At 35.0% G+C, this 202,662-nt stretch carries 189 protein-coding genes, 1 tRNA gene, 4 pseudogenes, 3 riboswitches and 2 other annotated features; of the genes and pseudogenes, 67 read left to right on the plus strand and 127 right to left on the minus strand.

The features are described 5' to 3' along the window. Window positions 1-161: 161 nt before the first annotated feature. Together ACQKP0_RS00005 and ACQKP0_RS00010 are read right to left on the minus strand one after the other, a co-directional pair. Window positions 162-737, minus strand: a complete 576-nt coding sequence (locus ACQKP0_RS00005; protein WP_427403758.1) for a cob(I)yrinic acid a,c-diamide adenosyltransferase — start codon at window positions 735-737, stop codon at window positions 162-164. Between the two features lie 39 nt (window positions 738-776). Next, window positions 777-1,730, minus strand: a complete 954-nt coding sequence (locus tag ACQKP0_RS00010) for an ABC transporter substrate-binding protein (protein WP_427403759.1) — start codon at window positions 1,728-1,730, stop codon at window positions 777-779. Between the two features lie 139 nt (window positions 1,731-1,869). Further along, window positions 1,870-2,055: riboswitch (cobalamin riboswitch) on the minus strand. A gap of 209 nt (window positions 2,056-2,264) precedes the next feature. Between ACQKP0_RS00010 and ACQKP0_RS00015 the strand changes: the two genes are divergently transcribed. The 5 genes from ACQKP0_RS00015 (at window position 2,265) to ACQKP0_RS00035 (ending at window position 7,645) form a co-directional block, all read left to right on the plus strand. Next, a complete protein-coding gene (locus tag ACQKP0_RS00015; protein ID WP_427403760.1) occupies window positions 2,265-3,032 on the plus strand; it encodes an ABC transporter ATP-binding protein in 768 nt (255 codons plus the stop codon). Then, a complete protein-coding gene (locus ACQKP0_RS00020) occupies window positions 3,019-4,950 on the plus strand; it encodes an FtsX-like permease family protein (protein ID WP_427403761.1) in 1,932 nt (643 codons plus the stop codon). The genes ACQKP0_RS00015 and ACQKP0_RS00020 overlap by 14 nt, the downstream gene beginning before the upstream one ends. Before the next feature lie 16 nt (window positions 4,951-4,966). Then, window positions 4,967-5,323 (plus strand): YxeA family protein, encoded by a 357-nt coding sequence (locus ACQKP0_RS00025; RefSeq protein WP_427403762.1) that lies wholly within the window; start codon window positions 4,967-4,969, stop codon window positions 5,321-5,323. 201 nt (window positions 5,324-5,524) lie between these two features. Beyond that, window positions 5,525-6,235, plus strand: coding sequence for a response regulator transcription factor (locus tag ACQKP0_RS00030; RefSeq protein WP_427403763.1), 711 nt, complete (start codon window positions 5,525-5,527; stop codon window positions 6,233-6,235). A gap of 3 nt (window positions 6,236-6,238) precedes the next feature. Further along, entirely contained in the window at window positions 6,239-7,645 is a 1,407-nt protein-coding gene (locus tag ACQKP0_RS00035) for a sensor histidine kinase (protein WP_427403764.1), read from the plus strand. A gap of 93 nt (window positions 7,646-7,738) precedes the next feature. On the opposite strand, the gene ACQKP0_RS00040 is transcribed toward ACQKP0_RS00035, so the two are convergent. The 4 genes from ACQKP0_RS00040 to ACQKP0_RS00055 all read right to left on the minus strand — a co-directional run bounded on the left by ACQKP0_RS00040 (window position 7,739) and on the right by ACQKP0_RS00055 (window position 12,651). Further along, window positions 7,739-9,079 carry a sodium-dependent transporter gene (locus ACQKP0_RS00040; RefSeq protein ID WP_427403765.1) on the minus strand — a complete coding sequence of 447 codons (1,341 nt, stop codon included), beginning with the start codon at window positions 9,077-9,079 and terminating at the stop codon, window positions 7,739-7,741. Window positions 9,080-9,173: 94 nt separating this feature from the next. Beyond that, a complete protein-coding gene (locus ACQKP0_RS00045) occupies window positions 9,174-10,250 on the minus strand; it encodes a bifunctional 3-deoxy-7-phosphoheptulonate synthase/chorismate mutase (RefSeq protein WP_427403766.1) in 1,077 nt (358 codons plus the stop codon). A gap of 53 nt (window positions 10,251-10,303) precedes the next feature. Continuing rightward, window positions 10,304-10,530 (minus strand) — a binding site (T-box leader). Window positions 10,531-10,572: 42 nt separating this feature from the next. Continuing rightward, window positions 10,573-10,789, minus strand: a binding site (T-box leader). Between the two features lie 81 nt (window positions 10,790-10,870). Next, on the minus strand, window positions 10,871-11,821 hold the full coding sequence (gene lipA / locus ACQKP0_RS00050; protein ID WP_427403767.1) for a lipoyl synthase: 951 nt from the start codon (window positions 11,819-11,821) through the stop codon (window positions 10,871-10,873). An 11-nt stretch (window positions 11,822-11,832) separates the two neighbouring features. Next, the gene (locus tag ACQKP0_RS00055) at window positions 11,833-12,651 is read right to left on the minus strand and encodes a lipoate--protein ligase family protein (RefSeq protein WP_427403768.1); all 819 of its coding nucleotides are present in this window, start codon (window positions 12,649-12,651) and stop codon (window positions 11,833-11,835) included. A 542-nt stretch (window positions 12,652-13,193) separates the two neighbouring features. Here ACQKP0_RS00055 and fbpA point away from each other — a divergent pair. Further along, window positions 13,194-13,262 (plus strand): Fur-regulated basic protein FbpA, encoded by a 69-nt coding sequence (gene fbpA / locus ACQKP0_RS00060; protein WP_427404153.1) that lies wholly within the window; start codon window positions 13,194-13,196, stop codon window positions 13,260-13,262. A 116-nt stretch (window positions 13,263-13,378) separates the two neighbouring features. Next, a complete protein-coding gene (locus tag ACQKP0_RS00065) occupies window positions 13,379-13,567 on the plus strand; it encodes a hypothetical protein (protein WP_427403769.1) in 189 nt (62 codons plus the stop codon). 122 nt (window positions 13,568-13,689) lie between these two features. Here the strand turns inward: ACQKP0_RS00065 and ACQKP0_RS00070 are convergent, their stop codons facing one another. The 3 genes from ACQKP0_RS00070 to ACQKP0_RS00080 are packed head-to-tail and all read right to left on the minus strand — an operon-like array spanning window position 13,690 to window position 15,721. After that, a complete protein-coding gene (locus ACQKP0_RS00070) occupies window positions 13,690-14,583 on the minus strand; it encodes an ATP-binding cassette domain-containing protein (RefSeq protein WP_427403770.1) in 894 nt (297 codons plus the stop codon). Window position 14,584: 1 nt separating this feature from the next. Next, entirely contained in the window at window positions 14,585-14,971 is a 387-nt protein-coding gene (locus ACQKP0_RS00075) for a GntR family transcriptional regulator (RefSeq protein ID WP_427403771.1), read from the minus strand. A gap of 12 nt (window positions 14,972-14,983) precedes the next feature. Beyond that, on the minus strand, window positions 14,984-15,721 hold the full coding sequence (locus ACQKP0_RS00080; protein ID WP_427403772.1) for a hypothetical protein: 738 nt from the start codon (window positions 15,719-15,721) through the stop codon (window positions 14,984-14,986). Between the two features lie 526 nt (window positions 15,722-16,247). On the opposite strand from ACQKP0_RS00080, the gene ACQKP0_RS00085 reads away from it, so the two are divergent. Continuing rightward, window positions 16,248-16,694: a GNAT family N-acetyltransferase gene (locus ACQKP0_RS00085; protein WP_427403773.1), complete on the plus strand. Its 447-nt coding sequence runs from the start codon at window positions 16,248-16,250 to the stop codon at window positions 16,692-16,694. A gap of 521 nt (window positions 16,695-17,215) precedes the next feature. Here the strand turns inward: ACQKP0_RS00085 and ACQKP0_RS00090 are convergent. The 10 genes from ACQKP0_RS00090 to ACQKP0_RS00135 all read right to left on the minus strand — a co-directional run bounded on the left by ACQKP0_RS00090 (window position 17,216) and on the right by ACQKP0_RS00135 (window position 28,630). Further along, window positions 17,216-17,701, minus strand: coding sequence for an NUDIX hydrolase (locus ACQKP0_RS00090; RefSeq protein WP_427403774.1), 486 nt, complete (start codon window positions 17,699-17,701; stop codon window positions 17,216-17,218). Between the two features lie 199 nt (window positions 17,702-17,900). Beyond that, window positions 17,901-18,740: a YitT family protein gene (locus ACQKP0_RS00095; protein ID WP_427403775.1), complete on the minus strand. Its 840-nt coding sequence runs from the start codon at window positions 18,738-18,740 to the stop codon at window positions 17,901-17,903. A 265-nt stretch (window positions 18,741-19,005) separates the two neighbouring features. Continuing rightward, window positions 19,006-20,295 carry a S41 family peptidase gene (locus ACQKP0_RS00100; protein ID WP_427403776.1) on the minus strand — a complete coding sequence of 430 codons (1,290 nt, stop codon included), beginning with the start codon at window positions 20,293-20,295 and terminating at the stop codon, window positions 19,006-19,008. 192 nt (window positions 20,296-20,487) lie between these two features. Continuing rightward, complete coding sequence (locus ACQKP0_RS00105) at window positions 20,488-21,330, minus strand: DegV family protein (RefSeq protein ID WP_427403777.1); 843 nt, start codon at window positions 21,328-21,330, stop codon at window positions 20,488-20,490. Window positions 21,331-21,712: 382 nt separating this feature from the next. Continuing rightward, window positions 21,713-23,131 carry an MBL fold metallo-hydrolase gene (locus ACQKP0_RS00110; protein ID WP_427403778.1) on the minus strand — a complete coding sequence of 473 codons (1,419 nt, stop codon included), beginning with the start codon at window positions 23,129-23,131 and terminating at the stop codon, window positions 21,713-21,715. A 282-nt stretch (window positions 23,132-23,413) separates the two neighbouring features. Next, window positions 23,414-24,742: an ABC transporter substrate-binding protein gene (locus ACQKP0_RS00115; RefSeq protein WP_427403779.1), complete on the minus strand. Its 1,329-nt coding sequence runs from the start codon at window positions 24,740-24,742 to the stop codon at window positions 23,414-23,416. Between the two features lie 137 nt (window positions 24,743-24,879). After that, a complete protein-coding gene (locus tag ACQKP0_RS00120) occupies window positions 24,880-25,704 on the minus strand; it encodes a carbohydrate ABC transporter permease (RefSeq protein WP_427403780.1) in 825 nt (274 codons plus the stop codon). A 215-nt stretch (window positions 25,705-25,919) separates the two neighbouring features. Beyond that, the gene (locus tag ACQKP0_RS00125; RefSeq protein WP_427403781.1) at window positions 25,920-26,810 is read right to left on the minus strand and encodes a carbohydrate ABC transporter permease; all 891 of its coding nucleotides are present in this window, start codon (window positions 26,808-26,810) and stop codon (window positions 25,920-25,922) included. A 14-nt stretch (window positions 26,811-26,824) separates the two neighbouring features. Continuing rightward, entirely contained in the window at window positions 26,825-27,916 is a 1,092-nt protein-coding gene (locus ACQKP0_RS00130; protein ID WP_427403782.1) for an ABC transporter ATP-binding protein, read from the minus strand. Between the two features lie 465 nt (window positions 27,917-28,381). After that, window positions 28,382-28,630: a hypothetical protein gene (locus ACQKP0_RS00135; RefSeq protein WP_427403783.1), complete on the minus strand. Its 249-nt coding sequence runs from the start codon at window positions 28,628-28,630 to the stop codon at window positions 28,382-28,384. Window positions 28,631-29,045: 415 nt separating this feature from the next. On the opposite strand from ACQKP0_RS00135, the gene ACQKP0_RS00140 reads away from it, so the two are divergent. Then, window positions 29,046-29,510, plus strand: a complete 465-nt coding sequence (locus ACQKP0_RS00140) for an Hsp20/alpha crystallin family protein (RefSeq protein WP_427403784.1) — start codon at window positions 29,046-29,048, stop codon at window positions 29,508-29,510. Window positions 29,511-29,635: 125 nt separating this feature from the next. Beyond that, a complete protein-coding gene (locus ACQKP0_RS00145; RefSeq protein ID WP_427403785.1) occupies window positions 29,636-30,535 on the plus strand; it encodes a hypothetical protein in 900 nt (299 codons plus the stop codon). Window positions 30,536-30,632: 97 nt separating this feature from the next. Here ACQKP0_RS00145 and ACQKP0_RS00150 read toward each other — a convergent pair whose 3' ends face one another. Continuing rightward, a complete protein-coding gene (locus ACQKP0_RS00150; RefSeq protein WP_427403786.1) occupies window positions 30,633-31,421 on the minus strand; it encodes a DUF817 domain-containing protein in 789 nt (262 codons plus the stop codon). 289 nt (window positions 31,422-31,710) lie between these two features. Further along, window positions 31,711-32,442, minus strand: coding sequence for a polysaccharide deacetylase family protein (locus tag ACQKP0_RS00155; RefSeq protein ID WP_427403787.1), 732 nt, complete (start codon window positions 32,440-32,442; stop codon window positions 31,711-31,713). 214 nt (window positions 32,443-32,656) lie between these two features. On the opposite strand from ACQKP0_RS00155, the gene ACQKP0_RS00160 reads away from it, so the two are divergent. From ACQKP0_RS00160 to ACQKP0_RS00195, 8 genes are all read left to right on the plus strand, one after another. Beyond that, on the plus strand, window positions 32,657-32,860 hold the full coding sequence (locus ACQKP0_RS00160) for a hypothetical protein (RefSeq protein WP_427403788.1): 204 nt from the start codon (window positions 32,657-32,659) through the stop codon (window positions 32,858-32,860). Continuing rightward, window positions 32,860-33,069: a YwbE family protein gene (locus tag ACQKP0_RS00165; protein ID WP_427403789.1), complete on the plus strand. Its 210-nt coding sequence runs from the start codon at window positions 32,860-32,862 to the stop codon at window positions 33,067-33,069. Before ACQKP0_RS00160 ends, ACQKP0_RS00165 begins: the two co-directional genes overlap by 1 nt. A 318-nt stretch (window positions 33,070-33,387) precedes the next feature. Then, entirely contained in the window at window positions 33,388-33,987 is a 600-nt protein-coding gene (locus tag ACQKP0_RS00170) for an undecaprenyl-diphosphatase (protein WP_427403790.1), read from the plus strand. A 443-nt stretch (window positions 33,988-34,430) separates the two neighbouring features. Beyond that, window positions 34,431-35,411, plus strand: coding sequence for an efflux RND transporter periplasmic adaptor subunit (locus ACQKP0_RS00175; RefSeq protein ID WP_427403791.1), 981 nt, complete (start codon window positions 34,431-34,433; stop codon window positions 35,409-35,411). A 2-nt stretch (window positions 35,412-35,413) separates the two neighbouring features. Next, window positions 35,414-36,124 carry an ABC transporter ATP-binding protein gene (locus ACQKP0_RS00180; RefSeq protein WP_427403792.1) on the plus strand — a complete coding sequence of 237 codons (711 nt, stop codon included), beginning with the start codon at window positions 35,414-35,416 and terminating at the stop codon, window positions 36,122-36,124. Next, window positions 36,102-37,271, plus strand: coding sequence for an ABC transporter permease (locus ACQKP0_RS00185; RefSeq protein ID WP_427403793.1), 1,170 nt, complete (start codon window positions 36,102-36,104; stop codon window positions 37,269-37,271). Before ACQKP0_RS00180 ends, ACQKP0_RS00185 begins: the two co-directional genes overlap by 23 nt. A gap of 99 nt (window positions 37,272-37,370) precedes the next feature. Beyond that, window positions 37,371-38,048: a response regulator transcription factor gene (locus ACQKP0_RS00190; protein ID WP_427403794.1), complete on the plus strand. Its 678-nt coding sequence runs from the start codon at window positions 37,371-37,373 to the stop codon at window positions 38,046-38,048. A gap of 3 nt (window positions 38,049-38,051) precedes the next feature. Next, entirely contained in the window at window positions 38,052-39,290 is a 1,239-nt protein-coding gene (locus ACQKP0_RS00195; protein WP_427403795.1) for a sensor histidine kinase, read from the plus strand. Window positions 39,291-39,425: 135 nt separating this feature from the next. Here the strand turns inward: ACQKP0_RS00195 and ACQKP0_RS00200 are convergent, their stop codons facing one another. From ACQKP0_RS00200 to dltX (ACQKP0_RS00230), 7 genes are all read right to left on the minus strand, one after another. Continuing rightward, entirely contained in the window at window positions 39,426-40,172 is a 747-nt protein-coding gene (locus tag ACQKP0_RS00200) for a metallophosphoesterase family protein (RefSeq protein ID WP_427403796.1), read from the minus strand. A gap of 101 nt (window positions 40,173-40,273) precedes the next feature. Then, window positions 40,274-41,497 carry a serine hydrolase domain-containing protein gene (locus ACQKP0_RS00205; RefSeq protein WP_427403797.1) on the minus strand — a complete coding sequence of 408 codons (1,224 nt, stop codon included), beginning with the start codon at window positions 41,495-41,497 and terminating at the stop codon, window positions 40,274-40,276. Between the two features lie 115 nt (window positions 41,498-41,612). Continuing rightward, complete coding sequence (gene dltD, locus ACQKP0_RS00210) at window positions 41,613-42,788, minus strand: D-alanyl-lipoteichoic acid biosynthesis protein DltD (RefSeq protein ID WP_427403798.1); 1,176 nt, start codon at window positions 42,786-42,788, stop codon at window positions 41,613-41,615. Continuing rightward, window positions 42,785-43,018, minus strand: coding sequence for a D-alanine--poly(phosphoribitol) ligase subunit 2 (gene dltC, locus ACQKP0_RS00215; protein WP_427403799.1), 234 nt, complete (start codon window positions 43,016-43,018; stop codon window positions 42,785-42,787). The genes dltD (ACQKP0_RS00210) and dltC (ACQKP0_RS00215) overlap by 4 nt, the downstream gene beginning before the upstream one ends. A gap of 320 nt (window positions 43,019-43,338) precedes the next feature. Next, window positions 43,339-44,505 (minus strand): D-alanyl-lipoteichoic acid biosynthesis protein DltB, encoded by a 1,167-nt coding sequence (gene dltB / locus ACQKP0_RS00220; protein WP_427403800.1) that lies wholly within the window; start codon window positions 44,503-44,505, stop codon window positions 43,339-43,341. Beyond that, complete coding sequence (gene dltA, locus ACQKP0_RS00225; RefSeq protein WP_427403801.1) at window positions 44,502-46,022, minus strand: D-alanine--poly(phosphoribitol) ligase subunit DltA; 1,521 nt, start codon at window positions 46,020-46,022, stop codon at window positions 44,502-44,504. The genes dltB (ACQKP0_RS00220) and dltA (ACQKP0_RS00225) overlap by 4 nt, the downstream gene beginning before the upstream one ends. Before the next feature lie 23 nt (window positions 46,023-46,045). Continuing rightward, a complete protein-coding gene (gene dltX, locus ACQKP0_RS00230) occupies window positions 46,046-46,210 on the minus strand; it encodes a teichoic acid D-Ala incorporation-associated protein DltX (RefSeq protein WP_427403802.1) in 165 nt (54 codons plus the stop codon). 376 nt (window positions 46,211-46,586) lie between these two features. Here dltX (ACQKP0_RS00230) and ACQKP0_RS00235 point away from each other — a divergent pair, with 376 nt between their 5' ends. Next, window positions 46,587-47,651, plus strand: coding sequence for an undecaprenyldiphospho-muramoylpentapeptide beta-N-acetylglucosaminyltransferase (locus ACQKP0_RS00235; protein ID WP_427403803.1), 1,065 nt, complete (start codon window positions 46,587-46,589; stop codon window positions 47,649-47,651). A gap of 146 nt (window positions 47,652-47,797) precedes the next feature. Beyond that, window positions 47,798-48,163: a DMT family transporter gene (locus ACQKP0_RS00240; RefSeq protein ID WP_427403804.1), complete on the plus strand. Its 366-nt coding sequence runs from the start codon at window positions 47,798-47,800 to the stop codon at window positions 48,161-48,163. A 72-nt stretch (window positions 48,164-48,235) separates the two neighbouring features. Here ACQKP0_RS00240 and dltD (ACQKP0_RS00245) read toward each other — a convergent pair whose 3' ends face one another. The 7 genes from dltD (ACQKP0_RS00245) to ACQKP0_RS00275 all read right to left on the minus strand — a co-directional run bounded on the left by dltD (ACQKP0_RS00245) (window position 48,236) and on the right by ACQKP0_RS00275 (window position 55,511). After that, window positions 48,236-49,411: a D-alanyl-lipoteichoic acid biosynthesis protein DltD gene (gene dltD / locus ACQKP0_RS00245; RefSeq protein WP_427403805.1), complete on the minus strand. Its 1,176-nt coding sequence runs from the start codon at window positions 49,409-49,411 to the stop codon at window positions 48,236-48,238. Then, entirely contained in the window at window positions 49,408-49,641 is a 234-nt protein-coding gene (gene dltC, locus ACQKP0_RS00250; protein WP_427403806.1) for a D-alanine--poly(phosphoribitol) ligase subunit 2, read from the minus strand. Before dltC (ACQKP0_RS00250) ends, dltD (ACQKP0_RS00245) begins: the two co-directional genes overlap by 4 nt. Window positions 49,642-49,656: 15 nt before the next feature. Continuing rightward, window positions 49,657-50,823: a D-alanyl-lipoteichoic acid biosynthesis protein DltB gene (gene dltB / locus ACQKP0_RS00255; protein ID WP_427403807.1), complete on the minus strand. Its 1,167-nt coding sequence runs from the start codon at window positions 50,821-50,823 to the stop codon at window positions 49,657-49,659. After that, window positions 50,820-52,340: a D-alanine--poly(phosphoribitol) ligase subunit DltA gene (gene dltA, locus ACQKP0_RS00260; protein ID WP_427403808.1), complete on the minus strand. Its 1,521-nt coding sequence runs from the start codon at window positions 52,338-52,340 to the stop codon at window positions 50,820-50,822. Before dltA (ACQKP0_RS00260) ends, dltB (ACQKP0_RS00255) begins: the two co-directional genes overlap by 4 nt. Window positions 52,341-52,514: 174 nt before the next feature. After that, the gene (dltX, locus tag ACQKP0_RS00265; protein WP_427403809.1) at window positions 52,515-52,661 is read right to left on the minus strand and encodes a teichoic acid D-Ala incorporation-associated protein DltX; all 147 of its coding nucleotides are present in this window, start codon (window positions 52,659-52,661) and stop codon (window positions 52,515-52,517) included. A 281-nt stretch (window positions 52,662-52,942) separates the two neighbouring features. After that, window positions 52,943-54,076 (minus strand): alanine dehydrogenase, encoded by a 1,134-nt coding sequence (ald, locus tag ACQKP0_RS00270; protein ID WP_427403810.1) that lies wholly within the window; start codon window positions 54,074-54,076, stop codon window positions 52,943-52,945. Window positions 54,077-54,320: 244 nt separating this feature from the next. Beyond that, entirely contained in the window at window positions 54,321-55,511 is a 1,191-nt protein-coding gene (locus tag ACQKP0_RS00275; RefSeq protein ID WP_427403811.1) for a PucR family transcriptional regulator, read from the minus strand. Window positions 55,512-55,949: 438 nt separating this feature from the next. Between ACQKP0_RS00275 and ACQKP0_RS00280 the strand changes: the two genes are divergently transcribed. Both ACQKP0_RS00280 and ACQKP0_RS00285 read left to right on the plus strand, forming a co-directional pair. Continuing rightward, window positions 55,950-57,320 (plus strand): amino acid permease, encoded by a 1,371-nt coding sequence (locus tag ACQKP0_RS00280; protein WP_427403812.1) that lies wholly within the window; start codon window positions 55,950-55,952, stop codon window positions 57,318-57,320. A gap of 294 nt (window positions 57,321-57,614) precedes the next feature. Further along, the gene (locus tag ACQKP0_RS00285) at window positions 57,615-60,476 is read left to right on the plus strand and encodes an SH3 domain-containing protein (protein WP_427403813.1); all 2,862 of its coding nucleotides are present in this window, start codon (window positions 57,615-57,617) and stop codon (window positions 60,474-60,476) included. Window positions 60,477-60,652: 176 nt separating this feature from the next. On the opposite strand, the gene ACQKP0_RS00290 is transcribed toward ACQKP0_RS00285, so the two are convergent. Next, window positions 60,653-62,086: an alanine/glycine:cation symporter family protein gene (locus ACQKP0_RS00290; RefSeq protein ID WP_427404154.1), complete on the minus strand. Its 1,434-nt coding sequence runs from the start codon at window positions 62,084-62,086 to the stop codon at window positions 60,653-60,655. A gap of 168 nt (window positions 62,087-62,254) precedes the next feature. Continuing rightward, window positions 62,255-62,653, minus strand: coding sequence for a hypothetical protein (locus tag ACQKP0_RS00295; RefSeq protein WP_427403814.1), 399 nt, complete (start codon window positions 62,651-62,653; stop codon window positions 62,255-62,257). Window positions 62,654-62,796: 143 nt separating this feature from the next. On the opposite strand from ACQKP0_RS00295, the gene ACQKP0_RS00300 reads away from it, so the two are divergent. After that, window positions 62,797-63,264, plus strand: coding sequence for a CBS domain-containing protein (locus tag ACQKP0_RS00300; protein ID WP_427403815.1), 468 nt, complete (start codon window positions 62,797-62,799; stop codon window positions 63,262-63,264). A 127-nt stretch (window positions 63,265-63,391) separates the two neighbouring features. Here ACQKP0_RS00300 and ACQKP0_RS00305 read toward each other — a convergent pair whose 3' ends face one another. From ACQKP0_RS00305 to ACQKP0_RS00340, 8 genes are all read right to left on the minus strand, one after another. Next, window positions 63,392-65,035: a glycoside hydrolase family 13 protein gene (locus tag ACQKP0_RS00305; protein WP_427403816.1), complete on the minus strand. Its 1,644-nt coding sequence runs from the start codon at window positions 65,033-65,035 to the stop codon at window positions 63,392-63,394. 65 nt (window positions 65,036-65,100) lie between these two features. Beyond that, window positions 65,101-65,916: a carbohydrate ABC transporter permease gene (locus ACQKP0_RS00310; protein WP_427404155.1), complete on the minus strand. Its 816-nt coding sequence runs from the start codon at window positions 65,914-65,916 to the stop codon at window positions 65,101-65,103. A gap of 24 nt (window positions 65,917-65,940) precedes the next feature. Further along, on the minus strand, window positions 65,941-66,840 hold the full coding sequence (locus ACQKP0_RS00315; RefSeq protein WP_427403817.1) for a carbohydrate ABC transporter permease: 900 nt from the start codon (window positions 66,838-66,840) through the stop codon (window positions 65,941-65,943). 310 nt (window positions 66,841-67,150) lie between these two features. Beyond that, on the minus strand, window positions 67,151-68,416 hold the full coding sequence (locus ACQKP0_RS00320) for an ABC transporter substrate-binding protein (RefSeq protein WP_427403818.1): 1,266 nt from the start codon (window positions 68,414-68,416) through the stop codon (window positions 67,151-67,153). A gap of 77 nt (window positions 68,417-68,493) precedes the next feature. Next, a complete protein-coding gene (locus ACQKP0_RS00325) occupies window positions 68,494-70,593 on the minus strand; it encodes a glycogen debranching N-terminal domain-containing protein (RefSeq protein WP_427403819.1) in 2,100 nt (699 codons plus the stop codon). 206 nt (window positions 70,594-70,799) lie between these two features. Then, entirely contained in the window at window positions 70,800-71,810 is a 1,011-nt protein-coding gene (locus ACQKP0_RS00330) for a LacI family DNA-binding transcriptional regulator (RefSeq protein ID WP_427403820.1), read from the minus strand. Between the two features lie 229 nt (window positions 71,811-72,039). Beyond that, window positions 72,040-72,492: a DUF2269 family protein gene (locus tag ACQKP0_RS00335; protein ID WP_427403821.1), complete on the minus strand. Its 453-nt coding sequence runs from the start codon at window positions 72,490-72,492 to the stop codon at window positions 72,040-72,042. Window positions 72,493-72,591: 99 nt separating this feature from the next. Next, window positions 72,592-73,221 (minus strand): LysE/ArgO family amino acid transporter, encoded by a 630-nt coding sequence (locus ACQKP0_RS00340; RefSeq protein ID WP_427403822.1) that lies wholly within the window; start codon window positions 73,219-73,221, stop codon window positions 72,592-72,594. Between the two features lie 129 nt (window positions 73,222-73,350). Between ACQKP0_RS00340 and ACQKP0_RS00345 the strand changes: the two genes are divergently transcribed. Then, window positions 73,351-74,793, plus strand: coding sequence for a PLP-dependent aminotransferase family protein (locus tag ACQKP0_RS00345; RefSeq protein WP_427403823.1), 1,443 nt, complete (start codon window positions 73,351-73,353; stop codon window positions 74,791-74,793). A 32-nt stretch (window positions 74,794-74,825) separates the two neighbouring features. On the opposite strand, the gene ACQKP0_RS00350 is transcribed toward ACQKP0_RS00345, so the two are convergent. The 8 genes and pseudogenes from ACQKP0_RS00350 to ACQKP0_RS00385 form a co-directional block, all read right to left on the minus strand. After that, a complete protein-coding gene (locus ACQKP0_RS00350; RefSeq protein WP_427403824.1) occupies window positions 74,826-75,947 on the minus strand; it encodes an acetyl-CoA C-acyltransferase in 1,122 nt (373 codons plus the stop codon). Beyond that, on the minus strand, window positions 75,944-77,404 hold the full coding sequence (locus tag ACQKP0_RS00355; RefSeq protein WP_427403825.1) for an AMP-binding protein: 1,461 nt from the start codon (window positions 77,402-77,404) through the stop codon (window positions 75,944-75,946). Before ACQKP0_RS00355 ends, ACQKP0_RS00350 begins: the two co-directional genes overlap by 4 nt. Window positions 77,405-77,447: 43 nt before the next feature. After that, on the minus strand, window positions 77,448-78,011 hold the full coding sequence (locus ACQKP0_RS00360) for a biotin transporter BioY (protein ID WP_427403826.1): 564 nt from the start codon (window positions 78,009-78,011) through the stop codon (window positions 77,448-77,450). Between the two features lie 284 nt (window positions 78,012-78,295). Beyond that, window positions 78,296-80,452 carry a right-handed parallel beta-helix repeat-containing protein gene (locus ACQKP0_RS00365; RefSeq protein WP_427403827.1) on the minus strand — a complete coding sequence of 719 codons (2,157 nt, stop codon included), beginning with the start codon at window positions 80,450-80,452 and terminating at the stop codon, window positions 78,296-78,298. Window positions 80,453-80,984: 532 nt separating this feature from the next. After that, window positions 80,985-81,452: an NUDIX hydrolase gene (locus tag ACQKP0_RS00370; RefSeq protein ID WP_427403828.1), complete on the minus strand. Its 468-nt coding sequence runs from the start codon at window positions 81,450-81,452 to the stop codon at window positions 80,985-80,987. Next, complete coding sequence (locus tag ACQKP0_RS00375; RefSeq protein WP_427403829.1) at window positions 81,445-82,089, minus strand: histidine phosphatase family protein; 645 nt, start codon at window positions 82,087-82,089, stop codon at window positions 81,445-81,447. Before ACQKP0_RS00375 ends, ACQKP0_RS00370 begins: the two co-directional genes overlap by 8 nt. Before the next feature lie 169 nt (window positions 82,090-82,258). Further along, complete coding sequence (locus ACQKP0_RS00380; RefSeq protein ID WP_427403830.1) at window positions 82,259-83,041, minus strand: MBL fold metallo-hydrolase; 783 nt, start codon at window positions 83,039-83,041, stop codon at window positions 82,259-82,261. A gap of 71 nt (window positions 83,042-83,112) precedes the next feature. Next, window positions 83,113-83,223 (minus strand): annotated as a pseudogene (locus tag ACQKP0_RS00385) (IS1595 family transposase); the annotation flags it as partial. A 370-nt stretch (window positions 83,224-83,593) separates the two neighbouring features. Between ACQKP0_RS00385 and ACQKP0_RS00390 the strand changes: the two are divergent. Beyond that, window positions 83,594-83,923, plus strand: a complete 330-nt coding sequence (locus tag ACQKP0_RS00390; RefSeq protein WP_427403831.1) for a hypothetical protein — start codon at window positions 83,594-83,596, stop codon at window positions 83,921-83,923. Window positions 83,924-84,034: 111 nt separating this feature from the next. On the opposite strand, the pseudogene ACQKP0_RS00395 reads toward ACQKP0_RS00390, so the two are convergent. Further along, window positions 84,035-84,551 (minus strand): annotated as a pseudogene (locus tag ACQKP0_RS00395) (DUF402 domain-containing protein). A gap of 279 nt (window positions 84,552-84,830) precedes the next feature. Here ACQKP0_RS00395 and ACQKP0_RS00400 point away from each other — a divergent pair. Continuing rightward, on the plus strand, window positions 84,831-85,877 hold the full coding sequence (locus ACQKP0_RS00400) for a 2,3-butanediol dehydrogenase (protein ID WP_427403832.1): 1,047 nt from the start codon (window positions 84,831-84,833) through the stop codon (window positions 85,875-85,877). 227 nt (window positions 85,878-86,104) lie between these two features. Here ACQKP0_RS00400 and ACQKP0_RS00405 read toward each other — a convergent pair whose 3' ends face one another. After that, a complete protein-coding gene (locus tag ACQKP0_RS00405) occupies window positions 86,105-86,830 on the minus strand; it encodes a 3-ketoacyl-ACP reductase (protein ID WP_427403833.1) in 726 nt (241 codons plus the stop codon). A gap of 285 nt (window positions 86,831-87,115) precedes the next feature. After that, a complete protein-coding gene (locus tag ACQKP0_RS00410) occupies window positions 87,116-87,682 on the minus strand; it encodes a TetR/AcrR family transcriptional regulator (protein WP_427403834.1) in 567 nt (188 codons plus the stop codon). Between the two features lie 195 nt (window positions 87,683-87,877). On the opposite strand from ACQKP0_RS00410, the gene ACQKP0_RS00415 reads away from it, so the two are divergent. The 4 genes from ACQKP0_RS00415 to ACQKP0_RS00430 all read left to right on the plus strand — a co-directional run bounded on the left by ACQKP0_RS00415 (window position 87,878) and on the right by ACQKP0_RS00430 (window position 92,468). After that, entirely contained in the window at window positions 87,878-89,350 is a 1,473-nt protein-coding gene (locus ACQKP0_RS00415; protein WP_427403835.1) for a DHA2 family efflux MFS transporter permease subunit, read from the plus strand. Window positions 89,351-89,420: 70 nt separating this feature from the next. Further along, complete coding sequence (locus ACQKP0_RS00420) at window positions 89,421-90,182, plus strand: SDR family oxidoreductase (protein WP_427403836.1); 762 nt, start codon at window positions 89,421-89,423, stop codon at window positions 90,180-90,182. 459 nt (window positions 90,183-90,641) lie between these two features. Beyond that, the gene (locus tag ACQKP0_RS00425; RefSeq protein WP_427404156.1) at window positions 90,642-92,018 is read left to right on the plus strand and encodes a glutamate decarboxylase; all 1,377 of its coding nucleotides are present in this window, start codon (window positions 90,642-90,644) and stop codon (window positions 92,016-92,018) included. Between the two features lie 90 nt (window positions 92,019-92,108). Next, complete coding sequence (locus ACQKP0_RS00430; protein ID WP_427403837.1) at window positions 92,109-92,468, plus strand: Lin0512 family protein; 360 nt, start codon at window positions 92,109-92,111, stop codon at window positions 92,466-92,468. Between the two features lie 167 nt (window positions 92,469-92,635). Here the strand turns inward: ACQKP0_RS00430 and ACQKP0_RS00435 are convergent, their stop codons facing one another. The 5 genes from ACQKP0_RS00435 to ACQKP0_RS00455 all read right to left on the minus strand — a co-directional run bounded on the left by ACQKP0_RS00435 (window position 92,636) and on the right by ACQKP0_RS00455 (window position 100,848). Then, window positions 92,636-94,117, minus strand: a complete 1,482-nt coding sequence (locus tag ACQKP0_RS00435; RefSeq protein ID WP_427403838.1) for a WG repeat-containing protein — start codon at window positions 94,115-94,117, stop codon at window positions 92,636-92,638. An 839-nt stretch (window positions 94,118-94,956) separates the two neighbouring features. Continuing rightward, on the minus strand, window positions 94,957-96,174 hold the full coding sequence (locus tag ACQKP0_RS00440; RefSeq protein WP_427403839.1) for a M20 metallopeptidase family protein: 1,218 nt from the start codon (window positions 96,172-96,174) through the stop codon (window positions 94,957-94,959). Window positions 96,175-96,272: 98 nt separating this feature from the next. Further along, window positions 96,273-97,535 (minus strand): amidohydrolase, encoded by a 1,263-nt coding sequence (locus ACQKP0_RS00445; protein WP_427404157.1) that lies wholly within the window; start codon window positions 97,533-97,535, stop codon window positions 96,273-96,275. Between the two features lie 128 nt (window positions 97,536-97,663). Then, window positions 97,664-99,199, minus strand: a complete 1,536-nt coding sequence (locus tag ACQKP0_RS00450; RefSeq protein ID WP_427403840.1) for an AbgT family transporter — start codon at window positions 99,197-99,199, stop codon at window positions 97,664-97,666. Between the two features lie 347 nt (window positions 99,200-99,546). Continuing rightward, window positions 99,547-100,848: a hypothetical protein gene (locus ACQKP0_RS00455; RefSeq protein WP_427403841.1), complete on the minus strand. Its 1,302-nt coding sequence runs from the start codon at window positions 100,846-100,848 to the stop codon at window positions 99,547-99,549. A 616-nt stretch (window positions 100,849-101,464) separates the two neighbouring features. Between ACQKP0_RS00455 and ACQKP0_RS00460 the strand changes: the two genes are divergently transcribed. Continuing rightward, complete coding sequence (locus ACQKP0_RS00460) at window positions 101,465-102,511, plus strand: IS1595 family transposase (protein ID WP_427403842.1); 1,047 nt, start codon at window positions 101,465-101,467, stop codon at window positions 102,509-102,511. Window positions 102,512-102,611: 100 nt separating this feature from the next. Further along, window positions 102,612-103,067 (plus strand): pentapeptide repeat-containing protein, encoded by a 456-nt coding sequence (locus tag ACQKP0_RS00465; RefSeq protein ID WP_427403843.1) that lies wholly within the window; start codon window positions 102,612-102,614, stop codon window positions 103,065-103,067. 146 nt (window positions 103,068-103,213) lie between these two features. On the opposite strand, the gene ACQKP0_RS00470 is transcribed toward ACQKP0_RS00465, so the two are convergent. Continuing rightward, on the minus strand, window positions 103,214-104,104 hold the full coding sequence (locus ACQKP0_RS00470) for an SH3 domain-containing protein (protein WP_427403844.1): 891 nt from the start codon (window positions 104,102-104,104) through the stop codon (window positions 103,214-103,216). A 353-nt stretch (window positions 104,105-104,457) separates the two neighbouring features. On the opposite strand from ACQKP0_RS00470, the gene ACQKP0_RS00475 reads away from it, so the two are divergent. The 3 genes from ACQKP0_RS00475 (at window position 104,458) to ACQKP0_RS00485 (ending at window position 105,994) form a co-directional block, all read left to right on the plus strand. Next, on the plus strand, window positions 104,458-104,736 hold the full coding sequence (locus tag ACQKP0_RS00475; RefSeq protein ID WP_427403845.1) for a hypothetical protein: 279 nt from the start codon (window positions 104,458-104,460) through the stop codon (window positions 104,734-104,736). Between the two features lie 9 nt (window positions 104,737-104,745). Further along, complete coding sequence (locus tag ACQKP0_RS00480; RefSeq protein WP_427403846.1) at window positions 104,746-105,315, plus strand: hypothetical protein; 570 nt, start codon at window positions 104,746-104,748, stop codon at window positions 105,313-105,315. 160 nt (window positions 105,316-105,475) lie between these two features. Then, entirely contained in the window at window positions 105,476-105,994 is a 519-nt protein-coding gene (locus ACQKP0_RS00485; protein WP_427403847.1) for a hypothetical protein, read from the plus strand. A gap of 264 nt (window positions 105,995-106,258) precedes the next feature. On the opposite strand, the gene ACQKP0_RS00490 is transcribed toward ACQKP0_RS00485, so the two are convergent. From ACQKP0_RS00490 to ACQKP0_RS00510, 5 genes are all read right to left on the minus strand, one after another. Beyond that, window positions 106,259-106,426, minus strand: a complete 168-nt coding sequence (locus ACQKP0_RS00490; protein WP_427403848.1) for a hypothetical protein — start codon at window positions 106,424-106,426, stop codon at window positions 106,259-106,261. A gap of 841 nt (window positions 106,427-107,267) precedes the next feature. Then, entirely contained in the window at window positions 107,268-109,496 is a 2,229-nt protein-coding gene (locus ACQKP0_RS00495) for an AAA domain-containing protein (protein ID WP_427403849.1), read from the minus strand. Between the two features lie 232 nt (window positions 109,497-109,728). Beyond that, window positions 109,729-110,436: a M48 family metallopeptidase gene (locus tag ACQKP0_RS00500; RefSeq protein WP_427403850.1), complete on the minus strand. Its 708-nt coding sequence runs from the start codon at window positions 110,434-110,436 to the stop codon at window positions 109,729-109,731. A 27-nt stretch (window positions 110,437-110,463) separates the two neighbouring features. After that, window positions 110,464-110,964 carry a DUF1456 family protein gene (locus ACQKP0_RS00505; protein ID WP_427403851.1) on the minus strand — a complete coding sequence of 167 codons (501 nt, stop codon included), beginning with the start codon at window positions 110,962-110,964 and terminating at the stop codon, window positions 110,464-110,466. 315 nt (window positions 110,965-111,279) lie between these two features. Then, window positions 111,280-111,978, minus strand: a complete 699-nt coding sequence (locus tag ACQKP0_RS00510) for a DUF4386 domain-containing protein (protein ID WP_427403852.1) — start codon at window positions 111,976-111,978, stop codon at window positions 111,280-111,282. Window positions 111,979-112,066: 88 nt separating this feature from the next. Between ACQKP0_RS00510 and ACQKP0_RS00515 the strand changes: the two genes are divergently transcribed. Continuing rightward, window positions 112,067-112,936, plus strand: coding sequence for a helix-turn-helix transcriptional regulator (locus ACQKP0_RS00515; RefSeq protein ID WP_427403853.1), 870 nt, complete (start codon window positions 112,067-112,069; stop codon window positions 112,934-112,936). Window positions 112,937-113,724: 788 nt separating this feature from the next. Here ACQKP0_RS00515 and ACQKP0_RS00520 read toward each other — a convergent pair. Next, the gene (locus ACQKP0_RS00520) at window positions 113,725-113,940 is read right to left on the minus strand and encodes a helix-turn-helix domain-containing protein (protein WP_427403854.1); all 216 of its coding nucleotides are present in this window, start codon (window positions 113,938-113,940) and stop codon (window positions 113,725-113,727) included. A 260-nt stretch (window positions 113,941-114,200) separates the two neighbouring features. Here ACQKP0_RS00520 and ACQKP0_RS00525 point away from each other — a divergent pair, with 260 nt between their 5' ends. Together ACQKP0_RS00525 and ACQKP0_RS00530 are read left to right on the plus strand one after the other, a co-directional pair. After that, entirely contained in the window at window positions 114,201-114,833 is a 633-nt protein-coding gene (locus tag ACQKP0_RS00525; protein WP_427403855.1) for a hypothetical protein, read from the plus strand. A 112-nt stretch (window positions 114,834-114,945) separates the two neighbouring features. After that, entirely contained in the window at window positions 114,946-115,437 is a 492-nt protein-coding gene (locus tag ACQKP0_RS00530; protein WP_427403856.1) for a hypothetical protein, read from the plus strand. A 244-nt stretch (window positions 115,438-115,681) separates the two neighbouring features. Here ACQKP0_RS00530 and ACQKP0_RS00535 read toward each other — a convergent pair whose 3' ends face one another. From ACQKP0_RS00535 to ACQKP0_RS00555, 5 genes are all read right to left on the minus strand, one after another. Then, entirely contained in the window at window positions 115,682-115,948 is a 267-nt protein-coding gene (locus tag ACQKP0_RS00535; RefSeq protein WP_427403857.1) for a hypothetical protein, read from the minus strand. A gap of 75 nt (window positions 115,949-116,023) precedes the next feature. Continuing rightward, complete coding sequence (locus ACQKP0_RS00540; RefSeq protein WP_427403858.1) at window positions 116,024-116,305, minus strand: hypothetical protein; 282 nt, start codon at window positions 116,303-116,305, stop codon at window positions 116,024-116,026. After that, window positions 116,302-116,523 (minus strand): hypothetical protein, encoded by a 222-nt coding sequence (locus ACQKP0_RS00545; protein ID WP_427403859.1) that lies wholly within the window; start codon window positions 116,521-116,523, stop codon window positions 116,302-116,304. Before ACQKP0_RS00545 ends, ACQKP0_RS00540 begins: the two co-directional genes overlap by 4 nt. After that, window positions 116,520-116,723 (minus strand): hypothetical protein, encoded by a 204-nt coding sequence (locus ACQKP0_RS00550; RefSeq protein WP_427403860.1) that lies wholly within the window; start codon window positions 116,721-116,723, stop codon window positions 116,520-116,522. The genes ACQKP0_RS00545 and ACQKP0_RS00550 overlap by 4 nt, the downstream gene beginning before the upstream one ends. Before the next feature lie 85 nt (window positions 116,724-116,808). Continuing rightward, entirely contained in the window at window positions 116,809-117,279 is a 471-nt protein-coding gene (locus ACQKP0_RS00555; protein ID WP_427403861.1) for a hypothetical protein, read from the minus strand. Window positions 117,280-117,835: 556 nt separating this feature from the next. Between ACQKP0_RS00555 and ACQKP0_RS00560 the strand changes: the two genes are divergently transcribed. Further along, window positions 117,836-118,270, plus strand: coding sequence for a very short patch repair endonuclease (locus ACQKP0_RS00560; RefSeq protein WP_427403862.1), 435 nt, complete (start codon window positions 117,836-117,838; stop codon window positions 118,268-118,270). 357 nt (window positions 118,271-118,627) lie between these two features. Beyond that, window positions 118,628-118,861: a DUF3888 domain-containing protein gene (locus ACQKP0_RS00565; RefSeq protein ID WP_427404158.1), complete on the plus strand. Its 234-nt coding sequence runs from the start codon at window positions 118,628-118,630 to the stop codon at window positions 118,859-118,861. A 104-nt stretch (window positions 118,862-118,965) separates the two neighbouring features. Here ACQKP0_RS00565 and ACQKP0_RS00570 read toward each other — a convergent pair whose 3' ends face one another. Beyond that, complete coding sequence (locus ACQKP0_RS00570; protein WP_427403863.1) at window positions 118,966-119,361, minus strand: hypothetical protein; 396 nt, start codon at window positions 119,359-119,361, stop codon at window positions 118,966-118,968. Window positions 119,362-119,484: 123 nt separating this feature from the next. Between ACQKP0_RS00570 and ACQKP0_RS00575 the strand changes: the two genes are divergently transcribed. After that, window positions 119,485-120,159: a hypothetical protein gene (locus ACQKP0_RS00575; RefSeq protein WP_427403864.1), complete on the plus strand. Its 675-nt coding sequence runs from the start codon at window positions 119,485-119,487 to the stop codon at window positions 120,157-120,159. A gap of 751 nt (window positions 120,160-120,910) precedes the next feature. Here the strand turns inward: ACQKP0_RS00575 and ACQKP0_RS00580 are convergent. From ACQKP0_RS00580 to ACQKP0_RS00595, 4 genes are all read right to left on the minus strand, one after another. Further along, a complete protein-coding gene (locus ACQKP0_RS00580) occupies window positions 120,911-122,098 on the minus strand; it encodes a DNA cytosine methyltransferase (RefSeq protein WP_427403865.1) in 1,188 nt (395 codons plus the stop codon). 112 nt (window positions 122,099-122,210) lie between these two features. Further along, complete coding sequence (locus tag ACQKP0_RS00585) at window positions 122,211-123,770, minus strand: AlwI family type II restriction endonuclease (protein ID WP_427403866.1); 1,560 nt, start codon at window positions 123,768-123,770, stop codon at window positions 122,211-122,213. A gap of 97 nt (window positions 123,771-123,867) precedes the next feature. Beyond that, complete coding sequence (locus ACQKP0_RS00590; RefSeq protein WP_427403867.1) at window positions 123,868-124,833, minus strand: phage/plasmid replication domain-containing protein; 966 nt, start codon at window positions 124,831-124,833, stop codon at window positions 123,868-123,870. A gap of 426 nt (window positions 124,834-125,259) precedes the next feature. Beyond that, window positions 125,260-125,958 carry a helix-turn-helix domain-containing protein gene (locus ACQKP0_RS00595; RefSeq protein ID WP_427403868.1) on the minus strand — a complete coding sequence of 233 codons (699 nt, stop codon included), beginning with the start codon at window positions 125,956-125,958 and terminating at the stop codon, window positions 125,260-125,262. Window positions 125,959-126,124: 166 nt separating this feature from the next. Here ACQKP0_RS00595 and ACQKP0_RS00600 point away from each other — a divergent pair, with 166 nt between their 5' ends. Further along, entirely contained in the window at window positions 126,125-126,334 is a 210-nt protein-coding gene (locus ACQKP0_RS00600) for a hypothetical protein (RefSeq protein WP_427403869.1), read from the plus strand. Continuing rightward, window positions 126,331-127,845, plus strand: a complete 1,515-nt coding sequence (locus ACQKP0_RS00605; protein ID WP_427403870.1) for a recombinase family protein — start codon at window positions 126,331-126,333, stop codon at window positions 127,843-127,845. Before ACQKP0_RS00600 ends, ACQKP0_RS00605 begins: the two co-directional genes overlap by 4 nt. Here the strand turns inward: ACQKP0_RS00605 and rlmD are convergent. The 11 genes from rlmD to ACQKP0_RS00660 form a co-directional block, all read right to left on the minus strand. After that, window positions 127,803-129,188 (minus strand): 23S rRNA (uracil(1939)-C(5))-methyltransferase RlmD, encoded by a 1,386-nt coding sequence (rlmD, locus tag ACQKP0_RS00610; protein WP_427403871.1) that lies wholly within the window; start codon window positions 129,186-129,188, stop codon window positions 127,803-127,805. The genes ACQKP0_RS00605 and rlmD overlap by 43 nt on opposite strands. 6 nt (window positions 129,189-129,194) lie before the next feature. Then, window positions 129,195-130,067, minus strand: coding sequence for a DNA-3-methyladenine glycosylase family protein (locus ACQKP0_RS00615; protein ID WP_427404159.1), 873 nt, complete (start codon window positions 130,065-130,067; stop codon window positions 129,195-129,197). Window positions 130,068-130,211: 144 nt separating this feature from the next. After that, window positions 130,212-130,979: a delta-lactam-biosynthetic de-N-acetylase gene (gene pdaA / locus ACQKP0_RS00620; protein ID WP_427404160.1), complete on the minus strand. Its 768-nt coding sequence runs from the start codon at window positions 130,977-130,979 to the stop codon at window positions 130,212-130,214. Window positions 130,980-131,275: 296 nt separating this feature from the next. Further along, window positions 131,276-131,890, minus strand: coding sequence for a GNAT family N-acetyltransferase (locus ACQKP0_RS00625; protein WP_427403872.1), 615 nt, complete (start codon window positions 131,888-131,890; stop codon window positions 131,276-131,278). Window positions 131,891-131,923: 33 nt separating this feature from the next. Continuing rightward, window positions 131,924-132,466, minus strand: coding sequence for a DUF1697 domain-containing protein (locus tag ACQKP0_RS00630; RefSeq protein WP_427403873.1), 543 nt, complete (start codon window positions 132,464-132,466; stop codon window positions 131,924-131,926). A gap of 192 nt (window positions 132,467-132,658) precedes the next feature. After that, window positions 132,659-133,195, minus strand: a complete 537-nt coding sequence (locus tag ACQKP0_RS00635; RefSeq protein WP_427403874.1) for a DinB family protein — start codon at window positions 133,193-133,195, stop codon at window positions 132,659-132,661. A 71-nt stretch (window positions 133,196-133,266) separates the two neighbouring features. Continuing rightward, window positions 133,267-133,758: a methylated-DNA--[protein]-cysteine S-methyltransferase gene (locus ACQKP0_RS00640; protein WP_427403875.1), complete on the minus strand. Its 492-nt coding sequence runs from the start codon at window positions 133,756-133,758 to the stop codon at window positions 133,267-133,269. Further along, on the minus strand, window positions 133,755-134,660 hold the full coding sequence (locus ACQKP0_RS00645; protein ID WP_427403876.1) for a DNA-3-methyladenine glycosylase family protein: 906 nt from the start codon (window positions 134,658-134,660) through the stop codon (window positions 133,755-133,757). Before ACQKP0_RS00645 ends, ACQKP0_RS00640 begins: the two co-directional genes overlap by 4 nt. Beyond that, the gene (locus ACQKP0_RS00650; RefSeq protein ID WP_427403877.1) at window positions 134,641-135,216 is read right to left on the minus strand and encodes a bifunctional transcriptional activator/DNA repair enzyme AdaA; all 576 of its coding nucleotides are present in this window, start codon (window positions 135,214-135,216) and stop codon (window positions 134,641-134,643) included. The genes ACQKP0_RS00645 and ACQKP0_RS00650 overlap by 20 nt, the downstream gene beginning before the upstream one ends. Window positions 135,217-135,595: 379 nt before the next feature. Then, window positions 135,596-136,027, minus strand: coding sequence for a cell surface protein (locus ACQKP0_RS00655; RefSeq protein WP_427403878.1), 432 nt, complete (start codon window positions 136,025-136,027; stop codon window positions 135,596-135,598). Between the two features lie 179 nt (window positions 136,028-136,206). Further along, the gene (locus tag ACQKP0_RS00660) at window positions 136,207-136,722 is read right to left on the minus strand and encodes a TetR/AcrR family transcriptional regulator (RefSeq protein WP_427403879.1); all 516 of its coding nucleotides are present in this window, start codon (window positions 136,720-136,722) and stop codon (window positions 136,207-136,209) included. Window positions 136,723-137,117: 395 nt separating this feature from the next. Between ACQKP0_RS00660 and ACQKP0_RS00665 the strand changes: the two genes are divergently transcribed. Both ACQKP0_RS00665 and ACQKP0_RS00670 read left to right on the plus strand, forming a co-directional pair. After that, window positions 137,118-139,328, plus strand: a complete 2,211-nt coding sequence (locus tag ACQKP0_RS00665; RefSeq protein WP_427403880.1) for an MMPL family transporter — start codon at window positions 137,118-137,120, stop codon at window positions 139,326-139,328. Between the two features lie 192 nt (window positions 139,329-139,520). Then, a pseudogene (locus tag ACQKP0_RS00670) lies at window positions 139,521-140,451 on the plus strand (IS4 family transposase). 142 nt (window positions 140,452-140,593) lie between these two features. On the opposite strand, the gene ACQKP0_RS00675 reads toward ACQKP0_RS00670, so the two are convergent. The 4 genes from ACQKP0_RS00675 to ACQKP0_RS00690 form a co-directional block, all read right to left on the minus strand. Then, complete coding sequence (locus ACQKP0_RS00675; protein ID WP_427403881.1) at window positions 140,594-141,010, minus strand: DUF1259 domain-containing protein; 417 nt, start codon at window positions 141,008-141,010, stop codon at window positions 140,594-140,596. Between the two features lie 98 nt (window positions 141,011-141,108). After that, window positions 141,109-142,656, minus strand: a complete 1,548-nt coding sequence (locus tag ACQKP0_RS00680) for a fumarate hydratase (protein WP_427403882.1) — start codon at window positions 142,654-142,656, stop codon at window positions 141,109-141,111. Between the two features lie 138 nt (window positions 142,657-142,794). Next, window positions 142,795-143,559 carry an HAD family hydrolase gene (locus ACQKP0_RS00685; protein WP_427403883.1) on the minus strand — a complete coding sequence of 255 codons (765 nt, stop codon included), beginning with the start codon at window positions 143,557-143,559 and terminating at the stop codon, window positions 142,795-142,797. A 116-nt stretch (window positions 143,560-143,675) separates the two neighbouring features. Next, window positions 143,676-143,852: an SE1561 family protein gene (locus ACQKP0_RS00690; RefSeq protein WP_427403884.1), complete on the minus strand. Its 177-nt coding sequence runs from the start codon at window positions 143,850-143,852 to the stop codon at window positions 143,676-143,678. 139 nt (window positions 143,853-143,991) lie between these two features. Here ACQKP0_RS00690 and yfkAB point away from each other — a divergent pair, with 139 nt between their 5' ends. Further along, window positions 143,992-145,125, plus strand: a complete 1,134-nt coding sequence (yfkAB, locus tag ACQKP0_RS00695; protein WP_427403885.1) for a radical SAM/CxCxxxxC motif protein YfkAB — start codon at window positions 143,992-143,994, stop codon at window positions 145,123-145,125. Window positions 145,126-145,181: 56 nt separating this feature from the next. Here the strand turns inward: yfkAB and ACQKP0_RS00700 are convergent, their stop codons facing one another. Together ACQKP0_RS00700 and cax are read right to left on the minus strand one after the other, a co-directional pair. After that, window positions 145,182-145,997, minus strand: coding sequence for a YfkD family protein (locus ACQKP0_RS00700; RefSeq protein ID WP_427403886.1), 816 nt, complete (start codon window positions 145,995-145,997; stop codon window positions 145,182-145,184). Window positions 145,998-146,329: 332 nt separating this feature from the next. Then, window positions 146,330-147,385 carry a calcium/proton exchanger gene (gene cax, locus ACQKP0_RS00705; protein ID WP_427403887.1) on the minus strand — a complete coding sequence of 352 codons (1,056 nt, stop codon included), beginning with the start codon at window positions 147,383-147,385 and terminating at the stop codon, window positions 146,330-146,332. 287 nt (window positions 147,386-147,672) lie between these two features. Here cax and ACQKP0_RS00710 point away from each other — a divergent pair, with 287 nt between their 5' ends. Further along, window positions 147,673-148,860, plus strand: a complete 1,188-nt coding sequence (locus tag ACQKP0_RS00710) for an MFS transporter (RefSeq protein WP_427403888.1) — start codon at window positions 147,673-147,675, stop codon at window positions 148,858-148,860. A 215-nt stretch (window positions 148,861-149,075) separates the two neighbouring features. Here ACQKP0_RS00710 and ACQKP0_RS00715 read toward each other — a convergent pair whose 3' ends face one another. Further along, window positions 149,076-149,861: a YihY/virulence factor BrkB family protein gene (locus ACQKP0_RS00715; RefSeq protein ID WP_427403889.1), complete on the minus strand. Its 786-nt coding sequence runs from the start codon at window positions 149,859-149,861 to the stop codon at window positions 149,076-149,078. Between the two features lie 328 nt (window positions 149,862-150,189). Here ACQKP0_RS00715 and ACQKP0_RS00720 point away from each other — a divergent pair, with 328 nt between their 5' ends. After that, window positions 150,190-150,411, plus strand: coding sequence for a DUF1128 domain-containing protein (locus tag ACQKP0_RS00720; protein WP_427403890.1), 222 nt, complete (start codon window positions 150,190-150,192; stop codon window positions 150,409-150,411). Window positions 150,412-150,453: 42 nt separating this feature from the next. On the opposite strand, the gene ACQKP0_RS00725 is transcribed toward ACQKP0_RS00720, so the two are convergent. Together ACQKP0_RS00725 and map are read right to left on the minus strand one after the other, a co-directional pair. Continuing rightward, complete coding sequence (locus ACQKP0_RS00725) at window positions 150,454-151,524, minus strand: PQQ-dependent sugar dehydrogenase (RefSeq protein ID WP_427403891.1); 1,071 nt, start codon at window positions 151,522-151,524, stop codon at window positions 150,454-150,456. A 194-nt stretch (window positions 151,525-151,718) separates the two neighbouring features. Next, window positions 151,719-152,468 carry a type I methionyl aminopeptidase gene (gene map / locus ACQKP0_RS00730; RefSeq protein WP_427403892.1) on the minus strand — a complete coding sequence of 250 codons (750 nt, stop codon included), beginning with the start codon at window positions 152,466-152,468 and terminating at the stop codon, window positions 151,719-151,721. A gap of 437 nt (window positions 152,469-152,905) precedes the next feature. Here map and ACQKP0_RS00735 point away from each other — a divergent pair, with 437 nt between their 5' ends. Further along, window positions 152,906-153,331, plus strand: coding sequence for a MarR family winged helix-turn-helix transcriptional regulator (locus tag ACQKP0_RS00735; RefSeq protein WP_427403893.1), 426 nt, complete (start codon window positions 152,906-152,908; stop codon window positions 153,329-153,331). A gap of 8 nt (window positions 153,332-153,339) precedes the next feature. Beyond that, entirely contained in the window at window positions 153,340-154,542 is a 1,203-nt protein-coding gene (locus ACQKP0_RS00740) for an MFS transporter (RefSeq protein WP_427403894.1), read from the plus strand. 96 nt (window positions 154,543-154,638) lie between these two features. Here the strand turns inward: ACQKP0_RS00740 and motB are convergent, their stop codons facing one another. From motB to ACQKP0_RS00755, 3 genes are all read right to left on the minus strand, one after another. After that, window positions 154,639-155,448, minus strand: a complete 810-nt coding sequence (gene motB, locus ACQKP0_RS00745; protein ID WP_427403895.1) for a flagellar motor protein MotB — start codon at window positions 155,446-155,448, stop codon at window positions 154,639-154,641. Next, entirely contained in the window at window positions 155,441-156,232 is a 792-nt protein-coding gene (motA, locus tag ACQKP0_RS00750; RefSeq protein WP_427403896.1) for a flagellar motor stator protein MotA, read from the minus strand. Before motA ends, motB begins: the two co-directional genes overlap by 8 nt. Window positions 156,233-156,434: 202 nt before the next feature. Next, the gene (locus ACQKP0_RS00755) at window positions 156,435-156,809 is read right to left on the minus strand and encodes a DUF1992 domain-containing protein (protein WP_427403897.1); all 375 of its coding nucleotides are present in this window, start codon (window positions 156,807-156,809) and stop codon (window positions 156,435-156,437) included. Between the two features lie 321 nt (window positions 156,810-157,130). On the opposite strand from ACQKP0_RS00755, the gene ACQKP0_RS00760 reads away from it, so the two are divergent. Next, a complete protein-coding gene (locus ACQKP0_RS00760; RefSeq protein ID WP_427403898.1) occupies window positions 157,131-157,295 on the plus strand; it encodes a hypothetical protein in 165 nt (54 codons plus the stop codon). A 55-nt stretch (window positions 157,296-157,350) separates the two neighbouring features. Here ACQKP0_RS00760 and hmpA read toward each other — a convergent pair whose 3' ends face one another. After that, entirely contained in the window at window positions 157,351-158,571 is a 1,221-nt protein-coding gene (hmpA, locus tag ACQKP0_RS00765; RefSeq protein ID WP_427403899.1) for an NO-inducible flavohemoprotein, read from the minus strand. 312 nt (window positions 158,572-158,883) lie between these two features. Between hmpA and ACQKP0_RS00770 the strand changes: the two genes are divergently transcribed. The 5 genes from ACQKP0_RS00770 (at window position 158,884) to ACQKP0_RS00790 (ending at window position 164,244) form a co-directional block, all read left to right on the plus strand. Further along, entirely contained in the window at window positions 158,884-159,330 is a 447-nt protein-coding gene (locus ACQKP0_RS00770; protein ID WP_427403900.1) for an Rrf2 family transcriptional regulator, read from the plus strand. Window positions 159,331-159,658: 328 nt separating this feature from the next. Next, window positions 159,659-160,405 (plus strand): VOC family protein, encoded by a 747-nt coding sequence (locus ACQKP0_RS00775; RefSeq protein ID WP_427403901.1) that lies wholly within the window; start codon window positions 159,659-159,661, stop codon window positions 160,403-160,405. A gap of 147 nt (window positions 160,406-160,552) precedes the next feature. Next, a complete protein-coding gene (locus tag ACQKP0_RS00780) occupies window positions 160,553-161,785 on the plus strand; it encodes an aminopeptidase (protein ID WP_427403902.1) in 1,233 nt (410 codons plus the stop codon). A gap of 365 nt (window positions 161,786-162,150) precedes the next feature. Beyond that, the gene (locus ACQKP0_RS00785) at window positions 162,151-163,389 is read left to right on the plus strand and encodes an MDR family MFS transporter (RefSeq protein WP_427403903.1); all 1,239 of its coding nucleotides are present in this window, start codon (window positions 162,151-162,153) and stop codon (window positions 163,387-163,389) included. 96 nt (window positions 163,390-163,485) lie between these two features. After that, window positions 163,486-164,244, plus strand: a complete 759-nt coding sequence (locus tag ACQKP0_RS00790; RefSeq protein ID WP_427403904.1) for a TraR/DksA C4-type zinc finger protein — start codon at window positions 163,486-163,488, stop codon at window positions 164,242-164,244. Between the two features lie 188 nt (window positions 164,245-164,432). Here the strand turns inward: ACQKP0_RS00790 and hutH are convergent, their stop codons facing one another. Beyond that, a complete protein-coding gene (hutH, locus tag ACQKP0_RS00795; RefSeq protein ID WP_427403905.1) occupies window positions 164,433-165,917 on the minus strand; it encodes a histidine ammonia-lyase in 1,485 nt (494 codons plus the stop codon). A gap of 573 nt (window positions 165,918-166,490) precedes the next feature. On the opposite strand from hutH, the gene ACQKP0_RS00800 reads away from it, so the two are divergent. The 5 genes from ACQKP0_RS00800 (at window position 166,491) to mreBH (ending at window position 170,966) form a co-directional block, all read left to right on the plus strand. After that, window positions 166,491-166,997, plus strand: a complete 507-nt coding sequence (locus ACQKP0_RS00800) for an acyl-CoA thioesterase (protein ID WP_427403906.1) — start codon at window positions 166,491-166,493, stop codon at window positions 166,995-166,997. A 268-nt stretch (window positions 166,998-167,265) separates the two neighbouring features. Continuing rightward, entirely contained in the window at window positions 167,266-168,132 is an 867-nt protein-coding gene (locus tag ACQKP0_RS00805) for a permease (protein WP_427404161.1), read from the plus strand. Window positions 168,133-168,149: 17 nt separating this feature from the next. Then, window positions 168,150-168,989 (plus strand): TIGR03943 family putative permease subunit, encoded by an 840-nt coding sequence (locus ACQKP0_RS00810; RefSeq protein WP_427403907.1) that lies wholly within the window; start codon window positions 168,150-168,152, stop codon window positions 168,987-168,989. Between the two features lie 124 nt (window positions 168,990-169,113). After that, window positions 169,114-169,635 (plus strand): spermidine N1-acetyltransferase, encoded by a 522-nt coding sequence (gene speG / locus ACQKP0_RS00815; RefSeq protein WP_427403908.1) that lies wholly within the window; start codon window positions 169,114-169,116, stop codon window positions 169,633-169,635. Between the two features lie 323 nt (window positions 169,636-169,958). Then, window positions 169,959-170,966 (plus strand): rod-share determining protein MreBH, encoded by a 1,008-nt coding sequence (gene mreBH, locus ACQKP0_RS00820; protein WP_427403909.1) that lies wholly within the window; start codon window positions 169,959-169,961, stop codon window positions 170,964-170,966. A gap of 71 nt (window positions 170,967-171,037) precedes the next feature. On the opposite strand, the gene ACQKP0_RS00825 is transcribed toward mreBH, so the two are convergent. The 7 genes and pseudogenes from ACQKP0_RS00825 to ACQKP0_RS00855 form a co-directional block, all read right to left on the minus strand. Next, on the minus strand, window positions 171,038-172,585 hold the full coding sequence (locus ACQKP0_RS00825; RefSeq protein WP_427403910.1) for an SPFH domain-containing protein: 1,548 nt from the start codon (window positions 172,583-172,585) through the stop codon (window positions 171,038-171,040). A gap of 80 nt (window positions 172,586-172,665) precedes the next feature. Then, window positions 172,666-173,241: a hypothetical protein gene (locus ACQKP0_RS00830; protein WP_427403911.1), complete on the minus strand. Its 576-nt coding sequence runs from the start codon at window positions 173,239-173,241 to the stop codon at window positions 172,666-172,668. Between the two features lie 291 nt (window positions 173,242-173,532). Next, window positions 173,533-173,862: pseudogene (gene queF / locus ACQKP0_RS00835) on the minus strand (preQ(1) synthase); the annotation flags it as partial. 260 nt (window positions 173,863-174,122) lie between these two features. Further along, the gene (locus tag ACQKP0_RS00840; protein WP_427403912.1) at window positions 174,123-174,299 is read right to left on the minus strand and encodes a hypothetical protein; all 177 of its coding nucleotides are present in this window, start codon (window positions 174,297-174,299) and stop codon (window positions 174,123-174,125) included. Window positions 174,300-174,575: 276 nt separating this feature from the next. After that, window positions 174,576-174,622, minus strand: a riboswitch (PreQ1 riboswitch). Between the two features lie 73 nt (window positions 174,623-174,695). Next, a complete protein-coding gene (locus ACQKP0_RS00845; RefSeq protein WP_427403913.1) occupies window positions 174,696-175,835 on the minus strand; it encodes a bifunctional cystathionine gamma-lyase/homocysteine desulfhydrase in 1,140 nt (379 codons plus the stop codon). Next, window positions 175,832-176,767, minus strand: coding sequence for a PLP-dependent cysteine synthase family protein (locus tag ACQKP0_RS00850; protein ID WP_427403914.1), 936 nt, complete (start codon window positions 176,765-176,767; stop codon window positions 175,832-175,834). The genes ACQKP0_RS00845 and ACQKP0_RS00850 overlap by 4 nt, the downstream gene beginning before the upstream one ends. A 63-nt stretch (window positions 176,768-176,830) precedes the next feature. Further along, on the minus strand, window positions 176,831-177,472 hold the full coding sequence (locus ACQKP0_RS00855) for a class I SAM-dependent DNA methyltransferase (protein ID WP_427403915.1): 642 nt from the start codon (window positions 177,470-177,472) through the stop codon (window positions 176,831-176,833). 206 nt (window positions 177,473-177,678) lie between these two features. On the opposite strand from ACQKP0_RS00855, the gene ACQKP0_RS00860 reads away from it, so the two are divergent. Next, entirely contained in the window at window positions 177,679-178,245 is a 567-nt protein-coding gene (locus ACQKP0_RS00860) for a beta-class carbonic anhydrase (protein WP_427403916.1), read from the plus strand. A 132-nt stretch (window positions 178,246-178,377) separates the two neighbouring features. On the opposite strand, the gene ACQKP0_RS00865 is transcribed toward ACQKP0_RS00860, so the two are convergent. The 9 genes from ACQKP0_RS00865 to ACQKP0_RS00905 form a co-directional block, all read right to left on the minus strand. Further along, entirely contained in the window at window positions 178,378-178,692 is a 315-nt protein-coding gene (locus ACQKP0_RS00865; RefSeq protein ID WP_427403917.1) for a hypothetical protein, read from the minus strand. Window positions 178,693-178,828: 136 nt separating this feature from the next. Next, window positions 178,829-178,915, minus strand: a riboswitch (cyclic di-GMP riboswitch). Window positions 178,916-179,109: 194 nt separating this feature from the next. Beyond that, the gene (locus ACQKP0_RS00870) at window positions 179,110-181,047 is read right to left on the minus strand and encodes a heavy metal translocating P-type ATPase (protein ID WP_427403918.1); all 1,938 of its coding nucleotides are present in this window, start codon (window positions 181,045-181,047) and stop codon (window positions 179,110-179,112) included. Between the two features lie 545 nt (window positions 181,048-181,592). Then, entirely contained in the window at window positions 181,593-182,060 is a 468-nt protein-coding gene (locus ACQKP0_RS00875; protein ID WP_427403919.1) for a DinB family protein, read from the minus strand. A gap of 438 nt (window positions 182,061-182,498) precedes the next feature. After that, on the minus strand, window positions 182,499-182,873 hold the full coding sequence (dhaM, locus tag ACQKP0_RS00880) for a dihydroxyacetone kinase phosphoryl donor subunit DhaM (RefSeq protein ID WP_427403920.1): 375 nt from the start codon (window positions 182,871-182,873) through the stop codon (window positions 182,499-182,501). Next, on the minus strand, window positions 182,874-183,497 hold the full coding sequence (dhaL, locus tag ACQKP0_RS00885; protein WP_427403921.1) for a dihydroxyacetone kinase subunit DhaL: 624 nt from the start codon (window positions 183,495-183,497) through the stop codon (window positions 182,874-182,876). A 26-nt stretch (window positions 183,498-183,523) separates the two neighbouring features. Beyond that, window positions 183,524-184,519 (minus strand): dihydroxyacetone kinase subunit DhaK, encoded by a 996-nt coding sequence (gene dhaK / locus ACQKP0_RS00890; protein WP_427403922.1) that lies wholly within the window; start codon window positions 184,517-184,519, stop codon window positions 183,524-183,526. An 87-nt stretch (window positions 184,520-184,606) separates the two neighbouring features. After that, a complete protein-coding gene (locus ACQKP0_RS00895; protein WP_427403923.1) occupies window positions 184,607-186,256 on the minus strand; it encodes a glycerol-3-phosphate dehydrogenase/oxidase in 1,650 nt (549 codons plus the stop codon). A 428-nt stretch (window positions 186,257-186,684) separates the two neighbouring features. Beyond that, entirely contained in the window at window positions 186,685-188,175 is a 1,491-nt protein-coding gene (glpK, locus tag ACQKP0_RS00900; RefSeq protein WP_427403924.1) for a glycerol kinase GlpK, read from the minus strand. 15 nt (window positions 188,176-188,190) lie between these two features. After that, window positions 188,191-189,003, minus strand: coding sequence for an MIP/aquaporin family protein (locus ACQKP0_RS00905; RefSeq protein WP_427403925.1), 813 nt, complete (start codon window positions 189,001-189,003; stop codon window positions 188,191-188,193). Window positions 189,004-189,307: 304 nt separating this feature from the next. On the opposite strand from ACQKP0_RS00905, the gene fdhA reads away from it, so the two are divergent. Further along, a complete protein-coding gene (fdhA, locus tag ACQKP0_RS00910) occupies window positions 189,308-190,525 on the plus strand; it encodes a formaldehyde dehydrogenase, glutathione-independent (protein ID WP_427403926.1) in 1,218 nt (405 codons plus the stop codon). 157 nt (window positions 190,526-190,682) lie between these two features. Next, window positions 190,683-190,755, plus strand: a tRNA-Arg gene (locus ACQKP0_RS00915). A 329-nt stretch (window positions 190,756-191,084) separates the two neighbouring features. Here ACQKP0_RS00915 and ACQKP0_RS00920 read toward each other — a convergent pair. Then, complete coding sequence (locus ACQKP0_RS00920) at window positions 191,085-191,228, minus strand: hypothetical protein (protein ID WP_427403927.1); 144 nt, start codon at window positions 191,226-191,228, stop codon at window positions 191,085-191,087. Window positions 191,229-191,569: 341 nt separating this feature from the next. On the opposite strand from ACQKP0_RS00920, the gene ACQKP0_RS00925 reads away from it, so the two are divergent. Both ACQKP0_RS00925 and ACQKP0_RS00930 read left to right on the plus strand, forming a co-directional pair. Next, window positions 191,570-192,133, plus strand: coding sequence for a GNAT family N-acetyltransferase (locus ACQKP0_RS00925; protein ID WP_427403928.1), 564 nt, complete (start codon window positions 191,570-191,572; stop codon window positions 192,131-192,133). 63 nt (window positions 192,134-192,196) lie between these two features. After that, entirely contained in the window at window positions 192,197-192,346 is a 150-nt protein-coding gene (locus ACQKP0_RS00930) for a hypothetical protein (RefSeq protein WP_427403929.1), read from the plus strand. Window positions 192,347-192,383: 37 nt separating this feature from the next. Here ACQKP0_RS00930 and ACQKP0_RS00935 read toward each other — a convergent pair whose 3' ends face one another. Continuing rightward, on the minus strand, window positions 192,384-192,797 hold the full coding sequence (locus ACQKP0_RS00935) for a GNAT family N-acetyltransferase (protein WP_427403930.1): 414 nt from the start codon (window positions 192,795-192,797) through the stop codon (window positions 192,384-192,386). A gap of 387 nt (window positions 192,798-193,184) precedes the next feature. On the opposite strand from ACQKP0_RS00935, the gene ACQKP0_RS00940 reads away from it, so the two are divergent. After that, a complete protein-coding gene (locus tag ACQKP0_RS00940) occupies window positions 193,185-194,501 on the plus strand; it encodes a bifunctional folylpolyglutamate synthase/dihydrofolate synthase (protein ID WP_427403931.1) in 1,317 nt (438 codons plus the stop codon). Between the two features lie 45 nt (window positions 194,502-194,546). Here the strand turns inward: ACQKP0_RS00940 and ACQKP0_RS00945 are convergent, their stop codons facing one another. The 6 genes from ACQKP0_RS00945 to ACQKP0_RS00970 all read right to left on the minus strand — a co-directional run bounded on the left by ACQKP0_RS00945 (window position 194,547) and on the right by ACQKP0_RS00970 (window position 202,316). Beyond that, window positions 194,547-195,314, minus strand: a complete 768-nt coding sequence (locus ACQKP0_RS00945) for an IclR family transcriptional regulator (protein ID WP_427403932.1) — start codon at window positions 195,312-195,314, stop codon at window positions 194,547-194,549. 70 nt (window positions 195,315-195,384) lie between these two features. Further along, on the minus strand, window positions 195,385-196,557 hold the full coding sequence (locus ACQKP0_RS00950; RefSeq protein WP_427403933.1) for a saccharopine dehydrogenase family protein: 1,173 nt from the start codon (window positions 196,555-196,557) through the stop codon (window positions 195,385-195,387). A 46-nt stretch (window positions 196,558-196,603) separates the two neighbouring features. Then, window positions 196,604-198,106, minus strand: a complete 1,503-nt coding sequence (locus ACQKP0_RS00955; RefSeq protein WP_427403934.1) for an aldehyde dehydrogenase family protein — start codon at window positions 198,104-198,106, stop codon at window positions 196,604-196,606. A gap of 17 nt (window positions 198,107-198,123) precedes the next feature. Further along, the gene (locus ACQKP0_RS00960) at window positions 198,124-199,800 is read right to left on the minus strand and encodes a thiamine pyrophosphate-binding protein (protein ID WP_427403935.1); all 1,677 of its coding nucleotides are present in this window, start codon (window positions 199,798-199,800) and stop codon (window positions 198,124-198,126) included. Then, window positions 199,784-200,977 carry an LL-diaminopimelate aminotransferase gene (locus ACQKP0_RS00965; RefSeq protein WP_427403936.1) on the minus strand — a complete coding sequence of 398 codons (1,194 nt, stop codon included), beginning with the start codon at window positions 200,975-200,977 and terminating at the stop codon, window positions 199,784-199,786. The genes ACQKP0_RS00960 and ACQKP0_RS00965 overlap by 17 nt, the downstream gene beginning before the upstream one ends. A gap of 112 nt (window positions 200,978-201,089) precedes the next feature. After that, complete coding sequence (locus ACQKP0_RS00970) at window positions 201,090-202,316, minus strand: CdaR family transcriptional regulator (RefSeq protein ID WP_427403937.1); 1,227 nt, start codon at window positions 202,314-202,316, stop codon at window positions 201,090-201,092. Window positions 202,317-202,662: the final 346 nt, after the last annotated feature.

Genomic DNA, 202,662 nt, shown 5'->3' on the forward strand with positions numbered 1-202,662 from the left:
GCCATCTTCTATTATAACGATTGGAGTTTTTTTCTTATACAACTCTACAAGTTTTGTTTGCACACAGGCAGAGCCTGTGGTTTAAAATGACTAATGAAAACAAGGCTCCTACAGAACCTTGTTATTTTAACATTTTTTAAGCGTATCAATCTGTTTCCTTTTTATTTTCTTTTCCCTTCACGGAAAACCTTCGCACTTCTGATATACTCAACGTCCTTTTGTCCTGAACGATGATTAATCACACGTGCTAAAGCAAAAAAGTAATCTGATAGACGATTTAAATAACGTTGTGCAAGTGGAGGAACAGTGTCATCTTCTTTTGCAAAACTTACGACTAATCGTTCAGCACGACGTGTAACTGTTCTGGCAATATGAATGGAGGCTGCAGCCTTCGTACCTCCCGGCAGGATAAATCGTTCTAATTGCGGAGTACTTTCGATATATTCATCAATTTTCTTTTCTAGATAATCGATCATTTCTTGCTCCAGTTTAAAAGGACGCTTTTGTGATTTTGTCGCAAGATCCCCGCCGCAATCAAATAATTCATGTTGGATTTTTTCAAGATCTTCTAAAATATCTGCGAATTGATCTGGATCTAGTTCAGCCATTGCTTGACCGACAAAACAATTTACTTCATCTACCGTACCATATGCTTGAACTCTTACATCATCCTTATCCACACGACCGCCAATAATGCTAGTTTGTCCTTTATCACCAGTTCTTGTATATATTCTCACACTAATTCCTCCCTCACTTTATTCAAGAAAACACTAATATTATTTAAAAGTATCTGGATATATCGCTTTTGCCATTTCTTCTAATCCTTCTGCTAAGCGTGGACCAGATCTTGATACTTTATCAGAATCAACATTATACACTCGTTTATTTTTAATAGCGGCTACTTCTTTCCATGATTTTCGCTTGTATACGTTATTAACAGCATCTTTATCGTAATAGCCATAAGTTAAAATCATAACATCTGGGTTTGCTTTTACAACTGCTTCCTCTGAAAATTGAATCCAGCCTTCTTTATCGCCTGCAATATTCTTTGCTCCTAATGTATCAAGCATCTCTCCCATAAATGTTCCTTTTCCCGTTGTATAAATAGTTGGTGGAGCAGATACTTCGATCCAAACCTTTTGCTGATTCTCTTTTGAGATTCCTTCTGCCTTCGCTTTAATGTCTGCCACTTTTGATTTCATTCCATCAACGATTTCTTGAGCTTTTTCTTTCGTTCCAGTTGCTTCGCCAATTAATTCTATAGATTTATAGACATCATCAAAAGAGCTGGCATCATTAACCACGATAACTTTAATATTTGCATTTTCTAGCTGCTTAAGTCCATCTTTCGAATTATGCGCATTAGAAGCCGTTGCAAGAACAATATCTGGCTTCAATGAAATAATTTTTTCAATATTAAACTCTTGCCCACCAATTTTTTCTCTATCTTTCACTTGTTCTGGATAATTATCAAAATCGGATACACCGACTATTTCTTTATCTAACCCAAGGGCAAATGCTGTTTCGGTATTACTTGGAAGAAGGGAAACAATTCGCTGTGGTTTCTTGTTAATCGTTACCTTATTACCTACTCCATCTGTAATAGTAACTGGGAAATCCTGAGTTTTCGGTTTACTCTCACTTGTTTTCCCTTTGTCCTGTGCTGTACCACAAGCTGTCAGAATCAATGCTAAAATAAATAACGGTATAAATTTCAAAAACTTTTTCATTAGATAACTCCTTTTGTCGTTAGAATTGTGCACAAAAAAACATCTCATTTGATAGAGATGTTTTATAAACGTAAAAATAAACAAAAAAACCTTGCTCAAAAACGTTTTCAAAACACCTCCCTATCCTCGTAGGCCGACTGGTGCACTTAAAAATCAGGCAGGTCTCCTGGCTCATGATCATTGCTTGCTGTACCTTCCCATATCCATATTTCGATATAGTGGCAACTACAGCTTGCTCCCATTTACAGTGGCGGGACCGCGTTGGCTTTTCACCAAACTTCCCTTTTAAACCTTCTATAAAGGTTCCTGATTTCGTTCCAATCTATTAAATTTTCAATCAATATTCATTATACATTATCAGTATCTGGTTGCCTATATTTTATATAGCGAACGAAAAAAGCATTTTTAAGGTTTTTGTAAGGTTTAGATTAAAACAAGGTAAGGTACGAAATTTATACTATGTTTTGTAATTAAGAATTCATTTTAACGGTTTATGAAAAACAAATAATCAATGATGTCATAGGAGATAAAAACATGAAAACAATCTTACAAGCCAAAAATGTTCAAAAAGTATTTGGTGATAAAGAAAACCGATATAAAGCATTAGAAAATATTAATTTAGAAATTAAAGAAGGGGAATTTGTCGGCATCATGGGACCGTCTGGAGCGGGTAAATCAACACTTCTCAACATTTTTTCGACAATCGATACACCTTCAGCAGGAAGTATTATTATTGATGGTCAAAACATTGTAACAATGAATGAAGAGAAATTATCCGACTTTAGAAGAAACAAATTAGGTTTTATCTTTCAAGATTACAATTTACTTGACACTTTAACTGTAAAAGAAAATATTTTGCTTCCTCTAGCATTATCAAAAGTATCAGTCAATGAAATAAATAAGCGAGTCTACGAGATTGCTGATACATTTGGAATTCGTGACATTTTAAATAAATATCCTTATCACATCTCAGGTGGTCAAAAGCAAAGAACAGCAGCATCTCGCGCCATTGTAACGAATCCTAGTTTAATTTTAGCGGACGAGCCCACTGGTGCCCTTGATTCAAAATCAGCTGCAAGTCTTCTTCAGAGCTTAAGTTCATTAAATGAGAAAAATAAATCTACTATTATGATGGTCACTCATGATGCATTTGCTGCAAGTTTCTGTAAACGAGTGTTATTCATAAAGGATGGAAAACTCTTTACTGAGTTATATAAAAAAGAACAATCTCGTAAGGAATTCTTCCAAAGTATATTAGATATTCTCGCTTCACTCGGAGGTGAACAGGATGACCTTATTTAGTATTGCGAGAAAAAATATTATTAAAAATTTTACAAACTATTTCTTATATTTTGCTTCCATGATTTTTAGTATCGTTATTTACTTTACTTTCGTTTCATTAAAGTATGATGAAACGATTCAAATGAATTCTGATGGTTCGCCCAAAATCAGTTCAGCCTTTAATGGTGCTGCTGTCGTTTTAATGGTTTTTGTAGCAATCTTTATCTGGTATTCTAACTCCTTTTTTACACGGAAACGAAAAAAAGAGGTTGGGTTATACTCTCTTCTCGGTGTACGAAAAAAACAAATCGGCCGCATGCTGTTCTATGAGAACTTTATTATGGGGGTTTTAGCACTTATTATCGGCATTACCCTCGGATCCGTATTATCAAAGTTTTTCGTGGCACTTTTAATGAAAGTCATGGGCTATGATGCGATAACCAATTTCACTATTTCATCTGCAAGCATAATAAATACAGTTGTCATATTCTTGATTATTACAATGATTTCTTCCTTACAAGGATATCGCTTAATCTACCGTTTTAAACTAATTGAACTATTCCAAGCAGACAAAGTAGGAGAGAAAGAACCTAAAGCATCCATTATCATTGCTTTATTATCCATCATTTTAATCGGTTTTGGTTATTGGCTTGCATTACAAAACCTTTTAACTTCAAATGTATGGAGAACGTTGGGTCTCATGATGGCTCCTTTAGTTATCCTTGTGACGGTTATTTTAGGAACTTATTTGCTGTTTAGTACTTTAACGGTTTATTTACTAAAAATAGCAAAGAAAAATAAAAAGAATGATTGGAAGGGAATTAACTTAATCGGAACTTCCCAACTGCTATACAGAATTAAAGGGAATGCTCGTACTTTAACAATTATTGCCGTATTAAGTGCGACTACATTAACCGCTGTCGGAACTGCATACAGCTTATATTACAATAATCGAAGCAATGTGGAAAAAGCTAATCCAAATAGCATGATGTTTATTGATACAGATAAAAATGTAACAAAACAAGTGAAGAATCTAATTGCTAATAATAAAAATCATAAAATCGAATATTATGAAACGATTCCAACACTTCAAGTTAACGCAGATATAACAAATCTAAAAAATATATTCTCAAGTAATAAAATGCAATACACCATGATTTCAAACACTAGCTTTAATAAACTGGCAAAAGAGCAAAAAAGAAAGGATTTAATCACCTTACATGCGAACGAAGCAGCTGCTTTAGAACCTGGCTACATGGAAGAAATATCACCAAAATATGTTGGTAAAACAATTACATTAAACTTGAAAAAACATGATGAGGATATCACATTTAAACATTTAAAGAAATACAGTGTCTTAAATTATTCAACAGCCTATTCCGTTATTGTTGTCAGCGATGAATTATTTACAAAAATAGAAAAGCAAACAAAAGTAGTCAATATGGAAGTTTACAACATTACAAATGAAGATGATGCCAAGCAATTAACCAAAAACATTCAAGCAATTGTTCCGGAACAAGCTGCATTTTCAAGCTTTTATGCAGACTTCGCAGCAGGCTTAGAATCATCCGGCTTACTGATCTTTATGGGTGGATTTTTAGGTCTTGTTTTCCTAGCAGCAACAGGAAGTATTATCTATTTTAAACAATTAACAGAAGCAAACTCTGATAAAGGCCGTTATGAAATTCTCTACAAAATCGGTGTGAATAAAAAAGAGATGAAGAAATCAATTGCTAAACAAGTATTATTTATTTTTGCTTTACCATTGGTTGCCGGAATCGCCCATTGCTCTATAGCATTGACCGCATTATCTAAATTAATGCAAACGAACTTAGTGATTCCTGTACTAATCTGTATGGGGATATATACAGCCATTTACATCGTTTATTACTTCTTAACAGTAAATTCTTACTACAAAATTGTAACGAAAAAAAATTGAAAAAGGAGTCGACAAAATGAAAAAATTAATCATTCCTGGAATCATTATTGTTTTAATAGCGGGATTTATCCTTTTTATTCAAAACGTTAATATTAACAGACTCGGTGCAGATAACTATTATGTACAAATTAAAGGAACAGGTGAGAAAATAGAAGATAAATCAGATAACGGTGAAATATATGTATCATATAAATATACTTTACCTGCCTATGATAAAAATGGTAATGAAAAAAAGTTTACCTTTACATCTTTAAAGCAACTTCGTGAAGATGCCTATCTAAATTTGTTTGTTAAAGATAAAAAAGGGGTCACATCCTATCAAGAAGTAAAATTAAATGAAATACCTGACAAAGCAAAAGAAAAATTAAAGTAAAAAAGTGAAAAACTAAATTTTTATAATAATAGCCTATGGAATACGCGTGCAGCTAGTTATACTACGTATAGAAATTGCTGCCCGCATACCCCACAGGCAAATTCATCTACTAATTTGAAATGATATGTGAGAACCTGATTTTAATTTAGGTTCTTTTTTTAATATAATGAATAAATGAACACTTGGTTGGAGGAGATACGAATGTCGTTAAATAATAAAAAAGTTTTAATTATAGATGACGAAGAGGATCTATTGAGACTGCTTAAAACCGTTTTACAAAAAGAAGGATTGGATCATATCTACACTTCCACTACTGCCGAAGATGGCTGGATACAATTTCAACAAATCCAACCGGATATTGTTTTATTAGATATTATGCTGCCAGATGGCGAAGGCTATGATGTGTGCAAACAAATAAGGACTATTTCCAAAGTTCCTATTCTTTTCTTATCAGCTAAATCAGAAGAAATTGATAAAATTGTTGGTTTTGCGATTGGCGGGGATGATTATATTACCAAACCTTTTAGCCCTAAAGAAGTTGCTTATCGTGTAAAAGCACAGCTGCGAAGATCAGAATATCTACAAGTAATAAATGAAGAAAGTCCGATCATTAAGGCAGGTCCTTTTGAATTAAATGAACGAAGAGCAGAATTAAAAAAGAATGGAGAAGCCATCGAATTAAAGCCAAAAGAGCTCGGAATGATGATCTATTTACTTAAAAATCCTAATCAAATCATTAGCAAAGAAAGTATTTGCGATAGAGTATGGGGTGAAGATTTTATCGGATTTGACAATACTATCATGGTTCACATCAGAAGGCTTCGTGAAAAAATTGAAGCTCAACCATCAAATCCTGAATACTTACTCACTGTCAAAGGATTGGGGTACAAGCTTGTCATAAAGGATGAATAGCCTATGAAATGGAAATTGACAGGGAGATTTTTATTTTCTGTAGTCTTAGTTGTGATTTTAGTTGTATTCATAAATATTTTTCTTCTTTTAACTTTTTTCATCGCTCGATCTATATTTAATGAGCCATTTCACGGTCAAGAAATATCTGCAGAAGTATTTACAAAACAATTTCAAAACCAAATCACCATTTCAAATGACCATATATCTATTACAGAAAAAGGGAAAAATGAACTAATTAAAAATAAAGCATGGATTCAAGTATTGGATGATAACGGAAAGCAGCTTTTTGGTTATCGAACTCCAGAAAATCTAAAGGACAAGTATAACCCTTTGGATATGATACAAATGTATAAATATAGAGAAATAGATGCGGACACCATCGTTTTTATTGGAGAAAAAAAGCTCAAGGATAAAAATTATAGCTATTTTATTGGGTTTAAGAACCGTAATATTCAAAGGTATGTAGTTTCCTATGATTTTCGAGACATCTTAAAAATGTTAAAAATAGGGAGTATTACTTTAATATTCATTGATAGTTTAATCGCATTATTTATTGGTTATTTATTTAGTAAAAGGTTAACCAAACCAATAAATACTTTAATTGATGGTATTAAAAGATTAGCTAATAAAGATTACGATATTAATTATCGCCCTAGCGGTGTATATAAAGACGTTTTTTATAATGTAAATCACTTATCCTATCAGTTACAAGCGAGTGAAATGGAAAGAAACAAATTAGATAAAATGAAAGAAGAATGGATCGCAAACATATCTCATGATATTAAAACGCCACTCGCATCCATTCAAGGTTATTCTGAGATGATGAAAGATACAGAATATCATTTTTCTTTAGAGGAAATGAGAGAGTACGCAGAAATTATCGAAAGAAAATCTGTTTATTTAAAAGAAGTGATCGAAGATTTAAATTTATCAACAAGACTAAGAGCCAAAGAGCTATCCTTAAATAAAACAAAAACCAATCTTGTTGCCTTATTAAGAAGTATCGTCATTGATATATTGAATGATGCAAAATACTCTACAAGAAATATTGACTTCGAGTTTGCTGAGGAAACCATCGATATGGAGGTTGACGAATTATTGATTCGTCGAGCTATCAATAATTTAATCTATAATGCGATTGTCCATAATGATGAAGATGTCCAGATAACCGTATCTATTAAGAAAGAAGAACGAATTCATATAATGATTAAGGATAATGGGAAAGGCATAAAGAAAGAAGAACTTGACCGGATTTTTGACCGCTACTATCGTGGAACAAATACTGGTGAATCACATAAAGGCTCTGGACTAGGAATGGCTATTGCCAATGATATTATTCATGCACATGATGGAGAAATTACGATTGATAGTCTAGTTGGACATGGCACGACAATCGAAATTATGTTATAAAAATTCACATTAAATATTTATAAGGGGTTGTCTGAAAAGCAAAGTGTCAGACAGCCCCTTGTATTCATTAGAAGTTAACGGAACCTGACGATATTACCAAACTCCCAACACATTCATCATAACTACTAAAATCAAAATTGGAGCAACATATCGAATGAGAATATACCAAACATCGAATAATCCTTTCTTTACCTTGCTTCCTTTTATCATTTCCTCATATAAAGCCGATTTTTTCATTTTCAATGGGACAAAAATGGAAATAAGTAATGCACCTAAAGGCATTAATATATTGCTGACTGTATAATCCATTACATCAAAAATCGTTTTATGAAATATCTTCACATCTCCTAAAATTCCAAAGGAAAGTGCGGATGGTACTCCAAAAGCAAAGATAGCTAAACCGATGATCCATGACCATTTCTTACGCTGTGCATTATTTTTCGAAACGACCGAAACAATAATTTCAAGCATCGAGAAAGCTGATGTGAGTGCAGCAAATAAAAAGAGAATTAAAAATGCACCGAAAAAGACCATGCCAAACGGAAGCTGACTGAAAACGGTTGGAAGTACATTAAATAGTAAAACAGGACCTGCTCCCGGCTCTAATCCTAGTGCAAAGACTGCTGGAAAAATAGCAAGTCCCGCAAGAAGCACAATAGCAAGATTCATTCCAACGATAGAAAATGCTGAGCGCGGCAGACTTTGATTTTTTGGCAAATACGAGCTATAAGTGACCATAACCGATACACCTACACTTAATGTAAAGAACGATTGACCCATCGCTTCTAATATTGTTTTAGAGGTTACTTTAGAGAAATCAGGCTGTAATAAAAATAAAACTCCTTCCATTGCTCCATCCAATGTAACTGCCCGAATGACAAGTATAATAAACAAAATGAATAAAGCGGGCATCATAAATTTACTTGCAAGTTCAATTCCGTTTTGAACTCCTTTTGAAACAACAATAATCGTAATAAGTATAAATAATAGCTGAACGATGATGCTGATAATAGGGTCTGAAATGGTACTTCCGAAAATTGCAGAATATTGATTAGAGCTTAAGTGATTTAAACCACCAGTTACAACTTTAAATAAATAGGCTATAATCCATCCACCAATCACGCTGTAAAAAGAAAGTAGGATAAAACACGAAATCATTCCGATGATGCCTATCCAATGCCATTTTGATCTTGGAGCGATTTTTTTATATGAATCTATAGCATTTGCTTGTGTTGATCTACCAATTAAAAACTCGGCCAATAATAACGGCAGCCCCAAAACTAAAGTAAATAGGATGAAAATGAGGAAGAAGGCACCTCCCCCATTCTGTCCTGCTATATAAGGGAATTTCCATATTGCTCCTAAACCAATTGCAGATCCTGCTGCCGCTAAAATAAAACCTAGCTTAGACGACCATTGTTCTCGTCCATTCATTTTCATTCTCCTCTCATTGTTGTAATAATAACCTTCTGTCCAATCTCTCTCTGAGAGGAAGACCTGTTATTTTTAAACAAAACTACTTAAACACTTAAGATAATTTATTTTTAAAGCCTTTTAATTCTTCCATAAATGCATGGAACTGTGGAATATCCATTTGCTGTGCAGAATCTGATAAAGCAACTGCTGGGTCTGGATGCACTTCTGCCATTACCGCATCTGCCCCTATTGCCAGCGCAGCTTTTGCTGTTGGAAGAAGCAGATCCTTCCGTCCTGTCGAATGGGTTACATCAACAACAACAGGTAAATGTGTTTCTTTCTTTAAAATCGGAACAGCAGAAATATCTAGCGTATTTCGTGTCGCTTTTTCATATGTGCGAATACCTCGCTCACATAAAATAATTTGGTCATTACCTTGTGAAATAATGTATTCCGCTGCATGTACAAACTCATCAATCGTAGCAGATAACCCTCTTTTTAAAAGCACAGGCTTATCAACTTTTCCTACTGCTCGTAATAAATCAAAGTTTTGCATATTTCTTGCACCAATTTGAATGACATCAACATAATCAAGCGCCATTTCCACATCATTAGGATTTAATATTTCACTAATGATCGCTAAATCATATTCTGTAGCGACATCACGTAAAATTTCCAAACCTTCTACACCTAAACCTTGGAAATCATATGGGGAGGTTCTCGGTTTAAATGCTCCACCACGCATTAATTTTAATCCTTGTTCTTTCATTGCTTGTGCTACTTGTCGTACTTGCTCATATCCTTCAACTGCACAAGGGCCCATTATAAATGTTTGTGCACCACTTCCTAACAGCTCTCCTTTTACATCAACAATAGTATTTTCTTGCTTCTTTTTCCGTGAAACTAATAATGCTTTACGGTTATCATCTTCCTGCAATTCTAAGCTTGCTTTAAAAATTCCTTTAAAAATATGCTGCAATGTTGATGTTTCAAATGGTCCTTCATTCTGTTCTGCGATCATATCTAATACTTCGCGTTCACGTACAGGATCAAATCGATTTGTTCCTTGCAGTTTCTTTTGCATCCCTATTTCTTGGACAACTTTTGCTCGTTCGTTTAATAAGTACAATAACTGTGAGTTAATTTCATCCACTTTTCCTCTTAATTTCATTAATTCATTATTTCCCATAAAAAACGCCTCCTATTAATTTTTAATATAAAAAGTCCCTACTGATTAAAATCAGTAGGGACGAAATTTATCGCGGTACCACCCTAGTTGTAGATAAAACACATCTACCACTCTTTTTGATAACGGTCAACAAGACCGCTTTTCTTTAAAAAGTTAATTTTTTAAAGAAAAAATGCTCCAAGACTGAAATTCATGTTTATTTTTGTACTGATTTACACCAACCATCAGCTCTCTATAACAGTGAAATAAACACTACTTTAGGTCTTATCCTTGCACAAATATATGAAGTTAGAGAATGCAAAAAGTCCCTACTGATTATATCAGTAGGGACGAATATTATCGTGGTACCACCCTAGTTGTAGATAAAAAGATATCTACTCCTCTTCTTTGTTAACGATCGCTGACCGCTTTTTCATAATGATTATGAAAAAGATGCTCCAGGAGTGAAATTCATGTTTATCTTTGTACTGATTTACACCAACCATCAGCTCTCTATGACAGTGAGACAAACAATACTGTGTTCCCTTCAATGCTTTTGAATTATTTAAGTATGTTTTGTATTATATAATTTTATTTTCGAAACTGTCAATAACTTTTTTAAAATTCTTTATTTACAGGATTTAACTTGTAAATTGTGTTTTGTATTGATTGATGAGCGAATCAGGATCATTGCTCTCACCTTCTAATTGTCGTTGGCGGGCAGCTTTATTTACTTGCTCATCAGCATGGTAACTTGAACGAACCATTGGACCTGCTTCACAATGCTTAAAGCCTTTTTGCAGTGCAATTTCTTTTAATTCAGCAAATTCATCTGGGTGTACATAGCGTTCTACTTTTAAATGCTTTTTCGTAGGTTGTAAATATTGGCCAATCGTCATAATATCGACATTATGTGCCAATAAATCATCCATCGCTTCAAGTATTTCTTCTTTTGTTTCTCCTAAACCGACCATGAGACTTGATTTAGTCGGTGTATTCGGACTAATTTCTTTTACTCTTTTTAATAATTCTAATGAACGATCATAGTTTGCTTTTGCACGAACTCGCTTTGTCAAGCGTCTAACCGTCTCAATATTATGATTAAAAATATCTGGGCCAGCATCCATCAATGTATGTAAGCTTTCGTAATCACCTTTCATATCAGATGGGAGAACCTCTACTGTACATGAGGGTACACGGCGTCGGATCGCACGAACTGTTTCAGCAAAGATAGCAGCACCACCATCAGCCAAATCATCACGAGCAACAGCAGTAACTACACAGTGACGTAAACCCATGACTTCTACTGATCTGGCAACTCGTTCTGGCTCTTCCCAATCCAATTCCGTTGGCAGCCCTGTTTTGACCGCACAGAACCGGCAGGCGCGCGTACAGATGTCGCCAAGTATCATAAAGGTTGCAGTTTTTCGAACTGCCCAGCATTCATGGATATTTGGACATTTTGCTTCCTCACATACTGTATGCAATCTTTCCTCACGCATCATTTTTTTCAATCCGGTATAGCTTTTATTTGTGTTTAGTTTGATTTTCAGCCATTCAGGTTTTCTTATGTATTCTTCATTTTTAGCCACTATATACACTCCTACCTTTGAAAAGTATAATCTTCGTTTGCATACTTTGATTGCATAAGATCTTCAACTTCTTTTAACATTTTCTCATTCGGTTCATATGTAGATAGTTCAATATTAAGACCTTTTTTAAATCCATCTTTGAAGGCTAATTTTAATTCTTCATAGGATGTTTTCCTTCCAAGAATTTGATTAATAGAAACAGCTTTTTGGTCGAAGCCTTTCATCGCCCTATTTTTAACCTTCTCATTTGGAAAAATAAAGAGGTCATATAAAGTTTCTGTATCCATATCCATTGGTATAGAACCATGCTGTAATATGACACCTTTTTGGCGAGTTTGTGCACTCCCTGCTGCTTTTTTGCCTTCAATCTCTAATTCATACCAAGACGATTCCTCAAAACAAACAGCAGTACCAGATTTTCCTACCGGTTTATTCGGAATGGCTAAGTCAGCTTGAATCCCAAGATTTCTATAACCTTCAAGAATTCCTTGTGATAAAACGCGATATGCCTCAATAATGGAGGATGGCATTTTCGGATGACTTTCACTTACAATTACACTGTATGTTAGTTCATCATCATGTAAAACTGCTAGTCCGCCTGTAGGTCTTCGAACGATCTCATATCCCTTAGCCTTTGCCGCATCAATGTCAATTCTTCCTACTGTCTTTTGAAATAGACCAAGTGACAATGCAGCTGGTTCCCAACCATAAAAACGAAGAACAGGAGGAATAAGTCCTTGACTATGCCAGTTTAGAAGTATTTCATCCATCGCCATGTTAAAGGTAGGACTATTTACTCCCGAATCAATAAATAACCATGTTTCACTCATGCTGTCACCACCGATTAATACTTACTCAACCAATTCTTTAAATTCATATTGTTAAAGCTTTAGTCTAAAAGAAATGGTTAGTATTTCATTAATAGAAATGCTCTGAAAATAATTCAAAATAATCCCTAATGCTAGGGTTCAGAAATTTTCCTGAAGAAAAGATATTAAGGCTGCTATAACGGGGAAATTTCGTCCCTTTCAACCATTTTTATAATAGCATTCAGTTGGTTTTTGTCAATCACCTAAGACCAGTTGCTTACATAATACACTGGCGCTTATTTCAGAGGTGAAACTGAAAGAAAACGGCGAGTTGGCGATTTCATAATTTATCTGTTTCTATTCTAATTCTATCCGCTCAATACTAAGAACTTATAAATTCGTATATTAGAATAAGTGTGTTGACATTTTGTCAACACTTTGATATTTTTCTTTCGGAGGGAGATTTATATTTGAATAAAGGAAGGAGTGAAATTCAATCTATATCAAAATTACTTTATTAGATTGAGCTGTGAAAAGCTATCCTGAGCGGACAATAAATATTCATAGGAGTATTTAAAGCACCGACTGATAGACATCTTTATGAATTATCAATAAAAGTTTTGGAAAAATAAACACAACAAAAACATTGATATTTTCTATATCATTGCTGTTTATAAACTATTTCCCAACTGATTTATTCAGAAGACTCAGTTATTATAATTGAAATAGATATGCAAGGAGAGATTCTATGAACAATCCGAGAAACCCTGTTGAAAGTATATTAGGAGTGGATGTAAGAACCAAACAAAGAATAAATATAAACAGCCAAATGGAAAACCTTGATAAGTACTTTTTAAACCCGATTATTCATAAGCAAATCCATGGGGATGAAGTATATGTACCATTAAGCCTAAGTAGAATCTGGTCAAATCAATAGTTAAAATATGAAATCCATATTAAAATGGTTCCCACTCATTTTGTCGATATTTTGTCAACAATATTTCAATGATATACTGTTTTATGTATCCGGGCAGCGCCAAGCACTGCCCGCTATTAAATTCACCAATTTACAAGCTGTTTTTCATCCTTTAACTTTATTTCACCTGAAAGTAACCATGGTAAAATATCGTCCAAATCAATATTGGATTTTTGGATAATATGAATCCCCTTTTGCATGAAAGCTTGTTCAGTCAACTGTGGATTGTTAGAAATAATTTCACGTCCTTGCTGACTAATTTTTACGACACCAGGGAATGCTGATGTAACTTCTGTATCAAGCCAGTAACGTCTATACATCAAAGTCAGTTCATCTTTTTCATACATTCCTAGGAAATTGCCTTTGCGAATGAGCAAAATATAATCTGCTAGTTTCCGAATATCATCAAGCTGATGGCTTGCGAAAAGAATTGTACGCTCTGAATCAGCTTCCATTAACCGAACTATTTCATCCATCACATATCGTTGAGCCATCATATCTAAATGTGCAGTCGGCTCATCCATAATGAATAATTCCTTATTTTGAGCAAATGTTAAAGCAAGATTAAGTTTTTTCCGTACACCTTCTGAAAGATTAATGAATGGCTTATTTAAAGGAATATCCAAATCTTTTACATAACGTTCAAACGCTTCTTCATTGAATGTCATAGAATAGTGAGATATTAGCTGATGTAAATCTTTACCTGTAAAACGATCACACCCTTTTAAGGTTTGTGATTGATAAGCAATTCTATTTCTCCAGCTCTCATCATCTAACTTACGTCTTTCTCCGAATAAAAAAACCTCACCACTCGTTTCTTTTGCAAGACCTTGGATCGTTTTAATAAGTGTGCTTTTTCCCGCCCCATTATCACCTACAATAGCCACTATTGATCCATACGGAATTTCTACATTAATGGGGCCAAGTGAAAACTCCCCGATGTCCTTATATACATTTTTTAACTCGATAACACCCATTTTATTTCCTCCTTTCATTCACAGCGTCTGTAAAAATGCGTTCTAGATCATTCAATTGATAGTCATGCTGTAAACCAATATCTATGGCCTTATTGATCGCTTCATAAACGGTTTTTTCTTTAATTTTTTCCTTCAGATTAATCTCTACTTCTGCCACAAATGTTCCCCTTCCTTGAATGGTTTTAATAAAATGCTCTTGTTCAAGGTCGTGGTAGGCTCTTCTTGTCGTAATAACACTGCATTCCAAATCTTTCGCTAAAGCACGGATGGATGGAAGCGGTGTTCCTGCTGGTAAACTTCCGCTGGAAATCAACGCTTTAATCTGTGTTTCAATCTGATGATAAATCGGTTCTCTACTCTCTTGAGAAATATGGATGGGAAGTGACATAGCATCCCCTCCTTATAAATAGTTATTTTTAGTAATTATTTTAAAAGAGTAACGGCCCCATAAAAAATAACCGATGATTAACAATAAAATGGATCCTACTAATGTAAAAACAGGATAACTTACGATTAAGTTAATGGTTCCTTCTACGATACCTAATCCAGTGGCCTTGTAATACCAGAATGCTGCCCCAAGAATAATAGTATAAACAAGAATGGAATAAAAAATAATTTTACTCATCGACATTTCACTACCTACTTCAGATGCTGCAAGCATTGCACTAGCTTGTAATCCTAATGTTAGCCAAACGATTGTAAAGAGAATGAAATTCCCAAGTGTTAAGCTTTCTTGAAAGGGCTGTGACAAAATATAAAATAACACAAGCAAGATGATGTTTAAGACTAGACTTTGCAACCCATAAGTTAAAAAACGACTTTTCACTAATGCCTTTTTTGAAATAGGAGTTTGAAATAAAAAGTTAAAATACGAAGTTCCCCAAAAATCCCCATAAAGTCTCTTTAGCCCGTAATCTTTCGTTCGACCTAAATATGGTATCGTCGTTACTCCTGCAACAAAGAGTAGATCAAAAAAAACTTTCGAAAACATCTGATCCGTGATTTTAAAGTTAGGAAATAAAGTACTGTAAGCAAATGAATAAACAACGACAACGAGCACACTAAGCAATAAGCTAAATTTTATCTTTTTAATTTCGAATTTCGTTAACCACCAAGCATCAATCCAACTTTGTTTCATAATCGTTACCTCCTTAAATCAACTGTTAATGTGTGTATATGTTTATATACACATTATATGTCGATCTCCTATATCTTGGCAAGCATAATTTAAAATTTCTAACCTTTTTTAAAGTTTAAAAATAAAAAGGCCTCTTCAAAAGAATAAGTAGTTCAGATAACGTGGAGAAACAATAATATTTGCAATGTAAATCAGTATGAAATCGCAAAGGTCTATACTCAATTTTTTTTGTTGGTATGCAAAGGATATCCCTGCTTTCATTATCGAATTAGCAAGTGAAACAACATACCGATTAACAGGATGACAATAACTATTGTCACATGGTTATTTTTGGTGCGATGAAGGGGTATTATTTGAGATATTAATATTAAACATAAGGAATAGGTAATTTATGTTAATATAAAGAGAGCAAATTTACTCTTGTACAGTTAAAAGGGCAGTTTCGTACAAGAAATGTATAATCATTTTATATAAACGTTTATTGTAGGAGGGGAATGTTATCAATATAGGGGGTATAGATAATAACATGAGTAATTTGTATTTTAGAGATATTGATAATACCAATGAATGCATAGTTAGAAATATAAAATTAAAACCTGGACAAGAAAAATTTATTGAAACTGTAGAAGAATGTTTAAAAGAAGCTAATACTTACCATGAATGGCATCCAGTAGCTATATATTACGATGAGGAAATTATTGGATTTGCTATGTACGGTTCTTTTGGGACTAATAAAGATACTTGGATTGATAGAATTATGATAGATGAAAAATATCAAGGCAAAGGCTTAGGAAAAGTGGCAATGATGAAACTTATTGATATAGTTTCGAAAGAATATGGGGTAAACGTTATTTATTTAAGTATCATTGAGGAAAATAGATTAGCTTATAGTTTATATAAAAGTATAGGATTTGAGTTCATTAATGAAAGAGACCCAAATGGAGAACTCATATTTAAGTATACAATTTTATAATATTGTAGTGACAGGTGCTTTATTTGAAGAAGTCTCCCTGAATAAGACAAGCTCAGAGTTTATTACACTGAGCTTTTTTGCGTGTTATTTATTGTGAGATTTAACATGTGAATTCAAATGTTATTTAGCTTGTTATTTTAGGGTTTCTTCACATTAACTGAACTAATTATCAAAAGAATGCCTCTTCCTTATCGGTACAGCGAATTACCCTAAAAAAATTGACCCAGCATTAAAAAATAATAAAGGAGCGAATCTTACCGGAATTCGCTCCTTTAAATATTACTATTACAAAAGGCTCTTTTCGTATAAATTGTTGTTTTTAGACTATAAACTTAGTCCGTTGATTTCCGCTCCAGACACTTGCTTTCCGCGGGGAGGGATGGGAGCCTCCTCGGCGTTACCGCCTGCGGGGTCTCCCACTTCCCTCTTTTTTCCCGCAGGAGTCAAATGCCCTCCGCTACAATCAACTCAGATTGTTAATAAAATATCAAAAAAAAGCAACAAAATTTACGAAAACAACCTTACAAAAAGATAGTTGTATCTAAAATTTCAGACTTAAAATCTATCACTTCACCATTTCTATATTTAAACCTGTGATCATATGTATGCGAATCGCTAAGCATCGTTTTTAAGAAATACTTCAAATTGGCCATGCCTAAATTTTCTGGATGGAGAACCCATGATATGTCTTTCCAGTCTAAGATTCCCTCATCTGTTTTTATTGGCGTATAATAATCATACGTTTCCGGTAGTTGAGCTACAAAAGCATACATGCCTCCGATATAGCTATCATCAACAGACCAGGTAACCGTCCCTTTGTATTCAGCATGGTCTAGTTCAATTCCTGTTTCTTCTTTTACCTCACGTAAAACCCCCTCTAAAGGAGTCTCGCCTTTCTCTATCTTCCCGCCAACCCCATTCCAAATCCCCATCCATACTGGATTCTCTCGATTAAGCATTAAGATTTTATCTCCTCTTTGTATAAAGCAAATGGTATATTTGTACATAGAATTGGTACTCCCCCTTTGAAACAATTAAGAATATATCGGTCATTTCTTCTAATATATCGACCACATTTTTATTTTATCGGTCATATTTACTATTATATCGACCATTTCTCAATTATATCGGTAATACGCTAAAAAATCAGAAAAAAAAGCCTGTCCCAAATATAAATTGTATCTTTATATTGAGACAAGCTTTCCCCTATAACCTCTGTCCATAATATTTATCAAGTGAAAATCCTCTACCGAGTATTTCAGAAGCATTAATAAAAACGACAAATGCAGTTGGTATTTCTTGTTGTAACATTTTCTTTAATTCAACGGCTTCAGATTGCTCAGTTACACAAAGAATCATTGTTTTATTCTGGTTAGAGTAGCCGCCAACTGTTCGAATTTTTGTTAAGCCGCGGTCAATTCCATCACGAATCATTTCTTGTACTTTTTCTTCTTCTTCTGTAATGATCAATATCAGTTTGGTTGCTGAAGTTCTAAGTTGGACAATATCAATTACTTTACTTGTAACATAAATACACATTAGGGCGAAAAGTGTTAGTTCTAAATTAAAGACAATCAATGACGCAATAACAACAAATCCGTCTACAATCAATTGACAGTACCCGCTTGATAGGCCAGTGAACTTTTTGACAATTTGCGCAATCGCTGCAGTACCACCGGTAGAACCATTCCCCTTATACACGATCCCAAGACCAACACCTAGAACAATCCCGCCATATAAAGACCCTAAAAAAGGATTTGTCACGGTATATGGAATATTGGCACTCAACCATATGACAAATGGTACACAAAAAGTACCGACTAACGTTTTTCCGCTAAAATCTTTCCCCATTGTTATCCATCCGATGATGAATAAAGGAATATTAATTAAAAATTGCATATAAGCTGGGGGAAATCCATACAATTCATGTAAAATTGTACTTACTCCTGATATACCACCCGCTGCAAGCTTAGACGGTAATAGAAACATATTATAGGACAATCCTACAAGTATAGCACCAATTATAACTAGAAAATACTCTTTCATCACGCGTTTCTTGTTGTGGTGTTCCTTCAAATCATTTCAAGTCCTTTCTCTTTTATAATCGGTATTAAACTAAGCATAAAAAAATAGCCCAATTTTGGCTATGGAAAAAAATATATATACCTACTTTATTTTAATTTTGTTAGATGGGTATGTCAATTTAACGATAATGTTTATGGTGAAGAAAGTTGATTAGATAGCCGGTTAACTAAGTAAAATAATAGGACAGGGTATTATAGCTTAACACCCTGTAAAAGTCTTCCCTTCATTAAATATAGCTTCTATTTTTTTGATCAAGTAATTTTATTCCTTCTTGTAAATCGATATCTTCAAAAATATGCTTTGGTGTCCATGGGATATAAATATTTGGTTTTATTCCAACACCTGTCATTCCTTCGCCCTTATCTATTCTTGAAAGTCTAGAGGTAGGGTACCAGAGTTCAAATAGGTCGTTCCATTTCATAATGGCAAGATTTGCGTAATCATTTAAACCTGCTGTTGGTCTACCAATCACGGTTACTTTTGAAGATCGTTTGCATATTTCCACAAAGGAATCCCCCGAGCTCCCGCATGTTGTGTCTGTTAAAACGATGATATCTTTCGGATTCGTTCTTCCTTGTATTACTGTATTTTCTTCTATATCAGAGAAGTCAAATTGTACAAACCCTTTTCCTCTATTCTTCTCCCATTCTCGCATAAAAATACTGTAAATTTTCCTTGTTTCCTCATCCTCTATTTCTGATAAAGCATCTTTGAAATATTTAGTCTCCAATTCATACGTTCGTTCTGTACAATTAATTAGCATGTGTTCTCCATCTTCAAGATTTAAGTTCACTAATCGATCTTCAAATATATATGGAAGCAAACTGAAATATGAGGAATCACTGCCGCCATAATTAACCCTAACATCGATAATTAATTGTATACAGCTATCCAGTTCTTCTTTATACTCGTTCAATAACTGTACTATCGCATCCGGATTTGAGAAATCAGTTAAGGTCATTAATAATATTTTTTCTTCTAGCTTTTCAATCGTGTATTTTGGTATATATGGATCCTTCTCAAATTTTTTTAATTCTAGAATGCTTTTATGCCCATTCTCGTCAACTAATTCACAAAAATTATATTGTTCTAGAATAGGAGACCAACGTTCTCTTTCCGCAGTATTTTCTAATAATGTTCTTTTATGCTTATTTACCAAGTCTAGGATTGGTATATTATCAAGTGATACAATTGCTTGCCCTTTCTTGACTCTTGTTTCCTTCCCAACTTCAGTAATAAATAAACTGCTATCAAATCTCCTAACCTTAAATCCAATATCATACCGCTTTTCATCACTATTTGACGATAGCTTGAAATACATATGGTGATCCTTATAATCTAATAAATAATCTTGAACAATCTCTACAAACTTTGTTGGGGTTAATTCCTTTTTTTCTTCTAAAATACGTATTTCTTTCAAATATTGTTCAGGATTATCCCACCCTTTTTTATCCAAACAGCCTGAATAGTCATGGTGAGTGATTGATACGACCTCTTGAAAAATTTCGTAATACATACATTCTCCCCCTATACAAAATAAGTAAAAAACCCGTCATTTAGACAATTCGTTGTTTATTTCAAAATACCTTTATAAAAGTCATCTAGTTAGATATATCTGGTTCCTACTGTGATCACAGATCCCGTTGACCCGAGTTTAAAGCAAAAAAAGAGCCAGACACCCATGATCATGGTGTCTGACTCTTTTAAATCACTCTGTATAATACATAAAACCGATAGCTCCCGCCCCGGTATGTGTACTAATAATTGGAGTGGTTACTTCAATTTCGATATTTTCATAACCAGTTGCACTTATTATTGCACTTTTTAATTTGGAAACAAGTTCAGAAGCTTCTGCATGGGCAATTCCAATACTTTTTATCGTTTTCCCCATTGCATCTTCAACTAAACTTTTAACTAAATACTTCACAACCTGCGTATGACTTCTCGCTTTAGCTACTGGATTATACACTCCGCCTTCCAATGAAGCAATTGGTTTAATGTTTAATAAAGAGCCGAGCAAAGCTTTTCCTTTGCCAATTCGCCCACCTTTGGCAAGGTTATCAAGCTTTTCAACTACTACAAAAAGCCTTGTTTGTGTTCGAATGGTCTCCAGCCTACTTAAAATTTCTTCTAAGCTTTTCCCCATTTTTGCCATAATAGCTGCTTCAATCACTTGGAATGACAACGCTTTCGAAATAAATCTTGAATCTACCACTTTCACATTTGTTTTTGAAAGTGCTGCAGCGTTTTCAGCAGATTGAACAGTCCCACTCATTCCACCTGTCATATGAATAGACAAAACGTCGTACCCTTCGTTTCCTAAACGATCATATAGCTCTAAAAATACACCAACTGGAGGCTGAGAGCTTTTTGGCAGCTCAGTAGATTCACTCATTTTTTGAATAAATTCAGTGGGAGTTATATCTATACGATCCAAATATGTTTCCCCATCAATAAACAAGGATAAAGGAACCACTTCAATTCCATACTTTTCAATCGATTCATAAGACATATCAGCCGTTGAATCGGTCACCACTTTAATTTTCCGCATTAATTAACCCCTTTTAGAAAGCTTATTTGTAGTCTTAACGAGTTACACTAAGTCCTATTATATACTAAACATAACTGTAAACTAAATAGGGTGTCAGGAAGCAAATATGGACATTTGTCCACAATTGATTTCTGACACCCACATAAATTTACTCTATTATCTTTAGAGGAGGCTGTTTTCGTATAGATTGTTGCTTTTCGTAAATAGCTCTAATCTTTAAATAAATAGGCTTCGTGCTCTTTTCATCATCCCATACCCATTATGAAAGTAGTAAATAACCGTAAAAATCCTACTAGATATTTACTGCGTAAAATCTCTGCCGATTTTTACTTTGTTGCAGAAAGCAACAATGTTTCAGAAAAGAGCCTTAGAGAGACAACCATTAAGCTTTCTGAATGTTATTCTCCTTCAATACATAAGTCACTCCATATTCAGGCATTAGCTGACGTCCGTGGTCTGGGACTAGTCGTTCTGGACTAAAGCTATGAAGTGGAATTAACGTTTTCGGATTCAATGTTTCTAATACATATTTCAAATGTGATGGGATTGCATGTCCACCAGTACCTACATAATAACGTTCTAAATCTATAAGTTTTAGAAACTTCATCAAATTGTGGTATGCTGGATCATAATCTCCGAGTGGCATTCCGTTAGAATGGAGATATGCTCCATTTTTGATATTTAAATCTAATAGCTCCAATGAATTTTCATACGAATTTTGCAGGAAAAAGGAAGCTGGTTTCTCATTAATGACTGCTGAATCAACGGTTTTGAAGCGTGCTAACAACTCTTTCTTCCATGAAGGCAAAGTCCCATTTGCTTGTTCTGCTTTCGTTTTAGCTGATAAATAAATGGAGAAATCGGCTTCATCCAAAAATTGATCCACCAAAAACGCTGTTTCCGGTTCGAACACAACGGTGCGATGACTTTCACTACCGACTTTTACTATACCTTCAAGACGATCAATATTCCGATGATAAATGTTAAAAAGACCTAATCCTGATGTACTATTTAAAATAGTTGCCATTTCCTGTACAATCCCTGTTTCCGTCACAAGATTTTCGGGAAGTGTGCTATCTGCTATTAAAGGGTCTTTGTTTTCTTCGATACTGCGAAGAGTTGTTCCTTCCATGATTAAAACATCAAATTCAAGCTCTTTAGCCTTATTAATTGCCGCTTCGATTCTTTCAGGATTTTTCCCATGAAGACGAAAATCACCTGTATAAAGAAGTGCTCCATCAGGTGTTTGAATGTGGAAAGCACATGCTCCGAGCACATCGTGATCAATACAGATTGGTGTGATACGAATTTCTCCAATTTGAAAGGTTTCACCATAATGACAAGCATTGAAATCAAGTTTGTGACCAGGAACACCTTCTCCAATCACTTCTAGTGCATGATATAAATCAATCGAATCCTTTGTCATATAGACAGGGATTTCTGGTGATAGCATCCCCATTCCCCCCATATGGTCCAAATGAAGGTGGGAAATAATAACCCCAGTTTGACGAGAATCTTTTCCTGCAGGGATAAGCCCTTCAATATCTTTAATATCTTCTTCTTGATAAATTCCATCAATAGAAGGAACCAATCCTAGCTTGACATAATCATGGACAATACGACTGTTTCTCGTTTTTATGTATTCATCAAAAACATTTGCCCCAGGATTAAAGATTAAACCAAAGTCAAATATTACACGTGAATCTTTATAATCAACCGTTACGATTGTTCCACCAATGGTACGTAAGCCACCCCAAAAACGGATACGTGTATTTTCTAGTGTTGCTACCATATTAATCATCCTATCATCTCCATAGTATAAGGCTATTTTCGCAGAGATTGTTGCTTTTCGGAAAAGATTTTCAGTTTAGAATAATTTTGGAGACGTGCTCTTTTCCCTATACAATAAGTCTTTCATTCAAACTGGAAGATAAATTAGAATCGTAAAAATCCTAATAGATATTTACTACGTAAAATCTTTACCGATTTTTACTTATATTAAAAACAACAAAGGTTACGAAAAGAGCCTAGTATAAAGAAGGGAGCCTTTTGACAGGTCCCCCTTTTCCTTCTTTATAATTGATTATTTACTTGCCTTATCCACTGCATCTTGTGCAGATTTTTCAGCATCCTGTAATCCTTGATCAACTGATTTTTGACCAAGTAAAACAGCTTGAATTTCTGAAAATAACGCATCGTTAACACCAGATTTTCCTTGAATATGTGGATCATAATAACCAGCATCAAATTGTTGAACAGCCACACCATATTCCGGAGTCTTCCCAACGAATTCTTTCCATTCAGGGGTATCTAATGCAGATGTACGAACTGGAACATATCCAGTTGCTTTAGCCCAACGAGCAGTTTGCTCTTTGCTTGTTAAAAATTTCATATATTCCCATGCAGCAAGCTTCTCGTCATCAGTTGCGGAAGAGAAGATTGCTAGGTTCGTACCTTGAAAGGCAGTAGCTGCTTCTTTTCCTTTTGGAAGTGGAGCCGCAGACCAGTGGATTTTTCCTTCTGCTTCTTTTGCAACAAAGGAAAGTCCTGCAGATGAACCAACGTACATAGCCACATCACCGCGACCAAATGGACCAGACATATAACCATCTTCACCAGCTAGGCGAGCAGTCCCATCGGATACCATACCATTTAAGAAATTAAGTGCATCTTTAGCTTCTGGAGTATTAATAGTCACTTTATTTTCTTTTTCATTAATTGTTTGTCCCCCAGCTTGACGAACATAAGTAGGGAAAGAAAGTCCAATTGAGTTTTCAAATCCGATTCCAACAACTTTTTTATTGCCATCTTTTTTGGTTAACTTTTTAGCTGCATCTTGAAACTCATCCCAAGTAGTAGGAACCTTTACATTATTTTCTTTGAACATATCAGTGTTGTAGTATAGGATTTCTGTACTTTTGTTAAATGGAACACCATAGTATTTTCCGTCCCATGTATTTGCATCACGGAAAACAGAAACAATATCATTTAGCTCTTCGTCTGACCAGCCATGATTTTTATCTTTGATATAAGGTGTTAAATCTGTAATTAAATGATTTTGAATGTATTGTGTCATCCAATCTTCATATGCTTGAGCCATTACAGGTGAATTATGTGCCTTTGCAGCGGCCATTAGTTTTTGGGATAAATCATTATAAGCACCTTGGTTTACAAGTTTTACAGTAATATTCTTTTGCGATTTATTAAAATCATCTGTCATTGCTTTTAATGTGTCTTCAAGATTGCCAGACATCGCATGCCAAAACTCAATTGTAACTGGTTTTGTTAGTTTTTCAGGAATTTTAGCTTCGTTAGAACTACCTTTTGACTCGTCTTTTTTAGTTGTGTTTGAGCATGCAACTAAACTGAATGCGAAAACACTGACAAGACATAGCAATAAAAACTTTTTCATCATTGTGCCTCCAAATGTTGATATTTTTTTATGTAAAATAAATCCCAAAAGATATGTTCTTTACAGTCGACAAAAGAATAAATAAACTAGTTTGACATTTGAACAGGTTCTAATAGGACTTATTTCCATCCAAATTCTTAACCTTTAATTCCTGCTTTTGCAACACCTTCAATAATATACTTTTGCAGGATCAAATATAAAATAATCATTGGTAAAATAATCATTGTTGAAGCAGCCATTAACAATTCATAAACCGTCCCTGTCTCAGTACTAAATGATGTTAGTCCTACAGGTAAAGTTCTCATTTCTTTAGAATTAGTTGCGATTAATGGCCATAAAAATGCGTTCCAACTGCCAATTGCTTTTAATAATGCAATTGTAATTAGTGCTGGTTTTGCCAATGGGACCATAATCGACCACAAAAATCGAAAGTCACTACATCCATCTATTTTAGCAGCATATGAAAGTTCCTTTGGAATCCCCAAAAAGAATTGCCGTAATAAGAAAATAGAAAAAATACTTGCGAGCCACGGAACAATCAATGCTTCATAATGATCAATCCAGCCCAGATTTACTAATGTAACAAAGTTAGGTATTAATAGCACCTCACCTGGCACCATCATCGTACCGAGTAAAATAGCAAAGATAATTTCTTTTCCGTAAAATTGAATTCTACTGAAAGCGTATGCTGCTAAAATTGTTGTAATCAACTCACCAATTGTGCTTAGAACTAGTACAATGACACTATTTAATGTATAGCGTCCAAAAGGTGCTGCCTCCCACGCTTTCACAAAATTATCCCAATGGAAAGTGGACGGAATCCATTTCGGAGGCATCATCATTACTTCATTCGATGCTTTAAGAGATGTACTGATCATCCAAACAAATGGAAGAAGCATCAATATTCCACCGATTATTAACAGTAAATATACAAAGCTTTTAGAAAGTGCTTCTTTTGGCATCCTGGTATAGTCCTCCTTCTATTCATGGCTGTTTTCGCAAAGAACGGAAAAATCCTACTACTGATTTTTCCTTGTTGCAATTTCGTACAAGGTGCAAAATCCTAATATTTTCTGAAGTCCGGGCATCTTTTCTTTGAAAAATGACGCTTTTTCAATTTTTTATGCGATATAATTAAGATTTTCGACTCAAAAGCAACAACTATTAGAAAAGAGCCTTAGTAATTCACCTTACGTTTCCCAATGTAAAGCTGAATGAGGGTGAAGATAAAAATGACAAGAAATAAAATATATGCAGCCGCAGAAGCAACTCCAAAATCCCAGTCAGAATAAAACTTTTTAAAGATATAGTAAACAATCGTTTGAGCACTATTAGCTGGTCCTGCATTCCCGCCAAACAAGGCAAAAACCTCATCGAACACTTTAAATGAATTAATAATAGAAACGATTGAAATGAAAAAGGTTGTAGATGATAACAGTGGGAATGTGATATTTTTAAACCTTTCCCATGCATTAGCACCATCTATTTTTGCTGCTAAGTAATATTGCTTATTAATATTTTGAAGTCCTGCCAAGAAAATGATAATGTTGTATCCTAATCCCTTCCAAATTGCAAGAATAATAAGTGACGGCATAGCCCAGTTCGGATCTGTTAACCATTTGATTGGCGAAATACCTATCAATCCTAAAAAATAATTAAGTAGACCATAATCAGAATGGAAAATCCAACGCCAAACGATGGAAACCGCTACAACAGATGTCACGAAGGGAATAAAATAGACAGTACGAAACAACCCTCTCAACTTAATATTTTGATTAAGTAAAATAGCTATTCCTAATGAAATAATAATTGTTAATGGAACGACACCAATAACAAAAATCAATGTATTTTTCAACGAGCGCCAGAATTCTGGATCATGAAAAATATATGTATAATTTGCTAGGCCTCTTGCATAAACCAAATCATTAAAGTAGTCGTAATCGGTATAAAAGCTCATTAAAAATGATTTAATGATTGGATAAAGATTAAAAACTCCGATGATGATTAATGCAGGTAATAAATACAAGAATGCTTTTAAGGTCTTTTTCATGGTAGGCTTATCATTCAAGATTTCTCCCCCCCTTACAATTTCCTATTTAATAAATTTTCACCGTTACTTGTTTTAAATAGGTGGGCTTGTCCATTACGAATTCCCAATTTAATGACATCCCCTGTTACTATTTTTAAATCCGGAGAAACTATCGCTCTTACCTTCATGTCCCCAACTTGAACATTCAATAAATTATCACGGCCAATTCTTTCTACCATAATTGTCTTTCCGTGAATACCTTCTTTCTTTTCATCGGTTTCAATATATAAATCCTCTGGTCTTACACCAAAAGAGACAGATTCGTTTAAAGATACCTCTTGATTCAATGGCTTATCCAGAGTAAGAATATCACCAGTACTTGTTACCTTAATCATTTTTGTACTTTGATTAAAAGAAACAGGGATAATATTAATCGGAGGGTTCCCTAAAAATTGCGCAACAAACTCATTTTTTGGATTTTCATAAATTTCTTGAGGCGGACTAAATTGTTGGTATTTTCCATCTTTCATGAGTAAGATGTTGTCCGAAATACTCAAAGCCTCTTCTTGATCATGAGTAACAAAAATGGTTGTAATCCCTACTGTTTGCTGGATTCTCTTAATCTCTTCACGCATTTCTAAGCGCAATCTAGCATCTAAATTAGATAAAGGTTCATCAAGTAAAAGTAATTTTGGTTTTTTTACTAACGCACGGGCAATAGCAACACGTTGTTGCTGACCACCAGATAATTGTCCTGGTTTCCGATCTAACAAATGATCAATATGTACTAATTTTGCCATTTCAATGGCTCTTTCTTCTGCCTCATTCTTTGGAACCTTTTCCATCTTTAAAGGAAACATAATATTTTTCAATACTGACATATGTGGATACAACGCATAGTTTTGAAAAACCATACCAATGCACCGTTTTTCTGGCTCAATGTTATTAACTAGTTGATCACCAAAATATAATTCTCCTGATGTCGGCTTGTATAGACCTGCTAGCATATATAAAGTGGTACTTTTTCCGCAGCCACTAGGACCTAACAAACAAACAAGACTTCCTTCTTCAATGGTTACATTGAGACGATCCACGGCAGTGGTATCTCCAAAATTCATTGTGATATCCTTCAAAAGTACTCTCAATTAAGAAACCCCCTACATTCTAACATTACACCTTTTTCATAATACATCATCAATATTAAAGTTGTGTTAAGATTTCGTAAAAAATTGCCCATTTTCAAAGCTTTTAGATAGTTTTCTATCCCATTGATACGGTATAATATAATGTTACGGACATTTTTTCATCCTTTACTTTATTATTATCTATAAAAATAGTTCGAATTGCAATACTAACTCTATAAAATGTTAACATTTTTTCATATTTCCCCATCATTGTTCGGAATTGTACTTCTAATCCCGAATATTTCTCCTAATATATGGTATATTTTCACCGAATTCCTTTTAAGACTTTTCTATTCTTGTTTTTTCACATAAAAAAAGACGCCCTATTCATAATTAAGGCGTCTTTTCAATTGGCAAATTGGCATGTCTTTTGTTTTACTGTTACTAAATTATGGATCATTCAAGAGAGGATTGTTCTCACTTTTATTATTCCATTCTTGGAATAGGAACTTGACTAAAAGAAGCTGGTGAATCCACATGATCTCTATCGTCTACAAAGCTATATGGTCTTATGAATGTTCCTTCATCTCCAGAACTTTGCCCAAACCCTTGTGTTTTTTTATCTGAGTTATTCCAATCTGCTAATAGGTTTTGACCTACATTTACTGCAGATGCATTTTCAAAGGAATTAATTTTAAGCATAAATATGTTTATATTTATGGAAGCTCCTCTCATGATGTTCCCTCCCTTTTCTATTGAATATATTATTACTTCCCTAAATTTATGAATGGAATAACAGATGATCAATGGTTGTTAATCATTTTAGGTAATGAAGAATTTATTTAAATAATATGATATATAAATGAGATAAAAATATAGATGTGAAAAGTACAAAAGCGCAAGCGACTTGCTCATCGGCGTACGGATTTCGTAGTCTTTGACTGAGATAAAGGAAACACGGTGAGGTAGTTCACGAGCCGATGTTGACTTATCGTAGGGAGGAGACGGAGAAATCCGCTAGCCGATAGGCGCTGGAGCTAGACGTAAACTTTGCTCTTCTTAAAGTTATCCTCAGTGCGAATATTATATAATTTCCTAATCGATAAACAAGTTCCTGTTAATTGATCATGTAATGATAGGAGGTAGACATGTGGACTTTGATAAATTAAAGGAATGGATGGAGATTTCGCAAAAATATCAAAACGGGAACTTTTGGGATATGATTTTTGACCAAGCTAATTTAGAGAATTTTATGAAAGATACAAGGAATGAAGCACCTTCACAAAAGGTGCATACGAGTAATTCTTTTCCACTAGTAGATATTTATCTCACGAATACACAAGTGATTGTAATCATTGAATTACCTGGATATAGAAAAGAAGATGTTACCTTATCCCTTTCAGGCAATTTGTTATCGATTAAGGGCACAAGCAAATTACCAATAGCTAATCCAGTGGTTATTAGAAATGAACGGAGATATGGAGATTTTGAAAGATTAATAGAGCTACCAGAGCCAACAAAAAGTAATGAAATTCATGCAAGATTTGAAAGTGGTCTCCTCATAGTTACTTATATGAGAAAATATACCCCAGAGGAAAATATCCCAATAACATAGAAAAATAATTTTAAAAGGATTCTTTGACTCTTCCGTTAAAACAGTCAAATTTATTAGCTTCATTCCATCAACATTCAATGTTAAAAAATTTTTAACGAAGCCAAACAAAAAGTGTGGGGAAAAATATGCCTATAAAAGGATTATTCAATCAAAAAGAAAAAAATGATGACTTACATAGACTAAAACAAAAAATTGTTGAACTGGAACAGCAAATAAAGAAAATGAACACACTTGAGGTCCATGTTAAAAGGTTTTTGAAAATGGAACCCCAGTTGCAGAAAAGAATTTTTCCATCAGTTTCAAAAAAGGAAATGGAAGTTAAAACTCCATCTCCTCCTTCACACAATCGAAATTATTTTATAGAGCAGGAAGAATTGCAAAAAGTTGAAAATAAGATTCTTTCCAAAATAGCAAAAAATATCTCGTTAGAACTAGCTCCCATCAAACAAAAGATAGAGCATTTAGAAAAACGCATAACTTCAATAGAGAGAGGATATTCCTATATAAAGGAAGTAACTAAAAATAATTTAGAAAATATAAATAATATTGAAAGAAAATTAATAAGAATAGATGATATTGAAAAAGAGTTATTAAAAATAAATGATATTGAGAATGAGCTATTAAAAATAAACGATATTGAAATAAAGTTAGTAGAAGTAGATGATATTGAAAAAAGGATTACCGAAAATATTTCTCAAGCCAAAAACGAATCCCCTCCCATTGTTATTCAAGAGGTAAATGTTGATAAAATCATGCTGGATAAATACGAACAAAATAATAACTTTGGTCAATTAGGAATTAAAGATATTAGTGGTCAATTAAATATTGGAGCAACTTATGGAAGAGGGGCAATTCCACTTGAGTTTGTTGATGATTTGAAGGAGGATCTTAATGCATTCAAAAATTCTCAATCAACAGTGGAAAAAGAATCAAGTGAAAGTAATGAAACCCCTCCACAGGATTTAGAAATTGATCAAACAAATGAAGATACAGACTTTGAAGAAATTACTATAGATGATTCATAGTAGGATGACCTAAAAACATAGTGGCTGACACTCGTAGGTCATCCTTCCATATTTTTTTATCTCTATAAAACGAATCAATAGATTAATAATTCAGGTGTCAGGCTTCAATAGAGCCGGACATCTGATTTTTTTGTTCTTTTACAAATTTCAATTGTGCTACAGCTATGAAGCTGACAATAACCAATAGTACCCACGAGCTGATTTTTCCAAGCCCAACCAATTCCCATCCATGCTGCTGATTAGGGTATTGCCACGCACCGAAATAAGTTGAGATATTTTCTGCAATCCATACAAAAAATCCAATTAACAAGAATGACAAAACAAGGGGCATTTTATAAGTAGTATTTTTCAAAGAAAATGAAACAGTTGTTTTAAAAAATAAAACCAATATTACAATCACTAATAACCATCTGATATCCAAAATAAAATGATGTGTAAAAAAATTTAAATATATAGCTAGAGATAGAATCCAAACTAACTTTATACTCGGCCAATTTTTGAGTTGCAGGTTCAACCTTCTCCAAGCTTGACACATGTAACTAGCAACACTTGCATACATAAATCCGCTATATAATGGCACCCCAAATACCTTTGTCCATGCGTGTTCCGGATAGGCCCATGACCCCATATGTATTTTATATATCTCAAGCAATAAACCGAGAAGATGGAAAAGACAAATAACCTTAAACTCATCTATTGTTTCTATTTTAGTTAATAAAAGGACAAGTTGTGTTAGTAAACATACGAGAAGAATCAAATCATACCTATACAGAAAAGATACTGTAACAAACTTTGAACAAGCTAAAGTAATAAAAATGACTAGTGGAAATATACATGAAAGTGCCTGGTGATAACCAAATATCATTAAATGTCTGATAAGTTTCATTACGTTCTCCAATCAAGATAGTACAGTTACTTATTAGAATAGTATGTAAGGAGATTATTGTAAATGGGTATTTTGGGGAATAGGCTATGGTAAACAATGTTGTTGTTTTAAATAAAACCCTGAATGGTATGCGTTCAGCTAGTATTACTACGTAAAGAAATCGCTTCACATATACCATACAGGTGCTTTTATCAACAATAAGCATTAACAAAGCCTAGGAAAAAAGGAAAAACCCAGAGTTCACAAATAGTAAACAAGGGCATTTCCTCTTGAAACTTATAAATTAAAATTAATTATTTATTGCTTTCGCAAACTCATCAAGTGTTGTTAAATATTTCACTTCGATTCGTGGGAGAAGATAGTTTTCGTTTGGTAATCCCTTCTGTATAAATACTCCCGGTTTTATGGTAACTCCAAATTGATAATACTTCTTCGTCTCTTCCAGAACATGATCATTGAAGATTCCAAAAGGGTAGGAAAGGGCAATAACAGGTTTCCCAGTAATTTGTTCAATTTTTTCTTTAGAAGCCTTAAGCTCGTATTCAAGATTATTACTTTTCGTCAAATCAGGATGTACTGCAGTATGTGATTGTATGGAGAAAAAGCCTGATTTAGCCAATTTTTTAATATCCGATTTTGATAATCGATTGGTACGTCCAATAAAATCTGATATAACAAACAGTGTAGCTGTTGGTTTGAAGCGATCAGTCTTGAGCTTTTGAAAAATATCATACACATTTAGATTATTTTTATATCCGTCATCTATCGTGATGAAAATAGGCTTTTTTACTTTACTGATATCTTGCCACCGTTCAAACGTTAATAATGTATAGCCATTATTTTTTAAATAATTCATCTGTTTTTCAAAATTCTCAGGTGTTACATATAATCCCTTCAATCCGTGTCCTTTGAATTCGTCAATTGAATGATACATCAAAATCGGTACTTTTTGCTGTGCAAACACTTGTAATGGGAGCCCCATTATTAAAAGTAAAAGAAATAGTGATGTAATCTTTTTCATGAAATCCCTACCTTTTTCAGGATGCTGTTTCCATCTATTATCTCGCTATATCATGTTTTTATTAAAATTATTTCTTTAAGAATCAAGAATCCCATGAAATATGGTGACACAACTAACCTCTATTTCTAACTTATTTCCCATTCTCCATGAATTTTCACATATTTGTGGAAAAATAGTTTATACTTACTACATTACAAAGTTAGGAGGGATTTCTATGACTGAGACCAATCATTCAGAGCAAAATGAAACAGCGAAAAAGAAAATAAGCTTACAAGAAGCGATGAAACAAAAGCTAGAAAGTAAAAAAAATCAATCTTCATCTGGTAAGTCAAACACAAATACGCTCCCAACAACGAAGAAAATGAAAAGTCAGCAGACGAAAAAGACAAATAACCAACGAAGAAGAACAGGAGTATAATGAGCGGGCAGAATAGAAAAGACATTACTCCAGGAACAGAGGTTGATATTGTCCTAAAAAAAGATCAAAAAACAGGAATATTGACCAGCGGAATCGTAAAAGATATCTTAACTAATTCAAGCTTTCATCCACATGGTATTAAAGTTAGACTGACAGATGGACAAGTTGGTAGAGTAAAGAAAATAAGGGTAAGTCCTCCATTAACATAAAATGGTGAAGGACTTACCTCTTTTTATTTTTTAATATCAGTATAAAGGTTGTATATTTAATTCTAATTCTTACATTATTGTAAGGATAGTGTAAGGTTCATCAATCTTTTGTTTTCTGTTTAATTGGTATACTTTTCATGCAATATATAATTTTATCAAGCGTATAATTAATTTCAGAATAATAAAAATTACATATTGGAATTAAGTGAAAACATTAATTTTTTGTAGATAGGATTCGAAAAATAAGATAAAATATATACTTGTATGTTTATATTTAGATTACATTGAATTTAAGATTTAAGATAGGAGAATTAAAACATGTCCTTTTCTGAAATAAATATTGATGTCTTTCGGGCTATAAATGATTTAGGTGCTCCGAATTCTGCCTTTAACCCTGTCGTTATATTTTTCGCAGAGTATATGTTGTATTTTTTATTTCTTGTTCTTGTTTTTCATTGGTTCACTAGAAGAACAAAAAACAGAATGATGGTCATCCAAGCAGTTATTGCCACTGTTGTTGCTGAAGTCCTTGGAAAAATTGCTGGTCATTTTTATTCACATAATCAGCCATTTGCGGTATTACCGCACGTTAATAAGCTGATTGACCATGCGATCGATAATTCATTTCCAAGTGACCATTCGATTGTATTCTTTTCTATTTGTGTCTCTGTTTGGCTCGTTCGTAAAAAGGAATGGTGGTTATGGCTTATTCTCGCACCATGCGTAGCTATTTCTCGTGTTTGGGTTGGAGTTCACTATCCTGTTGATGTCCTTACAGGTGCATTATTAGGGATCATTTCAGCTCTATTTGTGTACTGGCTTGTACCAAAGCTTGCTTTCATTAAGCAATTACTTAATATGTACGAAAAAGTGGAAAATCGGATTCTTCCTTCAAAAAACAAGACTGAAAACTTTTGATATAAGAATTATCTTTCCACTTAGAAAAGCGCAAGCGCCGCAGGTCTAGCGTACGGATTTTGTAGTCTTCGACTGAGATAAAGGAGACACGACGAGAGACGAGTCGATGTTGACTTATCGTAGGGAGAAGACGGAGAAATTCGCTAGCCGATAGGCGCTGGAGCTAGACACAGCAGACACTTTTTATGCGTAATATCCTTATTAAATTTTATACTTTCTTACCTTTTAAAAAAGAGTTGATTACTATTTTGGTAATCAACTCTTTTTTTACCTATAGATCGCTCTCCTACCTTCTATTTAAGAAAAAATTAAGATTGATTATTCATAATGTGAGTATCCAATATAAATATCCTGTTTTTTATCACCTAGCAAATTTTTATTTTAAGGCTATAAATCTGGTATGAGTGATAATAAATAGCATGTATTGAAAGGAGAAAAATATTATGAAAAAGTGGATCATTTCAGTGATTATTCTAGTTCTTTTAATTGGAGGAGGGAGCTGGTATTACCTGCATACCAAACAAAGCGAACAGCCTGTAATGGCTTCTACATCAACAACAGAAGTTCAAAAAGGGAAATTAGATGTAAAAATTAGTGGTTCTGGTTCGATCGCTTCATCAAGCAGCGAGGATGTAAAATCAGAAGTAATGGATAAAGTAGACGAAGTACTAGTGTCAAAAAATGACACGGTTAAAAAAGGTGATGAACTAATCACTTTTACTAATGGGAATGACCCGATTGTTGCACCTATCAGCGGCACAATAACTTCTATTGATGTCACAAGTGGAAGTAAAGTTACCGAAGATCAGGTAGTTGCTCATATCACCAATTATAAAAAGCTAGAAACGACAATAAAAATAGATGAATTGGATATTCCAGAAATAAAAGTCGGACAAAGTGCTGAAATTACCGCAAATGCCTTTTCTAACGAAACCTTTAAAGGGGAAGTAACAAATGTAGCCAATGAAGGTGAAGCTTCAAACGGAGTTTCTACATTTGATGTCACTGTCAAAATAAATAATCCAAAGAAACTTAAAGTAGGAATGACAACCGAAGCTAATATCTTAACAGCAAGTAAAAACAATGCTTTATATATACCTGTTGATGCAGTTCATACGAATGGGAATACAAAGTTTGTAATGATACAAAATTCATCTGATCAAGACAAAAATAGCATATCCTCCCGTGTGGAAGTAAAAACAGGGATTCACAATGATAACTATGTAGAAATTACTAGTGGGCTTGAACAAGGACAGCTAGTCGTACTACCTGCTATAGTAAAAAGCTCTTCAAATAATAGCCAGAATATGCGTGGCATGGGTGAAGGGATGATGCCTGGTAATATGCCTGGAATGGGTCAAGGTGGATCGTTCAATATGAATCGCGGTGAAAGAAATAGCAACTGGAATGGTGGTGGAAAGTAAAAATGGCAAAATCATTGATATCCATCAACCAATTAGTGAAGTCATTCAAAATTGGCGGAGAAACAGTGACAGCTCTTCATCGGGTTTCACTTCAAATTGAATCCGGCGAATTTATAGCCATTATTGGTCCGTCAGGTTCTGGAAAATCAACATTAATGAATATGATTGGCTGTTTGGATAAGCCAGATTCAGGTGAATATTCTTTAGAAGGACAAGATGTTGGCAAAATGAATGATAATCAATTGGCTGCTATTCGTAATAAAAAAATCGGTTTCATTTTTCAAAACTTCAATTTATTACCGAAGCTATCCGCTATCGAAAATGTCGAATTGCCTTTAATATATAGTGGAATAAATAGCAGTGAGAGAAAAAATATAGCCAAAGATTGTTTAGACAAAGTAGGATTATTAGATCGAGCAACCCATCTCCCTAACCAATTATCAGGTGGGCAGCAACAACGTATTGCCATTGCACGTGCACTAGTCTGTAATCCACCAATTTTGCTTGCAGATGAACCAACAGGTGCTCTAGATAGTAAGACAAGTGCTGAAATAATAGAAGTAATGAAAAACTTAAATGCACAAGGACGCACCATTATCATTATTACCCATGATTTGGATGTAGCAAGTCAAGCTAAACGTATCGTTCAAATTAAAGATGGGAGACTATTTGAAAAAGGAGGAAATAAAATTGAAGTTTCTTCCGTCTATTAAACTGGCATTCCGAAACATTCAAAAAAGTAAATTAAGAGCTTTTCTAACAATGTTAGGAATCATCATTGGTGTAGCATCAGTTATTACTCTAGTTTCTATTGGCAGATCTTCCACTCAATCAGTTACAGACAATATCAATAATCTAGGTACCAATTTATTAACAGTCAATATACTCAGTACAGATAATGGTGAACTAAAAGATACAGATGTAGATAAGTTAAAGAAACTTACTGGAGTGAAGGCTGTTGCACCTACTGTCTCTGGAAGAGTTACAGCAAAAAACGGGAAGACATCTACCCAAGTCAGCTTAACAGGTACAACATCATCATACCAATCCATTAAAGATTTGAGTCTTACAAATGGAAGGTTCTTAGCAGATATTGATAATGAATTTAGACAAAAGATTGCCGTACTTGGTTCTGAAACAGCAACCACTTTATTTGGAACTGATAATCCATTAAACCAAAGTGTGCAAATTAATGGTACCTCGTATAAAATTGTCGGAGTTCTAGCATCAAAAGGAACTTCAATCGGACAAAGCGGTGATAACGTAATCATTACGCCACTTAGCACTGCTGAACGGCTTTTACAAACTCTTAACATTCAATCCGTTGTTGTACAAGCAAACAGTGAAGGCCAGTTGAACTTTGTTGAAAACGAATTAGAGCGATCTTTAAGCACAATTTTTCATAACAATACAGACAGTTATAGTGTAACCAATCAACAAGATTTAATGGATACGATGAGTTCAGTTTCAAAAACGATGACTATGCTGCTTGGTGGTATTGCTAGTATTTCTTTGCTTGTCGGTGGAATTGGAATAATGAACATTATGTTTGTATCTGTATCTGAACGTACACGAGAAATCGGTATCCGAAAAGCAATTGGTGCAAAGAGAAAGGATATTTTGATCCAATTCCTCATTGAATCGGTTGTATTAAGTGCATTAGGAGGACTTATTGGAGTCGGTGTAGGATTTATGGCTGTTAAAGTATATTCAATCATAAGTAGTGCGACTCCTATCTACTCCTTATCAGATGCCGCTATACCGTTTTTATTTTCACTTTTAGTCGGGGTTGTTTTTGGAGTCTTTCCCGCGAATAAAGCATCCAAGCTTCACCCTATACATGCATTACGATATGAATAATTTTAAGGGTCTGTTTCCCAAGTGTGGGACCAGACCCTTAGTGCATGTTTCCATCCGTACCTTTTTCTTGTTATGATAAAAAAATAGAGGAGGATCATTTTGAGAATATTAATTGTTGAAGATAATGTTGACTTATTGGAATCGATGAAAAAAATCTTGCAAAATGATTTCGAGATTGATACAGCAACTGATGGTGAAGAGGGATTATTTTTGGGTATGCAAAATATTTATGATATCATTTTGCTCGATGTAATGCTGCCAGAAATAAATGGATTTGAGATCCTTAAACGTCTTCGTAAAGAACAGATCATGACACCAATCCTTTTTGTTACGGCAAAAGATGCCTTAGAGGATCGGGTGACAGGATTAGAAATGGGTGGAGATGATTATTTAGTCAAACCATTTCAAGCCCCAGAGCTTATTGCTCGTATTCGTGCTTTGTTAAGACGCAGCGGTAATTTAACCATTAATCACACGATACGCTATAAAGGAATTGAACTATTTGGAAAAGAGCAAGAAATAAAAATCGATGGTCATCCACTTAGACTGACGGCTACTCAGTATGAACTACTTGAATACCTCATACAAAATAGCGGAAAAATTGTTACAAGGGAACAAATATATGACAGAATATGGGGATATGAATCAGATACCACCATTGCTATTGTTGAAGTGTATATTCATCATTTACGAAAAAAGCTGGAGAGCTATTCCTATCATAAAGATATTCAAAATGTAAGAGGTATCGGGTATATTTTACAAGATCCTAAGGAGTAGAACATGTTTAAAAAAACACGCATCAGACTGACAATATTAAACTCTTTAGTCTTTATCATACTTATTTCTATAATAGGATTTATTATTTATTCCTATGTAAATTCCTATATATATAAAGATATTGACCGTTCACTAAGAAATTCCATAAATAGATTAGAAAAAGGGCTTCCAATACAAAATGCTGGTTCACCAAATGGAGGGCCACAACAGATGATTATTCCTCTTGTTTGGGATAAACAAAAGCAATTATTAAATAGAAATGACTTGCTAAATAGTGAATATTTTCAGAAAAATCGTTCGAAATTTATTCAAGATAAGTATAATACGATAGAAGATATCAAGGTGAGTGGTACTAATTATCGGGCAATATCTGTTCAAGCTATTATTAAAGATACACCTATTGTACTTGAATTTATTCGTAGTACAGAAATAGAAAAGCATGTAATGGATCAACTTTTGATGATCATGATTGTAGGCTGTATTATCGGCAGTATTTTCGCAATTATCGCTGGCCTTTTTCTTGCAGATAAGGCTTTAAAGCCTATAAAAAATGCTTGGGATAAACAACAACAATTTGTTTCCGACGCATCTCATGAGTTACGAACCCCTCTTGCAATCATTCAAACTCGAGGAGAATTATTATTACAGGAGCCTAATGCTTCAATTCAAGAGAAAGCTTCGGATATTTCCATCGTCTTAAAAGAATGTCGCCGTTTAACTAAACTTGTATCTAATTTATTGACATTAGCTAGATCAGATTCCAATGAAATAGAAATGGAGAAAGAGGAATTTTTCTTGGATGAGCTATTAAAAGATATGGTAGATCATTTTTCTGAGGTAGCTTTATATCAGGGAAAGCAAATTACCTTAGGCACCTCCCCACCAATTACTTTTTTTGGTGATAAGGATAGAATTCATCAGCTCCTAGTCATTTTATTAGATAACGCGATGAAATATACAAATGACGGTGGGCATATAAAAATTTCTTCTTATGAAAATAAACAAGTTATCGGCATTATTATAGAAGATAATGGAATAGGCATGAAGGAAGAAGAACTAACAAAAATATTTGACCGCTTTTATCAAGTAGATAAGTCACGCTCAAAATCTAATAGTTTAGGTTTAGGACTTTCAATTGCCAAATGGATTGTAGATAAGCATGCAGGTAAAATAAAAGTTGAAAGTACATTTGGTGTAGGAACTCGTTTTGAGCTTCAATTTTCTAAAAAGCTCTTTTCATAAAATCTAAGTAGAATAAAAGCTGTTTACTTTATCAATTGTAAACAGCCTATTTTTTCTATAAAATTAATGACTTTCATTTAATCTTATTCACAAAAACTTACATTCTTATAGATTATTCCTCTACTTCTTTACTCCTTATTCATCTTCGTAAACCGTTTCCCCTTTAACGGAATATTGTTTAAATTCATCATTTAATATTTCTAGACAATTTAACTGATGCCCATATACACAAGCACCATCAATTCCTATTTTTTTATTTCCATAATAAATATCAGGATTTTCATGTAAATATATTGCTGGAGTATGTCCATGAATAAATGTATGATCAAATGAATGATCAACATCTAGAAATGGTCCTCTAATCCACACCATCTCGTGTTCAGTAGTCAATTTCCAATCCTCGTGCTCCGGATTTATTCCTGCATGAATGAAAATAAAATCATTTGTTTCGTAGAAATATGGAAGATTTTCTATAAACCCAATAATTTCATTATGTGATTCTTGTATCTTGTTTGCCCATTCTTGATACGTTTTCTCATTAACATTATCATTATCGATATCTTCAAGAAACGACTTAATGGTTTCTAGACCACCAATTCTGAAGTATGAATTCTGCTTTTCAATTGGATCATTTAGCCAATCACAAAATAGTTGATCATGATTTCCCTTTAATGCGATTGCACCTTGCTCCTCTACCAATTCCTTAACGAAGTAAATAACTTCTTTACTATATTTTCCTCGGTCCATATAGTCACCAAGTAAAATTAACTGATCATTGTTTGGTACGAACTTCACTTTTGCAAGCAACTCTTTAAACTCATTTAAACAACCATGGATATCACTAATGGCAAGAATGCGTGTTGTATTTGTAATTGTAATCAACCTCTTTTTCTATTTGTTATTCCATTATACAATAGTACAACTTTTCCCATTATTTTTCTAATATCTTGTTCTAAACAAAAAAGCTAAATCTTAAATTAGATTCAGCTTTTCCCAATTATTTTTTTAGGAACATCGATTAAAAACGTATAAATTTCTTTGTTTACTTTACCAATTGACTTATTATTATTTTGTATATTGGAAAGCAGTACGACATACATATTTTCGTTTTTTGAAAAGCTATTGGCACTATTCCATCCAGGTATAACACCATGATTCGAATTATTCCCTGACCCTGAATACCAGCCTTTACGATTAATATACCATCCAAATCCATAATTTGCTCTATTATGTGGAGTAAATATTTGATGATAACTTTTTTGTGATACTAGTTTTCCATTTACTAATGCATGATCAAATTTATACAAATCGTAAGCAGTAGTGTAAATATCACCGCATCCGAATATTTGAGAGAATTCAATCATTCGAGGGGTATAAGTTAACCCCCACACTTTTTTATAACCTATAGAAGGAAAGGTTTCTTTTTTTAATGCTTTACCAAATCCGCTATTTTTCATGCCTGCCACTTTAAAAATATGTTCTTTTATATACTGATGTAAGGGCACTCCACTTGCTTTTTCTACCACATACCCTAGAACAGAATAATTCGAATCAGAATAATTCCATTTCGTCCCGGGGAGAGAGGTTAGATGCCTTGCACTTTGACTAATACTCTTCATTAGTTCATCTCTTGACAATTTCCCACCTGACTCATTACGACGAGGTATTCCTGAAGTATGTGTTAATAAATGAATTAATCTTATTTGCTTAGCATGTGGAAAAGTTGGTAGATATTTCGATAAAGGATCTTGAACATTGATCTTCCCTTCTTCAGCAAGCTGCATAATAGATGTAGCAACAAAAGATTTAGTAATGGAACCAATATAAAAAACTGTATTAGGATTATTTTTGATGTTTTCTTCTTGGTTAGCAAAACCATATCCTTTATTTACTACGATTTTACCATCTTTAACAACTAGCGCGGTGCCATTAAAATGGATTTTATTTAAATAATAATCAATGAAGTTCTTATCCACTATCCCAGTAGAAAACTTAGATGATTTTTTCATTTCGGATAAAATATCTTCCAAATTACTATTTTCTACAAATTGTTTTTCTGAATCATTCACACCATGTCTAGACCATTTATTTAATGTAATATAAGTACTTACTAGTATAAAGAATAGACAAATACATATCATTGAACGTATGAATATTCGTTTCTTTTGCTTTTTTTTGCTCAGATTATATTCTGACCTCTTTTGCATACCCTATCTCCTTATGACATTACTTTCCTTTAGCTTAGAAACAGAAATATGAAGTTCAATCGTCCAATAGTAAGACAAGGGTTGGGATAACCCGTTTGTTTAATCGCTTTTCACTTTATTGCTTCCAATGCCTCAACATGGCTCTGTCCGTGTAAACCCAGCCTTTCCAGGCAATATGCATCGTATCTTTTATGAAGTACGGATCATAATCATGCCCTGAAAAATCAGCGATTGGAAACCCATCTGCTAATACTTGCCTTCTAATTTTTTTGTAATAAACATCACGGTGATTTTTAGGGAATCCTATATAGTCATACCATCTTCCGTTAACGGGAATTGAGATAAAAAGGGGCTTTGCTCCTTTTTCTTTCAAAATATCTAAGACCATTTGAAAATCTTTATATTCAACTGAATCTGCAAAAGATAGACCACTTTTATAATTTTTATATTTTTTAACATGACGAGCAATTTTTTTATTGTAGACATTATTTACAATTAAAAACGGATTATTTGAAGCACTTTTCCTTCCATAGTTATTTGCTGCTTTTTCCAGATCTCCCCATGATTTATTCTTTACCATTTCAGGATTTTTATAACGCTTTCGATTAAAGCCCTCAAAAACAGAATAATACAAGTCCTTCTTTTCAAGGAGCTGCATATTGATGTAAGCAAGAGGTTTTACTAATACGTCCTTTATACTTGAGGACCCTTTCATTTTAAGTTCAGATCTATACAATGATGAAAGAAGTCGATCCCTTTTAATTACATCAAAATCTAAGAGCCTGCGAATAGCAGCTTTTTTCAATTCTGGATTGATGCTTTTATTAAATGCTAAATCATATGCCTGCAGCATTGAATAATTGGGATCAAAGTGAAATTCATCAATCCCTCTCTTATGAAACCATTGAGGAGAAATGATGAAAACAAGCTTTTTTCCTTTTAATTGGTCTGCATGAGCCGCAAAGTTCATAAATTGAATGATTGACTGCGTACCTCCACGACCAATTAGAAAAGGTGTAAATCCTTTTGGGTTCGCCTCAAAATAATTTGAAGGATGGAAAGGATCAAAACGAGCTAATTCAGAAGATCCGTAAATTGGAAAATACTTTTTGTTATTAAGCATTTCTCTTTGAATGTATTCACCTTGAAACATTAACGGACTTAATTCTGTTGCCTCATTTTTTACCTTTTTATCCGTAATAAAATACTCAATCCATTTATTAGGGAAAAATAAAAAAACTAAAAACAGCACACAGGCTATAATGATTGGAGTGAAAGTATATTTTTTCATTCTCGTTCAGCTAATTTCGTTGCAATATTATTTGGTGTATTCCACTCCTCACGAGTAAACTCTGTAATAGGAACAGTAATTCCAAGACGGCCTTCTACTTCAACCAATAAAGAAATAATACCGAAAGAATCTAACAACCCTTCTTCAAAAAGATCGATATCAGGATTTTCGATGACAACATCATCTTGGCAAACTTCTGCTAAAATATTGAAAACTTCTTGTTTTTCCATTTTCATTCTCCTTATAAAGTCTCTCTCCTACTAGAAAGAGAAGTCAAAAATTAAGTTTATTTTAAGTAAACTATGATTTAATTTAATTATTAATTCTTAATGAAAGGCTCTTTTCGTATAAATTGTTGTTTTTAGACAATAAACTTAGTCCGTTGATTTCCGCTCCAGACACTTGCTTTCCGCGGGGAGGGATGGGAGCCTCCTCGGCGTTACCGCCTGTGGGGTCTTTTTTCCCGCAGGAGTCAAGTGTCCTCCGCTACAATCAACTCAGATTGTTAATAAATTATCACTAAAAAAACAACAAACTTTACGAAAACAGCCTAATGAAATAACTGCCCTGAAAAGATATAGAAACCGAAACAAATAAAGTGGAAGGTAATTATAATCGATACAACATGTGTAACCTTATTCTTTGGCCAAAATTTATTCTTCCGATTCCACCGATCAAAATAATCAAAACCAATGATTAAAAACGCGTGATATAGACCATATACAATATACTGTAGTGCAATGCCATGCCATAAACCCATAATAAGGAATAAAAGAATATACCCTAAATTAGATACTGTATAACGATTTTTAATCCATTTCTTCTTAGTCATCCAAAATACAAAACGCATATATATATAATCTCTAAACCAAAATGATAGGGTCATATGCCAACGATTCCAAAAAAATTTTATATTCCTGCTTATAAAAGGGAGATTAAAGTTTTCTGGTGTTTTTATCCCCATCATATAACTTATTCCAATTGCAAAAGCACTGTATCCCGCAAAATCAAAGAACAAATACAAACTATAAGCGTACATATAAATAACATGTGCCCAAAAGAGCGGGATATGAACAAATGGATTTACTGGTAAGTAAGCTAGTAAATAGTGATGAATCAAATAAGCGATAATAAATTTATATAAAAATCCTCTAAAGATTTTATTGATTCCTAAATATAATAACTCTCGATATTGCTCCTTTGTAGGAGGTGTTAAACGATCTTTTTCAAATCTTCGAAAGCGGTCAATTGGTCCTGAAGAGATTGTCGGAAAAAACAACAAAAAGTATAAAAAGTCCATTAGCGGAATGTCATCTTTTATAAGTCCATCCCTAATCTCAATAACCATTTGCACTGCTTTAAAGGTTAGGTAAGAGATACCTAAAAATCCAAATAAATGATGCAGCCCAAAAATCGGAAAGATTTTTACTAATGCTAAAGGCAAAATGGATGCAGCCATCGCAAAACAAAATATAGATGTGCTATTATACTTTTTTCTATAAAAAGCATATCCTTTTACTAAAATAACCTGCCAAATGGTAAAGCCAATAAGAGATATAGCTCCAACTAGACTATTTGCGAAAATAGTCACTAAAATGACTATTGTTAAGAATATATTATAGGTTTTAGATGTTTTTCCATTTAACCCAAGAATAATCGTTGGTAATAATAAAATAGCTATAATAAAGAAAAAGAGAAAAGATTCATATGGAATCATACCATTACCTCTGCAGATAATTTCTTACGGTCTACTTTCCCATTAGGTGTCATCGGCAATTGATCTAAATAAGAAAATTTCCTAGGTATCATATACGCAGGTAACTGCTTACTAAGTTCCTTTTTAATGGCAGCTGTTAATTGATATTCCTTTTCAAAAGAATGTTCTGATGGAACAATAAATGTCTTTAAATAATCAATTTTATCTCCACGATATACAGGCACAACGACACATGCTTCAACATATTGAGATTTACCGATATTATTTTCTATCTCCTCTAATTCCATACGATAACCATGTAATTTTATTTGAAAATCCAAGCGTCCTTGATAATAAAGCAAACCATTTTTAAAATACCCTGCATCACCTGTTCTATAGGCTCTTTCTCCATCTCTGATGAAAAATGATTTATCTGTTAAAATTTTCTCTCTTAAATAACCTCTACTCACACTTGGGCCAATAATAATCATTTCTCCCTTTTCACCATCTGGCAGAGGGTTTCCTGATTCATCGACAATTAATAGTTGTGTATCACTTTTCGTTCGTCCGATAGGTAATACAGAATGAGTTTCTAGTGTTTCTTTCGTAATTTCAACCATTGTAACTGCCACAGTAGCTTCCGTAGGCCCATACAAATTAAAAACTTTGGCTTTTGGAAAACGTTCCAACAGTTGACGTGCTGTTTCTGTAGATAATACCTCTCCACAAAAAAGGAACACTTCAAGCGCTGGAAGCATGTTGTTTGAAAATGTCGGTTCCATTAAGCACATTTGCGCAAAAGACGGGGTTGAAGTCCATACATTAATATTCGAAAAGCTTAATTCATCAAAGAGTATCTTTGGATTAGCAATCATATCCTTTGTCACGGCAAAAAGTGTCCCACCCGTACTCAAAGCAGGGTACAAATCCATAACCGACAAATCAAATGAAAAAGGTGCTTGATTCAAAAAAACTCCTTGATTATTAATTGGAAAATCCGTTACCATCCAATCAACAAAGCTTTGAAGATTGTTAGCTGTAATTTGTACTCCTTTCGGATTTCCAGTACTACCAGATGTATAGATTATATAAAAGCTATCCTCTCCGCTTACCCAGTTATCTTTAGGCAACATTTCAATACTGCTTTGTAGGATTTGTTCAAGTTCTTTGCACTTGATTTCTTTTATAGGATAATTATTCAAAAAGTCATCCTCTATTTCTTCAGTCGCAATGAAGTATTCGGCCTTTGAACTTTCAATGATTTTTTTAATACGATCAATAGGAATAGATATATCAACTGGTATATACGGATGTCCCGCTTTTACACTCCCTAAAAACGAAACAATCATTTCCGGAGCCATATGTCCAAAAACTATGATCGGTGAATGCTGTTCGTCTGCATGATTTTGAATATATGAAGCTAAATGATCGGACCTGCTCCATAAATCTTGATATGTTAAAACTAAACTTCGATTAATAAAAGCAAGCCTATTTGGATGATTAATGGATATTTGTTGAATTGATTGTAATAAGCTCATGTATCGTTTCCCCCTACTTTTAACTAAAACTCAGCATATATAAATGGTCCTGCACTCATATCATGAAATCCATATATCAACACAAGCAAAATAAGAATAAACAAATAGTATAAAGTACGAGCACCAGCTTTCACCAGAACACTATCAAACACTCTTTTTACAGTACCCAAATAAAAGCATCCTTTCATGTAAAAATTCTAATGCCAATTTTTACTCTGTAAAAATTCTAATGCCGATTTTTACCACCTTTTTCTTCTTTAGTAATTAAACTATTGTCTTAGTATTATTACTCAAAAGAGGAATATAATAATTGTTATTTTTTGTTGTAGAAATACCTTAATTGCTCCTATACTAAAATGTTTTCATTAAAAATAAATTAGAAAATCATTAATAATAATTCATATTATTAATAAAAGTTTTTTTCAAAATTTACTTACCATTTAGAAAGGAGATTTGATTTATATACAGACTTTAACATTCATTGCAAAAAAGTCTTATTATTGTCATGAACAGTTCTAAATAAGATATAATTTAGAAATAATCTAGAAATATACAGGAGGATTTATGTCAAAAAAATTAATTGTTTTTACCGGTGGAGGTTCTGCGGGACATGTAACTCCAAACATTGCGATCATCAATGAAATTAATCATTCAAAATGGGATATTCATTACATAGGTTCTAAAAAAGGAATTGAAAAAGAATTAATAGCAAATCTGAACATTCCTTATTATGGAATATCAAGTGGAAAATTAAGGAGATATATAGATTTTGAAAATGTAAAAGATATTTTTCGAGTTATCAAAGGTTGTATTCAAGCAAGAAGTACTTTGAAGAAATTAAAGCCACATTTAGTATTCTCAAAAGGAGGTTTTGTTTCCGTTCCAGTGATAATTGCTGCAAGATCATTAAAAATACCTATTTTTATTCACGAAAGTGATATGACTCCCGGTCTAGCTAATAAAATATCTCAAAGATTTGCAACTAAAATTTTCACTTCATTTGAGGAAACAAAGAAATTTTTCCCTGAAAATAAAACAACAGTCATCGGCTCGCCGATTCGTAAAGAAATATTAAACGGCTCTGCCAGCAGGGGAAGAGCCTTTCTCAATTTCGATGTTAAACGCCCAATTTTGACCATTATGGGCGGCAGCTTAGGGTCAAAAAAGATCAATGAAATGGTAAGAGATTCTTTGGATAAGCTTACTGTAAATTATCAAATTGTTCATTTATGTGGAAAGGGAAATATTAATAAGGAATTATTAAATATTCCTGGATACAAACAATTTGAATATATTAACGAGGAATTGCCAGACATATTAGCTGCGACAAATATGGTGATTACAAGAGGCGGCTCAAATGCTATTTTTGAATTCTTGGCATTACAAATCCCTATGCTAATTATCCCATTAACGAAACAACAAAGCCGAGGGGATCAAATACTAAATGCAAAATCCTTTGAGGAAAAAGGGTATTCTTTAACTTTAGAGGAAGAAGATCTTACTAAGGAATCATTACTCAAATCTCTAGAAAAGGTTCAAAATAATAAAGAAGCTTATAAAACTGCAATGAAAACTTCTGTACAAGGAAATGCACTCCAAATCCTTGTAAATGAAATAAGTAAATATTAGACTTTGTTATTTAATTTCAAAAAAATCTCTGTTGGGAATACATTCATCTAGTTATTTTGCGTATGGAAATCGCTTCACGTATTCCTTTCAAGTGATTTTTCAACATTAAAAACATTAACAAAGTCAAATATTAAAGGAGAATGTTTATGCATTGGCTATTTTTAACCTTAGCCATTCTTTTTGAAGTAGCAGGGACAACTACGATGAAATTGTCAAATGGACTGTCTAAAATAATTCCAAGTGTGTTAATGATTGTTTTTTATATTAGCAGCCTTAGTTTTTTAACTCTTGCTCTGAAAAATATCGAAATCTCTATAGCTTATGCGATTTGGTCCGGAGTAGGAATTGCTCTTATTACAATTATCGGTTATATTTACTTTGCAGAAAATTTAAGCATTGTTAAGATTATCGCAATCTCTTTAATTATTATTGGAATAATTACTTTAAATCTAGCTGGAAACGTCCATGCATCTTCATCTAAAGTACAAATAACTGAGGATATTAATCAATAAAAAAAGGGATACAGGTCATCATTACCTGTATCCCTTTTTGTCTAGCGCAAGCAGCCGTCGGCTAGCAGATTTCTATTGCTGCCAGTGTTTCTCCATCGCTTTATCCATATAAACCCACCCCTTCCATGCGATATGGATCGTGTCCTTTAAGAAGTATGGATCATATTCATGTCCTGAAAAATCAGCGATTGGAAAACCAGCTGCTAATACTTGCTTTTTAATCTTCTTATAATATTTATTACGTCCATCCTTTGGAAATCCAGTGTAGTCATACCACTTCCCATTAACAGGAAGAGAGATAAAAAGGGGTTTTGCTCCCTTTTCTTTCAAAAGATCCAGCATTATTTGAAAGTCTTCGTATTCCTTCGATTCTGCAAAAGATGCACCTTTTTTATAGTTTTTTAGTTTTTTTTCAACTGGAGCAAGTTTCTTTTTATAGTAACCATCAGCGATGTAAAATTGATTGTTAGAAGCCTTTTCTCTTCCATAGCTTGTAGCTAAATTTTCTAATTCCATCATTGATTTATCCTTCACAAGCTCAGGTTCCTTGTAAAGCTTCCGTTCACGCCCTCCATATACCGAATAATATAAATCCTTTTTAAAAAGGAGCTGCTTATTCATATATGCAATTGGTCTTACAATATCTGCCTTCATTTTTAATGATTTCGAATTATTCACTTCTGCTTTATACATTGTACAGAGAATGTGATCCCGTCTTACTGCATCAAAATTTAGAAGCCTGCGCATTGCTTCCTTTTTTATATGCTCGCTAATACTTTTATTAAAAACTAAATCATAAGCCTGAAGCCTTGAGTAATTTGGTGCAAAGTGAAACTCATCGATTCCTCCCTTGTTAAACCATTGAGGAGAAATAATAAAAACGAGCTTCTTCCCTTTTAATTGATCCGCATGGGATGCAAAATTCATAAAATGAATAATCGATTGAGTACCGCCACGCCCATAAAGAAATGGTGTAAATCCTTTTGGATTCGCTTCAAAGTAATTTGCAGGATGGAATGGGTCGAACCGTGATAATTCGGATGACCCATAGATCGGAAAATATTTATCATTTTCCAACATTCTCCTCTGTACATAATCGCCTTGAAACATTAATGGATTTAATTCAGTTGCCGCTTTTTCTACCTTTTTATCCGTAATAAAAGACTTGAGCCAATTATTAGGAAAGAAAACAAACACTAAAAATAAGACAAAAGCTATAAAAAGCGGAACAAATGTATACTTTCTCATTCCCTCTCAGCCAATTTCATTGCAATATTATTTGGTGTATTCCATTCCTCTCTGGTGAATTCTGTTATTGGAACACTAATTCCAAGACGGCCTTCTACTTCAACCAATAAAGAAATAATACCGAAAGAATCTAGTAGTCCTTCTTCAAACAAATCAATATCCGGATTTTCTACAACAACCTCATCTTGACAAACCTCAACTAATATATTGAAAACTTCTTGTTTTTCCATCATGTATAATCTCCTTTAACGAAATAATATTCCTGAAAAAATATAAAAACCGAAACAAATAAAATGGAACGTAATAATGACCGATATGACATGTGTAATCTTGTTTTTCGGCCAAAATTTTCTTTTCCGATTCCATCTATCAAAAAAGTCAAAACTTATGATCAAAAGTGCGTGATACAGTCCATAAATAATATACTGGGGAGCAATCCCATGCCATACCCCCATGATTAGAAATAATAGTACATATCCAATATTCGAAACCGTATAGCGATTTTTGATCCATTTCTTCTTGGTCATCCAAAATACAAAACGCATATATACATAATCTCTAAACCAAAATGATAGAGTCATATGCCAACGATTCCAGAAATCTTTTATATTCCTGCTTATAAAAGGTAAATTAAAGTTTTCAGGAGTTTTAATCCCCATTATATAACTTATACCAATTGCAAAAGCACTGTACCCTGCAAAGTCAAAAAACAAATACAAACTATAGGAATACATATACAGGATATGTCCTACAATCGGTCGCAGGGGAACAAATGGGTTTGCAGGTAAATAAGTTATCAGATAATGATGAATCAAATAAGCAATAATGAACTTATATAAAAAACCCCTAAATACTTTATTAATACCTAAATATAAATACTCCCGATACTGTTCCTTTGTTGGAGTTGTTAAATGGTCTTTTTCAAATCTCCGCCAGCGATCGATTGGACCAGACGAGACCGTTGGGAAGAATAATAAAAAGTATAACAAATCAAGTAACGGAATATCTGCCTTTATTAAACCATCCCTTGTCTCAATGACCATTTGCACTGCTTTAAAGGTCAAATAAGAGATTCCTAGAAATCCAAAAAGATGATTCAATCCTATAAGCGGAAAAACCTTTACTAATACTAAAGGCAATATCGATGCCGCCATTGCCACACAAAAAACGAATGTGCTGTTTTTTTGCTTTCGATAGGAAAGGTAGCCCTTTATAAGAACAACCTGCCAAATTGTAAAAACAAGTAGAGAAATCGTTCCAACTAAACTACTAGAGAAAACAATCGCTAGCACGACTAAAGTAACGAACATATTATAAGCTTTTGATGTTTTTCCTTTTAAGCCAAGTACGATTGTTGGTACTAGTAACAACGCTACAATAAAGAAAAAAATAAAGGATTCATAAGGGATCATGCCATTACCTCTGAAGCTAATACCTTACGATCGACTTTACCATTTGGTGTCATAGGTAATTGATTTAAATAAGAAAATTTCCTAGGAATCATATACTTAGGTAATAGATTAGTAAGTTCCTTTTTTATAGCACTTGATAGCTGGTATTCCTTCTCGAAAGAGTGTTTAGCTGGGACAACAAATGCGTTTAAGTAATCGATTTTATCATCACGATAAACTGGAACGACGACACATGCTTCAACATGTTGTGACTTGTTAATATTACATTCAATTTCCTCTAATTCCATTCGATATCCATGTACCTTTACTTGGAAGTCCAATCTTCCTTGATAATAAAGGAAACCATTTTTAATATAGCCGGCATCACCTGTTTTGTAGGCTCTTTCTCCATCTTTAACAAAAAAGGCTCTATCTGTTAATTCCTTCTCACCTAAATATCCCTTACTCACACTTGGACCGACTATAATCATTTCACCCTTTTCACCCTCTGGCAAAGGATTTCCCTCATTATCCACAATTAATAGCTGAGAATCACTTTTGCAGCGCCCGATAGGTAAAACAGTATGAGTTTCTAGCGTTTCTTTTGTGATTTCGACCATTGTAACAGCAACAGTTGCTTCAGTAGGTCCATACAAATTAAAGACTTTTGCTTTCGGGAAACGTTCAAGCAATAGTCGTGCAGTTTCTGCAGATAATACTTCTCCACAAAAAAGGAATACTTCTAACTCTGGAAGCATGTTATTAGAAAATTTCGGTTCCATTAAACACATTTGTGCAAAGGATGGAGTAGAAGTCCATACCTTAATATTGGAATGCTGTAGTTCCTCAAAGAGCACTTTCGGATTGGCAATCATATCCTTCGTTACAGCATATAACGTCCCGCCGGAACTAAGTGCTGGGTACAAATCCATAACAGATAGATCAAACGAAAAAGGCGCTTGATTTAAAAAGTTGCCTTGATTGTTGATTGGAAAATCAGTTATCATCCAATCTACAAAACTTTGAAGATTGCTAGCAGTAATCTGCACACCTTTTGGGTTTCCAGTACTTCCTGAAGTATAGATAATATAAAAGCTATCCTCCTCAGCCACCCATTGATCCTCTGAAACATCCGTATCATTGTTATTAAGTATACTGACAAGCTCTTCATTATTGATTTTCTTCAAAGGATAAGAAGCAAAATGAGCTTCATCTATTTCTTCAGTCATTATAAAAAATTCTGCTTTAGAGCTTTCCACGATTTTTTTAATTCTATCCACTGGTATAGAAAGATCGACTGGAATATATGGATGTCCTGCCTTTACACTGCCTAAAAAAGAAATAATCATTTCAGGTTCCATATGACCGTAAACAATAATGGGCGACTTCGCTTGGTTTGAGTGTTTCTGAATATATGAAGCTAAATTATCTGACTGTTTCCATAAATCGCCATAAGTTAAAACTGAACCTCGATTTACATAAGCAAATCTATTTGGATGATCGCTTGATAATTTTTGAATTGATTTAATTAACCTCATGTTTTCTCCTTCGAATGAATAAGACTGTTTTCGTATAGAATGTAAAAATCTTAATCGATATTTACTATGTAAAATCTTTACCGATTTTTACTTGTTACTATTTTGTAATATATACGAAAGTCTATAAGCTTGGTTCGGGGCATCTTTTCATAGAAAAATGCATCTTCCTAAATATTAAAACTCTGCGTATATAAATGGCCCTGCACTCATATCATGAAAACCATATATTAAGACAAGTAAAATAAGAATAAGCAAATAGTATAACGTACGAATACTTTGTTTTACTACATAATTTTCAAAAATCTTCTTTATTTTTCCCATAAAAAGCTTCCTTCCTACTAATCAGTGCCAAAGCTGCGACATCGGGCTATAGTATAATAACACATAAGCTATAAATATTTGTAAAAAATTTGTAGCTTATTACAATTATATTACATTACTTAGACTACTTAAATACGAAAAAAGTTGCATAAAAATATGGTTAAATACCTTTTTTTGAGAAAGAAAAAATAAAAAATTTCAATTAGATCGAGGTTGAGGACAAAGATACAGAAAAAAAAGGGTGATAGATCCAAAGACCTATCACCCTTTTTAATTCTTTTTTAAGCATTTACTGCTTCTTTAGAGAACGCTTCTTCTACTGTAACATAATTATATCCAAGATCATGAGCAACTGCTTCAAATGTTACATGACCATTTGCCACATTCACACCAGCTTTAATTGCTGGATTATCATTTACTGCTTTTGCTACACCTTTAGATGCAATTTGAACTGCATAAGGAATCGTTACATTCGTTAATGCAATGGTTGATGTACGTGGAACAGCACCAGGCATGTTTGCTACTGTATAATGTACTACACCATGTTTTTCATAAGTTGGGTTGTCATGTGTTGTAATCTGATCACTTGTTTCAAAGTTTCCACCTTGGTCAATCGCAACATCAACAATGACAGAGCCTGGCTGCATTGATTTAACCATTTCTTCTGTTACTAATTTAGGAGCTTTAGCACCTGGAATTAATACGGAACCAATAACTAAATCTGAATCTTTCACGGCTTCTGCGATATTATATGGATTGGACATTAATGTTTGTACACTTGTACCAAAAATATCCTCTAATTGACGTAATCGATCTGGACTTAAATCGATAATAGTTACATCTGCACCAAGACCTACCGCAATTTTCGCAGCATTCGTACCAACCATTCCACCACCAATAATTGTTACTTTTCCGCGTTTAACACCTGGAACTCCACTTAACAGTATCCCTTTGCCGCCTTGAGTTTTTTCAAGGAATTGAGCTCCAATTTGAGAAGCCATACGACCAGCTACTTCACTCATTGGTGATAATAAAGGAAGAGTTCTGTTAACCGTAACAGTTTCATAGGCAACAGCGATAACTTCGCTTTCAACTAATGCCTTTGCCAACTCTGGTTCTGCAGCTAGATGAAGGTATGTGAATAAAATTAATCCTTTACGGAAATAAGCATACTCTGATGGAAGAGGTTCCTTTACTTTCATAATCATTTCAGATTTCGCCCATACTTCTGAAGCGCTTTCAATTATTTCAGCACCAGCTTGTTTATATTCTTCGTTCGTAAAACCACTGCCAAGTCCAGCATTTGTTTCAATAATTACTTTATGTCCAGCATTTGATAAATGCACAACACCTGCAGGGGTCATAGCAACGCGATTTTCATTATTTTTTATTTCTTTTGGAACACCGATAATCATTAAACAACATCTCCTCAATGTTCAATTCAATTTTTCATTACACTTCGATTATATTCTTTTTTTTTTTACTTTTCTTTATGGAGAATACAAAAAAACAGTGCCATGATTTGTGAAAAATCACAAAGGCTCTTTTTTTGAACTTTGTTGTTTCTGAAAAAGTCCTGTAGGGTATGCGTTCAGTACAGTTTACTCCGTATAGAAATCGCTTCACGCTTTCCCTACAGGCGATTTTATCAACAATAAGTCACGAATTATCACTCTTCATTTCTTCTATTTTTAAATCTAGATATAAGGTGATTTTTTGATTAACATCTTTTAGATCGATTTCTGCTATTTCAGCTATTCGTTTGAGGCGATAATTAAGTGTATTGGTATGAACATGCAATACTTTTGCAGCATCTTGAACATTATTGTCACACTCTAAATAAGTTTTTAAAGTGGGTAACAAGTTCGATTGATGCTTTCTGTCATATTCCCTTAATTTTCCGATTGAATAATTTTGATATTTTTCTTTATTTCTAATGTTAAATAGTTCCTCTAGAAATTGATAAATTCCAAGCTCCTGGTAGCTATAAATAAGTTTTAATTCGTGGGAGAACTCTTCCTTAAGTTCCAATACCCTCAATGCTTCTTGATAGCTTTTATTAATCATCTGTGGAGAGTCATAAATTAATCCACATGAACCTTTCACTTGTTCAATCTTTAAACGTTCCTTTATTTTTTCTATAAAATTTTCCAGAAAACATTTCAGACTATTAATAGAAGCATTGTTTGATCCATGACGTATTAGTAGAATTAGCTGATTTTGATCAAATACACGACAAACGACATGAACCTGTTGTAAAGTTTCTATTAAATAGTAGGCATGCTTTTCAATTTTTGGACTTACTTCATGATCAAATTCAATGATTGCAACGGACAATTTTCCATCTAAATTTATGCCAAACTTATCTGCCTGGCGTTTTATTTCATTTAACTTTGGAACATGCCCTGCTAAAAGCTTCCAAAAAAACTCTTTATAGTTTTCCTCTGCTTTTCTTTTTTTTATTTGGTGCTGAAGGAGCTGGTTTTTTACTTGTTTCGCTGCCTCCTTAAGCATCTGCAATTTATCTTCTGTAATTTTTTTATCGTTTGTTTGGGCCCAAATAAATCCGAGTACTTCATTATTTTTACGTACAGAAACAGCAATGCGATTTCCTAATCCCACATTTTCAATAGCCGGTATGATCACTGGTTCATCACTTTCAAATAATTTAGTCATAACACCAGATTTCCACAGGCTATTAATGACATTCTCTGGTACCTTTCTTCTAATAATAGTAGCAATTCTGGCAGCATCAACATTTTCCTCATGCTCGCTATAGGCAATTATTCGGTGATTCGAATCTTCTATTGTAATTGGACAATCTAATATCTCTCCGATATGATCTGCCAAACTTTCTGGAGAATCGAAGGAATCCCTAAAAATTTGAGAATGGCTCATAGAAACTTCCCTTTCACAAATAATATGTTTTATTTTATCATAATCGGGCATTTATTTGTGGAATTACACAAGACTGGATCAAAACATTTTATATTTTTCACAACTAATTGGTGATTATTTTTATGTTATACTAATAAATTTTATGTTATACTAATAAATTTTATCTTATTTTTAATGTAAGCGATTACAGTGTTATAGTCAAATTAATATTATTGTAGTAAAATATTTTTATACTTTTATAAAATTACTTTTCAAAATATACAAAAATATTATTTAGAAACGCAAAGCAAAAAGATGATTTTGAATAATTTTTATTATCAGATCGATCTATGACTTCCCAGCGAAAATTAAATTAATACAACAAAGATTTTACATAAGAGGTGGTATCAAATGGAAAACCAAGAGCTTCATCGCGGTTTAGAAGAAAGACATATTACTTTAATGTCTTTAGGGGCTTGTATTGGAGTAGGTTTATTTTTAGGCGCTGGTAAAACAATTGCACTTGCAGGTCCTTCTATATTAATTGCTTACCTTGTTGCAGGTGCTGTTATGTTTGTTATTATGCGTGCACTAGGAGAAATGGCTATTCAAAATCCAGTTGCAGGTTCATTTAGCCGTTATGCACAAGATTATTTAGGACCGCTGGCTGGGTTCCTAACTGGTTGGAATTATTGGTTTTTGTGGGTTGTCACATGTATGGCAGAGATTACAGCAGTAGGTGTTTATATGCAATTATGGTTCCCTCATATCCCTAAATGGATCTGGGCACTAGCTGCACTTGTTATAATGGCAATCGTTAACTTAATTACAGTTAAAGCATTTGGAGAATTAGAATTCTGGTTTGCCTTAATCAAAATCATTGCTATTATCGCTATGATTGCAACAGGTTTATTGATCATCCTATTTGGTATTGGTAATGGTGGGATTGCAACTGGAATTAGTAACCTATGGAAACAAGGAGGTTTCGCTCCTAATGGTTTCAAAGGCATTTTATTATCTATGCAAATGGTTATGTTTGCTTACTTAGGTATAGAAATGCTAGGGGTGACCGCTGGAGAAGCAAAGAATCCAGAAAAAACGATTTCCCGGGCAGTTAATACAGTTTTTTGGCGTATTCTTATCTTTTATGTGGGTGCATTATTTGTTATTATGTCCATTTATCCTTGGAATGAAATCGGAACAGCAGGAAGTCCTTTTGTTATGACCTTTGAAAAAATTGGCATTCGACAAGCAGCTGGAATTATCAATTTTGTTGTTCTTACAGCAGCACTTTCTAGCTGTAATAGTGGAATTTTTAGTACAGGCCGTATGCTATTTAATCTAGCAGAACAAAATCAAGCACCTGCCTCTCTAAAAAAAGTTAATAAAGGAGGCGTCCCATCTTTAGCAATCATTATCTCAACAGCTGCATTATTAATAGGAGTCATTTTAAATTATTTAGTCCCTGAAAAAGTATTTACTTGGGTAACTAGTATCTCTACTTTTGGTGCAATATGGACATGGACGATGATTTTATTATCTCAGCTAAAATTTAGAAAAGGTATATCACCTGAGGAACAAGCAAAAATAAAATTCAAAGCACCATTTTGGCCATACGGATCCTATATTGCACTAGCATTCCTTGCCATCGTTGTCGTGTTAATGGGGTTCTCCAAGGACACACAAATTGCTTTAATCGTTGGGCCGCTTTGGCTGATTCTATTAGTAGCCGTATACTGCGGTAAGGGAATGCATAGGAGAGAACAGAAAAATTATAAATGAACAAAAGCGCCAGCATAAATATTGCTTGGCGTATTTTTTATTTTCTATCAAAACCTTACATATGAGTCAAATAATAAAATATTTAATAAATCCCTTTTCTCCTAATGTTAGGACTTTTATAATAAAGACAGATTCATATTTCTATTCTATTATTAAATAGAATGAAAGAGACACTACATATTTCGTATCCACTCAAAATATATGATTTTTAACCGATAGTAAGACTATTACTGACGAAATTTTAATATTTTCACATAAATGGTCTATCACAGACTTTATGGGAAAGGGGAACAGATGAAAAAGATAGGAAAAGTATTGATTTTATCAACAAGTATATTAGTAGCTGCACAGGGGGTTCCCTATTCGCCATTTGAAACAATAAAGGCTGAAGCAAGCAGCAGTATAAAATTGAATAAAACAACATATCAGACAACTGATAATGTAAACCTTCGTACAGGAGCAAGTACAAAAAATAAAGCTATTATTACCATCCCAAAAGGAAAAATAGTAACTGCTACCGCAAAAACAGGTGCTTGGTACAAGGTATCTTATACATATAGTTTGAAAGGAAAGAATATCACTAAAACTGGCTGGGTAAGCGGTTCTTATATAAAAGAATATTATAAATATACAACGATCACAAAATCATATTATTTTTCAAAGTCGCAGGCGAAGCTTTATCCCACACCTGACACAAAGAAAAAAGCAGCATATACGATATCTGGAAAGAATGGATTTTATTCTACACAAAAAGTTGTAAATAGCCTTGGGCAAACATGGTATCGAATATCTTATAACGGAAAAACACTTTACATAAATAGTAGTAGTGTTAATAAGAACTCCTTTGCATCTTTTACAAAAACTAAATACAAAGCCAATAAAGATACCTATCTTTATCAATCATATGGGACTATTTATAATAAACTAGTAAAAATCCCAAAAGGCACGATTGTTCAATCCACAAAAAGGATTGGAGAATGGTATAGCGTCACTTATGGTGGGAAATCCGGATATTTTTATATAGGCGACTTTTCAAAATATAATGAAGTAACCTATACATATTCCAACACTAGCACTACATATTATTTCACAAAAAATACGGCTAAACTTTATTTGTCACCAAAGGATACAAAAAAGGAAGAAGCTTCTCTTTCAAGTAATAATGGATTTCTTTCCACACAGAAAGTTGTAAATAGTTTAGGAGAAACATGGTATCGCGTTGATGAAAAAGATTTATATGTTAGTAGTAAAGATGTTGTAAAGGATTCTTTTAAGGATGTTCCACAAACAAAATATAAAGCCAATATGGATACATTTGTTTATCAATCCTTTGGAAATTCCTATGATAAACTAGTAAGTATTCCAAAGGACACAATAGTAACAGCTACTAGTAGAATTGGAGATTGGTATAAAGTTATTTACAACGGTACATCTGGTTATTTTTATATTGGTGATTTTTCTCCATATAACGAAATTTCTTATGAATATACTAATACGAATAAGACCTATTATTTTACCAAACAGACAACAAAGCTTTACTCATATCCTAATTCTTCGGGTAATGAGGTGTACTCCATCGCAGCAAATAATGGCTTTACCTCTACCCAAAAAATAGTTAATAGTCTTGGAGAAACATGGTATCGAGTTGATGAGTATAATGGAAAAACATTATATGTAAATAGCAAAGATGTAAGCAAAAATACTTTCTCAGATATACAAACAGAATATAAAGCTAATAAAGACACATATGTCTATCAATCATTTGGTAATGCCTATAACAAACTGATCAAAATACCGAAAGACACCATTGTCTCTCCAAACAAAAAAATAGGAGATTGGTATAGTGTTACTTACAATGGTACAGCTGGATATTTTTATATTGGTGATTTTTCTCCATATACAAATGTAACTGAAAGTAAGATTCAGGATACTACCTTTGTTACAACTGCCGACTTAAATCTTAGGAAAACAGCAGATGCATCATCAAATTTACTTATTACGATTCCAAACTCTAAAATCGTAGTGGCAACTGCCAAAGTTTCTAATGGATGGTATAAGGTGTCATACGGTGGCAAAACAGGCTATGTAAATGGCAGCTATTTAAAGGAAGTAAAAACCGGTGATCCTATTACAAGTCGAACTGGTTATCAATTCATCGATTTACGAACCCAGTCACCTGTAACAGCTAAGCAAATAAATGACTATATTTCAAAATATGTGAATTCAACTGGAAAGATAAGTGTACTGACCGGTAAGGGACAAGCATTCATAAATGCAGGAAAAAAATATGGGGTAAATGCACTTTACTTAGCTGCCCATGCGATTCATGAGAGTGCCTACGGAACCTCCAATATTTCTTTAGGTAAAAATAATTTATTTGGATTTGGAGCATATGATGCTACACCGTTTGTAGCTGCTTATCGTTTTGCAACAGTAGACCTTAATATTGAATATATTGCACGAGAAATGAAAGCTACTTACTTAAACGAAAATAATTGGAAGTATAATGGACCATATCTAGGCTTTAGTACAAAAGATTTAAAAGGGAATCGGATCGATTCAAATAGTGAGGGTATGAACTTTTACTATGCAAGTGATCAAAATTGGGGTAAAACAATCGCCAAACACATGGAAAATATACTGCCTTTTGATAAAAACTATTACAGCAAGGCTGTGGCTAATACTGTTGTTCCAACTCAGCCTAGCAAACCTGATGGCAGCGATGTTTTCCCAACTGGGATCCAAGCAGTTGCCAATCAAGATCTTGTCTTAAATAGTAAAAAGGGAATAAACGATGCGGTTAAAAAGATCAAGAAAAATTCAAAATTTTTCTTACTTGAAAAAGCAAACGACTTTTGGGTTAAAGTAATGGTCGATGATAAAATATACTGGACAAATGATATTAATTTTGTTTCTTACAAAAAATATTTATCTGTCCAAAATTTAGGTAGGGTTACAGCTGCATCATTAAATGTCCGTACCGCTCCTAATTCAACCATTATAGGAGCATTAAATCTTAACGACTATGTACAGATTGTCTTACAAAAAGATGGAACTCCTACGATGGACAGCACAAAAACTTGGTATCAAGTGACATTAGCAAATGGAAAAACGGGCTGGATAAGTGCAACGTATGTTGTACAAGAGTTAAAATAAAGTAAATTTGGAGAATCATGCATGAAAAAAGATAGTGGACTTGCCACTATCTTTTTTTATTTCCTATATGCTATTTTCAAACAGAAAGACATAATGTTTAGCTTTAGGATCTGCAATAGGGAGATTTTTTAGGTTAGTTTAATATGAATCAATATAGTGTTGTGTAACCACCAAATTTAATCTCCAGCTTGTTTACTCTCCATACCCGAAACATTTGGGGTGTTTCCCCATGATTCAACATTTTTTAATCCTTTAATATTAGAAGCATAGAAGACAGGGTCTTTTCCTTGAGCTTTTTGGCGTTTATAATCAGCTAATGCCGAAAAAGCAAATTTCCCTAAGAGAGCAATCGCAATTAAATTAATAATAGCCATGAAAGCCATGAACAAATCTGCTATACTCCAAACAAAATCTAGAGCGGCAAGTGAGCCAAAAGCAACCATCCCCACTACAGCTATACGATAAATATATAGCCAAAGCTTACTGTTTTTAATAAACTCAATATTCGACTCTCCATAATAATAATTCCCTACAATCGAACTAAAAGCAAATAATAATACGATAATAGCAAGGAAAATTCCTGCCCACGAACCAAGGCTTGTCTCAAGAGCATTTTGAGTCAATACAATTCCGTTCGACTCTTTTGATGTATATAATCCAGATAATAAAATGATAAAAGCTGTACTACTACAAATAAGAAGCGTGTCAACAAAAACACCGAGCGACTGAATAAGTCCCTGTTTCACAGGATGGCTTACATCTGCTGTAGCCGCAGCATTAGGTGCACTTCCCATACCAGCTTCATTTGAAAATAATCCACGTTTAATTCCATTCATCATTGCAGCCCCAATTGCTCCGCCAGCTACTTCTTTAATACCGAATGCATTTTCAAAAATCAACTTAATAACATTCGGAATATCTGCAATGTTTGTCACCATGATATACAAAGCGATGAGAATATATGCACCTGCCATTACAGGTACCATTAATTCGGCCACTTTTGCAATCCTCTTAATCCCGCCAAAAATAATAATAGCTGTTATAATAGAAAGGAGAATCGCTATTAGTGACTTGTTTATACCAAATGATTGGTTAATTGCACTTGTAATGGTATTTGCTTGAACTGAATTAAATGCCAAACCAAATGTAAGTGAAATGAGAACAGCAAATAAGATTCCCATCCAACGAGCATTTAATGCTTTTTCCATATAATAAGCTGGTCCACCTCGGAAGGTATCGCCGTCCTTAACTTTAAAAATTTGGGCAAGTGTACTTTCTACAAACGCCGAAGCAGATCCAATTAATGCAATGAGCCACATCCAAAAAACCGCACCAGGTCCTCCAGTCGTAATCGCTAGGGCTACTCCTGCTAAGTTTCCTGTCCCTACTCGTGAAGCTGTACTAATACAAAATGCTTGAAAAGACGAAACACCCTTTTTATTATCTTTTGCTCCTTCTCCCAAAAGACGAATCATTTCTCCTACCATTCTAAATTGTACAAACTTCGTCCGAAAGGTAAAATAGAGTCCTAACCCAATCAACATAATAATTAGAATATAAGACCAAAGTATTGTATTCGTTCCATTTACTAAACTTCCCAAAAACTTCATCCAACCCATCACCTTCTTCTCTAAGATAGTCTTATTCCATAATAACATTCCTACTTTAACAAATTTAACTATAAACAACAATGGATACTATTACCTAAACTCTAAATCTACAAAAAAAGAGTGTCAGGCAAAGACAATGCCTGACACTCTTTTTTTGATATCATTCCTCTATTTCGAATCTATTTGTTTCACATAAATCGCTGATGAGCAATTAGTTTTTATACAGCCTTCTAAATCTGAATCTTTTATTAATCCAAGATTTAATGCTGACTTTATTTTTCCTTCATCAGGTCTTTTCTGAATTAGATCCAACATATTTAGTTCTTCAAGCCTTTTCAAAGTAGTTTCCTGTTCAAACTTTTCTGATGTTCTAATTTGCCTTTGCAATTTGTACTCACTAATAGTTATTTCACCTTTTACATTTTTTCCAACGGAGGCATCAAAAAAATGATTAAATATTTTTTTTAATTCATCCAACTCAGTTTCCACTTCTTTTTTCTTGCGATTAAGGTTATCGTAACGTAAGAGCATCTCTCTTGTAATCAAATAATCTACATCGTTTTTCAACACGTATCCCCCTCATTTACATTTAGATATTCAATCATATGTGAAATATTATGGGATATTACTTTTACACAGATAATTATCGATATTTATGTTAAAATAGAGATAGGAAATTAAAATCTTCTCAAAGAAAGAAGGCACTTGTTATGAAGGTAAAAGACTTCATGATTCAAGACGTGATTTCTGTTAAGGAAGACGATACCATTAAGCATTTGCTAAATACTCTAGTCAAGCATAAAATTGGTGGAGTTCCAGTTATCAATGCTGATGGTACATTACTAGGTATGATCAGTGATGGAGATGTTTTAAGAAGTATTAAGCCAAAAGATACCGTAGTCTATGATTTTTATAGTTTAATGGCTATAGCGTATGAAAAAGGAAATTTAGAGGATGCCATTACTCACCTAAAAGATCAACCAGTTATTAAAATTGCGAAGAAGCGTAGCATAATCACTGTAAAAGAAGATGATGATATGGAAACGGTTTTAAGAATTTTAGCTAAACATCATTTCAAGAAAATCCCAGTTATCGATAATCAACGTAAGGTTGTAGGTGTCATAAGTCGGGGAGATATTATTCGCTCCATTCAAAAAGACATCCTTCAATCATTATAATAACAGCATGGGTACTTTCCCCATGCTGTTTTTTTCTTGACAAGTAAGAGTTCCTAACAGTATATATTCCTTTGAAAATATGAATTACATATAATTATTACGATTCCTACCATTCCATAATCCAAGTCTATTCAAATCTAAACTCATAAATTCGAGCTTCGTGTGGACGTAAAGCCACTATATCTGCAACTTTTTCTTCTTTAACATCCAAATAATTTGCAAGAATTAACCTTTTGGACTGATTATTAAACATGGGAGGAAGTTGAAATTTCACTTCATCATCACTATGATTCAAAATAATTAACCAGGTGATTCCATTAAGTGAACGTGAATAAATATATAGCTGCTCCTGACCTTCTGAAAGATCTTCGTAATCTCCATACACCATTACAGGGTTTAACTTACGAAGTTGGATAAGTTTCTTATAATAATGGAAAATGGAAGATGGATCACTCATCGCTTCTTTTACATTTATCGTTGTATAATTTGGATTGCTGTTAATCCACGGTGTTCCTGTCGTAAAGCCCCCATTTTCACTATTATCCCATTGGATAGGAGTTCGTGAATTATCTCTGCTCAAAGGCTGTAGACTTTGTAATACTTCTGTTGGATCTTTCCCCTTCTGTACCTCTTCATCATATTTATTTTTCATCGCAATGTCTCTGTATTCGTCAATGTGCTTAAACTGCACACCAGTCATGCCAATTTCTTCGCCTTGAAAAATATAAGGTGTACCAGGTAAAGTATGGATTAAGGTCCCTAACAGTTTAGCTGACTGAACCCTATATTCCTTATCATTTCCGTATCTTGTCACTTGTCTCGTATGATCATGATTATTCAGAAATTGAGAGTTCCATCCCTTCCCTTTCAATCCCTCATACCACTCCTTCTGAATGGTTTTAAAACGCTTCATGTCCCAAGTTGGCATGTCATCAGCGACTTGGAAGTGGAACAATGTGTTCAATTCATTACGATCTTCTCCAACATATAATAGGCCGTCATCAGGTGTTACAAAAGGAATTTCCCCTACCGTCATAATATCGTAATGACTTAGTACTTCTCGATTCATTTCCTGCAAATATTGGTGAATACCAGGATTATTCCCTAAATACGATATATCAATAGGGTCATCAGCGTCTGGAAAACCGTCTTTTTTCGCTAATAGATTGATGACATCTAAACGGAAGCCATCAATTCCCTTATCTAACCAAAAGCGCATCATCTTATATATCTCACTTCGAACCTCCTTATTCTCCCAATTAAGATCAGGCTGTTCTATCGCAAATGAATGAAAATAATATTGGTTGGTTTTTTCATCATATTCCCAAGTGGAAGGTGTAAAATATGAACGCCAGTTATTTGGCTCCCTTCCGTTCTTCGTATCTTTCCAAATATACCAATCTCTCTTTGGATTATCTTTTGATGATCGGGATTCTAAAAACCAAGGATGCTGATCGGACGTATGATTTACCACTAGGTCCATTATCAATTTCATTCCACGTTGATGGACCTCATCAATAAGCCGCTCCATGGCATTCATATCCCCAGCTTTCTCCATTACACTATAGTAATCGGAAATATCATAACCATTATCCTTATCAGGTGATTTATACATAGGATTTAACCAAATAACATCTACATCAAGCTCTTTAATGTAATCTAATTTTTCAATTACACCGTTAATATCACCTATTCCATCTCCATCCGTATCAAAAAAGCTGCGCCAATACACTTGATACACAACGGCTTCTTTCCACCATGCTTTTTTCATTAATATTCTCCTTTGCTATAAAAAACTCTTTTCAAATCAAGGATTCGAAAAGAGTCTTATAATACTTACTTGCCGCCAGTAAATGAAATACCTTTAATAAAGTATCTATTAAAGAACATATAAATTACTAGTACTGGCAAGGTAAAGACCATAGATGCCGCCATAATGTAATTCCAGTAACTAATGTATTGACCTTTAAAAGTATTTAATCCAAGTGGCAGCGTGAAAAGCTCCGGATCAGAAAGAACAATTAATGGTCTCATAAAGTCATTCCATGAACCCATGAAAACAAAGATTGCCTGCGCTGCTAATGCAGGTTTCGCTAATGGAAGGACAATTCGAAAAAACGTACCAAGCTTACTTAGACCATCTATTTCTGCCGCTTCCTCTAATTCCTTCGGGAAATTTATAAAAAATTGACGCATCATAAAGATAAATGTCGCATTAATCATACTTGGAACAATCATTCCTTGATAAGTGTTTAGCCATCCCAATGATTTTAAAATTAAATAGTTTGGAATCATCGTAACCTGCATCGGGATCATTAATACACCTAAAATAATGATAAATAGAGCTTTCTTCCCTCGAAAATGAATACGTGCCAATGCATAACCCGCCATGGAGTTAAAAACTAAGTTAAGCAATGTTACACACACTGCGATAAAAACACTATTAAACAGCCAGCGCGGAAATAACTCTTGTTTCACAAAAATAGTTTTGTAATTATCTAAAGTAAAATGTTTAGGGATAAAATTTATCGTTCCGCTGACAATTTCCTCTAGATTTTTAAAGGATGAAGATAATGCCCATAAAAACGGAATAATCGTAACGACTGCATATAGGATGAGAATGACATATAATAATTTTTTTCCGAAGTTCAATTTTCTTTTCACTTTCTTCCCTCCCTAGTAAAGAGATTCCTCTTTGGAGAATTTCCGTTGAATCAATGTTGCTATGAGAATAACAATTGCTAATGTAAATGCAAGAGCTGCTGCATATCCCATCGTACCTAAATTCTTAAAGGCATATTGATAGATTAAAAGAACAACTGTTAATGTTGAATTATTTGGACCTCCTGATCCAGCTGAGAAAATATAGGATTGGTCAAATAATTGGAAGGTACCAATGAGCCCCATAATAATTACGAAGGACGTAACAGGCCGTAATTGTGGGACCGTAATATAGAAGAATTTCTGAATTGCGTTTGCACCATCAAGTTCTGCTGCTTCATAAAGTGAATCAGGTATATTTTGTAAAGCAGCTAAGTAGATAACCATATAAAATGGCGCAGTTGACCAAATATTCATGCCCATAATCGAATTCAAGGCAATTGAAGGATCATTGAGCCAGTTATAAGTTGGAAGACCAATGAATTCAAGTACTTTATTAATCAATCCATTTTGATTATACATCCACATAAAAATTAAGGTTAATACCGCAGAAGAAGTCAACGTTGGAAGGAAGTAAACAATTCGAAAAAACTTCTCTCCCTTCAATCCTGCGTTTAAAGAGGCAGCTAGGACAAGTGCCAAAATCGTTTGACATGGTACAACTATAAGTACATATTTTGCAGTATTCCAAAGTGCAATTTTGGCCCGATGGTCATCTAAAATATGTATGAAATTATCGAACCCAACGAATTGAAAACTAGTGGTACCTAGTAATTGCACTTTATGAAAAGCGAGAAAGATGGCATAAAAAATTGGACCGATAATAAAGAGTATTAAGACTAACAAAGTGGGTGACATAAATAAATATCCTTGCCCGGTCTCTCTCAGCATTTTTTTGGAAGACTTGCTTCTCATCTTCGTTCATCTCCTTTTAACAAGAGGTTCCAAGTTAATCAATTTTGCTAGAACTCTTTCTACCGACGATTACTAAAGTCCATCACCAGAAAGAGTTCTAACAAGTTAAGAAAAGCGCAAGCGCCCTGCTCATCCACGTACTTCCTTTCGGGACTTTGACTTATCATAGGGAGAAGTCCTGAAGTACGCTAGTCGATAGGCGCTGGAGCTAGTCACAGCAGACACTTTTCATGTCTAATATCCTTAGTAAATTTTATAACTTCTTACCTTTTGAAAAAGGAAGGGAAGTCCCCTTCCCTTTCCATTTCCATTATTGACCATCAATTTCTTTATTTGCTGTATCTTGTGCTTCCTTCAATGCTTTTGCAAGATCCTCTTTACCTAAGTATGCATTAACAAACTGGTTATTGAAGTTGTTGAAAATGATTGGTAAGTTAGAACCATTAGACCAAACTGTCGCATAAGGTGCTCCAGCAACAAGCGCTCCGCGAAGCTCATCTTTGTCATAACCTAACTTTTCAGCAACTGATTTGCGGGAAGGTAATTCGAATCCTTTACTTGTCCATGTTTCCATCCCTTCTTTACCAGTCAAATAGGACATTAATTCCCAAGCTGCCTCCTTCTTCTCAGAAGCTGCATTCATTACGTAAGCAACAGTAAATGCCATTGTACCTTTATTTCCATTTATCGTAGGAACTTCTGCCATACCGTAATCAATATCTTTAAACGTACTATCTAAGTATGGGATTGCCCAGTTCCCTTCAATAACCATTGCCGCTTTTCCTTGACCAAACATTTCTCCTGTCCAGTCTGCTCCTACATCTTTAGGCTGAGCAGCCGTTTTATCTTTTAAGTGTTGGTCTACATATGGTTGTAGAGCTTCAACTACTTTTGAATCAGCGAAATTGGCTTTGTTATCGACAACTACTTTTCCACCATGAGATTCAGCAATAAACAATGTTCTAGCTAACTCAGGATTCTGACCGAACCCATATACTTTATTACCTTTCGTCAATTTTTTAGATGCCTCAAGCAATTCATCCCATGTTTTTGGAACTTCTACACCAGCATCTTTTAACATTTTTTTGTTGTAAAATAACGCAAGTGTTGAATACCCTTTAGGGAAACCATAATATTTTCCATCTTTTTGGAATGCCTCAACTAATGGCTTTTCAAAATCTTCCACGTCAAAATCATCTTTAACATAATCATTTAAAGGCTCAACTACACCCGTTTCAATTAATGCTGGCGCTTCAACAGCATCAAGATAAAATACGTCTGGGCCTTCGCCGCCGATTAAACGTGTTTTCACTACATCCATGTATTGATCCGCAATGACTTCATGTTTCACTTTAATATTAGGATGCTTATCCTCAAAATCTTTTAATACCTGTTCTAACAACTCAGATTCTTCTGGAGATGATCCCCAGCCTGCAAGTGTAATTTCAACTTTTTTGTTATCACCTGTTTTATTATCCTTTTTGTCTGTACTTGCATCATTTGAACACCCAGCTAAAATCCCGCCTACTAATAAAGATGTAATTCCTAATGAAGCTATCCATTTCTTTTTTAACATTTTCTATACCCCTTTCATTTATAAAAATCCTCTATATAAGAGTGGTGAAACCTAGTTAAAATCTGCTTTTTCAAACATTATTTATGGATGATAACATCAAAATTGGTCGTATTCTTATCAACCGTTACATGAATTTCATTGTTGTCTCTAACAACACTTACCGAAATTTGTCCGCCCCCAACAGAAATGTTCTCTACCTTCAAAAAGTTCATCTCTTCTAGAAGGGTTGGTGTAAGATGAATTTCATTGTCTAAGCTGTTAGGAAATAATCCTAATAATGATTGGATAAAGACAAGAGGTGTACCTGCTGCCCATGCTTGCGGTGAACAAGCAACCGGGTATTTTATTGCTTTGCCTTTTTCCTTTCCGTAACCACAATATAGCTCTGGGAGTCGGTCGTATTCAAAATAGGCAGCTGCCTCAACTAAACCATTAATTACTTGCTTGGCGTCATGCTGATACCCAAGTTTACTCATTCCGAGTAAAATCATACTGTTGTCATGCGGCCAAATACTGCCGTCATGATAACTCATCGGATTATAGCCTGCTTCTCCTCCCCCCATTGTACGAATCCCATAGCCTGAAAACATTTTTGGAGAAAGTAATGTTTTTACTACCGCATCAGCTCGATCTTTATTTAACATACTTGAAAATAATACATGACCTGGATTTGATGTGATCGTACCTACTTGTTTCTTCTCTTTATCGAGAGCAATTGCATAAAACTGGGTATCTTCCATCCAAAAAGATTGATGGAATTTTTCTTTTAACACTTCGGCTTCGTTTCGAAGCTTTTCTGCTTTTTCAATATCACCAATTTTTTCATATAATCCAGCGATCCCTATTTTCCCTTGATACACATAGCCTTGAACTTCGCTTAACGCAATTGGTGCTTCTCCATAGTCGCCATTACGATGAACAATTGAATCACCAGAATCCTTCCAGCCTTGATTAGCAATTCCTTTAGCTGATTCTTGGTAATATTCAACAAATCCATCACCATCACGATCTCCGTATTGATCAATCCAATTGAGTGCGCTTTCAATATGATCCTTCAACTGCACAAAGAATTCCAAGTCTCCAGTCCATTTCACATATTCCGTTAGCAGGACTAAGAACAGTGGAGTGGCATCAATCGTACCGTAATATGGAGTAAACGGAATTTGATTGGTCATTGCCAGTTCACCATATCGAATTTCATGCATAATCTTTCCAGGCTGTTCATCCCGATATGGATCTACCTTTTTCCCTTGTTTGCTTGCTAATGTTAATAATGTTCCTTTAGCAATTTCCGGGTTAAACGCTAACATTTGCAATGCCGCAATTAAACTATCTCTTCCGAATGGAACACCGAACCATGGAAGTCCTGCGACAGGAAACTGACCATAGCCTAAATCGGTTAATAGTACTTTTAAATCTGAAATTCCTCGATCAACAAGACGTTGAAGAGGCTGATGGTCTGTTTGAACTTTTGTAATTTTTTCTCCCCATTTTATAAACGAGTGTTCAAGCTTTTGAATAGCAACCTCTCGCGGAATGATTTCCTTAACATCCAAGTCACCAATTTGTGGTTGAATCATCATTGTAAATCTTTCTTCCTCGGCATGATCCAATTGAAAGTCAAATGCAATATCTCCTTGAGATGAAACAGACTTTGCTTTTTTATCCCATGTCACTTTAGTGGCACGTTTCACATTGTCTGCACCTATGTAATGATAGATTAGTGAATTATCCTCTACAGTTTGACCTGTACGATGTCCAATGTCCCCTGTTTGAAATCCCCTGACGATGAACATATCAGAAAAATCAACATCCATATGAACACTGATATCAAAGGAAATAGGCTTTGGATAATAATTTTTTACTTTAATAGATTCATATAAAACATCATCATATATAAATCGAGAGCGTTCTATCTCAACTGATTCACGCCATAAAATTAATTCATCATCGTTTTCTATATGAGGATTTGTAAGCAAGATCGTTGCCATGAAATTTTCCTCTGCATTTGATGATAATAGTACAGGATCTTCACCATTTATTTTCAAATCCAGTTTACTTAAAAAACGTGTATCTTTCGTATATAATCCCATGCCATAATAATGGTTTTCAGGAACGTTTCCTTTCGTGTCCGTCAGGAAAAACAAATCATTTTCTTTAATTACTCGATAATCCACGCTGATCCTCCTATAGTTGTTTTGGTTAGAATTATTTTCCAAAACGTTTCGGTTTTTTTGCGAAGGTTTGACAAATAATGTAGCTTAATGATGTAACTCAAATCAATTGCTAATTATTTATCAATTTTTCTTATTTGAGTATCCAAAACGTTTCGGATTTTTGAAATGAAAGCTATTTAAAACGAAACTTCTTTTAAAGTTATAGCTCAAATAGATTTCGTTGATTCTCGTATTCTTAATTCAGTTCCTAATGTAACGACATGGTTGTCTGTTCTACCTTCAAGGATATCTAGCAATAATTTTGTTGCTTCATATCCCATTCGAAAGGTGTTTTGTGAGATGGTTGTTAATGAAGGTGTCACATAGGAAGCAAGTATTATATCGTCAAATCCTACAATTGATAGCTCTTTTGGGACTTCTATTCCCATCTTTCGAGCTGCCTTTATGACTCCTAAAGCCATTAAGTCACTTGCACAAAATACAGCTGTCAATTCTGGATGCTCCTTCAAAAGCTTCAGTGCTGCTTGTTCAGCTGCCTCCTCACTAAATTCACCGTTCGCAATCCATTCGTTTCTAATCGGCAAATTAGCCTTTTGAAAAGCATCTTTATAACCTTGCAAACGTTGTTGGCTGACAAACGCAAAATCATGTCCGTTAATCAACCCTATGTTTGTATGACCAGAATCTATTAAATGTTGAACCCCTTTTTTTGCTCCTAAAACATTGTCAGTAGTTACATAACCAACATTAGGAGAGGTAAGTGGGATATCAATCAATACACAGGGTATTTCACTTTCTACAACTTCTTTTAAATAGGGATCGTCCGTGCGAATACCTTGGATAATCACACCATCCACTCGGCGTTCTTTACAAAGCTGAGTATACGTTTTTTCCCTCTGCTTCGTAGATGTTGTACTAAATAATACAAGATCGTAGTCACTTTCACCGACAAATTCATTTATTCCAGATAACATTTCAAAGGTAATATTATCCTTCGCACTCGATTTATTTAAACCTGAAACAAGTAGACCAATTGTTTTGGATTTATTCATTACTAGACTACGTGCAAGAGTATTTGGGCTATAGTTCAATTCCTTTGCTACTCTAAGGATCTTTTCCCTTGTCTTCTCACTAACATCCGAATATCCATTTAACCCTCTTGATACCGTGGTGACTGACACACCAGCAACTCTTGCAATATCTTTTATTGTTGTCAATTTCAAAAAGCCTCCAAAACGTTTCGGATTTATTAATTGATTGTATTCTACAATATTACGAAAGCGATTTCAATATTTTTTGTAAAAAATATTAATGGGACTGCAAATAAGCATATCTGCTTTTCTAGAAATATACAAATTACTTCTCTTTACTTTTTAGCATTAAAGCTTATATCATAAACGGGTACTAAGTGAAGGATCAATCCTTTTATTTGAAACCATTTATCTTTTAAAATGGCTTCAATATCATTAATACAATAATAACAAGAAAAATAGCATTCTCTACGTTCTCATATCGGAAGAGTTCTTTTGATAAACGGTAATACTCTTCTGGAATTTTTTCTTCTTTATATGATTCTAATAATTCTTTAATAGGTTTTGATTTACGTGATAGTACAAGCGGCCCCATTGCCAGCCCTATAAAAAAGAGAATTAGGCTGGTCAAATACCATCCCATTTGAAAGAGACTTGGATTTAATGCTCCCATTAGTAAACCTGTCACTAATAAAAGTGTTCCCCCAATCATAACAAAAAAATGCAAATCCCTTCTAATTCCATAAGCTTGTCTTAACTCTGTCATCGTCTTTGCTGACTTCGCAATTCTTGTTAAAATGAACCCCGGTCCCATTCCTAATATTGCAGAAAATATGTGTATAAAAATAAGGATTTTATAAATTACCAATTGATACCCTCCGCCTAACAAATTCCACGATAAAAACATTATAAACCACTTCTTGGTGTCAGGCACCATTTATGCAATTTTCGTAATATTTATTCGCCATTATGAATAAAAGGTTTCAGACGCCAAAGTAAATCCTATATAAACAGCTGTTCCCCACATGACTATTGCTGAAATTTTATTTAATATAGATAAAAAACGGCCTGTTTTATCGATCTTCCCTATTAATCTACCGGCAATTCCAAGTCCGGTAAACCACAACCATGAAACTAGAATACATACGACTGCAAATGCCACTTTTTCAATTCCAGCATATTTTAATGAACTTGTTCCTATCACACCAACTGTATCTAGAATCGCATGCGGATTTAATAATGATACTGACATTGCAAAAGCAATTTGTTTTTTCGGAGTAAACAAAATATCTTTTTTCTTCTCATCAACTTTAGGTGTAACTTTCCAGATAACAAAACCCATATAGACTAAAAAACAAATACCCGCAGAAAGAAGGACTGCTTTTAGCCAATAATATTCAAGTACGACCACTGATACCCCTAAGACCGCTAAAGAAATTAATAAAGTGTCACAAATGGATGCTGTGATGATCACTGGTAATGCCTTTATAAACCGAGGATGAACCGCTCCTTGATTAAAGACAAATACATTTTGTACCCCTAACGGGAGAATTAATCCGAATGCTAAAATAAAACCATGAAGAATTGCTTCTAACATATTTACTCCTCCAACTTGAGTATTTCTTACATTGTAAAAGAAAAGATTATGTTGGTCTCCAACCATTTGGTTGGGATTTTATCCAACCAATCGTTTATAATATTAAAAAATGGGAGGAATGATTCTTTAATGTCAATAGAATGGATGTTAAACAAGTCATCTTCAATTCCACTACATAAACAAATATACGAATATATTAAAAGAAAAATAATGAATGGTGAGTGGTCAGTGGGAACTAGAATTCCTCCACAACGAGACCTAGCTGAAAAATTCCAAGTAAATCGAAGTACTATTGTCTATGCGCTTGGAGAGCTGGCAGCTGATGGATTAATTGAATCAAAGGTTGGAAAAGGAACCGTTGTTGTAAATAACACTTGGAGTTTAATGGCTTCTACTCCACCACCCGATTGGAATAGTTATGTAAAGTCAGGTTTTTATCATCCCAATATACAAATGATTCAAGAGATTAATAAGGCTGAATCTAACCCGAACATTATTCGCCTTGGGACAGGTGAGCTATCTCCCAAATTACTGCCTACTGAAAAGATGAAACAAATCTTTATGAGTAAATCTTCCACCAAGCTTTCTTTAGGTTATTCGGAACCAAAGGGGAGCATCTTCTTAAGAGAAATAATAAGTGAATATTTAAAATCGAAGGGGATAGACGCATCTCCTTCTTCAATATTGATTGTATCGGGAGGACTTCAAGCATTACAATTAATCTCTTTCGGTCTTTTACACCGGGACTCAACCATTTTTCTCGAATCTCCTTCCTACCTTCATTCCATCCATGTCTTCCAATCAGCAGGAATGAATTTGCTTGGAATTTCTATGGATGATGAAGGGATTCAAACTGAAGAGATAGGAAGATTAAAAAGACAGCATAACGGAGCATTGCTCTATACCATTCCTTCCTTTCACAACCCAACAGGTATATTAATGTCTTCAAATAGACGAATGGAGTTATTGAACGTTTGTAAAAAAGAAAGATTGCCAATCATTGAGGACGATGTTTATGGAGACTTGTGTTTTGAACGTATACCACCCAATCCTTTAAAATCTCTAGATAACCAAGGGCTTGTATTATACATGGGGAGTATGTCTAAAACCCTAGGACCTGGTTTGAGGATTGGTTGGATCGTTGGTCCTGAACCAGTGATTGATCGTTTATCAGATATTAAAATGCAAACCGATTATGGATCAAGTTCTTTATCCCAATTTGCAGTTGCAGAATGGCTGTCGAGCGGGCAATATCATGAACACATTAAAAAAATACGAACAGAATTGACTTACCGACGGGACTTTACTCTTGCTATACTTAATAAGTATTTTAAAGAATTAGCAACGTGGAATAAACCAAAAGGCGGTTTTTATATTTGGCTTACTATCCATAAACACATTTCAGTTTATAAATTATTTGAAAAAGCACTGAAAGAAGGAATTTTATTAAATCCAGGGAATATTTACGATCGAAACGATCAACACCATCTTCGAATCTCTTATGCATATGCACCTCTCCACCAATTAGAGAAGGGACTAATTAGAATTGCCGAACTCATTCAGGATCTCTAATTACTGGTTTTAGCTCATCCCTCCAAAAGGTATCAGGTTCTAGGACCTGATACCTTTTTTCTCACAACTTCAAACAATAATGCTAAGCCAACTCCCCCACCGCTTCCGATCGCAGCAATAGCATATGTTATATCACTTCTTCGTTGGACTTCATAAAAAAGACGTGTTACTAAAATGGCACCGGAAGCCCCATATGGATGACCTAAGGTTAAAGCTCCTCCCAGTACATTTAATTTTTCGTATGGGATGGATAGTTCTTGAGCACATGCTACAATTTTTGAAGCAAATGCTTCATTTATTTCAATTAAATCAATATCTTCTATTGCTAATTCGTTTCTTTTTAGCAATTCCTGAATAGCAGGGGCAGGGGAAAATCCTGGAAAATTAGGATGAACACCAGATACCTGGCTATCCACAAAGCGTAAAACAGGCTCATAATCAAATTGATTTGCAAAGTTTTCTTCCATAATTAATACTGCACAAGCACCATCATGAATTCCGCAGCTGTTTGCTGCAGTAACTGTACCAGCTTCCTTTTTAAAAATTGGTCTTGCCCGTTTCAGCAGCTTCTTCATATCTCTTCTTCGAAAGAACTCTTCATCAGTTTCGATTTGATTAAGCTTTAATATTTCATGTTGATAAAAGCCAAGTTCGTATGCATTTATGCTTCGCAAATAGCTCTTAAATGCATACTCATCTTGTCTTTCACGTGAAATTCTATATTTCTCAGCTACGTATTCAGCAGCAACTCCCATATCTGGATCACCAATATGTACTGGTGAAAATTGAGCACGATTTTTGAAAGGGGACGTGCTCGTGCTTTCTACTCCACCAGCAAGATAACACTTGCCTGCGCCACCTTGAACGAAATAACAAGCTGTTCGGATTGCTTCCAAACCAGCACTGCATTGTCTATCAATAGTCATACCTGGGATAGTAAGTGGTAGCCCTGCTTCTAATGCTGACAATCTAGCTATATTACCGCCAAGACCTACGATATTCCCTACTATTACATCATCAATCTCCGTTTCTATATCTTTAGCTAAATGCTGTAAAAGAGGGGCTGCTAATTCATGTGGTTGAAAGGAACTTAGAATACCGTTTTCTCTCCCAATCGGAGTTCGTTTCGCCTTTACAATCACAGCCTTTTTCATGAAAGCTCCCCCTGTTCTATTATCTCTTTCACTTTGGATCTAGCAATCTTACCACTAGTTGTAAGTGGAATTTGGTCGACAAAATACCATTTACGAGGTACTTTATACGAAGCGAGCATTGTCTTACAAAATTTTCTTAGTTCCTGTTTAAGAGCTTTTCCCTTTATTACAGCTGCCACAACCTGTCCCCAATAACGGTCAGGTAATCCAATTACTGCTACATCCTCAACCTTTGGATGCGAGGAAAGAACCGCTTCAATTTCTTCAGAGAAGATATTCATTCCACCATATAAAATCATATTTTTTTCACGGCCCATAATATATAAGTAACCTGACTCGTCTACATACCCCATATCATGTACCGTGCTCCACCCATCCTTATCTTGGATGGACTGAATTCTTTGACAATTTGTCTCAATATATCCCATAAATACCATATTACTTCTTACAAATATTTTTCCTGCTTCATATGGGCTCGCTATGGTTCCATCTTTTTTTCTTATCTGAATCTCTACGTTATAACATGGCCTTCCAACTGAACCAGGTCTTTCAATATTTTCTTGATTGGATAGGACAGTTACGAAGCTAAGTTCACTCGCTCCATAAAATTCATACATACAAAGATTTGGAAACATCTTTCGTATTCTCTGCTTTGAATCAGGTTCCCATTTAGCACCGGAGGAAATGATTGTTACTTGTTTTTCTATGACATCTTTTTCTTTTAAAATAGCTTCAATCATCGTTGGCACTAAATATATGACAGTAATCGGATACTCTTTCAATAGTGATAGTGTCATGTACGGAGTGAATTTTTCTAATAAATATATCGTCCCGCCTAAGAATAACGTACTAATGGCACCGTACAAAAAATGCGAATGAATAAGTGCACCAGGAATGACCACATGCTCGTTATCCTTCATTTGAAAATCATATGTATTACATTCAAAACTTGCCGCCCAAGAGGCATGAGCTCTTACAAATGCTTTCGGCTCGCCTGTTGAACCAGATGTAAATCCCATGTAGAATGGATGCTCCCCACTGAGATGAGCAGTATATTCAATTGGAGATTGATCTATTTCCTCTATGCAATCTTCCCAAAAAACTACATTAGAATTGGATACCAACTTATCTTTCATATTCCTTGTAGTAATAATTATTGAAGGTGAACAAAGTTTCATTCGTTTTTGTAATTCTTCGTCTTGCCATTTTACATCAAGTGGAGCAACTATCCACCCTGCAGCGGAAGCGCCAGCAAAAAGTTGTAAGAAAGGAATCCCGTTATGCATAAGGATAGCAATCCTTTTACAACTTACCTGAAGAGATGTTAGCCAGTTTGCCGTTTTACAAATTAGTTTAAACCACTGATCATAGCTTATCTTGTGATCTTGAGTATGAATGGCAATTCGATCGGGATGTTGAAAACGATGATTCGAATATGTATGTGTTATCGTAGCCATTTCAATTCTCCTTTTAAAAAAGATATTAGTAAAAAGAGACACATCATAGTGTCTCCTTTTCCTTGTAAGTGTGAATCTTTAATGCTGGTGATTTTCTTAATTTATAAACTAAAAAAGTAGCAATCACCGCTTTTATTATATCGCCAGGAATATAAACTAGACTTAGCTTGATTGCTTGTAAAAGAGGAATGTTCATTACAAATGACTGAACTGGTACTCCGAACACATAAAGTAAAAATACTCCTACTAATAAGTTCGTGACTAAAATTTTTATAAAGCTTAGAACTCGGATACGAGAAATAATAAATCCAAGCAGGAAGGCAATAATAATATATCCAAATAAATAACCAGCGCTTGGTCCTACAAAAACACTGATTCCACCTCGCCCACCAGATAGAAGTGGCATGCCTGCTGCAACTAGAAGTAAAAATACAATCTGGCTCCAAGCTCCTAATCTAGCTCCTAATACACCGCCAGCAAGCAGGACTCCTATATTTTGAAGTGTGATAGGGACTGGTGTAAAGGATAAAAAAATGGGTGAAACAAGCCCCAGTGCCCCCATTATGGCAGCAAATAATGCAATATATGTAATATCTCGTACTTTCATAATGTCCCCCTTTTGAAATTTCTCTCTCCGTGAATACATTATTAATTTTATTCTCCGTAAAAATATATGTCAACCTAAATTTATTTTAGGTTGACATAAAAAAATCCATCATACATTCCATAAGGGAAAACAACTTTCATTTTATGACGAGGAAAATTATAAAAGAAAACATAAAAATAGATCCCTAAACAACGGATATTTTACAAGATTAATTGAAACAAAAAGCGAACAGTACCATGCTGTTCGCTTTTTGAAAAAGATTTTTGTTCGGATAGAATCTTTTTTTATTGAGAAAGGAGTTGGTTGTTTTTATTAATATCGGTGGATTTTAATTTCAAAGTAGCATTGGTGAGGATATTGTCTTCGACGTCATACGGCGGGGCGCCTTTTCCACCATTTATTGTATCAATCCCTACTCTTTTAACTTTAGCAGTTATTCTATTTCCTTTTATCGTTGCACCGAAAACGTTGGTTGGATTGTTTTGCCATGAATCTCGTCCAATCTGGATGATTGCGTGATCTACTTTTACTTTTGTAACATCGTTAATCGTATTGTTTAGTACATTAATGTTTTTTGCTTGTAACGCTACTATAATTGGATTGGTTTCATCTTTGTCAAAATTAAAAGTAGAATTTTGAATGGTAGCTTCTGTTTTTAAGTCATACGTGTAGAATGTTGTATTTTTAAATGAGCAGTTATTTAATACGATTTTCCCTGGACTATCTAATTCGAATATTCCATTATTTGTTGTACAATTACTATAGACACCTAATGGCAAACTCATTTCAGGTGAATTAATAAAGTCAACATGATCATATACATTATTAACATTGCCTTCACCACTTAGATCATTATTTCCTTTTAATGTAATGTTTGTTAACTGTATTGGTTCTCCGTAAACCTCTATGCCGCCTTTAGTTGTTGACCCAGTGGAAGATTGAAGCACAATATTGGAAACTTTAATTCCATCTCTATCTGTTTGAGTAAATCCTATTCTAGAATTGGTTCCTTCAATACCGTCGACAATATTATTTGTTCCTCCATCAAAGCTTGCTGAGCTGGAGACTAGTTTATTGTTAAGAAACTTGGTGTTGTTCCATGTGACAAAATTTGTGTGATCAAATGTGTTGTTCGTTACAGTCGCACCATCATACGATGGATTAATGGAGAAACCGACACTACTCTCTCCATTTGGTCCAAAATAATTTTCCTCTACATTTGCATTTCCACCATATGAAAAAACCATATGAATGATATTATTATTAAATTGATTTCCTTTAATTAGGGTGTTAATAGCTGGGTAAAATCCAGGTTCTATATCTATTCCGCTTTGAGGGGCAGTGCCATTAGTATCGTGTATTGTATTATTGATAATTTGTATAACGTCAGATGCACCTACCGTAATGCCTTGACGTCGATTAAATCCAATATCACAATTTTTGATCGTCATATTTTCGGTAACAGCGACCGTCATCCGATTTACTTGGACACCTTTTGTAGAGTTAGAATTAAAGACAACTCTGAAATAGTCGGCATCATTTGGAATGTGAGAATACCCCCATGTGGAGTTAAAATGTTGATCTTTATCAGCTTTTATAAAGCTACCGTCTTTGCGATAATAGAAGAGATCATAATATCCTTCAACCCCCTCTGGCAGCCACATCATCAAATTTCTATAATGATCATTTTTATATATTGGATTACTGAAATTCTCTACCTTATAATTGTTAGAGCGAATTTTTCCTTTTTGCGATATTGGGGCTCCGTTATCGTCTATTCCACCTAATTCGAGATCTTTTGCAGTAATATATTGGCCATATATTGTCGTTCCATCCATTATAATTCCGTCACCCGTAAATTTTTCAATTTTTACTCCGTCAATGACAATGTTTTTCGGTCCTTCTGTTCTTATTCCATACCCCCATTCATGTGTCCCATCTGTATCAGGCCCTTTTTGGGAATAGTCATGAGTATCTCTATCTCCACTAAGAGTTCCTCCTGTAATAGTTATATTTTCCACATCTGGACCGAGATAAATAGTAGAATATATCTCAAATCCATTTGTTTCTTTTTTTATTTCAGTATTGTCACTTAATAACAGCGTCATATTACTTACCAGATTAATTCTTGCATCTGGGTCGTCTTCTTGAGTTCCTTTAGCGATGAGATAAGTTCCATCTGGAATCTTAACTGTATTAAAGCCATTATCTATTGCCCATTTAATTGCGGAATTGATTCCTTTAGTCGTTTGAATCCCATTAGTTCCATTATTGTAAACTCTCCATCTACTTAGTTCTAGTTCATAGATAGGGTTATTTGTTACATTTTTTCCCATTTGTCCTTGAGAATTGACACTTGGTTTAGGTCCTCTATTATCCATTGTTAAATACCCCACTAGCGATACTATTATAACTACTGATAGAATGATCCATTTTTTCATTTGAAATTTCCTTCTCAAGATTTATGACATATAATCCAAAGTTAGAATCTATTTTCTCCCTGAGATTAAATAAATGACTGTCCCTCATCATTTTTGCCAACCTTTCTGAACTTTTTTATGAAAATATCCAAGCTAGACTTTTATAAAAATTCATTTGGAGAAATATGATTTAATTTACTTTTTAATATATTCCCCTTACTCCTTTTATATGAAAAAACAAACGGACTTGCTTATGCATTAACACTAATTTTACAAAATGGGACACGGGGTCAGGTTTATTGTCCCGTCTATTAGTTTGATAGTTTATTGATTTGAATGAAAGTCATAAACAGATGGCCTAAAAATAAAAAAGCCTTTTCTCCGTAAGAGATTAGGCTCAGTCGAATATCATATTGATTTATATTAGATTTATTTACTTTTTTATTCTCATTTTGAAAAAGAATATATCGATTCATACGTTAATTTTTGTTTTAAAGACTTATCATCTAAAAAAGAAGTGTGCAGTACTCTCCATTATATGTTATTCATAATTTCACTGGGACAAGGGACCTGACCCTTCGTCCCAAAATTTCATAAAAAAATCCTTTGTTTCGTTATGAGTAAGCACGTTCAAAACATTTTCTTTTTTTATGAATTGAATATTGTTTATTTCATTATCTATTGGTTTAAGGTCCGTCAAATCTCCTAAATATTCAAGGTGAAACATTGTTGTTTCTTGTCCTTGGTATCCAATTTTTTGTTGCAAATGTAATGGAAAATTGAAGTGTATTTTTTCATGGAATTGTTTGATAAATTTGTAGTTTGTTGAACCAGTTTCTTCCTTAAGTTCCCTTAATACAGTTTGCTTTAAATCAGCTTCATCTTTTTTTACTCCACCTTTAATAAAATCCCATTCCCCTTGAATATCTTCTTTTCCTACATCTGTGTTTATTTTAACTTTATGAACAATTAAAAACTTATCATTATAGGTCACAATAGCACCTACAGCTCTTCTAATCATTAGTAATGACCTTCTCCTTCTGAATAACAGCTTTCCTATGGGAAATATCTCCTTCTAAAACAATCCTGTTTCCATTGCCACTCATTTCAATAACAGTAAGACTGGTATCATGAATAAATGGAGGATCCCATAATTTTTCAAGTGGAGTATTTTTGAAGAGAGCCAATATCATTTTTATTACAACTGAATGGGTTACAATTAGAATATTTCCAGAGGTGTTTTGTTCCTTAATAGTATCTATAGCTTTTAAAACTCTAATCTGCAAATCTATAAAGTTTTCACCATTGTCCGAATGGTATAAATGTGGGGCATTCCAAAATAGATGATACTCATTTGGATAATGATCAATAATATATGATTTTGTTTTTCCTTCCCATTCTCCCATATTAATCTCTTTAAGTTTTTCGTCATATACAATAGGAATATTTTTGATACCACGAATTAATTCAGCTGTCACACGCGTTCTTTTACTGGGGCTCGAATAAATTGCCTTAAACTTCACCTCTTTTAGCCTTCCTCCTAATGATACCGCATTCCCAATACCATTCTCAGTTAATTCCGAGTCTCCCCAGCCTTGCATTCTATTTTGTATATTCCACTCTGTTTCCCCATGTCTTGTTATATAGAGAGTGAGCATTTTCAAAGACTCCTTTCTCTTCAAAACAACTTCTAGTATTTCGTCATTTGAAATCTTATAGTCCATTAGGATTTTTGCTTTCGACCCTTTTAAATTTTAATGTTTTAAGAATAGATAAATAATAGGAAACATAACTTTTAGTAGTTTCCTAATAGTTAATCAAAAATAGTTAAAACTGTACACTAAATCCATTAAATTTATGGATTCCTGTACCGAATTTTGTAAGTTCTTTTTCTCTCAAGAACTTATCTGCAATTTTCACTTCTTCTAAAATTTTTGGCTTAATCCCCAATGTATTATGCGAGCCGTAAACCATTGAAACATTTGGTATCTCTGATATTTTCTCCAATGAATTAACTAAATCAACAGGATTGGTTGAAGGATAGAATGCATAAATAGGGGTTTCATCATAAAGCAAATCACCCGTAAATAAATAACCATTTGTTTCATCAAAAGTGGATATATGACCAGGAGAATGTCCTGGAGTATGAAAAATAATTAATCTTCTGTTCCCCAATTCAAATATATCCCCATCATTTAATAAGCCTGTGGGTTCACCTTGAAAGGGTTTGAATGTACTGGGATTAAACGTTTCTGGTGTTGGAAATGTTATATCTCTACTAATATCTTTTCTTATTTGTTCGATTGATAAGCCTTTAATTCCATTTACTAACCAATCTTTATCTCCCTCATGGACATATATTCTTTCGAATTCTCCATGACTTCCGATATGGTCAGTGTGGACATGGGTAGTGAAAACATCAATCGGTAAAGTAGTCAATTGGTCCGTAATTCTCTTTATTTTGTCAATTCCAAGACCTGTATCAATTAAAACTGCTTTTTCTTCACCCAATAATAAAAATGAATGTACTTTTTCCCAATGACCGTATTCACTAATTGCAAATGTTTTCTTATCAATCGTTTGTACTGTAAACCATAAATCCTTAATCATAAAAAGCCTCCAAAATTTTACTTTGCTTTACTGCTACTTCAAAATAACCAAATTTCCTTTGCTAATAAGTATTACACATTGAATTTTGATAGTCGCAAACTGTTATAGGCGTCTGTAATTTCAAATACAAATGATGTTAATAGAAATTCTTTAATATGTTGTATAGTGCTTTCATTATTACGACAGCAGGTAATTTATCCCCACTACTGTCAATTTAAGAAGTAGATATTTTATTAGGGATTTTTTAAAAAATAATCCACTTTTCCCCAACTCGATAAACTATTTTCATAAATAAGTATTCTTTTCTAAGTGAGATAAATCCTTCAAGGGACAAGGGGTCTGGTCCATTGTCCCACCCCGTTGTCGAAAGAGATTGTTGAGAACTATTAATTTCTACCGCTATAAAAAATCTTTTCCTAAAAGATAAAATAATAGGTCAGAGGAGCTCCATTTCACTTTTTAATGCAAATATAGAGTGTATGTATTTCCAATTTATTGTATAATTAAAGAAAATATTTTAAATGTTTTAAATACTCAAAAGGAGGGCTATGTATGAATAAAATTGCTCTTTATATTTTACCGGCAATAATAATTTTAATTGTTGGATATGTATCTTTTACGGATGTTTTATTTCAACAAACAGACCATAAATATTTCTTTATTTCACTATTAATTATTTATCCAGCTATATTTCTTATCCATGGTGTAATTACTGCAATTTTAAAAGGAAATATTTATATATCGTTAGGTATTTCTACTCTAGGGTTTTTAATTACCATTCTAATATGGGCGAACAGTAGCGCAATTGGTTATATTTTGGTTTATCTTCTATTGGGATTTTTGGGTTACGGGGCAGTACTCTTCTTTCAAAAAGGAAAATAGCCAATACGATACAGAGCACAATTTGTTGCTCTGTTTCATATTGGCTAAGTTTAGTTTATTTCCTCGAAGATTCTTTATCAAAAAATCTCTCTTTAAATAGGACATGGGACCTTAAACCTGCTCACTTATTACAAGCCTTAGTTTCTCAGTTTCTAAATCTACTTTTCGAATTATGCTGTCAATCACATCTATTAATGAATGAAGAGCATCCTGTACGAACCCATCCTCAAATTGGTGTAAAGGTTCTGGTAGTTCATCCTCGTCTAAAATAAAGTAATCACCATTAGGAAACACCAAAATATCAATAATTAAATCTTCAAAGGATACCATCTGATTTGTTACAGTTGTATGCCTAACGATATTAAAATACGATCCTAAATAATTCCCTCTACTATCTATCCAATAATATGCAAATGTATAACTTCCTTTTGGGATAGTTAATTCCTTTTGGGATAGTTAATTCCTTTTGTCCAGCTATCATTGTAAATGATTCTTCTATTTTATGTAAAAGCATGATCTTATGATGTTCAATTTTTAGAAGTCTACAATGATGGTCTACAGCGGTAGAATCATAGCGTATTTTTCTTTCTATGATGCTCTTATCTTTATGCATCATCATATTTAACATACTAATAGCCACCTTCCAACATACACTCTTAAACGAACTAGGAATTTGGTTTTTAAGATGTAAGTAATAATAAATCTACTATATTACATCTATTATTCTATCAAATAATTATAAATGGAGGATGAGTGACCAAGTCCTCGAAGGATCACTCTATAGAAAAAGCAATACTATGTCCCAATAATGTTATAAGATTGTCACAACCAGTTTTCCCAATTTAAAGGTAATAGGAGTACACTAGAAGTGTAGAATCAAATATTTAATAAACTGGAGATGACCATAATGAAAGCATTGAGATGGCATAATGTTAAAGATCTACGTTTAGAAAATATTGAAGAACCAAGTGCACTAAAAGGCAAAGTAAAATTAAAAGTTGAATGGTGCGGGATTTGCGGTAGTGATTTACACGAATATACTGCTGGCCCTATCTTTATTCCTACTGAAACACATCCATTAAGTGGTGATAAAGCTCCAATCGTTATGGGACATGAATTTTCTGGACAAGTTGTTGAAATAGGTGAAGGGGTTACAACTGTTCAAGTTGGTGATCGTGTAACTGTTGAACCAATCTATGCATGTGGTGAATGTGAAGCATGTAAACAAGGAAAATATAATCTTTGCGATAAAATGGGATTCTATGGCCTATCTGGAGGCGGCGGTGGATTTTCCGAGTACGCAGCCGTACCTGTAGAAATGATTCATAAATTACCTGAAACTGTATCATTTGAACAAGGCGCACTTGTTGAACCATCTGCCGTTGCTCTTCATGCGGTTCGTCAAAGTAAGTTGAAAGTCGGCGACAAAGCAGCTGTTTTCGGAACTGGTCCAATCGGCTTACTTGTTATTGAAGCATTAAAAGCATCTGGTGCATCAGAAATCTATGCTGTTGAATTATCTGAAATTCGTCAACAAAAAGCAGAAGAACTCGGTGCGATCGTTATCGATCCTAAAAAATATGATGCGGTTGAAGAAATTTATAAACGGACAAATGGCGGTGTCGATGTAGCCTATGAAGTAACTGGTGTCCCACCTGTCTTGAAGCAAGCAATTCACTCAACAAAAATTAATGGCGAAACAATGGTTGTTAGTATCTTTGAAAAAGAAGCACCAATCCACCCTCATGATATCGTTATGAAAGAACGTACATTAACTGGTATTATTGGCTATCGTGATGTATTCCCTGCAGTAATCAGTTTAATGGCTCAAGGATATTTCCCAGCCGATAAACTAGTGACAAAACGAATTAAACTCGATGATGTCATAGATGAAGGCTTTGAAGGCTTACTAAGAGAAAGAGACCAAGTGAAAATCTTAGTAAAAGCTGAATAAATAAATGAAAAAACCAGATTCCCGTCGAGAATCTGGTTTTTTCGTAGAAACAGGGTTTATCGTCCCAATGCTAAGTTTAATATTTTTTGGTGAGAGTTATACAAAACCAGACATCATATATAATTTATAGAACGATACAAAAAACTTTTTACATAAATCGAATATCTTAAAATTACTAGAATTAAACACAAAAACTCGAAGTCAGCATAGACCGACTTCGAATTTAATTAAAATGGGTTAGTTGCCAAAAGACTTGCCGTTTTGACATAGACTCGTGGATTTAATTTTAATTGGGAAACGATAAATTCCGCAATATCTTCCGGTTGCATATATTTTTCATCATCGTTTTCAGCGATTAAATTGGTTTTCACAGCAAGCTCTGTAGCTACCGTGCTAGGAGTTAAGGCTGTTACCCGAATATTGTTTCTACGGACTTCTTGTGCTAATGATTCAGTTAAACCAATTACGCCAAACTTAGACGCACTATATGCACTAGATGTAGCAGCCCCGTTTAATCCATTAGTCGATGAAATATTAATAATATCTCCGCCACTTTTTTCAATTAATTGTGGAAGAACAGCACGTGTTACATAATATGTTCCCATTAAATTGACATCGATGATTTCCTTCCACTCTTCTGGACTCATTTCTAAAAGAGTTGCAAATTTTCCAATTCCGGCATTATTAATCAGAATATCTGCTGTACCCAACTCGCTTGTCAAATTTTCTATGGCTCGATCTATTTGTTCTAATGATGAAACATCAACTGTAGCATAAGCTACTTTAACTCCCAAACCTTCAACTTCACTTGCCACTTCCTTTAAAGACGCTTCTGTTCTTGCAAGCAACCCCACATTTACCCCTTCATTCGCTAATGCAGTCGCAATCGCTTTGCCAATTCCTCTTCCAGCACCCGTTATAAACGCAACTTTTCCTTTTAATGATTGTTCCAATATAAACAGCTCCTTTTCGTAAACTATCATTCCCTACTTTTTCATTATATTATTGCTGAAATCAACTTTTCTAAAATTATGCCTGCAATTTTTATCAAACGTGAAATTACATTAGTATAGTTTTTGATATTACTTTAACACAGTATTCACATAAAAAATAAATGAAGCCTATAATAAATGTCGAGTTGATTTCAATGAATGAGAATGCTTTGCTTGTGATCAATAGACATTCTAGATTTTCAAATTACACTGGGACAAAGAATCTGATCCCATGTATCACGCGTCTTATTTGTACATGAGACTGATCTGTTGTGCTAAATAGCTCGGACTATAAGGTGTTCCTTCTTGTAACCACCATGATAAGATACCAAGTGTTGAGGCAGCAATAGTCTCATTAGACACTTGGAACGATCTCCCTTTCATTTTTCGATCTTCTGCCCAAAAAATGACGATATCTAACAATATATCGAACACTCTTTTGCGAAAATCCTTGTTCTCCAGCATAACATTGTAGAGCCCTCTATTTCGATAAAAATGATCTAGAAAAGAGATAAGTTGGTCCCGGGGTGAGGGGTATCCTTTTTCATTTGATGGATTATCCTCGGATGGAGGCTTTAAAGTATTATACAACTCGTCAAGAACTTCATCGATCATTTGCTGTATTAAATCATCAATATCTTGATAGTGCAAGTAGAAAGTCGCACGGTTTAATTCAGCACGATCAGCAATTATTCGGACTGTTAAGTTGCTTTTATCATAATTTTCCTGGATTAATGAAATGAGTGCGTCTTTAAACATTCTCGTTGTACGTTTAATTCGGGGATCCATCTTTTTCTTCCCGTTGTTAGACATCCTATCAACCCTTCATCTATAATTTATAATTTTTACGACACTTATTCATCAAAGTGTTAATTAGTAAACACTTCTCTTAAAAGTGTAAATGGATATAATCATTATTCCCATGTTAGTATGTATTCATTGACACGATATCAATTAATCAACACTATGTCAATTAGTTTAAAAGATGAAAGGATCGAGTAATAGGTTATGGATCAATCGAATCAACAAATTAAAAAGGGGCTTCTTCTATTCGTCTTACTCTTTGGCTCATTTTTATCCATCTTAAATCAGACGATATTAAATGTTGCTTTACCAGATTTGATGAAGCAATTTGAGGTTTCTGCAACAACCATTCAATGGTTGTCAACTGGGTTTATGTTAGTGAACGGTATTTTAGTTCCAGTGACAGCCTTTTTAATGAAAAGATTTACTACTCGGCAACTATTCATCAGTTCAATGGCTTTGTTGTTAGTGGGAACTTTTATTAACGCCATTGCACCAAACTTCGCTTTTTTATTAACAGGACGGCTAATTCAAGCGGCAGGTGCCGGTATTATTATGCCTCTATTAATGATGGTTGTACTTGTAGTGTTTCCTGAGGAAGGCCGTGGAACTGCTATGGGATTAATTGGACTTGCAATGATATTTGCACCGGCAATTGGTCCAACTTTGGCAGGAGTTATTATTGAACATTTTTCGTGGCGCTGGTTATTTATCGGCATGTTCCCGCTTGTTGCCATCGTGGTTGCTTTAGCGTTCAAATATCTCGTAAATGTATCGGAAACATCTAAGTCAAAACTTGATATCATTAGTATCATTCTTTCAACAGCTGGGTTTGGTGGAATCCTTTATGGGTTTAGCATTGCTGGTGACAAAGGCTGGGGAAGTGCTTTGGTATTGAGTTATTTAGTTTGCGGTGCGATTTTTCTTATTCTCTTCTGCTGGCGTCAGCTTACCTCGACTGACCCATTGCTAAATTTACGAGTCTTCAAGGATCGAATGTTCACGATGACGACACTTATTCTTATTTTGAACACGATGGTTATGTATGCAGATATGATATTGCTTCCTATTTACCTACAGTCAAGCAGAGGATACACGGTCCTTGAAACCGGCTTATTGTTACTCCCAGGTGCATTATTAAATGCATTGATGTCACCCGTGACTGGCCGCTTATTCGATAGATTCGGTGCAAAACCACTAGCTCTTATAGGACTCATCTTTATTATTGCTGCATCATGGGGAGTTACCAATTTGAGTGAAACAACCAGTTACAGCTATTTGATGATAAGGACGATAATCTTACGCATTGGTATGTCTTTCCTGACAATGCCTATCACTGCTGCCGGACTGAATACCCTTCCGAAACACCTAAATACACACGGTTCAGCAGTTAGTAACACAGTTCGCCAAGTAGCGGGTGCAATCGGAACTGCACTGGTTGTAACGATTATGACAACTAAAACGAAAAGTCATGCTGCTAAGCTGATTCATTCTGCGGATATTCATTCCAAATCTCAACTGATTAAGGAATCTTCTATACTTGGCACGAGTGATGCTTACATGTTTACTGCCATTTTAGGTATCTTAGCATTTTTTGTAACTATATTTATGCCAAAAAGGAACGTGGGATCAAAGACAAAAACGGAGAGGCAGCACAATACCAAACCAGTTGAATGACGTTGACTTCAAAACTAGAAATCGAAAAAAATAAAAAAAGAAAACAGACAAATGAATGGAGGAATTTTTAATGAAACTTCAAAATAAAGTAGCAGTTGTAACAGGAGCAGCATCAGGTATGGGAAAGGCGATTGCAGAATTGTATGCGAAAGAAGGGGCTAAAGTCGTTGTAGCTGATCTTAACATTGAAGGTGCAAAAACGGTTGTAGCAGATATTACAAATAATGGTGGAACAGCTACAGCCATTCAAGTGAATGTGGCAAAATTAGAAGATATAGAAAACATGATTAATACAGCAGTAAATGAATATGGAACTTTAGATGTCCTTGTTAATAATGCGGGTATTATGGATGCATTTGAACCTGTTGGCGACATTAGTGATGAAAAATGGGATCTGTTATTTGATATTAATACTAAAGGTGTCATGCGTGCCATGCGTAAGGCGATACCTATCTTTTTAGAAAAAGAAAAAGGAATTATCATTAATATAGCATCAACCGGAGGATTAAATGGTGCTCATGCAGGTGCTGCTTACGTGGCATCAAAACATGCAGTTGTGGGAATTACAAAAAATACTGGCTATATGTACGCTCATAAAGGTATTCGTTGTAATGCCATTGCACCTGGTGGAGTAGAAACAAACATCGGTTCATCTATGAAAAATATTAATGAATTTGGTATTGGTCGTACAAAAGCGGTACAAAGTGTAATCCCAAGAACGGGTAAACCTGAAGAAATTGCACAAGTTGCCCTATTTTTAGCTTCAGATGAATCTAGTTTTGTAAATGGGACAGTAATCGTAGCCGATGCTGGCTGGACCGCTGCATTTTAATGGTTGGTGAAGTATTTCGTTATTTTGTCGACCAGTATCTTTTAAGATAAAAGAACGTAGAAAATAATGAAAGGCTGATCATTCGGCCTTTCCTCACTCAAATTATTTCCTTTCACTCCTTCTTGAGAGGTGATTTTAATATGATTTAAACTTCTAGATTAAGAAACTTCCTCATACTTATTAACTAATTGTTGAATAAGGAGGATCATGATGTATAATCATTATAAAACATACCAACCATATTTTAGACCATTTGATCCTTACTCGCCAATAAAGATCAAAACATCCTTCACCCCGCATAATTTATATATGGGGTATCAGCCGCCAAACCTTTCACGGTTAACTCCTGGTGAGGCGCAAAGATATACGACATTATGGAAACCATTATATAATCCTTATTACACTCCTTATGAACCAGCAACGAGAGGCAGTTGGAAATGGCAACCGTACCACGCACAAATGATGTTGCCTCACGAATTTTCTAGAAACCCTCTATTCGCTCGTATAGGAGATGAGTCCGCTCCACGTTTTCGTGTACCTGACCAAGGTATGTTACCTGAAACCGCCTATAAAAAAATCCACGATGAAATTGCTTTAGATGGCAATCCCAAACTAAATCTTGCAACATTCGTAACAACCTGGATGGAGCCTACCGCAGATCGCTTATATGCCGAATCATTCAACAAGAATTTGATTAATAAGGACGAATACCCTCATACAGCTGTGATAGAGGAGCGGTGTATACGAATATTAGCCGATCTTTGGAATTCGCCACACCCGCATAATACGATGGGTACTTCGACAATAGGATCTTCGGAAGCGTGTATGCTCGGGGGGCTGGCATTAAAGCGTCGCTGGCAAAACGAGCGCAAAAGACAAGGAAAGCCAATTGACCGGCCAAATATCGTATTTAGTTCCGCTGTTCAGGTTGTTTGGAAAAAATTCGCAAACTATTGGGACGTTGAACCTCGTTATGTGAACATTACCCCAGACCGTCCCGTTATGGATCCTGAAGGTGTACTCGCTGCTGTAGACGAAAACACAATTGGAGTAATGACAACTCTAGGGGTGACTTATACAGGCCTATATGAACCGGTTGCCGCAATATCAAAAGCCTTGGACGAGCTTCAGTCCAGAACGGGACTCGATATTCCAATACATGTAGACGCTGCTTCAGGAGGATTTATAGCACCATTCCTTCAGCCAGACATTATCTGGGATTTTCAGTTGGCCAGGGTGAAATCCATCAATGTTTCCGGACATAAATATGGATTAGTATACCCGGGCATTGGATGGATCGTTTGGCGTGAGGCTAAAGATCTCCCCAAGGATCTCATCTTTCATGTATCCTATTTAGGCGGGAACATGCCAACATTTGCTTTGAGTTTTACCCGTCCAAGCGCACAAGTACTCTTGCAATATTACAACTTTCTCCGTTTAGGAAAAGAAGGATACTATAAGGTACAAAAGGCTTCTCAATCAGTGGCACAATTCCTTAGTAAGGCAATTCATAATATGGAACCTTTTGAAATATTTACAGACGGATCGGATCTCCCAGTATTATCATGGAGGCTGAAAGAAGGATACACATCAAGCTGGAATCTATACGACTTGTCTAGTCAATTGCGCACATATGGCTGGCAAGTGCCGGCATATCCTTTACCCCCGAATATGGAAAATGTAACGATTATGCGTGTTGTAGTTCGAAACGGATTTTCCATGAACTTGGCTCAATTTTTCATGATGAATCTTATACAGGCCGTCTCATTTCTAGATTCCTTGAATAGGCCATTGCCACATGACACAAAATACGATATTGCATTTCACCATACTTGAAATGTTTATGTTGAGAGTTTGGGCTGACTTTTTATAGTCAGTCTTTTTTTGATAAAATAGAATCCATATTAACTGTGAGGTGTATAAATGATGGAAAATCTAATGTTTATTGAAACAGGGATGGGAATTGATGTTCATGGACAAAATATTACGAAAGCAGCCGTTCGTGCTATAAAGAATGCCATTCACTTTAATTCGATGCCAGGTATCCGATCTGTATTACCAGATAACAGCTTAGACAATATGGTCGTAAATGTAAAATTGGCCGTTCCTTGTGATAAGGAAAAACTGGATATTGATGCGGTAAAAGAGACTATCCCCTTTGGAAAAGTAACAGTGGAAGTAATGGACGGAGGTATGCTGACAACAAGCGGAATCGTTCTAGAAGAAAAAGGCGATAAAAATGATAAGATGTATATCGTTGTCGCATCCGTTGAGGTTGGCTATTAATGGATTTTAACTAATCATTTTTGTGGTTAACACCAATACATATTTACTCCTCTCTTTTTTACCAATTACCTAAAATTGGGCAGCCAAGGGTTTGGGCTGCCCTAAATATTTTCGTTAAAAGTAGTTCCTTTATTAATTTACCTAGTTTTCAACCAAACCATTTAATTTTACGAATATTGCAGCTTAATGACCATCTTTCCTTTTTTATCGAAAAATCCAGCTTTTCCATTCTTTCGGACATAGACAAAATCCCCAGAATAGATTGCCATACTATATTTTGGTTCAATTACAACTTTACCTTTATCATTAATAAATCCTGTTTTAAATGCGCCGTTTTGAATAGATTCAATTCGAGCCAGGCCGTTGCTGAATCTATCTAACATGGCATATTTAGGCTTTATTATTACTTTCCCATTTCCGTCGATCATTCCATATTTATTCTTAATGCCGACCCCAATTAGACCTTTACGTCCCATAGAAAATATCTCATTATATTTCGGTTTGACAATGATTTTCCCCTCTTTATTCATGATCCCCCACTTTTTATTATCATAAAAAAGGATATTGTTAGTAGAAGTGAGACTTACAAATTTATATACTGGCTTTACAATCATTCTTCCCTTATTATTCACAATCCCAGTTTTATTACCTACCATAACAAATGCAATTCCATTTCTGAACGGACTAATCCAATGATATTGAAATGGGATCACGGTCTTTCCTTTTTTATCAATGACACCATACTTTCCGTTCTTTTTGACAGGAACTAGAACATCTTTGAAGGAAGGGTAGGCAGCATGATAATAATCATAATCATCATCATCTATATCAAACTGGGGTTCTATCACTATTTTTCCTAAAGTATTTATGAATCCATATTTCTCATCTTTTTTCATTAGTGCTAAACCACTTTCGAAATTACTAATATAATCGTAGGAAGGTTCTATAATGATTTTTCCAGTTGTGTCAATAAGGCCGTTTTTACCGTTAACCGATACTTGAGCGGTCCCGTTGCGAAATGTACTTATCCGATCATAAATTGGTTTAACAATAAGCTTGCCTTTCTTATTAATAACTCCATACTTCTCATCTTGTTTGATGACAAAAACTCCCTCGGAAGACTCTGCAATTTCTGCATAAGTTGGCTTCAAAACGACTTTTCCTTTAGGATTGATCAGACCATATTTATCATTCATTCTAATAATAGACAGACCCTCATGGAAATAGTTGATTTCATCATAGGTTGGCGGCACAATCACTTTTCCATTTAGACTGGCCAATCCTACTTTTTGTCCCTTTTTAATATAAAGAATATTTTTATTCTCTAAATCATTTTCAATATCATCATATTTTGGTTTAATAATTACCTTCTCTTTGTTACTAATTAAACCTGCCTTCCCATTCTTTTGAAAAAAGAATATATCTTTTGATATAGGAAAAACGATTTCATATTTAGGTTTAATAACTACTTTACCTTTCTGATCCATTAACCCATATTTATTATTCTCTTTAATAGAAACTAATCCATAGGAAAATTCTTTTCCTAAAATAATTTTTTTGCCTGCCGCTAATGAAGTAGTTTGTATTGAAGATAAAAAAAGAATAAAAACTAGTAAAAAACTAATTCCAAACTTTAAAGCTTTACCCATAAACGTTCCTCCTTTTTTAGTTAAATTTTCCATTTACCAATTATAGCATATTTAATAAGTATTTATAATAGTATTACAAATCTGGATGATAGAAGAAGATGATGGCAGTGATAAAGTATATTGTCACCAATATAATCTAATGGAGAGTTGTGTATTTCGTGAAGATCTGAATTATTTTCTTTAGCAATCCCTAATAAAACTAAGAAAGAAGTTCATTACAGCTCCAAAGCTCTTCTAATGTTTGTCATACTGTTTTTTACTTTGGACCTTTTACTAGATAGTTCAAACTAATGTAAAGGATTGGGAATATCTAAATTTCTACGGCGTGAGTCATATGTTCTTCTCTCACTTTTGCGATTCTTTCAAACATAATATTAAATTACTATGGATATAAAGGTATTTACAGATATGTAAGGAAACTACAGGAATGTTACACTTCATTCGCTGATAGCATAGAGGTCAGTTACATTGTCTTCGCCAGTTTATAACTATAACTAAGAGCCTCCCACTCAGAAAAGGCTCCCTACTCACTGTTACATTTTATTTATCTCTTCTGTCAAGTAATGAACAGCTCTCCACATGCGTAGTGTACTAAGTATAGACAACTAATAATTGAGCAGTGAAATTCACCTTACCATTGTTCCTTTTGCTATACAATCTAATTTTCAAATTGCTTTCTCTTACGATTGCAGTAGGATTTAAATGATTTACAAGACTTTGAATTATTTTTTTTGAGCTTCGTCAGCCCTTGGATTGATAATCCGGTAGATATTAAATCACTATATATATAGTAACTTAGATAAAAAAAAATCTGTTTAAATATGCAATTCTATTTATCATTATCTAGTTCTTTTTTCAAGCTTTGCTAATGCATCTATTGCAACATTCACCATCATCTCAATGCCAATTGGAATAGCCTTTTCATTCAGTTTAAATTGAGGATCATGAAGCGGCTTTTGCGGCTCTTCAGTGTCAATTGCCGTACCTAGCCAGTAATAGGCACCCGGATAATGTAATAAGAACCGTGAAAAATCTTCACCACCTAACGAAGGCGCTACATTAGGCGCGGCTTCATGACCGAATGTAGCAACAACAGTTTCTTTCACTAAATCGGCCCATTCCGGTGTATTCATTGTAACGGGATAACCATCTAAATAGTCGATATCCGCTTGAGCATTGAAGGATTCGGCTACACCTTTCACAATAGAGAAAAAGCGGTCTTTTACTTTCTCTTTCGTTGTTTTTTTTAAGGTGCGAACCGTTCCTTCTAGCGTCACTTCATCAGCTACGACATTATAACGATATCCCCCTTCTATTCGTCCAATCGTTATTACAGCTGGATCTAGAGGGTCGATATTCCGGCTGACAATCGTTTGAAGGCTTGTAATGACCTGGTTAGCGACAATAATAGCATCTGTCGTTTGATGTGGCATACTCGCATGCCCACCCGATCCTTTAATGACGATTTTAAATCGATCGGATGCACCCATCATTTCGTTTTGCCGCACACCAATCTTCCCAACAGGTAAATCCGGCCATACATGCTGTGCAAAAATAGCATCGGGTACATCTTCCGCAAATACACCGTCTTTTATCATTTGCGCGGCTCCCCCGATTGGCGCTAACTCTTCAGCTGGTTGAAATACAAGCAACACCTTACCAGGTAATTCATCTTTTAACTGTTGTAAAATATAGCCCACACCTAAAAGCATCGCTGTGTGAGAATCATGCCCGCATGCATGCATCTTTCCTTCAATCTTCGAAACGAACTCATGCTCATTCCGTTCTTGAATTGGCAATGCATCAATATCAGCACGTAAGGCAACGGTTCCTCCAGGTTTTCCTCCTTTAATGACACCAAGGACTCCTGTTTTCGCAAAGCCTGTTTTAAAAGGGATACCATATTCCTCTAATTTCGCTTGAATCTTTTTAGATGTTTCATATTCTTCACCGCTTAGCTCCGGATACTGATGAAGATCCCTTCGAAACCCTACAATTTCATTAATCAATGCATCTGTCAGCCATTCTTTAATACTTTTGCTTATTACATTGTTCATTTCTATCACCTTTTCTATTTTTCTCTTTAGTTGGCTCTTTAACCGTTACAAAGGCAAAGCCCCCATACGCTTAATACAAAAATGGAGGCTTTACTACATCACGTTAATACACGTCGTGCAATTCGATTTAATAGGGATACACTTCGAGGAAGAACCTCTTCTTGAATATCAAACTTTGGATGATGGTGTGGTGCAGGAATATCAGTACCGATTATCATATAGGTTCCTTTCCCACCGTTTTCTTGAACACGTCGAATCATAAAACTTGCATCTTCACTTCCAAGCGAACCAGAATCGTTAACTTCTTTCAGTGAGGAAAAACCTTCAACTTGTTTAGCCTCTTCTACGGCCAAGCGAACAAGCTCTATGTCGCAATTAACTGGTATCGCTTGTCCGATGACTTCAATTTTATGCTCGAGCCCATGCATTTCTGCACTATGTTTAACAATGGTTCTAACACGTTCTTCCAACTCTCTATTTACTTCCTCTGAAATGGAACGAGTTTCAATTAGCATTTTTGCGGTTTCAGGGATAATATTAAGAGCGGTTCCCCCTTCAAGTACACCGACATTCACTCGTGTTTCACCCGAGCTAAAACGAGGGATCGCGTGTATGTTGAGCAAGGCTGTAGCTGCACCTACTAAGGCATTTCGCCCCTTTTCTGGAGAAGCTCCTGCATGAGAAGCCACACCGATAAACGTTGCAGACATTTTTGTCGTCGCTAAGAATCCGGACGATCCACCATAGAATTCTCCTAAAGGGACATTTGTACCTAAATGCTGGCTGAAAAAATAGTCAACATCATCCAAGATTCCTTTTTGGACAACAGCATATGCTCCTCGAACACCCTCTTCTGCAGGCTGAAAAATCAATTTAACTGTCCCTGAAAAGTTTCGATCTGATAGTTTTTCAGCAAGACCTAATCCTATTGCCGTGTGCCCGTCATGACCACATGCATGCATATTCCCTTCATATTTCGAACAAAATCCTTCTGCTTGTGGAAAGTGATCCCCATCCGTGCTTTCTGTAACAGGCAAGGCATCCATGTCAAATCGAAAGGCCATAGTAGGACCATCTTCCTTGCCTTTTAATATACCAACAACCGCAGTATATCCGCCTTTCATTTTTTCAATAATGTCCGCATTTGCACCATTTTGCAATGCTCTCTTAAAAGCCTTATCAAGTTCATTTTTGGACGGTAAACCGCTACGGGAATCACCGTCCATCGCATCTTTTCCGTAAATGACGTCATACCCAAATGCTGTTAATAATTCAACCACCTTAGAGGCAGTTCGAAATTCCGTAAACCCAACCTCTGGATGCTGATGTAAATCTCTTCTTAATGAAACTATATCCAATATACTCATTCCTTTATTTATTATTACTCTTTTCATAAATCAAGAAAGATTCTAAAAAATTTCGATAAAGAATGCCACGGAAATACTTCCGAAGAAAAGTGCATTTTTTCTTCTTTTTCAAATAGATAATATTAATGTACTCTTGGGAAAACTCCCGGACCGATTGGAAGACCAAGGAAATACCAAACTACTAATAATAGAGTCCAAGCAATAAAGATAACAATGGGATACGGTAGTATTAAAGAATAATAAGTTCCGAGCTTTGCGTCTTTTTTGTACTCCTGTAAATAGCCAAGAAATAACGGCACAAACGGAGAGACAATCGCTACCGGAAGAACAGATGAGTCTGCAATCCTAAATACGATTTGGGCAAAAGCAGGATGGTAACCTAGCATCATAAACATTGGAATAAACACTGGCGCAAGTACAGACCAAATAGCTGACCCACTGGCAATAAACATACTTAAAAGCCCCGATAAAAACATTAAACCGATAAAAACTGGTGCACCTGTCATATTTAATTTTTCCAATAAATCCGTAATTGATATTGCAATAAATTTACCGGTATTACTCCAGTTAAAAAACGCAACAAATTGTGAAAGAGGAAAAATCATGACTATGAATCCAGCCATATTTTTCATTGGATCCGTTAATAACTTAGGAATATCATTTTGATTTTTAATAACTCCCACTTTTATCCCATACGTTAAGGCAACCGTAAAAAAGAAGAACATGATAATTGGAACAATACCAGACATAAACGGGGACGGTATAACGCTTCCTGTTTCCGGATCCCTAAGAAGTGCGCCTTTAGGAACCACTAAAAGTGCTACAACTGCGATAAATATTACCGCTACGATTCCTGTTAACCGTAGTGCTTTATTTTGTTGATCGGTTAATTTTTCTAATTTCACGTTATCTTCTTGTTTATATTTGCCTAATCTTGGTTCTACAAATTTATCTGTTACTAGAGCAATTATCACTGTAAGCAGAATAACAGAGAACCCCATGAAAAACCAATTGTCTACCACGCTGACACTGATGTTTGAATTGATGGATGTTGAAACTTCTGAACTTATTCCCGATAACAATACATCAGTAGTTACAATAAGTAGGTTTGCTGTAAACCCCGATCCTACCCCTGCAATTGCAGCAAGCAAACCAGCAATAGGATTACGACCGACAGCACGGAAAATGAGTGCTCCGAGTGGAGGCATAATAACGAATGCAGCATCGGACGAAACATGACTAAAAAACGCAACAAATACTACGAGATAACTTGCATATTTAGCCGAAACTTTTAACGACATTTTGCGAATTACAGTTTCAAGTAACCCTACTTTTTCTGCTAGACCTAATGCAAGTACAAGGGCTAAAATATACCCTAGGGGTAAGAAAGTTGAGAAATTTTTGATAACATTAGGTAAAATCCATTGAATTCCTTCTGCACTTAATAGATTTTTAACGAAAACTTGTTCATTATTTGTTGGATCTGTAACTGAAACATGGAATATCGATAGTACAGCGGTTGCTATACACAAAATAAAAATCAAATAAATAAACAATAAAAATGGATGTGGGATTTTATTCCCTACACGCTCCACCCATTTAAAAAAACCTCTCTGTCCTTCATTATTTGTCTTTAAACGCTTTGCAAGTTCTGCCATATAACTCCTCCTATTGCTCTTTTATCGCTTAATCTGTTTTCTTAAAACGGAACTACTTCCAAACACTATTGTAAAACAGCCTTTTTCCATCCTCACTAGATTGGATCCTGCGGACAATCGTTCAATCAATGAAGGCGCTTTCCAAATTAAGTTTTTTGTATTTAACTGTTTTAAATGTGTTATTGAGAAACTAAATAAAGAAAAATCAGTTGGCGTTTCTCATTTTTTTATTTAACGAATAACTAGCGAATTTTTCGTTAATTTGATTATATTCGTATAAATCTTTTGTTTCAATAGAATTTTGAAAATTTTCTACTAAAAAAAACGACATCCATTATTTGGTGTCGTTATTTTAACTTATATACTTTTCGAGGCCGTCCGCGAGATCCAGGAATTTCTTCGCCAATACACTCAGCCAGACCATTCTCATACAAACCGTTCATAATCCGCTGAACATTACGGACGGTCATATTTAATCGAGCAGCCAACTCTGCCGTTGTAAATCCTTCCCATCCCATACTGCTAGTCAATGCTTCTATTTTCTTATAGGTTTTAATACTAATGTTAGCGTTTTTTAATTTATCGATTAGTTCTTTATCATCGGAGCGGTACGAATAGGTTAATTCCTCCTTCTGTCCAATCGATTCAACGATTATACCATCTTCTTGAACAGCAACAATGTGATCGTCTTCTTTTTCCTTCGAATGCTGAATTGCTTTACGAGCATTAATTTCAGCCGAAAAGGCGGTTTCTCCAAATCCAATTCCAACGCGAACGGGTAGATCAGTCTCCAGAGTCAACTGTTTAACAGTATTGTAGAGTCTATCGATTTCCCTTTCAATTGCACCGCGAGTGCTAAAAATTTGATAGCGCCCATTTCCATTTTCTAAAAGTGACCCATCTAACCTCTCGCAAAGCTGAAGTAAGTTTTGTTTTATTCTTAGCTCCATTTGTTGAAGATGATATCTGGCTTCAGTTTTATCCACAATTTGATCAAATTGACTAATCTCTATTATTTCAACTCCAATTTGACTTTCCTTGAAATAAGAACTTTTCACTTTACCAACAACAATCTTCATTGCTTGTCTAATCTCCATTTTCGTGACACGAATACGATAAACGGGAATCTTCTCTTTTTTCAAGGCTTGATAAACAGAATTTAAGCCCGTTAAGACCCCATTTATTTTTCCGTCTCTCCATAATTGAAGATGAAATTGTGTTATTGCATTAGAATCATAGTCTTCATCAAATGTCTTCACGAATATATTTTCAGTTGAAATATCCAACTCTTGCAGCGATTCTAGTAAATCTCGTTCTTCAGGTTGAATCATATCGATAGAAATCTTGTTGGCAAATTGTTTTTGTTCAAAAAACAGTTGGATAATACTTTTGTAGAGGCTTGCCCCTATAAGCGGACAATAGACAATATCGGCATTTTTACCCAAAATCTTTTTCGCCAATGTATAAGGAATCGGACCTGAAAAAAACCAGCCATCTACTTCTCCTTGATGATTTGTTACGATTTCTTTTACTTCTCCAACATCATCATATGGAAAAGTGATAAATGTTATCTCATGTTCAAATTCATTAGCAACTTCTAGAATTCGCTCAATAGATTGGATCGGACCTACTACCCCAATACGATTCATTATTTTCCCCACTCCTCAAACGTAGCATTTTCAATAGTTTATTTTTATTATACTTTTATATAACAGAGGAAAGCTCGAACAAACGGCGCCAGACCTATCATTATCTATAAGTTCTTTCTTAATATTTTAGCAGTTAAGAAAATAAAATGCTGAAATTACATTTTTAAATCATAATGTAGAGGATTCCACAAATTCAATATTTATCTTATACCATTGAAGAAGTATGGTGATTTGAGAGAACTTTAATACATTTTTTTCTATACCATTTTTTATCAATACTAGATAAAAAAAATTAAGAGAGTAATTACGAAAATTTATGAGTGGTTTTGAAAGGTTTTTTATCAATAAATGTTCATTTTAGGATTAAATTTTTTGAATAACCAAAATAACCCCCTGCTAAAACACCTGACTTAATTCCACGTTTTCCTATTTAGGTTATATAAAGATTTGCTACACCCCCCATTTTGAATGACTTTTAATATCCCAGTCACAATTTACAAAAAGCTTTTGCTTTATTAAAACTAATGGCTTTGTTAAACGTTATTGTTGATATTTGATAATTACGAACGGACGTTCTATAATAAGGGTAATATCACTGTTCGGAGATGATTTGCCCATGGATTTAAAAGAACTAAAAAAGCTTGCTGATACGTTAGACGATACTGGTAAACGAGAACTTATCTACTTTTTGCAGTCACGAACCAAGGGAGTTGCGGTTCCTCTTCGAGCGATTGATGAAATTCAAGAGCAGAAGCATAAAGATGGGCTTGTTTGCCCGCATTGCAAAAACCATTCTGTCGTGCGATTTGGAAAGTACGATGTAAAAACCCGTTCAGGAATAGTCAAACGTCAACGCTATCGTTGTAAGTCGTGCCGTCAAACGTTTAACGATCTTACGAATACCCCGTTACAGCGGACAAGAAGACCCCATCTTTGGATTAAATTCATGGAATACATGATTGAGAGCTATTCATTAAGGAATTGTGCCGAGAAGATGTTTGGCGAGGTTACACATGTAACCTTGTTTTACTGGCGGCATAAGATTCTCTCTGCTCTAAAGCAGATTCCAACTGAAGCATTTCAAGATATTGTAGAAATAGATGAAACTTATTTCTTGTTCTCTGAAAAAGGTAGACGGAACATCACCGAACGCAAGCCACGTAAACGTGGTGGCAAAGCAAAATATCGTGGTATAAGCCATGATCAAGTGTGCGTACTGGTTGCCCGTGACCGACAAAAAATGACGTACTCTGGCGTTCTTGGACGTGGGCGAATTCGAACAACGAAATTGGATGAAGCGATTGGTGGTCATTTATCCGACTCAAATGTGCTATGCACTGATTCATGGAGGGCATTCAGTTCCTATGCAAAAACCAAAGGCTTAGAACATTATCGATTCAAGTCCGATGGGAAACTGCGAGTAAAAGGCGTGTACCATATCCAAAACGTCAATAGCTACCATAGCCGCTTGAAGAAATGGATGGATCGCTTTAATGGTGTTGCAACGAAGTATTTACAGCATTATTTGGCTTGGTTTCGTTATTTAGACAGCAAGGAATATGAGAATACCACATCGAATAAGAAAAATATGTTGGTCAAATCATGCCTGTTTACTGTGACCGACACAAATACCAAACTTCGGCTTTCTGCTTATTTTTGTTAAGCTAACTGGCAGTTTATTGGAATAATTTTAGTGTACATTGCAGGTAAAAGATGGATTATTGGCGAAATCATTCACATCATAAATTAAGGAGTGTATACCATTGCCACTTACTGAAAGGAAAGTAATGGATTCGAAAAATGGGTTAGAATTGCAAGATTTAAGGAACGAAAAGATTCATATGGTTTGTTTTAAGGAGTCAGACTTTCACGGTATTGATATGCGATATACATCATTTGCTCACACAAACTTTGTAAATTCAAATTGGGAACATATTTACTTCTCAAATGTGCATATCAATATGATTCAGATGGGCGGAACCATATTCGAAAATATTGTTAGACCAAATGCCGAAAGAAGTCAGTTATCCGAAGAGCCTGGAACCGACGGGTGGGTTAATGTTGAGCCAGTAATTTTCAAAAACAGTGATTTAAGTACCGCCATATTTGATGCATGTAATCTTTCAAAAGTCGAACTTAGAAATTGTAATATTGAGGGATTAAGTATTGATGGAATTCTAGTAAAAGATTTGTTAGAACGTTATAAGGATAACATTTAGTTCACTTAATACGACGGGTACGATAGCTCAATGAACCGCCTTTTCAACCAAGGCGGTTTTCTTATGGTCCAATATCAACATTAGAATTAACATAGCCAAACTAATAAAAAACCTACAAAGGAAAAATCCTAATGTAGGTTTTTGTTTTAGTATTTGTTTAGTTCTTGAATAGGTGTTTGAATGATTACTGGCTTCTTTTTAGGATCCAACCACTTCAAAATTTTTACGACATTTGTTTGAGAGGTTGCTGTACATCCAAGCGTATAACTACTTCCAATATGGAAAAAGATAGCACTGCCTTTGTATGGCACACGTTTGGTGTTGTAGTTGATGACAAAACCATAAGTGTATGCTGAGATATTCATATTTTCAGCACTCTTCCATTGGCCTTTTGTTTTCTTTCGAGATTGCCAAGTATTATAAAGTTTAGATGTAGGATCATCCACCCAAACATCATCACTCGTAATTTTACGGTATAGCATCTTTGTTCCCGGATTTTTATATCGACCAAATGCTGTGCTGATTGTAAACTTCCCAATCGGAGCTCTTTTTGCACCTTCACTCATATTTGAGGCAGAAGCAAATCCATTTTTACCAATATATCCTTTTGTGGTTAAAACAGAAACCCATTGTCCTTTTGAATTTTTCTCAAAGGTACGAATTTCAGCAATAGAGGTATTTTTCCCGTTAGAAGTCACAAGAATTAATTGCTTGTTGCTTCCAACTGTTTTTAATCCTGCTGCTAAATTCTTTGGAGCTGCTGGTTTTTTCGTTGTTAAATACTTACTAGAAGCCCAACCTGTTTTACTTCCGACTGTTACTTTATCCCAAGAACCAGTAGTTTGTGTAACCTTTACAGCATGATTCTTCTTAACTGTTGTGACAACCTTGAACTTGGTGCTTGGACCGCTACGAACGTTCAATACACTTGCTGTAACATATTTTGTTTTGCTCGTTGCAGCTTTAGAAGGTTTAGCAATATAAAGTCCTGCAAATACAACGAAAATTGCAACAAAGGTTGCAAATACCTTTTTCATCAACTTCTTCTCCTTGCTTTAAAGTACTAAGACTTGCATTTTTTAATCACGCCTTTATTATAAGTCAATTTTATCTATCAATCTATTTCCTATGATATTTTGGTAAGAACGATGTATTAAAATAGGAAATGTTGGTAATTCATTAAATCAGTTTACTCTTTCATGTCCATAAAAGTAGTTCAAACTTAATCCTATATCCGTAAGTAAAAAATAGTCCCCACCTTTATAGCAAATGGGGACTTTAAGAATTCTTTATGTAATCTGTTAAAAACTATGCAAGGTGTAGCTGTGCCTTGCACGCCCGAGTAGTACATATGAAAGATTATATATTATTAAACAAAAGGAGGATATATGTGAGTACAACAGACCTGCCAAAACCAAGTACTATTAAGAGACTATTTGCTGTTTCTAGAAAAAATTGTGCATTCCCTAAGTGCCCTAATAAACTAGTTGAAGGGAAAAAAGTTACAGGGGGAATTTGTCATATAAAAGCTCGTTCAGAAGGAAGCCCCAGATATGACTCCAATCAAATTCATGAAAAGAGACGAGGATTTGATAATCTTATCCTTATGTGTCCAATACATCTTGACAAAATAGATAGTGATGAGAAATCGTACACAGTTGAAAGGTAACTTGCATAAATGAAAAGCCATGAGGAAGCAAATGAGCCGCTGAATGAAGATGATATTAGTATGGAAACGGTTAACCAGTTAGTAGTTAATATGAATGTTGAAACAAAAATACAGATTCTAAACGAATATCAAAATAATGGTCAGCTTGCAAATATAATTGTAAATTACATTATTCCTGATTTACCAGTTAAAAGTAAAAAAATAAGCAGCCGTATATTGCTTACAAACATAGAAAACAATGTTAATGAATTAAAAGCACGGCAAGAAGAAGCACGAGGAATTGTTACATCATCTATCCACATAACCTCTAAACGGGAACAATTATATGAAGATATTTCGGATTATTTGAATATAAATGATTCCGCTACTTTATTAACATTTTATGAAAATTTAGCTTCTTTTAATGATTTTCTAAAGAATGCTGAAGACTATTTTCAAAATAATAATATTCGAAAAGGTATACCGATGTTAGATTATAGTGTAAATAAAATAAGTAGAACCTACGAAGGACAATTACATACAATTTTTGATAATAACTTAGATTCTTTAATAGAAAGGTTAAGGGTCTTAGCTACGTAAAATCAAACTCAATATAAGAGGATTGATATAAATTTAATTAATAAATATATATATAAGATAGATAATTTATTGAAGATTAACCTTAATTCCTGACTTGATGAATATTTTACAATCATATTTGAATAATAGAGAAATAAACTAGGAAGGAGTAAACATACATTTGACTAAAAATAAACTTATTATTTTATTTATTGGATTATCTTTCTTTCTCAGTGGGTGGCAATCCGTTAAAGCATCCCAACAAAAGAGTATAGAAAAAGACTATTATGACCTGGGTTTTAAGTCCGTTTCGAATGCAATACAGGAAACAGAATCTTATTATAAAACAAACTTAGATTTACCAAAAAAATTACCGCCACTGGATTTTACGCACTCTTTCGGAAGATTTAATGAAGAAAATGAGAGTCTTGAAATTGAATACTTAAATGAGGAAAAACATTTTAAGTATATTATAAATGTCATTCCTGCTAAAGAAAGGGGGAAATTACTTTCAAGTACAGATGCAATAATCCCTCTAAAAGACGGAACAGAAGCTTATTATACAACATCGGGGATAAATGGAAGGGATTTAATTACTTTTATGTTTGAAAAAAATAATTGGATTTATATATTAAGTATTGAGGAAGACCTAATAGACAAGCCTTTGCCAACGCTAGTAGGAATTGCAAACTCATTATAAATCTAATGCACTACAAATAAAAATCCCCCAATAAGCTGTTCGTTTTAACTTATAAACAACTTATTGGGGGAGATATTAAATTGGATTATAGATTAACCTTCGTATTTACCTTAATCTATAAAAGTCAGACAAAGAATTTGTGTGAAGTTGGTACCAACCTTCAGTAGCATTGTTTGTTCTAGATTCCCAGAAGACATCATATTTCCCTCCTGGACTTTTTAAACCACTAAATATCATTGTAGCATAGAAATCGGAATCCACATTTCATGTATGTTCAGTCTTACCTATAGCAGGGTGGTAAATCTCCCAAAAAGTATGTGCTTTTTGTCCTTTATGAATCCCACGTTGATTAACTGTTACATAAAGTGTAGTGTCACCCGAACCTAGGTATACCCTTGCCTGACCCCAGTCACCAACCCTATCGGGTCTCAAAGTCCATCGTGGAGAGTCGTATGCTGCTGCAAAAGTTGTTGCAGAAAAGCCTAAAACAAAAATCGAAACAAGAAGTAAAGAAAATCCCTTTTTAATCTTTTGATTTTTCCTCCCTATTGGTTATTTGTATAGATTTGAAGATTAATTCCTAATAAACTAAAACATAAACTAAACAAATAGTCTTTCAGTCAACTAACGAAATTTTTTTGATAAATAAGGTCTTTTGTTATCTGTTGTAAACGGATTTTCGACAGCATGAACAACCAAATTAGTTAAAGATTGAACTCCTTCCGGAAGATTCATAGAGAGTTTAATAATTCCCCTTAAATCTGCAGATACAAACTTAACATCCGATTTTATTTGTGATGCTAGTATAGATTTTTAAAGAGGAGAAAAAGAGAACATGCCTAGTTGTAATATTCTGAAGATGAGTTTAAGTGTGTACTTATTTGTGAGATTTTCAACCCCAAATTATAAATTCCCTAATAAAAATAATCTTAACACTGTACGTTCTATATGTTTTACTACTGCACTTAATTCAAGACCTAGTTAATGACCGACGATAATCAATCCTTATAATATTTTTTTATTATCTAACAAATCTTGAGCCTTCCCATTGTCGGAAAGGCTCTTTACTCACTGATATATCTCTTATTGTTCTTTCCTTACAAGTAGTGAACAGCACTCCACATGTCCAGAATGTATGTTGCAACACATAGGATGCTGATGGGATATACAATTCTTTTAAAACAAAGCTAATAATTTCAAATGGCTCGATGTCTCTCCACATGAGTGCGTGTGCAAATAACACATTAAAATTCTTTAAGGTAAAACAGCTTAACTATATCTGTCTTAACAAAAATTCACACACTTTACTCGAACTAAGCCTAGCCGCTACAAAAGGGGGCTGGACCCCTCTGGCGCCTTCGAGCGGAAGTCCCAGCCACAAAACTTTCTCGTCAATCATCACAAACGGAAATGGAAAGCTCTCTTCTAGCCAGTCATCGTAATTACTATACTTTTGATTGGAAATAACGGTCAATTTTATTCGTTTTTCTCTATCAAATAACTGCTTGGTCCATTCTTCGGATAACTTGGTTCCCTCTGGCAAGGATATGATAATCGATGATTTTGCCGATCTCAAGTCTTGAAAAACAGCTTCCACTTTTCGTGCATGAATCCATCTTAATTTTGATTGTTGGTTTCGAATCCATGAACCAATTTCTTTTGTTGTAACCGTTTGTTTGTTTCTGACTTGATGGTCAACAAGTTGCCGCAACGTTTTTCCTTTATAAATGTGCTTTTCGATAAAACTTCTGTTGCTGACGTGAAGAAATTTTCCTTTCGTTCTCGTAATGGCTACGTTGATCAAACGTTCACTTTCCTTGCCGTTTATTAGCATACCAGCCCGATCTTGCGGGGCACTATCGACCGTATCAAATATCATCACATCACGTTCACTCCCCTGGAATCGGTGGACAGTGGCTGCAATAATATCCGCCCCGCTGCGCTCTTTCTCATATATCTCTTCAAGAAGCAGTTCCATAAGATTCGCCTGAGCACGGTATGGTGTCACATACCCGATTGATTTAGCACCACCCATATATGCTTCATGAATCAATTGAAAAGACAGCAATAGCTGCCATAGATTGAATCTGGAATTGGTGGTTCTATCGCTTACACAATGTAAGCCCGTGAAACTGGTATCTAAAAGTACAGCAGCTTGCTCCTTAAAAGGAGCAAGGCTTGTGATGCTATTTCTGCTTTTATTAACACTTTCGTGATCTCCAACCAGTGAATGATAGATGTACCGGTTGGTAAAAGCTGAAATATCAGGGTGCATCCTACGCTGTTCTTTTAATAAAAAAAGCTGAGGGTGAAGTTTCCTTTCATTCAACCATTCCACTACACCTGCCTTATGGAACACATCCTCTTTCAGCCATTTGGTAACAAGCGGATCCCGGCTTGAAGCAATCGGAGGCAATTGCTTGAAGTCACCGCAAATAATGACTCGCTTTCCTAGGCTTGCGGCAAAAGCTGCCTGTGGTACATAAGCCATACTTGCTTCATCGAGGATGACGATGTCATAATCCGGGTCATAAACAGCACTGTCACTAGCCGCCTTTGCCAGCGTCGTTCCGACAATGAACGCATCTTTTATTAATTGAACTTCTTTCTTCCGGACTTTTTCCAGTATCCTAGCAATCTTTGTTTCTAGTTCCAGCAGATGATCCGAATCTCGTTTACTGAAAGAATGGGCCAAGTCTTGCTTTAAGTGGCGTCGTTCTTCAACTAGTCTCTCTCTATCCTGGGCAAGGAGCGGGTCCTGCTTTTCAATAAGCAGATTTGTGGTAATATCGTGATTTGCAGATAGCGTTTCCCCGATGTTCCCTCCGTAGCGGAGCACATCCCCTTCTCTGAATCTTTTTTTCCTTTTTATAAAATCAGTCATTTCACTCATCAACACATCAACAGCTTGATTGCTATGCGATAAAATCAGCACTTTCTTCTTCTGGAAATATTTGTTAGCTGCAGTTCTGGCCAAAGTGTATGTCTTTCCGGTACCCGGTGGCCCCCAGACAAACGTGGCAGGATTGTATTTAGATCTCAAAATCAATTCATGGACATTACTCTTGATCTTTTCCTCGGGATGTTTTGTTTCCATGGAAGGATTCATCAATCTCTTCACTCGCAGCCGCTTTTGTTTGCTTTTTTTGATTTCATCCAACCGCTCTATTAATTGTTCAAGCAGTTCCCAAGGGTCATGCAGCAGATAAGCATCCGGGATGAGATCACCAAAGTTCTGTTCTAATTCAAGAATAACTCCCCTGCCTTCAGAGGAAAGCACCTTTCCACTACTTTTCATCGTTCCCCATTCTAATTTTATGAAGGAACCAACTGGTATCCTTAATGAGATAGCTGTATCAAAATAGTAGCTATAGGTGCCGTCGTTCGATAACAGTCTTCCATTTGTTACAGAATAGCGGCTGCCACCAAACTTTTTTAGGTGATTAATCTCTTGTTGCAGTGCTTGCTGCCATTCTTTGATATACGTTTTGGTTGTTGTCATTTGCTTCCCCTTGTTATTTACTAAAAAGAGCCAGTGACCTACAGTAACATGTCGAAAAGATATTGACAAGTTCCAGAAAGTTACAGGCACTTATTTTATTTTAAAATTATTTACGTGATGGATTCCACAAGGCTTGGTTGGTAGTAGTAGATCAAAAGCATAGGGACGGTTCTTTTGCAAAAGAACTGTCCCTATGCTCTATATATAATAATAGGGGGCAAGGTACCTGTCCCTATACAGTCATTTTCCAATTTGAAAAAGCTAACCAGTTTTCTTTTTCCTTATAGTCAGGCATGATTTTTCCAACCATGCGCCAGAAGGATCGATCGTGGTTGAGGTGGATCATGTGACACATTTCGTGAACGATTACGTAGTCAATGACCTCCTGTGGTGCCATAGCTAGCCGCCAATTAAATGTTAATTGGCGGTTTGAATCACAGGTTCCCCATGTTTTTGTACTATCAGTGATACGTATGGAACGTGGTTTTGTTTTGAAGTGGCATTGATAGGTAGAGATACTCTTCCGCACTATAGCCTTGGTCTGCTGGAAATAAAATCTTTTCAATGATTGCTTTATCTTCTCATTTTCAAGCTGCTTCACGTAGATAAGGAGCCTATCTCCCTCAAACACGACATGGTCTTGGGTAATACTATGATCTTCTATAATCTTTATCGGATAGGGCTTGCCTAAATAAAGAAAGCTCTCCTCATTCTCATAGACCTTTTCCTGTGGACCTTGCAGTCTATCCTTCGCTTCTTTTAATTTTTGCTGAATAAGTTCCCAATTCGTTTCTAATATGTGCAACACCTTTTCATCAGGTGTCTTTTTCGGAGCTTGGACTTCAATATTTCCATAGTTATCGATGGTAATTCCTATGGAGGTTCTGTTTTTGTACCTGATTTCAAAACGAATGGTCGCACCTGCGTAAGTATGTATCATGTCATCACCAAGAATTCTTAAAGAGCATCATCCCCTGTATTTGATCGCTAATCCTTTTAAGAAGTTTCTAGCGAAATTATCTCCACACTCTTTATAATTCTTATGTCCTTCTTTTCTTAATAAAGCCCCTAGTTCTCCTTTTGATACCCTCAATCCTGCATTATCGAAAATATCCAATATATCATCAGTCGTTAAAGCCAATGCTATTTTGACTTTCTTTAACAGAAGATTATTCACGTTTCCACTCGTCTTTAACGGAGATTCTGGTGGATTAGGCTGTCCAGGCTTCGGCTCTTGTTTTCCTCTTTTATAAATAATAAGACCATTTAGAAACGAGTCTAACATACTGTGTGTACATTTGATTTGATCCTCATTCTCATAATCATCTTCATTGTATGTCTTTGTAAGTATCTTGACCACCTCTGGTACTGATACCTCTACTCCCCCATGTTTAAAAATCTCCGCCATCTCTTTATTTTTTAATTCCAATGCATATCTTAATCGAATTAATATATCGTTATTATCCATTATTAGACCTCCTATTTATAAAAAATTCCTATTATTTGTGCCATTGAGAAATAGAAATGACCTTTTAATCTTGAACACTAAAACCTCTCAGTTTATTTTGACATAAAAAACGTAAAAAATAAATTTATCATTAATTGAACATATCAACTATGAAAAATCAAAATGAGGAAAGACGTTGTGTATGAAATACAACTACGATCGTCTTAACGTAGCTCATAAAAAATCATAAATTTAATTGCAAAGAAAGAAGCAGGTTCCCAATAATGGTTAAAACCTGCTTACCCCTTTTACATTTACAGTTACTACTTGAAGACACTATTTCGCTTTTAATTTCCCAAGATTTTTCTTATGAAACCCCTTCACAATTAACCAAAATGCCAAACTCATTTCATAAACACCTACTGGTAAAGCAATAAGTCCTTTTACAGCAGAATATGGTTCTACTAGACCAAACATTTCTAGTAAACCAGCTATGAATACCATCACAGCGGTAATCATACCAAATAGTGCTAACAGCTTTGGCACGATAGCTGTTCGAAAAAGTAAATAACTATATAAAACTGTATTTAAACCTAACATGAAATTCGGACCTAACTGAGAAGTCCAACGATAAAGAGACTGTAACATGAAACCTATAGCTGAAAGATTCTCTTCATTTGTAAAGTCCCCTGTTTCATATTGTATACTAATACTTAATAAACCTAATATACTCACTATTCCTATTGCAATAAAAACAGCCTCCATAAATCGAAAACAAAGATACCCTAATGCTATGTGTTCATTCCAACGACGAAGATAAGGAAAAAGCATAACTGCTGTTCCAATTGCCATCACTACGAGTAATAGGTCATTGATAGCACCAAGCAAAACGTTCGTTTCATGTCCATTTATGACCGTCATATACCATTGATCTGATAAAACTGGTTTATATAAGACAACCGCTATTATAGAAGTAACGGCCGCAACAATATAAAATACTCCTATTATAATCCCATTCACTCGGTCTCGTGTCATTTTTTTACCCCCTTGAAATAATTACTTTTAGAACTTCATATGTTAGACTAATTAGAAAATAAAAAAATATTTGATGTAAGGTGATACGATGGAACATTATGAAGTAATAGAAAAGGCTTTAATCAATATTGAAAATAATTTAGAACGTCCGCTATCATTGGATTCTGTTGCCAATAGCTTCAACATCTCTAAATACTATTTTCATAGACTTTTTTCTGCAATGATGGGTTGTTCATTAAACCAGTACATACTATCCAGGAGGTTAAATTCATCCGTAAAATTAATTCAAAATGAAAACCTATCACTAACAGATATTGCGTATCAACTAAACTTTGGAACTCCATCATCTTTCACCCGCGCTTTCAAACGCCAATACGGTATAGCGCCAAGCTCACTCAGAGAAAAAAATGTGACGGTACCTCTTGCACCAATACCATTAGTCGTTAAAAGACCCATAAAAAACATCAATGGTGATATTGTCACTGATTTCACCCTTACAGAATTCGAAGCAATTCAAGTATGCGGCATTGCCTTTGAAGTCGATCTAGCAACAGACGATTACAAGACAAAGATTCGCTCTCATTCCAAAATGCTGTTAAACAACATCGATGAAACCATCAGCGGTTCATGTTACGTCATCTATTCTAATTGCCAACCAAATTCAACTCGTTTCAAAGTTTTATTTGGGATTCCACATGATTTGCAGATTGATAAGCCCTATTACTTTAACATTGATGTACCACAACTCTTTTGTGCCAGATTCAGATACTTTGGTGATTTACTCGACATAGGAGATGTCCTCGTCACTGACTTTGCCAGATTTTTAAAAATCTCCAAGCAGGAACCCGAGAATTCACATATTGAACTTATTCAAGTTTTTAAAAACATTCACACGCTTGATTCTGACTATCACATATACGTACCAATCAAAAAACTGCCCATAGATTCAGATGTTTAATGGAACTTTTTTTATTTTAAACTCCTCCATTCTCATTAAAAAATTTATTATTACTGATAAAAAGATAACATCATGGTCTTAATAAAACTTTCCAAATCTTGCTGTAATTCGTACTGGTAACCAGAGGCATATTCTGCAATGTAAAAAGGCACCTCATTTGAGCTGCCATAGGTCAACTAATACACTTAATTTCAGTTCATCAAATTGAGAATGCGCATTTTTTAATCCTTAACCAATTTAAATAAATGATTAGTTAAGGAAAATGTAAGATTTATTTTATGAACACAAGAACAAAAGCGCAAGCGCCGCAGCTCTAGCGTACGGATTTCGTAGTCTTCGACTGAGATAAAGGAAACACGGTGAGGTAGTTCACGAGCCGATGTTGACTTATCGTAGGGAGGAGACGGAGAAATCCGCTAGCCGACGGCTGCTTGCGCTAGACGTAAACCTCGCTCTTCATAAAGTTATCCACAGTGCGAATATTTTATAATTTCCTAAGCGACTAAAAAAGCACTTTCCTTTTGGAAAGTGCCTGATGGTTGAAGATCTTATTATGAAAGCATTAGATAATACTTAGCAACAATCTAACACTAACTGTCTTGAATGCTAATTTCAGTCCTATTTTAATCCCAACTGGGATACACACTCCACATGGCTTGTGTGCTGACGATAGAATAAAATATATTGAGATGCAAGATATTCACCTTTAAACCAAAAACAAAACCAGGCATTAGTGCTTCAACTAATGCCTCCTCCTCCGATTGAATATTCATTATGAATATTTACTTCTATAATATCTTTACCTCAATTACATCTTCAATGTCAATTTCTAAAACATTTGCAATCCTTTGCAAAATTGGGAAACTAAATCGTTGCTTTTTCTGTCCCTCCTCAATTGCATTTAAAACTTGTACCGATACCCCAGTTTCGTTTGCTAATCTTTCAATTGGTATTTCCTTTTCATTTCTAATTTGTTTCAACCTTTCACCAAAATCCCCCTGCATTAATTAAATTCCTCCCTAAAAATTTTTCTACAAACAAGAAACCTTATTGAAAATTTATATATTATATACTTTTACTTCCGCTTTAATCAATATAGGTAATAAAGGTTGAAGCAACTGAATTTTAAAAGATACTTTTTCCATCGACTATAGTCATCAAATTATTACCTTTTCCAATCTTTTATAAAAAAATTCAATCGTAATGAATATTTCTTCAAAATGAAATGAATATTAATCCCTAAAAAGAAAGAGGGGGATTAAAAATGCTATTTAGAAAATCGACTTTATTACATGGTCCAATTTTTAGACAAGTTTGTACAAAAGCATATGATAGGGGAGATATCCGTCTCCAATGCACTTATTGCAATCTTTTTAATGCAGAAAAGGAGGAAAATGAAAGACATATATGCAAATTATGTTTTGGTGATAAAACTTTTGAATATTTGACAGCAATGACAATAAAACACATGAAAATAAATAATTATGAGGCTCATTTCCAGTATTCATCAAAAGAATGTTTCTATAAAAGTTTACTTAATTTTGATTTCCGTCTTTGTCCTATACATTTTCACCAAACCTGTTTTTTCATAGAGATGCTTGAGGATTGGCATACTTTTGAAGATTTCAGTGGCTTAATAAAGGGTGCGATAAAGCTGAAATACGCCATGATGATTAAAGAACCTATATTTTATCTATATGAGGAGGATTTTGGAACACGTTTTGATAAAGAAGAAACTTGCATTCTTAATGCAACCAAGAAAGTTAAAGGCTTTTTTGAATTAGCCGAACAAATTGCTAACAGCAGTGGGGTACAGAGAGATAACCTATTGAATGATATTTACAAAATGTCTCCTTATTACCCGTTTCTAAAATTTTTAGATAAAGACGCTATATAAAAGAAATTCTGTCGATTTCTCATTAAAGGAAGTCCAACATAATCGGGGAATAAAGTATCAGCACTCCAACTATAATTATAAAAAATTTATTATAGCAAAGGAGTTGACTGGTTTGAATAAAGAAGAATTCTTAACTATGAATCCAGATTTACGTGTAAAAAAGATAAACAAAATGCTTGAAACAATGCAGTTACCTGACATCGCAAAATTACTCGATATGCCTTCGAGCAGCTTTTCTTCCGAAATGCAAAAAGGAGATTATGTGTTTATTAAAAGAGATAAAAAATATTTTAAGTTTTTGAGGGGGATAAATAGTCCAGAGAAAGAAATAAAAACTTCCGATTATAATGAGGAGCTTTTATTCATCAAAGAGAACTTTGACGTACTAAAAAAACTTTTATCGAATCAAGAAAATGGCATCAGGTTAATTCTTGATAAAAAGATATATGAAACTAAAGCCAAGTACGTAAATAAAAATATCAAGGTAAATGATTCTATCTATCAAGAGTTTACCTCGACATGCGAAAGGCAATTTCCACATTTAAAAATACAAGATTTAATCGCTCAAGCATTTGTTGATTTTATTTTAAAATATTCTTCTTAAGACAATAAATCTTGACTATTAATAAGAATTTCTAAAATGGTATAACATTTTAAATAGAAAACATCTCCGCAGCGGAGATGTTTTCTTAATGTCAGCGGGATTTCTTGTTGTGAGGTATGTTTGTCCCTTATAATAAACTTTAAATGACCAGAGCAATAAAAAGCACCCAAAGATTAATTTTGACCAACTATTTTTCCTTATCTGCAGAACAATATGGACATTGTTTCAGGAAACTTATTCTTGCTTACCAATTTAAATCATCATATTTCACTAATGTTTGAGAACAAAAGGTCACTTCGTAATCCTCAAATTCAACTACTTTCTTTTTATGTACTTCTCTAATTGAAGAAACTTTTAAAATATGTGTAGAAAGCAAGTCGCCTATTATGACAGGCATACCAACTTCCAATTCTTTGTTAGAACAAAATTGAATATACTTTCCAGTTGTGTCTCCTATGAAATAGTATTCAAAATTTTTATCCATGTGCGATTCAAAACGGTCAATAATCATGATTTTCCTCCCTTTTAATGATACAAACGGAACAAAAGAAGAAATCCTCAAGTGAAGAACTTTTTCTTTATCGTGTCATCGTTCCATTTCTTCCGTTCTAAGCCTTTTTAATAATTCAACTGCATCTAATGCTGATTCAAAAGATATCTCTAAAATAAGAGAAGCAAAATAAATATCATAAATTTCTGTCCCATCTTTTAGCAACGGTTCAATTTCCTCTTTATGTTGAAGAAGAACCAATTCTGCAATAGATAATCCTGTCCACAATGACACATAATGGTCTCTAATTTTATCCTCCAACATTCTCTTGGCGATTTCTCTTTGAGCTTCCTTATATCCTTTTTCATATTCCTTCATTTGAACCCTTCCTCCTTCGAAGTGTTTTTAACAATCAATTCCATAGTGGATACATTCCCCATCTGACTGATGTGATTTTCGCTTTTTAAAAACAAGTGGATAAGTTCCACGTAATCTCTAAGATTTTCTTCACTCATATATTGGATAGCATATGAGTGTTTTTTTAATACCTTTGCCATATAGCCATACCGTTCTTGCTGATTCAAACCTTCACTCATTGATTTTCCTCCATCTTTTCTTTAACCTCATAAACAAGTGATTTTGGAACTTCTAAGTATTTTGCTATGACATCGTCTTCAACATCGTCTTTTACCATGTTTCTAATTATCTTTTTAATCCTCGGACTATGGTCCAACCTAATTCTTTCGACTATTTCTTCACTCAATTTTGTTACTGATGCTACAAAACTTACTTTCATGTCTTCTGCTAACAGTTTGGTTGCAATTTCTTTTGTGCCTTTTGATAGCCAATAACCATATATTCTTCATTGCTTAATCTGTCACTCATTTTCGCACTTCCCTTTCCAACTTGGTTACTTGTTCCAGTGTAAGCCTGGTTGATTCTGCTACATCCTGAACAGACATAAATGGATATTTTCTTAATAGATTTGCTGCTATTGCTCTTTTCTCTCCATTGATTTGAGTTATTTTGTCTGAATCATAAGCCTCATGATTTTCAGTTTTGCATAGTTTTTTTTCTAAGAGTGATTCTACATTTATACAAGCATCATCAAATTCAATCTTTTTGTAGCTTTCGCCTCTCCAAAAATTGTGCTGTTCTTTTTCATTTCCATTGATGACAATATGGACATTTACCAACATTTCATAATAATACTTAACATTCATTTCAAATTCCCTATCCCACTTTTTTCCACATTTATTACATTCCCAGGTTTTTAAATAATCATTTTTAACCCAACCGATTAAATCATTCTTATCCGTTCCACAATAAGGACACTTTTTTGGAAAACTCATCTATATTCACCTCAATGAATCAACATAGTATTCAGATAACACATTTCTAAGTTCACTTAAGGACTTTTTTGGCAGTATAGAAACCAAAAATTCCATCCCAGTATTGGCTAATACCCCAAAAATTACTGATTTTTTCCCCAACTGACCACAAAAGTTCTCCTCTAACAATTTCAGTACGTTCTGGGAAGCCTTGGATTATGTTATAATCAATTTTCCGTCCTTTTACACGTGGAATAATTCCTTCATACTCCTATCCAGCTACCCTATTCATTTCTTCCAACTCCTCCTTTGTAAATTTAACCGCACTAATTCCCCCTGAATCCCTGCCTCTTTCCTAAAATTTATTAAAAGTACATTCTTAAACAAGAAAAGGCTTTGACTATAGTCGTTATTGTCGTTTTTTTTTAACAACACGAATAGTCAAAGCCTTTAAAGGTTATATATTTTTTAATTATTATACATTACCTCCTGCCTTTTCACTATACATAGTAAAATTTTTAATATTTTTATTATGGAGCAGGGTAAAGTAACGGTAACAATAAAGGGGTGTAAACTGATGGCAGATAATATGTCTAAAGAAAAAAGAAGCAAAACAATGAAATCCATCCGTTCCCAGTCAGAGCTGGAAAACCGCATAACAAAGGAGCTTTGGAGAAGAGGGTACAGATTTAGAAAAAATGTGAACTCCATGTTCGGCAAACCTGACATTTCTATACAGAAATATAAAATCGTTATATTTATTGACTCTTGCTTTTGGCATGCTTGCCCCCTTCACTGCAACCAACCTAAAAGCAATCAAGAATATTGGAAAAAAAAACTTCTACGCAACCAGCAACGTGATAAAGAGGTAAATGATTATTATAATAGTCATGGGTGGAATGTAAAAAGAATATGGGAGCATGAGATTAAAAAGGACTTTTATGGTGCTGTGGATGAAATAGCTGATTTCATAGAAATTATAAAAAAGAACTTTGTTAATCATCCTCGTTAATTTATGAACAATTTGGACACGTAAGAACCTTAGCATTTTCTATAGTTTTATTACCAATTTTCACAGTTTGGATACAATAAGCCAGTTCTGTCTTACATCTATAACATTTGTTGTGGAATGATTGATAATTTCGAGCATATTTCAATTGTAAAAGTCGTTCCCTTATCATAGAGTATCAACTCATTTTGGTTATACAAATCAACAATTATCAACAACATGTGGTAAAGTAAGAATTAGAAATATGGAGCATAAATTTCAAATGGTTTCAAATAGTTTCAAATAGTTGTTTTAAAATGAATTAAGAGTATCGGTTCGATAAAAACGGTTCCTATTCTACGAGGACCTATCTTTTCAGTTATTAGAGTAGATTGGTTTAGTGGGAGCGAGAGGGTATTAGATATCGAACAAGATGATGTGAAAAAGGGTTCTATTACGGTAAAAGTTCGAGTGGTAAGTTATCAGGGTCCACATAATCCTCCTTATATAGAAGAGATTATTACTTTCAGAATTAATAAATACATAATCAAACCCATTGATTACTACAATAGAATAATTCCAGAAAATGAGTGGAAGAACTTTAATATTCCTTGATTTTATCTTTTATTCAATTAATATGGTTAGGCTGTTAATTAAAAAGATTATCAGCCTTTTTGTTGTACTAAAAGGGAAGGTTAGGCGAAGAAGCTGAACAAACCTCATTCCATATACAAGTTAAGAGTATCATTCGCTATTCCTTCACCTAACGCTTGTATATATAAATGGTCAAGAAGGGAAGGTCGGTCAATAATCCAAGTTATAGAAAATTGATTATCCTTATCATCCTTTTTAATGTCATAGCCAATGAGTTTTCTTTTATTCCAGGTATGAGTACCTGTTGGTATTAACCAAAACAAGACGGTTTCGGTATTATCAGCTTTCACATTAAATGTTATCTTCTTTGTCCCTTTTGGTATTTGAACCCAAATTCCATCCTTTGGGTAATCAGTATAAAAGCTAATGATTTTAGGGGCTTGAGACATAACTTTTTGGTTATCAACAGGTTGAAACGCGGTGAAAAGACTTAGAATAAGAAACGATTTTAAAATTATCAATTGGACTCACCTCAAAAAGTAGTATTTACTATATAGGAATTGGGTATGTGCTTGTTCAACTAAAGGGGCAGGTTAGTGGAATAAGGAATCAACTTAGGGAACACTAAAATGAGGTGCTAACTAATGAAAAGATACATTATTTTTATAATGGTATATCTTCTTGTTATTGTCCCTGATAAAACAGAGGCAACAATTAAAGGATACGATATGGTTGCGAAGTCAGTTAAGGATGATATAAGTATGTATGCAAAAAAAATCGATGATTTATATTATAACTTCAAAATTGACTTTAAGGGAAGGACTTCCTCAAGACCTTTTTGGATGAACGTTACAAACCCAACATATGCCCCGCAAATATACTACAAAGACATCAACAAGGATGAAAAGAAAGAATTAATCATAATCCTGACGAAAGGTTATGGTACTGGTGTTTTAGATGAAGAAGTTTATGTATTTGAAACAGATTCTAATAGATTTGGCGAGGTACTTGTTGATAACCCCCTTGCAGTAGTATTGAAAAATGCGAAAACCAGTTTAACACCAACTGAAGCGAAAATAAGTATTGGAGACAAGAAATATGTTGTAGATATAAGTCCAGTCGGTATCAAGCCTGAGAATGTATTTAAAGATATATATTTTGGGGGCATTATTAAATATGAAGTAGTAAACAATCACCTTATCGTTAGGTTAACTGCACAAGTTTCTCCAGCACACTCTATTGGTGAAGTTATTATTACTTATGAATATCGAGACAAAATGTATCAAGCAAAATCAGTGGTCTTTCAGCCCTACAAATAAAGTTGTTTAATTCTTCTTAAACTACCATGAAAATAAGTTTCCTTTAAACATAAAAAAAGCAATTCTTAAGAAGACCCTGCTCAATTGCTAAAAAAAAAATGAGGAGGGCGTGACTGGATTAAGGTCCATATCAGTATTGACAGTACTTAACCATTTTCATTCTTTGTGGTGCAGCTCTGCTGCATGGGTGGCTAAAGGGGGCTTTAGTTCAATAACGAAAGTTAACCAATAATACCGTAAAAAGGAAAATCTATATTTACTTTTTTGCATTTTACGTTTTAGGACAATTAATAAATCTAATTTTATAAACAGCATTTTTGGTCAAGTATTTAAAATAGAGTTGAATCGTTTGCAAGTTTCTCCTTAAGGTAATATTATAAAAGGAGGTTAGTCTCGGAAACTTCTCTGTATTTTGGCAGGGAAGTTTTATTTTTTAAAATTACTTAAATTGGTGTTCTATCCCTTTTTATTGTAATCTAAGAGGCGACAGGGATATTGGATATTTTTTTATTCAATTTAACCAGCTTTATAATAGACTTTACGAGAACAACCAAGATGATGTCCTTTTTTCCTTTGTAGGTTTCCCATTCTTGAATTTGGTTACTTAACCTTTATTTAAATGTAATAATAGTTTAAAAATCCATTTGAGTAAAATAGATTAATGCAGTTTAAATAAAGAGTTGTAGGAAGTGTCTGAAAACAATTAAAAGAGCCTTGGCAGTAAAATCACTGGTCCAAGGCTGATTAAACACTATATTGTAAATTCGACCTGTTCTTCTTTAGGAGCTTTAACATTATTTTGCTCTTTGTTTTTCTGCTTCGTTTTTGAACCTCTTCTATTCTTTTTCGTTTTACCTGTTGTTAGCATTTCACTTAACTCTTCTTCCCATTTAGAAGACTCTGTTTCATATTCTATTCCAGCAAACGATTTTAAAATAGCCTCAATGATTACTTTTGCTCCCTCTGGCGGAACAGCCATCCCTACTTGCCTTCTAACACTCTCTTTGCCCCCAATAAATTTAAACCAATCTGGGAACGTCTGTAGCCTTGCTCGTTCACGACTTGTTAAAGCCCTTGGCTCATTGTAATGATACATATGAGTACCACCGCCACCACTTCCAGTTACAGTATAGGCTGGTGTATTAGGGTCTAATCTCTTATAGATATTAGACATCCTTGCACCCTTCACATTCAACCTTAAATGTTCAGGAATACCTACATACCATGCGTTTTCCCCTGGAGGTATATGCTCCAACATTTCTATTACCTTACTTTGATGCTTTGTTGGTTCATGATTAAAAGCATCTTCTGGAATCAGTGGTTCTTCCAACGCTTGACGGGAAGTTTTCCAAGTCGAGGAATCTTTTAACGGTGCTTTCGGCACTTTAAATGTCCATCCATAATCTTTTCGGATTCCCACTATTATTATTCGATGTCTTGCCTGTGGAACGCCATATTCTTCAAATTTATACTTATGCGGTGTTATATTATATCCAGCCTGTTCCATCTCCTGAAGAATTTTAATAAATGCTTGTCCTTCATTGGCACTTTCCAACCCACCAACATTTTCTGCAATAAACCATTTGGGCTGGTGGTAATTTAGAATTTTGACTCCATATGAATATAAAGGTCCATACTCCCCTTCTAACCCTTTAGATTCCCCTACTATGCTATAGTCGTTACAAGGAAAGCCAAAAGCCAGGCAATCAAAATCGGGTAGTTTCGTAATGTCTAACTTTCGGACATCTTCATATATTACAGTTTCGGGCTTATCGGGGCATATATTATGGCGGAATGTTTCGCAAGTTGATTCATCATAGTCATTAGCCCAAGCATGTTCAACTTCAAACATTTCCCCGTCTTTTTCAACTTTAGCCATTTTTGCTCCAAGCGTTAAACCGCCAGGACCACAAAATAACTCTCCTTTTTTAAAAATCATCTATGACAACTCCAATTGTTCGTTCTTTGTTCGATAGGTTAAATTATACACCACAAATAGTTTTATATAAATAATCAAGTTTTGCCTAAAAAAAGACCCTTTATAAGAAGTCTTATAAAGAGTCTATATCAGTCATTGTAATAACGGTATTGGAGCTGAACATATTTCTTAGTGACTCATGGCTAATTGGATTTACTTGATAACGCTGAAGTAGTCTAATTACATTACGTGCAGTAATAACACTGCCATTTACATGTGTACGGTCAGCTATATTTTGAACTTGAGAAGCAATATTGCTGCCGAAACCGTCAGCAATATACATAAAAAATTCCAAATTGCCATTTTGATTTTGATATGTTGGAATATAGTTATTTATCATTCTATTTCTATGGTCATTATTAATCGTATAGCTTCTATATGCCTTTGTATCTATAATTCCAGAGTAGTTTTGTGGAGATTCTACAAATATATCAGGATGCAAGGCATGACTGCCTACATGTTCTGCTTGAAATCCAAGTTGTTCAAAAACGCCACGAGTAGCGAATTCAAATTCTGTTGCAAGTTCCGTTCCACTAATCGCCATGTTTAAATAACTCGCCTCAAATTGGCCAAACGTATCAGGGCGGAATCCATCCAATGCGTCTTCTACTTGACGGACTGTATAGCCAGTTGAATCAGCAATTTCCCTAACTAATGATGCTGTAAAATTACTAATAGGTCTTGTCCCTGCAATATGAAGCAAATCACTTCTAATTCTTCTTTCCCGATACAAATTATCTGTAACCGTTTGCCCTCCAAAATTGCGATTGTCTCTGTTTTGACCTGGGGCTAAACCAAATCCCCTTTGGAAATTTTCAATTCCATAAGGGCGATTAGTGTCAAGCGGTCTTAAACTTGTACCATCATTAAGGATTAAGTCTACTTCATTTATTCTTTCCTGCAATATATAAATGCTTCCATTGGAGTTTCTTCCAATAAGTTGGGTGTACTCCAAATAGTTTATAAAAGTATTTGCAATATCCTCCAAATAAGATATTGTTTGTTCTCTTGACCGCATTCCTGTTGTACTGCTCTGATACCGTTCTTCAAAATTCGATGGCAATACTGTATCCCCATGTGAGCGATAGCTGATTATCCTTTGAACTACATGTTCAAAACAAATTGGTGATTCATTCTCCCCTTCGGTAATTACAAAACGACCAATTTCTTCCTTCGATAAGGTCTGAACTCGATTATCAGCAAGTAATCTCAACAGAAATCGAAAGGGTCTTACTTGGAAACGATAATGGATATTCACTCTGTTTCTTATCGAATAAGGCGAAGGATACTGCAGTTTCATTAACTGGTTCGTAACAATAGGAACAGGAGGCTGTCCAGACAATAACGCTTCCCCTGCTAATGTTGTTCGGACAGTATCCGTATTTGTTTCCTTATAAATGAGACCCAAATTATATAGCCAAGATTCGTATGTTCTTGCCCCTCCTGCCCGTCTATCACGCCTTTGTCCAGGTCTTTTTAACCCATATCGTTCTAATTCCGCTTCAAAATCCAGTTGACGGTTTAGATTGCTTCTCCAATTATCTCCTAATGTTTGCAATGTAAAAACCGACAAAATATCGACAACTGGATACAATTTCCTCTTATTTCGTGGAACTTGCCAATTGTTAATCATAACGATAATTCCCCCACAAGATGTCTAAATTCAATACACAAATACTATAGTCAATATTATAGCAACTATCTGCCAATATAAGTATATCGAATCAAGATTATTTGCCCATAAAAGGATTTTTAATCCACTTCTCCTTCCCAAGTTGTTCCGCATCATGCTTCGCAATTGAAATTGGATTGATATTTAGGTCTTCCAATATTTTTGTATATTTATCAATTTTATACTTGCTGTATTTTTCCTTTTCCTTTCCATTGCAATCCACTTTCAATCCTTTTAATCTATCAAAACCATGACGTGATACATCACATAAAAATTCTCTCAATTTACTCTTATCCCTTTCTTTGATATTACTTTCACCTATGATTTTTTCCGATAGACTAATAGGGTAGTAATTCCCTTTAAAGAAAATTGGGCATATGTTTTTCGTCATATACTTAGTCCAAAATTCATCTGTCAAGTAATTTTCTAATCGCTTGTCCAGTCCATACGTTCTTTTCATGTAATTCAGGTGTCTGTTCTGCAAACTCACTTCAAACCTCAAAACGTCTTTCTCATATTCTTGAATTTTTTCACCCTTTTTTTCACGCTCTGTTTCTTTATCGTAAATCATGACTTTCATCGATTTTGAATTAAAATATATCGTAGATTTATAATGGTCATTTTTTTTCTTAAATCCGTACTTTTCTACCGTCTTTTTATAGATTTTCAGCAAAAAGTCCCGATGTTTTTTATTCGGAACTGCTGCATCAAATCGGAAATCCAATCGCAATAACATCAATTCTTTATCATTATTGTCAAATATATAGTAGAGGTATTCATCAAGGCTCTTTTGAATTTTTGTAATGTCCTTTTCTTGTATATCCGCTTTACCTATCAATTTTATAAAGTCAACATAAACATCCATTCGCCATATTGCAAATAGCTTTTTGAAGGAAGTTGATATGCCATTAAAATTTTTATCTATCACATTTCCAATTAAGGTTATTTTTTCTTTAAACTTCCTGCATAGTAGTCCTATTTCATCTTCCTGCAATAATACTTGAAACTTTGCTGTATGTATCAAAATATAACCTTCTTTCTTTATTATTTGTTTATTCTTCCTTTATCTTCGTATCGGGGAAATAACAATTCCTTTATTATCAAGTGTTTAGGATACTTTCTTCTGTGTATTTTTTTCCCGAACCGAACATATTTATTGTTACCGTCAAAACCATTAAAGGTTTGTATTGATATAATAGAGCCAATCAAAATCAAAAAAAATAGATTATGTGTCTGACCACGTTCAAGCTATTGAAACTGACGCAATAAAAAAAAGCCCTTCAGTACCAGCTGAAGAGCTTGTATCTTACTTACGGTTTATGATTAATAACTTTTATAACTTTAATCTGGAAGGGTGGGTGGTACGTATAAGAATCCCATTCGCTTGTGCAGCTGAAAAGGGAGGAATCCAGAAAATCTCGTTGTTCCTTACGAATGTGATAGTTACTTTTCACTTACCATTCTTTAGCACCTTTTCCAAATACGGTTTCATATCCATATAAATGTCATATAAATCATCATCTTCTTGTATTTCGTAGCATTTATTCAGCAAATCCTCTAACGTACGTATTTGTGCTCTGCTAACAAAATCAGGTAAGGATACTATTTCTCCTTTAACTATAAAATTCATATCACTTACCCCTATTCCATTAGCTTCATAATAAAGATTAAGAAAGGATTCATTTAAGATTGGTGTTTGCAAAATATTCACCCACTGGTTTCCCCGAATTGTAATCACCAAATACATTTCTACATTTTGATTCTTCTGTTCCTGAAGAGAAAAAATCTTCGTGAAAATTTCAGATAACAAAGTGCCATCTAAAACTTTATTGCTTGTAAAATTTACGATATTGCCCACTATATCTTGAATCAATTCTTTTTCTTCCCTTGGCACACTTCTTTCAAATGAATCTTCAATTATTTCATCCATACTTTCGTCAAGGCTGAATACTTCAATTAAAGACTGCATTTCCAAATGCAATTCTTTCGCCAACTTCATAACAGTTGAAAAAGAAGGATTCGTAGTTTGCCCCTTCTCAATCTTACTTATATAACCTGCATCTACCCCTACTCGCTTGGCTAACTCCCTAACACTCAATTGCATTACATTTCTTTTTGTATTCACTAACCACCCAAAAGAACTCTCCAACTCGAATACCTCCAAGTACAATTTTTCAGTCAAAAAAATTCATTTATTGACTATAAGCTACATTTATTATATATTTTATGTAGCGAATACGCAAATATTATAATAGAAAAGGTGGGATTAACTATGGCGGAGTGGTACTAACCCTTCGGGAAGGATGCTATAGTTTATGTCAAGTGTTGTAGAAAACCAAACAGTACAACATAACAACGGAAAAGAATTAAAGGTTGAACGTATTTTTAATGGTGAAAGTAAAATCAGTTTTGAAGAAATTATTCTCTCTTTGGTTGACAAGAAGATTGACAGATTAGTAGACGATTATTACCATCAGAATAAGGTGAATATTGCATCTCATGAAGAAAGGAATGTATCAGCATGAGATGTGCAGTCTATATTCGTGTATCAACTAATAAAGAAGAACAAAAAACGTCATTAGTTTCTCAAAGAGAGCTTTTTATTCAGTATGTTGGTGAACGTGAATGGGACATCTACGACTTTTATGTAGATGTTGATTCAGGAACAATTTCCAAAAGAAGTTCATTACAAAGATTAATAAAGGATGCAGAAGAAAAGAAATTTGATGTCATTCTTGCTAAAGAACTATCACGTCTTGCACGTAATGGGGGACTTTCCTATCAAATTCGTGATATAGCACAAGCCAATAATATTCACATAATTACGTTGGATAACGCAATTGATACTACCATAGGAAATATGGACAAGTTTGGATTATATGCTTGGCTATATGAGGAGGAATCCCAAAGAACGAGCATTCGTGTTAAACGTGCTCTTAATACCAAGGCACAAAGAGGGGAATTCAAAGGCTCTATCCCTCCTCTTGGTTATGAAGTCAAAGATGGAAAACTATATGTTCGCAAAGATGCTACATCTGATATAATAAGAAGAATTTTCAGGGATTATTTGGCTGGAAAGGGTTTTGACCGAATTGCAAGAGAATTATTTGAAGAAGGCATCCCTACTCCTTCGCAAATCGCTGGAAAATCTAACTGTGGAGACAAATGGCATGGGTCAACTGTAAGAAAAATACTTGAAAACCCTCATTATGCTGGGGATTTAGTTCAAGGTCGTTCAACAACTAAAAGTGTTACAGTTAAAAGTCGAAAATATAATAACCCTAATGATTTTATTGTTGTCCCTAATTCACACGAAGCAATTGTCTCTAAAAAGGATTTTGAGACAGTTCAACAGCTTATTAATAGCAGGAAACGGACAAGACCTCAAGCAGAACTTCATCTCTTTACTAATACAGCTTACTGTGCTGATTGTGGAAGAGGAATGCACTTCAAGAAGAATTGTAAAGGCTATGTATGCGGTAACTACAATAAACATGGTATAACCGCATGTAATGACCATTTAACAAGAGAATCTGACTTGATTTTAGCCATTTTAAATGATATTCAGACCCTTGCTTCCAATTTAAACAACGAAAAGATTTTTGCAAAATTGGAAGCACAGCTTAATAAACAAAAGCAATACAATGAACAAGAGATTAAAAATCTTGATAAGAAATTAGAGAAGCTCAAAAATAGAAAGAGAAAAGCCCAAGATGAATACTATGATGAAGAAATATCAAAAAAAGAGTACAATGAATACATCAATTCAGTAAATCTTGAAATTAATGATATTCTAAAGTCTAAACAAGCTCTGGAAGAATCTATAAAAAGCCAAGATGACATGTTAGCCTTTACAGAACTAAAGGAAAACCTTGAACAGTTCTTATCGTTTAAAAAGCTAACCCCTGAAATGCTTCACACTTTAATTGACCGTATTGAAATAAAAGCAGACGGAAGTCCGAGAATCTTTTACCGATTCTCGAACCCTTCTGCTTATTCTTTAATCCTCTCCATCAACGCACAGCACTCTACATGAGCTGTCTGCGGAAACATATCTACCGGCTGCAAGTACTCCACTTTATACTTCGAACTCAACACTTGCAAGTCCTTAGCTAATGTTGAAGGGTTACAGGAAACGTAAATGAATTTCTTCGGCTTCACTTTCAAAATCGTTTCCAAAAACTTTGAGTCGCACCCTGTTCTTGGTGGATCAACGACTACGACATCCGGCCTCCATCCTTCTTTCACCCATTTAGGCATGAGCTCTTCTGCTTTTCCAGTAAAGTATTTTGTATTATTCAAACTGTGTTTTTCTGCATTTTTCTTTGCGTCTTCGATACCTTCAGGAATGACATCCATACCACGTATTTCTTCTGCACCATCTGCCAGCCAAAGTCCGATCGTGCCGACTCCACAATACGCATCGACAATTTTTTCTTTTCCTGTTAATTCTGCTGCTTTTTTTACTTCATCGTAGAGTTTAACCGTTTGGACAGGGTTGAGCTGAAAAAATGCTCGTGCGGAAAGTTCGTATGTGAACTCTTCAAGTCGTTCTTCTATTATTTTTTCACCGGAAAGGTGAATGGTTTCATCTCCTAAAACAACAGATGTCCGTTTGGGATTGATGTTTTGCATGACGGAAACCACTTCTGGTAATCGTTTTTTAATTTCTGATATAATTGCTTCTTTACTCGGCAATTCTTTTTTCGCGGTAACAAGCATGACTTGTACTTGCCCTGTTTCTATTCCAACTCGGGTTACAATGGTTCGAACTATGCCTTTTCTTGTTTTTTCGTTATAGATGGGCACATGAAAGTCAGCAAGAATTTGTTTGACGACATTGGTTACTTTATTGGTTACAGGCTGCTGGACGATGCATTCCGGGATGTTGATTAGTCGATGGGAATCGATGCTGTACATCCCTGCAATCACTTTTCCATGATCCGTTCCAAGCTGAAATTGGCTTTTATTTCGGTAATGCCACGGGTTGTCCATTCCAATCGTTGGACGAATGTCCATTTCATCAATATTAAAACGTGTATGACGTTCCAATGCTTGGATAAGAATGTCACGTTTTTCCTTGAGCTGCTGCCCATATTCTAAATGCTGGAGCTGGCATCCACCACATTGCTCATAAACGATGCATGGAGCTTTCACCCTGTGTTCCGAACGTTTGCGAACCTTTTTGACGATCGCTTCAGCATATTTCGGATGGGCTTTTGTAACTTCTACAACAACTTCTTCACCAGGTAAAGCCCCGGGTACAAAAACAACTTGCTTTTTAAAATAACCGACACCTTCCCCGTTAATTCCTAGTCTTTTAATTGTTAGGGGAAATTGCTGTTTTTCTTTTACTAAAAGATTTTTTTCATTTTTCAACATTAATCACTCCGCTGTCTCGATGCTTCTCCATAAATAGAGGGATGCATAACTTAAATAAGGATGCCAGTCTTTACTGAAATTCTCCATTTCTTCATAGGTAGGCTTTTTTTCTAAATTAAATAATTTTTTCATCGCATTTTGTATGCCGATATCTGCCAATGGAAATAAATTAGGTCTGCCCAAACCAAACATTAAGAAATTTTGAGCTGTCCAAGGTCCGATACCACGTATTTTTACCAATGTTTTCGTGATTTCTTCATCTGATTGGCCTTTAAGTTCATTCAGATTTATTTCACCTGATGCAATCATTTTGGACAACCCGATTAAATATTCAGCTTTTCTTTGACTGAATTTTAGATTACGTAAATCATCTATAGCGATTTCAGCTACTTTTTCAGGTGATGGATAGAACCAAACTCCCTCTTTTTCAAATCCAAATGTATGTACAAAGGTTTGCGTTAATTGCATCGCAAATTTCATATTTAGCTGCTGGTGAATAATACATTTTACTAAGCAGCTATATGGCGAGATATCTAATACGATAGGGGTTCCACGATGACGTTCAAAAATTTCCTTCAAGGATGTTTGCTTAAAATGATCATTGATTTCGTGTAAAGTCACATGCCATTGAAAAATTTCATATAGTCTCTCAATGACTTGATTTTTCGTTTTCTGATTTTGACCTTTTATAATAAAACAAGGATCGCCCATCGTACCAATGGCTTGAATACTGACAACTTCAGTTTCCGGTTCGTAAATAGGGATTTTTATTGTTCTCGATTGTAGATCAACCCAATTTAAAGGATCTATCGATTGCCGCTCTAGTGCTAGATCAAAATGATAGGGTCCTTTTATTTTCACCGTTTCTTCCCACATATTCCCCACTCGTTTCGTTTTTTTCGTATTATACCATAAAGAGTTAAAGTATGTAGGCGGGTCTGCCAATCAGAGAAAAAGGCTCAAATCATTATCGATTTGAACCCAGATTGTACCAAGATTCTCAATATCCCGCTGGATTGCTTAAGGATCCTTTCCTTTCTCCTTCATCATGAAATAGTCTAAGCTTTTAAATGTGTATCCCCTTGCTTTTAAATCTTTGATTACTTTTTCAAGTGCTTCCGCGTTATCTTTTGAAACGGTGTGAAGAAGCATGACTGCTCCTGGATGCACTTGGGCCATGATATTGTCGTATGAATATTTCCACCCTTTTTGTTGGTCAACATTCCAATCTTTAAATGCAATTGACCAAAGGACATGTGTATAGCCTTCTTGATTTGCAAGCTGCATCGTCCGCTCACTTAAAATTCCTCTTGGTGGTCGCAAATAATGCATTTCTTTTTGAGTAGTAATCCGAGCTGTTTCTTCTTTCACTCGTTTTAATTCTTCCTTTAATTTTTCATCGGAAATTTGCGTCATATCAGGGTGGCTCCATGAGTGATTTCCAACGATGTGACCCTCATTAACCATTCTTTTAACCAGTTCTGGTTTTGATTTTAAATAATGACCCGTTACAAAAAAAATAGCAGGAACCTTTTCCTTTTTTAATACATCTAAAACCTTTGGTGTATAGCCATTTTCATAGCCGTTATCAAAGGTCAAATACAATATCTTGTCGTTAGGATTTCCTTTGTAAAAGGCATTGTATTTTTGCAAAAGTTGATCATATTCTTTTCCTGCATCTGCTTGTTGTTCATTTTTCCCCTTAGTAAATCCCCAGCCAACAGGAAAATTAGATACTGCAGATACACTGTTTGCAATTGTAAAAGCTAGCAAGATTACAGCTGCCATTATCAGTGATTTTTTCATTCATTTATCCACCTTCTTTTTTATGTTAGTTTTTTGCGAATGGAAAATAGATATTCTATCTAATAATTTCCAGTCTATTTATTTGTGGATAAACGAGCTTTTTCACTTTTCAAATACATTTTTATTGTGGATTTTTATAAAATATAGTTAAAACTGTTGATGAAGTGGATAAAGTTGTGGATAAATTTTAAATTTATTGAATTTTTATATAGATTGTGGATAAAAATTATTGAGGCTTAGTATAAACTAAGCCCAACAATTTTAAAGGGATACTACTATCATTCGGTTTCCTTTAATGAATAAGCAGCTTTTCGTTCTAATAATCCTTGTTTTACTGCTGGCCATTCATCATTTGTTATAGAATACAATACTGCGTTTCGAATATATCCATCTGAAAGTATTCGTTCCTTTCTCATAATCCCTTCTTTTACAGCACCTAACCTCTCAATTGCTTTTTGAGAACGCTTATTTCGCTCGTCTGTTTTTAACTGAACCCTTATCATTTGTAATTCTTCAAAACAATATTTTAATAGCAAGAATTTGCAATCTGAGTTAACAAAAGTTCTTTGATAACTGGTTCCATACCAGGTTGATCCTAATTCACATGATCTTTGATTCAAATTGATTTCATATAATCTTGTCGTACCTACTACTTGGTTAGAATCTTTCAAAACTACAACAAACGGTAGACCAGTCTTTTGCTCACGAAGTTTTATAGCAGTTGCTGCCCATTCCTGCATATCATTTTCAGTATTCACACTTGTTAACATAAAAACCCAATTTTTAGGGTCATTAATTGTAAAGAGTGGAGCTGCATGCTCTATTTTCATTGGTATTAATTTAATTCTTTCGCTTTCTAATGTAGGCGGATTCTGAAAGGATAGATTGATCATATTAATTTTTCTCCTTATTTATTTTTCGCTTTTTTAAATTTCCATAGTTTTTGCCATTAGGAATAGCTTGTTTACTGTTTTCCAATTCCGATCAGTTATTGGAACATCCAACTTTTTAAGCTGTGTTGCCAATTTAGAATTACGAATACTCTGGCCAAAGAATAGATACACTTCTTTACCGACTATTTGATATTTGTCGATGTCATTTTTAAAATTTTCCAAATGATTGATCCCCTCCTCAGAAGGCAAATCAGCCAAAAAGGATATATGTACACTTTCACCTTCTAATAAATGATCAGTAGGAAACGGACAATCTTTGATAATTTGCTCCATTTGTTTAGCCGTTCTCAATATAACATTGACTGGGAAACCGAAAGTTGCGGGAAATTCATCCTCTATTTTTCTTTGTAAAAGATCGATTTCCTCTGACGATTCAAACAACACATTCCCGCTTTGAATATATGTTTTTACCTTATCTAAACCAAGAGATTCGAAAAAGTTTTTCAAATCTGCCATTTTTACTATATTGTGTCCACCTACATTGATGCCTCTTAATAGTGCAATATAAATAGTCATACTTCTACCTCATTTTATTTTTTTGGTTAGCAAAACTCACTTTTCCTAATATGTAAATTAAATAATTCTCTATTCCGAACCATAATTCCTCTAATGATAAACGAAATGTGTCACACTTTTTTATCCGGAATGTATTGAATTGTTTTTAGCTACAAAAAAAACAATCCTTCCAAATAGAAGAATTGTTAGCTTTCATTTTGTTGGATAATTTTCAGATCTGAAATAGCGTTCTTTTATGATTTGAAGATGGTGAAGCTCGTGACCAGCAATAATATATGCGAGTGCTCGGACTGTAACTTCTGAGTCGTTTGCTGTTCCTCTTTGTAACCATGCATCTTCATCCAAGCTCTTGAGCAAGTGAATGGTAGATTGGCGGACAATTTTTAAATTTTCAAGAAGAGCTTGAATTGATTGCCTCTCAAATTTCGCTCTTTCAACATATGCTTTATCATCATAACCAGGAAGTGAAATAGTTTCACCACGTGAAATGCAAAGTAGTCGATATCCCATAATTCGTTCGGTATCGGCAATATGACCAAGGACTTCCTTTACACTCCATTTGCCAGGTGCATATTTGAAATGGGCCTGAGTATCTGATATATCTTCCAATAAGGTAATCGTTTTATTCATTTGGTCATTTAGAATCTGTAAAATATCTTCATCCGGAACTAGATTGATGTATGTAGAATAATAGGGAAAATATTCACCTGATTCTGGGCGATTTTGCATATTTTTTCTCCCCTCTAATTTTTTTAACAATCCAATTTTAACACAAAATTCCTTAAACAATTATTAAAACTTTATCCCTTATAAGTTAGAACGTTCGTTTTTTCATGTTGAAGAAGCCATTCCTTTCTCCATAAACCGCCTGCATAGCCGGTTAAAGTTCCGTTTGATCCGATTATTCTATGGCAGGGAATGACGATGCTTAGCTTATTTTTACCATTAGCTGTACCCACCGCTCGAACCGCTTTTTCATTTCCAATCGACTCAGCAATATCTTTATAAGAGCAAGTATCTGCATATTTCACGTTTGACAAAGCTGTCCACACTTTTTTTTGAAAATCTGTACCTTCAAAAGAAATAGGAAATGTAAATTCATGAAGTTTTCCTTTAAAATATTCATCAAGCTGATGATAACAATCCTCTATAACCTTTGGCGTTTCATCGTGAACATCATGTTCTTTTGTTTCTCGTTCACAGAACAAAATAGAATCGATGGCTTCATTTGTTCCAATTATCTCAATAATTCCAATAGGTGATTGATAATCTACTTTATACTGCTTTTTCATAAAAGAGACCTCCATAGATAAAATGTAGCGTATGCCTCCCAGCCTGACCAATTTAATGCCATGTCTTCAATTTCCTCAATTGTTGGTTTTCTATCTAATTCCAACTGAATCTTTAATGCATTATGAAGACCTACGTCTGCTATCGGAAAGGCTGTAGAATGATTAAAGCATTTCATCATGACATAGTCAGCTGTCCATGCTCCTACACCTCTAATTGACATTAACGATTGATATCGCTGCTCATAATCATTTTTCCGAATAATACTTTCTTTCGTCAAATTCCCCGTGGCCATCTCTTTAGCTAAATCAATAATATACTCTGACTTTCTACTCGTAAATTGCAATTTTTTCAAGTCATTTATATCAATTGCTGCTATAACTTGCGGGGATGGATAAGCCCAGTAAGAAGCCCCTTCCCATTCAAACTTTTCACCAAACTGTTCAACAAATCTTCTTTTTAATGTATAGGCAAATGTAAGATTTATTTGCTGTCCCATAATTGCCCATGTTAATGCCTCAAACAAATCAGAAATCCCAATGACTCGCAGTCCATAATATTTTTGAACCAATGGCTTTAATACTCTATCATTCTGAGCTAACTCATAAAAACAGGACAGATCCTTATTTAAATCAAACCATTCCTCAATATATTTAGCTACTTTTTCACAAATGCTATTAGATGGTTTTCCTAATGGAAAATCCACGCGAATTGCACCTAAACAGTTACTTATTTTTATGATGATAAAGTCTCCATTAAATGATAAAAGTTTATAAAGTGACCCTTCTTTTATTTGATGCAAAACTTCTAAGTTTGATCTCCCTAAAAAAACTAAATATTCATCAAAACTAAATTCAGTTGGAGGGCAGAGTTCAATATAGGACTCACAATTCACCCAATTCATTTTCTATTCTCCTTCGATATTCACTAGGCGAGCATTGTTTTTCTTGGCGGAAAATCCGATAAAAATTAGAGGTGCTATGAAAGCCTGTTTCATAACAAATTTCAAGGTTAGTGAGTCCAGTATTTTGTAAAAGGTTTGCCGCTTTATCAATTCTTATCTTCTCCAAATAAGCTCTTGGCGTTTTTCCTGTCTCTTGTTTAAATAGCCTTTCAAGATAAAATGAACTAACACCCACATGATTAGCGATATCCTCTAATATCACCCTTTGTTTATAATGATTGATTAAAAAAGCAATTGCCTTTCTAATTAGATCGATTTGTGGAGTATGTTCAACTTCAGGCTGACATCTTTTACATGCTCGATAACCGGCTTTTTCAACTTCATTGATGTCTTGATAGAATTCCACATTGACTTTTTTGGGTTTCCTGGATCTACAGGATGGCCGACAGTAGATTTTTGTTGTTTTTACCGCTGTAAAAAATAGCCCATCATACGTCCGATCACAAGCAATGATTTTTTCCCACATCTCATCAAAAGAAAGATTGATTTTTGCCATTGCGAACTCCCTTCGTTAATATTCTTTATATAAATATTAAACATTTTTATGAAGAAAACAGAAACATGCACTTAAAATTGTATCCCTATTTTAACAATTCAATTATAATATTTCGTCCTCATTCTTGCTCTTATGATCTTAGAATAAAAAAGAAGAGGGATTTTATTCCACTCTTCAATATCTTAGTTAGAGATACATCGCTTTCAGAAAAACTACATTAACGGTTGTTTGTTCAATGCCAAGAGGGTTCGGATGTAGTGAGTCTGTCAACTCCTTAAATTCTTCCTCATTCAGTCCGATTTACCGTTGACAGACCACACAAAGGGTCTCCTTGCGTTTGATAGAGGTCGCCCCTAGTTATCTAATTTGACAACTACGATTATTCACTGTATTTAGAGATGAATCTTTGACGATCGGATTTCACTTGATTTTTAACTGCTTTTTTATAGTTTTTATATTCCTTTGAACTTACAATTTTATTTTTACTGGTTATATCAAGCTCAATATTTGAATTAGGACGCGAAATCAAAATAGAACCATCTGGTTGATTATAGGTGTTAAAGATATAACATTTTCCTCCTTCTGGTAAAAGATCATCTTCATACAATATATACAGATTTTTATCTTCGCTTATTCCACCTGATTTTTGCATTGGAATAGCTGTATTTTTTTTGAGCTTTCCTTTGATATTATCAATTACAGTGATTGAGTAATTTGTATATGGACTTGTTACTTCTTTGCTCCCGTTTTCTGTTTCGACTGTTACAGGGAATTTATATTCAGTACCTTCAAGGTTTTCAACATATCCCACAAATACATTTTTCGTTCTGAGGGTATTATGAGATCTTAAGTTGATAGATGTGTGGCCAGACTATATGAAAGAAAGTTTTGCTCTTTTAACCAAAAACGGTCGTTTATGGTTATGAACTACTTACAGCTTTTTATGTGGTGCCCATTTTTTAATATGTAATAAAAGGTAGAACAGTTGTATCATGAATTTGCCGAATTCCTTGTATCTGTTGTCCCATATGGAAGAATCTCGTATATTTTTGCAGCAAGTGCCTGAGGGGACTCCCTTGACCCTCTTTTAATCCAATCGGTAACAATATTGAAGATACCGCCTGCTAAAAACAGGATTTGCATTCTGCTCATGTCATGATCGTGTGTAATATCCGCTTGAAAGACCTTTTCCATTGTATAATTCAAGTAATCAAGCATCATATTAGATATATTTGAATCAATTAACTTTCCTGACGGCTTCTGTGCAGACACAAATCCCTCTATGATATATTCAATAATTAGCTGCATACTTTCATATGGATCCAAACTATCAACCTCTTTCAAGAATTGTTGAACAATTTCATCCACAGATGCTTGCACGACGTCGTAAACGTTGCGGTAGTATTTGTAGAATGTGACTCTAGCAACTCCAGCCTTTTTGCAAATAGCTGTTACGGTTATATCTTGCAGTTTATGTTCATGCAACAGTGCGCTTAATGCTTCCATAATGTATCTCTGAGAGTGTATACTGTCTTCTCTTGACTTCCTCAAAGCTAACACATCCCTTCATTCTGTTTGTTTTAAGTGCAAATCATCACATAGTGCTTGAATGATGAGAATTCACTGTTATACTTACACATGTAAGTACAAATGTTAGTGTAATGATAATGTCATTGTATAAAAGGACGTTATTGCTGTCAATGTGTACCATTTCCTTTGTTTCCTATTGGAAATTCACCGCCGTTTTGCAAGCTATAAATAGGGAGGGATACTCAGATACAATTTATAATTAATATTTTAAAATCCTATTATATGAATAAAATGTAATTTGGTATTTGTGCGTTTCTTGATTACAACGTAAGAACAAGAAAAATTTTCGACAAGAATAGAGTGAGATTCAATTGGCAAAATATCTGTATAAGTTAGGATATTGGGCAGTAAATCATAGGAAAAAGGTTGTATTCAGTGCACTCGCAATTCTTATTGCATTAGTGTTTTTTGCAGTCAACATAGGTTCCTCTTTCAGGGAGGAGCTGAGCATTCCGAATACACCGGCAGATAAAGCAGGAAAAGTAATTGAAAAAGAGTTTAAAGCGATGCAACCAGCAGGTGCCCAAGTAAAAGTGGTGTTTCAAGCACCAAAAAACGAAACCTTGGAGTCAGCAGAAGTACAACAGAAAATTGCAGAAGTTCTTGATGAGATAAAAAAAGATTCAGCTGTTGATTCTGTGGCAGCACCGATGCAGCTGCAGAACCTCAGTAAAGATAAGACTATCGGATATGCAGTCATTACGTACAAAGTGAAAGCGGAAAAGGTCACAGAAGCTTCTAAGGATAAGATTTTAGATAGTATCGAAACAACAAGGGATGCCGGCATTCAAACGGAGTTATCAGGAGGCGATATCAAGTTTTCCGACTCAGAGACTTCAGGTATGACTGAAATTGTCGGAGTACTTGTTGCCTTCGTAGTTCTGGCATTTACTTTTGTGTCTTTTCTAGTAGCTGGACTGCCGATTCTCACTGCGATAATCGGATTAGCAATTGGAATGCTAGGAATCATGATTGGGACCAATTATGTGGAAATCCAATCAGTTTCCTTATCATTAGCTGCCATGCTGGGACTCGCAGTAGGCATTGACTATGCTCTCTTCATTATCAATCGTTTTATACAGCAGCTTGCACAAGGAGATTCTGTTCCAGAATCTGTTGCCATCGCAACGGGAACAGCGGGAAGTGCCGTAATCTTCGCAGGATTAACTGTTATTATTGGTCTTTTGGGACTGTCTGTTACAAAGATTCCATTCCTGACAGCAATGGGCGTATCCGCTGCCTTTACTGTGCTCTCAGCTGTGTTGGTTTCCGTCATCATATTACCAGCCATTTTGGGACTTGTCGGCCATAAGATTGCCCCATCTAAACAAAATCGATTCTTGCAAAAGATGACTGGGGCAGGTAAGAAACATGCTGGTTCAAATAAATGGGGGGAATTTGTCATAAGACGTCCTCTGATTGTTACGATTTTCGCAATCGGACTACTTGCAGTGATTACGATTCCGTTTTTCCATATGAACCTTGGACTGCCTTCTGATGGAACAACAAAGTCCACAGAAACGACAGAAAGAAGAGCATATGATTTATTGACGGAAGCATATGGGGAAGGATTTCATGCCTCTTTAATGGTAGTAGCAAAATCAGAGGAAGCAACAGCTGAAACGCAAAATGCTATGAACACCATTGCAAAAGAATTGGGTAACCTATCTGAAGTGAAAAGTGTGACACCAGCTATCCCTGGGCCTTCTGGAAAGATTTATATGATTTCCGTCACACCAAAAACAGGACCTGACGATACAAAGACGAAGGATTTGGTAAAAGCTATCCGGGACAAATCGAACCAGACCAAGAAAAAAAATGGAATTGAACTAATGGTAACGGGCACAGCAGCCATGAATATTGATATTGTGCAAAAGCTGAGTGACGCCTTGCCAGTTTTCGCTGCCCTTATTGTGGGACTTGCGTATGTACTCTTAGTTCTAGTGTTTAGATCTCTGCTCATTCCATTAAAAGCAGTATTAGGGTTTCTACTTTCTCTTGGCGCTACATTGGGAGCCGTGGTATTTTTCGTGCAGGATGGGCATTTCCAAAATATATTTGGGTTCCCGGCTGCCGGTCCGATCTTAGCCTTCTTGCCTGTCATTCTGATTGGCATCTTGTTCGGACTCGCCATGGACTATGAGGTGTTCCTAGTGAGCAAGATGCGGGAAGTATATATGCATACAGGTGACCCGAAGAGAGCTATTGTAGAAGGAATGCGGGAGAGCGGGAGAGTCGTAGTCGCAGCGGGATTAATTATGATGTCTGTATTTATTGGATTCATGTTGGCGCCTGATACCATCATTAAATCCATAGGCATGGCTCTTACATTCGGTGTTTTCTTTGACGCATTCATCGTGAGAATGACAATCGTACCTGCAGTCATGATTCTCATGGGTAAGTCAGCCTGGTACTTGCCAAAATGGCTGGATAAAATTTTGCCTAACATTGATGTTGAAGGAGAAAGCATTATACATCGCGTAGAAAACAAAAGTGAAAAAATATATAAACAGAACAGTTAAAGTTAATTCATAGTTTTATATTCAGTTAAAAAACCGCTTCCCTATAAAATAGAAGCGGTTTTTTAGAGAAAGTATAGATCCTCCTTCGCTAATTATGTAAATATATAAAAGGAACTAAGGTTTTGCACTATACATAAAGCAAAAAAGACGTTACCCTTTCTGTAGAATTATAGGAAAGGATGGCGTTTCTTTATGAATCTTTCGATTCTTGACGAACTTCAACCGATCGCTGGAGAATTACAACGACATATGTCTCCTCATGTTCTAGAACACCTAGCCAAAGAAAAAGGATTCGTTCAGCGAAAGAGTAAATATCAAGCACAGGAGTTAGTTGCTTTATGTGTATGGCTTAGTCAACAGGTCGCAAGTACATCACTCACACAATTATGTAGCTGTCTGGAAGTATCTACAGGTGTTCTTATCAGCCCTGAAGGGCTTAACCAACGATTTAATGCTTCCGCAGTACAGTTTCTTGAACAAGTTCTACCTAACCTTCTAACTCAAAGGATTTATTCAACACAAGAAATAATTCATCAATATACCACGACCTTTAAGCACATTCGGATTCTAGATTCTACAACATTTCAGCTTCCAGATAAGTTCTCTTCACATTATCAAAGCTCCGGTGGAAGTAGCCATACGGCAGGAGTTAAAATTCAATTGGAGTATGACCTATTGAGTGGAAAGTTCCTGCACATTTATGTAGGACTTCTATTCATTCTGTTGGCAAATTGAAATTTTATTTAAAACATGGAAATCTTTCTTTCAAATTGACAGGTGCAAAGGAATCAAGAAAGAACGCTTAGAATGTCATTTATATGGGCAACTCATTAGTATCCTACTCTGTTTATCGACGATGTTCAAAATGCGTCAGTTACTCTTGGATAAGAAAAAGAAAGAGTTAAGTGAATACAAATCCATCTGTATGATAATAAATTATTATCTATTGTTTTATGAAGGATTACAAAAGGACATCCATGAATTATTAAAAGTTTTACTGCGCTTGTTTTATTTTTTAGAGAAAAACGGTAGAAAATCTCATCGGTACGAAAAGAAAACCGTCTTTGATAACTTAGGTGTTGTGTATGATTATACGTTGTCACAAAGTTCCAAATTTGCATAATATTTTTTTGAAATACCTATTTAATAGGTTTATTTGTTATGCCCACCTTTAGTACAGCCGTAGAAATTTTAAAAAATAACCTTCACATTTATCCTCTTAGCACCCTTAACTTGATGGCGATGTGGTAGTACCCCATAAAGCCTTAATGGTTTTGTCTTTCCACCGGATAGCTTTTTAACATTTTAAAAGCATAGGCTACTTTTTTCGCAAAATTTAATGGGGGTTCAACTGATTGAATATGAATATATAAAATAGTTGGCTCCATATATATCCAGTGATTATGCAAAGCACTGACGATGATTCCTTGTTGAACGATAGCATGCATAAATGCTGGTATTTCTTCTTCCAGGATAGCAATTTCTCCTAAATTTAAGGCATTTCCGTTTTGATCCAATGATTCAAAAGAAATACCTGCTGGCACAACTGATTGACTTATGCGACCTTGAACCAATACTTTAAAATTGCGATGAAATTCAACAGAACACACACCTTTATTGATTCTGCTTTTTCCTTGAAGGATTTGCCCAAATTGCTCACAAAGATCGTTAAATTGTTTCATCACGATTTCCCCCTTTTTAATAGAAGCTATGAGAAAGGGGGATGAGTTATGAAAATTAAAAAGCTAAGCCTGATTTCCAGACCTAGCCCTTTGAAATATTATTTAAAAACAGGCTCTTTAAATTGAGCTAATTTTTCTAATGATGATTTGTCGACATCAGCATGTAAGCTATTTCCGTGAGAGTCCATAGTGACGACAGCTGTGAAGCCTTCAACATTTAAGTGCCACATCGCTTCTGGGATACCAAACTCTGTTAAATCTACCCCATCCACTTTTTTAATACAGTCAGCATAGTATTGTGCTGCTCCACCGATGGCATTTAAGTATACACCGCCATGTTCCTGTAACGCTGCAAGTGTTTTTGGTCCCATACCGCCTTTACCGATAACCGCACGAATACCAAATTTTTTCATGATGTCACCTTGATAAGGTTCCTCACGAATGGAAGTAGTTGGACCTGCAGCTTTAACTGTCCAATTGCCTTCTTCATCCTTCGCCATAACTGGTCCACAATGATAGATGACTTGACCATTTAAATCTACAGGTGCATCATGATCGGTTAAATATTTATGAATTGCATCACGGCCAGTGTACATTCTTCCATCGATGCGAACAACATCGCCCACTTTTAATTCCCGAATTTGCTCTTCTGTAATTGGAGCCTTCAATGTAATTACTTTGCTTTCTTGCTCAGAAGCAGCGGCCACTTCGCTTTCTGCTTCATTTGCAAATTCAATTTTTTCACCGTCTTGGTAGAGCCATTCTTGAATTTCGCCAGTTTCAGGATTTACTTTCATTCCTAGACGACGGAATGCCCAGCAATTATACGCAACAGATACAAAGAAGCTCGCAGGAATACGGTTCATAACACCAATTTTACAGCCAAGAAGGGTTGTTTCACCGCCAAAGCCCATTGTTCCAATTCCTAATTTATTTGCATTATCCATAATGTAATCTTCAAGTTTACGTAGATCTTCATTTGGATTCACATCTTCTACAGAACGGAATAATTGCTCTTTTGCTAGATCATAGCCAGATGAACGATCTCCACCGATTCCAACACCGATAAAGCCTGCACTACATCCTTGACCTTGTGCTTGATAGACAGAGTGAAGAATACATTTACGGATTCCATCAAGATCACGGCCAGCACGTCCAAGGCCATCTAATTCACTCGGAAGACTGTATTGGATATTTTTATTTTCACAGCCCCCACCTTTTAAAATCAGGCGAACATCAATATAATCATTTTCCCATTGATCAAATTTAATGACAGGTGTTCCTCCGCCAAGGTTGTCGCCGCTGTTTTTTCCAGTTAATGAGTCAACCGAATTTGGTCGAAGCTTAGAGTCCTTTGTAGCTTGTGCAATAGCGTTATAAATTGCTTCTTTTATTTTTATTTGATTCACACCAACAGGTGTTTTAATTTTAAAAGTAGGAAGACCTGTGTCTTGGCAAATTGGTGAAATATTTTCATCTGCCATTTGGATGTTATTTGTAATAGTACCTAAACTCATTGCTGCACGCGTGCCAGCGCTTTCACTTTGCTTTGCTTTTTTCACTGCTCTGCGGACATCTTTAGGTAGATTAGTAGATGTTTCAACAATTAATTGGTACATGCTTTCCTGAAATTTTTCCAAATTCATTTTTACCTCTCCCTTGTTACATCTATTTGAATGAAATATATGTATAAATCCCATTCAATTATACTCCTATTAAACTCTTATTTAAAGGGAATGATTGTGGCAAAAATATTTCAGAACATATTAAGAACCTACTCCCATTCATTTAAAAATAATAGAAAGCTCTGAAATAGAGGCAATAACAATATCCGGTTCAAGTGTGACAGGTAATATTTCTTCATTTGCTTCTTTCATCCACTTTTGTTTACATAGATCCTTTATAGCTATATGATTTATTCGTTCGTCAGGCGGGATATTCAAAAAACTTTGCGGGATTTTACGTTCTATCCAAATCGAAGCTGTTCCATAAAGGTTTGCTAATTGAACATCATGGTCCAGGCGGTCCCCTATATGAGCAGTAATCACGTCACCATTTTGCTTCAGGCCATCAAAGATCCGAACATCTGGCTTGCCATATCCTGCTTTTTCCGGTGTAATGATCTCTTCAAAATATTGATCCAACCCGAGTGTTTTCATCACGGGAAATTGATACTTGTAAAACCCATTTGTAACCGCTGCTAAAGAATATCCCCTGTCTATCAGCATTTGAAGAGTGTGTAAAATATTTTCCTCCAACAAATAAATTTTCGGAAGAGTGGAATGTTTTCTTACTAATTCTTCAATGTTCATTTCACATGTAATTTGAGCTTTATCTAAAAAACTTTTTACGATATCATCCCAATCATATGCTTCAACAAAACGTTGCTCTTGCATACGTAATTGATGCTCTTCAACAAGTTCATCTATGACATTTTTCTTTTGTCCACATAAAGCATGGACCTTCTCTTCTATTTCCGGAAACACATATTTTCCAAAAGGATTTTGCATGATCGTTCCATCTAAATCAAATGTAATCCATTTTTTCACCTAAAGATCACTCCCCATCTATCCCTACAAAAAAATATTATTTCAATGTACTTTATTATAGTCGTAAAAAATAATAAAAAAGCCAAACTTTTAATCGCAAAGTTTGGCTTCATTTATTATTTCTTAAATTGCTCACATTTTATTTCTAAATCATCAATCATTTCGATTAAGCGATCAATATCTTCTAATTGAGTATCTTCTGGATCAATGGCATCTAATACTTCTAAGAACATATTCAATCTTTGTTTTAAATATTGTACCTGTGAATCTTTATCATGCACTGCGTTACCCAAAGTCGTCTCTCCTTTCATCATTTTACTATCATACCAAACATACAATAATGTGAAAAGGGAATGAAACATTGACAATTTTACTTTCGTTTTTAATAATGACAAAGGTGTATATATTTTTTCACAAGAGGAGTCTTTTATTATGCAAAACGTTTTACAGCTTCCATTGATCACACCGAAAAATGATCCATGGGAAGCATATTTAGATGTACAGGACCATGGAAATCTCGTCCTTTCTAATATCGAGTTTACAACAACTACCCTTTGTAATATGAGATGTGAGCATTGTGCCGTCGGATATACATTACAACCAAAGGATCCAAACGCCTTGCCACTTGATCTTCTCATTCAACGCTTGGAGGAAATCCCTTATTTAAGGGCTATAAGCATTACTGGCGGGGAACCAATGCTCTCAAAAAAATCAGTAGAAAATTATGTTCTTCCACTGCTTAAGTATGCTCATCAAAAAGGAATTCGTACACAAATCAATTCCAATTTAACACTGGACCCTGATCGTTATTTATTAATTGCCCCTTATTTGGATGTTCTCCATATCTCCCATAACTGGGGAACTGTCGATGACTTCATTGATGGCGGATTTGCCAATATGGCAAGAAAACCTACTAGGGAACAACGAAAAAAGTTATTTGATCGGATGATTGAAAACAGCCGTCTTCTTTCTGATGCTGGTGTGATGGTTTCAGCAGAGACGATGTTAAATAAACGAACTCTTCCTCATCTTGAACATATACATAAACAAATTGTGAATGAAATGAAGTGTGCTAGACACGAGGTTCATCCAATGTACCCTAGTGATTTTGCTGCTAACTTAGAGGTCTTATCACTAGAGGAAATACGTAATGCCATCCACCATTTACTAGATATTCGAGATGATAAAACATGGATGCTATTTGGAACATTACCATTCTATCCTTGTAGTTTTAAAGAAGAGGATTTAACATTACTGAAACGATTATATACAAGTAAAAACGTTTCTGTTCGAAATGATCCTGATGGCCGCTCACGGCTAAATGTAAATATTTTTACTGGGGATGTCATTGTTACTGATTTTGGCGATACACCGGCTCTTGGCAATATCAAGCACGACACTTTACCTGATTTGTATGACAAATGGGCAAAAACACCGCTCGCTAAATCACTCAGTTGTCATTGTCCTGCTGTTCAATGCCTTGGTCCAAATGTACTTGTTAAAGATGCATATTACCGAGATGTTGATTTTCAGACGAGAAAAACCAACATTAGTATGGAAAAATAAAAACCAATTAGATCCTAAACAAGGCCGTCTCTCACAAGAAACGGCCCTTTTTCTTCTTATCTCGGATGATCTGATGCCAAGAAACCAAATGATACATAATCTTGTACAGGAATCCATGCACCGATTCCTTGTGAAGTAACATTTTTTACGACTAGTTTTTTCTTAGTTCCTTTTATGACCAGATATACTTCTCCATAGGTGACCTTTCCTTTTTCATTAATTGCAGGTGCATAGCCATATAAATATCCTAAGCGTTTTGCAGGAATATTATAGATACGATCCTTTTTTGTTCCTGCTCCGACAATGGTCTCAAAAGAAAGTGGCAGTCTCGTTTTTTCCATTGCTTTTAATAGCATCATTTTTTTGACATCATCTGCTTTAGATACCTTTGCAGTTAATCCGCCCCTTACAATTTTTTGGGCTTCTTGAACATAGTGAATTCGGTAATTCGTGTTTACACCTCGGTTATCATAGTAATTCGTGTTTATTTTTTGATATTGCCAGTTTGGTGAAGTTTCAATTGAATCATAATTTAGTGGCCATTCCCCTAAATAAATCGTTGCTCTAAATCCCAGCGAAAATGGTGAATTATTAATTGATGATTCATTTAACATTCTTATTAAATTTGGATTCTCAATTTTCACTTTAGATGTTTTGATAATTTTATTTGTAAAATCACTCGGTTGTAAGTAAGGCAAATCCTGTGTAGGATTTGGATAGGTATTTTCTTTTGTAATATCCAAAACAGATGGTGGAATTTTAATTTGCTCGATTTTTTTTGCAGAAGATTCAACTTTCTTATTAGCCATTGCAGAAGGCGATGCTGATAAGAGTATTAATAAAAACACAAGAAGAATTCGATGCCATTTCATATGAGTGTACTCCTTTCTATACTTCATAAGTATATTTTTTTCCCTTAATTAAATTATTATCCATCTCCTAGCATATTTCTTTTGAAATTTATTCTGAATATTTACAAATTTTAAATAATATTGTATACTGTAATTAACTTTTTCAGGAGGAAGGGGGGCGGCAGCACACAACTTTTAAAGGGGGAATGGATGAAGAGATTACTCTCCAAATCTGTATTACTTAAGATGTGCTGATTATTTTTATGCAAATAAATAGTTAAAAAAGCCTCTAAGTCAAAATATATACTTAGAGGCTTTTTCATTAAGCATTTAACGACAAGAAAAATCGTCCCTTATAAAAGATAAAAGCCAATTCCCATAATGATATAAGCAGCAAGTAGAGTTGCCCCTTCAAACCAATTTGTTTCCCCATCATTGACAAGTACAATCGTTAACAATACAGAAGCTGCCATTGCTACTAATTCTGGTAATGTAAATACCAATGGCATGTTTGAGGTAAAAAACAATGAAAGGATGACAAGCACAGGTGCAACAAACATCGCGATTTGCAAAGTAGATCCGAAGGCAATTTCTATAGCAATATCCATCTTGTTTTTAAACGCCATTAAAATGGCAGATGCATGCTCCGCAGCGTTTCCGACGATAGCAACTATCACAATACCTATAAATAATTCACTCCAACCAAAGCTTTTTGCCACATCTTCAAATGTATGTACGAGGTTTTCGGAAACATATGCTACAGCAATTGTGGCAATAGCCAATATGATAATGGATTTTCCTTTGCTCCACTCTGGTTCTTCTTCATGATCGTTTTGTTTTACTGCAGGATCTTGATAAATCCCTCGATGGGTAACAAGCTTAAAAAATAATGCTGCGAGATATAAGATAATCAAAGTGATGGAAATACCTACACTTAAATTCATTGTTTCAGCATCAGATAAGTTTGTTGAAAAAACTTCAGGAATGACAAAGGCAATAATTACAGCAAAAATTAACAATCCAGAACTATGTCGTGCGTCATATACATTAAATTTCTGACGTTTAAATTTCAATCCACCTACAAAAAATGCCATCCCTGCGACAAGCAGTAAATTTCCCAAAACAGATCCGGTTAAAGAAGCTAATACCACTCCAGTTAATCCTGCTTGAAGCGAAAAAATAGAAATAATCAGTTCCACGGCATTTCCGAAGGTTGCATTTAATAATCCGCCAATTCTTGGCCCCGCTACAATGGCTAAACTCTCAGTAGCTCGTCCCATAAAACTTGCTAAAGCAATAATTGTCAAACAGTAAATAACAAACATAATAACACTAGGCCAATGCATCAAAGATCCAATGATTGATAAGGGAACCCCTATACCAACCATAATGGCAAAAATTTTATTCATCTTTCTCCTCCTTAAATACGGAAAGTATCCCCATACTCTCTATTCCACTATTTTTTATCAAAAAGCTCCCATATAAAAGATAAAATTATTTTTTAATGATGAAATAATTGATTAAAATTCATATTTTATTTTAACCTAAAGTATTCTATCCACACATAACTTTCTCCTAAAATATTCCCCCCCAATTTTCATTTGATATATTTAACTGAATAAAGATTATCTTGCCAATTATTCAATATACAGTTACCATCACAAATAGAGAGTTTTGGAATAAGGAGCCTTCTTCTATGATTAAAACTGATAAATATCGTTTTTGGATTTTAGTTGGGATTGTGGCAATATCAGGCTTTTCACAAGGAATGTTACTCCCTTTAATAGCAGTTATTTTTGAAAAAGACGGAATGGCCTCCTCTTTAAATGGGCTTAATGCTACAGCATTATATTTAGGGGTACTTATTGCTTCCCCTCTTATGGAGGCACCACTACGTAAGATTGGTTACAAACCGCTGATATTGATTGGCGGTCTTACCGTTGCACTTACACTATTTTTATTTCCTATATGGAAATCCTTTTGGTTCTGGTTTTTCTTAAGACTATTAATCGGAATTGGTGACCATATGCTGCATTTCGCAACCCAGACTTGGATCACTTCGACATCCTCAAAAGAAAAACTTGGAAGAAATATTTCACTATATGGTTTATTTTTCGGTTTAGGCTTTGCTTTTGGACCTTCGCTGACAAGCTTAGTAGAAGTAAATGAGTCATTGCCTTTTATCATTACTTCAGCATTAAGCTTTCTATTATGGATCACTGTTTTTACATTGAAAAACGACTTTCCTGAAAAAGATTCAGAATCCGTGTCTTTTCTTGGAACATTCAAACGCTTTGGAAAGGTATGGAAGTATGCTTGGGTAGCTCTTCTTCCTCCTTTCGGATATGGTTTCTTAGAGGCATCATTGAACGGCAGTTTCCCTGTGTTCGCATTGAGAAATGGTATTAATGTTGAAGCAGTCTCAATGATCGTTCCAGCTTTTGCATTTGGAAGTATTATTACTCAGCTTCCATTAGGAATCATTAGTGACCGTTATGGACGAAAGAATACGTTAATTACGATTATTCTAATTGGCTTTCTTTGCTTTACAGCAGCAGGATTTGTCAATCAATCAGTTGTTGGTTTAATCATTTGCTTCTTTATCGCTGGAATGGCCGTTGGATCTACTTTTTCACTAGGTATTAGCTATATGGCTGATTTACTGCCAAAAACATTATTCCCTGCTGGCAATATTATGTGTGGAATATTATTTAGTTTAGGAAGCATGCTCGGACCATTTTTTGCAGGTATTATTATCGAACATATGAAAGGGGCGAGCTTCTTTTACCTTATCAGTTCCATGTTGTTGATTATTTTTATTTCTTTATGCTCATTTCGTACAAAGGAAAAAGAAAATAAAGTGTATTCGAGTATTTCTGGGTAGTTTTTTTAATAATTACATTTAGGAGGGTGTCCATTTTGGCACACCCTCCTAAAATTTTTAATGATAACCATTTTGTCCGTTAGCGGAGCTTGAATTTTTCCCTTTAGGTTTTTGTTTACTGTTTTGTTTTGTTTTTTTACTCATTTCGAAATCCCCTTTCAGTAAAATTAGGTATTCTTTTATAGTTTGTAACGTTTTGTGAAAAAGCTTTCCCGTTATTTTTTAACAGTGCATGTGTCTCTGGCTGTAATCAATGCGTTTATTTCTCCTCCGATGATTAATATTATTCCGCTTATATAAAACCAAAGCATAAGAACAATGATTCCACCTAAGCTTCCATAAGCTGCCGTATAATGGCCAAAATTGCTAACATAGTATGAAAATGCTAGAGAAACTAGAGCCCATCCCAAAGTTGCGATAAATGCTCCTGGAAAAACAGATAAGCACTTAATTTTTTTATTAGGTGCAAAATAGTAGATGCCAACAAAAACAATAAATAAAATAATCGGACTAATGATCCAGCGCAATGCTGTCCAAACAGCAGCAAACTTCTCTGGAATACCGAACACAGTAAACACATAATATCCAATATATTGACCAAATACAGGTAGTAAAAGTGCAATTAAAAAAACAAAGATCATCGCTACAGTAAGGATCATTGACATTGCTCTTGCCATAAACATTGAACGTGTTTCTTTCACTTCATAGGCACGATTTAATGCCTTAATAATTGCATTCATTCCTTTTGAAGCTGACCATAATGTCGCAAGTATTCCAAATGAAAGTAAACTAGTGCTCCGATTATTCAAAATGTCATTTAAATTTGATTCAATCATATTTAACGTTTCCTTCGGTGCAAAATTCCTCAATACATTTAGTACATCATTTGTATTGATTGGTAAATAAGGAAGTAATGTGACGATAAATAGTAGTAGTGGAAATAAGGATAATATAAAGAAATAGGATAATTGTGCAGCTAAACCTGTGATATCATTGTACATAGTGTGCTTTATTAAGGAAATGACAAAATTTTTATCTCTAATTATTTTGGAGCCCCCCATAAATTTCACCTCAAAAAAGTAACATGCTTATATCTATCCCCTAGCTTTTCCTATAAAAGCAAAATATATATTTGACACCTCACTTGTTTCATGAAAAGATAATTATAAAATAAGCTTTGTTAAACAATTGCGTTACCAATAACGCTGTATGGTATGCGTTCAGCTAGTTTTACTATGTAAAAAAATCGCTTCACGCATACCATACAGCTAATTTTATCAACAATAGACAGTAACAAAGCCATAAATTAAATAGGGGAGGATGTACCCGGTGGATCTTTCAATAAAAACAAATGAAAACATTCAATATATGATTTCTCAAATTACAACTAAATTAAGAATGGTTAATGTAGATGCATTAAAATCTTCGGATTATAATGAGGAAATCTATGATGATCTCCGTGATATTTATGAAATGGTGATGAAGAAAAGCACCTTTAGTCCAAACGAAATGCAAGCAATTGTAGAAGAATTGGGCAATTTACGTAAATAATAAAAGCGACATTCTATTGGTGTTATAGAATGTCGCTCTTTTCTATTTTACATCTTTTAAATATACCATCCATAATTGATCATCCTGATCAGTTGGAGAACCTCTTCCATCCAAATTATTCGAGATAAAATATAACTTTTCCCCATCAATATACACGTCCCTAATTCTTCCAAAATTTCCTTTGAGTGTTGTAGACTTTTTCGTCTTTAGATCAAATATTCTTAATGCCTCTCCGCGAAGTGTAGCGATATATAGCTTTCCATCTTTATACTGAATACCCGAGGGAGCCCAAGTAGTATCACCTGTTTGATAAAATGGCGTCTCCATTCCTTCCCTGCTTTTATCCCCTTCAATTATTGGCCATCCATAGTTATGTCCAGCTTCAATTATGTTAATTTCATCATGTGCAATTGGACCGTGTTCTGAACTATACATTTTCCCTTGTTCATCCCAAACTAGTCCTTGAGGATTTCGATGACCATAGGAATATACATAGCTTCCATTAAACGGATTATCTTTTGGTATCAAACCATCCTGTTCCATTCTTAATATCTTCCCGGATAATGTCGATAACATTTGTGCATCTTTAGTAACAGAAGCATCTCCAGCTGTAACATAAAGTTTTTGATCAGGACCAATTTTTATACGGCCGCCATTATGAATAGGCGAGCCAGGAATCTCTTCTAATAACACTTTTACTTCTTTCCATGCTTCCCTTTGCTTTTGGATGAGAATAACCCGATTAAGAGTAACTCCATTTTCTTGATATGTATGGTAGGCAAATGCTTGTTGCGATTTTTCAAAATTTGAAGTTAATTCAATACCAAGAAACCCGCCTTCACCTTCTTGATAGATCGTTTTATTCGTTTCCACAGGAGAACGTATAAATTGGTTATTTCTTGTATTTAAAGATACTATATACCCATTACGTTCGCTTATATAAAATGTATTTTTATGTTTGGTAATAGCCCATGGAACATTTAGTTTATTTAAAATAGATGTTGCAGATTGATTGGTAATTGTTTCTTTTGCTTCCGAATGATTTTTACCATTGTGATCGGAGCATGCGGTTAATAGTAAGCAAATAACAATAAGAAAGACTCTAGTCAACACAACCCCTCCCTTTACCTAATCTTTCGTCAATTATACTGGTATTTCCTTTCTTATAAGAAAGTTTTGTTAATGATTTAGGAGGTAAATATTCATTTCATGTTCGTTATTCGTACGATAGTTAAATTTACCGTCAATAATAAAAACAAGGCTTTTGTAAAAATGATTACATAAAAAAAAGCCCCATTGCGAGGCTTTTAATCTTGCTCTGTAAGTATAATTATGCCGTCTTTTGTTACTGCTATTGTGTGCTCATATTGGGCAGACAGCGATCCATCTCTCGTTCTCGCTGTCCATCCATTGTTATCCATCATAGTTTCATATCCGCCAATATTGACCATGGGTTCGATAGTAAAGACCATTCCTTCTTTTATTCTTGGTCCTTTTCCGGGTAATCCAAAGTGCGGCACCTCTGGTTTTTCGTGAATACTAGGTCCGATTCCATGGCCAATAAAATTCCTCACAACCGAATAGCCTTGAGCTTCTACAAATGTTTGGATGGCATGGCCAATATCACCAATACGGTTTCCAACTTTTACTTGCTCAATGCCTTTATATAAAGCTTCTTTTGTTACATCTAGTAAGTTTTGTGCGTTCTTACTAATTTTCCCCACTGGATAACTCCATGCAGAGTCTGCTAAAGCACCATTCAGGTTCACTACCATGTCAATGGTTACAATATCACCTTCTTGGAGCGGTTGCTTCCGAGGGTAGCCATGACAGATCTCATCATTAATACTTGCGCAAGTAGCATACTCGTATCCTCGATACCCTTTTTGTTCCGGTGTTGCACCATGCTTTTTCAAGAAATCATTGACAAACTCTTCAATTTCCCATGTTGTGACACCAGGTTTTATTTTTTTAGCTATTTCTTTATGTGTATTGGCTAGTAATTCTCCCGCCTTTTTCATCATATCTATTTCACGTTGAGACTTATATGTTATCATTTTACCTCTTCCTTTCAAAAGTACACCTATCTATATCTATGTTACTTACATAAAACTGTGAATACTAACATCTTATCTCTATTTGTATGTTATAGCAAAAAAATTAATCATCTACTAAAATCCGAATGCAAGGAATATTTTGTTTTGCTGCTCCAAATAAGAAAAGCGTAAGCGCCTTGCTCATCGGCGTACGGATTTTTGTAGTCTTCGACTGAGATAAAGGAGACACGGCGAGGGACGAGTCGATGTTGACTTATCGTAGGGAGAAGACGGAGAAATCCGCTAGCCGATAGGCGCTGGAGCTAGACATAGCAGACACTTTTCATGTCTAATATCCTTAGTAAATTTTATACTTTCTTACCTTTTAAAAAATGTATAGACATTTTGTCTTAATTAGAATATACTTACCTAGGTAATTAATTTGGAGGGAATAATCTATGATCCAATCACACGAATTTTTTCATCAATATAATCAAGTCTCAAGAAATTTAAGTAAAAAAATTAATGAACGTTTAGCTGATATTGGTATATTCAGTTCGCAATGGTCCATTATTTATTACTTATATCACCATGGGCCTTGTACACTGGTTGAAATTAGTAATTACTTAAATGTTGAAGCACCAACAGTAACAAGAACGGTAAACCGTTTAGAAAGCCTTCAATGGATTCGAAAAACGGAAGGTAAGGACAGGAGAGAAAAAAGGATAGAATTAACTGATATAGCAATGGATAATTACCCCTCTTTAATTGAAAAAGTTGGGCAATTTGAAAGCGATGTGATGGAAGGTATATCAGAAGATGAAAAAGTGATCGCTTTCCAAGTACTTCGAAAAATGATGACAAACATGGATTATCAGAGGTGAATAATTAAATGAAGAAAAATACATCAAACCTGTGGACAAAAAACTTTTTAGGTGTTTCGTTCACAAGTTTCTTTCTATTTTTAACGTTTTACTTACTAATGGTAACACTTCCTATTTATGTAATAGATGATATGCATGTTACGCAATCACAAATAGGACTAGTTGTTACTGTTTTTATTATTTCAGCAGTAATTGTGCGACCATTTTCAGGAATCTTATTGGAAGCTATCGGAAGAAAAAAAATGCTATTGCTCTCATTATTAATATTTTTTATAGCATCTGTTTTATATTTCTTTGGACATAGTTTTGGTTGGTTACTGGCCATTCGATTTTTTCATGGAATAGGTTTTGGAATTGCGACTACTGCAACAGGTGCTATTGTAGCGAATATTATTCCTGAGGATAGAATGGGAGAAGGTATGGGCTACTACGCAACTTTTATGAATTTGGCCATGGTCATTGGTCCTTTTTTAGGCTTAACGATTATTCATAGCTTTAGTTTCCAAGTATTATTTATTTTTTGTGGTATCTTTTCATTAATTTCCTTTATTTGCGCATTATTTGTTAACATTCCTCAAAATGTAAATAAAATTAATAACATCGGATTTAAATTAGGTGATTTATTTGAAAAGAAATCAATACCGATTTCCATTGTTACCGGGCTTCTTGCTTTTGGATACTCTGGAGTTCTTTCATATATGTCCGTTTATGCAAAAGGGCTCAATTTAGTTCAAGCTTCCAGTTTCTTTTTTGTTGTTTACGCGGTCTTCCTTTTAGCATCTAGACCTTTTACTGGTAAATGGTTTGACCAATACGGAGAGAACAAAGTGATCTATCCAGCGATTCTATTGTTTGGAATCGGTACTTTTATTTTAAGCTATACAGGAAATGCGATTACTTTATTAATTTCAGGTGCATTAATTGGTGTTGGTTATGGGACGATGACCTCTGGATTCCAAACGATTGCGATTAACTCGGTAGAGGCTAATCGGCGAAGCATGGCAACTGCAACCTATTTCACCTTCATGGATAGCGGGGTTGGCCTAGGCTCATTTGTACTAGGAATCGTTGCAGCAACAAGTGGTTATAGAAATTTATATTTGTATACATCAATCTTAATCATTTTTGGATTAGGGCTTTATTATTTACTTCACGGAAGAATGAAAAGTAAAAGCGAGCAGATTACTAGAGAAAGTGAAATTCAGGCATAACTTAAAACCGCTGTACAGCTTTCAAAGGTAAGACTAGAAGAAACTGCGAGTTTATTATAAAAGAAAAGCTTTTTGTACGATGTACAAAAAGCTTTTTTAATTAGGATTTGAAGTTACTCTTGGAAGAATTAAAACCTCAACTCGGCGATTCTTTGCTTTACCTTCTTCCGTACTATTCGAAGCGATTGGTTTGTATTCTCCAAAGCCTTTTACACTAAAATTACGAGGATTAAGCTTTTCATTGTGTAAAAGGATCTTCATAAAGTTTAATGATCTCATCACACTTAATTCCCAATTAGACTCAAAATTCGAATTGCGAATCGGAACATTGTCTGTATGACCACTAATAATAAAATTTCTTGGCGGGTCCATAACAAGTAATTCTGATAATTCCCTTGCTGTCTTCATATTTTTTTCGCTTATATTAGCTTTACCAGATTCGAACAGCACATTATCTCGAATAGTTAATAATAGCCCCTCATCTGTTAAAGATGTTGCAAACTTCCCTGATAAGTTATTTTTACCTATATAAGTATTTATTTTGGCCTGAACTTTTTCTAGTTCTTCGTGATCCTGCAGTTTTAACTTTTTTAATTTTTGTTCAGCCGATTGTTCAACCGATTCATTTTCTTTTTTTGCATTTTCTTGATTTTTTTCTTCTATCGCACCTGTCCGGAACTGATCCACTGGTTGAGGTTTTGAATAATCCATCACACCTACACCACTAGAGAAAATTCCATTAAAAACTTGTGAAAGCTTTTGAAATTTTTGTGCATCCACAGAACTAGATGCAAATAGCACAATGAAAAGCGCTAATAGCAATGTTAATATATCAGCATAAGGGAGCAGCCAAGATTCATCTACATGTGCATCTTCTTGAGATTTTTTTTTGCGCCGCTTACTCATTTAATTCACTGCTTTCTTCCAAAAACTTTTTCCGTTCTTCTGATGGCAAGTACGATGCCAGCTTTTGTTCAATGACACGTGGAGCTTCCCCTGCTAATATGGATAATATTCCTTCAAGCATAATTTCCTTAATTTTGACTTCTTGCTTTGATTTTCTTTTCAGTTTATTTGCAAAAGGATTCCATAAAACATATCCAGAAAAAATCCCTAACATGGTAGCAACAAAGGCTGCTGATATAGCATGACCTAATTCTTCCGTATTATCCATATTTCCCAGCGCTGCAATCAAACCAAGTACAGCCCCTAGAACCCCTAGGGATGGAGCATATGTGCCTGCCTGTGAAAAAATAGCAGCCCCTGCTTGGTGACGACCTTCCATCGCTTCAATTTCTTCACTTAAAACATCTCGAATATAATCAGCACTTTGCCCATCTACGGCTAGACTCAATCCATTTTTCAAAAATGGATCCTCGACCTCATGCAATCTAGTTTCCAATGCCAGTAGACCTTCTTTCCTTGCAACCTGTGCCAAATCAGAAAAAAGACCAATTACATTTTTTATATCCATATTTTTTGAATCTTTAAAAATAACACGAAATAGCTTTGGAACTCTTTTTATTTCACTAGTTGGAAAAGCTATTGTTACTGCTGCAATTGTTCCTAAAATAATAATTAGTAATGCAGCGGGATTTACAAGAGCGTTAATTGGAACTCCTTTTAAGACCATTCCAACCCCAACAGCTATAAAACCTAATATGACGCCTATAATCGATGTTTTGTCCATTTGCTTCACCCTAAATTATCAAAATCGTCTTCTTATCTTTTATATCGACAAAAATATCGATTCTTTTAGAGCAAATCATCAAAACTTCGACAATTGCTTTTATATCTATTGGCTGTTTTGGATATTTTGTTAAAATTCTAATCATATTTACTTAGTAAAACGTTGCTGATTGTTACTCTTGATGTAAAAGCAACAAAGCTTACTATTTCAGAAACTTTTTTTCAATTTTCCGTTCATAGTTTTTAAATACTGAAGAATTAGTCTTGACCCTTCTTTTCGATAATAATTCATTGTATTTTAGCATCTTTTCATTTAATTCTTTTCGAAGGTCTTCTTTATTTAATTCACTTTCACTTTTTCGAATAAGATCCTCAATGGTCATTAATTCTTTTTTTACCGATGCTTCTTCAGGGGAAAATCCAGCATTTCTCATGATGCGGTAGGCCATTCTTAAGTCTTCTGGTATATTTGCTAACTCATCTTCGGGTAATGGCTTACCCATACCTGGTAAATTATCAAATTCTCCATTTTTATATGCTTTCCGGATCTGATCTTCGGTAATTCTAAAGAAATCCATTCACAGCCATCCTTTCCGATATTTGATACTATTATTATATCGAAATTAAGTTTGTTCGAGCATGATGTTCCATCTTATTAATGACAATATTTTGACTATTAAGCCTTATAAAGGCTTTGTTAATGGTTATTGTTGAAAAAATCACCTGTATGGTATGCGTGAAGCGATTTCTTTACGAAGTAAAACTAGCTGAACGCATACCATACAGGGCTTTCTTAAAAACAACAACATTATTTAACAAAGCCTTATTAAAAAATGTTTTTTTGATAAAGTCATTCCTTTTGGAGATTCTAAACACATAAACGAAAAAGGAGTGAGGTTATGGCTAGAGGGAGTAGTTTTCATCATAAGAAAAAAGGACACCCTGGAAATTTTCCGGAAAACAGTTTAACCGAAAAACATACAAAAGAGGCTATTGGCGACGAGGAATTCATTGTCACTCGCGAAGCCTATAAAAACCGAGTAGAAGAAGAGGAAGTAGAATAAAAAAACAGTGCCTGACACCAAAGGTGTAAGGCACCGTTTTTTCATTTTTGGATATTTAAGCATTCACTTTTTCTTGAGCTTTTAAATCCATTGCCGGACCGAAGAATTCATAACGAATATTTTCTTCTTTTACTCCGAGCTGTGATAAAATTTGAACGGCATTTTTAAGGAATGGAACTGGGCCACAAATATAAGTAATCGTTTCTTCAGTAATAATATTTTGTAAAAAGCTTTTTGATAAATAACCTTCAAAATGATGACTTCCATTTGTGTTTAATGGTTTTTCATAACCAAAGTAAGAATGCCCATTTTCTAAATTTTTAACAGCTTGTTCTACAGCCTCTTTAAAAGCATGGAATTCTTCGTTTCTTGCTGCATGAATGAAATTTACTTCACGTTTGGATCCTTTACTTGCTAAAGTATCTAGCATACTCATCATAGGTGTTAATCCAACACCTCCAGAGATTAATGCAACTGGGGCTGTTTCTTCCATATTTAAAGTAAATTCTCCTGCAGGTGCACTAACTTCAATGGTATCACCAACATTAACCTGACCATGCAAATAGTTTGACACTTTGCCATTAGGATCAAAGTCTTTTTCTTTTTTTACAGAAATACGATAATAATCATGAACTGGTGCACATGATAAACTATATTGACGATTTAATGTGTATTCTTCACCAGGAATTTTTACACGGATTGTCAAGTATTGTCCAGGTTCATATGTTGTAACACCAGAACCATCTTTAGGCTTCAAATAGAAAGAAGTAATCACATTGCTTTCTTGTTCTTTTTTCACCACAATGAAGTCTTTGAAATCCATCCAGCCATTTTCTTGGTCTGTAGCTGCTTGATACATTCCTTTTTCTACATCAATAAATGCTTGTGCAATAACTCCATAGGCTTCGGACCATGCATGAATAATTTCATCTGTTGCAGCATCTCCTAGAACCTCTTTAATTGCTTTAAGCAAAAATTCTCCGACAATCGGATAATGTTCTGGCTTTATTCCTAAACCACGGTGCTTATGAGCAATTTGTTTAACAACTGGAACAATAACTTCTAGTTGGTCAATGTATTTTGCTGCAGCATATACTGTATATGCAAGTGCAGTTTGTTGTCTTCCTTGTTTTTGATTTACATGATTAAATATATTTAATAACTCAGGATGTGCTTCAAACAACATTCTATAGAAGCAAGTAGTAATTTTAGTCCCTTCTGTTTGTAAAACAGGTGCTGTTGATTTTACAATATCTATCGTATTTTGAGATAACATGAAGTATCGCCCCTCTTTTTAAAGAAGTATTTTAAATACATCTTTAAAATACTCCCATTGATAATTAAAAGCAATATTTCAAATACATCTTTAAAAAAGCTGTCACAATTTAGACAGTAAATATTCAAAAACGATATAATAAATAGGCTTTAATACTGATTATTGTTTATAAAATTGACTGTAGAGAATGCGTGAAGCGATTTCTATACGGAGTATAACTAGCTGAACGCATTCCCTACAGGACTTTTTCAGAAACTACAGCTTTATTTAACAATGCCAATGAATTAGTATGAGGGGATGAGGTGATTTTACATGCGTTTAACAAATTATACTGACTATTCGCTTCGGGTTCTTATTTATTTAGCATCATTAGAACCTTCAAAGCTTTCGAATATAAAAGAAATTGCTGAGGTTTATGGGATTTCAAAAAACCATCTTATGAAAGTGATTCATGAGTTAGGAAAAATGGGAGTTATTGAAACAATTAGAGGAAGAAATGGCGGCATTAGGCTCGCACTCCCCCCCAAAAAAATCAATATTGGAGCCATTATTCGAAAAACGGAGGATGATTTCCATATTGTTGAATGTTTCGATAAGGAACATGGATCATGTATTATATCTCCTGTATGCGGTTTAAAACATGTGCTTAACAAAGCTTTAGCGGCATATTTTACTGTTCTTGACCAATATACCTTAGCAGATATTGTCCGTGATCCATCCCATTATCGAATGCTTTTCAATTTTCATGAAGGTTCTTAGAGCCTTCTTTTTTTATGTCTTTCAAGTAAATATTCTTATAAAATCATAATTAATAATATTTCGCAAATAACTCATTTCCATTTTCTTTCCTATATTCTATAATTGAAATTGAAATAGAAAATCTCTCAGTCTTAGCTTGATAATTATTAACGGGCAAAAAAAGCGGAATTTTCTTGAAAATGCACTCCTATGGATAGATAATTTTTTGGTTTAACAACCATCACCTCACATATCCTTTTTGTTAATTCTATGAAGAAAATAAAATCATTAAAAAAAGATAAAAATTATATGTATTATTTAACCGAAATTATTAAGGGGAGATTATTAATTGAAGATTGATCACATAGTTATTAATGTTGATAGCTACATACAAACTAACAAGGAGTTTATCGATAAAGTTGATACGTTCGGAATTCCGTATAAGCCTAAGTGGGGGAAAGGTACGAAAGGATTTAAAGTATCGAACCTATGGATTGGAAAAGAGTATTTGGAAATGGTTAGAATTAAAACATTTGATGGTGGTGGATGGATAAGCAATTGGACTAAGCATTATCATCATGGACACAGGGGTGTTATTGGATTAGCTTTAGAAGTTGATAACATTGAAGAAGTATTCCATGAACTAAACAGTAAGGGTGTAAATGTTACTCCTCCAAAACCATTAACATTTAAATGGTTCTTTAAACTATTGTCCAAAACGATGCCCTGGAGAAATTCATATCTACCCGAATTCGAGGGATTTCCATTTCAAATCTTTTTACAGCAGCTAAATGATGAAAAAAGTAAAGCTTTCATGCAGCAATACATGGTACCTAATAGTACGGAAAATCATATTAATGGGATTAAAGAAATAAAAGTATATGGAAAGTTAACTATAAACGATAAAAATATCATTCGTGCACTCTTTCAAAATTATGAAGAACATGAAAAAAGTATGATAATTTTACTAGGGCAACAAACCATCTCATTTATTGAAGCAGATGAACAGTATACAGAAATTTTATTAGACTGTAACAATAAAGATTACTCCAATAAACATTTAGACATCCATAATGTATTGCTAATAAACTCCTAATATAAAATCGTAACACAAATGAAATTGCCAACATACAACAAACTTATTGCCATAGACAAATGAAATAAGATATTTATTAATGATTGGCATTCTTTATTTCGATTGATAAAATATAGGAGAAGATTCTGAAAAAAAGGAGATACATATATGACAACATTTCAAAATAAGCTTGAAAATTATGCTGAGTTAGCTGTTAAAGTTGGTGTTAATGTTCAAAAAGGGCAAACATTAGTAGTAAATACTTCAATTGATGCTTTGGAATTTGTTCGTCTTGTGACAAAAAAGGCGTATGAGGCGGGAGCGAAAAATGTAGTTATTAATTGGGGCGATGATACCGTTTCCAGATTGAAATATGACCTAGCACCTGATGAAGCATTTACAGAATATCCTAAGCATCGTGCAGCTGAAACAATTGAACTGGCTGAAAACGGGGCAGCATTCATGTCCATCGTTTCGTCTAGTCCTGATCTATTGAAAGGTGTAAACCCTGAGCGTATTTCAAACTTTCAAAAAGCTGCTGGTCAAGCTCTAGAAACATATCGCCAGTATATCCAATCAGATAAAGTAAGCTGGACAGTTATTGGTGTTCCTTCTGAAGCTTGGGCTAAAAAGGTATTTCCAGATTTATCACCAAATGAAGCTGTAGAGAAGCTTTGGGATGCCATTTTCAAATCCACTAGAGCAGATCTTGAAGACCCTATCCAAGCATGGAAAGATCATGATGCTTCATTGCATGAAAAAGTTCATTATTTAAACGAAAAACGATACAAGAAGCTTCATTATACTGCACCAGGTACAGATTTAACCGTTGAATTACCAAATGGACACTTATGGGTAGGAGCAGGCAGCATTAACGAACAAGACATTGAATTTATGGCAAATATGCCGACTGAGGAAGTTTTTACAGTTCCTCATAAAGATGGTGTTAATGGTCATGTCTCCAGTACAAAACCATTAAGCTATGGCGGAAATATTATTGATGAATTTACCATTACATTTGAAAATGGCCGAATTGTCGATGTAAAAGCAAAAGAAGGCGAGAACATTTTAAAACGCTTAGTGGAAACTGACGAAGGCTCCCATTACCTTGGTGAAGTGGCTCTTGTTCCACATAACTCACCAATTTCACAGTCAAACATCCTCTTCCTAAATACTCTATATGATGAAAATGCATCAAATCACTTTGCCATCGGCAGTGCATATGCGTTCTGTGTTGAAGGTGGAAAGAAGATGTCACGTGAGGAACTTATAAAGAATGGCTTAAACCAAAGTATCACACATGTTGACTTTATGGTAGGATCTGCCGAAATGAATATCGATGGTATAAAAGAAGACGGCACAACGGAACCAATTTTTCGTAATGGTGATTGGGCGTTTTAATTACAAAAGCGCAATTGCCGCAGCTCTAGCGTACGGATTTCGTAGTCTTCGACTGAGATAAAGGAAACACGGTGAGGAGTTCACGAGCCGATGTGACTTATCGTAGGGAGGAGACGGAGAAATCCGCTAGCCGATAGGCGCTGGAGCTAGACGTAAACCTCACTCTTCCGAAAGTAATCCACAGTGCGAATTTTTTATACAGACACTTTACTTAACTAAACAAATAAAAATTTTAAAAAAGCTCTTGCAATTGACAAGAGCTTTTTCTTGTTTCTGTAAGATTTTCCAAGTAAAATAAAATATGGTTTTTTACATAAATAAATCATTGTTATTGAACTTACACCAAAGAAATGATGAGGGGAAACATGAGAATACGGGATTGGGATAAAAATCTAAAAATAAGGCTTGTTGGGGAAGCATTGATGAACGTAACATTTTGGATGTTCTTCCCCTTTTTAACGATTTATTTTTCTGAAGCATTTGGAAAAGGAACTGCAGGGCTTTTATTAATAGGTTCACAAATTTTTTCAGTGTTAGCAAATTTACTTGGTGGTTACTATGCTGACCGTTATGGACGAAAAAAAATGATGGTCATTTCCTCTTTTGGACAAGGAATAGCCTTTATCGTTTTCGCACTTACCAATACACCTTCTGTTGGGATTGTTTGTTTTACAGTAGCCAGTATTTTTGGTTCATTTTATTATCCTGCCAGCCAAGCCATGGTAGCTGATGTGGTGAGTGAGAAAGATCGCAGTGACGTGTTTTCCGTTTTTTATACATCCATTAATATAGCTGTTGTTATTGGACCATTGTTAGGTGGAATTTTCTTCACCTATTACCGAGTTGAGTTATTGCTCGTATCAGGAGCGGTTTGTTTATTATTATCCTTTTTATTATGGAAGTTCACAAGAGAAACTACTCCAATTCATGTACCATCAGAAAAAGTTAATAGGCAATGGTACAATGTTTTAAAAGAACAATTTTCTTCATACAAAATTATCATTAAAGACCGAGTTTTTTTACTCTTTATAATAGCCGGAATTTTAGTAGCACAAACATTTATGCAGCTTGACCTGCTTATTCCAGTATTTATTAAAGAAACCATTAATAATGTAACCTTATTTCAAAATTTCTCTTTCAATGGAGAACAAATCTTTGGTTTCATTCTTTCAGAAAACGGATTATTAGTTGCAATATTTACCGTCTCTATTACGAGATGGATGGTTAAATATAATGAAAAGCGTGTATTTATTTTGTCTTGTTTTTGCTATGCTTTATCCATGTATTTTTTTGCCTTGCTCCCAAATTTATGGGGATTAATTTTAGCAATGGCCATCTTTTCGTTAGGTGAATTGATGGTCGCGGGGATACAACAAACTTTTATCTCAAAAATTGCTCCAGAGCATATGCGAGGACAATATTTTGCTGCTGCTAGTTTGCGTTATACGATAGGAAGGACAATTGCCCCAATCACTATTCCTTTAGCTTCATTCATTGGATATTTTCAAACCTTTAATCTGCTTGCTTTAATCGCACTTTTAAGCGCAGGAATTTATGTGATTATGTTTAATAAATTTCATTTACAACAAAGAAGAGGAATTTAAGCCTCTTCTTTTTTATGTACTTTTTAACAGTTATTTTTTGAAGTGATTGGTTAAATAATATTTACAGATAGATTTCTTATGAAAGAAGTGGTTTACATGCTTACAGATAAGCAGCTTGCAGAACTACGATCTCGATTACTTCAAGAAAAAAGTGAATTTGAAAACCAATTACAACAAAATGATCATTATGGATTAGAAAGTGGATTTTGGCATGAATCGATGGGTGAGTTATCGAGTTATGATAACCATCCTGCCGACGATGGAACTGAGCTTTTTGAACGAGAAAAAGATGTTGCGTTAAATGAGCATAGTGAATATGAATTAACAAATATAGATAAAGCATTACAAGCAATGAAGGATGGTTCCTACGGAAAATGTATAGAATGTGGAAAGGAGATTCCTTTAGAACGATTAGAAGCCATTCCTTCTACTTTGTATTGTAAAGAACATAGCCCAGATAGAAGGGTTTCACATCGACGACCTGCTGAAGAAAGAGTTCTTTTATCATCATTAGGAAATTTAGACTTTGATGATACTCGGAGAGAACATGTTGAATTTGATGCAGAAGATTCTTGGCAAGCCGTAGCTCAATGGGGCAGCTCTGATTCACCATCAGATTTCTTTAATCCTCCAGAGCATTATAATGATATGTATATCGATTCTCATGAAAACATTGGGTATGTAGAGGATTTTGAAAACTTTGTTGGTAATGATATGTATGGAAAGAATAAACAATATTACCCAAATCCACAATATGACGAATATACAGATGGTTTAGATGAAGAAGGAATCATGACAACCTTTGGTGATTTACCAGCATACGAGCATGATCCTTATGTTGAGGATGATGAATAACGGGCCAAAAAGAAAAGCGTAAGCGCCGCAGCTCTAGCGTACGGATTTTGTAGTCTTCGACTGAGATAAAGGAAACACGACGAGTGACGAGCCGATGTTGACTTATCGTAGGGAGAAGACGAAGAAATCCGCTAGCCGATGGCTGCTTGCGCTAGACATGAAAGAGATGGACCCGTTGTTCTTCTATATCATAATTTATTTTCATTTAACCATGATGCCAACGCTTCTATATCTTTTGAAAAAATTCGATCTTTTACAATGCTTGGAACAATTTCTCTTCCTTTATTGTAAAATTCTCTTGTTAAAGAAGCCATTTTATCAATGCCACGGAATTCTGCCCCTTGCATTGCACATATGAATTCGATAGCCAATACTCTTCTTGAATTTTGCAATATTTGATAGGCATGCCTTGCAGCAATCGTACCCATACTTACATGATCCTCTTGATTAGCAGAGGATGGAATGGAATCAACACTAGCTGGATGGGCAAGTGTTTTATTTTCGGAAACTAAAGATGCCGCTGCATATTGCATAATCATTGCTCCAGATTGTAGCCCTGGTTCTGGGCTTAAAAATCCTGGTAGATCATTTAATTGTGGATTAACAAGTCTTTCAATTCTTCTTTCAGAGATATTTGCCAGTTCGGCGATTGCAATTTTCATAAAATCCATGGCTAAAGCAATAGGTTGTCCATGAAAGTTTCCACCTGAAATGATTTTCGATCCATCATTAAAAATTAATGGATTGTCAGTAGCAGCATTGATTTCGATTTCAAGTTTTTCCTTTACATAATCCAACGCTTGCCATGAAGCACCATGCACTTGTGGTATACACCGTAGTGAATAAGCATCTTGGACACGTTGCTCGCCCTGCTTTGTTATCAACTTACTATCTGATAAGTACTTTCTTATTCTGCCTGCAACATCGACCTGTTGCTGGTATCCTCGAGCTACATGGACATCTTCATCAAATGCATCAATAATCCCTTGCAGTGCTTCCATTGTAATTGAAGCAATAAGTTCACTTTGCTTTGCTAAAGATTCTGCTTCGATAAATGCTATGACTCCCATTGCGGTCATAGCTTGAGTTCCATTAATTAATGCTAGACCTTCTTTGGCTTGTAAAGTAACAGGGGTGATCGACTCTTGTTTTAAGGCTTCTTGCACATCCATTCGTTTCCCTTTATAAAAAACCTCCCCTTCTCCCATTAGGGCAAGAGCAAGATGGGATAACGGAGCTAAGTCGCCACTAGCTCCAAGTGACCCTTGCTGGGGTATAACAGGATGAATATTAGAATTGATAAAACGTACAAGCGTTTCAATAATAATCGGACGAACACCTGAAAACCCTTTTGATAATGCATTTGCACGAAGTAAAAGCATAGCTCTAGAAACGATTTCTGGGAATGGGTCCCCTACTCCACAAGCATGGGAATGAATTAAATTTAATTGTAGTTCTTCTACATTTTCTGCATTAATATAAACATCACTAAATTTACCAAATCCGGTTGTTATTCCATAAACGACTTTTTCTTCTTTCACAATTCTTTCTACTGCCTGATGACTTTGAATTACTTTCTTCATACTATCTGAAGATATTTCAACCTTTTCCTTATCAAATATTACTTTCTTAACCTCATTAATGGTTAATGTATTTCCTGTTAATTGAACCATATTCTTTGCCCCCTCTAGTTAGATTATTACTACGTTAGTGAACTAAAGAAAAAAGACTTCATCACATTAAGCTGTAATGAAGTCTTTTAAAAAATTTTTTCAGTTGGCTATCGATTTCGAAATTAAACTTCTGCATTGTGGTAGCCTCCACTAATAATCAGTCCTTATAAACAGAATATTTGCTACCCCTGCAAGTTGTCAATCATTTTCATAATATTTTAACAAGTCATTAAAGTATTAAGCTGCTTTGTTAGTATGATAAAGGCTATTTTGCTATAATATTCGAAGAGAAAATATGGTATCATATATAAGAAAAGCGCAAGCGCCGCAGCTCTAGCGTACGGATTTTGTAGTCTTCGAATGAGATAAAGGAAACACGGCGAGGTAGTAAGGAGCCGATGTTGACTTATCGTAGGGAAAAGACGTAGAAATCCGCTAGCCGATAGGCGCTGGAGCTAGACACAGCAGACACTTTTCATGGCTAATACCCTTAGTAAATTTTATACTTTCTTACCTTACAAGAAAAATAAAAGTAATCACTGGATATCGTAAAACTAAATAGAGGTGAATGAAATGAGTAACCGACCGACTAAATTTATGAGAGAAACGTTAACTATAAAAACAAGCCATGTTCTACCTCCAGATACAAATCATCACGGAACATTATTTGGTGGTAAATTGATGGCCTACATCGATGACACAGCTTCCATAGCAGCTACAAAATTTGCAAGGAGTCCTGTAGTTACAGCATCAACTGACTCTGTAGATTTTATTAAACCTATTCGTGTTGGTGATGCAGTAACATTGGAAGCGATGGTAACTTATACGGGCCGTAGCTCTATGGAGGTATTTGTAAAAATTACATCTGAACATCTTTTAACTGGAGAAAAATCAATTGCCGCTTTATCATTTCTAACCTTCGTCGCAATCGATGAAAATGGACATCCAGTCGAAGTTCCGATGGTCGTCCCAGAAACAGATCAGGAAAAATGGTTAAATGAGACAGCTACACGAAGAGCAGAACACCGAAAAATGAGAAAAAAAGAAAGTGAAGAACTCGCACGTTTCTTCTCTGAATAACTTTATATTCCATATCCGAGCAATTTACAGTATTGCTCGGATATTTTTCTTTAGAAAGAATACTTTTCTAGAATAAGAAGTATTTTCATACTAAGAAAATTTAGCATTATGCTATAATAGTTAGGTTAAAATTTCACCTATTTGAATTTCTACTATAAAATTGTAGAAAGACTCTCTTATGCTTTATGTTGTTTTTAATAAATTATTGCTAGCGAACTTCCATTATTAACCGGAGGTGAAAGGTTTGTTTAGTCAGTCATTTTTACAAATGAATACTATTTTTATTAGTATTTTAATAGAAGCATTGCCATTTGTATTACTAGGAGTAATTATCTCTGGAATTATCCAAATGTTTATTACTGAAGAGATGATTGCTAAAGTAATTCCAAAAAATCGTTTTTTGGCTGTTTTATCAGCGGCAGTAGTCGGTGCCTTGTTTCCTGCATGTGAATGTGGAGTCGTCCCAATTACTAAAAGATTAATTGCAAAAGGGGTTCCACTTCATGCTGCGATAGGCTTCATGATAACTGGACCTATTATTAATCCTATCGTTTTATTTTCAACATTTATTGCGTTCGGTAATAGCTGGAAAATGGTGCTTTATCGAAGTGGCCTTTCATTTGCTGTTGCTTTAATTGTAGGATTTATTTTATCCTATCAATTTAAAGATTCACAGCTAAGAAATAAAGCGAATGATCATCACCACCACGATCACGATCATGGAACGGGTATTTTAGGAAAATTAAAAGGAACGATCCAACATTCTATAGATGAATTCTTTACTGTTGGGAAATTTTTAATCCTCGGTGCATTTATTGCTGCAGCAATGCAAACTTTCGTTAAAACATCGACCTTGACTTCAATTGGTCATGGTGAGTACTCATCTTCTATCGTGATGATGGGACTATCATTTATTTTATCTTTGTGCTCTGCGGCAGATGCATTTATTGCTTCCTCATTCCAAAGCACATTTGCACTTAATTCATTAGTTGCCTTTCTTGTATTTGGTGCCGTGTTTGATATTAAAAACACACTAATGATGCTTAGTGTTTTCAAATCGAAATTTGTCCTATACTTGTTTATCTATGTAAGTGTATTTGTATTTTTAGGTTCAATCATTATAGGATATCTATAAAGAAAGGAGTCCTTTGAATGCTAAGATTTTTTATTTTACTTGGTTTTTCTTTTCTTTTTATGCATTTACATGTAACAGGCTCTATTTCTAAATACATTAATATGAAGTATTCTTATATCTCATTTATTACAATATTTGTTTTGTTTTTCCTTACTTTTGCGCAACTCGTTTTTTATATAAAAGGAGATAAAAGCAAAGAAAAAGAAGACTGTGGACATGGTTGTGACCATTCCCACGAAAGGAATAGCTGGAAAGAGTATCTATTCTATCCAGTTCTTATTTTTCCTATCATTTCTGTTTTCTTTATTCCTATTGCGACACTTGATTCAAATATCGTAAAAGCAAAAGGATTTAATTTTGATGTTTATAATGATAAAGATACATCTGCGATTCATCAGTTCCTTCAGCCGGATTCCAGTGTTTATTATGGTCAAGAAGGATATGACGAATATATGGATAAGGCAAAAAAGAAATTTGTCACTAATAATAGTAAAGTTGTTTTAAATGACAAAGATTTCTTAATTGGTATGGAGACTATTTATAAATTTCCTGGTTACTTTGAGGATAAAACGATTCAAGTTAAAGGATTTACGTATAATGAAAAAGAGCTTGAATCCAATCAAATTTTTCTATTCCGCTTCGGAATTATTCATTGTATTGCGGACTCTGGAATATTTGGAATGCTAGTTCAGTTCCCGAATGATATTCATTTCAAAAATGATGAATGGCTACAGGTCGAAGGAAAGTTAAGTAATATATACTATCAGCCTTTCAAAAAAACCATCCCCGTTTTAAAAGTAACAAAATGGAAAAGTACTCCTAAACCTGAAGATCCATATGTATATCGGACATATTAAGAAAAAGCACATGACTGTTGTCATGTGCTTTTTCGCTTTCAAAACATTTTATATGTAAGTAATCAATTTATCGTTTATGGAAAAGATAACATAAACATATAGTCATTCACGGAGGATTACAATTATGAGTGGAGAAATTAAATTACGACCTTTAGAAAGATCAGATTTAGAATTTGTCCATGCACTTAATATTAATGCTAATGTTATGTCCTATTGGTTTGAAGAGCCTTATGAAGCTTTTGTAGAGTTACAAGATTTATTCGATAAACATATTCATGATCAAGGTGAACGGAGATTTATCGTAAAAAATAATGATGAGATGCTTGGATTAGTTGAAATTGTTGAGATTGATTATATACATCGACGAGCAGAATTTCAAATCATTATTGATCCAAAACACCAGGGGAAGGGCTATGCCACTTCTGCAACACGTTTGGCAATGAATTACGCTTTTTCTGTTTTAAATATGCGTAAACTTTATTTAATTGTTGATAAAACGAATGAAAAGGCCATACATATATATAAAAAGGTTGGTTTTCATGTAGAAGGAGAATTAATTGATGAATTTTTCGTAGATGGGGACTATCATGATGCTTTAAGAATGTGTATTTTTCAGGAAGAATACTTAGCCAATTCTAGTAATTGACACTCTATATACTTCACACATCAATTGCCCTTCATTAAGAAGGGCAGCTATTACCATTTATGCACCCAATATATTCAAATATACCTCTTTTTTTACAGGTTACAATTTTTAAATTTAGTTAACAGCACCAATGCATGATTGGATATAATCTACTTCAAAATCCCTTTAAATCAACGAATATCAAACTCATTCCTCTTTTTTTCATTTGTAATATAATTTTAATGGAATAAAATGTATTCATTATTACCCACATAAATGTCCTATACTTTATTGTAGTAGTATATGTAAGTTGAAAGAATCAAAAGAAGGTTAGGTGGAAACATATGTTTTCAGGTACAGAGATAGGAATCGATTTAGGGACTGCAAATATTTTAGTATATAGCAAAAATAAAGGTGTTATTTTAAACGAACCATCCGTTGTAGCGATAGATTCAGAAACAAAACGAGTGTTAGCTTTTGGAACAGAAGCCAAAAACATGATTGGAAAAACTCCTGGGAAAATTGTAGCCATTCGTCCTTTAAGAGACGGAGTTATTGCAGATTATGATATTACAACCGAACTTCTTAAACAAATCATGAAAAGAATAGGTAAGCAGCTTGGCTTAGCTGTTCGTAAGCCAAATGTAGTTGTTTGTACACCCTCTGGTGCAACATCTGTAGAACGTAGAGCAATTCAAGATGCAGTTAAAAGTGCTGGAGCAAAAACTGTGCATTTAATTGAGGAGCCAGTTGCTGCTGCTATTGGTGCTGATTTACCAGTTGATGAACCAGTAGCGAATGTCATTGTTGATATTGGCGGTGGTACAACAGAAGTTGCCATTATTTCATATGGTGGTGTAGTAACTTGCAATACACTTCGAATTGGCGGAGACAAAATGGACGAGGATATCATCCAATATGTTAGAAAAAATTATAATCTATTAATTGGAGAACGTACAGCAGAGCAATTAAAAATGGAAATCGGTTATGCACTTGTTGATCATGATGGACTTTCAATGGATGTTCGAGGTCGTGATTTAGTTTCAGGTCTTCCAAAAACGGTTACACTTCATTCAGAAGAAATACAAAATTCCATCCGAGAATCACTCCTTAATATTCTGGAAAGCATTCGAGCAACTTTAGAAAACTGCCCTGCCGAACTAAGTGGGGACATTGTTGATCGAGGTGTTATCTTAACTGGCGGCGGTAGTATGTTAAACGGCATGCAAGAATGGTTGAGCAAGGAGATTATTGTGCCTGTTCATCTTGCTCCAAGTCCATTAGAATCTGTTGCTATCGGAACTGGCCGTTCATTGCAATTTATAAATAAACTACAAACGGCTACAAAGTAAGTTAAACTATTAATCTTTTAATATTTACCAAAAACACCTTCGCACAAATAATGCGAAGGTGCTTTTGTGTTTTATTCTTTTTTATCTCCAGCTGAAAGCTGCTGATTTGTTTGTTTCATTTCATGAGTAAGTTGATCAATGCTGCCACGGATGTTATGTTTTCCAGATAGATTTTCAAGTAAATCTTTTACATCAATACCGGATGATGCTTTTAATGATTCTTGAAGTGTTGACATTAAGTTTGTTGCATAACCAGTTATTTTATTGGCACCGCCATCACTTCCGCTGCCGCCGGTATCTACTACTGTAATCTTTTCAATATTGCTTAATGGACTTGCCACTTGTTTTGCATACTCAGGAAGCATTTTCATAACCATATCGAGTACGGCTGCTTGACCGAACTGTTCGAAAGCTTCGGCAATCTTTCTCTTTGCTTCCGCTTCGGCAAGACCTTTCAAACGGATAATATCAGCTTCAGATTCCCCTTGTGCTCTTTGTGCTTCCGCTTTTGCAAGACCATCCACCCGAACTCTTTCAGCTTCCGCTTTCGCCATTGCCTCAATATGGTACTTATTTGCATCTGCTTCAGCTATTTGTTTTGCTTTGTTCGCAACAGCTGCTTGTTCCACAGAATAACGGTCTGCATCAGCCTTTTTCTTAACTTCAGAATCGTATTGACGTTCACGACGTAAAATTTCTTTTTCTTCAAGTTCAATCTGCTTTTGACGTTCGATGATTTTAATTTGCATTTCTTGCTCTGTTACATCCTGTTTTGCACGAGCTGTTTCTAAATCGTAAGCTTGGTCCGCTTTCGCTCTTGCAATATCTTGTTCACGACGGAATTCCGCTATTTTCAGCTGATTTACTTTTTCTGCTTCAGCGATTTCTGTTGCACGTTCTAATTCAGCCTTTTGGGCATCCTTTGAAGCTTCAGCACGTTTAATTCTTGTTTCTTTATCGGCTTCTGCTGTGGCGATGTCTGCATCACGTTTTACTTGAGCAATACGCGGCTTCCCTAGTGATTCCAAATAACCATTTTTATCGCGAACCTCTTTAATCGTAAATGATACGATGATTAATCCCATTTTCGCCAAGTCCTGTGAAGCAACACGCTGTACTTCTTGAGAGAATTTATCACGGTTTTTATAGATTTCTTCAACAGTCATTGATCCAAGAATTGAACGAAGATGACCTTCCAATACTTCTTTCGCTTCATTTTCACGATCATCTTTTGTTTTACCTAGAAATTGTTCCGCTGCTGTAGCAATTTCTCCAATAGATCCTCCGATTTTAATAATCGCAGTACCATCTGCCATTACTGGAACACCTTGCTCAGTGTAAACTTCAGGTGTTGTTACTTCAAGTTTACTAGATAGTAAGCTTAATGGTTGTGCTTGTTGGAATACTGGGAGTACAAATGTACCTCCACCACGAATAATCTTTATTTTATTGCCAGATTCATCTGTATGGACATTGCGGCCACCTAGATAGCTTCCTGTTACAATTAAAGCTTCATCTGGACCAGCTGTTTGATATTTTGTTACAAACATACCAATTAGTGCGATGACCAAAAAGGCAACAATTGCAATGATAATCCATAAACCTACATTTTCAAACATTGCTTTTCCCCCTAACAGATATATATAAATTTTTTAATACACATAACAAGTAGTTGCGGTGTTCATGAGGATTCCCATGTTTAACTCAAGTTAGCTGTACCTGATTCATTACCTAGCTCTTCATTGTATAAACGATTATTTTCATAAGGAACGACATAAAGAACGCCGTCTTTCACTTCAATAATTAGCACTTGTTTCCCTTCTTCTATAGGGGTATTCTCATAGCTGGCAGATGGTTTAGAAATCATACCGCTTTTGCTCTCAATAACTACCTCTCCAAAGCCGTTTTCCGGTATGGAAATAATTAATTTCCCAACTCTTCCTTTTAAAGATTCCTCTGTGTAGCTGAGTGATTCCTCTGCAGAAGATAAAGGTATGAGAACAAACACATTTAAAAGTGTGACAAGTATAATTGCGATTATTGCAGATAATGCCATAATGATATAGCTGGATAAGGAGGTTACTTTCTCAAATACAAATCCAGATGCTGAAAAAAATGTAATAAATGATAGAACTAATGTCGGGTGAAAATATCCGAGTGCTTCACCGATTCCGTGAAAGATATCACCAAATAAAATATAGAGAATCGTTAAGCTCCCCGCAGCAATGAGTAGAATTAAATAAACCGACTCTATCGGTGTACCGAAAATGGTCATTCGCACCAAATCCTTTACTTGTAATATGATACATCCAGGTAAAGCATACCCCAAGTTTCCTTGTTTACTTATTTACGTAAGTAGGAGATATTAGGTTTCAAATATGTGACAAAAAAGTTTCAATTTTTTTGAGTGATGATTTATGTGAGGGAGTATGTTTTAGATGCAGAGATGACTTATTAACAATTGACCTCTCTGCATCTTTCAGTTTAATTGTACCATAATTTCAATTAGGACAAATATTCAATTTCTTTATGGATAAGATTAAATTATTTCCGAATTTATAGTTTCTTATCTGTTATCTACTTTCTCAGGATACATATCATGATTCATCAAGCGGTAGTTTGCCATTTCCTCATACTTCGTACTAGGTTTTCCATAATTACAATATGGGTCAATTGATATTCCTCCACGCGGTGTAAATTTCCCCCATACTTCGATGTAACGCGGATCTAAAAGTTTAATAAGATCATTCATAATGATGTTTACACAGTCTTCGTGAAAATCTCCATGATTACGAAAACTAAATAAATACAATTTTAAAGACTTACTCTCTACTATCTTTTTATCAGGGATATAGCTGATGTACATAGTTGCGAAATCGGGTTGACTAGTGATTGGCACTACAAATACAAGTAGGTGGACTATATCATATTCTTATTTAGCTGCGATATTAAATAAGAATCCTCGCGCTTCCATCATTATGATGTACTCTACTCCCTTCCACAAATAGTACTATTACTCGCTTCGTATTTGTGTGGTTTCGATAGTCTCTGCACCTTCCTCTAACTTGAGGCTTGGCTCAGGATTAGAATTTATCTTTAAATTCCTTCCCTGAATTCACGAGGTTTAGTCGACAGTGTTACCACTGAAGTGTGCCCTTATTGACACAAACTAGTAAACTCCGGACAATTAAACTTTACAAAATAATCGCGATTCACATGTAAATTATCCACAGATTCTAATACTTGTGGAGCATACTCAAACAAATATTTTGTTCCCTGATTTCCTAACAAAGTTAAATCCTGTAAACCTTCCTTATCTGTTCTTCCTGACATAAAAAAAACCTCCTTAACATATTACGTACATTTAAGAGAGATTCATTGTTTCATAGCAGCTGCAAATATTAAAAATGGACAAAATCGAAATGCTCAAGCGCCTTGATCAGCCTCGGGCAAAAATGTTCTCCAATTATAGAAGTCCGCCCTTTGACTTCTATGGGAAAGTCCTAATGCCGACTTTCCTCGGTTGGAGGTTATTTGACCTCGAGGGGCTAGGCGCTGGAGCTAGACAAGAAAAGCCATGTCCTGATATGGACATGGCTGTAAGGTCATAAATCCATAGTTTTTTATAGAGGGTATCAGCTATGAACCTCTCCCGCATGTACGGGTATTCATTTGTACAGAAATTAGCATATTAAAGTTTATCTTATCAGTCAATAGTAAGTTTGATATCTATTCATTATCTTTCAACGCATTCCCTAAATCTTCAAGTAAGTCTTCAATATCTTCAATTCCAACAGATATTCTGATAAGACCTTCTTCTATCCCAAGTTCAAGGCGTCGCTCACGTGGAATCGATGCGTGTGTCATTAACGATGGAATGGAAATTAAACTTTCAACCGCTCCAAGACTCTCAGCAAGTGTAAAGTATTTCACTTTCTTTAATACCGATAGAGCTTTTTCCTTGCTTTCTACCGTGAAGGAAATCATACCGCCAAAGCCATCTGCTTGCGAGCGGTGAATATCGTGACCTGGATGATCGGATAATCCTGGGAAAAATATTTTTTCTACTTTAGGATGTTCTTGAAGGAACTTAACTACATCTAATGCGTTTTTTTCGATTTCCTCCATACGAATACCTAAGGTTTTGATACCACGCATGAGCAGCCAGCTATCCTGAGGCCCGAGAATACCGCCAGTCGAGTTTTGGACAAAATGAATCTCCTCACCCAGTTTTTTATCATTTACAACAACTAAACCTGCTACCACATCACTATGTCCACCTAAATATTTCGTTGCACTATGAAGAACAATATCAGCGCCTAAAACAAGTGGATTTTGCCAGTAAGGTGTACTAAAAGTATTATCAACAATTAACTTTAATCCTTTTTCCTTCGCTAATTCACTTACTGCTTTAATATCGGTAATCTTCAACAAAGGATTCGTTGGTGTTTCAATAAAAATCGCTTTTGTATTTGGATGAATTGCATGTTTCACGGCACTTAAATCACTCGTATCAACAAATGTTACATCTAAATTAAATCGTTTTAAAACCTTTGTCATAACACGAAAGGTTCCACCATACACATCATCCGTTATAATGATATGATCCCCTGAAGAAAACAAATGCATCACCGCTGTAATTGCAGCCATACCTGATCCAAATGCAAACCCACGAGTTCCATTTTCAACATCAGCAATCAGCTTTTCCAATGATTCACGTGTTGGATTCCCAGTTCTGGAATATTCATATATAAAATTCCCTACCCCTTCTTGCTTGTAGGTACTAACTTGATAAATAGGGGTAGAAACCGCTCCGGTATACGGATCTATGCTAATGCCTCCATGAATAAACTTTGTTTTTTTCTTCATCTTGTTCTACTCTCCCTTTCTTGGTAAATTCCGCTGCTTATATACCGTTCACTGCTGTCTGGAAAAATAGTCACGATATTCGTTCCTGGTTTTGCCAACTTTGCTTCCCTTAAGCACGCTTCCAAAGCAGCTCCAGAAGAACTTCCTACTAGTAGTCCTTCCTTTCGGGCAATTTCGGCTAAGCGGGAAAAAGCATCCTCATCAGAAATAGTGTGAATTCCATCAAAATACTGATAATCCATAAATGATGGCAAAAATTCCATTCCAATTCCCTCAGTACGGTGGGATCCGGCGTCTCCCCCATTTAAAATTGAGCCTTCTGGTTCAACAATAACCGTTTTAATGTTTGGGAGCCTTTCCTTTAAAAAGCGAGAAGTTCCCATAAATGTTCCGCCAGATCCCGCCCCGGCAACAAACACATCAATCTTTCCATCTAACGCATCATAGATCTCAGGGCCGAGGTTTTCGTAATAGGTATCAGGATTAGCAATATTTTGGAATTGTCCTGGATAAAAGGAGTTTGGCGTTATATCAAGTAATTCTTCTGCTTTTTCAATTGCTCCCTGCATTCCGAGTTCTGTTGGCGTATTTATCACTATTGCACCGAGGGCTCTCATTAATGTTTGTTTTTCAAGACTGAATTTCTCTGGTGTAATAAAAATCGCCTTTACTCCGAATTTTATCGCAGCCAACGCTAATCCGACCCCGGTATTACCTGCTGTTGGTTCAATAATCGTGCCGCCTTCCTTTAAATTTCCTTCATCGAAAGCTCTTTTTAATAAATAATCCCCTAATCGATCCTTGATACTGCCCCCAGGATTAAAATACTCCAGCTTTGCAAATAAACGCACACCTTTTGGAAGTGAATAAGTGGTAATTTCAATTAATGGCGTATTTCCAATTAATTCACTTACGTGTTTTGCGTATTTCATTTCCTATCCCTCACTAAATTAAGCGAATATTTCAGATCATATTTAAGAATTTTTTCTCTAATACTACTTAATTTTTTTTGCATCAATTAACCAAACAAAAGGATTTAATTTTGTAAAAGTAACGGAAAAACTGTTTTGATTGAAAAGATCTTGTAAGACTGAAATAGTTGTATAATATTCTCGCTCTAAATCTTCAGCTAGGCGATTATAGCCCTTTCCTTTTGCATCTTGGATCATACCCCTTTTTGCTTCTTCCGTTGCAAAAACAGTATCTGCAAATACAACACGACCACCTTCTTTTAATAGTTTGCTATATTTACCAATCGCAATTTCTTTCTCCTTATCTGTTAAATGATGAAAAGCATAAGTGCTGACAAAGGTATCGATACTTTCGGATACATTAGGAAAGTTAAGGAAATCACCATCAAAAATTCTCACATCCGGTAATTTTTCCTGTGCAATCTTTCTCATACCTTCAGACGGTTCCATGCCAAAAACCGTTAATCTTCTCTTCATCAATTTATTTGTTAAATTCCCAGTACCGACTCCAAATTCCACAACAGTACCCATTGAGGAGTCTGCTACTTTTGAAAGGATTTCATCATAATGTAAAAAAACTTCTTCATATTCCGGATCTTTCCCGGAAACTGTATTGTCATAAGAATGGGACCACTGATCAAAAAGTTCGTTGAATTCTCTGCCCAAACTTAATTCCCCCATTTCCTATAAATTAACTATGAATTAACTTTAGCACGGAATAGATAAATGTGCAATCAAACAAATAAAAATAATAAAATCGCCTAATTTATTTTTCAATGAATCATTAATAAGTTAAAATATGTATTAGAGATGATTTTATAAAATGGTTAGTATCATCTACTTGAAAAGCATACTACTAGAGGTGGATAAAAATGGCATTATTAAACGATATACTAAGTTATAATGAAGAGTTTGTCTCTCAAAAGATGTATGAGGATTTTTCAACGACTAAATTTCCTGATAAACGATTAGTGATTTTCACTTGTATGGATACAAGACTTGTTGAACTTCTACATAAGGCAACAAATACAAAAAATGGAGATGTTAAAATCGTTAAAAATGCTGGGGCAATCGTTTCTCATCCATTTGGAAGTATCATGCGCAGCCTGCTTGTTGCAGTTTATGAGCTTCAAGCCGATGAGGTATTAGTCATTGGACATCATGATTGTGGAATGAGTTCAATTAATAGCGAGTCTGTCTTAGAAAAGATTAAACAAAGAGGAATTGACGAAAAAACACTGGAGACAATTAAATATTCTGGAATTGATTTAAATCAATGGTTTGAGGGATTTGATCGTGTGGAAGATAGTGTTCAACATAGTGTAGATATGATTAAACACCATCCATTAATGGCAAAAGATATTCCTGTTCACGGTTTAGTGATAGATCCTGAGACCGGAAAGTTAGATCTTGTTGTAGATGGATATAAAAATATGTAAATCCCTGCTAATAGCAGGGATTTTTTTAATTATATATCTAATACATTTCTTAATCATTCAATAATAACTATATATTAATTATCGGGTTCTTTGCGAAAATCATCTCTAATGAGTTTAAGGCCAATCCTCTACCTAAAATTTTCTAGTATCCCCAATAGAAATTCCTTGTAAAATATATTCTAAGTAATGTTGGATATTCGACTTTCTATTACTAATAATTTGAAGCATATGAAGTAGCTCAAGTAATTGATTTCGATTTAAATTTACCAGCAAATGATTGATCAGTGTTTCATTATTCACTTCGAATCTATCACCATCATTTGTTTTAATTTTCAACCCTTTTACTGGCCGAATATATGTATTTAACAGACCTTTTATTTGATTTAAACTTATACGAACATTCGAGTAATCCTCTTTTGGATTAAATTCAATCCTTTTCTTTTCCATAGTAAGCCTCCTATCCTTAAAATAGGTTGATGTGTGATATACAGAAAGTACTTGCCGACTAGTATAACCCTTTTTAAAAGTAAAAAAACTATCTCTAAAAAAGAAATAGTCAATTTAAATATTATAACAATGACTATTCGGCGGCTCGGCGATCGTCATTCATAAGAACCTTAGACCCGTAGCTTTGCGTCCTCAACTTTCGTAGAGTTTGCTATTATCGTAGAATTTATGTATTATTTTTTGCTAACTTTCATTTTATATCCAATATTCATGTATTTCAACAATCTTCGACAAAATTTCGCATAAATTTAATAAATATGAAATGTATAATACCGAATTGAAAAACAGGAACCGCCAAATACGGTTCCTGTTTTAATTGAAGCGATTCACCTAAAGATCGTCTACTCTGACACTACTTTATCGTTTTCCCCCACCAAGACATCTTAAACTATTTAATATGACCAAAATCGTACTTCCCTCATGACCAACAACTCCTAGTGGAAGATTGAGAAATTCAAGGAAGTTAGATGCAATTAAGATCATGATGACTGTTAAGGAAAAGATGATATTTTGTTTAATTATTCGATTCATCTTCCGAGAAAGACGGATGGCTTCCGCAATTCGTGAAAGATCATTTTTCATTAGAACAACATCGGCGGTTTCCATTGCGACATCACTGCCTTCTCCCATCGCAATGCCGACATTTGCTGTCGCAAGGGCAGGTGCATCATTTACACCATCTCCAACCATAGCTACATTTCCGTATCGTTCTTTAACCTTTTTCAATGATGATACTTTTGTTTCAGGTAAACATTCTGCAATGTATTCATCAATGTTGGATTGTGCAGCAATGTTTTTTGCTGTATTTTCACTATCCCCTGTAAGCATAATAGTACATATCCCTTCATTTTTTAATGCTAATAATGCGTTTTTAGTTTCTTTACGCACAACATCTTGAAGGCCGATAACTGCTGCTATACCAGATGAATCCTTTACATAAACGACTGTCTTTCCTTCATTTTCTAGCTTTGTCGAAACACTGTCTTCAAATACTAGTGCTTCATTGATTCCAACAAAATCTTTTTTACCAATCAACCATTCTTGATCATTTAACCGAGCCTTTAATCCCCATCCTGGTACATCTTCTATTTGATCAGGCTGCATGAGCACCTCTTGATTTTTAGCCCTCCAATATTGGACGATCGCATTGGCTAACGGATGATTCGAATGATTTTCAATAGATGCAACAAGACGTAATAGATCATGTTCATTTAAATCAGGACGGACCACAATATCTGTTACTTCAGGTTTTCCTTTTGTTAATGTACCTGTTTTATCGAAAGCAATGGCTTTAACATGACTCAAGCTCTCTAAATGAACTCCGCCTTTGAATAAAATCCCTTTTCTAGCACCATTTGAAATAGCTGATAAAGTTGCTGGCATAATAGATGCAACAAGTGCACATGGAGAAGCTACTACTAATAAAATCATTGCCCGATAAAAAGTTGTATTCCAGCTCCAATCTAAAAGAAAATGCGGGATAAACATCATTAATACAACTACAAGGAGTACGATTTTAACATATGCTCCCTCAAAACGTTCGATAAAAAGCTGTGAAGGTGACTTTTCACTTTGTGCAGACTGAACAAGTTGAATAATTTTTTGAAAAACTGTTTCACTCGCAGGTTTTGTTACTTCAACTGTAACAGATCCGTTTAAGTTGATCGTACCTGCAAATACTTCTGCACCGCTTCCTTTTGAAACCGGAATGGATTCACCCGAGATGGTGGATTCATCAATCGTCGTCATTCCTTGAGCAATTTTCCCATCAGCCGGAACGCGTTCACCTGGTTTGACTAGAATAAAATCGCCTACATCTAGCACAGATACATGAACAACTTCCTCACGGCCATCTTTAACGCGAAGAGCTGTTTCAGGCTGTATTTCTAATAAAGAAGAAATTTCTTTTTGACTTTTATTCATTGTATAGGTTTCTAAAGCGCCACTGAGTGCGAAGATAAAAATCAGCATTGCACCTTCTGTCCAATAGCCGATAATAGCTGAACCAATTGCTGCAAAAAACATGAGTAATTCAACATTTAAGTCTTTATTTTTAATGGTTTCTTCAATTCCTTCTTTTGCTTTGGCATAGCCGCCGATAATAAAAGCAGCAAGGTAAAAAGCAATTGAAAAAGATTCGTGACTCCATTTTGACAGCAGCCACCCCATCACAATGAAAATACCGCTTAAAATAGCAGCGATTAGTTCAATATGAACAAAAATCTTTTCAAAACGGGGGGATGATGAAACTACTACTTTTTCATTATTCGCTGTTGCAACTTGACCTTGTGACATATAGACACCTCCATAATTAAGTAAAAGAATCAAAATAACAAAAATGCTAACCGTTTTATAACTAAAAATTGTTTAATCATTTTTTCATTAGATTTCACACTAACATAGTGAACGAAGTAATTTATAATTATTATTATATAACACATAATACATCTTCGGTGCTAAAAAGTCAATTGTAATTGAGAAATTTTTTATCTAATTGAGAATGATAATTGAAATCATTCCTCAAAAATATATATTTTTTACATTAAACATTTATAATCGGAAATGATAATTATTATTATTTAAACTTAATTTTAAAAAGCTCTCTCTATTTGTTTGTCCATAAAAAAAAAGAGAATACATCGCTATAGATGTACACTCCATCTTTTAGAATCATTCTATTTTGTTATTTATTGTTGTTGGCCAAATTACCTATTGGATACGCGAGAATCGATTTCCTTATATAGGAAGATTATCTGAATGTATACCTACAGGTTTTATTACGTTTAACCATTTCTTTAATTACATTATTTATCATTTTGTAAATCAGTTGTTTTTTACTTTCACTCGAATAATGCTACATTTGGATCTCTTCCCATATGAACGAGAGTAGAGTAGAGCTGTCCTCGATGATGGTAGACATGTCCTAAAATCTCCAAAAGCCATTCGTATTTTGTATACGTAACTCCCCACCAAGAAGTAGTTTTCACCTGTAAATCAGCTGATTCTAGCGATAAGACGTTAGATTTTAAATATTGGAAATTGCTAATGAATGCATCCTTGATCTCATCAATTGTATTTAATGTATGTTTAGAATAAAACCTTTCCATCTCTTCTTCTGAAGCCTGATTCATAATTAAATAATCAGCTTTATAAATAACTGCCATATGTGCAAGCAACTCTCGTATGGTTCTTTTATTTTCTCCAATCTTATCATCTAAAATAGTAATATCTATTGTATCAAGCATTTGAATGATACTTTTATTCGCAATATGTAGTTGGTTTAATACTGATTCTATAAATATGTTCATCTATTCTCCTACCTTTCTTAAAGCTGCTTTTTCTATAATTAATATAAACTTTTAAATAGAAGTATGCTAGTATTCCATATTTTGTCTTATATGTGTCAATTTTGTTTCTCATTTTTTTATCATTTTTCTTTCATTAGTATTTAGGAATTCTGCTTTATGATGTATTTATCAAGGACAAGCATTACTACCTCCTTTGCACTAGACTTTCCCCCTAAATCAGTCTAGTGAACCTCCTTTTTATATACCCGGTCTATTCAGGCCGGGATTTAATTTATTTCTATATAAAATTATCTCCTACTAATATTTTTCTACGAATCATTAGTCACTCATGGCAGCAGGAATACATATGATGGAAAAGTTAATTATAAAAAAGACAAAGATTTCACCAAAATGAGACCCTTGTCTTTTATCTCGCATTCAATTTGTATTAAATTCTTATCAAAATGAATCTTTTAAGTACTTTAAAATTTGTTCCATTTCCTTCCCCATACCAGATTCTACAGCGGCAATATATGCCCCTTCTAATAGTGGGATATCTTCAGCTATTTTTATTTTTCTATGTTCGGACATTTCTATAGCCATTTCCGCATTCATCATCGCACTTCCTAAATCAAAGAGAAGAATGACACCTTTTTCACTATATGCTCGGTCAATGGCAGAAAGAATCTTATCGACACTCGTTCCAATTTCATTATCATCTGTTCCCCCCGCTAATTCAATTGGAACATTGTCGACCACTTGAGAGATGATATCTTTAATCCCTTCAACTACTTTTATACTATGTGATATTAGGACAATTCCTACATGATCCACCTACTCCTCTCCCTCCCTTACAACCTCTGCGAGTGATTGAAATAAGTAGTAAGAGGATACGGAGCCGGGATCAAGATGCCCTATGGACCTTTCTTTCAAATAGGCAGCTCTTCCTTTTAAAGCCATAATATCTTTAGTTGCTTCCATCGCATTTTTAGCAAAGCTTTCAAAATCATCCCAGTTGATACTGTCATGTTCTTGAAGGAACCTCAATATTGGCTGCCAAACATCCAGAAGTGTTTTATCTCCTTCTTTTGCTCTTCCCCTTTGGCTGATTCCCATTATTGCCTCATTTATAGCAGTAGTAAATAGTTCTTTGTTTAACGATGTTTTTCCTCTAACCGCCATCGACATTTTTAAAAAGGCCGTGCCATATAAAGGGCCCGAAGCCCCTCCAACTTTGGACATCAAGGTCATTGCCACGTCCTTAAAACAGTCAGAAACTGTTTCATAGTTTACTATAGTAGTTTTATTAATCACTTCTTGAAAGCCTCTAGCCATGTTAATGCCATGGTCACCGTCCCCAATAGCTTGATCGAGAGAGGTTAAGTATTTCTTATTCGTTTGTATTTTTCCATTTATTTTTTCCATCCATTTTAATGTATCATTGATTGTTAGATTCATTGAAACTACCCCCTCCTGCGTAAAAGCTACTTACGGAATGCAGGTGCTTCTGATTCAGCATCTAATAATTCCTTCAGCTCATCATCAAGTTTTAATAGTGTGATTGAACATCCTGCCATTTCTAGTGATGTCATATACTCTCCTACAAATGTTTCGTATACTTTAATTCCCTTGTTCGATAAAATTTCATGGACCTTGCCGTTTACAATATAGAGTTCCATTTCCGGGGTTGATCCTAGCCCATTAATCATGACAGCAACCTCATCACCAGTACGCAACTCCATATCATCTAATATCTTCCCAGTAAGTTCTTGAGTAATTTCATCAGCAGAAGCAATCTGCTTTTTCTCTATTCCAGGTTCACCGTGAATCCCCATACCTATTTCCATTTCTGAATCATCCAGCTCAAAACTAGGGCTTCCTGCAGCAGGTACGGTACATGGGCTTAAAGCCATTCCCATTGAACGAACATTTTTAACCGCTTTATCTGCAATTGATTTTAATTCTTGCAATGAAGCACCAGTTTCCGCTTTTGCCCCAACGATTTTATGAACGAAGACGGTACCAGCTATCCCACGACGGCCAGTAGTAAAGGAACTATCTTCGACTGCTACATCATCATTGACAATGACTTTTTCCACCTGAATACCATCTGCTTCAGCAAGCTCAGCGGCAATCTCAAAATTCATAACATCCCCAGTATAATTTTTGATGACCATAAACACGCCTGCTCCACTATCAACAGCTTTGATAGCTTCATATACTTGATCAGGAGTAGGCGAGGTAAAGACCTCACCCGCTATCGCAGCATCTAGCATTCCTTTCCCTACATAACCCGCATGCGCAGGCTCATGACCGCTCCCGCCCCCACTAATAATCCCAACTTTATTCGGAACTGGAACATCCTTTCTCACAATAACCGTTGTTCCTTCCAATTGCTTTAATCGATTAGGAAACGCTGCAATCAAACCTTTCAACATCTCATGGACAACCTGATTCGGATCATTAATAATCTTCTTCATTTTTTTCTCCACTCCTTTGGTGTCAGGCACCATTTATGCAGTTTTTGAATATTTATACATCATTTGAATAAAAGGTGTCAGGACCGATTATTCAATCGGATGTGTTGCTTCATAGAGTACTTGGTTAAGTTCTTCAGTATATTTTTGTACTTGTTCGTCAGACCAATGAAGGATATTAGCCATTTCATGGATGACTTCCTCTTTATATTGATGGACCCAGTTAATTTGAAAAAACACAGCTCCTGTTCGGCGGATGAAGAAATCAACTGGCTTATAAGCGAGCTCGTAATCAATAGAGTATCGAACCATTGCCGAAACAAGAGGGTCCTTGTTCTCCTCTTTCGCTTTTTCTTCTATATAAATGCTGTAGAAATCATCAACATTTGATCCATAGCGTTGTGTCACTATCTCAGCATTTTTCTCAGTTAAACCAAGACTTTTCCCTTTTCCTACTTTTTCTTTTTTGAAATGCTCAAATCCTTTTGAACCGCCGACATCTCCTCCTGAAATAGGAAGACTTTTTGTTTGTGTTTTTATAAATGTGAAACTATCTTGGTCATTCATTTTTTTATTAACTAAATCAACAACATTTTCAGCCATTTTTCGATAACCCGTTAATTTCCCACCCGCGATTGAAATGAGGCCAGAGTTGGATACAAAAATCTCATCTCTACGGGAAATTTCTGAGGGACCTTTCCCCTCCTCACGAATCAAAGGTCTTACCCCAGCCCAGCTTGACTCTATGTCTTCGGGAAGAATCTTTACATCTGGAAACATATAATCGATTGCCTTCAAAACATAATCCCGATCTTCCACAGTCATTGTAGGATGAGGGATTTCACCATTGTAAACCGTATCAGTTGTCCCTACATATGTTTTTCCTTCGCGGGGAATGGCAAACACCATACGTCCATCTGGAGTGTCAAAATAAATGGCTTGTTGTAGCGGGAATCTATTTCCATCAAATACCAAATGAATCCCTTTCGTTAATTGTAATGTTTTACCTTTTTTTGATTGGTCCATTTCCCGTAAAATATCTACCCAAGGTCCTGCGGCATTGACAATATATTTTGCAAAAAATTCGTGCTCTTCTCCTCCGATTAGATCTTGTACCTTTACCCCTGCTAGCTTCCCATCATTATTCAGCAATCCAACTACCTTTGAGTAATTGATGGATAACGCACCTTTTTCCACTGCTTTTTTCATTACTTCTATTGTGAGGCGGGCATCATCAGTTTTATATTCAACATAGTAACCCGCACCTTTTAGACCTGACTCCTTTAACAAAGGCTCACGCTTTCTTGCTTCTTCCTTACTAAGCATTTCTCTTCTTTCACTTTTTTTTACACCTGCAAGAAAATCATATACTCGGAGTCCAATATTTGTTGTTAACGGGCCAAATGTACCTCCTTCATAAAAGGGGAGTAACATCCATTCTGGTGTTGTTACATGTGGTCCATTTTCATAAACAATTTCTCGCTCTTTTCCCACTTCAGCAACCACTTTAATATCGAATTGCTTTAAATATCTTAATCCTCCGTGAACTAACTTTGTCGATCGGCTTGATGTTCCTGAAGCAAAATCCTGCATTTCGATGACCGCTACTTTCAACCCCCTTGTGGCAGCATCAAGCGCAATTCCTGAACCTGTGATTCCTCCACCAATAATTAAAAGATCAAGTTCAGCCTGTTTCATTTTTTCATAAGTTTCTATTCTATTCCGACTAGAAAATAACATTTTTATCGCTCCTAAAATGAGTTGTACGAGATCTTCCTTGAGGATTTCTCTCACAAAAGGAAGCAATTAATAATAAAAGAGCAAGCGCCGCAGGTCTAGCGTACGGATGAGTGAAATTTGAAGTGCCAATTTCACCTTCGTAGTCTTCGACTGAGATAAAGGAGACACGGCGAGGAACGAGTCGATGTTGACTTATCGTAGGGAGAAGACAGAGAAATCCGCTAGCCGATAGGCGTTGGAGCTAAGTACTGCAGACACTTTTTATATCTAATATCCATAGTAAATTTTATACTTTCTTACCTTTAAAAAAAGACCGCAAATCACCTAGGATTAATCGTCAAATCTCTAGATGTTTGCGGTCTCTCATATCTTCAGCTGCTAAATTATTTTCTTAATAATACTATTATAACACTACATGTGAATTATATTTACTTAAAGGCTCTAGTCGCTGCAACTGCTTTTTGCCAACCTTCATAGAGCTTACTACTTTCTCCCTTTTCCAATTGATTTGTAAAAGTACGTTCGTTTTGCCACTGTTTTGCGATTTCCTCTTTGTCATTCCAGAAGCCAACCGCTAAACCTGCAAGATATGCGGCACCTAATGCCGTTGTTTCACTGATAACTGGACGTTCAACTGGTACACCAAGAATATCGCTTTGGAATTGCATCAAGAAATTATTTTTAACCGCACCGCCATCCACACGTAATGCTTTCAAATCTATTCCTGAATCAGAGATCATTGCATCTAAAACATCCTTTGTTTGATAGGCAAGGGATTCCAGTGTGGCGCGAATAAAATGTTCCTTCGTTGTCCCGCGAGTAAGTCCGAACACAGCTCCCCTGGCATCGCTGTCCCAATAAGGGGTACCAAGACCTACAAAAGCTGGCACGAAATATACTCCGTCTGTGGAATCAACCCTCGTTGCATACTCTTCACTATCTGGAGCATTCTCAAACATTTTCAACCCATCACGCAGCCACTGAATTGCCGAACCAGCAACGAATATGCTGCCTTCAAGAGCATATTCGACTTTGCCATCGACACCCCAGGCAAGCGTCGTCAATAAACCGTTTTCAGATTTAACCCCTTTTTCACCTGTGTTCATAAGCATGAAACATCCAGTTCCGTAGGTATTTTTCGCCATCCCTTTTTCGAAACACGCCTGCCCAAATAATGCTGCTTGCTGGTCACCTGCAATACCAGCAATCGGTACTTCATGACCAAAGAAATGATACCCAACAGTAGTACCATATATTTCGGAGGAAGGCCTTACCTCAGGAAGCATGCTTTTCGGCACACTTAAAATCTCAAGCAATTCTTCATCCCATTTCAAATCATAAATATTGTACATGAGAGTACGGGATGCATTTGAATAGTCAGTCACATGTTTTTTTCCGCCTGATAGCTTATAAACAAGCCACGTATCAATGGTCCCAAATAGTAATTCTCCTTTTTCCGCACTTTCCCTCGCACCTTCAACATGATCCAATATCCACTTTACTTTAGTGCCTGAAAAATAAGCATCAATAAGCAAACCCGTTTTATCCCTAAACAAATCGTTGAGACCTTTTTCACGAAGTTCCTTACAAATATCATCTGTTTGCCTTGATTGCCAAACAATCGCTTTATATACTGGTTTACCGGTATTTTTATCCCATACAACGGTTGTTTCACGTTGATTGGTAATTCCAATCCCAACCACTTGATCCGGCTCAATATCCGCTTTTCTGATTACTTCAGCGATACATGCAAGAACCGAAGTCCAAATTTCATTTGCATCATGCTCTACCCATCCCGGCTTTGGAAAAAATTGCTCAAACTCCCTTTGTGCCGTTTCTACAATCTCACCATTATGGTTAAAAAGAATCGCACGAGAACTCGTTGTCCCTTGATCCAAAGCTAAAATATATCGACTCATCTATATCTCCCCCTACTATACTCCTTCAGATACATTTCTTTTTTTCAATTCACTATTAAGTGCAGCTAATAAGACTAATACAAAGATGACACTCCCTACCCAGAATGTTACTGTATAGTCATCTTTAAAAATAGCTTTATAAAATAATGCGCCGTACGTTCCACCCAATAATGGACCAATAATCGGAATCCATGCATAGCCCCAATCAGAGCTACCTTTTCCAATTATCGGAAGTATCGCATGAGCGATTCTCGGTCCAAGATCACGAGCAGGGTTGATCGCATAACCAGTTGTTGCCCCTAATGATAAACCAATCGCCGTAATTAATAAACCAACAATTACAGGATTTAAACCTTCAGTAAAATTGTTTGCTCCTATAAATAATAATCCCATAATAAGGACAAATGTACCGATCATTTCACTTACTATGTTTGAAAATGTACTTCGAATCGCAGGACTAGTAGAAAAAACAGCAAGTTTAGCTCCTTGATCCTTCGTTGCCTTCCAATGAGGTAGGTATTGGAAAAAGACAATAACTCCTCCTATAAAGCCCCCTATTACTTGTGCCGACATATACAAAGGAACTTTGTCCCAAGGAAATTCACCTATTGATGCAAATGCTAAGGTCACTGCCGGATTTAAATGTGCACCTGATATACTTCCAACTGCGTATACGCCCATTGTTACAGCTAGACCCCATCCGATCGTAATAACAATCCAACCTGCTCCTTCTGCCTTCGTCTTCCTAAGGACAACCCCTCCAACAACGCCTCCACCAAAGATAATCAAAATCATGGTTCCAATCATTTCGGCAAGAAATTCAGACATTCTCCTATCCCCCCTAAAAAATTATTACAATCTTAACAAGACATTAATAAAGACATTAAAAAAACCCCATTTCAATATGGATTCATCTCTTACCTCCCTTCGATGATCATTAAATAAATATGCTACTTTTTTTTAAAAAGACGAGTTAAATAGATTAAATTTTTAAAGAGGTCCCAGTTTAATTTTCGCCGCTATTAAATCCATTTCTATAATAAGAACTTGTTCTAATTTTTCTGTACATGCATACACATTAGACTGTACGGAAAAAAAGAAAGCAATTCCAAAGTGAGGGGGAGATTCTAAATTGTCGGGAAATCGAGCAGTTGTTTATAACGGGGTAGGAAAAGTTGCGGTGAAGGATATTGGTTATCCTGATTTAGTCCTGAGAGATGGACCTGGAGTAAATCCGAGAAATGTCGGCCGAAAATGTGATCATGGAGTTATTTTGAAAGTTGTCACTACTAATATTTGCGGCAGCGATCAGCATATGGTACGCGGACGAACGACAGCACCTGAAGGCCTGGTGCTTGGTCATGAAATTACAGGTGAAGTAATTGAAGTTGGACGTGATGTCGAATTTATCAAAAAAGGCGATCTTGTATCAGTACCATTTAATATTGCGTGTGGCCGTTGCCAAATGTGTAAAGAACAAAAGACCCATGTTTGCTTAAACGTCAACCCTGATCGACCTGGTTCTGCCTACGGTTATGTGGATATGGGCGGCTGGGTAGGCGGACAATCAGAATATGTAATGGTTCCATATGCAGATTTTCAACTACTTAAATTTCCAGATAAAGAGCAAGCGCTGGAAAAAATTCTTGATTTAACAATGCTATCTGACATCTTCCCCACAGGTTTTCACGGTGCATACTCTGCTGGAGTTAAATCTGGCTCTACCGTCTATGTCGCAGGCGCAGGACCAGTTGGTTTAGCCGCTGCACACTCAGCTCAATTACTTGGTGCTTCAGCAGTAATTGTTGGGGATTTAAATGCAGAACGCCTTGCACAAGCGAGAAGCTTCGGCTGTGAAACAATCGATTTAAGTCAGCATGACAATTTAGGCGAACAGATTGAACAAATTCTAGGTGAGCCAGTTGTGGATGCGGCAGTAGATTGTGTAGGCTTCGAAGCACATGGACATGGTCATAATCATACAGAGGCACCTGCTACTGTTTTAAATTCAATTATGGATGTGACACAAGTAGGAGGAAAATTAGGTATTCCTGGATTATATGTAACAGGAGATCCAGGTGGAATTGATGAGGACGCAAAAATTGGTTCACTTAAAATTCGTTTCGGTTTAGGCTGGGCGAAAGCACATACTTTTGTTACCGGTCAGACACCAGTTATGCAATACCACCGAAGCTTAATGAAAATGATTTTACACGGGAAGGCCCAAATTGCTAAAGCCGTGAATGCCACATTAATTTCACTTGATGAAGCACCTGATGGCTATGCAGATTTTGATAGAGGTGCAGCGAGGAAATTTGTTATTGATCCACATGGGACAGTAAGAAGATAGATATAGAAAGGATGCCCCTATCGTTTTAGGGACATCTTTTTTTATAGTGATATTAAAAGAAGTATCATGATAAAAGAACTAAACAACAGAAGTGAACATTACCTCTTTTCAAAAACAAATTATTACTATATAATATTTAATGCACGTTAATTACTATGGCTCCGTAGCTCAGCGGATAGAGCGTCGGTTTCCTAAACCGTGCGTCGGAGGTTCGAGTCCTCTCGGGGCCGCTAATAGAAATACAGAAAAGACAAGGGTTTCAGCGATTTTGAATCCCTTGTCTTTTTTTCATTAATCTATATTTGATACGAATTTTGGCACATAAGGATTTTTGTTTGACATTTTCTATAATTAACAAGAAGGAAATATCGCTATTCAAGCCTAAAAGGAGCGATTAATGAACATACACCTAAAGAAAAAATACTAACCAAAATAAAAACACCTCCAAAGAGATGTAAAAAGTAATTCCTATTATTCTCACAATATATAGAAATGGGTCATTATCAGAATAAAAATTACTCCTGCTCTGGTAACCATTTTGTCACCTTCCTAGATAAGTTTAATGGATATGATACAGATACATAAAGTCATACTCTTCTTCAGTTAAATCAAAGAACTCATTTTCCTCATCTTGTTCTTCGTGATCGTCGTAAAAACTAAGTGTTTCGTTTCTTTTAAATAAACTAAAGAACTTCTTAAACATTTAAGAACCCCTCTCCCTTAGTTTTTTCCTTACTAATACAACTTATCATCCTTTTATTAAGGTAATTTGAAGGGGAGGTTAATGATTCGTAAAAGCATCACTCTTTTGTAAACCTATTTCCTTTGTAATACTCCTAACCATTTTATTTATTTAATATTTCAGTAATTTTTCATATATAATTATCTTGCATAAAGTAATTACCAAAATGTTTTAAATAAGGAAGTTTGTTTCTTTTGGGAAATTAACTGTTAATCAAATGATTTCTTAATAGCCGTGGTTTGCAGGAAATATCTCGCTGATAAGAGAATATTAGTTTAATAGCTTTTAAACGGAGGTTAACGATGGAAACGAATATTTTTATAAGCGAAAAAGTGAAATTAGCGGCACTTCTTGAGGAGGATTTAGAAAAAATTCCTGCATGGTACAATGACACTGAGTTTGCTCACCTTTTTGATGCTCTGCCGGCTGCACCAAAAACTAAATCTCAATTAGATAAATGGTATGAGTCATTTTCCGATTCGAATTCCCAATATCTTTTTGCAATTAAAACAGTAAATACCAATGAATTTATCGGATATATTGAAGTGAGTGATATTCTATGGAATCATCGAGTAGGCTGGTTGGCCATAGCAATTGGTGAAAAGAATCAGCGCGGAAATGGATATGGGTATGAGAGCCTTAAACAAGCTCTAAATTTTGCCTTTTACGAGTTGAATCTTCACCGAGTTCAGCTTACAGTTTTTAGTTATAATAAGCCTGCTATTGCATTATATAAAAAACTCGGCTTTCAACAAGAAGGGATATATAGAGAATTTATTCATAGAAACGGAGAAACACATGATATGCTCCTTTTTGGACTACTAAAAAGAGAATGGGAAAGTAGAACCGAAAATAATGAAAAATAAATGAAATAAATGTGAAATTTCAATCATCGTTCTGCATACCTTTTAGTAAAGGGGATGAAGATTATGATTGAATGGCTTACAACAATCGGAGTTCTTGTTTCAGTAGTCGGCTTTGGATGTTGGACATTTGTTTATGCTCTTAAACTAGTATTGAAATCCGAAGATGCTAAAAGGATTGATCCAGTACCGATGGAACTAGATAATAGCAAATGAGGATGACCATCGTTGGTCACCCTCATTTGTTTTCTTGCTATTGATTCCCTGCTTGCCGATGATAATTTCTAAGCAACATTCCTTGCGATCTTATCATTCCTACATTCTCATAGTAAGGCTGGAGTTCTTTATCACAAAGCAAATCTACCATGTAAAAATCTTTACACTGTTCGAACATTATTTCTAGTAGTCTCTTCCCGATTCCCTGACCCTGGTATTCTGGTAAAACCTCGAGAAGCGGAATATATATAGAATATACTCCGTCACTGATGGCAGTAATAAATCCTACAACTTTATTAGTTTTCACATCAATAGCAACAATGGCCCGGAAACTACTTTTTAATATCTCTAAATGTACACTTGGTGATGGATGCTTTGGCCAACCTTCAAAAAATCCTCCATCTAACATTTCTTGTGTAATATTTTTAACATCTGATTTAAACTCTATCACTTTATTCCTTCCTTTACATAAGAATTTAATTAAGAAGGAATGATAATCAATAAAATAATAGCCCAAACATTTTTTATTCCCCTTTTAATAAGATCTCTATATAATCAATTCGATCCTTCCTTTAATTTCTCCTGCAAACCAATCGTTATTTCTAGATAGGTTATGATAAAATTTTATCAAGCTCTTTTCTAAAACTTTATTACTATCCGATTCAAGTAAAATATCTACTAGGATTTTTACATCTCTGATTAATATCCCTATTTGAAAAGAAAACTAAATATATCAGGAAAAGGGCACGTTTCCCATACTTATAAAGAATGGGTTTATATCCGAAAAGCAACGATCTGCATATCACTATATTCTTAAACACATTAGGGGTTTTATACTGTGACAAATACACAATACCAACACACCTTGGGCTATCTTTCCCAATTTAATAGTCGTTCAATGAACAGAAAAAATGGCTTTCACCATAGAATCCTTGAGGATTTACTTAATTTATTTTCGATTAATCTAAAAGAGTTCAAGTTTATTCAAATCGCAGGATCATGCGGAAAAGGAAGTACGGCTCATTTTATTTCATCCATCCTTACCGCCCATTCGTATGATCACGGCCTTTTTACCGGTCCGCATCTAAACCATTATGAAGAAAGATTTTCATGCAACGGTCAAATGATTGATCGTGAAGATTTTATTACGATTGTAATGGAAATTGAAATGAAATTGCACGATTATGAACTTGAACATGAAGTTGGGCATATGCATGTAATGATTGTCATTGCTCTTCTTTATTTCAAACATAAAGGAATTGAGCTTATTGTTTTTGAAAACGGAGTTGGCGGTAAAACGGATCCTTCCAATATTATTGATCCAATTATTTCCGTCTTAACCGAAATTACACTCGATCATTCCCATTTATTAGGATCAACCATCGAGGATATTATTTTAGATAAATCCTGTATTATCAAGCCATCAACACAATATGTTATCTGTGGAATGAATAATGTTCAGGCTCGGAATTATTTGTTTAGAATTGAACCATATGGTGAATCAAAGTATTTTTTTATCAATCGTAATTACGGTTTTTTAATTAAGCAATCCGATGAAACAGGAATCACTTTTTATTATAAAGGTGTACTAATGGAGCTTGAGGATCAAAAACTATTTCTCTTAGGCACACACCAAGTGCAAAATGCCAGTAATGCATTAGCCGTCATCGAAGCTTTGATCAATCTCGGATACAATTTTGATCCAGCCATCATTAAACATGCATTAGCCAATGTTCATATTCCCTGCCGTATGGAGTTGATTGAAAAAAGCGGTGTAAACTTTCTGTTTGATGGTGCACATAATACATTAGAGTTAAAAACATTAAGAGAAAATATTGATTCATTAGGTTTGAATATTTCCCATATCATTTTATCTATATCCTCAAATAAGGATATTGAAAAAATGCTTCACTCTATAAAATTTGAAGGAGCTACCTTTATCATCACACCACATCCATTTTTAGAGCGGAACAGTAGTCCCGCAATGATTGAAAAATCACTGAAGGCATTAGATAAAACCCAATATATTTTCTATCAAAATTTACATGATGTGATGAATTATATTTTCCAGCAGCGTAATGAAAATAAGGTCATATTAGTGACGGGGTCACTTTACTTAGTGGGATATGTAAAGGAGTTTTTAAATCGAATATAATAAATTGAAAAGGAGCCCAAAGCTTGGGTTCCTTTTAATATTTCGTTATGGACTGATTAATCGATAGCCCATTTCCGAAGAAATACTCTCCGCAATCTTCATAGTCGATTCTTTTATTACCTCAAGATGCTCACCTTCAAAACGATACGATGGACCGCTAACCGCTAATGAGGCGATAACCTCACCATGATAATTATAAATCGGATAAGAAACACCTATAGTCCCTTCATCCTGCTCTCCATAGCTGATAGCAAACCCATTTGTTTTGATTTCTTCTATTTCTTTTTTTAGCTGATCCTTATTTAGTAATATTTGATTAAAGTTATATAAATTCGATTCATCGATAATTTCTACTCTCTTTTTTTCAGGTAAAAAGGCCAATAATAATTTTGGTCCTGATCCAAGATAAAGCGGTGAGCGTTTACCAATTCTCGTAAATAAACGTAAAGCATGTGTGCTTTCCACTTTTTCAATATATACAGCCTCGTGATGTTGAACAATTACAAGGTGAACGACCTCGTTAATTTCGTTTGCTAATCTTTTCATATGCGGTAGTGCAATTTTTCTTAGCTCCAATTGATCGGACACTAGCTGGCCAAGTTCCATCAACTTTAACCCGAGCTTATAACGCTTATCATATTCGGAATCCTTCGTTTTCGTTAAAAATCCACAATATTCTAATGAAGTGAGTAAACGATAGACCGTTGGTTTCGGTAATTGTACTAGATCAGTAATTTCCTTTAAGCTTAACTCTGGTTTTTCTTCTGTAAAAAAATCTAGTAAACTTAATGCCTTTATAATACTTTGGTTCACTATTCTCCGGCTCCTTCGGATATGAAAATACTCCCTCTAGCATGAGAGGGAGAATATTACTTAAGCTACATTAAACACTTACATCGGAACGAGATACTACACTTTTATCCACAATGTTTACGTCCCGCTTTGCCATTTCTTCAATGTATTCCTTTCCAGGAACGATTTTTTCAGGAGCAAATACACCCTTTTCGGAAATAAGGCCGCTTCCGATCATTTGGGCTACGACAGATATCGTATTAGCTGTTGCTCTAGCCATGGCAGTGACTTGGTTCACACGATCTTTATATGTGATTAATTCATATTCATATTTTTCTTTTTCTCCAGCTTTTGTTCCTTCGACAATCACTCGGAGGAGAACCGCATCATCTTTTTCTCCGAGCTCTACAATAGGATCTAGCACTTTCAACAAAACATCGCGTGGTTTTATTTTTTGACCATTCACTTCTACTTCATAATCATTTCTAGTTAAATTTAAATCCACAAGTAATTGAAACTTTTCTGCATGACCACGGTAACGGATTGTTTTATATTCTAGAGTTTCAACATCAGGATAGGATAAGGATAAAGTTGATGTCCCTCCTGCTGTATGAAAAGCCTCTAGCGGACCGAATCTCTCAAAATGAATCGTTTCAATTTCGGATAATGATGGAACTTCCTGCTTTATTCCATTTCGTATCACTAAGGATGGGTCTGTGTAATGATCAAAAACACCTTCCATTGAAAATACATGATTATATTCTAGCGGCGGTTCAGGTACAACCGGAATACCACCAACATAAATCTTAATTGATTTTACTTCATCAAGCTGGCTGGCTCCGTATCCAGATAGAATATTGATCATTCCCGGTGCAACCCCTAGATCAGGAATCAATGTTACATTCGCATTCTTAGCTTCTTCATGCATTTCGAGCACATGGTCAGTAGCATGCCCAATATGTCCACCGAGATCGACACAACTAACTCCTGCTTCAATTGCTGCTCTTGCCACTCTCTCATTGAATGTATAAAATAGGGCATTAATCACGACATCATAATCACGTATAAAATGAATTAATTGATCCTGATTCGACGCGTCTAAATAAGCAGCTGATAGTTTAGAAGAGTTCAATTGCTGGCATACTGCTTCTGCCCTTTTGACATCGACATCTGCTAGTGTAACTTTATCCACTCCTACACTATTCACCAAATCTCTTGTTGCTTCTTTCCCCATTAATCCTGCACCTAAAACTGCGATTTTCATGTAAAATTCCTCCTTGAATGAATTCAAATATGTGTTTAGAAATCTATTACTCTACATCAATTTGTGCACGTTGAAGCTTTCCACTATAATCGACATACACACTCTTCCACTCTGTGAAGACGTCTAATGCTTGCACACCCGAATCACGATGGCCATTTCCTGTTCCTTTTGTCCCCCCAAATGGCAAGTGAATCTCCGCACCAGTAGTCCCAGCATTCACATAAACGATACCTGTATCTAAATCACGCTGTGCAGCAAATACTCGATTTACATCTCTTGTAAAAATAGAGCTTGATAATCCATATGTAACCCCATTATTGACTTCAATCGCTTCCTCAAAGCTTTTCACCGGAATGATAGAAACGACTGGTCCAAATATTTCCTCTTGAGCAATTCTCATATCAGGACGAACATCTGTAAATAGTGTTGGAGCATAATAATATCCATCTGCCAACTCTCCATTATTTAAAATGGAACCTCCTGCTAATAATTTTGCTCCTTCATCCTTACCAATTCCAACGTACTCATGGATTTTTTGCAGAGCACTTCGATTTATGACCGGACCTACCTTCACTTGTTCATCCAAGCCATTCCCAATTGTTAACTGTTTCATTGCCACTAACAGTCTTTCTTCTAATTGATCTTTCACACTTTCGTGAACAATAACTCTGCTACATGCTGTACATCTTTGACCGCTTGTTCCAAATGCACTCCACAAAATCCCTTCTACTGCAAGTGTCAAGTCTGCATCATCCATAACAATGACTGCATTCTTACCGCCCATTTCAAGGGAAACACGTTTTAATAATCTTCCACACGTTTCCGCAATTGTACGTCCCACTTCATTGGAGCCAGTAAATGAAATCACATCTATATCCGGATGCTCTACCATGGCATTACCTACTTCAGAACCTGATCCACAAACGAGATTGATGATTCCCTTTGGAAGACCAGCTTCCTCAAATATCTTCACCAATTCCCTTGCCATTAATGGTGTTTCTGTAGCAGGCTTCCAAATAACCGCATTTCCGCCAACAATTGCAGGGAATGACTTCCACGTTGCGATGGCGATTGGAAAATTCCATGGAGTAATGATTCCAACGATACCAACAGGTACTCGAATACTCATCGCAAATTTATCCTTTAGTTCAGATGGAGTCGTATTCCCGAATAATCGTCTGCCTTCACCTGCCATATAAAAGGCCATATCAATTCCTTCTTGTACCTCGCCACGCGCTTCCTCGATCACCTTTCCCATTTCTTGTGTTAAAATACGGGATAATTCTTCTTTTCTTTCCTTCATAATTAAGCCAACTTGATATAAAAGCTCTGCTCGTTGCGGTGCAGGAACTAATGCCCATTGCTTTTGGGCCTTTTTTGCTGCTTGGACAGCCCGATCGACATCTTCTTTAGAGGATAAAAGAATATCTCCAATGGATTCTCCATTTGCTGGATTGATGATAGGAGCATATTTTTCGTGTGCAGGAACACTCCACTCCCCATCGATATAATTAACAACTTTTTCACCGCTTATCACTGTATTTGACATTATAAACATCTCCTTATTTATGATTTTTCACGAATTTGCTGAATCGTTTTATTCGTGGATATCTGTTCACGATCCATCTCAATTTCAATCACAGTCGGCTTTTTACTTGCCATTGCCTCATATAATGCTCTTTCAAACTCCATTTTTGTTTCCACCTTCACACCATTTGCGTTTAAGGAATGGGCTAGTTTGACAAAATCAATATTCCCTAAATCTGTTCCGCTTATTTTTTCCGGGTAGTGGATTTCCTGGTGCATACGGATCGTCCCATACATTTGATTATTGAAAACTAGACTTATTACAGGAATATCGTATCGTGAAGCCGTTTCTAGCTCCTGGACAGTCATCATCATCCCTCCATCACCAGATAGAGAGACAACGATTCGATTAGGATGAGCTAATTTTGCGCCTATTGCCGCTGGAAGCCCATAACCCATCGCTCCAGATGTTGGTCCAATATACGTTTTTTTCTGATTGAATTGATAATATGAATGGAGCCAGCCTGCAAAATTACCTGCATCATTGGTAATAACTGCATTCTCTGGCAGATGTTTTTGTAATAAATCAATAACATCAAAATTAGTTAGCTTGAAATTTTCATCATCATTAAGTATTGTGGTTGATTTTTCATAGGTGTGATGACACTTATCTGCCCAATCCTTCCATGTTGGTTGAACATCGATATTTAAACAGGCAAATAATGTATTTCTTGCATCTGCTGCTATACCAACGTCTGGCGGATAAACATTTCCTAACATATTAGGGTTGATGTCGATATGAATAAGTGTTTGTTCAGGGGAGATTAATGTATAGTCTTGTGTTGTGACTTCGGAAAGCCGTGTTCCTATTGCCAATATGACATCCGCTTTTTTGGTTGTTTCAAGAATACCCTTTGCAGTGCCTAATCCTAAATGACCTGCATACAAAGGATGATTATTTGAAAAAACATCATGTCTTCGAAAAGCCGCCATCACTGGTAATTGATATTTTTCAGCAAAATGGATCAATGCCTCTTCACCATCTGAATAGATGACTCCTCCACCAGCAATAATGAGCGGATTTCTCGCATTTTTTAGTATATCTTCAATTTCTTGAATCTCATCCTTAGCAGGAGTTGGTCTGGATACCTTCACTTTCTGGCCAAAAGTCATTGTACTTTCAACCTTTAGCATATCTTCAGGTAAGGAAATAACCACTGGTCCTGGTCTTCCTGTTTGTGCGATACGAAATGCCCGTTGCACGAGTTCAGGTACTCTTTCTGCATCCTTTATTTCAACCGTCCATTTGGCAATATGACCAAAAAATTGATCTAAATCTACTTCTTGAAAGCCTTCACGCCCACGAAATTTGCTGTGGACTTGACCGAGAAAAACTACCATTGGTGTTGAATCTTGAAAGGCAGTATGAACACCAATCGCTAGATTTGCTCCACCAACACCGCGAGTTGCCATAACCACTCCGGGTTTCCTTGTAGCTTTTGCATAGCCCTCTGCCATGAAGGATGCTCCGCCTTCATGTCTTGCAGATATCAGCTCGATTGTTGGCTCATCATAGATGGCATCTAATACAGGTAAATAGCTTTCACCAGGTACACAAAAAACCTTTGTTACTTCTTCAATTTTCATGCACTCGATGATTGCTTTTGCCCCCGTCATTACTTTGTTTTCTCTCATTTTTTCAATGGTTTGGGACATTATTTGTCACCTCGAGGTTCAGAGATTTTATTCTTTTCACTGCTTCATCTAAGCGTTCCGTAGGCACTGATAAGGATATTCGAAAATATCCTTCTCCAGATGGTCCAAAGGAATTTCCTGGTGTGATAATAACTCCCGCCTCTTCCAGTACTTTTTCCGCAAACTGCTGAGAGGTAAAACCTTTTGGTACTGGTGCCCAAATAAAAAATGATCCTCTTGGCTTTTTCACATGAATTCCAATGCCCTTTAAAGCATCCAGCATTTTTTCAAGCCGTTCATTGTAAATGGAATTATTTTGTTCAACTGTTTTGTAATCACTTTTCAATGCTTCTGCAGCAGCCTTTTGGATTGGTAAAAACTGACTCGTATCAACATTACTTTTTACATTGGACAACGCACGAATAATGTCTTTATTGCCGACAACATAGCCAATTCGCCAGCCAGTCATATTAAAGCTTTTTGATAAGGAACCGAATTCGATTGCGATTTCTTTTGCACCTTCAACTTGTAAAATACTTGGGGCTTTAAATTGATCATACGTTACTAACCCATATGCAGAATCATGGATGATACCAATTTGGTGCTTTTTCGCGAAGGCAACTGCTTCTTTAAAAACATCTAATTCAACAGTTGCAGCTGTGGGATTTCCTGGATAGTTTAAAAACATAAGCTTCGCCTTTTCACAGATGGACTGTGAAAGTCTTGAAAAGATTGGGCGGTACTCATCATTTGGATCTAGTGGAAGATCAACACAATCCCCGCCTGCAAGATAAGTAGCTGTCCGATAAACAGGATAACCTGGGTCAGGAATAAGAACTGCATCCCCAATGTCTATCATTGCTGGAATGACATGTGCAATCCCTTCCTTTGATCCAATTAATGTGAGGATTTCAGTATTTGGATCTAGTTCTACCTCATAATGTTGCTTATAAAAGTCAGCTACTGCCTCACGGAATTCCTGACATCCAGAGTAACCTGAGTATTTAAAATTACTAGGATCTTTTAATTCCTGGATTAACCGATCAACGATAAAATCTGGAGTAGGTAAGTCTGGAGCGCCTATTCCTAAATCAATTACGTCCACACCTCTTTCTTGAAGCTTTTTCTTTTTTTCGTCAATAACGGAAAATAAATAAGGTGGTAATCCCTGAACCCGTTTAGAAACAAACGAAGACATCTCTCTCCCCACTTTCCATTAAAAATCACTTCATTTCATTATATGAAATACAGTTTCATATATTACAAGGTTCATTATATGATAACGCTTTCACCAAATCAACAGTTTATTCCTAATTATCTAAAAATAAAACATCCTTAAACCTAGAATTCTGTTCTTTATTCATTTGATAACCTTTTAAAGCTAAATAGAGAGCCATGCTTTCTTCAAACGAATTAACATTCATCTGTAAAAGTTCATTAATCTGATTCAAACGGTATAACAAAGTATTACGATGTATATATAATGACCTTGCGGCTTTACTCATATTTAAGCCTTCCTGACAGTAAATTAAAAAAGTTTCGATAAGAATGCCGGAACTTGGATGATTGATCAAATTAGTTATTTTATCCAACATTACCTCTGAAATAGTTGGATTTATTTCTTCTATTAGACTAATGATCAATACATTCCAATCTTGATATGAATACACATGATCTTTATAAGGAGATTGATTACTTATAGACAATAATTTTAATGCTTGATGATAGGATCGACTAATCCCTTCGACCCCCTCATAACAGTTTCCGACTGCTATCAAGGCCTTGCTGTGTATTTGATGCTGATGCAAAAATTGATTCATTATTTTTAATGCTTGTTTACTTGTTTCGGTGATTCTTCCTGAGTTACGATCTTTAACACCCTTTAACACAATCCATTGTTTAATATTTATAGATGTTAATAGGTCATCATCCTGTTCTTTAAATAACTTACCGATTAGTTGAAAAAGGTCATATTGTAAAATTTTAAAAACACGTTTGTTTGAAATTGACTCGATTTCATAATGTGGAATATGTATGAGAATACATACTCTCGGAATTTTTACATTAAACCCCATCATTTCACAATAATTAATCAGCTCTTCACTACTTTCATTTGGACGTTGATGGAGTAAGTACTGAATAAAGTTTTCTTTCGCTTTCATTTGTAAAGAAAACGACTCCGCCTTCAAAGTTTCATGAAGGAGCATTTCAACATGATTACGGACTAAATAAACATACTTAATAACTTCTTTTGGATCCCCAACTATACCCAATACACCAATTGGTTCCTGCTGAAAAAATATAGGGGTCGCTACACCAGGAAGGACATTCTCTCTCCCAATTACATTATCTTCCGAATATTGTACAGCCTTTCCAATTCTGAAAACTTCCTTTGTAGCCTCATGATATGTACCGATACGCTTTAAATCTGTGCATCCGATAATGATTCCTTTTTCATCAGTTATACTCATCGGCACTTCTAAAACAAAAGATGTTTGTTCTACAATCGATTGGGCAATTTGCTCAAAAAGCTTCACATACGCCACCTCTATAAATAGTTTGATTTTTGATATTAATAAATTATTATCTGATTCGTTTATGATATCAGAATTTTGTGCAAAATACACATTCAACAAAACTTAGTTTTCCTGTATAACAAAAAGTAATAAGAAAAGCGGAAGCGCCTTGATCATCGGCGTACGGATTTTATAGTCTTCGACTGAGATAAAGGAAACACGGCGAGGGACGAGCCGATGTTGACTTATCGTAAAGAGGAGACGGAGAAATCCGCTAGCCGATAGGCGCTGAAGCTAGACACTACGAAAAGCGGAAGCGCCTTGATCATCGGCGTACGGATTTTGTAGTCTTCGACTGAGATAAAGG

Source organism: Heyndrickxia sp. NPDC080065, assembly GCF_050281185.1.
In the GTDB taxonomy this organism is placed as follows: Bacteria; Bacillota; Bacilli; order Bacillales; family Bacillaceae_C; genus Heyndrickxia.

What these genes read in the sequence shown, in the direction of transcription:
- ACQKP0_RS00010 (WP_427403759.1), bottom strand. Translation starts at nt 1,730, where the DNA reads ATGAAAAAGTTTTTGAAATTTATACCGTTATTTATTTTAGCATTGATT.
- ACQKP0_RS00480 (WP_427403846.1), top strand. Translation starts at nt 104,746, where the DNA reads ATGAAAAGCCATGAGGAAGCAAATGAGCCGCTGAATGAAGATGATATT.
- ACQKP0_RS00600 (WP_427403869.1), top strand. Translation starts at nt 126,125, where the DNA reads ATGTCAAGTGTTGTAGAAAACCAAACAGTACAACATAACAACGGAAAA.
- hutH (WP_427403905.1), bottom strand. Translation starts at nt 165,917, where the DNA reads ATGGTTCAATTAACAGGAAATACATTAACCATTAATGAGGTTAAGAAA.
- ACQKP0_RS00280 (WP_427403812.1), top strand. Translation starts at nt 55,950, where the DNA reads ATGGAAAACCAAGAGCTTCATCGCGGTTTAGAAGAAAGACATATTACT.
- ACQKP0_RS00180 (WP_427403792.1), top strand. Translation starts at nt 35,414, where the DNA reads ATGGCAAAATCATTGATATCCATCAACCAATTAGTGAAGTCATTCAAA.
- ACQKP0_RS00410 (WP_427403834.1), bottom strand. Translation starts at nt 87,682, where the DNA reads ATGTCTAACAACGGGAAGAAAAAGATGGATCCCCGAATTAAACGTACA.
- dhaK (WP_427403922.1), bottom strand. Translation starts at nt 184,519, where the DNA reads ATGAAGAAGATTATTAATGATCCGAATCAGGTTGTCCATGAGATGTTG.
- ACQKP0_RS00355 (WP_427403825.1), bottom strand. Translation starts at nt 77,404, where the DNA reads ATGGCTACGATAACACATACATATTCGAATCATCGTTTTCAACATCCC.
- ACQKP0_RS00780 (WP_427403902.1), top strand. Translation starts at nt 160,553, where the DNA reads ATGACAACATTTCAAAATAAGCTTGAAAATTATGCTGAGTTAGCTGTT.
- mreBH (WP_427403909.1), top strand. Translation starts at nt 169,959, where the DNA reads ATGTTTTCAGGTACAGAGATAGGAATCGATTTAGGGACTGCAAATATT.
- ACQKP0_RS00160 (WP_427403788.1), top strand. Translation starts at nt 32,657, where the DNA reads ATGACTGAGACCAATCATTCAGAGCAAAATGAAACAGCGAAAAAGAAA.
- ACQKP0_RS00955 (WP_427403934.1), bottom strand. Translation starts at nt 198,106, where the DNA reads ATGTCAAATACAGTGATAAGCGGTGAAAAAGTTGTTAATTATATCGAT.
- ACQKP0_RS00450 (WP_427403840.1), bottom strand. Translation starts at nt 99,199, where the DNA reads ATGGCAGAACTTGCAAAGCGTTTAAAGACAAATAATGAAGGACAGAGA.
- cax (WP_427403887.1), bottom strand. Translation starts at nt 147,385, where the DNA reads ATGAATAAAATTTTTGCCATTATGGTTGGTATAGGGGTTCCCTTATCA.
- speG (WP_427403908.1), top strand. Translation starts at nt 169,114, where the DNA reads ATGAGTGGAGAAATTAAATTACGACCTTTAGAAAGATCAGATTTAGAA.
- ACQKP0_RS00515 (WP_427403853.1), top strand. Translation starts at nt 112,067, where the DNA reads ATGGAACATTATGAAGTAATAGAAAAGGCTTTAATCAATATTGAAAAT.
- ACQKP0_RS00080 (WP_427403772.1), bottom strand. Translation starts at nt 15,721, where the DNA reads ATGAAACAAAGTTGGATTGATGCTTGGTGGTTAACGAAATTCGAAATT.
- ACQKP0_RS00735 (WP_427403893.1), top strand. Translation starts at nt 152,906, where the DNA reads ATGATCCAATCACACGAATTTTTTCATCAATATAATCAAGTCTCAAGA.
- ACQKP0_RS00585 (WP_427403866.1), bottom strand. Translation starts at nt 123,770, where the DNA reads ATGATTAACAATTGGCAAGTTCCACGAAATAAGAGGAAATTGTATCCA.
- ACQKP0_RS00375 (WP_427403829.1), bottom strand. Translation starts at nt 82,089, where the DNA reads ATGCTCACTCTCTATATAACAAGACATGGGGAAACAGAGTGGAATATA.
- ACQKP0_RS00870 (WP_427403918.1), bottom strand. Translation starts at nt 181,047, where the DNA reads ATGTCACAAGGTCAAGTTGCAACAGCGAATAATGAAAAAGTAGTAGTT.
- ACQKP0_RS00285 (WP_427403813.1), top strand. Translation starts at nt 57,615, where the DNA reads ATGAAAAAGATAGGAAAAGTATTGATTTTATCAACAAGTATATTAGTA.
- ACQKP0_RS00715 (WP_427403889.1), bottom strand. Translation starts at nt 149,861, where the DNA reads ATGTACAATGATATCACAGGTTTAGCTGCACAATTATCCTATTTCTTT.
- ACQKP0_RS00020 (WP_427403761.1), top strand. Translation starts at nt 3,019, where the DNA reads ATGACCTTATTTAGTATTGCGAGAAAAAATATTATTAAAAATTTTACA.
- ACQKP0_RS00510 (WP_427403852.1), bottom strand. Translation starts at nt 111,978, where the DNA reads ATGACACGAGACCGAGTGAATGGGATTATAATAGGAGTATTTTATATT.
- dltC (WP_427403806.1), bottom strand. Translation starts at nt 49,641, where the DNA reads ATGGAAAAACAAGAAGTTTTCAATATATTAGTTGAGGTTTGTCAAGAT.
- ACQKP0_RS00495 (WP_427403849.1), bottom strand. Translation starts at nt 109,496, where the DNA reads ATGACAACAACCAAAACGTATATCAAAGAATGGCAGCAAGCACTGCAA.
- ACQKP0_RS00075 (WP_427403771.1), bottom strand. Translation starts at nt 14,971, where the DNA reads ATGTCACTTCCCATCCATATTTCTCAAGAGAGTAGAGAACCGATTTAT.
- ACQKP0_RS00115 (WP_427403779.1), bottom strand. Translation starts at nt 24,742, where the DNA reads ATGAAAAAGTTTTTATTGCTATGTCTTGTCAGTGTTTTCGCATTCAGT.
- ACQKP0_RS00460 (WP_427403842.1), top strand. Translation starts at nt 101,465, where the DNA reads ATGGATTTAAAAGAACTAAAAAAGCTTGCTGATACGTTAGACGATACT.
- ACQKP0_RS00015 (WP_427403760.1), top strand. Translation starts at nt 2,265, where the DNA reads ATGAAAACAATCTTACAAGCCAAAAATGTTCAAAAAGTATTTGGTGAT.
- ald (WP_427403810.1), bottom strand. Translation starts at nt 54,076, where the DNA reads ATGATTATCGGTGTTCCAAAAGAAATAAAAAATAATGAAAATCGCGTT.
- ACQKP0_RS00525 (WP_427403855.1), top strand. Translation starts at nt 114,201, where the DNA reads ATGCTATTTAGAAAATCGACTTTATTACATGGTCCAATTTTTAGACAA.
- ACQKP0_RS00860 (WP_427403916.1), top strand. Translation starts at nt 177,679, where the DNA reads ATGGCATTATTAAACGATATACTAAGTTATAATGAAGAGTTTGTCTCT.
- ACQKP0_RS00630 (WP_427403873.1), bottom strand. Translation starts at nt 132,466, where the DNA reads ATGACTATTTATATTGCACTATTAAGAGGCATCAATGTAGGTGGACAC.
- ACQKP0_RS00380 (WP_427403830.1), bottom strand. Translation starts at nt 83,041, where the DNA reads ATGATTAAGGATTTATGGTTTACAGTACAAACGATTGATAAGAAAACA.
- ACQKP0_RS00155 (WP_427403787.1), bottom strand. Translation starts at nt 32,442, where the DNA reads ATGAAAAAGATTACATCACTATTTCTTTTACTTTTAATAATGGGGCTC.
- ACQKP0_RS00345 (WP_427403823.1), top strand. Translation starts at nt 73,351, where the DNA reads ATGTCAATAGAATGGATGTTAAACAAGTCATCTTCAATTCCACTACAT.
- ACQKP0_RS00960 (WP_427403935.1), bottom strand. Translation starts at nt 199,800, where the DNA reads ATGTCCCAAACCATTGAAAAAATGAGAGAAAACAAAGTAATGACGGGG.
- ACQKP0_RS00810 (WP_427403907.1), top strand. Translation starts at nt 168,150, where the DNA reads ATGCTAAGATTTTTTATTTTACTTGGTTTTTCTTTTCTTTTTATGCAT.
- yfkAB (WP_427403885.1), top strand. Translation starts at nt 143,992, where the DNA reads ATGCAAAACGTTTTACAGCTTCCATTGATCACACCGAAAAATGATCCA.
- ACQKP0_RS00105 (WP_427403777.1), bottom strand. Translation starts at nt 21,330, where the DNA reads ATGCGGAAAATTAAAGTGGTGACCGATTCAACGGCTGATATGTCTTAT.
- ACQKP0_RS00390 (WP_427403831.1), top strand. Translation starts at nt 83,594, where the DNA reads ATGAATAAAATTGCTCTTTATATTTTACCGGCAATAATAATTTTAATT.
- ACQKP0_RS00370 (WP_427403828.1), bottom strand. Translation starts at nt 81,452, where the DNA reads ATGATTAGAAGAGCTGTAGGTGCTATTGTGACCTATAATGATAAGTTT.
- ACQKP0_RS00790 (WP_427403904.1), top strand. Translation starts at nt 163,486, where the DNA reads ATGCTTACAGATAAGCAGCTTGCAGAACTACGATCTCGATTACTTCAA.
- ACQKP0_RS00430 (WP_427403837.1), top strand. Translation starts at nt 92,109, where the DNA reads ATGGAAAATCTAATGTTTATTGAAACAGGGATGGGAATTGATGTTCAT.
- ACQKP0_RS00195 (WP_427403795.1), top strand. Translation starts at nt 38,052, where the DNA reads ATGTTTAAAAAAACACGCATCAGACTGACAATATTAAACTCTTTAGTC.
- ACQKP0_RS00700 (WP_427403886.1), bottom strand. Translation starts at nt 145,997, where the DNA reads ATGAAATGGCATCGAATTCTTCTTGTGTTTTTATTAATACTCTTATCA.
- ACQKP0_RS00845 (WP_427403913.1), bottom strand. Translation starts at nt 175,835, where the DNA reads ATGAAGAAAAAAACAAAGTTTATTCATGGAGGCATTAGCATAGATCCG.
- ACQKP0_RS00065 (WP_427403769.1), top strand. Translation starts at nt 13,379, where the DNA reads ATGAACAATCCGAGAAACCCTGTTGAAAGTATATTAGGAGTGGATGTA.
- map (WP_427403892.1), bottom strand. Translation starts at nt 152,468, where the DNA reads ATGATAACATATAAGTCTCAACGTGAAATAGATATGATGAAAAAGGCG.
- ACQKP0_RS00035 (WP_427403764.1), top strand. Translation starts at nt 6,239, where the DNA reads ATGAAATGGAAATTGACAGGGAGATTTTTATTTTCTGTAGTCTTAGTT.
- ACQKP0_RS00440 (WP_427403839.1), bottom strand. Translation starts at nt 96,174, where the DNA reads ATGAACAATGTAATAAGCAAAAGTATTAAAGAATGGCTGACAGATGCA.
- ACQKP0_RS00470 (WP_427403844.1), bottom strand. Translation starts at nt 104,104, where the DNA reads ATGAAAAAGGTATTTGCAACCTTTGTTGCAATTTTCGTTGTATTTGCA.
- ACQKP0_RS00400 (WP_427403832.1), top strand. Translation starts at nt 84,831, where the DNA reads ATGAAAGCATTGAGATGGCATAATGTTAAAGATCTACGTTTAGAAAAT.
- ACQKP0_RS00315 (WP_427403817.1), bottom strand. Translation starts at nt 66,840, where the DNA reads ATGAGAAGCAAGTCTTCCAAAAAAATGCTGAGAGAGACCGGGCAAGGA.
- ACQKP0_RS00865 (WP_427403917.1), bottom strand. Translation starts at nt 178,692, where the DNA reads ATGGAAAAGAAAAGGATTGAATTTAATCCAAAAGAGGATTACTCGAAT.
- ACQKP0_RS00170 (WP_427403790.1), top strand. Translation starts at nt 33,388, where the DNA reads ATGTCCTTTTCTGAAATAAATATTGATGTCTTTCGGGCTATAAATGAT.
- ACQKP0_RS00320 (WP_427403818.1), bottom strand. Translation starts at nt 68,416, where the DNA reads ATGTTAAAAAAGAAATGGATAGCTTCATTAGGAATTACATCTTTATTA.
- ACQKP0_RS00145 (WP_427403785.1), top strand. Translation starts at nt 29,636, where the DNA reads ATGCCTATAAAAGGATTATTCAATCAAAAAGAAAAAAATGATGACTTA.
- ACQKP0_RS00755 (WP_427403897.1), bottom strand. Translation starts at nt 156,809, where the DNA reads ATGGATTTCTTTAGAATTACCGAAGATCAGATCCGGAAAGCATATAAA.
- ACQKP0_RS00095 (WP_427403775.1), bottom strand. Translation starts at nt 18,740, where the DNA reads ATGAAAGAGTATTTTCTAGTTATAATTGGTGCTATACTTGTAGGATTG.
- ACQKP0_RS00770 (WP_427403900.1), top strand. Translation starts at nt 158,884, where the DNA reads ATGCGTTTAACAAATTATACTGACTATTCGCTTCGGGTTCTTATTTAT.
- ACQKP0_RS00055 (WP_427403768.1), bottom strand. Translation starts at nt 12,651, where the DNA reads ATGAGTGAAACATGGTTATTTATTGATTCGGGAGTAAATAGTCCTACC.
- ACQKP0_RS00640 (WP_427403875.1), bottom strand. Translation starts at nt 133,758, where the DNA reads ATGAAAAAGCAGTATAAAGTAGATTATCAATCACCTATTGGAATTATT.
- ACQKP0_RS00120 (WP_427403780.1), bottom strand. Translation starts at nt 25,704, where the DNA reads ATGCCAAAAGAAGCACTTTCTAAAAGCTTTGTATATTTACTGTTAATA.
- ACQKP0_RS00650 (WP_427403877.1), bottom strand. Translation starts at nt 135,216, where the DNA reads ATGGCAAAAATCAATCTTTCTTTTGATGAGATGTGGGAAAAAATCATT.
- ACQKP0_RS00555 (WP_427403861.1), bottom strand. Translation starts at nt 117,279, where the DNA reads ATGAGTTTTCCAAAAAAGTGTCCTTATTGTGGAACGGATAAGAATGAT.
- ACQKP0_RS00830 (WP_427403911.1), bottom strand. Translation starts at nt 173,241, where the DNA reads ATGACCATTTTCGGTACACCGATAGAGTCGGTTTATTTAATTCTACTC.
- ACQKP0_RS00045 (WP_427403766.1), bottom strand. Translation starts at nt 10,250, where the DNA reads ATGGGAAATAATGAATTAATGAAATTAAGAGGAAAAGTGGATGAAATT.
- ACQKP0_RS00710 (WP_427403888.1), top strand. Translation starts at nt 147,673, where the DNA reads ATGATTAAAACTGATAAATATCGTTTTTGGATTTTAGTTGGGATTGTG.
- pdaA (WP_427404160.1), bottom strand. Translation starts at nt 130,979, where the DNA reads ATGGCAGCTGTAATCTTGCTAGCTTTTACAATTGCAAACAGTGTATCT.
- ACQKP0_RS00850 (WP_427403914.1), bottom strand. Translation starts at nt 176,767, where the DNA reads ATGAAATACGCAAAACACGTAAGTGAATTAATTGGAAATACGCCATTA.
- ACQKP0_RS00840 (WP_427403912.1), bottom strand. Translation starts at nt 174,299, where the DNA reads ATGTCAGGAAGAACAGATAAGGAAGGTTTACAGGATTTAACTTTGTTA.
- ACQKP0_RS00360 (WP_427403826.1), bottom strand. Translation starts at nt 78,011, where the DNA reads ATGAAAGTACGAGATATTACATATATTGCATTATTTGCTGCCATAATG.
- ACQKP0_RS00660 (WP_427403879.1), bottom strand. Translation starts at nt 136,722, where the DNA reads ATGGAAGCATTAAGCGCACTGTTGCATGAACATAAACTGCAAGATATA.
- ACQKP0_RS00425 (WP_427404156.1), top strand. Translation starts at nt 90,642, where the DNA reads ATGATGTTGCCTCACGAATTTTCTAGAAACCCTCTATTCGCTCGTATA.
- dltX (WP_427403802.1), bottom strand. Translation starts at nt 46,210, where the DNA reads ATGAAAGGATGCTTTTATTTGGGTACTGTAAAAAGAGTGTTTGATAGT.
- motA (WP_427403896.1), bottom strand. Translation starts at nt 156,232, where the DNA reads ATGGACAAAACATCGATTATAGGCGTCATATTAGGTTTTATAGCTGTT.
- dltC (WP_427403799.1), bottom strand. Translation starts at nt 43,018, where the DNA reads ATGGAAAAACAAGAAGTTTTCAATATTTTAGCAGAAGTTTGCCAAGAT.
- ACQKP0_RS00290 (WP_427404154.1), bottom strand. Translation starts at nt 62,086, where the DNA reads ATGAAGTTTTTGGGAAGTTTAGTAAATGGAACGAATACAATACTTTGG.
- ACQKP0_RS00100 (WP_427403776.1), bottom strand. Translation starts at nt 20,295, where the DNA reads ATGTATTACGAAATTTTTCAAGAGGTCGTATCAATCACTCACCATGAC.
- ACQKP0_RS00560 (WP_427403862.1), top strand. Translation starts at nt 117,836, where the DNA reads ATGGCAGATAATATGTCTAAAGAAAAAAGAAGCAAAACAATGAAATCC.
- ACQKP0_RS00785 (WP_427403903.1), top strand. Translation starts at nt 162,151, where the DNA reads ATGAGAATACGGGATTGGGATAAAAATCTAAAAATAAGGCTTGTTGGG.
- ACQKP0_RS00305 (WP_427403816.1), bottom strand. Translation starts at nt 65,035, where the DNA reads ATGAAAAAAGCATGGTGGAAAGAAGCCGTTGTGTATCAAGTGTATTGG.
- ACQKP0_RS00625 (WP_427403872.1), bottom strand. Translation starts at nt 131,890, where the DNA reads ATGATCAATCTATCCTTTCAGAATCCGCCTACATTAGAAAGCGAAAGA.
- ACQKP0_RS00905 (WP_427403925.1), bottom strand. Translation starts at nt 189,003, where the DNA reads ATGTCTGAATTTCTTGCCGAAATGATTGGAACCATGATTTTGATTATC.
- ACQKP0_RS00070 (WP_427403770.1), bottom strand. Translation starts at nt 14,583, where the DNA reads ATGGGTGTTATCGAGTTAAAAAATGTATATAAGGACATCGGGGAGTTT.
- dltD (WP_427403805.1), bottom strand. Translation starts at nt 49,411, where the DNA reads ATGAGAAAGTATACATTTGTTCCGCTTTTTATAGCTTTTGTCTTATTT.
- dltA (WP_427403801.1), bottom strand. Translation starts at nt 46,022, where the DNA reads ATGAGCTTATTACAATCAATTCAACAAATATCCATTAATCATCCAAAT.
- ACQKP0_RS00925 (WP_427403928.1), top strand. Translation starts at nt 191,570, where the DNA reads ATGGAAACGAATATTTTTATAAGCGAAAAAGTGAAATTAGCGGCACTT.
- ACQKP0_RS00805 (WP_427404161.1), top strand. Translation starts at nt 167,266, where the DNA reads ATGAATACTATTTTTATTAGTATTTTAATAGAAGCATTGCCATTTGTA.
- ACQKP0_RS00165 (WP_427403789.1), top strand. Translation starts at nt 32,860, where the DNA reads ATGAGCGGGCAGAATAGAAAAGACATTACTCCAGGAACAGAGGTTGAT.
- ACQKP0_RS00505 (WP_427403851.1), bottom strand. Translation starts at nt 110,964, where the DNA reads ATGGATAATAACGATATATTAATTCGATTAAGATATGCATTGGAATTA.
- ACQKP0_RS00895 (WP_427403923.1), bottom strand. Translation starts at nt 186,256, where the DNA reads ATGTTATTTTCTAGTCGGAATAGAATAGAAACTTATGAAAAAATGAAA.
- ACQKP0_RS00920 (WP_427403927.1), bottom strand. Translation starts at nt 191,228, where the DNA reads ATGTTTAAGAAGTTCTTTAGTTTATTTAAAAGAAACGAAACACTTAGT.
- ACQKP0_RS00645 (WP_427403876.1), bottom strand. Translation starts at nt 134,660, where the DNA reads ATGAATTGGGTGAATTGTGAGTCCTATATTGAACTCTGCCCTCCAACT.
- ACQKP0_RS00550 (WP_427403860.1), bottom strand. Translation starts at nt 116,723, where the DNA reads ATGAAAGTAAGTTTTGTAGCATCAGTAACAAAATTGAGTGAAGAAATA.
- ACQKP0_RS00950 (WP_427403933.1), bottom strand. Translation starts at nt 196,557, where the DNA reads ATGAAAATCGCAGTTTTAGGTGCAGGATTAATGGGGAAAGAAGCAACA.
- ACQKP0_RS00085 (WP_427403773.1), top strand. Translation starts at nt 16,248, where the DNA reads ATGAGTAATTTGTATTTTAGAGATATTGATAATACCAATGAATGCATA.
- ACQKP0_RS00930 (WP_427403929.1), top strand. Translation starts at nt 192,197, where the DNA reads ATGATTGAATGGCTTACAACAATCGGAGTTCTTGTTTCAGTAGTCGGC.
- ACQKP0_RS00540 (WP_427403858.1), bottom strand. Translation starts at nt 116,305, where the DNA reads ATGAAGGAATATGAAAAAGGATATAAGGAAGCTCAAAGAGAAATCGCC.
- ACQKP0_RS00575 (WP_427403864.1), top strand. Translation starts at nt 119,485, where the DNA reads ATGAAAAGATACATTATTTTTATAATGGTATATCTTCTTGTTATTGTC.
- ACQKP0_RS00435 (WP_427403838.1), bottom strand. Translation starts at nt 94,117, where the DNA reads ATGGGTAAAGCTTTAAAGTTTGGAATTAGTTTTTTACTAGTTTTTATT.
- ACQKP0_RS00340 (WP_427403822.1), bottom strand. Translation starts at nt 73,221, where the DNA reads ATGTTAGAAGCAATTCTTCATGGTTTTATTTTAGCATTCGGATTAATT.
- ACQKP0_RS00135 (WP_427403783.1), bottom strand. Translation starts at nt 28,630, where the DNA reads ATGAGAGGAGCTTCCATAAATATAAACATATTTATGCTTAAAATTAAT.
- ACQKP0_RS00300 (WP_427403815.1), top strand. Translation starts at nt 62,797, where the DNA reads ATGAAGGTAAAAGACTTCATGATTCAAGACGTGATTTCTGTTAAGGAA.
- ACQKP0_RS00740 (WP_427403894.1), top strand. Translation starts at nt 153,340, where the DNA reads ATGAAGAAAAATACATCAAACCTGTGGACAAAAAACTTTTTAGGTGTT.
- ACQKP0_RS00520 (WP_427403854.1), bottom strand. Translation starts at nt 113,940, where the DNA reads ATGCAGGGGGATTTTGGTGAAAGGTTGAAACAAATTAGAAATGAAAAG.
- dltB (WP_427403800.1), bottom strand. Translation starts at nt 44,505, where the DNA reads ATGATTCCATATGAATCTTTTCTCTTTTTCTTTATTATAGCTATTTTA.
- ACQKP0_RS00615 (WP_427404159.1), bottom strand. Translation starts at nt 130,067, where the DNA reads ATGTGGGAAGAAACGGTGAAAATAAAAGGACCCTATCATTTTGATCTA.
- ACQKP0_RS00675 (WP_427403881.1), bottom strand. Translation starts at nt 141,010, where the DNA reads ATGAAACAATTTAACGATCTTTGTGAGCAATTTGGGCAAATCCTTCAA.
- ACQKP0_RS00365 (WP_427403827.1), bottom strand. Translation starts at nt 80,452, where the DNA reads ATGAAAAAATGGATCATTCTATCAGTAGTTATAATAGTATCGCTAGTG.
- ACQKP0_RS00580 (WP_427403865.1), bottom strand. Translation starts at nt 122,098, where the DNA reads ATGATTTTTAAAAAAGGAGAGTTATTTTGTGGTCCTGGCGGTTTAACG.
- ACQKP0_RS00500 (WP_427403850.1), bottom strand. Translation starts at nt 110,436, where the DNA reads ATGATACATACTTACGCAGGTGCGACCATTCGTTTTGAAATCAGGTAC.
- ACQKP0_RS00455 (WP_427403841.1), bottom strand. Translation starts at nt 100,848, where the DNA reads ATGAATCGTATTGGGGTAGTAGGTCCGATCCAATCTATTGAGCGAATT.
- ACQKP0_RS00420 (WP_427403836.1), top strand. Translation starts at nt 89,421, where the DNA reads ATGAAACTTCAAAATAAAGTAGCAGTTGTAACAGGAGCAGCATCAGGT.
- ACQKP0_RS00175 (WP_427403791.1), top strand. Translation starts at nt 34,431, where the DNA reads ATGAAAAAGTGGATCATTTCAGTGATTATTCTAGTTCTTTTAATTGGA.
- ACQKP0_RS00110 (WP_427403778.1), bottom strand. Translation starts at nt 23,131, where the DNA reads ATGATTAATATGGTAGCAACACTAGAAAATACACGTATCCGTTTTTGG.
- ACQKP0_RS00090 (WP_427403774.1), bottom strand. Translation starts at nt 17,701, where the DNA reads ATGTACAAATATACCATTTGCTTTATACAAAGAGGAGATAAAATCTTA.
- ACQKP0_RS00240 (WP_427403804.1), top strand. Translation starts at nt 47,798, where the DNA reads ATGCATTGGCTATTTTTAACCTTAGCCATTCTTTTTGAAGTAGCAGGG.
- ACQKP0_RS00635 (WP_427403874.1), bottom strand. Translation starts at nt 133,195, where the DNA reads ATGCAAAATCGCCCAGAATCAGGTGAATATTTTCCCTATTATTCTACA.
- dltA (WP_427403808.1), bottom strand. Translation starts at nt 52,340, where the DNA reads ATGAGGTTAATTAAATCAATTCAAAAATTATCAAGCGATCATCCAAAT.
- ACQKP0_RS00415 (WP_427403835.1), top strand. Translation starts at nt 87,878, where the DNA reads ATGGATCAATCGAATCAACAAATTAAAAAGGGGCTTCTTCTATTCGTC.
- ACQKP0_RS00825 (WP_427403910.1), bottom strand. Translation starts at nt 172,585, where the DNA reads ATGTTTGAAAATGTAGGTTTATGGATTATCATTGCAATTGTTGCCTTT.
- ACQKP0_RS00040 (WP_427403765.1), bottom strand. Translation starts at nt 9,079, where the DNA reads ATGAATGGACGAGAACAATGGTCGTCTAAGCTAGGTTTTATTTTAGCG.
- ACQKP0_RS00545 (WP_427403859.1), bottom strand. Translation starts at nt 116,523, where the DNA reads ATGAGTGAAGGTTTGAATCAGCAAGAACGGTATGGCTATATGGCAAAG.
- ACQKP0_RS00025 (WP_427403762.1), top strand. Translation starts at nt 4,967, where the DNA reads ATGAAAAAATTAATCATTCCTGGAATCATTATTGTTTTAATAGCGGGA.
- ACQKP0_RS00235 (WP_427403803.1), top strand. Translation starts at nt 46,587, where the DNA reads ATGTCAAAAAAATTAATTGTTTTTACCGGTGGAGGTTCTGCGGGACAT.
- motB (WP_427403895.1), bottom strand. Translation starts at nt 155,448, where the DNA reads ATGAGTAAGCGGCGCAAAAAAAAATCTCAAGAAGATGCACATGTAGAT.
- ACQKP0_RS00875 (WP_427403919.1), bottom strand. Translation starts at nt 182,060, where the DNA reads ATGAACATATTTATAGAATCAGTATTAAACCAACTACATATTGCGAAT.
- ACQKP0_RS00535 (WP_427403857.1), bottom strand. Translation starts at nt 115,948, where the DNA reads ATGATTATTGACCGTTTTGAATCGCACATGGATAAAAATTTTGAATAC.
- ACQKP0_RS00350 (WP_427403824.1), bottom strand. Translation starts at nt 75,947, where the DNA reads ATGAAAAAGGCTGTGATTGTAAAGGCGAAACGAACTCCGATTGGGAGA.
- glpK (WP_427403924.1), bottom strand. Translation starts at nt 188,175, where the DNA reads ATGAGTCGATATATTTTAGCTTTGGATCAAGGGACAACGAGTTCTCGT.
- dltX (WP_427403809.1), bottom strand. Translation starts at nt 52,661, where the DNA reads ATGGGAAAAATAAAGAAGATTTTTGAAAATTATGTAGTAAAACAAAGT.
- ACQKP0_RS00680 (WP_427403882.1), bottom strand. Translation starts at nt 142,656, where the DNA reads ATGAATTTGGAAAAATTTCAGGAAAGCATGTACCAATTAATTGTTGAA.
- dhaL (WP_427403921.1), bottom strand. Translation starts at nt 183,497, where the DNA reads ATGAATCTAACAATCAATGATACATTAAAATGGATGGAAAAAATAAAT.
- ACQKP0_RS00605 (WP_427403870.1), top strand. Translation starts at nt 126,331, where the DNA reads ATGAGATGTGCAGTCTATATTCGTGTATCAACTAATAAAGAAGAACAA.
- ACQKP0_RS00800 (WP_427403906.1), top strand. Translation starts at nt 166,491, where the DNA reads ATGAGTAACCGACCGACTAAATTTATGAGAGAAACGTTAACTATAAAA.
- ACQKP0_RS00150 (WP_427403786.1), bottom strand. Translation starts at nt 31,421, where the DNA reads ATGAAACTTATCAGACATTTAATGATATTTGGTTATCACCAGGCACTT.
- dltB (WP_427403807.1), bottom strand. Translation starts at nt 50,823, where the DNA reads ATGATCCCTTATGAATCCTTTATTTTTTTCTTTATTGTAGCGTTGTTA.
- dltD (WP_427403798.1), bottom strand. Translation starts at nt 42,788, where the DNA reads ATGAAAAAATATACTTTCACTCCAATCATTATAGCCTGTGTGCTGTTT.
- ACQKP0_RS00205 (WP_427403797.1), bottom strand. Translation starts at nt 41,497, where the DNA reads ATGCAAAAGAGGTCAGAATATAATCTGAGCAAAAAAAAGCAAAAGAAA.
- ACQKP0_RS00030 (WP_427403763.1), top strand. Translation starts at nt 5,525, where the DNA reads ATGTCGTTAAATAATAAAAAAGTTTTAATTATAGATGACGAAGAGGAT.
- ACQKP0_RS00760 (WP_427403898.1), top strand. Translation starts at nt 157,131, where the DNA reads ATGGCTAGAGGGAGTAGTTTTCATCATAAGAAAAAAGGACACCCTGGA.
- hmpA (WP_427403899.1), bottom strand. Translation starts at nt 158,571, where the DNA reads ATGTTATCTCAAAATACGATAGATATTGTAAAATCAACAGCACCTGTT.
- ACQKP0_RS00965 (WP_427403936.1), bottom strand. Translation starts at nt 200,977, where the DNA reads ATGTCTTCGTTTGTTTCTAAACGGGTTCAGGGATTACCACCTTATTTA.